This window comes from Streptomyces sp. NBC_00986, assembly GCF_045162565.1.
Lineage (GTDB): Bacteria > Actinomycetota > Actinomycetes > Streptomycetales > Streptomycetaceae > Streptomyces.
Genome location: NZ_CP108733.1, coordinates 3848548 through 4079233, shown reverse-complemented (window position 1 = coordinate 4079233; position 230686 = coordinate 3848548). Strand labels below are relative to the sequence as shown.

Here is a 230686-nt window from a genome sequence, read left to right as displayed (position 1 = left end):
GAGGGCCTGAAGAAGCACTTCCCCATCAAGAAGGGGATCCTGCAGCGTCAGGTCGCCGCGGTGAAGGCCGTCGACGGCATCGACTTCGAGGTGCGCAAGGGCGAGACCCTGGGCGTCGTCGGCGAGTCGGGCTGCGGCAAGTCGACCATGGGGCGGGTCATCACCCGGCTCCAGGACCCGACGGGCGGCTCGATCCACTTCGAGGGCCAGGACATCACGACCCTGAACGCGGCGGGCATGCGTCCGCTGCGCCGGGACATCCAGATGATCTTCCAGGACCCGTACGGCTCCCTGAACCCCCGGCACACCATCGGCTCGATCGTCTCGGCGCCGTTCCGGCTCCAGGGCGTGGAGCCCGAGGGCGGGGTGCGCAAGGAGGTCCAGCGTCTGCTGGAGCTGGTGGGTCTGAGCCCCGAGCACTTCAACCGCTACCCGCACGAGTTCTCCGGCGGCCAGCGCCAGCGCATCGGCATCGCCCGCGCGCTCGCCCTCAAGCCCAAGCTCGTGGTGGCGGACGAGCCGGTCTCGGCGCTCGACGTGTCGATCCAGGCGCAGGTCGTCAACCTCATGGACGACCTCCAGACGGAGCTCGGCCTGACGTACGTGATCATCGCGCACGACCTCTCCGTCGTCCGCCATGTCTCGGACCGCGTCGCGGTGATGTACCTCGGCAAGATCGTCGAACTCGCCGACAGCAGCAAGCTGTACGAGTCGCCGATGCACCCGTACACCAAGGCCCTGATGTCGGCCGTGCCGGTGCCGGACCCCAAGCGCCGGGGCGCCAAGAGCGAGCGCATCCTGCTCAAGGGCGACGTCCCCTCGCCGATCTCCCCGCCCAGCGGCTGCCGTTTCCACACGCGCTGCTGGAAGGCCACGGAGATCTGCCGGACGGCGGAGCCCCAGCTGATCGAGCTCCGGCCCGGTCAGCAGGTCGCCTGCCACCACCCGGAGAACTTCGCGGACCAGGCCCCGCAGGACACCGTCCTGCTGAGCGCCGCGAAGGAAGCGGTGGAGCTGGTGGGCGCCGCGGTCCTGGAGAAGCCGGCGGAGCCCGAACCGGAAGCCGAGGTCGCGGCTGTGACCGAGGCGGCGGACGTGGCTGCGCCCGCCGCGACCGAGAAGCCGGCGGAGCCGACAGTGCCTGTCGTCGCGGAGCCGGCTGCCGCCGAATCCGTGGCTGACGCGGAGGAAGCCGTTGCGGAGGCGCCCGCCGCCGAAGCTCCGGCCACCTCCGAGGAGACCCCCGAAACCCCGGCCGCCGCTTCCCCCGAAGCGGAATCCGGCGATCAGGAGTCAACTGCCAAGTAGCACATGACGACTTGGTAAAGTCATGTTCATGTCGAAACGGGAGAGTGCAGAGTCGAGCGCGTCCGTCTGATCGGAAACGCACCCGAAAGGGACGACTCATGGCACTCTCCCGTTCGGCACGTCTGGGGGCCCTCGCGACAGCGGCGGCCTCTTTTCTTGTCATCGCCGCCGCGCCCGCCCCCACCCCCGGCGCCGACGGCATCGGTGACCCCTACTTCCCGCAGCTCGGCAACGGCGGTTTCGACGCCCGGCACTACGCCCTCGACGTCGCCTACAACCCCGACACCGACCGCCTCGACGGCCGTACGACACTCACCGCCCGCGCCACCCAGAACCTCTCCTCCTTCGACCTGGACCTCCAGAAGCTGGAGGTCGCCAAGGTCCAAGTGAACGGAAGACGGGCCCAGTTCACCCGCTCCGGCGACGAACTGCGCATCACCCCGAGGGACTCGCTCCGCAAGGGCAGGGACTTCACGGTCACCGTCACCTACGGCGGAGTGCCCGAACCCCTCAACGGACCCATCGTGTTCGGCTCCGACTACGGCTGGATGAAGACCCCCGACGGCGTCTTCGTCGCCTGCGAACCCAACGCCGCCTCCACCTGGTTCCCGTCCAGCGACCACCCCTCCGACAAGGCCACCTACGACATCCGCATCAAGGCCCCCAAGGGCCTTACCGGAGTCTCCAACGGCCGCCTCGTCTCGACGTACAGCAAGGGCGCCTCGACGTACACCCACTGGCGCGAGAGCAAGCCGATGGCGACCTATCTCGCCACCGCCACCATCGGGAAGTTCGACGTCAAGACGGGCAAGACGCCCGGCGGCATCCCGATCTACGTCGCCATCGACCCCGTCCTCGCCAACAGCAACAGCGTCGACGTGTACGCCGTGACCGCCGCCGCCACCGACTACTGGTCGCAGCTCTTCGGGCCGTACCCCTTCGAGGAGACCGGCGCGATCGTCGACGACATGCCGGAGGCCGGGTTCTCGCTGGAGGTGCAGAGCAAGCCCGCCTACTCGGCCGTGCGCAACGAGACGACGATCGTGCACGAGCTGGCCCACCAGTGGTTCGGCGACTCCGTGTCGGTCGCGCACTGGAAGGACATCTGGCTCAACGAGGGCTTCGCGACCTACGCCCAGTGGCTGTGGGCCGAGCACCAGGGCACCCGCACCGCGCACGACTCGTTCCTGGCCGGCTACAACTCCCGCCCCGCCGACAACGCCTTCTGGCAGACCGTCGTAGCGGACCCGCAGCGCGACACCATGTTCGCCTCGGCCGTCTACCAGCGCGGCGCGATGACCCTCCAGATGCTCCGCGAACGCATCGGCGACACCGCGTTCTTCAAGCTGCTCCCCGCCTGGACGAAACTCCACCGCTACGGCAACGGCGACACGGCCGGCTTCATCAAGCTCGCCGAGGAGATCAGCGGACAACAGCTCGACGACCTGTTCCAGACCTGGCTGTTCACGCCAGGGAAACCGACCCTGTAACCCTTGCTTTGAAAGGGAGGCACCCTTCTGTAGGTAAGAATGTGGGGTGCTTCAGCAACTGTTCAACCCCTCCGTCCAGCACACGCTCGACCTCGTCGGCATCTTCGTGTTCGCCATCTCCGGCGCGCTGCTGGCCGTCCGCAAGAACTTCGACGTGTTCGGCATCGCCGTGCTCGCCGAGGTCACCGCGCTGGGCGGAGGGGTCTTCCGGGACCTCATCATCGGGGCGGTACCCCCGGCCGCCTTCACGGACCTGGGCTACTTCAGCACCCCGCTCTTCGCCGCGCTCCTCGTGTTCTTCCTCCATCCGCACGTGGAGCGCATCCAGGTCGGCGTCAACGTCTTCGACGCGGCGGGCCTCGGCCTGTTCTGTGTCACCGGCACCGTGAAGGCCTACGACTACGGGCTCGGCCTGACCGCCTCGGTGGCGCTCGGTCTCGGGTCCGCCGTCGGCGGCGGTGTGCTGCGGGACGTGCTGGCCAACGAGACTCCCTCCCTGCTCCGTTGGGACCGCGACCTGTACGCGGTCCCCGCCATCGTCGGCGCCACCATGGTCGCCGTGTGCATCCGGTACGACGTGCTGGGCCCGTTCACCAGCGGGCTCGCGGTCGTCACCGCTTTCGTGTTGCGCCTGCTCGCGATGCGGTTCCACTGGCGAGCTCCGCGTGCGTGGAACCGGAGGTCGACCGTCCGTGAGGAGTAGTGGTCGATCCGGTCTTCGCGTGCGGGTGGTTCTTGCCCATCTCCAGGGTCAGCCAGCGGAACACCGCCTTCACCTGCGGCCGCCACAGCGCCATCGTGTGGCCGCCGTCGCTGCGCGGCAGGAACACCACGTGCACGGTCGTCGGCGCCTCCGCGACCGAGGCCAGGGCGGTGCCCGCCTCGTAGCCGTCGCCGGACTCGCCGGAGATGTACAGCGCGATCGGCGGCGGGGTCTTCTTCGCCTTCAGCAGCAGGTACGGGTTGTTCGCGGCGCGTAGGGCCGGGCTGGCCGCGGCGAGTGAATTGCGCTCGCCGATCGGGTCGTTGTAGCCGGACATGCCCACGGCCGCGCGGTAGCGGTCCGGGTGGGCGACGGCGAGCTTGACCGCGCAGTGCGCGCCGGCCGAGTAGCCGGCCACCGCCCAGCCCGAAGGGGCGGGCTCGGCGCGGAAGTTGTCCATGACCATCTTCGGTACGTCGACGCTCAGCCAGGTGTCGGCGTTGACCGTGCCGGTGATGTTGGCGCAGCCCGTGTCGACGCCGGCCAGCAGGTTGGTGCGCGGGGCGACCAGGATGAACGGCGCGACCCGCCCGCTCTTCATCAGCGGCATCAGTTGCTCGTTGGCGTGCAGCGACCCGAACCAGGCCCTCGCCGAACCGGGATAGCCCGGCAGCAACTCGACCACCGGGAACTTGTGATGGCGGTAGGCGGGCTCCTTGTACTGCGGAGGCAGCCACACGTACACCTCGGCGTTGACGCCGGACACCTGGCCCTTGAGCTGGGTGACCTCGACCCCGCCGGCCGCGCGCATGCCCGGGCCCTCGGCGGGAGAGAAGTCCTGCTTGACCTTGGGCAACCGTTTCAGCGAGATGTTCCCGGTGCCGTTCTTGCCGAGATTCGCGGCCTGCTGGACGTGGTTGCCGGTGCCGAGGAGGTCGGCCCAGTTGTCGTAGAGGTTGTTCTGGTTGTTGACCATGACGAAGACCAGGGTGACGGCCGTCGCCTGGGCGAACAGCAGCATCAGGGCCCGCGCCGCCACGCGTACGGCCTTGGGGCCGCGCATCCGCGACCACAGCACGAGCGGCAGTATGAGGGCGACGATCGTCAGCACGACGGCGGTGTAGAGGAACGGAGTCCCGGTGAGGCTCATGTCCCCAAAGAGGGGGATCACGGGCCGCGCGTCACGGACGAGTTCGGACACTTACCAAGAAATTGCCGGTTCCTCACCCGGTCGGCGGACAACCTGCCGGTGTTTTCATATGCCCGCAACAACAAAGCTACCGCTTAGTAATGTCATGTTGTACGGTTCATCCATGCGAGAAGCAGCATCCGCCCCGGCGCCCACGCTGGCCGCACGGGCCACGATCGGCGACAGCGAGTTCGACCGCGACACGGCGGTCACCCGTCGCGCCCCGGGCGTCTACGACATCGACCTCTCGGCCGGCTGGACGATCATCAGCGCGGTCAACGGCGGCTATCTCCTCGCCGTCCTGGGCCGAGCCCTCGCGGACGCGCTCCCGCACAGCGACCCGTTCACGATCTCCGCGCACTACCTGACGGCGTCCCAGCCTGGGCCGGCGGTCATCCGCACGGACACGGTCCGCACCGGTCGCACGCTCTCCACGGGCCAGGCGTCCCTCTTCCAGTACGACGAAGAGGGCGGGGAGATCGAGCGCATCCGGGTCCTGGCCTCCTATGGCGACCTGGACACCCTCCCGGACGACGTCCGCACGACGGCACGCCCGCCGGCATTTCCGCCGATGAACCAGTGCTTCGGCCCGGAGGACGGCCCCGCCCCCGTCTCCGGCAGCTCGGCCATCGCCGACCGCCTGATGCTCAAGCTCGACCCGTCCACCCTCGGCTGGGCCCTCGGCGCCCCCTCGGGCAAGGGCGAGATGCGCTCCTGGTTCGGCCTGGCGGACGGCCGCGACGCTGACCCGTTGTCCCTGCTCCTCGCGGTGGACGCCCTCCCCCCGACCGCCTTCGAGATCGGCCTCAAGGGCTGGGTCCCCACGGTAGAACTCACGGTCCACGTCCGAGCCCGCCCGGCCCCGGGCCCCCTCCGCGTCTCCATCACCACCCGCAACCTGGCCGGGGGATTCCTGGAGGAGGACGCGGAGGTCTGGGACACCGAGGACCGACTGGTGGCGCAGTCACGACAGTTGGCACGGGCGAGGCTGAGCTGAGAGGTGTTCGGCTCGGCGGATCGCCAACTCCGAGCAGGTCCGGGCGACTTCGAGGGCGCGGCGAGCGCGAACCAGGTCGGTTCGGGGTCCGTATTCGGGCTGCTGCTGCTGCTGTCGTCGGCCGGGCGAAGGCGAACAAGGCCTGATGTCTGACCCGCGCAGGCCTCGCCTGCCTGGCATTGGTCCCTGGCCGGACCGTTGACTTCCGCTAGGGGGCGGCCTCTTCGGGTGTCGGCCGCGCCCAGGTGAGGCTGCTCATCGAGGCCCCGGGTGTGGGCCGTGCTCTTCGTGGTGTGCGTTGGATCCGGGTCTCCGCCGCGCGGCCCGCGCCGGTTTCGACCAGCAGGCTTCGGCCCGGGCGCCAGGCCGCCAACTCCCGCTGGGCGGCGGCTTCTTCGGGTGTCGGTTGTGTCGAGGCGCAGGGCGCTCGGCGGGATCGCAGGCGCGGACCGCGCTCTCCGTGACGCCGAATTCGTTCTACGGCTGCCACCACTGGACGATGCTGCGACGCGGCCGGACACCTGGCCCGCGCCGGACTCAGCCGAGCGGCCTTCGCCCCAGCCAAGCCGCCAACTGCCACTGAGGCGCGGCTTCTTCGGGCGTCGGCCGTGTCGAGGTGAGGGTGCTCATCAGGGTTCCGGGTGGGCCGTGCTGGTGGGGGTGTGGAGGCGATCCGGGTTTCCGTCGTGGGGTCGGCGGCGCGCCCCGGTCGGCTGCTTGGCCTGCGCCCCTTTCAGGTGAGCGGCCTTCGCCCGAGCCAGGCCGCCAACTACCGCCAGGACGCGGCTTTTTCGGGCGTCGGCTCTGTCCGGGTGAGGGTGCTTATCGGGTCCTGGGTGTGGGCTGCGTTGGTGGCGGTGTGCGGGTGATTCGGGTTTCCGTCGTGGGGTCGGCGGTGAGCCTCGGCCGACTGCTCGGCCTGCGTCCCATTCAGGCGAGCGGACTGCGGCCGAGCCATGCTGCCAACTACCGCTGGGGCGCGGCTTTTTCGGGCGTCGGCCCTGTCCGGGTGAGGGTGCTTATCGGGTCCTGGGTGTGGGCTGCGTTGGTGGCGGTGTGCGGGTGATTCGGGTTTCCGTCGTGGGGTCGGCGGTGAGCCTCGGCCGACTGCTCGGCCTGCGTCCCATTCAGGCGAGCGGACTGCGGCCGAGCCATGCTGCCAACTACCGCTGGGGCGCGGCTTTTTCGGGCGTCGGCCCTGTCCGGGTGAGGGTGCTTATCGGGTCCTGGGTGTGGGTTGCGTTGGTGGCGGTGTGCGGGTGATTCGGGTTTCCGTCGTGGGGTCGGCGGTGAGCCTCGGCCGACTGCTCGGCCTGCGCCCCATTCAGGCGAGCGGACTGCGGCCGAGCCATGCCGCCAACTTCCGGTAGGCGTCGGTGTCTTCGGACACCCGTTGTGCCGTGTCGAAGGGGGTGTCGGCGTCCCGTTCCTCGTCCGGCAGGACCCTGCGGGCGATCGTGAGCGCGAACTCGGCCAGTTCCGGGTCGAGTTGGATGGGGTGGCCCAGGGACTCCGAGAGGTCCCAGGTGTGGGTGACGTTCTCCATGACGTAGCCGGAGAGGGCGATGCGGCCCGGGGCCTCGCCCCAGGGGACCTGGACCAGGGCGTCCAGGCGGGCGTCGTCCGCCCAGGCGGCGCGGACCCGGGCGCGGGCCTCGTCGTACGCCGTCGGCCAGCCCTTGTCGTCGATGCCGTGGACGAAGGGGTGTACGGCCATGCCGTCGCCGCCCTCGCCGATCGTCGCGATGCGGTGGGTGCCGCCGGTGAGGTGGCTCAGAAGGGTGCGTACGTCGAACTCCGCGCAGGGGGTGGGGGAGGAGAGCTGGTCCGGTCGTACCGTCCTGATCAGCGCTGCGGCCTGCTCGGTGGCTCGGGTGTACAGGGGGCGGGGGTCGTTCGCGTCGGGGTTCATGGCAGTGATGGTGGATCCATAACCTGACAGTTTCCGTCAACATTTGCGCGGGGTTTCCGGGAGGCGGATCCTGGGTGCGTGAAGGCCGACCGACTGCTCTCGATCCTGTTGCTCCTGCAGACCCGGGGTCGCGTCCCCGCGCATGAACTCGCCGACCGGCTGGAGGTGTCGGTGCGGACCATCTACCGGGACGTCGAGGCGTTGTCCGCCTCCGGGGTGCCGGTGTACGCCGAGCGCGGGCGGCACGGCGGGATCGAGCTGCTCGCCGGCTTCCGTACGGACGTGACGGGACTGACCGCCGACGAGTCGCGCGCCCTGTTCATCCTGGCCGCGCAGGGCGCCCACGCCGCCCTCGGTCTCGACGCCGCGCTCGGCTCCGCGCTGCGCAAGGTGATGGCCGCGCTCCCGGCGCCGTACCGGCCCGCCGCCGAGGTGACCTCGCGGCGCATCCTCGTCGACGCCACGCGGTGGAAGGGCGGGCCCCAACCCGCCGTGGATCTGGACGTGTTGCAGGACGCGGTCTTTACGGACCGGCGGCTGCGGCTGCGTTATCGGCACAGCGGAGCGAAGGAACCGAGCACCTACACCGTCGACCCGTACGGCCTCGTCTCCAAGGCCGGCGTCTGGTATCTCGTCGCCGACCGCCGAGCGCGCCCCCGCCTCTTCCGCGCCGACCGCGTGCACGCGGCCACCCTCCTCCCCGACCCGGTGAAGCGCCGCCCCGGCGTCGAACTCGCCGACGCGTGGGAGGAGTTGCGCCGCCAGGTCGAGGAACGCCCCGGCGGACTCGACGTCACCGTCCGCGTCCGCCGCTCCCGCCTCGACATGTTCCTGCGCCTCAACGCCTCCTCGTTGGCCCAACTCCCCGAGGACGACGGAGAGAAGGAGTGGGTGACGGTCCGGCTGTCCTACGGCGTCGTCCGCGAGGCCCGTCAACTGCTCCAGTTCGCCGACGCGTTGGAGGTCGTGTCCCCGCCGGAGGTACGCGCGGAGGTGGCCGCCGCAGCCGCTTCTGTCACGGAGCTGTACCAGCGAGTAGGCGCGGTCCGACAGTGAAGTCGCAGGTCAGAGTGGTCTCTTGGGCTGCCCTTTACTTCGCGCACAGGGTGGGGACAGGGCTCCGACAACGAAGCCTTAAGCGGCGTTGATTGAGTTCCCGTCACAAGACATCCTCATCGTTTTTGGAGCTGTTTCTCATGAAGCGTGCGCGTCTCCTCCCCGCAGTGGCCCTGCTGGCGCTCTCGCCCCTGGCCCTGGCGGCCTGCGGCTCGAGCGACTCGTCGTCGTCCTCCGGCAGCGGCAACTCCGGTTCCACACAGTCCTGTTCCGCCTCCGGCATGCCCACAGGCAACGCCACGGCACGGCCCAGCGGCGCCCCCTCCGGCGCGCCCACGGGCGCCGCGGCCTCGGGCAAGCCGACGGGCCGGCCGACCGGCAACGCCTCCGGCATGCCGACCGGTGGCCCCGGCGGGGGCGGCGGAGCGGGCGGCCAGGGCGGCGGCCCCGGCGGCGGATGCGGCGGCGGCCCGGGCGGTGGCCGGATGAGCGGGGCCCCGCAGCAGGGCTGACCGCGGCCCCGCACAACAGGGGCGGCACGCTCGTACACCGGGCGTGCCGCCCCTGTCGTATGTCACGCGTGTGTGGTGATCAGCCGAGCCAGTGCCGCCGTCCCACGCTGATCAACCGCATCTGCTGCTGGGCGAGTTGGGCCACCCGCTCCCGCTCCTCGTCCGACGCCTCCAGTGCCTCCAGGAAGAGCGAGGCCGTGATGAGCATCTGGTCGACATAGAGGTGGGCCAGCATCAGCAGGTCGTCGTCGCGCCAGCCCCGTGACTCGGGGTCCTTGGCGAGCTCGGCCTTCACCTCCTCGGCGAACCGGGCGAGTTGCGCCCGGATGGCCTCCCGTACCGGCTGCACACCGCCGTGCCGCTCGCGCGCGATGAAGCGGACGTGCGCCGGATACGTGTCCACGTGACGGGCGATCAACTCGACGGCCCGCGTGATGCGTTGGCCGCTGTCCGCCGGGGCCACCGTCTGCCGGATCATCGGATGCAGACTGCCCAACGCCTCCTCGACGAGCTCGACCCCGAGGTCGGCCGTGGAACGGAAGTGCCGGTAGAAGGCGGTCGGGGCGACGCCCACGGCCCGGGTGACCTCGCGCAGACCCAGACTGCTCAGGCTCTGCTCCTCCAGCAGCCCCAACGCGGCGTCCAGCAACGCCTGTCGGGTCTTCTGCTTCTGTACCTGCCGGATGCCGAGGGTGTGACTCATGTCATCCAGTTAACAACTGTTCTCCGTAATTGGAAAGTCGTCGGACGCGCTAGACTCAAGTTCAGTGAACAAGTGTTACTACAACCGTTCACCGAAACGTAACGAGAGCCGTCCCGGACGTCCCGATCGGCTCGGAGGGGGATTCATCCCATGCTGTTCCTCGTCGTAGCGCTCCTGCTGTTCGGCGTCGTGGTGGGCACCGTGGCCCACGCGCCGCTCGCCTTCACCGCCGTCGCCGCCACCGTCATCGCCGTCTGGCTGGGCATCTTCGCGCTCCGTGAGCGGCACGGCCGCCGCAGCCGTACGACCGCCAACTGACCGTCTGCGGCTGCCAGTCGACCGCCCGACCCACCACCCGCCCGATCATCGGGAGCTGAACCCACATGCAACTCACCGCACCGGCAAAGAGCAGCACCACCGTGAACTCCAACGTCAAGCCCACCGGCCGTCGTGACGCCGACGGCATGGCCGTCGCGTCCTTCATCCTCGGCCTCGTCGGACTGCTCGTGCTCAACGTGTTCCTCGGCCCGATCGCCATCGCCCTGGCCGGCGCGGCGCTGTGGCGCGGCACCGCCCGTCGCGGCCGTGCCTTCCTCGGCCTCGGACTCGGCATCGCCGATCTGCTGGTCCTCGTCGCCTTCATGCAGCTGGACAGCACGGTCTCCTGGAGCTTCTAGGGGACCGGCCGGATCCCGTCGAGGCGCCCGCCCCTCCGGGGTGCGCAGCGGGGCCCGTAGAATCGGCGTCACCATGGCATACCTCGACCACGCCGCGACCACCCCGATGCTTCCCGAGGCAGTCGAGGCGATGACGGCCCACCTGAGCATCACGGGCAACGCCTCCTCCCTCCACGCTTCCGGCCGCAAGGCCCGCCGTACGGTCGAAGAGGCCCGGGAGACCCTCGCCGAAGCGCTCGGCGCCCGCCCCAGCGAGGTCGTCTTCACCTCCGGCGGCACCGAGGCCGACAACCTCGCGGTGAAGGGCCTGTACTGGGCCCGCCGCGACGCCGACCCGGCCCGCACCCGGGTCCTGGCCAGCCCCGTCGAGCACCACGCCGTCCTGGACGCCGTCCACTGGCTGGGCGAGCACGAGGGCGCCACCGTCGAGTACCTCCCGGTCGACTCCTACGGCCGGGTCCGCCCCGAGGTGTTGCGCGAGGCGATCGCCCGCAACCCCGACGACGTCGCCCTGGCGACCGTGATGTGGGCCAACAACGAGATCGGCACGGTCATGCCGGTGCGTGAACTCGCCGATGTGGCAGGGGAGTTCGGCATCCCACTGCACGCCGACGCGGTACAGGCCTTCGGCCAGGTCCCGGTCGACTTCGCCGCCTCCGGGCTCGCCGCGGCGACCGTCTCCGGCCACAAGATCGGCGGACCGTACGGCATCGGCGCCCTGCTGCTCGGCCGCGAGTACACCCCCGTACCCGTCCTGCACGGCGGCGGCCAGGAACGCCATGTCCGCTCCGGCACCCTCGACGTCCCCGCGATCGCCTCCTTCGCGGTCGCGGGCCGGCTCGCCGCCGAACAGCACGAGTGGTTCGCCCGCGAGATCGGCGCCCTGCGCGACGAGTTGATCTCCGCCGTCCGTACGGCGGTCCCGGACGGGATCCTCGGCGGCGACCCGGTGGACCGCCTCCCGGCCAACGCCCACTTCACGTTCCCCGGCTGCGAGGGCGACTCCCTGCTGCTCCTGCTGGACGCCCAGGGCATCGAGTGCTCCACCGGCTCGGCCTGCACGGCGGGCGTCGCCCAGCCCAGCCACGTCCTCCTCGCCACCGGCACCGATCCGGACCTGGCCCGCGGCACCCTGCGCTTCTCCCTCGGCCACACCTCCACGGAGGCCGATGTGGAAGCGGTCGCGAAGGCGATCGGCCCGGCGGTGGAGCGTGCGCGCGCCGCCGGGCTGACCTGAGGGCTGCTCCTCGGCTTCCCGTCTAACTCTCCGTCACCATGAGGGAGGCCATCATGCCCTCGTCCTCGTGCTGCAGGAGATGGCAGTGGAGCATGTACATATAGGTGTCGTCGGAGAAGTCGGTGAACTCCATGGCGATCTTGATCGAGCCGCCGCCGACGATCTCGTAGGTGTCGTACCAGCCGAGTTGGACCCCGGTGGGATCCTCGCCGTTGATGGAGATCAGCTGGTACGGCACGTCGTGCAGGTGGAACGAGTGTTCCAGCTGGGTGGAGTTCTGGATCGTCCAGATCTCCTTCGCGCCGACCGTCGTACTGATCATCGCCATCGCGGCCATGGTGGTGCCCGCCGACCCGTTGATCAGCATGGTCGCGCCACTCTGGCCCAGGGTGATCGTCCGGGTGGTGAAGTCCGTCGTGTCGTACCGGTCGATGGTGTTGAGGGTGGTGGGCAGGTCGGCCGGGGTGTCGGTGCCGCCGGCCGTCACCGCGAGGACGTCGTACGTGCCGCTGCCGCCGCGGATCCAGCCGGTGGTGATCACGGCCTGGAGGGTGGCGTCCGCGGTGAGGTCCATCGTGAACTCGGCACGGGCACCGGCCACCAGGCGGATCGTGGTCACCTCGGTGGCCTCGGTCAGATAGCCCTGGTCGGTGCTGATCTGGGTGAGGGTGCCGCCGTCGCTGCGCTGGATCACGATGATGTCGGACGGCGAGGCGTTCAGCGCGCGGAACCGGGTCCGGGTCTTCGTGGCGGTGAAACCGAGCGTGGTGGAGTCCACGTTGGTTCCGTTGAGCAGGAGGGGGAAGGTCGTGGTGCTCAGCCGGTAGCCGGCCGCGTCGTACTTGATGTCTCCGTCGGTGTCCACGGCGAGGGACTGGAAGATGAGCGGGACGTCGTCGACGCCGTAGTCGCTGGGCAGCGCGGTGGACGCGTCCGTGGAGTCCTCGACGATGATCATCCCGGCCAGGCCGTGCACGGCCTGCTTGGCGGTGGTGCCCAGGGCGTGCGGGTGGTACCAGAGCGTGGTGGCGGGGTCCTTGACCGTGAACGTGGGTGACCAGGTCGTGCCGTCGGCGAAGGCGACCTGGGGACCGCCGTCCATCTTCGCGGGCACGTGGGCGCCGTGGAAGTGGACCGTCGTGTCCTCGCCGATGTCGTTGGTGATGTTGAGAAGGACCACGTCGCCGTTCGTCCACTTCAGCGTCGGGCCCAGGAAGTCCTGGTTGTAGCCCATCGTGCTGCTGGTGACGCCCGAGATCACCTCGTGGGTGCCGGTCTTGGCCTCCAGCGTGTACGTGGTGACGCCGTCGGTGGTGGTGCCCTCGAGGAGGTCGGGGATGGTGAGGGTGGCGTCCGCCGCGGAGGCCTTGTTCTTCGCCGCGCCGTTCAGCAGGGAGAAGGCCCCGCCGGCCGCCGCCACCGCCGCGATGCCGGTTCCGGCCATGCCGCCGAGGAACTTGCGCCGGTGCAGACCCTTGCCCCGGGCCGCGCTGTCCTTGCCGTGCTCGCGCTTCTCGGCCGCGGATTTGCGGTGGTTGCCCTTGACGTCTCTGTTCTGTTCGGACGCGGGCTCGCTGGTGTGTGTCATGAGGCCAGAGATTTGACCTAAGGGCTGTGTAAAGACTGGGGGACAGTTAGTAGTCAGCAGAGCAGTCTGTGAAAGGTAAGCGTGCGCAATCGCTCCCCAACTCCCCTTGGCCGAAAGCTGAGTTGGCGTACCCCAGGTCACATCCGGAACGGGGGACGCATCGGACACCGCCGTGACTGAAACGACTCATAGCCAAACCGCCGTGTGACCCGAGTCACACGCGCGTCCGGTGTGCCCGCCTTACGAGCGTCATGTACCGGTCCCAGTCCCAGTACCGCCCGGGGTCGGTGTGATCGGTCCCCGGCACCTCCACGTGCCCGATGACGTGCTTCCGGTCCACAGGGATTCCGTAGCGCCGGCATATCTCCGCCGTGAGCCGCGCGGAGTTCGTGTACATCACGTCCGTGAACGACGACTTCCGCTCCACGAAGCCCTCGTGCTCGATGCCGACACTGCGTTCGTTGTACGTCCGGTTCCCCGCGTGGAAGGCCACGTCCAGCTCGCGGATCATCTGCGTGACGTCACCGCGCTGCCGGACGATGTAGTGCGCGGCCGCCTGGTGCCCGGGATCCTGGAAGGCCTTCACCGCGCTCGCGTAACTGCCCTGCGTGACATGGATGACCACCCGGTCTATCGCGTAGTCGTCCGGCCGGTCGGCCCGCCGGTAGTTCGCCGAGGACGCCGCCACCCACGTGGCCCCCGGAAAATCGACGGCCCCCGGAGTCCGCGGCTTCTCCACCCCCGGCGTCCGCCACCACAACCGCGCCAACTCGTCCCGCGCCACCACAGCGGTCCCTACGGCGGCCACGGCCCCGCCGATGAGCAGCGCTCGCCGCCCGGGCCGCCGGCCGGTGCCGCCCGGCGGCTTCTCCTCGGTGCCCGGCGGCTTCTCCTCGGTGCCCGGCGGCTTCGCCGTCCGGTCGCCCGGATCGCCCTGAGCGTCCTGACGGTTCTGATCGCTCTGTGTCTCCCCCATGTGATCGTCAACGGATACTCGCGGGTCCCGGTTCCCGACGACCCGTACCCTGGAAGGGTTATGACTGAGACCTCGCAGCGCCCCCGCCCCCTTCGCGTACTCGCCGCCATGTCGGGCGGCGTCGATTCCGCCGTCGCCGCCGCCCGCGCCGCGGAAGCCGGCCACGACGTGACAGGCGTCCACCTCGCGCTCTCCGCGAACCCGCAATCGTTCCGCACGGGCGCGCGTGGCTGTTGCACGATCGAGGACTCACGGGACGCCCGCCGTGCCGCCGACGTCATCGGCATCCCGTTCTACGTCTGGGACCTCGCCGACCGCTTCCGCGAGGACGTCGTCGAGGACTTCGTCGCCGAGTACGAGGCCGGCCGCACCCCGAACCCGTGCCTGCGCTGCAACGAGAAGATCAAGTTCGCCGCCCTCCTCGACAAGGCCCTTGCGCTCGGCTTCGACGCGGTCTGCACCGGCCACTACGCCCAGGTGATCGTGAACGAGGACGGCACCCGCGAACTGCACCGCGCCTCCGACATGGCGAAGGACCAGTCGTACGTCCTCGGTGTCCTGGACGAGCGGCAGCTCGCGCACGCGCTGTTCCCGCTCGGAGACACCGTGACGACGAAGGACGAGATCCGCGTCGAGGCCGAGCGCCGTGGCCTCGCGGTCGCCAAGAAGCCCGACTCGCACGACATCTGCTTCATCGCCGACGGCGACACCCAGGGCTTCCTCGCGAACCGCCTGGGCAAGGCCGAGGGCGACATCGTCGACGAGTCCGGCTCCGTCATCGGCTCGCACGAGGGCGCGTACGGCTTCACCATCGGCCAACGCAAGGGCCTGCGCATCGGCACCCCGGCCGCCGACGGCAAGCCGCGCTACGTCCTGGACATCTCCCCGGTCGACAACACGGTGACGGTCGGCCCGGCCGCCTCCCTCGACGTCAGCGGCCTCACGGCCGTCAAGCCCCGCTGGTGCGGCACGGCACCCACCGGCCCCGGCACCTACACCGCCCAGCTCCGCGCCCACGGCGGCGAGACCGAGGTCACCGCCGAACTCGTCGACGGCACCCTGGAGGTGTCGTTCACCGAGCCGGTGCGGGGCGTGGCCCCCGGGCAGGCGATCGTGCTGTACGACGACACGCGCGTGGTGGGGTCGGCGACGATCGCGACGACCACGCGCGCGGCGACGGCGATGGCCTGACCCCGCCGAAGTCGGGCCTCGCCCGCGGCTAGTTGGAGAAGAACTCCGTGAGCAGCGGTGCCAGGACGGCCGGGTCCACCATGTGGGTCTGGCCGTCCAGGACGCGGTACGTCCCGTCCGGCGCCGCGTCCGCCACGGCCCGGGCGGCCTCCCGCATCCACTCGGCGCTCGCGCCGCCCGCGACGGTGAGCACCGGGACGGACAGGGACGCCAGCCGCTCCGCCGGTACCAAGCCATCACCCATGGCCGCGTCGTCGTAGGCGAGGGTGGGGGCGATGGCCTCCATGCCGGGCCACATGGGGGAGTGGCGGGCGCCGTCGATCATCTCCGGGGGTGCGCCGGTGAGCGCCATGAAGAGTGCGACGGCGTCGCCGTGGCGGCCCTCGGCGAGGAGTTCCGTGAGGCGCCCGGTGTACTCGGCGCGCTCCTTGGCGCCGGTCGCGTCCAGGGCGAACGGTGGCTCGTACAGGGCGACTTGGGTGACGGGCAGGCCGCTCGCCGCCGCGTGCAGGGCGAGGGCGGCGCCGGACGAGTGGCCGTAAAGAGCCGCGCTGCCGCCCACGGCGTCGATCAGCGCCGCGAGGTCCTCGACCTCCCGGGCCACGGCGAACGGCGCCGTGTCGCCGCTCGCGCCCCGGCCCCGGCGGTCGTACGGGACGGCCCCGAACCGGTGCGCGAGCTGCGCGGCGAGCGGCAGCAGGCCGTCGCCCGTCGTCATCGCGCCACCGACCAGGACGACGGGCGGACCCGCACCGATGCGTTCGTACGCGATGGCGGTGCCGTCGCGCGAAACAGTCTTCTTCTCCATGGAGGTGAAGACTGCCTAAGGGACTCCGACTAATCGGTCACGACACTTCTCGATCGGTCACGACACTTCTACTTCGTAGAAGCAGAGGTGGTCCTTGATCTGTGCGACGTCGGGCTTGGGGTCGGGGTACGCCCACACCAGGTCGGGCGCGTCCGGCAGCGACCAGTAGGACGCGTCACCCTTGAAGGGGCAGTGCGTGTGGGTCTCGGAGGGGGTCAGGAGGTCGAGGCGTACATCCTCCGGAGGGAGGTAGTACCGCACCGGAGAACCGGTCTCCTTCAGGACGAGGGGGCGGTCGCTCTCCGCCAGCACCTGGTCGCCGTGGACGACGCGGACGTGCCGGTCGCCCTGCTCGATCGTGATCGTGTGTCCTTGGGCCATAACGGAAAAGCACTCGCGGGCCCCTGGTTCTTCCCGCGTACGGTGACGACATGAAGATCTGTGTGTTTCTCTCCGCCGCCGACCTGGACGAGCGCTACACGCGCCCCGCGCGCGAGTTCGCGGAACTGCTCGGCAAGGGCGGGCACACGCTCGTGTGGGGCGGTTCGGAGTCCGGGCTGATGAAGGTCGTCGCCGACGGCGTACAGGCGGCCGGCGGACGGCTGGTGGGCGTCTCGGTGACCTTCCTGGCGGCTTCCGCGCGGGCGGACGCCGACGAGATGGTGATCGCGGCCGACCTCGCCGAACGCAAGAGGCTGCTCCTGGAGAAGTCCGACGCCGTGGTGATCATGGTGGGCGGCACCGGGACGCTGGACGAGGCGACGGAGATCCTGGAGCTGAAGAAGCACGGCCACACCGACAAGCCGGTGGTGCTGCTCAACACCGCGGGCTTCTACGACGGCCTGAAGACCCAGTTCCGGCGCATGGAGGACGAGGGATTCCTGCCCGTCCCGCTCACCGACCTGGTGTTCTTCGCGGACGAGCCGGTGGGGGCGCTGGCCTACCTGGAGGAGAGCCAGGGCATCGAGTGATGCGAGCATGGCGGACATGGCAACACATGTGATCACCGGGGCCGGTTCCGGCATCGGCGCGGCAGTCGCCCGCCGACTGCACGCGCGCGGGGACCAACTCGTGCTCCACGCGCGCGACGCGGGCCGCGCGAAGGAACTGGCGGCGGAGTACCCCGGGGCGAGCACCCTGGTGGGCGACCTGGCGGACCCCGACAAACTCAGCTGGGCGTTCTCGCACCAGACCCTGCCCGACCGCGTGGACACGCTCCTGCACATCGCCGGGGTGGTCGACCTGGGCCGGGTGGGCGACCTCACCCCCAAGACCTGGCGCCACCAGCTCAACGTCAACCTGATCGCCCCCGCCGAACTGACCCGCCACTTCCTGCCCCAACTCCGGCTGTCCGGCGGCCACGTCCTCTTCGTGAACTCCGGCGCGGGCCTGCGGGCGAGCGCCGACTGGTCCGCGTACGCCGCCTCCAAGCACGGACTGAAGGCCCTGGCGGACTCCCTGCGCCACGAGGAACACACCAACGGCGTCCGCGTCACCTCGGTCTACCCCGGCCGCACCGCCAGCCCCATGCAGGCCAAGGTCCACCAACAGGAGGGCAAGCAGTACGACCCCTCCCAGTGGATCGACCCCGAGTCGGTCGCGACGACGATCCTGATGGCGATCGACCTGCCGGCGGACGCGGAGGTCAACGACGTGACGGTGCGGCCGGGGAGGTGAAGAGGCCCGAGCGGCGAAGCGGTGCGAGCGGTGCGGTGGTCCGGGGCTGGCTCGACGAGGTGTGGGGGCGCACGGAGGCCGCGGTGGTCCTCGAAGGCGGCGAAAACGGCGGGCCGCTCGCCGAACGCGGCCTCATCGGTGAGGTGTTCGACGCCGAGGGACTCGCGGAGCTGCGCGCTCTGACCACGACCGGCGAGTTCGTGGACGACATCTGCCGCTGCTTCGGCAGCGTGACCATCGCTCTGCTCGACGCCGAGGGGGAGTTCATCGGCGCAGGCAGTGTGCACGGCCGGACGGACGTCTCCTGGGAGCGCGGCCGGTTCGGGAACAACCTGGAGGTGGCGGATCCGGAGCGGCTGGCCAGGTTCCTGGAGCGGCTCGGGGTCTGGATGCGCTGAACCGCCCACCGGGTACCGGCGGCGCCCCGGAAACCGCCCCACCGTCGGCGGCTTAGTCTTTCGGGGTGAGCGACAACAGCCAGTTCAGCTTCGGCGCGGCCACCGGCATCGGATCCTTGCCCGGCACCGACGCCCGTGAGGCCGCGAAGACGGCTACCGGGGCCTTCGAGGACTTTCCGTTCCTGCCCGAGCTGCCCGCCCGGGGACCCGGCGCGGACATGATCGGCCGGACCGCGGGGCTGCTCGTCGAGGTGTACGCGCGTGTGGAGCCCAGCGGCTGGCGGATCGGGGACCGGCCGGGGCGGGACACGAAGCGGGCGTGGGCGTGGCTGGGGGAGGACCTCGACGCGTTCGAGGAGTTCACCCAGGGATACGAGGGGCCGCTCAAGGTGCAGGCCGTGGGGCCCTGGACGCTCGCCGCCGGTCTGGAGTTGAGGAACGGCGAGGCCGTGCTCTCCGACCCCGGCGCCTGCCGCGACCTCGCCGGCTCGCTCGCCGAGGGCCTGCGCATCCACCTCGCCGACGTCCAACGCCGCGTCCCCGGCGCCCAGATCGTGCTGCAACTCGACGAGCCGTCCCTGATCGGCGTCCTGCGCGGACACGTCAGGTCCGCCAGCGGCTACCGCACCTACCGCGCCGTAGACCGCCAACTCGTCGAGAGCGCGCTCCGCGAGGTCGTCGGGGTCCACACGAACGGCCCGGTCGTCGTCCACTCCTGCGCACCGGACGTGCCGTTCGCCCTGCTGCGCCGGGCGGGTGCGGCCGGGGTCTCCTTCGACTTCTCGCTCCTCACCGAGCGTGACGACGACGTGATCGGCGAGGCGGTCGAGGCCGGCACCCGGCTCTTCGCCGGTGTCGTGCCGGGCACGGACACCGCGTTGTCGGACCCTGCCGGTAGCGTCATGGGTGTCAGGACGCTGTGGCGCAGGCTGGGGCTGCGACCGGGACTTCTCGCGGAGGCGGTCACGATCACCCCGTCGTGCGGACTCGCGGGGGCTTCTCCCGAGTACGCGCGCCATGCCCTCGCCCACTGCGTCCGGGCGGCGAGATCCCTCGCGGACAACCCTGAGTGACGGAAGGACAACACGGTGGCCGGCGACAGGCAAGCGGAGACGACGGTGCCCGCAGAGGCACGGGAGAAGCACGCGCAGCTCGCTGAGCAGATCGAGGAGCACCGCTTCCGGTACTACGTGAACGACGCCCCGGTCGTCAGCGACGCGGACTTCGACAAGCTCCTGCGCTCCCTGGAGGCGCTGGAGGAGGAGTACCCGGAGCTGCGCACGCCGGATTCGCCGACCCAGAAGGTCGCGGGGGCGTACGAGACGGAGTTCACCTCCGTCGTCCACCGCTCCCGCATGCTCTCCCTGGACAACGCGTTCGACGACCTGGAGCTGGCGGCCTGGGCCGAGCGCGTCCAGAAGGACGTCGGTACCTCCGACTACCACTTCCTGTGCGAGCTGAAGGTCGACGGCCTCGCCGTCAACCTGACGTATGAGCACGGCCGCCTCACGCGCGCGGCGACCCGCGGCGACGGCCGTACGGGCGAGGACATCACGCCCAACGTCCGTACGATCGCGGAGATCCCGGACCGGCTGACCGGCGACCGCGTGCCCGACCTCGTCGAGATCCGCGGCGAGGTCTACTTCCCGATGGAGAAGTTCGAGGAGCTCAACGCCCGCCTGGTCGAGGCCGGCGACAAGCCCTTCGCCAACCCCCGTAACGCGGCGGCGGGTTCACTGCGTCAGAAGGACCCCCGCGTCACCGCCACCCGCCCCCTGCACATGGTCGTGCACGGCATCGGCGCCCTGGAGGGCTTCGACGCCCTCACCCGCCTCTCCGAGGCGTACGCCCTGCTGAAGTCCTGGGGCCTGCCGACCTCCTCGTACAACAAGGTGGTCGACGACCTCGACGGCGTACGGGAGTTCATCCGGTACTACGGCGAGAACCGCCACTCCGTGGCGCACGAGATCGACGGCGTCGTCGTCAAGCTCGACGAGATCCCCCTCCAGGGACGGCTCGGTTCCACCTCTCGCGCCCCGCGCTGGGCGATCGCGTGGAAGTACGCGCCCGAGGAGGTCAACACCAAGCTCGTCAACATCCGTGTGGGCGTGGGCCGTACGGGCCGGGTCACGCCGTACGCCCAGGTCGAGCCGGTGACGGTGGCCGGCTCGGAGGTCGAGTTCGCGACGCTGCACAACCAGGAGGTCGTCAAGGCCAAGGGCGTCCTCATCGGCGACACGGTGGTGCTGCGCAAGGCCGGTGACGTCATCCCGGAGATCCTCGGCCCGGTCGCCGACCTGCGGGACGGCAGCGAGCGGGAGTTCGTGATGCCTGCGGAGTGCCCCGAGTGCGGTACGCCGCTGCGCCCGATGAAGGAGGGCGACATCGACCTCCGCTGCCCGAACGCCCGCACCTGCCCTGCCCAGTTGAGGGAGCGCCTCTTCTACCTCGCGGGCCGCAAGGCGCTCGACATCGACCACTTCGGCTACGTCTCGGCGGCCGCCCTCACCAAGCCGCTGGAACCCGCGGACCCGCCGCTGCGCGACGAGGGTGACCTGTTCGGGCTCACCATCGAGCAGTTGCTGCCCATCAAGGCGTACGTCCTCGACCAGGACAGCGGGCTGCCCAAGCGCGACCCGAAGACCGGCGAGGAGAAGATCGCCACGGTCTTCGCCAACCAGCAGGGCGAGCCGAAGAAGAACGCGCTGGCGATGCTGGAGACCATCGCCGCGGCCAAGGACCGCCCGCTCGCCCGCATCCTCACCGGCCTGTCGATCCGTCATGTCGGCCCGGTCGCCGCCGAGGCGCTGGCCCGCGAGTTCCGTTCGATCGAGCGGATCGAGCAGGCCACCGAGGAGGAGCTGGCGAACACCGACGGCGTCGGCGCGATCATCGCCGCCTCGCTCAAGGAGTGGTTCGCCGAGGACTGGCACCAGGAGATCCTCCGCAAGTGGCGGGCCGCCGGGGTCCGGATGGAGGAAGAGGGTTCCGCCGAGGACGAGGGCCCGCGCCCGCTCGAAGGTCTCACGGTGGTCGTCACCGGCACACTTGAGCACTTCACGCGGGACGGGGCGAAGGACGCCCTGCAGAGCCGGGGAGCGAAAGTGACCGGTTCTGTTTCGAAGAAGACGTCTTTCGTCGTCGTAGGTGACAATCCTGGTTCGAAGTACGACAAGGCGATGCAGGTCAAGGTGCCTGTTCTGAACGAGGACGGCTTCACCGTCCTGTTGGAACAGGGGCCCGAGGCGGCCGCCGAAGTCGCGCTTCCGGTCGAGGAGTAGCGAGGTGCAGCGGTTGAAGGCCACCCGATCGGCGCATACCAGATGCATACGGGTGGCCGGGTCGCATTCGGGCAACCGTCTACGACCGCTGCCCGTGGAAGCCTTCTGCGGCCTACTGTTGAGGTGTGCACCTGCCGTGCCCAGCTGCGGTTGGGGCAACCCCCTGCTCTTGGTGAGCAGGGGGAGGGGTTTTCCAAACGCGGTGCCGTTGACGGAAGTCGGGCATCGGACCGCGTGGCGTGGGCACCGCCGGCTGTGAGAGGGACGGGAATGGAACCGACCGAGAGCGCCCCCCCGGACTCACTGCTGCGCCGGGTCACCGGCGCCTGGCGGGAGAGTCGTTGGGGAGCGCGACCCGTGGAGCGTCCGGGCGCCCAGCCGCGCGCCACCGGACAGTACTCCACACCCGACGCCCGCCACTCCGCACCACTCTCCGCCGACCCGGGCGCAGGGCTGCCCGGCGACAGCGAGCGTCATCCGACCTGGCCCGCGCTGCCCACGGCGGTCGTGGTCGCGGCCGGATTCGTCCTCGGCGCAGGCTTCTTCCGGGCGTTCACCGGCGACCACGCGCTCTTCCCGTCCGGCACGGTCGGCTGGTCGCTCGCCGTCCTCACCGGCATCATCGTCGGCCACCTCGTCGCCCTCGGCCGCGCCCGCTGGTGGGGCGGCACCGGCTCGGGCGCCGCCCTCACCCTCGGCGTCCTGCTGCTCTACGGCTGGGTCGCCGCCGGCATGGTCAGCCTCACCGTCGTCGTCCTGGTCGGCATAGCCAGGCGCAACCGCTGGCGCCAAGGCGTCCTGCACGGCGCCGTGGACATCCTCGGCATAGCCGCCGGCGCACTCGTGCTGGGCGCGTTCGGCCGGGTGCCGTCGGTCGAGACGCCCTGGAACCCGGACAGCTGGACCGTCTACACCGCCCCCGAGGTGGTGCTGGTCGCCGTCGCGTACCTCGCCGTGACCCGCACCCTGCTCTGGTATCTGCACACCCCGCGCCACGGCGGACTGCCCACCGTCGCCCGCACCGCCCTGCTCAGACAGGGGCTGGTCGCCGTAGCCCTGCTCGGCATCGCACCACTCATCTGCGTGGTCGCCGTAGCCCAGCCGGTCCTGCTGCCCCTGTTCTCGATCCCGCTCATCGCCCTCGACTCCACCCTGTGGATGGCCCGGGCCAGGGCCGAGGAGCAGTTGCGCGACCCGCTGACCGGGCTGCCCAACCGGCAGTGGCTCCTGGAGCGCATCTGGACCGCCCTGGACGACGCCGAGCGCATCGGCGCCAAGGCCGCGCTCATGCTGATCGACCTGGACCGGTTCCGGTCGGTCAACGACACCCTGGGCCATCTCGCCGGTGACCGGCTGCTGTTGCAGATAGCCGACCGGCTGCGGGTGGCGCTGCCGCGCGGGGCGGAGGCCGCGCGGCTCGGCGGTGACGAGTTCGCCGTGCTGCTGCCCGTCGCCGACTCCACGACGTCCGCGACCCGGGTCGCCCGCAACCTCGTCGCCGCGCTCAGCTCCCCGCTCGACCTCGACGGGCTCACCCTCGTCCTGGAGGCCAGCGCGGGTGTCGCCGTCTTCCCCGACCACGCCCTCGACGCCGAGGGGCTGCTGCGCCGGGCCGACGTCGCGATGTACCAGGCGAAGCGGGACCGTACGGGCGTAGAGGTCTACGAGTCCAAGCGGGACTCCAACACCCCTGACCGGCTGGGCCTGTTGGGGGATCTACGGCGGGCGCTCGACGCGCACGAGGTGCAGTTGCACTACCAGCCCAAGGTCCGTTTCGACGGTCAGGTCGCGGGACTTGAGGCGCTGGTGCGGTGGGTGCATCCGGAGCGCGGGAAGGTGCCGCCGGACGAGTTCATAGCGATCGCCGAGTCGTCCGGGCTGATGCCCCACCTGACGGAGTACGTGCTCGACACCGCGCTCGCCCAGGTCGCCCGGTGGCGTGCCCAGGGCCTGTTCGTGCCGGTCGCGGTGAACGTCTCCCCGCGCGACGTCCACACCCCCGGGTTCGCGGGCTCGGTCGCCGCGCGCCTCGCCCGGCACGGTGTCCCGCCGGGGTCGCTCCAGCTGGAGATCACGGAACACGTCCTCCTGGAGGACCCGCAGCGCGCCGCCGACACCCTCAACGGGCTGACGGGGCACGGCGTGAAGATGTCTCTCGACGACTTCGGTACGGGGTATTCGTCCCTGGTGCATCTACGGCGGCTGCCGGTCAGTGAGTTGAAGATCGACCGGTCGTTCGTGGCTCGGCTCGCGGTGGACACGGAGGATGCGGAGATCGTTCGGTGCACTGTTGATCTCGCGCATTCCCTCGGGTTGCTCGTCGTGGCTGAGGGGGTTGAGGACGACGAGACGTGGGAGCGCTTGCGGGATCTTGGGTGTGATGCCGTTCAGGGGTGGCTTGTTGCTGCGGCGATGCCTCCCGAGGACATGACGGCGTGGTTGCGGGCGCGAGGGTCTCGGGGGTGGCAGCGGCCGCGGGCTGCGCTGCCTGCGGCCGCGGCGGATGATCCGGGGCGGCTTGGCTGAGGTCGCTGCGCCTATTGGGGTGGGGGCTTCTCTTTGTTCGCGAGTGCCGGTCCGTTGTGGCTTGTCGCGCAGTTCCCCGCGCCCCTTCGGGGGTCTGCCTTGTCCCTGTTGTGAAGTGGGCGATCAGCAGCGTCAGGCGTTGGGCGTGGGCCTTCTCCGGTAGGCGGCCGCTGCGCATCAACGTGTACGTCTCCGTCAGCAGGCCCGGGTCGTCGTCCTCGGTCGCGATCGGCTCGACGGTCTGGAAGATCTCGCCGAAGGACGCCTGCAAGGGTGCCGGTGCCTCCGGGGTGGCGAACGGCAGGTCGACGATGTGCGTGAACATCGCGTCGTCGAGGGCCGGGCGGTGGCGCGCGAACGACGTGTACGTCCTGCCGACCGCGCTCAGTGCCCCGCGTGAACCCTCCGCCGCGACCGCCGTCATGATCGCGCCCTTGTCCTTGAAGTGACTGTGGAGGACGGGCCGGCTGTACTCGATCTCGGCTGCCAGGCGCCGTGTTGTCACCGCGTCCCAGACCTCCGTCTCGGCCAGTTCCCGTGCGGCCGAGACGATCAGTTGCTCCCGCTCCGTCCGTTCGCGCTCCCGGCGCGTCCGAATCGTCATGCCCAGGATTCTAGCGCCGCTAGTATTCCTGTCGGCGTTATGTTAGCTTCGCTCCTAGCCCTAGCGTTGCTAGAAAACAGCCGTGAGGAGAAGTGACGTGACCATCACCGCGTACACGTTGGCGATCGTGCTCGACCTGTTCTGTCTGTTCCTGGGCTACCGGTTCCTGTTCCAGCCGGGCCCCGCCGCCGCCGGTTACGGAGTCCCGGCCGATCCCGCCGGTGACGCCGGCGCCTACCTCACGATCAAGGGCCTCAGGGACGGCACGCTGGGCCTGGTGGGCCTCGCGGTGCTGGCCTTCGCCGGGGCGGGTGCCGAGGCCTGGTTCATGCTCTGTGTGGCCCTCGTGCCGTTCGGTGACACCCTGATAGTGCTGCGCCACGGCGGAGCGAAAGCCGTCGCTTTCGGGATCCACTTCGCGACGGCGATCGTTGTACTGATCAGTGCCGTCCTGCTCTTCCTTGTCTGAGCTGTCCGAGCCGTGCTCCTCATTGCTCATCCGAACGGGGTCCCGAAATGTCGTTGCTCGTACCGAAGTTCGACGAGTCCGTGATCGTCCGCGATGCCGAGGCCGAGGTGGTGGGCCGGGCGCCGACCACCGTGAAGCTGCTGGCGGACAGCAGTGCGACCGGCGGTGCGCTGTCCACCCAGCGCGTCACCCTCAGCGGGGGAGCGGACGGCGCGAAACCGCACTGGCACGACAACTCCGCCGAGATGTTCTTCCTGCTCGACGGTGCCGCCGAGATCCTCTCCGGCGACCAGGTCGTCACCGCCGGCCCCGGTGACCTGGTCGTCGTCCCGCCGGGCCTGCCCCACGCCTTCGCCGCCGCACCCGGCACCGACGCCGACCTCCTCATCGTCATCACACCTGGCGTCGAGCGCTTCGAGTACTTCCGTCACCTGCAGCGCATCGCCCTCGGAGAGGTCGGCCCGGAGAGCCTCCTGGAGGTGCAGGAGCTGTACGACAACCACTTCACGAAGAGCCCGGTGTGGGACGCGCGAGGCCGGTGACCGGGGCCCCGGCGAAACCGTTTAACGGCTGAGGGCCCCCGCCCCATAGGATTGGCGCCAAACCACACACACTCACCCCAGAGGAACGCTGCATGCCTGGCATCACGCGCGAGGAGGTCGCCCACCTCGCCCGGCTGGCGCGTCTGGAGCTGAAGCCCGAAGAGCTCGAGCACTTCGCGGGACAGCTGGACGACATCATCGGCGCGGTCGCCCGCGTCAGCGAGGTCGCCGACCAAGACGTACCGCCGACCTCCCACCCGCTGCCGCTGACGAACGTCATGCGCGCGGACGAGGTCCGTCCCTCGCTCACCCCCGAGCAGGCGCTCTCCGGCGCCCCGGCCCAGGAGCAGCAGCGTTTCAAGGTGCCGCAGATCCTGGGGGAGGACTAACCACCATGACGGACCACAGCAGCATCATCCGGCTCACCGCCGCCGAGACCGCCGCGAACATCGCGTCCGGCGTGCTCACGGCCGTCGAGGTCACCGAGGCCCACCTCGCCCGGATCGAGGAGGTCGACGCGAAGGTGCACGCCTTCCTGCACGTCGACCGCGAGGGTGCCCTCGCGCAGGCCCGCGCCGTCGACGAGAAGCGGGCCAGGGGCGAGCAACTCGGCCCGCTGGCCGGCGTACCGCTCGCGCTCAAGGACATCTTCACCACCGAGGGCATCCCGACCACGGTCGGCTCCAAGATCCTCGAAGGCTGGATCCCGCCGTACGACGCGACCGTCACCAAGCGGCTGAAGGCCGCCGACGTCGTCATCCTCGGCAAGACCAACATGGACGAGTTCGCCATGGGGTCGAGTACGGAGAACAGTGCCTACGGGCCTACCGGCAACCCCTGGGACCTCACCAAGATCCCCGGTGGCTCCGGCGGTGGCTCCTCCGCCGCGCTCGCCTCCTTCCAGGCGCCGCTCGCGATCGGCACGGACACCGGCGGTTCCATCCGCCAGCCGGCCGCCGTCACCGGCACGGTCGGCGTCAAGCCGACGTACGGCGCGGTCTCCCGCTACGGCATGGTCGCCTTCTCCTCGTCCCTCGACCAGGGCGGGCCCTGCGCCCGTACGGTCCTGGACGCGGCGCTGCTGCACGAGGTCATCGCCGGACACGACCCGCTCGACTCGACCTCGATCGACGCCCCGGTCCCGCCGGTCGTCGAGGCCGCCCGCAACGGCAGCGTGCAGGGCATGCGCGTCGGCGTCGTCAAGCAGTTCCGCGGCGAGGGCTACCAGGCCGGTGTCATCCAGCGCTTCGACGAGGCCGTCGCGGTGCTGAAGGAACTGGGCGCGGAGATCGTCGAGCTGGACTGCCCGTCCTTCGACCTCGCCCTGTCGGCGTACTACCTGATCGCGCCCTCCGAGTGTTCGTCGAACCTGGCCCGCTTCGACGGCCTGCGCTACGGCCTCCGCGTCGGCGACGACGGCACCCACTCGGCCGAAGAGGTCACCTCGATCACCCGTGAGGCGGGCTTCGGCCCCGAGGTGAAGCGCCGCATCATGCTCGGGACGTACGCGCTGAGCTCCGGCTACTACGACGCGTACTACGGCAGCGCCCAGAAGGTCCGTACGCTCATCACCCGCGACTTCGAGAAGTCGTTCGAGAGCGTCGACGTGATCGTGTCGCCCACGACGCCGACCACCGCCTTCCCGATCGGTGAGCGCGCCGACGACCCGATGGCGATGTACCTCGCGGACCTGTGCACCATCCCGACCAACCTGGCGGGCAACTCGGCCATGTCGCTGCCCTGCGGTCTCGCGCCGGAGGACGGTCTCCCGGTCGGGCTGCAGATCATCGCCCCGGCGCTGAAGGACGACCGCCTTTACAAGGTCGGCGCCGCCGTCGAGGCCGCCTTCGTGGAAAAGTGGGGCCACCCGCTGCTTGAGGAGGCACCGTCGCTGTGAGCAACGCACTGTCGAAGGCCAAGGGCTTCAAGAAGTCCAAGTCCGGCACCTATGTGTCCATCGCCACCACCGCGTTCGGCGCGCTGGGCGTCGCCAAGCAGATCAAGAAGGCGCGCACCGAGCACGACACGCTCCGTCTGATCGACGCCACGGTGTCCGCCGTCGCGATCGTCACCGGCCTCGCCATCCTGTACCGCGAGCTGAAGCGGCTGGGCGACGACGACGTCCTGCTGGGCTGAGAGGGAAAGTTCACCGTGACCACCACGACCGACCTGGAGTCGTACGAGGACGCCCTTGCGTCGTACGACCCCGTCATGGGCCTTGAGGTCCATGTCGAACTCGGCACCAAGACCAAGATGTTCTGCGGCTGTTCGACCGAGCTGGGCGCCGAACCGAACTCGCAGACGTGCCCGACCTGCCTCGGCATGCCCGGCGCGCTCCCGGTCGTCAACGCGATCGGCGTCGAGTCCGCGATCAAGATCGGCCTCGCGCTGAACTGCGAGATCGCCGAGTGGTGCCGCTTCGCCCGGAAGAACTACTTCTATCCGGACATGCCGAAGAACTTCCAGACCTCCCAGTACGACGAGCCGATCGCCTTCAACGGCTACCTCGACGTACAGCTGGAGGACGGCGAGACCTTCCGGGTGCAGATCGAACGCGCCCACATGGAGGAGGACACCGGCAAGTCGCTGCACGTCGGCGGCGCGACGGGCCGTATCCACGGCGCCTCGCACTCGCTGCTCGACTACAACCGCGCCGGCATCCCCCTCATCGAGATCGTCACCAAGCCGATCGAGGGCGCCGGTGAGCGCGCTCCCGAGGTCGCCAAGGCCTACGTCGCCGAGCTGCGCGAGCTGATCCGGGCGCTCGGTGTGTCCGAGGCCCGCATGGAGCAGGGGCAGATGCGCTGCGACGTGAACCTGTCGCTGCGTCCGCACGGCCGCGAGAAGTTCGGCACCCGGAGCGAGACGAAGAACGTCAACTCGCTGCGTTCCGTGGAGCGTGCCGCCCGCTACGAGATCCAGCGCCACGCCGCGGTGCTGAACTCCGGCGGCACGATCATCCAGGAGACCCGCCACTTCCACGAGGACACCGGGTCGACGACCTCGGGCCGCGTGAAGGAGGAGGCGGAGGACTACCGCTACTTCCCCGAGCCGGACCTGGTGCCGGTGGCCCCCTCGCGCGAGTGGGTCGAGGAGATCCGCGGTGGCCTGCCCGAGCAGCCGCTGGCCCGGCGCAACCGGCTGAGCGAGGAGTGGGGGATCACCGCGTTCGACATGCAGTCGATCCTCAACGCCGGTGCCATCGACCCGATCGTCGCCACGATCGACGCCGGTGCCGACGCGGCCTCCGCGCGCAAGTGGTGGATGGGTGAACTCGCCCGCAGTGCCAACGAGTCCGGCAAGGCGCTCGACGAGCTGCCCATCACGCCGGAGCAGGTCGCCCGGGTCACCGCCCTGGTCACCGCAGGCGACCTGAACGACAAGCTCGCCCGCCAGGTCATCGAAGGCGTCCTCGCCGGCGAGGGCACCCCGGACGAGGTCGTCGAGAAGCGCGGCCTGAAGGTCGTCTCGGACGACGGCGCCCTCACCACCGCCGTCCAGGAGGCCATCGCCGGCAACCCGGGCATCGCCGACAAGATCCGCGGCGGCAAGGTGGCGGCGGCCGGCGCACTGGTCGGCGCGGTCATGAAGGCCACCCGCGGCCAGGCCGACGCGGCCCGCGTCAAGGAGCTCATCCTGGAGCAACTGGGCGTCAGCGAAGGCTGAGCCAGTACGTCGTGCACGGCCCCGGAGACCCGATCTCCGGGGCCGTTCCCGTTACACCCGGCGGCCCACGACCCGGGCGAAGCCGAGGAGTTGCCCCTGGTCGGCCTTCACCAGTTCCACCGACTCACGGGCCATGTCCGCCATCCACGCGTACGGACTCTCCTCGGCGCACACGTCGCTCCACAGCAGCCAGTCCTTCCAGCCGTCGGGCTGCCAGTCGGCGGCCTCGACCTCCACGGTTCCGCCGCGGGTCCAGTGGCGGCGCCACCAGGCGGGGGAGTGGAACGCCCAGAAGCCGGGGTCCCAGAAGGGCTTGAGGTGTTCCGGGGGTTCGTCGCCCGTGAGTTCCTCCCGGAGGGCGGGGACGACGATCCCGATCCGGCCACCCGGCTTCAACAGCCTTGTCAGGGTGGGCAGATAGAGGTCGGCGGTACCGAAGTACTGGTAGGCGTCGATCGACACGATCGCGTCGAACGTGCCGTCCCCGAAGGGGATGTCGTGCGCCTCCACCTGCAGGGGGAGAACTCGGTCCGCGACACCCGCCTCGGCGATCCGTACGGCGTTCTCGTCGGGCTTCACCCACAGGTCGGCCGCGGTGACCTGGAGGTCGTACTCCTTGGCGAGGAAGACGGAGGTCATGGCGCGCCCGCAGCCCAGGTCGAGCACGCGCGCGCCGGGGCGCAGGGTGTCCAGGCCGAGGGCCGGGGCCAGCCATTCCAGGAGCCACAGGGCGTGCGGGCCCATCTGGTTCTCGATGGTCCAGCGGGCGTCGTAGGTGTTGCTGCGCGGGTAGTCGGGGTGGGTCAGGCGGGCGTTCAAGTCGGTGTCGGGCATCGGTGAACGCGGTCCTCCGGTTCTGCGTAGGTTGCTGTGAGGAAGCAACGAGATTGTGGAGGACGTCGGTTGACCGCGCACCAGGTTTCTCAGGCGGAGGCGCTACCCTCGCCCGCCATGGACGGACGCGGAGATTCCGAGACACCGGACTTCGGGGACCCTGCGCTGGACGCGCGCCGGGCCCGTTGGACGGCCGCGCTGACCGGTGCCGTGCTGGCCCTCGCGGGCGTGGCCGCGGCGGTGCTGCGGGCGAGCGGATCCGGGCCGGTGCTTGTTCCGGCCGCCTACGCGGTGGGCGCCGTGGTGTGTGCGCTCGCGTCGGTGCTCGGGTCCAGGGGCCGTACCAGACGGGCACTTTGGCTGTTGGTCGTCGGGGCGATGGTGATGGCCCTGGGGGACCAGTTCGACTGAGACGGCGGTCAAGGTGGCAGTCGGGGCTACAGAGTTGCCGTTACTGTCCTGTGATCTGGCTCCCACTCCCGTGATTCAGCGCACGAACGTCATGAACGATCATTTTCTGCTGCAAGAGTGGACCCTGTATTGCTCATGCGTTCTTTGCGGGCTGTTCATCCCTTGAACCAGGATTCCCGGTCAAAGATCCACAATTCGCCTTCCCCGGGAGCACGTTCGTGGCAGCCCTTGCCCGCTGGTGTGTTCGGCACCGCCTCGTCGCCGTCCTGTTGTGGCTCCTCGCGTTCGGCGGGATCACCGCGGCCGCAGCCGTCACCGGCTCGGCGTACTCGAACGACTACGAGGCCCACGGCACCGAGTCGGGCCGTGCGACTCAGTTGCTCAAGGAGGGGTTTCCGGGCCTCGGCGGCGACAGCGACACCGTCGTCTGGCGTACCTCGCCCGGCTCCGTCCGCGCCGCCGCCGTCGAACAGACCATGACCGGCGCCCTGGACAGGATCGCCGACCTGCCCGGAGTCGCCTCCGTCGTCAGTCCGTACGACGGACAAGGCACGGGCTGGATCAGCGCCGACGGACGCACCGCGTACGCCACCGTCACCTTCGCGGACCAGGCCGAGGACATCGACAAGTCCGAGGCGCAGGCGGTCGTACGTGCCGCCAAGGCGGCCCAGGTCGACGGACTCCAGGTCGAGTTGGGCGGCAGCGCCATCGCGCTCACCGAAGCGTCGAGCGGGCACACCGCCGAGATCGTGGGGGTCGCCGTCGCCGCCCTCGTGCTGTTCCTCGCGTTCGGATCGCTCGCGGCCTCGCTCCTGCCCATCGGCACCGCCCTGGTGAGCGTCGGCACCGCGTACGGGGCGATCGTGCTGCTCGGGCACGCCATGACCGTCGCCGACTTCGCGCCCATGCTCGGCATGCTGATCGGGCTCGGCGTCGGCATCGACTACGCCCTGTTCATCGTGACCCGGCACCGGCGCGGGCTGAAACGCGGACTGTCCGTCACCGAGGCGGTCACCAACGCGGTCACCACCACCGGACGCGCGGTCGTCTTCGCGGGCGCCACGGTGTGCATCGCCCTCCTGGGGATGCTGATCCTGCGGCTCGGCTTCCTCAACGGGGTCGCGATCGCCGCCTCGTCGACCGTGGTGCTCACCGTCGCGGCCTCCGTGACGCTTCTCCCGGCTCTGCTGTCCTTCATCGGCCCCCGCGCCCTCAGCCGCCGCGAACGGCGCCGACTGGCCGAGCACGGGCCCCAGCCGGAGCTGCCCACCGGCCTCGCCGCCCGCTGGTCCGCGTTCGTCGAGCGCCGGCCCAAACTGCTCGGCACCCTCGCCCTGATCGTCATGGCCGTCCTCGCCCTGCCCACGCTCGCCCTCCACCTGGGCACCTCCGACCAGGGCAACGACCCCAGGTCGTCGACCACCCGCCAGGCCTACGACCTCCTCGCCGAGGGGTTCGGCCCCGGCGTCAACGGCCCCCTCACCCTCGTCACCAAGATCGACGGCGCCGAGGACAAGCTCACCCTCGACAACCTCGATGCCACCCTCCGCACCACCGAGGGCGTCGCCTCCGTGACCCCGGTGACCTATGACGCCGGCGGCTCCACCGGGTACTTCAGCGTCGTACCGGACTCGGCACCGCAGTCGCAGCGGACCAGCGACCTCGTCGACCGGCTGCGCACCGAGGTCCTGCCGCGGGCCGAGACCGGCACCTCGCTCGACATCCACGTCGGTGGCGTGACGGCGAGCTACGACGACTTCGCCGACGTGATCGTCGGCAAGCTCCCGTTGTTCGTCGGGGTCGTCATCTCGCTCGGCTGTGTGCTGCTCCTGCTCGCCTTCCGGTCGATCGGCATCCCGCTCAAGGCCGCCGCGATGAACGTCGCCGCCGTGGCCGCCGCCTTCGGGGTCGTCGTCGCGATCTTCCAGTGGGGCTGGGGGAGCGAGTTCCTCGGCCTGGGACGCGCCGGACCCATAGAGCCCTTCCTCCCCGTGATCATGGTGTCGGTCCTCTTCGGGCTCTCCATGGACTACCAGGTCTTCCTGGTGAGTCGGATGTACGAGGAATGGCTGGAAACCGGCGACAACCGCCGTGCCGTCCGCGTCGGCCTCGCCGAGACCAGCCGGGTGATTAACTCGGCCGCCGTCATCATGATCTCGGTCTTCCTCGCCTTCGTGCTCAGCGGCGACCGCGTGATCGCCATGTTCGGCATCGCGCTCGCGTCCGCCGTCGCCCTGGACGCCTTCGTCCTGCGCACCCTCCTGGTGCCGGCCCTCATGCACCTCCTGGGCGGCGCCAACTGGTGGCTGCCCCACGGCCTCGACCGCGTCCTGCCCCGCATCAGCATCGAACCCCCCGAGTGCCGCGCCGCCCATGAGAGGCTGGCCGCCGTGACGGACGCCGAGGTGGCGGACGTCCTGGCGAAGGAGCAGGAGCAGGATGTACGCGATATCCCTGGGTGACGACGGAGCCGAACTGCGTCCCCTGGAGCCGTGGCACGCCGAGGAGTTCCTCGCCCACCTGGACCGCGGCCGCGAGTTCATCGGCCAGTTCATCACCTTCGGCTCCAAGGCGACGGACGTCGACTCCGCGCGGGCCATGCTCCAGCGCTACGCCGACCTCCGCGCCGCCGACGAAGCGTCCCTGCACGGCATCTGGCTCGACGGCAAGCTCGTCGGCGGGGTCCTCTTCCTGAACTTCCACGCCGACCAGGGCAACTGCGAGGTCGGCTGCTGGCTGGAACCCGCCGCTGCCGGGCACGGGCTGATCACCCGCGCGATACGGATTCTCATCGACTTCGCGATCGAGCAGCGCGGCATCCACCGTGTCGAATGGCACGCCGCCGCGGGCAATGAGAAGAGCCTGAATGTTGCCCGCCGCATGGGCATGACCAGGGACGCGGTCCTGCGCGAGTCACACCCCCACGGGGGCCTAAGGCACGACATAGAGGTGTGGTCCGTGCTCGCCCCCGAGTGGCGCGAGGCACGCGCGCGTGCGCAACACAGCGATCTTTAAGGAACTTCTCAGACTTCACCCCTACCGTGCGCACCATGGGTACCAAGACTGTTGACGAGGCCGCGAACGAGGCCACCGAGGTGAAGAGCGACGCGGAGACCGTCGATGTCACCAAGACCGACGAGGAAGTGACCGAGCCGGAAACCGCGGACACCGCGGCCGAAGCCGCCGAGGACGAGGACGACCTCTCCGAGGAGGAGTACGCGGCCGAGCTCGCGAAGCTCCAGCTGGAGCACCCCGAGGAGGGCCCCTCCGGCGTCGGCCAGGGCGCGGCCGCGGTCGTCTCCGCCGCGCTCGGCTTCATCTCGCTCTCCGGCGGCTGGATCGGCACCGTCGCAGGCGCACGCGCGCAGCTCGACGGCCAGCTCCACACCGCGTCCACCGCGAGCGTGGCCACCCAGATCAAGGAGGTCTACGGCACCTCCTGGCACGCCACCGCGATCTGGGCCGGTCTCTTCGCGCTCGTGGCCGCCCTCGTGGGTGTCGGCGCGCTCATCCGGCCCGCGTTCGGCACCCCGGGCAAGCCGCAGGCCACCTGGATCAAGTCGGTCGCCTGGGCGGGCGTCGTGCTCGGCGTCGTAGGCCTGCTGCTGGCCATCCTCAAGTACACCGACGCCCTGCTCGCCCTGCCGTCCGCGACCTGAGTCACCGCAGTTCACCAGGGGTCTTAGGGCCTCCGTAAGCACCTTACGGAGGCCCTAAGACCCCTCACGCATGTCTAAGGCCCGCCCGGCCCCGCAAGATGCGGAACTCTCCCGATGTGGCGGACCCCCCTTGGAGACGAAGGTTGAGGCATCGCAGAAAGCGAAGCCGAAAAACCGCCTCCACCAAGGGACTTGAGATGTACGAGTACGAACTCCACCAGATCCGTTCCGCCGAACTGCGCCGGCAGGCCGCCAACGAGCGGCTGGCCCGCGAGGCCGTGCGCGGCGCCCGTGCCGCCCGCCGCGAGCAGGCCCGCCGGGCCGCCGAGGGGGAGGTGCATACCCAGCGCCCCCGCAGGCACCTGTTCGCCCGCGTCTCGTGACCGTCCGGGCCCGGGAGGACGGCCGTACGGCGCCCGCCCGGCAGGTGCGCGGGGCGCTCCTCCCCGCGGCCGCCCTCCCGAAAACCGGTGCCGCGTTGTCAGACCCGCGTGACATGCTCGCAGGCGTGGAGACCAGGTCCGTCAGTCCGGTCTTCGTCGGCCGTACCGACGAACTGGACACGCTGAACGATGCGCTCGCCCGCGCCGCCGCGGGCGAGCCGCAGGCGTTGCTGCTGGGCGGCGAGGCCGGCGTCGGCAAGACCCGGCTCGTCGAGGAGTTCGCCACCGCCGCCTGCCGCCGGGGCGCAGTCGTCGCGCTCGGCGGCTGTGTCGAGATCGGCGCGGACGGACTGCCCTTCGCCCCGTTCTCCACGGCCCTGCGCGCGCTGCGCCGCGAGCTGCCCGCCGAGCTGTCCGCCGCGGCCGCCGGCCAGGAGGAGGAACTCGCCCGGCTCCTCCCGGAGTTGGCGGAGACGTCCACTCTTCAGCGGGCCGGCCGGCACGACGAGGAGGGCATGGCCCGCCTCTTCGAACTCACCGCGCGCCTCCTGGAGCGCGTCGCCGCCGACCGCACGGTCGTCGTCGCCCTGGAGGACCTGCACTGGGCCGACGCCTCCACCCGCCACCTCCTCGCCTACCTCTTCCGCACCCTGCGCACCGGCCGCCTCGTCGTCCTCGCCACCTACCGCGCCGACGACATCCACCGCCGCCACCCGCTGCGCCCTCTGCTCGCCGAACTCGACCGGCTCCGTACGGTCCGCCGCATCGAACTCGGCCGCTTCAACCGGCAGGAGGTGGGCCGCCAGATCGCCGGCATCCGCGCCGCCGAACCGGACCCCGCCCAGGTCGACGAGATCTTCGAACGCTCCGACGGCAACGCCTTCTTCGTCGAGGAACTCGCCGTCGCCGCCCACGACGGCTGCCGCAGCAACCTCACCGACTCCCTGCGCGACCTGCTCCTCGTCCGCGTCGAGTCGCTGCCCGAGAGCGCCCAGCGGGTCGCCCGGATCGTCGCCGAGGGCGGCTCCACCGTCGAGTACCGGCTGCTCGCCGCCGTCGCCCGGCTCGCCGAGGACGACCTCATCGAGGCGCTGCGGGCCGCCGTCGGCGCCAACATCCTCCAGGCCGCGCCCGGCGACGACGGCTACCGCTTCCGCCACTCCCTGGTCCGCGAGGCCGTCGGAGACGACCTGCTGCCCGGCGAGCGCTCCCGCATCAACCGCCGCTACGCCGAGGTCCTGGAGGCCGACCCGACGCTCGTCCCGGCCGACCAGCGCGTCATGCGGCTTGCGAGCTACTGGTACCACGCCCACGACGCCGCCAAGGCCCTCCCCGCCGTCCTGGACGCCTCCGTCGCCGCCCGCGGCCGGCACGCCCACTCCGAGCAACTACGGCTCCTGGAGCGGGCGATGGAGCTGTGGGACACCGTCCCCGACGCCGTACGCGCGGGACTGCGCCCCGTGGACTACACCGAGGTGTACCCGCCCTGCGGCTGCGACCCCGAGACCGCACCCCTGCGCTACCTCGACCTGATGGCGGAGGCCGCCGTCGCCGGGCGGCTGAGCGGGGAGCGCGAGCGCGCCCTGAAGATCACCAAGCGGGCCCTGCACCTCCTGGAGGACGAGGGGGATCCGCTACGGGCCGCCTGGTTCTGGGTGCAGCGCTCCGTCCTGGTGCGGTCCCAGGCCCGCGGTGACGGCTGGCCGGAACTCGCCGCCGCGCAGGAACTGGTCCGCGGACTGCCGCCCTCCGAGGTGCACGCGGAGGTCCTCGCCAAGGTCGCCGGCTGGTCCATGGTCCATGTGCCGGGACCCGACGCCTATGTGGCCGCCGAGCGCGCGGTCGAGTACGCGCGGATGGTGGGCGCCCGCGAGATCGAGATGGACGCCCGCCTCACCCTGGCGGGCCTCATGGTCGCCTCCGGAGATGTCGAGGGAGGCCTCGCCGAACTGGTCGAGGTGAACGAACGCACAGTCGCCGAGGGCATCTCCATCGTCGCCGGCCGCAGCTATGTGAACCTTCCCTCCTCCCTCCAGACCGTCGGCCGTTCCCGCGAGGCCGTGCCCATCCTGGAGACGGGGCTCGCCTTCGCCAAGAAGTTCGGGCAGTTCGACAAAGAGGCCTGGATCTGGGGAAACCTCGCCGAATCCCTGTTCTCCCTGGGGCGTTGGGACGAGGCCGCCGAGGCGGCGGCCAAGTCGGAGCGCATGGACCAGAGCGCCCCGCCGCGCGGCTTCCGCGCCCGCCTTCGTGCCGAACTCGCGCTCGCCCGCGGCGACTTGGCCGAGACCCGTCGTCAACTGGCCGCCGCCCGCGAGCACTTCGGCACCCATGACGTCGCCCCCCAGCATCATCTGCCCCTGGAGCGGATCGAACTACAGGTCGCCACCGCCGAAGGCCGCCTCCTCGACGCCCGCGCCACCCTCGAACTCGTCCTGGACTCCGGCTTCCGCCCCGGCACCTACTTCGAGGCCTGGCCCCTGCTGGTCACCGCGGCCACCGCCGAGACCCAGGCCGTCGGCCTGCCCGTCGCCGACCCCGGCCGCCCCAAGATCCTCGAACGCATCCGGGAGGCCGCCAAGGCGGTCCCCGCCAACGTCCCCGTCTGGCAGGCCCACGAACGCTGGCTCCGCGCCGAACTCCGGCACGCCGAGGGCCGCTCCACCCCGGACGACTGGTCCGAGGCGGTCGCCGCCTTCGAATGCCTCGACCGCCCTTACGACCTCGCCCGCGTCCGGCACCGGCTCGCCGAAGCGCTGCTGTCCGACCCCGAGGGGGGCGACGACGAGCGGGACCGCGCCACGGAACTGCTCCGCCTGTCCGCCGCCGTCGCCGAGCACCTCGGCGCCCGCCCCCTCGCCGACTCCGTCGCGCTGCTCGCCCAGCGGGCCCGGCTGACCCTCACGAAGGCTCCGGAGCGGCGAGGGGTCTCCGCCGACCCCGTCGAGGCGCTCGGTCTCACCAGCCGTGAGCGGGACGTCCTGCGGCTGGTCTCCGCCGGCCGCACCAACCGGCAGATCGCCGAGGAACTCTTCATCTCGCCGAAGACCGCGAGCGTCCACGTCTCTAACATCCTCGGCAAGCTCGGAGTCTCGGGCCGGGGAGAGGCCGCCGCCGTCGCCCACCGCCTCGAACTGTTCCCGCCCGACCCGCTCACCGCGCGCTCCGCGAGATGAGTCGTACGCTGTATGGACCGGCACAGGGGAGGCGCCGTGTTCAACATGTTCGAGGAGTTGTTCTCACCGGGCCGCAAACACACCCAGGACGAGGCCAACCGACTTGAGCTGACCAGGGTCGACGTCGCGGACGGGGATCCCGGACGCGGTCCGATAGACCTGGAGTCGGGCAAGGTCGTGGTGCGGCTCCGGGAATCGGGGGCGGAAGCCGGTGCTGAATCCGATCCGGGTCCTGAATCCGATCCCGGTCCTGATGCCGATCCCGGTTCTGATGCCGGTTCCGGCTCTGGTTCCGGCGCCGAGCCCGATACCGGTTTCGCTGCCGAGCCCGATTCCAGCCCCCGTCCCGCTGCCGAAGCCGATTCCGGCCGCGAGTCCGGTTCTGGTACCGGGCCCGAGTCCTAGTCCGGTCCGGACGCCGTCCCAGAGCCCGGTCCCGGTCCCGATCGCTGGTCCGCTTCCGGGGCCGCTCCGGACTCCGAGCCCGAGGGCGCTTCCCACCCGGAGTCCGCTCCCGATCCCGGCCTGGATTCCGAGCCTGCTCCGGAGTCAGAGCCGTAGGCAGCTCCCCACCCTGAGTCCGGCCCGGAGTTCACTTCCGAGGCTGCTCCTGGTCCCCGAACCGGAGTCCGAGCTTGCTCCCGCTCTCAGCCCTGCGACCGCTTCCGAGGCCGGTCCCACTCCGGAGTCCGAGCCCCACATCACCCCGACCCGGGAGTTCGCTCCCGACGCCAAGTCCGACCCGAAGCTCGCTTCCGATCCGGAGTCCGCTCCACCGCCCGGGGCCCGCGTCGCCCAAGTCCGCTCCGTCGCCCGGATCCACCTCTCCCAGCCCCGCGTTACCCGGACCTACGTCACCTGAATCTCCAGAATCCGGTCGTCGCCGGACTTAGGCGTGCCCCGGCCGTCCGTGTTGCTGGTGATGAGCCACAGCTTGTCGTCGCCGGCCGAGACGACTGTGCGTAGGCGGCCGTACTCGCCGGTGAGGAAGGCCTGTGGGGCGGCGGATGTCTTGACGCCGTTCAGCGGGATGCGCCACAGGCGTTGGCCCTTGAGGCCCGCCATCCATATGGAGCCCTTGGCGTAGGCGATGCCGCTGGGGGAGGCGTCGTCCGTGTGCCACTGGGTGATCGGGTTGTGGTACTTGGGGTTGTTGCCCTTGCCTTCCGCGTTCGGCCAGCCGTAGTCGTCGCCCGGCGTGATCGCGTTCAGCTCGTCCCAGGTGTCCTGGCCGAACTCCGAGGCGAACAGGCGCTGTTTGGAGTCCCAGGCGAGACCCTGCACATTGCGGTGGCCGTAGGTGTACACCGGCGAGTCCGGGAACGGGTTGCCCGGCGCCGGGTCGCCCTCCGGGGTCAGCCGGAGGATCTTGCCGCCGAGGGATTTCTTGTCCTGGGCGAGGCCCCGCTGACCGCTCTCGCCCGTGCCCGCGTACAGCATGCCGTCCGGGCCGAAGGCGATGCGTCCGCCGTTGTGGATGTAGCCCTTGGGGATGCCCTTGAAGATGGTGTCGGGCGCGCCCAGCTGCTCACCGGCCGGCTTCTTCTCGTCGTACAGCATGCGGGCGATGCGGTTGTCCGAGGCCGTGGTGAAGTACGCGTAGATCATGTGGTCCGAGGCGTAGTCCGGGGAGAGCGCGATGCCGAGGAGGCCGCCCTCGCCGGCCGCGGAGACCCCGGACACCTCGCCCAGCTCGGTCTTCTTGCCGGTCTTCTCGTCGATCCGGGTGATCGTGCCGTCGTCGCGGGAGGACACGAGGAGGTTCCCGTCGGGCAGCGGGGCGAGGCCCCAGGGCGACTTCAGGCCCTCGGTGACCGTACGCAGCACCTTCACGGTGCCCTTGGCGGGCGGGGTCTGCTCGGAGGGCGCGGCGCCCGTTGTCGTACCGCCGGACGACGTACCGGACGACGCACTCGTGCCGTCGCCCGGGGATCCGCCCCCGTCGGAGGAGCAGCCGGCCGTCAGCAGGAGCGCGGTCACGGCCAGGGCGGCCGACACGACTCGACGTTGCACGATCAGGTCCTTTCGACGGGCGGGTTCTACTTTTCATACACCGCTCGCGCCGCCCGGGTTCCCGATCACCGCGCACCGACGCACGATCGAGCCGCCGAGTGCGAGAAGGCTGGCGGCGCTCATCCTCAAGCTCCCCGCATCCTCGGTCCCGGGACCTCAGCGTCTTCGGCGACCCCGCACTCTCGGTCCCGGGACGTCAGCGTCTTCGGCGACCCCGCATCCTCGGTCCCGGGACGTCAGCGTCTTCGGCGACCCGCACTCTCGGTCCCGGGACGTCAGTGTCTTCGGCGACCCGCACTCTCGGTCCCGGGACGTCAGTGTCTTCGGCGACCCGCACTCTCGGTCCCGGGACGTCAGCGTCTTCGGCGATTCCGCATTCTCGGTCCCGGGACGTCAGCGTCTTCGGCGATTCCGCATTCTCGGTCCCGGGACGTCAGCGTCTTCGGCGACCCCGCACTCTCGGTCCCAGGACCCCAACATCTCCAGCACCCTCACCCCCTCAGCCCCGGGACCTCAGCGCCTCCGGCACCCTCACCCCCTCAGCCCCGGGACCTCAGCGCCTCCGGCACCCTCACCCCCTCAGCCCCGGGACCTCAGCGCCTCCGGCAACCCCACCCCCTCAGTCCCAGGACCCCAACGCCCCCGGCAACCCCGCCACCTCCGCAAGATCCTCCCCCGTCAACCGCAACCCCGCCGCCCCCGCGTTCTCCGCCACCCACCGCTCCCGCTTCGTGCCCGGTACCGCCACCACATGCGCCCCCTGCGCCAGCACCCACGCCAGGGCGACCTGCGCCGGGGTCACCTCCGGGCCGTGGCGGCGGGCCACCCGGCGCAGGCCGGCGACGATCGGCTGGTTCGCGGCGGTCATCTCGGCGGTGAAGCGGGGGTGGCGGGCGCGGATGTCGTCCGGTTCGAAGCCCTCGCCCGGGGTGAGGGTGCCGGTGAGGAAGCCGTTGCCCAGGGGCATCGCCGCCAAGAAGCCGACGCCGCGTGCCGCGCACCACGGCAGCAGCGCGTCCAGGGCCTCTGACGACCACACCGACAACTCCGCCTGCACCGCAGTCACCGGGAACACCTGCTGCACGCGCTGGAGTTGGCGGATCGTTCCGTCATGGAGGCGTGCCCCGGGGCGGCGGGCGGAGCGGGCGCCTACCGCGCACATGCCCAACGCCCGTACTTTTCCGGCCTGTACGAGATCCGCCATGGCGCCCCAGGTCTCCTCGACGGGAATCTCCGGGTCGGCGCGGTGGAGTTGGTAGAGGTCGATCACGTCCGTCTGGAGCCGGCGCAGCGACGCGTCGCACGCGCGTTTCACATAGCCGGGGCGGCCGTTGGCCACGATGTGCTGTTCGCCGACCAGCAGGCCGACCTTGGTCGACACGAACGCGTCAGCGCGCCGCTCCTTCAACACCCGCCCCAGCAACAGCTCGTTGGTGAACGGGCCGTACATGTCGGCGGTGTCCAGCAGCGTCACACCCAGATCGAGCGCCCGGTGCACGGCCCTGACCGACTCGTCGCCCCGCCGCCGCGAGCCGCTGTAGGCCCAGTGCATCGGCATGCAGCCGAGTCCGACGGCCCCCATCGCGAGCGCCCCCGCGCCGATCGTCCTGCGCTCCACCTGCTCGTGACCCTCTCTCTCCCGGCACACCAACCTAGCCGCTACGCGCGCGTGGCCCTGACATAGCCTCCTGACCATGACCAACGACGTATGGCTGCCCATCCCCCCGGAGGAGATCGAAGGGCTCCCCGAGGGGCCCGACTACCTGTTCTGGGACGGGGGCGAGGACGGCGATCAGGAGTTCCCCGGTGATCCTGCGGACTGTGTTCTCTACGTAGTGCCGTACATGAAGCGTCATCCCGTGAAGACGCGGCCCCTGGAGCAGATGCGGAATCTCCAGGTCATCCAGACGCTCACCGCCGGCATCGACGACATGACCGCGAGCCTCTCGTCGATCGTCCCGGGGGTGCGGCTCTGCAACGCGCGCGGAGTGCACGAGGCGAGCACCGCCGAGCTCGCGCTGGCGCTGACGCTCGCCTCGTTGCGCGGTATCCCGGGGTTCGTGCGGGCGCAGCAACAGGAGCACTGGCAGGGGGACTTCCACCCGGCGCTCGCCGACCGGTCCGTCCTCATCGTCGGCTACGGGGCGATCGGGTCCGCCATCGAGGACCGGCTCACTCCCTTCGAGCTCGCGCGGGTGGCGCGGGTGGCGCGCTCCGCGCGTGCCACCGCGCGCGGGCCGGTGCATCCACTCGCCGAACTGCCCGCCCTGCTCCCGGACATGGATGTCGTCATCCTCTCCACGCCGCTCAACGAGGACACCCGTCACCTCGTCGACGCCGAGTTCCTGGCCCGGATGAAGGACGGTGCGCTGCTGGTCAATGTGGCCCGCGGTCCCGTCGTCGACACGAAGGCGCTGCTCGCGGAGCTGGAAACCGGCCGTATCACCGCGGCGTTGGACGTCACCGACCCCGAACCCCTGCCCCAGGGACACCCGTTGTGGCACGCGCCCGGCGTGCTGATCAGTCCCCATGTCGGCGGGCCCACCTCGGCGTTCCTGCCGCGTGCGAAGCGTCTGGTTGTCGACCAGTTGGGACGATTCGTGAACCGGCAGCCCTTGCGCAACGTGATCCTTACGACAGGCGAGACAGGAAAGTCGGGGAAGTCGGGGAACTAGCCGCAACAGGCGGGTAGTCCGCTTCCAGCACCCTCCGCAACCTTTCGGAAGCGGGGCGTGCGCACATCTCCGCTGGTCGTTACGGAGCGTAGAGGAACTATGTCCCTGAGTGACGAGACTGGTGTATCGTCCCGGCAGGGGCTGCGCCGCGCACCGTTCGGCGCCGGGGATGGACATTTCAGACTGTGAGGGGGGCGACGGGCGATGCACGGCCTATGGACGAGCGATCCGACGCGGCGGGGCCGCCGACGGCGACCCTGGCGCACCGCCGCGCGCAGCCGCGGCCATCACGCCAACCACTGCGCCCACGGCGGACATGGCGGCCGCGGCGGACATCACAGCAGCCACAGTCATCACCACCGCAGGCCCAACAGCCGCCGCAGGCAAGCTCATCCAGCGCACCGGGGCCCGCGGGACCCGGGAGCGACGCGGACCGGGAGGGCCCGGTGAGTTCGCCACCGTCTCCGACGACCACCCTCAACGGGGCGCTCCGGGACCGGACTTCACCCGGAGCGCGGCAGCCACGACCGCCGGAGAACGGCGGCAAGTGGAGCCTGGTCCAGCAACTCGTCCTGGCCCTGGTCTGCGCGGGATACGCCGTCGGTTCCGCGCTCGACTGGGGGTCGGCCCAAGTCGCCCTGATCATGGGCGACTTCGGGCTCAGCGCGGCAGCCGGTACCGCCGCCGTCTCGTGCTTCCTCTACGCGCGAAGCCGCCGTATCCGCTTTCGACCGGCCTGGCTGCTGTTCTCGCTCTCCTCGGCGATGGCGGCACTGGGCAACGGAGTCTGGGGATGGTACGAGGTCGTGCTCGAACGACCCGTGCCCAGCCCCAGTTTCGCCGATCTGTTCTTCCTGTGCTTCGCGCCGCCCGCCATCGTCGGGCTCCTCGTCCTCGCCAAAAGGCCTGTCACGAAGGCCGGTTGGGTCTGTCTGGCCCTTGACGCCTGGCTGATCGGCGGCTCGCTGCTCACGCTGTCCTGGAGCCTCGCGCTCGCCCAGGCCGCCAAGTTCGACGGGCCGAGCGTGGCCCACACGGCGCTGTCGCTGGCGTACCCGCTGCTCGACATCGCGCTGGTCAGCATGGTGCTCGCGCTGCACTTCCGGCGCTCCTCGGTCAACCGCACCGCGGTGAACACCGCGATCGGCGCGCTGGCCCTGACGGTGATGTGCGACGCCCTGTTCACCTCGCCGCTGCTCCACAACAACTACCACTCGGGCCAGTTGCTCGACGCGGGCTGGTTCGCCGGCTCACTGCTCCTCGCGTACGCACCGTGGGCCACGCCCCGGCACACCCACCCCGAGGACGACGGGCACACGCGCGTGGTGCACGAGCACCGGCCCGGGCAGCGCACCGGCGTCCCGCCGCAGGCCTCCGCGCCCGGCGTCGATCACGGACGGTATCCGGCCACCCGGCCCATCGCGGGTTCGCTGGCCGCGCTCACCCCGTATCTCGCCGCCGCCGTCTGCACGTTGGGGGTTCTCTACAATGTCCTCAACGGCCGCAGCCCCGACCGTGTGGTTCTCATCACCGCGGGCTGCGTGGTGCTCGCCCTCGTGGTGCGCCAGGGCATCATGCTGCTCGACAACATCACCCTCACCCAGGAGCTGGCGCAGAAGGAGAACCACTTCCGCTCCCTGGTGCAGGGCTCGAGCGACGTCATCATGATCGCCGCCCCGAACGGCATCCTCCGCTACGTCTCCCCGGCCGCCGCCGGTGTCTACGGCAAGGCCGCGGAGGAACTGGTCGGGACCGAACTGGCCTCGCTCATCCACCCGGAGGACCTCGGCTGCGTGGTGCACGAGGTGCGCCGCTTCCTCACCGCCAGCCCCTTTGAGGAGTCCACCACCCGTATCGAGTGCCGTTTCCGCTCCGGCGACAACGGCTGGCTCAATGTCGAGTCCACGGTCAACCGCCACCACGGCGGACTCATCTTCAACAGCCGGGACGTGACCGAACGGGTGCGCCTCCAGGCGCAGTTGCAGCACAACGCCGAGCACGACCCGCTCACCGACCTGCCCAACCGCGCGCTGTTCACCAAGCGCGTCCAGCAGGCCCTGTCCGGCCGCCGCTCCACCGACCGCGGCACGGCCGTCCTCTTCATCGACCTCGACGGCTTCAAGGCCGTCAACGACACCATCGGCCACCAGGCAGGGGACGAACTCCTCATCCAGGCCGCCCGCAGACTCGACGGCGCGGTCCGGCACGGCGACACCGCGTCCCGGCTCGGCGGCGACGAGTTCGCGGCCCTGATCGTCGGCGACGGCACCCGGGACCGTACCGCCCGCGAGCGGCACATCATGGAGCTCGCCGACCGCCTGAGAGTCACCCTGTCCCAGCCGTACCTCATCGACGGCAACGATGTCCGCGTCGCCGCCTCCATCGGCGTCGCCTTCGCCGAACCGGGCCTCGGCGCGGGGGAGTTGCTGCGCAACGCGGACCTCGCGATGTACCGCGCCAAGGGGGCGGGCAAGGGCCGCGTCGAGTTGTACGCCCCGCAGATGCAGCAGGACGTCGTACGGAAGGCGGAGCTGGCCACGCGGCTGCGGGCGGCGCTGCACGACGGCGAGTTCGCGCTGCTGCACCAGCCCGTGGTGTCCCTGGTGGACGGCCGGATCGCGTCGGTCTCCACGCAGGCGCGCTGGCGGTCCTCGCAAGGAGTGCTGTTCACGCCGGCCGAGTTCCTGCGGGTGGCCGAGGACAGCGACAAGACCGCCGAGCTGGGCCGCTGGATGCTGGAGGAGGCCGTGGAGCAGGCCGCCGAGCGGACCGCGACCGGGCTCGCCGTGTCCGTCGCCGTACGGATAAGCGCCCGGCGGCTGCTGGACAAGTCGATGCCGCTCGGCTCGATCGAGGCGCTGCTGACCCGGCACGGGCTGCCGTCCGGTTCGCTGGTGATCGAGCTGTCCGACACCGACCCGCGGACCTCCCTGGACGAGCTGGAGCGCCGGCTGACCGCGCTGCGGCGGCTCGGCGTCCGGATCGCCCTCGATGGCTTCGGCAGCGGCTACGCGGCCATCACGACGCTACGGCGGCTGCCCGTCGACGTACTGAAACTGGACCGCAGTCTGGTCGAGGGCGTCGTCGAGTCCGCGCGGCTGCACAAGATCACCAGCGGGCTGCTGCGGATCGCCTGCGATCTCGGGCTGCAGTCCGTGGCCGACGGCGTCGATCTGCCCGAACAGGTCGTCGCCCTGCGCGCGATGGGCTGTACGCACGGGCAGGGCATGGCCTTCTCCGCGCCGCTGGACGAGTACCGGCTGCGCCGGGCCCTGTCGCGCGGTCACTATCCGGTGCCGCACGGCCCGGCCGAGCCCGCGTTCGCGGGGGGCGCGAGAGAACTGCAGGGGCGCGTCGGTGTCGAGGGTGCGAGCGCGCGGAGGCCCGAAGGGCTGAGCACGGTCACCGGTGGTGTGCCCGCGGTTTTCGGGGGTGGAACGGCCCTCCGTTCACATAATGAGACTCCCGTCCCACCCACTTGACAGTGGATGCGTGCCGGGGGGAGGGTCAATGCCATGCGCACCCGAATTCTCGTACTTGGAAAGCGCGTCGGCTGAAGCTGGTGACGTCCGGACGGACCCGGAACTTCCAGCGACCGCACCCGGCGCGCTCCCCTCGCTTGCCTCACGGCACGAGGGGTTTTTTGTTGCACAGGATCCAGTCGTGCAGCAGTAGAACCCCGCACAAACCTCGCAAAAACCCTCAGCATCGAGAAGAGAATGACGATGACCGAGCAGGCCACCGGGGCCCATCCGCAGCCGCGGCCCCGATCCGGAGGACAGCAGTCCGCCCCCGAGCACGTTACGGGCGCGCAGTCTCTCATCCGCTCTCTTGAGGAAGTCGGGGCCGACACGGTATTCGGCATCCCCGGGGGCACGATCCTGCCGGCGTACGACCCGCTGATGGACTCCACGCGAGTGCGCCACGTGCTGGTCCGCCACGAGCAGGGCGCGGGCCACGCGGCCACCGGTTACGCGCAGGCCACCGGCAAGGTCGGGGTGTGCATGGCGACCTCCGGACCGGGCGCCACCAACCTGGTCACCCCCATCGCGGACGCGAACATGGACTCCGTGCCGCTGGTCGCGATCACCGGGCAGGTCGTGTCCGCCGCGATCGGCACGGACGCCTTCCAGGAGGCGGACATCGTCGGCATCACCATGCCGATCACCAAGCACAGCTTCCTGGTCACCAAGGCGGAGGACATCCCCCGGGCGATCGCGCAGGCGTTCCACATCGCCTCCACCGGCCGTCCGGGCCCGGTTCTGGTCGACATCCCCAAGGACATCCTCCAGGCGAAGACCACCTTCTCCTGGCCGCCGGTCATGGACCTGCCCGGCTACCGCCCGGTGACCAAGCCGCACGCCAAGCAGATCCGCGAGGCCGCGAAGCTGATCACCGCCGCGAAGCGGCCCGTCCTCTACGTCGGCGGCGGTGTCCTCAAGGCCCACGCCACCGCCGAGCTGAAGGTCCTCGCAGAACTCACCGGAGCGCCCGTCACCACCACCCTGATGGCGCTCGGCGCATTCCCCGACAGTCACGAGCTGCACGTGGGAATGCCGGGCATGCACGGTGCGGTCACCGCCGTCACCGCGCTGCAGAAGGCCGACCTGATCGTCGCCCTCGGAGCCCGCTTCGACGACCGCGTCACCGGCAAGCTGGACAGCTTCGCCCCGTACGCCAAGATCGTCCACGCCGACATCGACCCGGCCGAGATCGGCAAGAACCGCGCCGCCGACGTGCCGATCGTCGGGGACGCCCGCGAGGTCATCGCCGACCTCGTCCAGGCCGTCCAGAAGGAGCACAGCGAGGGGCACACCGGCGACTACAGCGCCTGGTGGAACGACCTCAACCGCTGGCGCGAGACGTACCCGCTCGGCTACGAGCAGCCCGACAACGGCTCGCTCTCCCCGCAGCAGGTCATCGAGCGCATCGGCCAACTCGCCCCGGAGGGAACCATCTTCGCGGCGGGCGTCGGCCAGCACCAGATGTGGGCCGCGCACTACATCCAGTACGAGAAGCCCGCGACCTGGCTCAACTCCGGTGGCGCCGGGACGATGGGCTACGCGGTCCCGGCCGCGATGGGCGCCAAGGCGGGCGCGCCGGACCAGACGGTCTGGGCGGTCGACGGCGACGGCTGCTTCCAGATGACCAATCAGGAACTCACCACCTGCGCCCTGAACAACATCCCGATCAAGGTCGCCATCATCAACAACGGCGCCCTCGGCATGGTCCGCCAGTGGCAGACCCTGTTCTACAACCAGCGCTACTCCAACACCGTGCTGCACAGCGGCCCGGAGGCGGACGGCAAGCAGCCGAGCGCCGGGACGCGCATCCCCGACTTCGTCAAGTTGTCGGAGGCGATGGGCTGTTACGCGATCCGCTGCGAGTCCCCCGACGACCTGGACAAGGTCATCGAGGAGGCGAACTCGATCAACGACCGCCCCGTCGTGGTCGACTTCATCGTCCACGAGGACGCCATGGTGTGGCCGATGGTCGCGGCCGGCACCTCGAACGACGAGGTCATGTTCGCCCGGGACGTCCGCCCCGACTTCGGCGACAACGAAGACGACTGAGCGAGAGAGACGAAAGAGAAATGTCCAAGCACACGCTCTCCGTCCTGGTGGAGAACAAGCCGGGTGTCCTCGCCCGGATCACCGCCCTGTTCTCCCGGCGCGGCTTCAACATCGACTCCCTCGCGGTCGGCGTCACCGAACACCCCGACATCTCCCGCATCACGATCGTGGTGAACGTGATCGAGGCACTCCCGCTCGAACAGGTCACCAAGCAGCTCAACAAGCTCGTCAACGTGCTGAAGATCGTCGAGCTGGAGGCCGGATCGGCCGTTCAGCGCGAACTCGTTCTGGTGAAGGTGCGCGCCGACAACGAGACGCGCTCCCAGATCGTCGAGATCGTCCAGCTCTTCCGCGCCAAGACGGTCGACGTCTCCCCGGAGGCCGTCACCATCGAGGCCACGGGGAGCAGCGACAAGCTGTCCGCGATGCTCAAGATGCTGGAGCCGTACGGCATCAAGGAGCTGGTCCAGTCCGGCACGATCGCCATCGGCCGCGGCGCCCGCTCCATCACCGACCGCTCGCTGCGCGCGCTGGACCGCTCCGCGTAGAGCCGGGTGCGGGCGGCCCCGGTCGCCCGCATTCCGAGACCCCCGAACTTCGATTCCCACCGCCGTCATACGGTGGGACGCAACACCTGCACTCCAAGGAGAGAACCCAAAGTGGCCGAGCTGTTCTACGACGCCGACGCCGACCTGTCCATCATCCAGGGCCGCAAGGTCGCGGTCATCGGCTACGGCAGCCAGGGCCACGCCCACGCGCTGTCGCTCCGTGACTCCGGCGTCGACGTGCGCGTCGGTCTGCACGAGGGCTCCAAGTCCAAGGCGAAGGCCGAGGAGCAGGGCCTGCGCGTGGTGACGCCCTCCGAGGCCGCCGCCGAGGCCGACGTCATCATGATCCTCGTGCCGGACCCGATCCAGGCCCAGGTCTACGAGGAGTCCATCAAGGACAACCTCAAGGACGGCGACGCGCTGTTCTTCGGCCACGGCCTGAACATCCGCTTCGACTTCATCAAGCCGCCGGCCGGCGTCGACGTCTGCATGGTCGCCCCCAAGGGCCCGGGCCACCTCGTCCGCCGCCAGTACGAGGAGGGCCGCGGCGTTCCGTGTATCGCGGCCGTCGAGCAGGACGCGACCGGCAACGGCTTCGCGCTCGCGCTGTCGTACGCGAAGGGCATCGGCGGCACCCGCGCCGGCGTCATCAAGACGACCTTCACCGAGGAGACCGAGACCGACCTGTTCGGTGAGCAGGCCGTTCTCTGCGGTGGTACGGCCGCGCTGGTCAAGGCCGGTTTCGAGACGCTGACCGAGGCCGGTTACCAGCCCGAGATCGCGTACTTCGAGTGCCTCCACGAGCTGAAGCTCATCGTCGACCTCATGTACGAGGGCGGCCTGGAGAAGATGCGCTGGTCGATCTCCGAGACCGCCGAGTGGGGCGACTACGTCACCGGCCCGCGGATCATCACGGACGAGACCAAGGCCACGATGAAGCAGGTCCTCGCCGAGATCCAGGACGGCACCTTCGCCCGTGAGTGGATGGCCGAGTACCACGGTGGCCTGAAGAAGTACAACGAGTACAAGCAGAAGGACGCCGAGTCCCTGCTGGAGACGACCGGCAAGCAGCTCCGCAAGCTGATGAGCTGGGTCGACGAAGAGGCGTAAGTCCTGAGGCCGAGGGGCCGGAGCGAGTGCTCCGGCCCCTTTGTCCAACCCGTCCAGCCTCGGACGGGTGATCCTTCCGCAGAGGCGTAAGACGACTGTCGGAGCGCCACTACACTGCCGTACTAATACGCGTCAGGCCCACAGCGTCGTGCGTCTCCGCGGCTAGCCCCTCCACCGCCTGCGGCCGTCGGGACGGCCGTCCGCACGCAATGGACTTGTGAGGACTCACGTGAGCTCGAAACCTGTCGTACTCATCGCTGAAGAGCTGTCGCCCGCGACGGTGGACGCCCTCGGCCCGGACTTCGAGATCCGGCACTGCAACGGCGCCGACCGGGGCGAGCTGCTCCCCGCGATCGCCGACGTCGACGCGATCCTGATCCGCTCGGCCACCAAGGTCGACGCCGAAGCGGTCGCCGCCGCACGGAAGTTGAAGGTCGTCGCACGAGCCGGCGTCGGCCTCGACAACGTCGACGTCTCCGCCGCCACCAAGGCCGGCGTGATGGTCGTCAACGCGCCCACCTCGAACATCGTCACCGCCGCCGAGCTGGCCTGCGGTCTGCTGCTGGCGACCGCACGCCACATCCCGCAGGCCAACGCCGCGCTGAAGAACGGCGAGTGGAAGCGCAGCAAGTACACGGGCGTCGAGCTCGCCGAGAAGACCCTCGGCGTCGTCGGCCTCGGCCGCATCGGCGCGCTGGTCGCGCAGCGCATGTCCGCGTTCGGCATGAAGGTCGTCGCCTACGACCCCTACGTCCAGCCTGCACGGGCCGCGCAGATGGGCGTGAAGGTCCTGTCGCTGGACGAGCTGCTCGAGGTCTCCGACTTCATCACCGTGCACCTGCCGAAGACCCCGGAGACGGTCGGTCTGATCGGCGACGAGGCGCTGCGCAAGGTCAAGCCGACCGTGCGCATCGTCAACGCCGCGCGTGGCGGGATCGTCGACGAGGCGGCGCTGTACTCCGCGCTCAAGGAGGGCCGCGTCGCCGGTGCCGGCCTCGACGTGTACGCGAAGGAGCCCTGCACGGACTCCCCGCTGTTCGAGTTCGACCAGGTCGTCTCCACCCCGCACCTCGGCGCCTCCACGGACGAGGCCCAGGAGAAGGCCGGCGTCTCCGTCGCCAGGTCGGTGCGCCTCGCCCTCGCCGGTGAGCTCGTCCCCGACGCGGTGAACGTCCAGGGCGGCGTCATCGCCGAGGACGTCAAGCCGGGCCTGCCCCTCGCCGAGAAGCTCGGCCGCATCTTCACCGCCCTCGCGGGCGAGGTCGCGGTCCGCCTCGACGTCGAGGTCTACGGCGAGATCACCCAGCACGACGTCAAGGTGCTCGAACTCTCCGCGCTCAAGGGCGTGTTCGAGGACGTCGTCGCCGAGACGGTGTCGTACGTGAACGCTCCGCTGTTCGCGCAGGAGCGGGGTGTCGAGGTACGCCTGACGACCAGCTCGGAGTCCGCCGACCACCGCAACGTCGTCACCGTGCGCGGCACGCTCGGCAGCGGCGAGGAGGTCTCGGTCTCCGGCACGCTCGCCGGCCCCAAGAACCTGCAGAAGATCGTCGCGGTCGGGGACTACGACGTCGACCTCGCGCTCGCCGACCACATGGTGGTGCTGCGGTACGAGGACCGTCCCGGGGTCGTCGGCACGGTCGGCCGCGTCTTCGGCGAGGCCGGGATCAACATCGCCGGGATGCAGGTGTCGCGGTCGGTCGCGGGCGGCGAGGCGTTGGCCGTGCTGACGGTTGACGACACGGTTGCCGCGAATGTGCTGGCGGAGGTGGCCGAGGAGATCGGCGCGACGTCGGCTCGTTCCGTGAACCTGGTCTGAGATTTCGCAGGAACGCCGGGTGGGTTGAGGAGATGATCCTCAACCCGCCCGGCGTTTCCGTGTAGTTGGGGCTCACGCCTCCGCCTTCTGCGGCTCCGCCGCCACCGGCTCGGGTGTCTTCACCTCGATGCCCCGCAGGGTCCTCGCCGCCGCGAACGCCGCCCCCAGCAGCAGCACCGCCCCGGCGATCGCCGCACCGCGCATGCCGTCGGTGAAGGCCTGGCGGGCTGTCGCGATCAGGGCGTCTCCCGTGCGCCCCGGCAACTGACGGGCTACGGCCAGGGCGCCGCCGAGGGTTTCGCGGGCCGGGGCGGGGGCCGAGGCGGGGATGCCGTGGCGGTAGATCGCCGTACCGATGGAGCCCAGGACCGCCATGCCCAGCGCGCCGCCGAACTCGGCGCCCGTCTCCATCAGGGAGGACGCGACGCCCGCCTTCTCCACCGGGGCGCTGCCCATCGCGAGGTCCATGATCTGGGACATCACCATGACGATCCCGGAGGCGAGGACCCCGGCGGCGGCCAGGACCAGCCAGAGGGAGTCGGTGCCGGCCAGGGCGAGCATGCCGTAGCCACAGGCCGCGATCGCGAAGCCCGACGCGACTACGTAGGCGCGGTCGACTCCCTTCTGGACGAGGGTGGTTGCGAGCGGGGCCGCCAGGCCGATCGGTACCGAGGGGAGCAGCGCCCACAGGGCCGCCTCCATCGCGCTCTTGCCGAGCACCGACTGCAGGTACTGCGTGGTGAAGAAGGCCGAGCCGAGCATCCCGAAGGCGGAGAGGAGGTTGAGGACGACCGAGGGGCCGAAGCCGCGGGCTCGGAAGAGGGCCGGGTCGATCATCGGGGAGGCGGTGGTGCGCTGCCGGTGGACGAAGAGGGCCGCGAAGAGCAGGCCGACGGTGATCGAGACGACGTACTGGACGTGCCAGCCCTCGGAGGGGATCTCCTTGAGGCCGTAGATCACGGGCAGGACGCCGGCCATCGACAGCGGGACGCTCGGCCAGTCGAAGCGGCCGGGGGCGGGGTTCTTGGACTCGGGGAGCAGGAACGGGCCGATCAGGAGCAGCAGTGCCATCGCGGGGAGGTTGACCAGGAAGACCGAGCCCCACCAGAAGTACTGGACGAGGACACCGCTGAGCACCGAGCCGAGGGCGACGCCGGCCGTCATCACGCCGGACCACAGACCGATCGCCTTCGCGCGCTGGCCGGGGTCGGTGAACATCGTGCGCAGCAGCGCCATCGTCGAGGGCATCAGGGTCGCGCCGCCGATGCCGAGGACCGCGCGGGCGGCGATGAGGGTCTCGGCGCTGTTCGCGTAGGCCGCGATGACGGAGGCGGTACCGAAGGCGGCGGCGCCGATCAGGAGGAGCCGGCGGTAGCCGATGCGGTCACCGAGCGAGCCCATCGTCATCAGCAGGCCGGCCAGGACGAAGGCGTAGATGTCGAAGATCCACAGCTGCTGGGTGCCGCTGGGCTCCAGGTCCGCGCTGATCGCCGGGATGGCGAAGTAGAGGACGGAGACGTCCATCGAGACCAGCAGGAGCGGCAGCATCAGGACGCCGAGGGCGGTCCATTCGCGGCGCCCGGCACGGGAGTTGGGGGTGCTCGGGGGGTTCGGTGAGTGCGTCGAGTTCGTCATGACTGCGAATGTACGCGCGTCTTAAACGACTGTCTAGAACGCTTGTATAAGTCATCCGTCTAGGACGGCTGTATGGAATCGGCGGTACGGTGGGAGGCATGGGACACCGTGAGGATCTGCTCGAAGGCGCGAAGCGCTGCCTGTTGGCGAAGGGGTTCGCGCGCACGACGGCGCGCGACATCGTGAAGGAGTCGGGGACGAACCTCGCGTCCATCGGCTACCACTACGGCTCGAAGGACGCCTTGCTCGCGCAGGCCTATATCGCGCTGGTGGAGCACGCGTCCGACGGCTTCGAGGGGGGCGGGGACGAGGGTGCGGAGATCGGCGGCGAGCCCGGTTCGCTGGAGCGGTTCCGGGCGGTGTTCTCGAACATCGTCGCCAGCATGAGCGAGCCCGGTTCGATGTGGGGGCTCGGCATGGAGATCATGACCATGGGCGACAAACTGCCCGAAGTGCGCGACCAGTTGGTCCGGGCCCAGCGTGAAGGCGGGCGGGGCATGGTCGCGTTGATGACGAGCGTGCCCGAGGAGGAGGTCCCGGACGAGACCGCGGACACCCTCGGCGCTCTCTACATGACGCTGATCACCGGGCTCATCGCGCAGTGGACCTTCGACGCGAAGAGCGCGCCGGATGCGGAGCAACTCACCGAGGGGCTGCGCCAGGTGCTGGAGGGTGCTCGGAAGACACCCTGACCCGCCGGTCCCGCAGTGCCGGTGCCACCGCGCCCAGCATCAGCAACGCCGTCAGCACGAAGGCCCACGGGTAACCCGTCAGGCCCGCCGTGATGCCGAAGCCCGCCGCGCCTACGCCCATTCCGCCGTCGTAGGCCAGGTTCCACAGGGCGCTGACCGTGCCGTACGAGGTGGCGGAGACGCGGGTGTACATCAGGGCCAGTGTGGCGTTCTGGGTGATGCCGAAGCCGGCGCCGAAGACGGCGGTGCCCGCAACGACCGCTACCGGGTTGGCGGTTGGGGCGATGACGAGGACCCCCGCCGCCGACAGGAGCAGGCCGGGGAGGACGAGCCGCGCGCTGCCGTGCCGGTCGCCGTGGCGGCCCGCGAGCCAGCGGGTCAGGGTCGAGGCCGCGGTCTGCACGAACAGGGCCGCCGCGACGACTCCTGCCGACGCCGACGGTACGGCCAGCGGCAGGAAGGTCACCACGATGCCGGCGGCGGTGGCGGTGGCCGCGAAGACCAGGGCGGGCCGGAGCAGCGCGCCGGTGCGCAATCCCCGTACGACACCCAGCGGTTGCTCGTTGCGCTCCGCCCGGTCCGGCAGTCCGAGGACGAAGGCGATCGTGGCCAGCGCGGCGACGCCACCGGAGACGGCGACCGGCCCGTAGCCCACGCGCCCGGCCAGCCACAGCCCCAGCGGCAGCGCGACCAGCGACGGCACCCCGGACACCACACCCACCAACGCGAGCCCCTCGCCCCGGCGTTGGTCCGGGATCAGCGACGCGGTGAGGGCTCCGCCCGCGACGATCGTCAGCGCGAAACCGAGCCCGCGGACGAAGCAGACGGCCGCGATCCACGCGGTCTGCCCTGAGACGGTCAGCACCAGTGCCGGTGCGCCGAGCAGGAACAGCCCCGCGATCAGGGTCAGTCGATACCCGAAGCGTGCGACCAGCCGGGGCGTGCCCAACTCCCCGAGCACCGTCGCCAGCATCAACGAACCGGTCGCGAGGCCTGCCGCGCCTCCGCCGCCCCGCTCGGCGGCGTACGCCGGTACGACCGAGAGCAGCAGGAAGAAACTGAGACTGGCCCCGACCATGCCGACGAAGCGGAGGAGTAGGGGGCGGGTGAGGAGCCGCGTGCCTGAAGTGGCTTCGGGGGAACGGGAGTTGGGAGTGATGGGGGTCGGGCAGTCGGGGGGCGGGCCGGTCGTCATGACGTCGACATTAGGGTCCGGCCGGGGCGTCGGTCAGTGCCAATTCCGGGCCGATGGACCGGTCGCTCCGTTGAACAGCCTCCAGTGCCCCTCGGACACGACCTCGACACCACCGTCGGTCACCTTGATCGCGGTCTGGGCGTCGATGGCGTACGCCGGACCCTCTGTCGCGGCGGCCCACCGTTCCGCCTCCGCCATGGTGTTCTCCGGGCAGCCCGGGCTGTCGAGATGCGGGAAGAGGGAGAAACCGACGAGTCCCAGCGCGCTGTCGTCACCGGTGGGCGGCTTCCAGCCGGCGAAGTGCTCGCCGATGTGGGGAGTCAGCGCCATGCTTCCGGCGCTGAGGCCCACGTAGACCGTGTCGCGCAGGGACGGGAGGAGGTCGGCCAGGCCGGACTCGCGCATCCAGTGGCACAGGTACAGCGCGTCGCCGCCGTTCACCAGGAGGGCGTCCGCCTCCCGGGCCCAGGAGACCCAGCGTTCCTTGTCGATGCCGGGCAGTGCGGTGAGTTCCAGTACGCCCACCGACTTCCAGCCCAACTCCGTCATGGGGCTGGGGGATTGACCGCTGATGAAACGCCATGGCCCGCCCGGATCGCCGTACGGGCCCCCGTATCCCGCGGTGGGGATACAGAGCGCGTTCGCCTCGGCGATCGGTTTGCCCAGGAGGTCGACCAGCGCCGCCAGGATGCTCGCGTTCCTGACGCCGGAGTCGGTGAGGAGAAGCTTCATCGGGACTCCCTGCTGATTGCGCAACTACCTTTGCCACCCGTCATGTTGGACCCTCCTCCCACATCACCCACGGCCGTTCGATCACCTCGGCGTAACTCGTGTGCCCGGGACGTTCGCGGAGTGGGCGAATGCCCAAGTCTGGGGCTCTGTCGGGTCGTTGCTCGGGGGTGACGTCGCCGCGCACTCGGTGTCGTGGTCGGGCCGTAGCGTCCAGTTGACGAAACGGAACGTGCGGCGGATCGGGACGGTCACAGGATCTCGCCTCGGCTTCGAGCGTTCGCGCGGGCGGTCTCGGCGCGCAGGCGCTGTTCGGGGGTGGGAGGTCGTACGTCCTCGGGGGGCACCGTCCATTCCGTCCCGCCGGTTACGCGGCGCAGGGACCACGCGCCGCACCACTCGCCGCGGAACTCCCCGATCCGGCCCTGCGCGTCCACAACGAGGGTGCCGACAGGCGGAATTGGCGGATTCGGTGAAGTTGGCGGAGGGGGCTCGGATCTCACGGGTACGTTCTCGCCAGGCACGGTCGCTCCTCTCCGTAGTGCTTCCACTACTCAGGGGGTTCAGCGTGACCGTCGGCAGGGAACCCTTCAACTTGTCGGACGGGAACGAAAGGTTGGTGAAAGACCCTTGAACCGAAGGGAATTGGATCCCGACAGCTCACCCCAGGCAGCGTTCGGCGCGCGTCTGCGCAGGGCACGGGAGGAACGCGGCTGGACGCAGGAGAAGTTGGCCGAGGAGATGGGGTACTCCAGTACGCACATCTCGTCGGTCGAAGTCGGGCGCAAACTTCCTACCTTGCGTCTCGCGCGGAGCGCCGACGCCGCGTTGGACACCGGCGACATGTTCGAACGCGCCTGGCGCAAGGTGCGGCATGCCGGACTCCTCGAAGGGTTCCCGCAGTTCATCGACCACGAGGCGCAGGCGGCGGAGATCCGGCTGTACGAGGTCGGTGTCGTCCCCGGTCTGCTTCAGACCCCGGACTACGCCGCCGTCCTCGCGCAGGGCGCCGTCAGGCGCGGAGCCATCACGGACGACCAGGCCGAGGAACGCGTCACGCTCGTCGCGGAACGGCAGGCCACGCTGGTGAGGACGCCCGCGCCGTTGGTCTTCGTTGTGCTGGACGAGAGCTGTCTGTGTCGGCCGGTCGGCGAACCCGCTGTCATGAACGCCCAGTTGGACCGGTTGCTTGAGTTCGCCGAGCTGCCGAACACCGTGCTCCAAATCGCTCCGTTCGCCATGGGCGAGCGGCGGCCGTTCACCCTGCCGGTGTCGCTGCTGACGCTGCCGGACCGCTCGCTGGTGTCCTATGCCGAGTCCGCCCACCGGGGCCATCTCGAACGGGAAAGCGTGTTCGTACTGCCGATCCTCACGGCCTACCATCAACTACAGGCCCAGGCCTGCTCACAGGCCGAATCCGTGGCCATGATCAGCCAGTTACGAAAGGGCACCCCGTGACGACCGAAACCCCACAGTGGTTCACCTCTTCTTACAGCGAGAACGGCGGCCAGTGCATCGAGGTCGCCACGAACCTCGTCGCCTCGCGTGGTGTGGTCCCCGTCCGCGACTCAAAGAACCCTGGCGGTCCGGTTCTTGACCTTCCGGCCGGTGCTTTCGCTTCCTTCGTGACGAGCGTGAAGGCTGCCGACGCCCGCCGCTGAGGACCCTCTCCGTGGAAGTGTGACACTTTGCCGGAAAGTGTCACACTTCTGCACCCTACCTACCCACCCGGAGGGCGATGTCAGTGCCGCCTGCCACAGTGCGGCCGTGGACGACGAGACCTTCTGGAACCTGATCGGGACCGGAGATCGTGCGGTTTCAGATATGCCTGGGTCGGGTGCTGAACCCCACGTTCACCTGGGAGTTGTGGGCTGCGGCGGACCGGATCATGGGCTGGTGTTCCGACGACGTCTTCTTCTACTTCCAGCTCTGGCCGGTCGGGTTGGGGCGGGAGAACTGGGACGAAGAGGAGTGGCTCGCGTGGGAGGAGTTGGACTACGCGGCGCTGCGGGCCTTCACGCGGGTGACGGGTCGGAGTGAGTGCGACTTCTACGATGCCGTCGATGCTCAACGGGGCGAGGACTCCGGGTCGTTGGACCCTGCCGGTGAGCGGTGGGACGCGCGTGACGACGCGGAGGCGGAGCGGCGGCTGCCCCGGCTCAGCGGGATGTTCCCCGTGTCGTAGGGCAACTCCGCGACGGGACGGCGTAGGAGACGTGACGCCTATACCTCCGCACGCCCCTACGGCGCCCCCACTTGCGACCGCGTGCACGCCCCCCTCCTCCGCCGGGGGCGTACCCCGTCACCCGCACGGGCGGCATCAACTCCGTTCACCCGTATGGCCGCTGCGGGTGGTTCCGGGGCTCCTCCATGATCGCCGTGCAAGCAGGCACCGCACGGAGCGAGGAGCAGGCAGTGAACGTACGGAAGAAGATCAGCATGCTGGCCATGGCGGGCGCGCTGGCGCTGGGGATGGCCTCGGCGCAGTCGCCGGCGAGTGCGGCCTCGGGTGCCACCACGGTGAAGTCCGCGCGGGCCGAGTGCGGTGTGCGTTCCGACGCCCGGCTGTACTGCGGCAACAAGGCCGGCGCGAAGGGGTACGCGGACCGGTCCTATCGTTCCGCGACCCGGGGGCAGTTGAACGGGACCTTCAGCTGGTTCCAGTGCTGGGGCCACGGCGACCCGCACCCCGGCGGCAACGACATCTGGTACTGGACCCAGCTCGACAACGGCGCCTGGGGCAACGTTCCCGCGGTCGACGTCTCGACCGGTCAGGACCCGGCACCCGGTCTGCGACAGTGCTGAAGTCGCCTGCTCAGGGGGCTGGTTCCGAGGTGCCGATGACGTAGTGGATCGCGGACGCGGCGTCGACGGCGATGCGTGTGGGGCGGAACGCCGGCTCGGTCCACGGGCGGCCGTTCGACACCCAGATACTGCGCACGTCGATGGCCGCCGCTCCCCGGATGTCGGCGTGCGCCGAGTCGCCGACGACCCAGGACGAGCGGAGAGAGCCCCCGACCCTGGCCGCCGCCGCGTGGAAGATCTCCGGGGCGGGCTTCTTGTGGCCGGTCGACTCGGAGATCACCCAGCCGTGGACGATCGCGTCGAGCCCGGTTCTCCGGATCTTCAACTCCTGTTGTGAGACACGGCCGTTGGTGACGATCACGCACGTCCAGCCCGCGGCGACGGCCTTCGCGAGGGCGTCGCGCGTGGGCTCGCCCAGGGTGACGCGGTCGGCGGCGCCCCGGTCGAGGAAGGTCCGTACGGCATCGCCGGTGACCGTCCCGCCGTAGCGCTCGATCATGGCCTCGGCGACGGTCTGCCTCGGCGTGTAGCCGCTCGCGTCGACCGACATCAGCCAGGCGAGGTCGTCCGGCGGCAGACCGTGCGCGGCCAGGAAGCGGGCGACCGCCTCCCGGAACGCGGCGTCACGGTCGACCAGGGTGTTGTCCAGATCGAGCATCAGCAGCGGCATGCCGAGCAGTAGATCACCGGGTGTCCGTCACCGCAGCCGCGCCCTCTTCAACGCCATGTGGAGAAGCAGCCGGTCCTCCCCGTCGTCCAGGTCCAGGCCCGTCAACTGCTCCACCCGCGACAGCCGGTAGTACAGCGTCTGCCGGTGGATCCCCAACTCGGCCGCCGCGCGCCCCGCTTGGCCCGCGCAGTCGAGGTAGACCTCGGCGGTGCGGGCGAGTTCGTGGTGGGTGGGGGAAAGGAGGGGCACTACGGCGGGGTCGTGGGGGGACTCCGGGGAGAGGGAGGTCAGGAGGCGGTACGGGCCGATGTGGGACCAGGTGGTCACCGGGGCGAAGCGGGGTTCCGCGAGGGCCGCGCGGCACGCCGCAGTGGCTTCCTGCCAGGCGGTGCCCAGGTCGGTGAGGCCGATGCGGGGGGTGCCGATACCGGCGACGGGGGTGGTCTCGCGCGGCGGTCGTGAGGCGCTGCTCGTGGGGGGAGTCCGGCCGTCTGTCGGTGGTCGTGAGGTGGTGTTCGCAGTGGGCGTGCTTCCGGCGGAAGACGGTTGCGAAGTGCCGCCGGCCCCCGTGATCCGGCCGTTTGCGGGGGGCCGTGAAGCCTCCCTCGCCCCGGACCCTCGCGTATTCCCCGGCACCTGGGCCGCCGTGCTTGCCCCGGGTCCCCGCGTATTCCCCGGCACCTGGGCCGCCGTGCTTGCCCCGGGTCCCCGCGTATTCCCCGGCACCTGGGCCGCCGTGCTTGCCCCGGGTCCCCGCGTATTCCCCGGCACCTGGGCCGCCGTGCTTGCCCCGGGTCCCCGCGTATTCCCCGGCACCTGCGCCGTCGCACTCACTCCGGGCCCCCGCACATCCCCCAACACCCGCGCCGCCGCGGTCGCCGCCGGGGTCCCCACGTCCGTCGACCGCAGCCGTACCAGCACCGCCAGGCACTGCTCCTCCGCCGCACCCCACGGCACCGTGCACAGCGCCGTCGCGTGCGGGACCGTACGGGCCGACGGGGCGTCGTCCGGGTCGGCGGACGGCCAGGGGGCGACGCAGACCACCGCGTGCGGGCCGTCGCCGCGCGGGCCGAGGGCCGTGCGGAGGGCGGCGACCGCCATGTCCCGCTGCCAGCCGCGGTCGGCGGTGAGGACCGCGCGGAGCTCGCGGGTCAGGTCCGCGCCCGCCTGCGCCTCGTCCGCGAGGAGCGCGCCGATCCGGGCCGCGACCTTCATCGCCGCGTCCAGCTGCGGAGCGGACGGGCCGGGATCGTCGTCGTCCAGGAGCCAGACGTAGCCGAGGACGACACCCCGATGGCGTACGGGGAGGCAGATACGGCCGCGGTAGACGCCCGCCTCGGGGGTCGGCGGAATGCGGACCGGGCCGGTCGCCCGCGTGATGCCGAAGCCCTCGAACCACGTGCGGATCGCCGCCGTGGAGCGCCGGGTCAGGATCGAGCGGGTGCGGACCGGGTCCAGCGCGGACGGGTCCAGGTCGCCCTCACCGTCGTAGGCCCCGAAGGCGATCAGCTCGAAGTCGCGGTTCTCCAGGGTCGCGGGGGCGCCGAGGAGCTCCGAGATCTCGTCCACGAGCTCCTGGTAGTCGCCGCTGGAATCGGATGTCACCCGGGCATTCTCCCGCATTCCTGCCGGGTCTTCATACATCTGTCTGAGATCTGCGGCACGGATGCGTGACAGCTGTCGATGGCCGACGATCGGAGAGATCCCTAGGTTTCACGGTGGTCCTGTCTGCTGGTTCTGTGGAGGTGCCCCGTGCTGGGTCCCGTGATTCTCGCCGCCTCGCGCAGCGATCAGATGCGTCGGCTGATCTCGGCGGCGCCGGTGACCAAGCAGGTCGTCGACCGCTTCATCCCCGGTGAGACCGTGGACGAGATCGTGCCGATCGTCCAGGACCTCACCGCCAAGGGTCTTGAGCTGACGATGGACGTCGTCGGCGAGGACATCACCACCCCCGAGCAGGCCGCCGCCGCCCGCGACGCGTATCTCCAACTCGTCGACAGGCTCAAGGAGTTGGAGCTGGGCACCCGGGCCGAGATGTCCATCAAGCTGTCCATGTTCGGGCAGGCGCTGGACGGCGGTCACGAACTCGCCCTCGCGAACGTCCGGCCCGTCGTCGAGGCCGCCGCCGCCATCGGGACGACCGTCACGCTCGACGCCGAGGACCACACCACCCTCGACTCGATGTTCGCGATCCACGAGGAACTGCGGAAGGACTTCCCGCAGACCGGCTGCGTCATCCAGGCCTACCTCTTCCGCACCGAGTCCGACGCCCGCCGCCTCGCCGAGGCCGGCAGTCGCGTACGGCTCGTGAAGGGCGCGTACAAGGAGCCCGCCGAGGTCGCCTACCAGCAGAAGCACGAGATCGACAAGGCGTACGTCCGGATCCTGCGCATCCTGATGGAGGGCGAGGGGTACCCGATGATCGGCTCCCACGACCCGCGCCTCATCTCCATCGGACAGGAACTCGCCCGGCGGGCGGGCCGCAAGCTCGACGAGTACGAGTTCCAGATGCTGTACGGGATCAGGAGCGACGAGCACCTGCGGCTCGCCGCCGAAGGCCACCGCATGCGCGTCTACACCGCCTACGGCACCGACTGGTACGGATACTTCATGCGGCGCCTCGCCGAGAAGCCGGCCAACCTCCTCTTCTTCGCGCGATCCACCCTCACCAAGGGCTGACCCCAACACCCGCTCACGTACAAGGAGTTACGGATCTCATGGACGCTGTGACCCAGGTCCCCACCCCCGTCAACGAGCCGGTGCACGGCTACGCGCCCGGTTCTCCCGAGCGTGCCCGTCTGGAGGTCAAGCTCAAGGAGCTGGCCGAGAACCCGATCGACCTGCCGATGACCATCGGCGGCGAGAAGCGGCTGGGCGGCGGCGAGCGCGTGGACGTCGTGCAGCCGCACAACCACAAGGCGCGCATCGGCACGTACGCCAACGCCACCCAGGACGACGCCCAGGACGCGATCGACGCGGCCCTCGCCGCCGCGCCCGCCTGGCGCGCGATGTCCTTCGACGACCGCGCCGCGATCATCCTGCGCGCGGCCGAACTGCTCTCCGGTCCGTGGCGCGAGACCCTCGCCGCGTCCACCATGCTCGGTCAGTCCAAGACCGCCCAGCAGGCCGAGATCGACTGCCCCTGCGAGCTCGTCGACTTCTGGCGCTTCAACGTCAAGTACGCCCGCGACCTGCTCGCCGAGCAGCCCCCGGCGAACTCCACGGGCGTCTGGAACCGCCTCGACCACCGCCCGCTCGAAGGCTTCGTCTACGCGATCACGCCCTTCAACTTCACCGCGATCGCGGGCAACTTGCCGACGGCCCCTGCACTCATGGGCAACGTCGTCGTCTGGAAGCCGTCGCCGACGCAGACCCACTCCGCCGTGCTGCTCATGCAGTTGCTGGAGGAGGCGGGTCTCCCCAAGGGCGTCATCAACCTCGTCACCGGTGACGGCATCGAGGTGTCGAAGGTCGCCCTGGAGCACCGCGACCTGGCCGCGATCCACTTCACCGGGTCGACCAAGACCTTCCAGTACCTGTGGAAGACGGTCGGCAACAACATCGAGAAGTACCGCTCGTACCCGCGTCTGGTCGGCGAGACCGGCGGCAAGGACTTTGTCGTCGCCCACCCGAGCGCGGACCGCGCGGTGCTGAAGACGGCGCTGACCCGGGGCTCCTTCGAGTACCAGGGCCAGAAGTGCTCCGCGTCCTCCCGGGCGTACATCCCGGCGTCGATCTGGAACTCCGGTTTCAAGGAGGAATTCGCCACCGAGGTCGACTACTTGACGATGGGTGACGTCACCGACCTGTCGAACTTCATCGGCGCGGTCATCGACGAGCGCTCCTTCGCCAAGAACAAGGCGGCCATCGACCGCGCGAAGGCGGACCCCAACTGCACGATCGTCGCGGGCGGTTCGTACGACGACTCGGTCGGCTACTTCGTCCGCCCGACGGTCGTGGAGTGCAGCGACCCGACCAACGAGGTCTTCACGACGGAGTACTTCGGCCCGTTCCTCGCGGTCCACGTCTACGAGGACGAGAACTACGACGAGATGCTGACCCAGATGGAGTCGGTGTCCGACTACGCCCTCACCGGCTCGGTCATCTCCAACGACCGTGCGGCGGCGGCCCACACGATGGAGAAGCTCCGCTACACGGCCGGCAACTTCTACATCAACGACAAGTCGACCGGCGCGGTCGTCGGCCAGCAGCCCTTCGGCGGCGGCCGCTCCTCCGGCACCAACGACAAGGCCGGCGCCCCGCAGAACCTGATGCGCTGGACGCTGACCCGCGCGATCAAGGAGACCCTGGTGGCTCCGACGGACTACACGTACCCGCACATGGGCTGACGCCGTAGCCGACTGAACTCCCGCCTCTGTCCCCGGTTTTCGAACCGGGGACAGAGGCGGTTCCACGCTGCTAATCTGGCTGAGCGCCAGTAGGCGGGCGTGTTCCCACATCTCGGGGTCCCGGCAAACCCCCGAGAGGAGCGAAGGGCTCTCACGAACCCACCTGCGAGCAAGGGCAGTTGTCAGGATGTACGCATCGCCTCAGTGGCCGCGCCGGGCAGGGTCACAGGGGGACGTATGTCCAAGAAGCAGAGCAACCGCCAACGCGCCGCTTACGCGTGCAACCAGGCTACGGGCGTGGACTACAACCGTTGTCTTGACTGGGCGAGGGTCGGCGGCATTTCACGACATCAACCGGTACCAGACGCGCGCACCCCAGCGCAGCGGCGCTTCGAGGCCCTGCTTGCGCACACGCTGACCGAGCCGCTGCGAGACAGCCAACTCGATGGTGCTGTTCTGGGGCTCCAGGGAGTGGAGCCGGATGGTGAACAGCCCACGCTCGATCTGCACCCGGTCATGGCGAATCGGATCGTGGCCGAGCTGCTACCCCGCTTCGATGCGCCTTTCGGCGGGATCCGCGGTGTTCCCGGACTGCGCCTCGAACGCGCAGGCGGGGGCTGGTTGTTGGTGGACCTGAGCAGCTCGGCCGCGGTCAGCCTCCGGCACGAGGATGCCGACTGGCAGCCGCCGCTTCCCGGCCGGGAACGCGGGCTGACCGCCATCTGGCGAGATGCGCCGACCCGGCTCTCGGACATCGAGCGCCGGGACCTTGCGGAGTGGGACGAGGGCCGCAGTGGCTGGCCCCGGCCCGATGCCCGCGACCTGCTCTTCAGCCGCGTGCTGCGCAGGCCCCTGCTGGTCAACGCGGCGGGGAGCTCGCACGGCTGGGTCAACACCTACAACCACTACACCTACGACATCGTCTTCGAGTGGTGCTGCGGTGTGCCCGCCGTCGATGTTGCCGCGGAGCTGCGCGACAGCGGTATGACTGCTCCTGCGGACGGCGTGGACGTCCGGCCCTCCTCCGACATGGAACCGCACCCGGAACGGATCGACATGGGTGACGCCTCCATTGTCCTGAGGTGCCTCGACGCCCGCTGGTGCCAGAAAGGTGCGGAGAAGATCGCTACCGGGATCCGCAGGCGGTACCAGTGATGTCCGAGGAAATGATGAGTTTGCTGGTGCTGTTGCTGGGCTTTCTGCTGGCCTTGGCGAAGGTGGTTCGGGACGTTCTGATTGTGCGCCAGCTGCGGGCTGCCCTCGTTGACTGCACTCCTGACGAACGTGTGCGGGTATGCCTTCAGTTGGCTCAGGCCCTGCAGCAATCCTCCTGGCATGTACCGGGGCTCTGGGGACGCGGAGCCATCGGATCAGGACAGCCGCCAGGTGAGGAGGTCGTCCATCAGTGAGGCGATCGGGGGGCGCGTGTTTCTCCAGGGCGAAGCGGCCCATGGGGAGCAGACGGATCTCGGCCTGGGGCAGGTCGCGTAACCCTGACCCGCCCCATAAACGAGACCCTGGTCGCGCCGACGGACTACACGTACCCGCACATGGCTGACACGCATGATGCCCGCAGCGGGCAGACTCCCCGTCATGACTCCTACTCGTACGGACGACGAGACGGTGACGGCGGACGACGGAGTACGGCTGTGGGCCTCCCGGTCCGGGTCCGGTCCTGGCGCACCCCTGGTGCTCTGCCACGGCGGGCCCGGCCTGTGGGACATGTTCGACGATGTGGCCGGGATGCTCAACGACCGGGCCACGGTGGTCCGTTGGGACCAGCGCTGCTGCGGGCGATCCGAGCCGTGCGCGGGTCCGTGGACCACCGCCCGGTTCGTGACCGATCTCGACGCTGTACGACGGCACTTCGCGCTGGAGCGGATCGTGCTGCTCGGCCACTCCTGGGGCGCGTCGCTCGCCCTCAACTACGCGCTCGCCCACCCGGAACGGGTCGCCGCGCTCATCTACGTCAGCGGCACCGGCATCGGACCGGACGCCGACTGGCACGACGCCTACGAGGCGAACCTCCTCGCCCGCCTCAGCGAAGACCCCCAACGGCTCGCCCGCTGGCGGGAGTTGCCGGACGCGAGCCGCGAACGGGCCGTACTCCAGTGGTCCACCGAGTTCGTGGACCTGGAGCAGGCGATCCGGCACGCCGAGGCGATGACTGACCCCTGGTTCCCCATCAACTTCCCCTGCAACAAAGCCCTGAACGCCGAAGCGAAGCACACCGCCGGCGCCCCCGCCCTCCGCTCCGCCTGCCAGGCGCTGGACTTGCCCGTGGTCGTCGTGGACGGGGACATGGACATCCGGCCCCGCTCGGCGGTCGACTCGCTCGTGCGGGCGTTGCCGCAGGTGCGGCGGGTGAGGCTGGCGAACGCCGGGCATCTGCCGTGGGTCGAGGATCCGTACGGATTTCGCGATGCGGTGATGATGGCGATGACGGCAGCGCTCTGAGCCCTCGTCTCCGATACTGACCCCGTGACCATCCGTATGCGCACCGTCCACACGGCCGACCTCACCCCGGCCGACCTCCGTGCCGCCCGCGAACTGCTGGACGCGGCCTTCGGCGGCGATCTCACCGACCAGGACTGGGAGCACGGCCTCGGCGGCGTCCACGCCCTGCTCGCCGACGACACCGGGCTCGTCGCGCACGGCTCGGTCGTCATGCGCCGGGTGCGGTATCGCGGGCGGTGGCTGCGGGTCGGGTACGTGGAGGGGGTGGGCGTACGGCCCGATGCCCGGCGGCGGGGGTACGGCGGGCGCGTCATGGCCGAGTTGGAGCGGATCGTCGATCACGCCTACGACGTCGGGCTGCTCGGCGCCAGTGACGACGGGGCCCGGCTCTACACCGCGCGCGGCTGGCGGCTGTGGGGCGGCAAGATCTCCGCCCTCGGCCCGGACGGGGTCGTCCACCTGCCCGAGGAGGAGGACAGCACGTACGTCCGCCCCGCGCTCGCCGGACCTCTCGACCTCGGCGCCGACCTCCTCTTCGACTGGCGCGACGGGGATGTGCTCTGACAGCCCGGATCGCGAAAGTGCAGGTCAGGTGCGTGTGACTCGTTTCACCGTCTCAGATAGTAGGAAGTCCGAGTAATTGTGGAGACAGATGCGCGGTCCTGTCCTAGCTTTGTAGGAGCCGAACGTCTCGCTAGACCAAGCGAATGGCGGTCGTGAGCCGGACACCGTGCAGGCAACCCCTGTGGTCCGTGACTCCCCGCCCCCTCCGGCGTCTCGTAACCCCCTTCTGTACTCCAGGAATTATCGAAGGAGTCGATTCTCCATGGCCGAGACGACCGCCCGCCGCCGAGTCCGCCACGTGTCCCGCACGAGCGAGTCGGAGCGCAAGAACGCCGCCGCCGCCCTCCAGCGCGCCCTCGACCGCCGGGACAACGGCGGCGAGACCGGCCACTGAGGCACCTGACTGTCACCAGTCACCACTTACCGGGAGCCGCGCCCGCACGGGGTGCGGCGCGGTCTCACCGACCGCGCCGCACCTCGAAGTGGTCGATGCGCTTGCCGTTCCCGTCCAGGGCCGACACCTTGAGCCGGGGTGTGCTCCCGCTCTCCGCCTCCACCGAGAGCAGCGAGAAACCCCGGTACCGCACCCGCGACCACTCCACCGTCTCCGCCTTGGTGTGCTGGCCCTTCTCCCACTGCACGGTGTCGACCGTCCCGTGCCGCGTGACGTGCCCCTCGTAGCTCTCCTTGACGCCCGCCGGGAACCCGTACAGATCGCGCCCGCCGCCGCCCGCCGTGACGTAGACGATCCCGTCCCGCGTCGGATCGGTGGACGCGCCGATCGGTACCGCCCGGCCGACCGCGTTGTTCCTGATCGCGTCGGTCCGCTCGTAGACGTGGTTGTGCCCGTTGATCACCAGGTCCACCTGGTGCTTCGCGAACAGCGGCAGCCACGCGCTCCGCACCCCGCCGTCCGACGCGTGCGACGAGGTCGAGTACGCGCAGTGGTGGAAGAAGACGACGACGAAGTCGACCCCCTTCGTCGCCCGCAGCTCACGCAGCCTGCCGTCCAGCCACTTGGTCTGCTTCCCGTCCGTGTAACCGAGGTTGGCGGTGATCTCGTACGACACGTCGTTCGCGTCGAGCGCCACGACGCCGACGTTGCCGTAGACGAAGGAGTACACGCCCGGCGCGTGCTTCGGGTCGAAGCCGTTCTCCGGGAGGGACCAGCGGGCGAGCTGGCCGCCGTAGCCGTCGGGGGAGTACCAGGCCTCCATGTCGTGGTTGCCGGTCGTCACCATCCACGGGACGGAGCGGGAGACGGGCTCGTTCTGCTTGAGGAACAGGTTCCAGTACGTCGGGTCGTAGCCGTCCGTCGTCTTGCCCAGGCCGTTGGTGTCGGCGTAGCAGATGTCGCCGGCGTGGAGATGGAAGGCGGGGTTCTCGCGCAGGACGACGTGGTCGTTGGCGGCGGCCGCGTTGCTCACGCCCTGGTCGCCGAAGGCCGTGAACACGAACTTCTCGGGGTTCGCCGGTGCCGTACGGAACGTGCCGATCGTCGAACGGTGTGCCGGTGCGGCCGGGTCGAAGCCCTCGTGGCCGACGCCGTAGTAGTACGTCGTGCCGGGGTGGAGGTCGTCGAGCGCCGCGTGGACGTAGTACTGCTCCACCGCGGGGCGCACGCCGGTCAGCCCGGGGGTGTGCAGGTCGCGTACCTCGGCGGTGATCCGGCGGCTCAGGTCGTCCGGCTTCAACCCCACGCGTACGTACGGCTTCCTGACCGCGAACGGGACCTGCCAGGAGATCCGCATCGCCGTCTTCGGATCGGCGCCGAAGGCGAGATGGCGGCCGAAGGGGGTGACGACCGCGCCCGGCACCTTCGACGTGGCGGGGCTGCTCGTTCTCCCGTCGGCCGCCTTGCCGTCGGTGGTGCTCTTGCCGCCGCACCCCGTCAGCAGTCCGCCCGCCGCCATCGCGCCCGCCGTCACCAGCGTCCGGCGCCGGGTGAGCTTCGTGCGCAGGTACTCGTACTGCTCGGCCATGCTCATCCGGGTCGCGAGGTGCTCCGGAATGCCGCAGTCGGGTGTCTCCATGTCGATGAAGCTGCCCCACAAGTCCAACGGGGGCCATGCGTAAGGGTGAACGTACGTCGAACGGCCGACACCGGCGCCCGAGAACCCTCCGCACCCGTCCGCATCATGGACACCCGATGTCATCCCATGGGACGCGGAGTACGGTGGCGGGCATGTCTCGCAGCATCGATCTCGCAGTGATCCCCGGTGACGGCATCGGTCAGGAAGTCGTGGCCGAAGGTCTCAAAGTCCTCTCCGCCGTCCTTCCGCAGGATGTGAAGCTGGAGACCAAGGAGTTCGACTTCGGCGCCCGGCGCTACCACGCCACCGGTGAGACCCTCACCGACGCCGACCTGGCCGCGCTGAAGCCGCACGACGCGATCCTGCTCGGCGCGATCGGTGACCCGAGTGTTCCGTCCGGGGTGCTGGAGCGCGGCTTCCTGCTGAAGCTCCGCTTCGCCTTCGACCACCACGTCAACCTGCGGCCGTCGAAGCTGCTCCCGGGTGTGGCGACCCCCCTCGCCGGTGAGCCGGAGATCGACTTCGTCGTGGTCCGTGAGGGCACCGAGGGTCCGTACACCGGCAACGGCGGCACGATCCGCAAGGGCACCGAGCACGAGGTCGCCACCGAGGTCTCCGTGAACACGGCCTTCGGTGTCGAGCGCGTCGTCCGTGACGCCTTCGCCCGCGCCCAGGCCCGCCCCCGCAAGAAGCTCACGCTGGTCCACAAGAACAACGTGCTGACCTTCGCGGGCCACCTGTGGACGAACGTCTTCAACAAGGTCGCGGCCGAGTTCCCCGAGGTCACCACCGACTACATCCACGTGGACGCGGCGACGATCTACCTCGTCACCGACCCGGCCCGCTTCGACGTGATCGTCACCGACAACCTCTTCGGCGACATCATCACCGACCTCGCCGCGGCCGTCTCCGGCGGCATCGGCGTCGCCGCGAGCGGGAACATCAACCCGTCCGGCGAGTTCCCCTCGATGTTCGAGCCCGTGCACGGCTCCGCGCCCGACATCGCGGGCCAGGGCAAGGCCGACCCCACCGCCACGGTCCTGTCCGTCGCCCTCCTCCTGCGCCACCTCGGCTACGAGTCCGAGGCCGTCCGCATCGAGGACGCCGTCTCCGCCGACCTCGCGGACCGCACCGGCAAGCCCGCCCGCTCCACCACCGAGATCGGCGACGCGCTCGCCGTACGAGTAGCCGGCTGACCCCGCCGCCACTCGAAAAACTCTCGCAGTATTTCGAAGCCGCCGGGTCGCAACCGCACCCGGCGGCTTTTCTTACGTCCCCGCCGGGTGCCACCATCATCCCTGGGTCGCATTCACGCCGTTTTCGTCCACGGTCCACCACGCGCGATAATCGAACGCGGAGCCGCGGAATGAGGCAATGCTCGGACGTCCTAACACTGGCCACTGGCAGTCGAGGGCGTGAGCGCGGCCCGTCACACACAACCGGTGAAGGACAACCACTCATGACGACGCCCACGATCGAGCTCAAGCCCTCGGCCTCGCCACTCTCCGCCGCCGAGCGCGACGCGATTCTGACGAACCCCGGCTTCGGCCGCCACTTCACCGATCACATGGTGACGATCAAGTGGACCGAGGGCCGCGGCTGGCACGACGGCCAGCTCGTGCCGTACGGCCCGCTCTCCCTCGACCCCGCGAACATGACCCTGCACTACGCGCAGGAGATCTTCGAGGGCCTCAAGGCGTACCGGCAGGCCGACGGCTCCGTCGCCACCTTCCGCCCCGAGAAGAACGCCCGCCGCTTCCAGACCTCCGCTCGCCGCCTCGGCATGCCCGAGCTGCCGGTCGAGACGTTCATCGAGGCCTGTGACGTGCTGGTCCAGCAGGACCGCGACTGGGTCCCGGCGCACGGCGGCGAGGAGTCCCTGTACCTGCGCCCGTTCATGATCGCGACCGAGGTCGGCCTGGGCGTGAAGCCCGCCAACGAGTACCTCTTCCTCGTCATCGCCTCCCCGGCCGGCGCCTACTTCCCCGGCGGCGTGAAGCCCGTCTCCATCTGGGTCTCCGAGGACCACGTCCGCGCCGTCCCCGGCGGCATGGGCGACGCCAAGACCGGCGGCAACTACGCCGCGTCCCTCCTCGCCCAGGCCGAGGCCGCCGAACAGGGCTGCGCCCAGGTCTGCTACCTCGACGCGGTCGAGCGCCAGTGGGTCGAGGAACTCGGCGGCATGAACCTCTACTTCGTCTACGGCGACCGGATCGTCACCCCCACTCTCACCGGCTCGATCCTGGAGGGCGTCACCCGCGACTCCCTCCTCACCCTGGCCCGCGACCTCGGCTACACCCCCGAGGAGGGCCGGATCTCCATCGACCAGTGGCAGCGCGACTCCGAGAACGGCACGCTGACGGAGGTCTTCGCCTGCGGTACGGCCGCGGTCATCACCCCGGTCGGCACGGTCAAGCGCACCGGCGCGGAGTGGACGCAGTCGGGCGGCGAACCCGGCGAGGTGACGTTGCGGCTGCGTGCGGCGCTTCTGGACATCCAGCGGGGCGACACCGAGGACAAGCACGGCTGGATGCATCCGCTGGGCTGACCCGGACTCCCGGCCGACGGCCGGTGATCCGTTCGACGCGTATCGCCTCCCCCGTGCGGGTATCCACTGATTCCGCAGGACATGAAGCAGGGGCACGGGGGCGCGGGGGAGGGGACGCGGGTGAGTGGTGGGCCGATACCTCGACTGCGCTGGCTGCTGCGCACGTTACGCACCCCGCGCCGCCCGCAGAGCCTCACCGTGCTCCTCCTGCTCGCCGGCTGCGCGGGCCTGTTGCTGTGGTTCGCCAAGCGCATGGACAACTACGGCGAGAACCTCGCCCTCAACCTGGGCACCGACATCGTCGGCGTCGTCATCACCGTCTTCGTGATCGGCCCGCTGATCTCCCGCGCCCAGGAGGGCCGGGTCCGCGAACACACCCGGCTCGACTACGAGTGGTTCAGCGCCCAGGTCTACGGCTCGACCTCGAACGTCAAGGTCCTCGACACCTTCTCCAACCTGTTCGGCCCCCAGTACTCCGAACGCCTCTTCCGCGGCATCAGGTCCGCCACCACGCACGGCGCCCGGGTGCAGATCCTGCTCCTGGACCCCGACTCCCTCGCCGTCATCCTGCGCGGCCGTGAACTGGGCGAGCAGAGCGCCGACATCCGCCGCGACATCCTGCGGAACCTGCGCACGCTCAGCCTCTTCGCCCGCCGACTCGACGACACCTCACGCCAGTTCCTCGAAGTCCGGCTCTGCTCGACCTCGCCCGGTGTGACCCTCTACCGCTGGGACGAACGCTCCCTGGTCTCCTTCCTCACCGTCGGCCGGCTCTCCGGCGAGGGCGTCCAGCTCGAAGTGGCCGTCCGCTCCCCGCTCGGCGCCTTCGTCGAGCAGCGCTTCGACGAACTGTGGCAGCAGAGCAAGCCGATGGAACGGTTCACCCATCTGCCGGTGACCCTGGTCGACGCGACCGACGGCCGCCGGGAGTTCACCTGCCGCTTCGTCCACGTCGACGACGGCCTGTACATCGCCGGGCACGACGTCGTGTCGTACATGGCACGCCACCGCCTCGACCAACTCTCCGCGTACAGCGAGGCATTGAACGTACAGGGCGCCCACGAGCTGATCGTCGTGGACGACGAGAGCGAGCTCCATGAGCTGCTCAGGCAGAACTTCGCGGAGAAGTACGATGCGTCGGCAACCGCATTCGTCGAACTGCGGCCGGCGGTCCTGGTCACGGAATAGAGGCCCTGCACCAATGAGTTCAGCGCTCCACCTCGCTCCATCCACGAGCACCCGATTTCGCGCCTTCACACCCCGCGACCTGGACGGCCTGCTGCAACGCGTGCCCCTGTCGGCCACCGAACGGCTCGCCCTCCGGGCCGTCTCCGCGGTCCTGCCGTTCCGCACGAACACGTATGTCGTCGACGAGTTGATCGACTGGTCGGCGGTGCCCGACGACCCGATCTTCCGGCTGACGTTCCCGCAGGCCGGGATGTTGCCGGAGCCGGACCTCAAGCAGATGGCGGACCTGCTCTCCCAGGCGGCGCCCAAGGCCGAAGTCCTGCGCGCGGCCCACGAGATCCGGATGAAGCTGAACCCGCACCCCTCGGGCCAGCTCGACGCCAACGTGCCCGTGCACGAGGGCGAGCGCCTGGAGGGGCTCCAGCACAAGTACCCCGAGACCGTGCTGATCTTCCCGCGCCAGGGCCAGACCTGCCACGCCTACTGCACGTACTGCTTCCGCTGGCCCCAGTTCGTCGGCGAGTCCGAACTCCGCATCGCCACCGACGACATCGGCACGACCACCGCCTACCTCCGGGCCCACCCCGAGGTCACCAGCGCGCTGATCACGGGCGGCGACCCGCTGGTGATGAGCACCGAGGTCCTGCGCCGCTACGTCGATCCCCTCCTGGAGATCGACACGATCCGCTCGATCCGGATCGGCACCAAGTCCCTCGCCTTCTGGCCGTACCGCTTCACCACCGACCGGGACGCCGACGACCTGCTGCGCCTCTTCGAGAAGGTGGTGGCGAGCGGCCGCCACCTGGCCCTGATGGCCCACTTCACCCACCCGCAGGAACTGCGCCCGCCGGTCGTACGGGACGCGATGCGCCGGGTGCGGGGCACGGGCGCCGTGATCCGCTGCCAGGGCCCGCTGGTGGCCGGCATCAACGACAGCGCCGAGGCCTGGGCCGAGCTGTGGGACGAGACGACCACGCTCGGCGCGGTGCCGTACTACCAGTTCGTGGAGCGCGACACCGGCCCCCAGGGCTACTTCGGCGTCCCCCTGGCCCGCGGCCACCAGATCTTCCGCGACGCCTACGCCCGCGTCTCCGGCCTCGCCCGCACGGTCCGCGGCCCGGTCATGTCCGCGATGCCGGGCAAGGTCTGCGTCGACGGCATCGCGGAGGTGGCCGGCGAGAAGGTCTTCGTCCTCCACCTGATCCAGGCCCGCGACCCGTCCCTCGTCGACCGCCCGTTCTTCGCGGCCTACGACGAGACCGCGACCTGGTTCACGGACCTGAAGCCGGCGTTCGGGGCGAGCGAGTTCCTGCCGGGGCTGCCCGGGTGATCGGCCTAAGCGGCCTCGTCCTCGAACGCCGGACGGGCTGAAAGGGCTGGGCTTTCCACAGGACGCGCCCCGAGTTGCAGCACCGTGTACACCACACCTCCCACCGCCCCCGACAACAAGAAACTGCAGTCCACCCCACCCGTCAACGACAGCAATGGCCCCTCGTACGACGGCAGCGACACCGCCAGCAGACCGACCCCCGCGCCCACCGCCCAGGAGATCACCGCCGGGACGTTCCAGCCGGCCCGGAACCAGTAGATCCCGCCCCGGGAGCGGCGGTTGAACACCTGGAGGGCGTCCGCGTCGTACATTCCGCCGCACCGCACGAAACCGATGAGCGTGATCACCGCCCACGGCGTGCCGATCGCCGTCAGGAGCAGCACGAAGGACGTCATCGCGGACTGGGCGTTCCAGGCGTAGTGGCCGACGAGGACACAGACCATGGCGACGACCGCGACCGCGCAGGTGGCCCGGGCCCGGGACGCGCGGGGCAGGATCGCGTCCAGGTCGAGGCCCATGGAGTAGAGCATCAGGCCCGCGTTGCCGACTGAGCCCGCGGAGGCGGCGAGCAGCAGCGGGACCAGGTACCAGGTGGGGGACGCCGACACCAGCGGGCCCGCGTAGTCGAGAGCCGCCCGTGCCCCGAACGCCGTGAACGTGCCGAAGAGTTGGGGCACGAGGAGACCGGCGATCAGTCCGAGCCAGGTCGCGTGCAGGACCCGGCGTGAGGTGTGGCGGGCCGGCGAGATGTAGCGCGTGTAGTCCCCGAGGAGGGTGATGAACGCGATCGGCCCGGACAGTCCCGCCGCCACCGTCGCCAGACACCACGTCGGCCAGAACCCGCCCAGCAGATACCCGCCCGCCCCCGGCAGCGCACCGGTCGTGAAGTGCGGGGCGTACGCGATCACCCCGAGGACCAGCAGCGCCGTCATGCCGACGGACAGGACGCGGGACATGGCCAGCAGCACCCGGTAGCCGTACACCGCGCCCGCCACGGTCGCCGCCGCGAGCAGCGCGTACACGACGGCGTACGACGCCCCGTCCGCCGGCAGTCCGAACAGCCTCCCCAGCACGCCCACCATCACATCGCCGCCGATCCACACGGTCAGCGCGGTGTAGCCGAGGGCGAGGAGCAGGCCCACGACCGAGCCGACCAGCCGGCCCCGCACCCCGAACTGGGCGCCGGACGACGTCGACAGGTTGGTCGCGGTGCGCAGCGAGACCAGCGCCAGCGGGGCCGTGAACACCGTCCCGACCACCGTGCCCGCGACGATCGAGGAGACCGACGCCCACCAGCCGAGGCCGAACGACGGCGGCAGCCAGCCGAAGATGATCACGCCGAGGCAGAGGTTGGAACCGAGCAGGATCGACACGAGATCGCGCGGGCCGCTGGTGCGTTCCACGTCCGGGACGGTGTCGACTCCGCGCTGTTCTATCGGCATGGTGGGCCACCTCTTTCTTAGAGTGACGTTCAATGTGAACCGAGTGAGGGTGGCGCGTCAAGCATTCCGGAGATGGGTTTTACCGGTTAGAGTGACGATCTAAAGGAGGGATACGGGATGAGGCTCACCCCCACGGAACGCGACCGGCTGCTGCTCTTCTCGGCCGCCGAACTGGCCCGCGCCCGCAAGGCGCGCGGTCTGCGGCTCAACGTGCCGGAGGCCACCGCGCTCATCGCGGACACGGTGTGCGAGGCCGCCCGGGACGGTCGGCGCCTGGCCGAGGCCATCGAGCGCGCCCGCTCCGTACTCGGCCCCGACGACGTCCTCCCGGGCGTCGCCGACGTCGTCACCGAGGTGCATGTCGAGGCCGTCTTCGACGACGGTTCGCGGCTCGCGGTGGTCTCGGACCCGATCGGCGGGGGACTGGCCGGGGATGCCCCGGGCGCCCTGCTCCCGGGACCGCCGCATGCCGAGCCCGAGGCCGTCGTCCGCGTCACGGTCACCAACACCGCGACCGTTCCCGTCTCCGTGACCTCCCACTTCCACTTCTTCGAGGCCAACCCGCGCCTCGACTTCCCCCGCGCCGAGGCCTACGGCATGCGCCTCGCCGTACCCGCCGGATCCTCCGTCCGCTTCGGTCCGGGCGAGACCGCCGACGTCGGCCTGCTGCCGATCGGCGGCGAGCGCATCGCGATCGGTTTCGCGGGCCTCGTCGACGGCCCGCTGGACGCGCCGGGCGCGAAGGCGGAGGCGCTCCGTCGCGCAACCGCCTGCGGCTACCTGGGAGTTGAGCAGTGAACCCGTACGAGTACGCCGCCACCCACGGCCCCCGCGCCGGCGACCGCGTCCGCCTCGGCGACTCCGGCCTGACCATCCGGGTCGACTCCGACTCGCAGCGCTACGGCGACGAGTTCCTCGCCGGGTTCGGCAAGACGGCCCGCGACGGACTGCACCTCAAGGCCGCCGCCGTGCGCGACACCTGCGATGTCGTGATCAGCAACGTGGTCGTGATCGACGCCGTGCAGGGCATCCGGAAGGTGTCCATCGGGATCCGCGAGGGGCGGATCTGTTCCATCGGGCGGGCCGGCAACCCCGACACCCTCGACGGGGTCGACGTCGTCGTCGGCACCGGTACCTCCATCGTGTCCGGCGAGGGGCTCATCGCCACTGCGGGCGCGGTCGACACCCATGTCCACCTCCTCTCGCCGCGCATCATGGAGGCCTCGCTGGCGTCCGGGGTGACGACGATCATCGGGCAGGAGTTCGGCCCGGTCTGGGGCGTCGGCGTCAACTCACCCTGGGCGCTGCGCCACGCCTTCAACGCCTTCGACGCCTGGCCGGTCAACATCGGCTTCCTGGGCCGGGGTTCGTCGTCCTCGGACGCGCCGTTGATCGAGGCGTTGGCGGAAGGCGGCGCGTCCGGCTTCAAGGTGCACGAGGACATGGGCGCCCACACCCGCGCCCTGGACACCGCGTTGCGGGTCGCCGAGGAGTACGACGTCCAAGTCGCCCTGCACAGCGACGGGTTGAACGAGTGCCTGTCCGTCGAGGACACCCTGCGCGTCCTGGAGGGCCGGACGATCCACGCCTTCCACATCGAGGGCTGCGGTGGCGGACATGTGCCGAACGTCCTGAAAATGGCGGGAGTTGCGAACGTCATCGGCTCCTCCACCAATCCCACCCTCCCCTTCGGCCGGGACGCGGTCGCCGAGCACTACGGCATGATCGTCTCCGTCCACGACCTGAAGACCGACCTGCCCGGCGACGCCGCGATGGCCCGTGACCGCATCCGCGCCGGGACGATGGGCGCCGAGGACGTGCTGCACGACCTGGGCGCGATCGGCATCACCTCGTCCGACGCGCAGGGCATGGGCCGGGCCGGTGAGACCGTGCGCCGTACGTTCGCGATGGCCGGGAAGATGAAGGCCGAACTGGGCGCCCCGGACGTCGGCCACGACAACGAACGCGTCCTGCGTTACATCGCCAAACTGACCATCAACCCCGCGATCGCCCACGGACTCTCCCACGAGGTCGGCTCCATCGAGGTCGGCAAGCTCGCGGACATCGTGCTGTGGCGGCCGGAGTACTTCGGCGCCAAACCGCAGCTCGTCCTGAAGTCCGGGTTCCCGGCGTACGGCGTGGTCGGCGACCCGAACGCGGCGACCGACACCTGCGAACCCCTCGTCCTGGGACCCCAGTTCGGCGCCCACGGTACGACTCCCGCCGACATCTCCGTGGCGTTCGTCGCCCGGGCCGCCCTGGACCAGGGGAACGACTCGATGCCAACTCGGCGCCGCCGCGTGGCCGTTCGCGGCACCCGGGGCATCGGACCGGCCGACCTGCGGCTCAACTCCCGTACCGGAGCGGTCGATGTGGACCAGCGGACCGGCCTGGTCACCCTCGACGGGGAACCGTTGCGCTCCGAGCCGGCCGAGTCCGTCGCCCTCAACCGCCTCTACTTTCTGTGACACTTTCGCGAAAAGTGTCACACTTTTTGAAAGGTACCTCCCCATGCCCGCTGCCTCCGACGGCTTCCGGATGCCCGCCGAATGGACCCTGCACGAGCGCACCTGGATGGCCTGGCCCGGGCCCAACCCGACCTTCACCAACGCCGAGGAACTGGCGGAGGCCCGTACCGCCTGGGCCTCCGTGGCCCGCGCCGTGCGCCGCTTCGAACCGGTGACGATGGTGCACGGGCCGGGGCAGGGCGAGTCGGCGCGCGAACTGCTCGGCCCGGACGTCGACTTGGTCGAGCGTGAGCTGGACGACGCGTGGATGCGGGACATCGGCCCCACGTTCGTCACCGACTGCAACGGCCGACTGGCCGCCGTGGACTGGACGTTCAACGGCTGGGGTGCCCAGGACTGGGCCCGCTGGGAGCACGACTCCAAGATCGCCCGCCATGTCGCCGACCTGGCCGGAGTCCCCGCGCTCAGCAGCACGCTCGTCAACGAGGGCGGCGCGATCCACGTCGACGGCGAGGGCACGGTCCTGCTCACCGAGACCGTCCAGCTCGGCGCCGGCCGCAACCCCGGCTGGACGCGCGAGCAGGTCGAGGCGGAGATCCACGCCAGGCTCGGCACCACAAAGGCGATCTGGCTCCCGCACGGCCTCACCGGCGACTACGGCGTCTACGGAACCCAGGGCCACGTCGACATCGTCGCGGCCTTCGCCGGGCCCGGCACCGTCCTGGTCCACAGCCAGCGCGACCCTGTCCACCCGGACCACGCCCGCTCGCAGGAGTACCTCGCCCTCCTCCGCGCGGAGACCGACGCGAAGGGCCGCCGCCTGGAGGTCGTCGAGGTCCCCGCCCCGACGGTCCTCAAGGACGAGGACGGCGACTGGGTCGACTACTCCTACATCAACCACTACCTCTGCAACGGCGGGGTCGTGCTCTGCGCCTTCGACGACCCGAACGACGAGGTCGCGGCCGGGATCTTCCGTCGCCTCTTCCCCGAGCGGACGGTCACGCCGGTGGACGCCCGTACGATCTTCGCGGGCGGTGGAGGCATCCACTGCATCACCCAGCAGCAGCCGAAGGTCCAGTGACCCGGCGGGAGGGAGTCGGACGATGGCCGGTGCGCGGAAGAACGCGCCGCCGCGCGAGGACGTCCTCGCCGCAGCCATGGGCATGATCGCCGAACGTGGCCTGGAGCAGCTCACCATGGCCGCGCTCGGCCGCGAGGTCGGCATGAGCAGCGGCCATCTCCTCTACTACTTCCACTCCAAGGACGAACTCCTGCTCCAGGCCCTGGAGTGGAGCGAGGGCAGGCTGGGCGCCGAGCGCGGCCGCCTGCTCACCCGTACGGCGACGACGGTCCGCGAGCGTGTCGACGCGTACGTCGACCTGTACGTCCCCGAAGGCCACCGCGACCCGCACTGGACCCTGTGGCTGGAGGTCTGGAACCGCTCGCAGAACGCCGACGACGACGCCCGCGACCGGCAGGCCGCCATCGAGGGCGTCTGGCACCGCGACCTGGTCGCGCTGATCGCGGAAGGGGTGTCCCGGGGCGAGTTCCGGGCCGTCGACCCGGACCGGTTCGCCGCCCGGCTGCGCGCTCTCCTCGACGGTTTCTCCATCCACGTGGCGATCGGGCTGCGGGGCACGGACCGGGCGCAAGTTCTCGGCCACGTACGGGAGTTCCTCGACGAGGGGCTGCTCGCGGACGCGTGACCTTCCGTCCCGGTCGGATCAACGGAGTTGATCAACCGACTGTTCGCATCATGAGACGGACGGTGAGCACGGGCGCGGGTGTGCCAGACTGCCTCCGTGTTCTCGTTCGCCACGATTATTGGCAGCAGGCGCGCCGGTCCGCAGTGACCGCCTCGTACGACCAGGTACGGGCGGCCACCGTCGTCACTCGACCCGCGCGCAGACCTCTCGCACCCGCGAGGGGTTTTTCGCTTTTCTGGCCCACCTGCAGCCGGGAAAGCAGTGCGAGGGATCATTGAGGGACGGTGGAGCCGGTCATTCCGGTACAGACCGAGATTCAGATCCTCAGGAGCCAGAGACCATGACGGAAACCAGCGAACTCGACGATTCGTTCCACGTCTTCGACACGACCCTGCGTGACGGCGCGCAGCGGGAGGGCATCAACCTCACCGTCGCGGACAAGCTGGCCATCGCACGGCACCTGGACGACTTCGGCGTCGGTTTCATCGAGGGCGGCTGGCCCGGCGCCAACCCGCGGGACACCGAGTTCTTCGCCCGCGCCCGGCAGGAGATCGACTTCAAGCACGCCCAGCTCGTAGCCTTCGGCGCCACCCGCCGCGCGGGCGCGAAGGCGGCCGAGGACCCGCAGGTCAAGGCGCTCCTGGACGCCGACACCGAGGTCATCTGCCTCGTCGCGAAGTCTCACGACCGCCATGTCGAGCTGGCCCTGCGCACCACCCTCGACGAGAACCTGGCGATGGTCCGCGACACCGTCTCCCACCTGGTCGCCCAGGGCCGCCGCGTCTTCGTCGACTGCGAGCACTTCTTCGACGGCTACCGCGCGAACCCCGAGTACGCGAAGGCGGTCGTACGGTCCGCCGCCGAGGCCGGCGCGTCCGTCGTCATCCTCTGCGACACCAACGGCGGGATGCTCCCGGCGCAGATCCAGGCGGTCGTCTCCACGGTCCTCGCCGACACCGGCGCCCGGCTCGGCATCCACACCCAGGACGACACGGGCTGCGCGGTCGCCAACACCCTCGCGGCGGTCGACGCGGGCGCGACCCACGTCCAGTGCACGGCGAACGGCTACGGCGAGCGCGTAGGCAACGCCAACCTGTTCCCGGTGGTCGCCGCCCTGGAACTGAAGTACGGCAAGAAGGTCCTCCCCGACGGCAAGCTCCGCGAGATGACCCGCATCTCGCACGCGATCGCCGAGGTCGTGAACCTCACCCCGTCCACGCACCAGCCGTACGTAGGCGTATCGGCCTTCGCCCACAAGGCGGGCCTGCACGCCTCCGCGATCAAGGTCGACCCCGACCTCTACCAGCACATCGACCCCGAGCAGGTCGGCAACACCATGAGGATGCTCGTCTCCGACATGGCGGGCCGCGCGTCGATCGAACTCAAGGGCAAGGAACTCGGCGTAGACATCAGCGGCGACCGCGAGCTGGTCGGCCGGGTGGTGGGCCGGGTCAAGGAGCGCGAGCTCCAGGGCTACACGTACGAGGCGGCGGACGCGAGCTTCGAGTTGCTCCTGCGCGCGGAGGCGGAGGGCAAGGCCCGCTCCTACTTCGAGGTCGAGTCCTGGCGCGCGATCGTCGAGGACCGTCCCGACGGCACCCACGCCAACGAGGCCACGGTCAAACTCTTCGCCAAGGGCGAGCGCATCGTAGCCACCGCCGAGGGCAACGGCCCGGTCCACGCCCTCGACCGCGCCCTCCGCGTAGCCCTGGAAAAGATCTACCCCCAGCTCGCCAAACTGGAGCTCGTCGACTACAAGGTCCGCATCCTGGAGGGCAAGCACGGCACGTCCTCCACGACCCGCGTCCTGATCGCCACGTCGGACGGCTCGGCGGAGTGGTCGACGGTGGGCGTGGCGGAGAACGTCATCGCCGCGTCCTGGCAGGCATTGGCGGACGCGTACACGTACGGCTTGCTGCGCGCGGGAGTTGAGCCGGCCGAGTAGCAGGCCGCAGGTTCAGCAGGAGTCCTCGGCGAGCTTCTCGAACTCGCCGAGGCTCATGGCCTTGCCGTCGGCCCAGACCTGGCCGGGCTTGAGGGCGGTGATCTGTTCGGTGGAGAACTCGACGATCCCGTTGTACGAGTCGCCGGTGATGTAGTGCCCGAAGATCAGCGAGTACTCGTGCCTCGGCAGGAGCCGCTGCTCGCCCCGGTGCCGGGCCTGCCAGGCGACCGGCGGCGAGAACAGCGGGAACTCGGCGTCCCCGCTCAGCTTCTCCTTCCGCACGTCCCACCCCGTGGTGACCGGCCCGCCCTGGGCGCTCGCGGCCGTCCCGTCGAGCGACGGCGACTGGTAACTGTCGTCCCCGCACGGCCGGATGAGCGCGTACGGCGCCCCGTCCGCCCCGAGCCGTACCCCGGCCAGCGGCAGATCGACGGCAGCGCACCCACTCAACAACAACGCACCGGCGACCGTGCCCAGCACGGCCGCCGCCCCCGTAGCGCGTCTCATAACTCCCCTACTGCAGATGCCACTTCTGGTTGGCAGCCCCCGTGCATGTCCAGATCTGCGCCCGAGTCCCGTTCGTAGACGTATTGCCCGTGACATCAAGGCACTTGTTCGCCGCCGTGTTCACCACATCACCGGTCGTGGAGTTGTACGACCACTGTTGCGCGGCGGTTCCGTTGCAGTCGTACAACTGCACCTTCGCCCCGTCGGCCGTCGAAGCCGACGTCACGTCAAGGCACTTGCCGAGCGAGCGCACCGTGCCGTCGGTCCCCACGGTCCACTGCTGGGCGGTCGAGCCGTTGCAGTCGTAGAGCTGGACGGCCGTGCCGTTGGTGGTCGAACCCCCGGCCACGTCGAGGCACTTGCTCGCGAGGCCGACGAACGCGCCGGTCTGGCTGCCGCCGCCGGACTGCGTCCCCGCCCAGGTGAACGTGGCGGACGTCTTGCCGGGCAGGGAGTAAGTCGCGTGCTGGCCACCCCAGTTGATGGTCACCGTCTTCGCCGTGGACGCGTCGTTGTACGCGATCAGCGCCTTCGAACCGTCCGGGTTGCGCCACGCCACGTTCGGCACGTTCGTGGACGCGGTGGAGGCGATCCGCTGGGCTCCCGGCCGGACGAACTTCGTCAACTGGCCCATCGTGTAGTACTCGACGGTGTAGTCGACGGTCCCGCTCGCGCCGTCCCCGTTGTGTACGGTGATCAGCCCGGTGCAGGTACCGCAACCGCCGTTGTGCGGCCCCATGTTCTGGTCCACGGCCAACGACCACTTGGTCACCGACTTCGCCCAATTCCGGGTGTAGTCGATGATGTTGTTCATGTCCTCGCGCTGCTGGTTGGCGATCCAGGTGCCGCCGGAGTGCTCGGTGCCGAAGGCGTCGAGGGTGGGGTACTGGTTGTGCACGGTGGTCTGCTTGGTGACGTCACCGCCGTAGCCGTGCCAGGCGATGCCACCGAAGTTGGGGTTCGAGCGGACGGCCGCGTCGTCCACGGTCGAGGCCGCGTACGAGTCGTACACGTCCCAGTTCCAGTCGTGCGCCAGCACCTTCGTCGTCAGCCCGGACGCGTTGAGCTTCGGCAGCAGCTCGCTCTTCGTGAAGTAGGCGAGCCCGGACGCGTTCCAGCTCATCGACGGGTAGCCGGAGCAACACGTCGGCTCGTTCTGGACGGTCACGTACGAGACCGGAACGCCCTGATCCTTGTACGCCTGGAGGTATTTGACGAAGTAGTTGGCGTACGCCCCGTAGTCCTCGGACTTCAGCCAGCCCCCGTTGAGCGAACCGCTGTCCTTCATCCACGCCGGCGCCGTCCATGGCGAGGCCATGACAGTCAGAGAGGGGTTGAGGGTCAGCGCCTGCTTGGTGAGCGGCACGACATCGGCCAGGTCGTGCGCGATCGAGAAGGAGTTGAGGTTCGGGTCGGTCTGCCCGGCCGCCACGTCGTCGTACGAGTAGCCGTACCGGGCGAGGTCCGACGCGCCCATCGGGTTGCGCAGGAACGACAGCCCGATCCCGTCGGTCGGCGAGAACAGCTTGGTCATGGTCGCGTTCCGGGTCGCCGTCGACAGCGCGCCACTGCTGTTCATCAGCCAGGCCGCCGTGTCCGTGAAGGACGCGCCGCCCCCGGTGAACGTCTGGTAGCGGGTGTTCTCGTCGACGGTGATGTTCTCGCCGCTGCCGCCCGTCCCGGACGAGAAGGCGAACGGAGTCTGGGCCTGGAGGCCGCGGGTGACATGGCGTCCGGCGGCGTCGTCGGTGGTGGTGAGCCAGGCGGTGACCTGCTCACCAGCGGCATGTGCGGGGGGTACGGCCGCGGTGAAGCCGGCCACGGAGAGCAGTCCGGCGAGCAGCAGCCGGGCCGTGCGGGGGGTTCTCCTGGACATGGATGCGTTAGCCCTTCCTGACGAGACGTCTTGACGGGTCTGCGGGCCGTTAGTTAACTCACGGCGTGATCTAAGTCATGAGTGAACTGTGCGAACCCAGAGTGAACCAGAGCCTCAGAGCCGAGGGAAGGTCCATGCCAAGAACCGCCCTGCTCGTTTCCACCGCCCTGTGCGCCGCGCTGCTGACACCGGCCGCCGTGACCCAGGCGTCCGCCGCCGACGACCCCGCACCCACGCCTGTCGACCGCTTCGAGGGCGAGGTGCCCTTCGCGAGCCAGCCCGCCGAGGGCATCTTCACCTGGGGCGGTGACACCGACGACCCGCCCCAACTCGCCCTGACCGCGAGACCCGACGCCCCCGAGGGCGCGAAGGTTCTCTCCGGCACGTACGACATCAGCGGCTACGGCGGCTTCACCCACGACTACGCCGCGACCGAACCCGGCCACGACTGGTCCGCCCACCAGGGCATCCGCTTCTGGTGGGACGGCCAGAACACCGGCAAGTCCACCAACTTCGAGATCAAGGACGGCGGCGCGAACGGCGAGGCCTCCGAGCTGTGGACGACGTCCTTCACGGACGACTTCACCGGCTGGAAGCAGATCGAGATCCCGTTCACCAACTTCGCCTACCGCACGGACTACCAGCCCGTCGGCGGCATCGACCACGTCCTCGGCCTCACCCAGATGTGGGGCTACGCGGTCACCCTCCCGGTCGGCATCCACGGCCAGTTCGCCATGGACGACGTCGAGTTGTACGGCAAGGCCGACCAGTCCCTGCGCGCCTCCGTCACCACCGACTCGGCCGTCTACCCGGTCAAGGAGGGCGGCACGGCCACGGTCAAGGTCACCGTCTCCACCACCGGCGCCGTCCCGCTGGACGACCCGGTGACCGTCGCCTACACGTCCGACGGCGGCACCGCCACCTCCGGCAAGGACTACACCCCGGTCTCCGGCACGCTCGCCTTCCCGGCGGGCACCGCGTCCGGCGCCACCCAGACCGTCAAGGTCCGCACGCTCAAGGACAAGTCCGCCGAGAACGCCGAGACGATCCCGCTGAAGCTCACGGTCACCGGCGCCAAGGCCCCGACCGAGAACCCGCAGGTCGTCATCGACGCACACGGACTGCCGTACCTGGACAGCAAGTTGCCCATCAAGAAGCGCGTCGCCGACCTCGTCAAGCGCATGTCGCCGGCGGAGAAGGCCGGGCAGATGACCCAGGCCGAGCGCGGCGCGATGAGCACCCCGAGCGACATCGCCTCCTACGACCTCGGCTCCCTGCTCTCCGGCGGCGGCTCGACCCCGACGCCCAACACGGCGGCGGCCTGGGCGAAGATGATCGACTCGTTCCAACTCCGCACGCAGGCAACGCGGTTCCAGATCCCGCTGATCTACGGCGTCGACGCGGTGCACGGCCACAACAACCTGGCCGGCGCCACGATCATGCCGCACAACATCGGCATCGGCGCGACCCGCGACCCCCAACTCGCCGAGAAGACAGGCGCGGTGACGGCCAGTGAGGTCCGCTCGACCGGCGTCCCGTGGGACTTCGCACCCTGCCTCTGCGTCACCCGTGACGAACGCTGGGGCCGCTCCTACGAGTCGTTCGGCGAGGACCCGGCACTGGTCCAGTCGATGGAGACGATGATCCAGGGTCTCCAAGGCGCCGCGAACGGCAAGCAGTTGAAGGACGACGACAAGGTCCTCGCCACCGCGAAGCACTTCGTCGGCGACGGCGGCACCGCGTACGGATCCTCCACGACGGGCACGTACACGATCGACCAGGGCGTCACCACGGTCACCCGGCAGCAGCTGGAAGCCATCCATCTCGCCCCCTATCAGACGGCGGTCGACCGGGGCATCGGCACGGTCATGCCGTCCTACTCCTCGCTCGACATCGTCGGCGACGGCCTCGGCCCGGTGAAGATGCACGCCCGCGCCGACATGATCAACGGCGTCCTCAAGAACCGGATGGGCTTCGACGGCTTCGTCATCAGCGACTGGAACGCCATCGACCAACTCCCCGGCGACTACGCCTCGCACGTCGACACGGCGGTCAACGCCGGCGTCGACATGATGATGGTCCCGTACACGTACAAGGACTTCAGCTCGACGCTCATCGCCGAGGTGAAGGCGGGCCACGTCACCGAGAAGCGGATCGACGACGCCGTGTCGCGCATCCTCACCCAGAAGTTCAAGCTCGGCCTCTTCGAGAAGCCGTACGCCGACACGAGCAACGCCTCGAAGATCGGCTCGACTTCGCACCGGGCCGTGGCCCGGCAGGCGGCGGCCGAGTCGCAGGTGCTGCTGAAGAACGCGAACAACGTCCTCCCGCTGAAGAAGTCGCAGAAGGTCTACGTCGCCGGTTCCAACGCCGACGACCTCGGCAACCAGACCGGCGGCTGGACCATCACCTGGCAGGGCGCGTCCGGCACCAACACCACCGGCACGACGATCCTCCAGGGGATGAAGAACGCCGGTGGGAATGTCACGTACTCCAAGGACGCCTCGGCCTCCACGAGTGGTTATGACGTGGGTGTGGTCGTCGTGGGCGAGACCCCGTACGCCGAGGGCATCGGCGATGTCGGCAACGGCAACGACCTGACCCTCACCCCGGCCGACCAGGCAGCCGTGGACAAGGTGTGCGCGGCGATGAAGTGCGCGGTGCTGATCGTCTCCGGGCGACCGCAGCTGATCGGCGACCGACTCCCCAAGATCGATGCCCTGGTGGCCTCCTGGCTGCCCGGCACCGAGGGCGACGGTGTGGCCGACGTGCTCTACGGCAAGCGGTCCTTCACCGGTCAACTCCCGGTCACCTGGCCGAAGTCGGAGGCCCAGCTCCCGATCAACGTGGGTGACACGTCTTACGATCCGCAGTTCCCGTACGGCTGGGGTCTGACGACGGTGACGAAGACGCCGACGGGTGGCGCGGCCACGCTGAAGACGCTGGAGGCCGCGGCGGCGCACGCCAGGTCGGCGGCGACCGGCAAGGCGCTCGTGACCAAGGCGCGGTTGCTCGTGCAGGCGAAGGTGGGGCAGAACGTGACGGCGGCGGTGTCGAAGCCGTTCGCCGACGCGGACCATCTGCTGCTGACCGGGAAGTACGCGGCGGCTGTGAAGAAGTTGGAGGAGGCGTACAAGGCGGCGTAGCAGCCGCCCCGTGGTCTCCCCGCACCCTCTGTGGCCCCAACGGCACAGGGGGTGCGGTTAGTTGGTGGGGAGTTCCACCGTGACGCGGAGGCCGCCGGTGGGGCGGGGCGTCAGGGTGAGGGTGCCGTCGTGGGCGCCGGTGATGGTCTTGACGATCGCCAGGCCGAGGCCGACTCCCGCGTGGTCGGTGTGGAGGCGTTCGGTGCCGCGCTGGAAGGGCTCGGTGAGGGTCGAGATCTGGTGCGGGGTGAGCGGGTCGCCGGTGTTCTCGACCGTGAGGACCGCGGAGTTGGGGCCCACGGTGGTGGTCACCCACACGGTGCCCTTCTCGGGCTGGTTGTGGACGATCGCGTTCTGCACGAGGTTCGTGGTGAGTTGGAGCAGGAGGGCCTGGGAGCCGCGGGTGGGGGTGATGTCGCCGTCGGTCTCGATGGTGACGCCGTGTTTCTCCGCGAGGGGGAGAAGTGTTTCGGTGGCTTCTTCCGCCAAGAGGGACAGGTCGACGTGTTCCCGGGTGAAGGATCGTTGGTTGGCGCGGCTGAGCAGGAGAAGTGCCTCGGTGGCGTCGATCGCCCGGGTGTTGACCGTGTGGAGACGGTCGATGATCCGGCCGGTGTCCTGGTCCGGGTCGGCGCGGGCGAGGTCGAGCAGGGTCTTCGAGATCGCGAGCGGGGTGCGCAGCTCGTGGGAGGCGTTGGCCGCGAAGCGCTGCTGTTCGGCGACGTGGGCTTCGAGCCGGGCGAGCATCGTGTCGAAGGCGTCGGCGAGTTCGCGGAACTCGTCCTTGCGGCCCGGCAGTTGGATGCGATGGGAGAGCGAGCCGTCCGTGGCCATGCGGGTGGCGTCCGTGATGCGGGTCAGTGGGGCGAGCATGCGGCCGGCGAGGATCCACCCTCCGACCAGGCCGAACACCAGCAGGAACCCCAGGGCGACGGCCGCGATCGGGGCGAAGGCGCGTAGCACGGACAAGGTGTAGTCGGGCTGGATGATGAGCCCGATGTGGGGCACGCGCGTCAGGAACAACCACGCGGCGGCGAGCAGCAGGACACCGGCGAGCATGAGGAATCCGACGTAGCTGAGCGTGAGTTTGAGGCGAACGCTCAACCCGGGCGCCCTATTCACGGGTTTCTCCGTCGTCGCCGGCCCCGGGTTGCGTGTCGATGCGGTAGCCGACCCCCGGCACCGTGGCGATGATCCAGGGTTCGCCGAGCCGCTTGCGCAGCGCCGAGACGGTGATGCGTACGGCGTTGGTGAACGGGTCGGCGTTCTCGTCCCAGGCCCGCTCCAGGAGTTCCTCGGCGCTGACGACTCCGCCCTCGGCGACGACCAGGACATCCAGCACCGCGAACTGCTTCCTGGTCAGCGCGACATAGCGGCCGTCCCGGTAGACCTCCCGGCGGAACGGGTCGACGCGTAGGCCCGCCAACTCCCGTACGGGCGGCCTGTTGTGGGCGCGTCTACGGTCCAACGCCCGTAGCCGGAGCGCGAGTTCCTGGAGTTCGAAGGGCTTGGTGAGGTAGTCGTCCGCGCCGAGTTCGAACCCGCTGGTCTTGTCGTCGAGGCGGTCGGCGGCGGTGAGCATGAGGATCGGGATGCCGCTGCCGGACGCGACGATGCGGCGCGCGACCTCGTCGCCGGAGGGGCCGGGGATGTCACGGTCGAGGACGGCGATGTCGTAGCTGTTGACGCTCAGCAGCTCCAGCGCGGTGTTCCCGTCCCCCGCGATGTCGGCCGCGATCGCGGCCAACCGCAGGCCGTCGCGGATGGCTTCCGCCAGGTAGGGCTCGTCCTCGACGATCAGCACACGCATGGGTTCGATGGTAGGAGTCGGCACATATCGTCCGCGTATCGAAAACTCCATACGGGTCGGCAACACCGGACCGCCTTGAGTGACGAGGTGAAGATCCCCCGGATTCCTTTCGAACGGCTTCGCCTCGAACCCTGGAAACGCCGCCCGGAGCTCGCGGTGCTGGCCCTGCTGCTCGGGCTGCTCATGCTGTTGCACGCCCGGATCCCGAACATCGCGGGAATCGGCAGCCTGGTGGAGAGCCTCCTGCCGTGGTTCGGCCTGTACGTGCCGGTGCTGCTGGCCGGGGCGCTGTGGCGCCGGTCCCCCTCCGCCGTGGTCGCGCTGGTGCTGCCGGTCACGGTGTGGCTGAGCCTCTTCGGCGGGCTGCTCACCGACAAGTCCCACTCCGGCGGCGACCTCACCGTCGTCAGCCACAACGTCGACGCCGGCAACTCCGACCCGGCCGGCACCGCCCGCCGACTGGCCGCCTCCGGGGCGGACTTGCTGGCCCTGGAGGAGCTGACCGACCAGACCCGGGGCACGTACGAGAAGGGGCTCGCGAAGGCGTACCCGTACCACGCGGTGCGGGGCACGGTCGGGCTGTGGAGCAGGTTCCCGCTGTCGGACACCCGGCCCGTGAATGTCGTACAGGGCGATGTCGGCCCGCTGGCGAAGACCAAGCCGCCCGAATCGGCGGCGGAGGCGGCGGCCGAGGTCCGGGCGCTGCGCACGACGGTGACCACGGTTCACGGGCCGCTGGCGGTGTACGTGGCGCACCTGGGTTCCGTGCGGGTGATGCCCAGCGAGGGCTTCTGGACGGACTCGCGCGACTTCGGCGCCCGCGCGCTCGCCAAGGCCGTCGCCGCCGAGCCGAACAAGCGGGTGGTGCTGCTCGGCGACCTGAACGGCACCACGGACGACCGCGCGTTCCACGGCCTGACGTCGCGGCTGACCTCGGCCCAGCAGGTGGCCGGGAACGGCTTCGGGTTCACCTGGCCCGCGGCTTTCCCGATCGCGCGCATCGACCAGATTCTGGTACGGGGGGTGCGGGCGCGGAGTTCGTGGGTGCTGCCCGAGACCGGCAGCGACCACTTGCCGGTTGCGGCCCGGATCAGTTGGTGAGCACCGGCTGATGGGTGAGCACCGGCCAAAGGGACCGACCTCGGGTAGCGTCGAATCATGATGGCCGTGATCCGGACCCGAAGCCTCCCGGGGCTCCTGCTGGCCCTGCTGCTCGCCGCCCTGACCATGGCGTCCCCGGCCGCCGCGGACACCGGCGTCTCGACGATCGGGCAGGCCCTGCGCAAGGGCCCCGTCTACGTCGACCCGGCGGCTTCCGCTCTGTCGTCCGCCGACGCGCTCGCGCAGCGGATCAAGAAGGCGGACAAGCCGGTGTTCATCACGGTCCTCCCCGCCGACTACCCGACGGCGAACCTCTTCACGAACCTCCGCACCGCCACCGGCATCACCGGCCTCTACGCGATCCGCCTCGGTGACCGTTTCGACGCCCGCGCCGACTCTTCGGTCCTGTCGAACGCGGCCGTGAAGAACCTGGTCAGCAGCGTCCAGGGCGAGGACGCGAAGACCCAGCTCACCGACTTCACCGACCGCGCGCTCGCGAGCATGGGCGGCTCGGCGCCCGCGTCCTGGGGCGGCTCGTCGGACGGCGGCGGGGGAGTCTCCGGTACGGCGCTGATCGTCGCGGGCGGGGTGCTGGTGGCCGGTGGCGCGGGGGCGTACACCCTCGTGCGCCGTAGCCGTCGCCGCCGCGAGGAGGAACAGCGGGCGGCGCTGGACAGGCTGCGGGTGGTCGTGGACGAGGACATCACGGCCTTCGGCGAGGAACTGGACCGCCTCGAATTCCACCCGGCCGAACCCGGCGCCGACGACGCGATGCGCGCGGACTACGAACGCGCCCTCGACGCCTACGAGCAGGCGAAGTCGTACATGGCGGCGGCCACGAAACCCGAGGACGTCCGCTCGGTCACCCAGGCCCTGGAGGACGGGCGCTTCTCCCTCGCCCAACTCGCCGCCCGCCGCGAGGGCCGCCCTCTGCCCGAACGCCGGGCCCCCTGTTTCTTCGACCCGCGCCACGGCCCCTCGGTCGCCGACGCCACCTGGACCCCGCCGGGCGGCGCACCCCGCGAGGTCCCGGTCTGCGCGGCCGACCAGGCCCGCCTCGCCGACGGCCGCGACCCGATGATCCGCGAGGTCGACACGGACTACGGCCGCCGCCCGTACTGGGACGCCGGCCCGGCCTACGGCCCCTGGGCAGGCGGCTACTTCGGCGGCGGCCTCCTCCCCGGCCTCCTCGTCGGCACCCTCCTCGGCAGCATGATGTCCACCCCGTCCTACGCCTCCGACTACGGCACGGGCTACGGCGACTTCGGCACCGGCGGCTACGACGGCGGCGACGTCTCCGGCGCGAACTTCGACCCGAACGACTTCGGCGGAGGCTTCGGCGACGGCGGGGGAGGGGACTTCGGGGGCGGCGACGGCGGCGGCGGAGGGGATTTCGGCGGGGGCTTCTGAACCCGGCCGCGACGGTCAGCGCGCGGTCACCCGCAGTTGTTCGACGGACGGCAGCGCACTCGGCATCTCGTCGGTGACCCAGGCGTACTCCAAGCCCGCCAAGGTGGAGCCCTCGTCGGTCCACACCAGCAGCTCGCCGACGTAGTCGCCGGACCGGTCGTGGACGTGGGCGTCGACGGGCACCAACTCCGTTGCCATGGCGGCACGTTGCATCGGCTCCGTGACCCGCAGGTCGACGCTCACGGACCCGGCCGCCCAGAGGGCCACGACCTCCGTCCGGTCCAGCTGGCCGTACAACTCGGCGGCACCAAAGAAGTCCGCCGAGAGGATGTGCTCCAGTACGGCTCGCTCGGAGGCGTTCAAGGGACGGGGGTCAATGGGCACGGGCACAAGCCGATCATCCCCCCTCCGGCTGAGCTCTGCCCCTCAGGCCTTTCCCGCCTCCCCGGCCGCGTCCGCCAGCCGCTCCATCAAGGCCGACGCCAGCTCCAGCACCCCGCGCTCCGTCGCACTCAACGAAGCCAACGCCTCCGCCAGCCACACATCCCGCTCTGCCATGTCCTGGTCCAGCGACCGGTGTCCCTGCGCCGTGAGCGTGAGGACGGACTGACGGCGGTCCACCGGGTCCGGTGCGCGCGTGATCAGCCCCTCCGCCTCCAGTTCGGCGAAGACGCGGGTGAGGGACTGCGGCCGCTGCCGCTCGGCCGCAGCGACCTCGCCGGGGGTCGCCGACCCGTTCCGGTGCAGGTGTCCGAGGACGATCAGCTGGTTCGGGGTGAGTCCGGCCTCGTTGCCGCGTTCCTGCCGCAGCCGCCGGTTCAGCCGTACGACACCACGACGGATCCGGGCGGCTTCGGAGAGATGATCCATGCGGACATCGTACGACGATGCTTACTATTCAGAGTCCATGAAGCCCGCTAACCTCGGGTCAGTGACCCAGAAACTCATACGCAACGCGTACGAAGCGGCCCTGACGATGACCGCCGTGCTGCTCTGCTGGGGCGTCGCCCTCTGGCTGGAGGGGGCCGCGGGGCTGCACACCGACGTGCTCGTCCTCGCGGTCGCGCTGACCCTCACCCTGGCCCGTTCGCAGCGCACCGCCGACACCCGCCGCCGGCTCACCGCGCTCGTCCTGCTGCCCGTCACGGCCGGTGCCTCGATCTTCGTCGGGCGGCTGATCGGCTCCCACTACGTGCTGGGCGCCACCGTCTACACGGCGGGCATGGCGCTGGCGATCTGGATACGTCGCTACGGCCCCGCAGCCACCAAGGCCGGCACCCTGATCGCCCTCCCGCTCGTGACGCTCCTCGTCGTACCGGGACCCGCGCTACCGGCCAAGTCGCAGGGCGCGCTGGTCACTTGGGGCTGGGCGGCGCTGGTCGGGGCGCTGGCGTGCGCGGGAGTGTGGCTGGTGCAGGGGCTCGGGGACCGGTTCGGGCCCTGGCGCGCGGAACCCGCCCCCGAACAACCCCCGCGCCGCTCTCGCCTCCACCCCCGCCCCAGCACCCGCATGGCCCTCCAGATGGCGGCCGGTATCGCCGCCGCGTTCATCCTGGGGCGGCTGTTCTTCGACGACCACTGGCCCTGGGTCGTCCTCACCGCGTACGTCGCCGCGAGCGGCAACCGCGGCCGAACGGACGTACTGCGCAAGGGACTTGAACGCCTCGCCGGAGCCACGGTCGGCACGCTGCTGGCTGCGGGTGTCGCGCTGGTCGGCGTCACCGGCCACACGGCTGTGGCGCTGATGTTCGCCGTCCTCGCCGTGGCGTTGTGGCTGCGCCCCCTCAACTACGCCTACTGGGCCGCCGGAATGACCTGCGCGCTCTCCCTCCTCCTCGGCTACTTCGGCCAGGACGCCCTGAGCCTGTTGCCCACCCGGCTCGAAGGGATCGCGGTCGGGGCGGTGTTGTCGGTGGCGTCGGCGTGGTGGCTGCTGCCGGTGCCGCGCGCCCGCCGCCGTCAGCCGGTTCTCGGCACGACAAGTCCCGTCTCGTAGGCCATCACCACGGCCTGCGTACGGTCCCGCAGCCCGAGCTTCGACAGGATCCGGCTGACGTGTGTCTTCACGGTCTCCTCGCCCACGTGCAGCCGTTCGGCGAGTTCGGGGTTGGACAGGCCCTCCGCGAGCAGTCGCAGGACGTCGGTCTCGCGCGGGGTGAGGACGTCCAACTTCCCCTGTGCGGGCGCCTTCGGCCGCATCCGCGCGAACTCGGCGATCAGCCTCCGGGTGATCCCGGGCGCGAGCAGCGCCTCACCGGCGGCGACGACCCGGACCGCCTCGAAGAGCCGTTCCGCGGTCACGTCCTTGAGCAGGAACCCGCTGGCACCGGCGGCGAGCGCGTCGTAGACATGCTCGTCGAGGTCGAAGGTGGTCAGCACCAACACCCTTGGTGTCGCAGGGCCGTTCTGGAGTCGCGCGGTGGCCTCGATGCCGTCCATGACCGGCATCCGTACGTCCATCAGCACCACGTCCGGCGACTCCTCGCGGCAGACGCGTACCGCCTCGGCGCCGTCGCGGGCCGTGCCGACGACGGTGAAGTCGGCCTGGGTGGCGAGGATTCCGGCGTATCCGAACCGGACGATCTCGTGGTCGTCCGCGACGACGATACGGATGCTCATGGCTGTGCCGCTGCCCCCTCCTCCGACTTGACGGGCAACCGCGCCTCGACCACGAAACCGCCGCCGGGAGCGGGTCCGGTGCGCAGGGTGCCGCCGACCGTCGCGGCCCGCTCGCGCATGCCGAGCAGACCGTGACCGGAGAGGGCTGGGAGGTCGGCGGTGGACCCCGGCCCGTTGTCGCGCACCCGCAGCGCCAAGTCCTCGTCCCCGTAACGGAGTTCTACGTCCACCGCCGCGCCCGGCGCGTGCCTGCGGGCGTTGGTGAGGGCCTCCTGGACGATCCGGTACGCGGTGACCTCGATGCCGGGGTCCAGCGGGGTGACGGGGCCGCTGACGATGAGACGGGTGCGGGAGCCGGCCGCGTCGCGTGACTCGTCGACCAGGTCGATGAGTTGGCCGAGGCCGGGCTGGGGGCGGCGTTGGACTCCCGTGTCGGCGTCCTCGCGGAGTACGCCGAGCAGGCGGCGCATCTCGGTCAGGGCGGTGCGTGCGGTGTCGCCGATGGCGAGGAGTCGGGTTGCGCCCTCGGTCGGCAGCCCGGGAGTGGTGAGCCGGGCGGTCTCGGCCTGGACGGCGATCATCGAAATATGATGCGCGACGACATCGTGCAACTCCCGTGCGATACGAGCCCGTTCACCCCGGGCGGCGTGTTCGAGGAGGGTGTCCGCGAAGGCCTGTTCGGTCGCGCTGTGGGCCTGTGCCGTGCTGCGTACGTGGTGGGCGATGCCGGTGGCCGCGGCGGCGGAGGCGAGGGTCGCGACGAGGACGGCGACGATCCGGGTCAGTTCCTCGTGACTGCCGAGGGCGATCACGACGTAGGGGAGGACGAGGACTCCGCCGAGGCGGGTGGCTCCGGCACGGCCCAGCACGTACACGCACACCAGTTGGGCCACGACCCCGCCGACGGTGAGCCCTCCGAAGGGCACGAGGGAGAGCACGCAGGCGGCACTGAGCGCGAGCGCCGCGCAGGTCCGCGCGAGGCGCCCGGTGCCGAGGACGAAGGCGAGAGGGAGGGTGGAGGCGAGGGCGAGCAGCAGCAGGGCGGCGAAACCGCCGGCCAAGTCGGCGCCGCGGACGAGGACTTCGGAGAGCGAGAGGATCGCGAGGGCGACCCCCACGACCACGGCACGGGTAGCGGCTTCGGCGGTCCGCCACCGGGACATCACCACCTGTACGCCCCCGTTCCTGTCACCCACTCCGTCATTGTGCCGACACCTCTCCCCGGGGGCGTCCCTCTCGTGAGGGACCTCTGCCGCGTGACGACGGGGGGTGCTCGCCGCCCCTAGCCTCCCTCAACATGAGTCACGCAACCGACGCAACCATCGAAGTCCGGGACCTGCGCAAGCGGTTCGGGCGGACGCTCGCGGTCGACGGGCTGTCGTTCACGGTCGAGCCCGGCACGGTGACCGGGTTCGTCGGTCCCAACGGGGCGGGGAAGTCCACCACCATGCGGGCCCTTCTGGGGCTGGACGCCCTCGACGGGGGACAGGCGCTGATCGGCGGCCGTCCCTATCACGCCCTGCGCACCCCGCTGTTGGAGGTCGGCGCGCTGCTGGACGCCGCCGCCCTGCACCCCAGCCGCCGGGGGCGCGACCACCTCCGCTGGCTGGCCCACTCCCACGGCCTGTCGATGCGGCGCGTGGACGAGGTGCTCGAACAGGTGGGGATGGAGGAGGCGTCCCGGAGGAGGGCGAGCGGTTACTCCCTCGGCATGCGCCAACGCCTCGGCATAGCGGTCGCGTTGCTCGGGGACCCTCCCGTCCTTCTCCTCGACGAACCGGTCAACGGCCTTGATCCAGAAGGGATCCAGTGGATCCGTGGCCTGCTCCGGCACCTCGCCGCCGAAGGCCGGGCGATCCTCGTCTCCAGTCACCTGATGAGCGAACTGGAGGACACCGCCGACCACTTGGTCGTCATCGGGCGGGGGCGGTTGATCGCCGACACGGCCGTGGCCGACCTCCTCGCGGCGGCCTCCGGCGACCGGGTGCGGCTGCGCACGAGCAGTCGTACGGAGGCGATGGAGCTGCTGGCCCGGGAGGGCGGGACGGTTGCCGTCATCGACCGCGACACCCTCACCGTCACCGGCCTGCCCGCCGAACGGATCGTGGAGCTGCTCTCCGCGTCGCGGGTCCCCTTCGCCGAAGTGGGCGCGCATCGGGCGTCGTTGGAGGAGGCCTACATGGAACTCACCCGGGACGCGGTCGAGTTCACGTCCACGCCCGCCGATGATGCGGACGAGGTGACCCGGTGATGACGACGACACCGACGAGGACGGTTCCTCCGTACCGCTCGGCGCTGCACCCGGCCCGCACCGGTTTCGGGCGGCTGCTGCGGGCGGAGTGGGCGAAGTTCTGGACGGTCAGGGCCTGGTTGTTGGTGCTGGCGATCGCCGCCGTGGTCACGGTCGTGATCTGCCAGTTGGGCGCGAGCGGTTCCAGCGTCGGCGGCGGCCCCATGATCACCATCGGCCCGGGCGGCGAGGTCGTCAACGACGCCTTCCGCTTCACCTACCGCCCACTGGCCGGCGACGGCACCGTCACGGCTCGTGTCACCGGGCTGAAGGCCGCCGACAACAAAGACCTGGAGCCTTGGGCGAAGGCCGGGATCATCGTCAAGTCGAGCCTGAAGCAGGGTTCGCCGTACGCGGCGGTGATGGCGACCCCCGCCCACGGCGTCCGCATGCAGTGGAACTTCACCCACGACACGGCGGGCCCGGGCAGCGACCTGGCGAAGGCCCCGCAGTGGCTCCGCCTGAAAAGGCTGGGGGAGAAACTAACCGGCTATGCGTCGGTAGACGGTCAGAATTGGACCCGGCTTGGGGAGGTACGGGTTGGGGGGCTGGGGAGGACGGTCCAGGTGGGCCTGTTCGTGACGGCCCCCGCCCACCAGGTCGTCCACCGCTCCTTCGGCGGCACGAGCGAGGTGCAGGGCGGCGGCGAGGCCGCCGGTACCTTCGATCACCTCACCCTCCAGGGCAGCTCGACCGCCACTCGCTGGGCGGCCGCGGACATCGGTGCCCCCGATCCCGACGGCCCTGCTCCGCAGAACGGCCGACCGGGCACGACGGCGGTGTCCGCGACCGGCACGTACACACTCACCGGCCACGGAGACATCGCTCCCGAGGAAAACAGCCCCGACATGGTCCAGATGAGCTTCCAGGGAGTCTTCATGGGCCTCCTGTTCATGGCCGCCCTGGGCACGCTCTTCGTGACGACCGAATACAAACGGGGCCTGATCCGTACGACGTTCACGGCGGCGCCGTCGCGGCTGAAGGTGCTGGCGGCGAAGGCGACGGTGATCGGCGCGATCACCTTCACAACAGGCCTGCTGGCGACGGCAATCGGCTTCACCCTGGCCCAGAGGACACTCCGCTCCAACGGCTTCAAGCCCCCCGAGTTCCCCGACCTCTCCCTCCTGGAGAACCCGGCCCTGAGAGCGGTGGTGGGCAGCGCGGTACTCCTCTCCCTGGTGGCGGTCCTGGCCCTAGCGCTGGGAGTGGTGCTGCGCAGCAGCGCGGGCACGATCGCAACGGTGGTGGTCCTGGTGATCCTCCCGCAGATCCTGTCCTTCGCCTTCCCGCTCCCCGCCGCGCAGTGGCTCCTGCGGGTGACACCGGCGGCGGCCTTCGCGATCCAGCAGGGCGTGACGTACTACCCGCAGGTCCGGCACAACTGCCTCCCCGAGAGCGGCTGTTACCCCCTCACCCCGTACCACGGCCTAACGGTCCTGGTGGCCTACACGGCAGCGGCCCTGCTGCTGGCGGCCTGGACGGTAAGGAGGCGGGACGCGTGAGGTGGCTGGGTTCGTTCCACGCCGAGTGGACCAAACTCCGTACCCTGCCGAGCACTTGGTGGCTCCTGACGGCAACGGTCGCCCTGACGGCGGCGGTCGGCGCGGCGGCGGCCTCCTCGCTCACGACCCAGGTGTGCCCGTCACCGGCGGCCTGCCACGAGGACACGGTCAAACTGAGCCTCACCGGCATCCAGTTGAGCCAGTCCCTGTGCCTGGTGCTGGGCGTGCTGTCGATCGGCGCGGAGTACAGCACGGGCACGATCCGCACGACGCTCACAGCGATGCCGGGACGGTGGCGGGTACTGGTATCAAAGGCGCTGGCCTTGTCATTGCTGACGTCGACTGCGGGAGCCCTGGCGGTCCTGTCAGCCCTGACCTTGTCCCGCCTGATCCTCCCGAGCCCCACGGACGGCGCGACGCTCCGAGCGGCAGCAGGCTCGACCCTGATCCTCGTCCTGGTGACACTCCTGGGCCTGTCCCTGGCGACCCTGCTCCGCGACACGGCCGGCGCGATCACCCTGGGCCTGGGCGTCCTCTACGTCACCCCGCTCCTGTCCCACCTGGTCAACTCCCCGACCTGGCAACACCGTCTGCAACGCTGGACCCCCATGCCGGCGGCCCTCTCCATCCAGGCGACGAAGAACCTGGAGAGGCTGGCGATCGCTCCGTGGCCGGGGTTGGGGGTACTGGCGGCGTATGCGGTGGGGTTGTTGGCGTTCGGGGGAGCGGCGTTCAGGCTGAGAGACGCGTGACCTGACCGAGGAACTCGCCCCAAGTGCCGGGCGAGACGGTGAGGATGCCACCGGCGGGGACCTTGGAGTCACGGATGTGGATGGCGGCGGGGTGGGTGGCGACCTCGATGCAGTTCCCGCCCTCACTGCTGCTGTAACTGGACTTCCGCCAGGCGTAAGCGACTTCGATGCAGTTGCCGCCCTCGCTGCCGCTGTAGCTGGACTTGAACCACGCCAAGTGCTGCCGTGCTGCGGTGTTCATTGGTCTCCTAGCAGTCGCTCCAGGAGGCGCATGCTCTCGGAGGGAGAGAGCGCCTGTGACCGCAGCATTCCATATTTCAGGTGATAGTTACTCACCTCTTCCGGGTCCTCGACGAGGAAGCTGGCGCGTTGAACTTCCAGGTAGGCGAGGCGCTCGTGGTCCGGAGTCTCCAGCAACACCAGGGGACCGTCGAGGCAGGCGTGGGGCATCCGGTCCATCGGCATGATTTGCACGCCCATGTGGGCCGGTTCATTGGCCTCGATCAGTTTGCGGATCTGGTCTCGCATGATCTCCGGGCCACCGACGTTCCGCCGCAGGGCGCTCTCCTCGATGATGAAGTGCCCCACCGGCGGCCGCTTGCGTGTCCAGATCTCCTGTCGCTTCAGACGATTGGTCACCCATTCGTCGGCCGTCTCGTTAGCGACCGCCGGATACCCGGCCTCGAAGACGCAGCGGGCGTACGCCTCGGTCTGGAGCAGACCGGGCACGACCTGTGTCTCGTACGACAGGATGGCGACGGCCTCCTGCTCATTGTCGACGAGCCCTTGTGCGAACGCGGGCATCCGCGCCTGCACCGGCAACTTGTCGACCAGGGCGAACAACGCCCCACCGGTGCGCAGCAGTTCATCGAACTCGATGGCCCGATGGTCCTGCAGCGCGAGCCGACCTTGCTCGTAGGACCTGATGGTGTCGATGTGCAGGTTCGCCATCTCCGCGAACTGCTCCTGTGTGAGCCCCGCCTGCCTCCGGTAGTGGGCAAGCAGCCCGCCGACCGCCTGCCAAGTACCGACCTTCTTGGGCCTCTTCGCCGATTGCATGCGTGTCCCTTTCCCCCGCGCACACCAAAAGTCGTCGTAGTGAGGTCGTAGAGAAAACCAATACGACCTCACTCACTGACCCACGATAGTGACTGCCTGTGACAGTGGCCCCATGAACGAACAACTCCAACAAGGCCACACCCGCGAGGCGTTCTACCGACGCGACCGCAGATCAGCAGCCCTGGCCCGCGAGTTCACCCGGAACACCCTCGCGGACTGGGAGATCACCGACCGCACCGACGATGTCCTGCTCTGCGTAAGCGAGTTGGCGACCAACGCGGTCCTGCACGGCGTACCACCCGGCCGGGGCCTCGCCCTGCGCCTGTGCATCCACCTCGACGGAGTCCTCCGCGTCGAGGTCCACGACAGCGGCACCGGCGAACTCCGCAAGGTCAGGACCCCGTACCGGGATCTCCACGCGGAGGACGGCCGCGGCCTGATGCTGGTCTCCGTGCTCGCGGACAAGTGGGGGGTGGGGGAACGGGCGCCGGGGAAAGTGGTGTGGTGCGAGTTCGCGGTGGAGGGGCACTATGCCTGAACACGACGGCGTGCGCTGGCCGCTTCTTCCGCGGCCCCGGACCGGTCGTACGCGTGGGCAGCCCTGATCCAGGCATCCGCGGCCTCCCGAAGGAGCAACTGAGCCGAATGGGCCGCGCCGATGTTGGTGAGAGCGTCTCCGACTCCGAACCAGTCATCGCACGCTTCATAGAGGTCACGCGCGCGGCGGGCGGCTTCCAGGCCTTCCTCGTTACGGTCCAGATCGAGCAGAGTGCACGCCAGATTGAGCGATGCCAGCGCCTCGGAGTGGCTGTCGTCGAGAGCGGCATACCAGTCACGAGCTCGGGTATGGGCGGCGATGGCCTCGTTCAGGCGTCCGAGGCTGAGCAGGACCCTACCCAGGTTGTTCCATGCCTGAGCCCTGCCGTGCCAGTTGCCGAGTTCGGCGCAGAGCCCGAGGGCATGGGTGAGGTGGCTATGGGCTTCTTCGGCGCGGTCGAGGTGGAGCAGAACGACCCCCAGATTGCACCAGGTTCCTGCCTCACCCTGTAGATCGCCGACCTTGCAATGGATTTCGAGCGCTTCTGTGAGGCATGCGTGTGCCTCACCGAGCTGGCCTCGATCTGCCAGGAGCGTGCCGATGTTGCTCAGAGCGGCGGCGGCGGCATGGTGATTGTCCAGTTCGATGAAGAGATTCAGGCTGTGGGTATAGGCGTCGACGGCTTCCTCGGACCGCCTCAGTTCGCGCAGGGCGATTCCGAGGTTGTTCCAGGACTGGGCCTGGCCGTCCTTGTCGCCGAGTTCGGCGTAGATGCGTACCGCGTGACCGTAGGAGTCAAGGGCTTCTTCGAACCGCCGTAGGCCGTAGAGAGCTCGGCCCAGGGAGTCCCATGCCTCTGCCTCATCTTCCGGGTCTTCAAGTCTGTGGGCCGCGACGCACGCGGCACGCGCCACAGTCGCCCACTCGCTGTACGCACGGTGATGGTTCAGATAGCTCTCCAGGCCGATGGCCAGCCCCAGGGCGCATCGCGTCTGAACGGGATCGTCGGACTCCGTCCAAAGCGCTGCGGTCACCAGCCCGGTCCGCTCGGAATCGCACCAGGACAGGGCCCGTACGAGACTGCCGTCGAACAAGTCGGGCACCTCGTCGTCACGCTCGCCCCTGATGGTGAACTTGGCTGCCCAGGCGCCTTGGGCGTAGTAGAAGAGCAGGCTGCGGCGGGCGGACTTCGCCTCTTCTTCGAGCTCCGGTGTCCCGGCGGCTACGGCCTGAGCGTAGAGACGCACGAGATCGTGCATCTGCCAACGCCCACCGCCAGGAGAAGGCGTGACGAGAGAAGCGGCGGCCAGGTCGTCGAGGAGCGGCCGCAGCTTCTCTGGCGGTAAGACGGTCAGGCTGGTCGCTGGGCCAAGTCCGATGTCAGAGCCCGGCGCCTGCCCCAACAGCCGGAAAACCCGGGCGAGTTCAGGCTCCATCCGCGCATACATCACGTCGAACACGGGCCGCAGACTCAGTTCCTTGCCGTACTGATCAACCCCCTTCGCCCGCAAGGCCCGCACCCGATCCTCGGCGGTGCGCAACTCGCCGACCAGGGTGGAAACCGGCCGCTGCCGACGCCGCCGTAGCAACGCGGAGACGATCAGCAGGGCGAGCGGTAAGTGCCCACACAGCTCGGCGAGTTGCCGTACAGCCTCCGGCTCATCCGCAACCCGACGATCCCCGGGGTCGGACAGCCGTAGCGACCGTTCGATCAAGTCCCGCGACGCGTCCGGCGACAGCCCGTCAACCCTGAACTGCCGTACCGGAAGCGAGTCCTGGACCTCGCGGGAAGTCACCAGAACCCGGTGCCCGCCTCCTTCTCCCGGCAGCAGCGGAACGATCTGAGCCGGGTCAGAGGCGTTGTCCAGAACGATCAGCACAGGCTCACGCGAGCTCAACTCGCCCCGATACCGCGCGTACTGCTCATCAGCCGTAGGCGGCAGATCCGTATCCCCCACCCCCAACGCCCGCAACAACGCCAGCACCGCCTGATCCGCAGTCACCGGAACGTCGTCGTACCCCCGCAGATCGACGAACAACGCGCCCCCGGAAAACCACCCCCGCCCCCGCGCTTCATGCGCAACACACAACGCCAGCGCGGTCTTTCCAACACCGCCCAACCCCGAGACCGCGGAGATGACAACGGACTCGGAGCCACCACCGACCCCCGGATCGAGGGCACCCAACAACTCGGCCACCTCGTCCTCACGACCAGTGAAGACGGCGGGCGCGGCAGGCAGCGCGGACAGTGCCGTGGGGGAGGGCGCCGCACGCGGGGACTCCGACTTACCCGTCACGGGCCCGTGGAACGTACCGCCCCGAAAGTCGAAGTAATCCCCGTCGCCCACTCGCTCCGCCCACCGCTCGTCCCCACGCAGCACCACCCACTGCCGTACCCATAGTGCCCGGGATGTCAGTGGGGCGTCCTAGGGTCGAGAGGCACAGGCAGGGCGTCTGTTCGTTGCGGAAAGGGGCGACACGTGGGGGACGGCATTCAGTGGCTGGTGGGTGCTACGTCGAGCTCCGGGTGGATGCTGGACGTGCACTTCGCCCGCGGCATCGGCGTCGAGGAACTGGCGCGTCGGATGGGGGCGGCGCTCGGGGCGAGGGCGGAACCGATGACCGACGTCGAGGTGGCTTATCTCGACGTCGACGCCTACCCCGAGCGCGGGCTGGGCAGCGCCGTGATCCGCGTCGGCGAAGACGCCGGCTGGGCGTTCGCCATCACCTACGGTCCTTACCTCGACCGGCTGGGGGAGGTATCGCGGGACGGCGTGGAAGCCGTCCACTACCACTACAACTCGGAGCACCCGCCCACGATCGTCCTGTACGCACGCGACGGCCGCACCGTCTGCGGATTCGGGCTCTGCGAGGAGAACAACCGCTACGGGGACGAACCCGATCTGCTCCTGCCCGACCTCGTGGCCGCCGGGATCCTGGATCCGGACAGACGGACCTACCGCGATCCCGACATCGATGACTTCGACGACCGCGAGCGTCTCGGTCTGGCCGTCTTCGAGGAACGCTTCGGCCTCTCCCTGCCCCGCTCCGCACTCGCGGAAGCCCGGCTTCCCGTGTACGCGATCATGGGCTCACCGGCCCCCGACTTCGAAGAGATCTCCGCGTGGGCTGCGGCCAACGAGAAACCCCTACCCGACCCACACCTGCGCCTGATCCCGGCCGGCCTGCGCAAGGAGTACGAACGGGCCACCGACCCTCAGTGGTGGGAGCGCCGGACACGCCCCCTCACCGGAGGCATCGCCCTCGGCGGGCTCCACACCAGCGGGGTCCTGAAGAACCTGGAGGGCGAGACGGAGCGGTAACGGACCAACGCGATGGGGACGGCCCTGGACGCACCTCAACTGCCCTTGCCCGCACGTGGATCGCCGCTCCGCATCGCCGTGTGTACGAGCTTCACCGCGTCCCTCGCCGAACCAACCCGCCGAGTGGGAGCCCCCCATGCATGAACTGACCCGCCCCCAAGCCCGCCGCATCGCCGTCCAGGCCCAACTCCTCGACGCCCCCCGCCCCACCGAACTTCACGCCGTCGTACGCCAGTTGACCCTGCTCCAGATCGACCCGATCGCCGCGATCGCCCCCAACGCCGACCTGGTCGCTTGGAGCCGCCTCGGTTCGTCGTACGCACCGGACGAGCTGGCCACCGCGCTCAAGGACCGCACCCTCCTCGAACTCCGCGCGATGATCCGCCCGAGCGAGGACCTGGCGCTGTACCGCGCCGACATGGCCGTATGGGAAAGGGAGTCGACGCACTACCGCGAGTGGGTCGCCGCCAACGACGTGTGCAGGCGGGACATTCTGGAGCGGCTCGGCGGTCAAAGGCCGCTCACCTCAAGGGAGTTGCCCGACACGTGCGCGGTGCCGTGGAAGTCGTCGGGGTGGACGCACAACCGTAACGTCAGTCAGCTGCTGGAGCTGATGGTGCTCAGAGGAGAAGTCGCTGTCGCGGGGCGCGCGGGGCGGGAGCGGCTCTGGGACCTGGCGGCTCGTGTCTACCCGGACGAGCCCGCCGTGCCGGTCGATGAAGCGCGCCGGCTCCGCAACGAACGTCGGTTGCGCGCCCTCGGTATCGCCCGCGCCACCGGCACCGCCCTCCCGGTCGAACCCGCCGTCGTCGGCGAGGCCGGCGAACCGGCCGTCGTAGAAGGGGTGAAGGGGGAGTGGCGCGTCGATCCGACGTACCTGAAAGGGGAGTTCACCGGCCGCGCGGCGCTGCTCTCACCCTTCGACCGGCTGATTCACGACCGGAAGCGCACCGCCGAACTCTTCGGCTACGACTACCAGTTGGAGATGTACAAGCCGGCCGAGAAACGCCGCTGGGGTTACTTCGCACTGCCGATTCTTTACGGTGACCGGCTCGTCGGGAAGCTCGACGCCACCGCCGACCGCAAGGCCGGCGTGCTCCTGGTGAACGCCGTCCATCAGGACGTGGAGTTCAGCAGGAGCATCGCCGATGCCGTGGACGCCGAGATCGAGGATCTGGCGGTGTGGCTGGGCCTCAGGCGCTCTTGATCGCCGAGATGTCGAAGTTCAGCTTGATCTTCTCGGAGACGAGGACGCCACCGGTCTCCAGCGCCGCGTTCCAGGTAAGGCCGAACTCGGAGCGCAGGATCTCGGCCTTGCCCTCGAAGCCGACACGCTCGTTGCCGAACGGGTCCTTGGCCGCGCCGTTGAACTCCAGGTCGATGGTGATCGGCTTGGTGGTGCCGAGGATCTCCAGGTCACCGGTGACGCGGTAGTCGTCGCCACCGAGGGACTCGGCGGAGGTGGAGCGGAAGGTCATCGTGGGGAACTCGTCCGTCTTGAAGAAGTCCGCGCTCTTCAGGTGACCGTCACGGTCCGGCGAGCCGGTGTCGATGCTGTCCATCTTGACGTCGAGGGACGCGGTGGACTTGGCCGGGTCACTGCCGTCCAGGTGCAGCGTGCCGGTGAAGTCGAGGAACTTGCCCTTGACGTTGGTGACCATCGCGTGGCGGGCGGTGAAGCCGAGCGTGGTGTGCGCCGGGTCGATGGTGTAGTCGCCGGTCAGCGCGGCCAGGTCGGGGTTGACGGCGGCGGGGGCCGAGGTGGTGTCGGTCTCGTCGCTCTTGCGGCCGAAGATGCCCATGACGTGCTCCTAAAGGGGACGGGAGTGGTGCGGGGGTGATGCGGGGATGAATCTGTTGAACGTTCAACGATGCCAACACGAAGGACCGTAGACCTATTCCATTCAATTTTCAACATCATCCGCAGGGTGTTACGTCAACTACTACGAGTACGCTCTTCCGGCGGTCCCGGCAACGCGAGAACCACCCCGGGAATCGCTCCGGGAGTCACTCGGGAGTCACCCTGGGGATGGCATCCGCCGCACGTGAATGTGAGGTGGCTCTCAGCTGTCGGGTTTGTGTAACCCCTACAACCACCATGCCTCGTGAGCAGTCGGAACGGCTGCATGCCGGTGAGGTTCTGTTCAGTGGCACCAGGAAAACGGTCCGGAGACTGTGCAGAGTCGACGGCGCCCTTTCCTTGGTCCCCTTCGTAGGGTCAGTACATGACCGTTTTGGATGAGGCGCCGGGTGAGCCGACGGACGCGCGCGGGCGAGTGGCCGAGCTGCACGAGATCCGTGCGCGGGCACTGGCCGGCCCGAGCGAGAAGGCGACCGAGGCGCAGCACGCCAAGGGGAAGCTGACCGGCCGGGAGCGCATCGACCTGCTCCTCGACCCCGGGTCCTTCCGCGAGGTCGAGCAACTGCGCCGGCATCGCGCCGTCGGCTTCGGGCTTGAGGCGAAGAAGCCGTACACCGACGGTGTCGTCACCGGCTGGGGCACGGTCGAGGGCCGCACGGTCTTCGTCTACGCGCACGACTTCCGCATCTTCGGCGGCGCGCTGGGCGAGGCCCACGCCACGAAGATCCACAAGATCATGGACATGGCCATCGCGGCCGGTGCCCCGCTGGTCTCCCTCAACGACGGCGCCGGCGCCCGTATCCAGGAGGGCGTCTCCGCGCTCGCCGGTTACGGCGGCATCTTCCAGCGCAACACCAAGGCGTCCGGTGTCATCCCGCAGATCAGTGTGATGCTCGGCCCGTGCGCGGGTGGCGCGGCGTACTCGCCCGCCCTGACGGACTTCGTGTTCATGGTCCGCGAGACCTCGCAGATGTTCATCACCGGTCCGGACGTCGTCAAGGCGGTCACCGGCGAGGAGATCACGCAGAACGGCCTCGGCGGCGCCGACGTGCACGCCGAGACCTCCGGCGTCTGCCACTTCGCGTACGACGACGAGGAGACCTGCCTCGCCGAGGTGCGCTACCTCCTGTCGATGCTCCCGCAGAACAACCGTGAGAACCCGCCCCGCGCCGAGTCGAGCGACGAGGCCGAGCGCCGCTCGGAGATCCTGCTGGACCTGGTCCCGGCCGACGGCAACCGGCCGTACGACATGACCAAGGTCATCGAGGAGATCGTCGACGACGGCGACTACCTCGAAGTCCACGAGCGCTGGGCCCGCAACATCATCTGCGCGCTGGCCCGCCTCGACGGCCAGGTCGTCGGCATCGTCGCCAACCAGCCGCAGACCCTCGCGGGCGTCCTGGACATCGAGGCCAGCGAAAAAGCTGCGCGCTTTGTCCAGATGTGTGACGCTTTTAACATTCCGATCGTTACGTTCCTGGACGTTCCGGGATTCCTTCCCGGCGTCGACCAGGAGCACGGCGGAATCATCAGGCACGGAGCGAAGCTGCTCTACGCGTACTGCAACGCCACCGTGCCGAGGATTTCGCTCATCCTGCGCAAGGCGTACGGAGGTGCCTACATCGTCATGGACAGCCAGTCCATCGGCGCCGACCTCACCTACGCCTGGCCCACCAACGAGATCGCCGTGATGGGCGCCGAGGGTGCCGCCAACGTCATCTTCCGCCGCCAGATCGCCGACGCCGAGGACCCCGAGGCGATGCGGACGCGCATGGTCAAGGAGTACAAGTCCGAGCTGATGCACCCGTATTACGCGGCTGAGCGCGGACTCGTCGACGACGTCATCGACCCCGCCGAGACCCGCGAAGTACTCATCAGGTCGCTCGCGATGCTGCACACCAAGCACGCGGACCTGCCCTCGCGCAAGCACGGCAACCCCCCGCAGTAACCCAGCGGACCCTCCGCGCTACCCGTGCGGAAACCTCAGCCACGGAGACTGAACCTATGAGCACCCCTGACATTCGTGTCGAGAAGGGCCACGCCGAGCCCGAGGAAGTCGCCGCCATCACGGCCATCCTCCTGGCCCGTGCTGCGGCTGCGCCTGCGGAAGCCCCGGCTCACCGTCCGCTGCCCAAGGCCGGCTGGCGTCGGCTGGAGCGCGAGGGTGGATTCCGCGCCCCGCACAGCTGGCACTGAGGCTTTTAGCGCGTTCACGGCGGCCCCACTCTTCTTCGGGAGGGTGGGGCCGTTGGCGTTTGCGGGTCAGGTGATGGTGAGGTTCTTGACCGGGAGGTCGAGGGCTGTGATGGGGGCGCCGTCGGGAGATCGGCAGGACGTGATGACCAGCGAGTCGAGGGAACTGAGGTCGCGGTAGGCGTTGGAGTCTTCGGGCACGACGCAGTCATGCAGCGTGAGCTCCCTCAGCTCGGCCGGAAGGGGTTCACAAGCTGTCAGCCACTCCGGCAAGTCCATGTCGCTGAGGCTGAGGTCGCGGAGCCCGGGCATGGCGGAGACACTGCTCAGGCCGCGCGGCGTACATGTGCGCGCAGTCGACAGATGAAGATTGATGACATCGGGGAAATTCCCCAAAGCGGTCAGCTCGCTGGTCTCGCTCAGCTCGTAGAGGCTCATTGCGGCCGTCTTCGGCCCAAGACGCAGACTGCCAAGGTCGGCCGTATCTCGGAGGTCGAACGCCAAGTAGAAGAGGTTCCCAAAGCTCTCCACGGATTCGAATCCGTGGAGTTCTCCTCGTCCAAAGACCGAGAACCACTCCAACTGTGGGTGAGCCGTCAGCACTGAAAGGTCTCCGGGGCCGCGGAGGTTGTCGACGTACAGCCCCTTCAAGGGTGAGAGCTGGTCCATGGCAGCGAGTGTCGGGAGCGGGTAAACGATCGACACCGTCGTGATGGACCTCAACCGAGTCGCTGCGCGCCACTGCTGGGAGTGCCTGAGGAGCACATCGTGTCCCTCCAACGGCAGCCCGGCCAATACCTGCTCGGCGTAGACGTCCGCGTCGAAGTACGCCCAGGCCTCGATGATTGCGTCGATGACGAGGTCGCGCCGGTCCTCGGCATACCTCACCATCAACGCCAGCGCTTCCTCCCCGCCGATCATCGCCACGGTCCGTACGGTCTGCCACGCAGACTTCTCCGTCAACTCGCCCAGCGAACGCGGCAACCGCCGCAGCAAGCTCGTCCCAACAGCCGCTAGAGCCGGTGGATCCGTAGGGCGCCGAGCCGGAAGCAGCGCCGACATAGCCTCGTCTAACCGCCCCGCCAGCCCGTCCGGGACCATCGGCAACGTCTCCTGACAAGAAGCCGCGAGCAACCGCAGCCCCCGCGCATACCGGGGTTCCGCCTCCGCCCGATCCAGGATCCCGTCCAACAACTCTTGCCGCTGACGGGAGTTCGCATGCCCCGCAGCCATGATGATCGTCTCGCGCCACAGGTCCAGGTGGGCCCGCCCGACCAGGTTCCCGATCCGGTCCTCCTCCGTGGCCTCCTCCGCGGCCAGGTACTCCTGGAAGGTCCGGTGGACGAAGTCGAGGCGGCCCTCGACGGGGGAGCGGAGGATCCCGGAGCGGTCCCGCAACTGTTCCAGGACTCCGTGGCCGTCCTGTACCTCCAGGTGCCGCATCGCCGTTAGCTTGGCGGCGACATGGACGGCGGCCTGGTCCAAGGCGATCTCGCTGCGGTTGTTGTCCGAGAGGCGCCAGGCCAGGTCCCGAAGTACGACCAGCTTGTCGCCGAGGCTGAGCTTGCTGTCCAGGGCACTCGGCACGTTCCGGTCGGCGTCGCGGTCGTGGACCAGGGTGTGGAGCGCGTTGCGGTACAACTCCATGCGGTCGCGGGGGAGTTGGCTGCCCCGGTTCAGGTGCATCGCGCAGAGCATGGCCGCGAGCAGCGGGGTGCCCGCCAGGGACTGGAGATGCGCGCGGTCCTTGAGGCTGTTGAGCAGGGATTGTTCGTAGCGCGGCAACTCGTCCACGCCGCATGGAAGTTCGTCGCCCAGTTCCCGCACCGCCTCGTGCCACTGCCGTACGAACGCGGCCAGGTCAGGCGGTGTCATCCGGTCCAGGTGCAGCGCGGTGAAGTCCTCCCGGCGCAGCCAGTCCGCCCCGGCGGCGGTCGGGCGGGAGGTCACGACGACCCGTATGCCGCCGTAGGTCCCAAGCAGCTTGCGAAGCCAGTCCCGTACCGATCGGCGTTCCGAGCCGAGGAGTTCGTCCACTCCGTCGACCAGCAACAGGACCTTGTTGTCCCGGAGTTGGCGTTCCACCCAGCCCCTGGGCATGATCCCGGTGATGTTCCCGGCGACACCGTCCAGCAGTTCCTCGGGCTTCTTGGGGAGCGAACGGCCGCTGTACTCACGGAGCTTGACGAAGACCGGCGTCAGGCCGTTCCAGTCGGCCAGTTCCGCGGTGAAGGCGCCCCGGGCCGCCGTGATCGCGAGCCAGCGCAGCAGCGTGGTCTTGCCGGAGCCCGCCTCGCCGCGCAGGAGCACCCTGGACGCCCCGCCGAGCGCCGACTCCACCCGCATCCCGGAACTCTCCGTCCCGGACTCCTCCCAGCCGCTCAGGTCCGGCCTGAGCGGTAGTGCGCGGACGGAGCGGCGGCGGGTTCCGTCGTCACCCGTGGCGCGCAGGCTGACGTAGGCCACCGACAGCCGTACCTGTGCGGCGGCGCGGTCGGACGTGCGGCGGAACAGTTCCACCTCGTCGAGGGTGTTGCTGACCAGCTCCATGTACCAGCGGCGGAATTCCTGGTCCTGGTCGGTGCCGTCCGGGGCGAACAGGGAGCGGTCCGGGAGGCGTTCGAGGACGCGGGCGACCCGGTCGCTCAACGAGCTGGTGCGGGCGAGGAGTTCGGCCAGGGTGCGCTCCTCGAAGACCGGGAGGGTCCGCACGATGCTGACGTAGTACTCGCAGCACTCGCTGAAGAGGAGGTCGTAGAGGCGTGTCTCAGGTTCGTTCAGGCCTATCGGTGGGCTCACCGATGCCGTGATCTGGCGGATCAGTTCGGCCGGTTGGGCATCCGCCGCCAGGATCGCCTCGTCGGACAGGTCGGCGCGCTCGAACGTGTCGCACACCCCGTTGAGCGCTGCCTCGCGGCCGCTCTCGTCCAGGTCGCGGAACTCCTGGGCCAGGAAAGGCTCGATCCGCGCGGCCACCGTGTCGGCCATCTCCTCGAACTGGCGCTGGACGCTGCGCTGTTGGCGCAGGCCCGGCAGCCGTCGCCGTACGAGATCGTCCATCGGGAGCCGGCGTTCCTGCTCCTGCCGCTTGCCGCCCAGCCACGTCTGCGCCGCCGCTTTCACCACGGTCGTCCCCAGGCGTAGTGCAGCCGCCTCCGCGCTCATCCCGTCCCCCTCGCCGAACCGAAGAGCGTTCATTGTGGCAGGGGGGTACGACAAAGGGGCCTACTCCAGCCGGAGTTGGCCCCTTGGCGTGGTAATGCCGCGTACTACCGGAGGCGCGCCATCAGCGCGTGCTCCACCAGCGTGATCAGAGCCGACTTGGCGTCCGCGCGGTGGCGGGCGTCCGTCGTGATGATCGGGGTGTCCGGGCCGATCTGCAGGGCCTCGCGGACCTCGTCCGGGTTGTACGGCTGCTGGCCGTCGAAGCCGTTGAGGGCGATGACGAAGGGGAGACCCGAGTTCTCGAAGTAGTCGACCGCGGGGAAGCAGTCGGCGAGACGGCGGGTGTCCACGAGCACGATCGCGCCGATCGCGCCGCGCACCAGGTCGTCCCACATGAACCAGAAGCGGTCCTGACCGGGCGTACCGAAGAGGTACAGGATCAGGTCCTGGTCCAGGGTGATACGGCCGAAGTCCATCGCGACCGTCGTGGTCGTCTTGTCTCCGGTGTGGGTGAGGTCGTCGATGCCCGCGGACGCGGACGTCATCACAGCCTCGGTACGCAGCGGGTTGATCTCCGAGACGGCCCCGACGAACGTGGTCTTGCCCACGCCGAAGCCACCCGCCACCACGATCTTCGCCGAGGTGGTGGAGCGGGAAGGCCCTCCGCTAGAGCTTGCGAAGTCCACTGAGCACCCTTTCGAGCAGTGTCACATCTGGCTGGCCGCCGGCGTTCTCGTCGCCGCCGGGTTGATGGATGGCGACCAGGCCCGCCTCCGCCAAGTCGGCGACGAGGATCCTGGCCACACCGAGAGGGATCGTCAGGAGGGCCGAGATCTCGGCCACCGACTTGATCTCCCGGCAGAGGTTGCAGATCCGCTGATGCTCGGGCAACTGGCCCTGCATCTGGTGCGGCTGCGCGGTGGTGTGCACCAGCGCCTCGATGGCGAGCTGGTAGCGGGGGCGCGTCCGGCCGCCGGTCATGGCGTACGGACGCACCAGGGGATTGCTCGTCGACCCGGCGGGGGCCGACTCGGGGGAGCGTCGATGGGGCTGCACAGGCTGGATGCGCGGCGCCGGAGGCTGGTCGTACGGCGACGGGCCGGGGCCCTGCGGGTACTGCGGGCGGCGCGGGGACGGCGAGGAGGGGAAGTTGTACCGGTTCTGGGAACCGTCGCCCTGCCCCTGGCCGGGGCCGTACGACCAGTTGCCCGAAGACGAACCGCCTGGGGGTGTTGCCACTTTCTCCTCCTCCGACTGTGCCGGGCACCCATCAATGTGGAGCCGCGTCCCGAAACCTTATGGCCTCAGGACGCCAAAACGCACCGTCCGTCTGTTAGTTGAGAAGGCTCCCCTGGAGCTCTGCTCGAAGGTCCGGGGTCAGGACCGTGCCCGCACGGTCCACCAGAAGGGCCATCTCGTACCCAATGAGGCCGATGTCCGCCTCGGGGTGCGCGAGAACCGCGAGCGAGGAACCATCGGATACGGACATGAGGAAGAGGAATCCCCGCTCCATCTCCACAACCGTCTGGTTCACGGCGCCGCCCTCGAAGATGCGGGAGGCGCCCGCGGTCAGCGACGTCAGGCCCGACGCGACGGCCGCCAACTGGTCGGCACGGTCACGCGGGAAGCCGTCGGACATCGCCAGAAGGAGTCCGTCGGCGGAGACCACCACCGTGTGGGACACCCCAGGGGTGTTGTCCACGAAGTTGGTGATCAACCAGTTCAGGTTCTGCGCCGCCTGGCTCATCGGGCTCACACTAACGCTCCTGGTTGTAGGTGCTGTCAGAGCCGAAGCCCTGACCGTTCGTTTCGCTGCCTTCGCTGCGTCCCCGCTGGACCCCGCGGCGCAGGTTGCTGAGCCTGCCCCGGATGTCCTCGGGAGCGCGGGAGACCTGAGGGCCGCCCTGAGGGGTGCTCTCGGCGGTGCCCTCGACCAGGTTGGCCTTGGGTACCCGCCGCGGCAGGCCGGAGGAGGTGACCCCGCCCGCCTTCGGCTTCTTCAGCGCCGACGCCTGCTGCCAGCGCTCGTCGTTCGCCGAGCGCCAGTCCACGGTGCCGGTGCCGCCGTTCGCCGTGCCGAACACATCGACCTTGCTCTCCGGCGCGGAGGCGGACGGCTGCGCGGGCTGCGAACCGTTCGTACTCGTACCGTTCGCGGCCGAACCGCGGCGCGGCAGTCCGGCGTCGGTCAGCGCGTGGACGGCGGAGGGGGCCGGTCCCGGACGCTCGAAGCCTACGTGGTCCCGCTCACTCACGTCAGCGGCCTGTGTGGACTCCGCTTCCGGAGCGTACTGGTCCGGGTACCCGTTGCGGTAACCGTCCTGCTGCGGCCAGTCGTCCTGGTAGGACGGCTCTTCGAAGCCCGGATACGTCTCCGACCCCGTGGGGTGCTGTGATGCGTGCTCCTCCTGCGCCGGCTCGGCGTACCCGGGCTCCGGGTAACCGCCGTTCGCCGGGAAGGAGTCGGGGAAGGCGTCGGTCTGCGGTGCCGTGCCGTTCGGCGGGAAGTACTGCTCGTCGTACGAGGGCTGGCGCGGCTCGTCGTACGACGTCTGCTGCTGCTCCTCGTACGCCGGCTGGCCGGTGAAGCCGGTCGGCTGGTCCTGGTAGCCCTGCTGGCCGTTGCCGTACGGCTGCTGCTGCGGGGCGTCGAACTCGTTGAACTCCGGGTAGTCGCCCGCTTCGAGCTCCTGGCCCGGCTTCTGGGACTCCAGGGCCGCGCGGCGCTCCTCGCGCATCAGCGAGCGGCCCACCGGGTCCAGCTCGCGGATGTCGTCCGGCACCTCGGAGTAGCGGGTGTCGTCGAAGCCCAGCTCGGCGGCCGTACGCAGCGGGGCGTGGTTGAAGTCCTCGCCCTGGAACTGCTGCTGCGGCTGCTCCGGCATGATCTGCGAGACGGTGAACTCGTCGCGCTGGAGCTGCGATTCGCCACCGCCACCGTGCGTGATCGCGTCCGGCAGCATGACCAGCGAGGTCGTGCCGGCCTGCTCGCCGGAGGGGCGGAGCTGGACACGGATGCCGTGCCGGTCGGAGAGGCGGCCGACCACGAACAGGCCCATGCGCTGGGAGATCGCGACGTCCACGGTCGGCGGGTTGGCCAGCTTGTGGTTGATGTCCGCGAAGTCCTCGGCGGTGAGGCCGATGCCCTTGTCGTGGATCTCGATCATGACCCGGCCGTCGGGGAGACGGGTGGCCGTGACGCGGACCTTGGTCTGCGGGGAGGAGAACGTCGTCGCGTTCTCCAGCAGCTCGGCGAGCAGGTGCACGAGGTCGGTCACGGCGCGGCCGTGGATCTCGGCCTCCGGGACGCCCGACAGCTCGATGCGCTCGTACTGCTCCACCTCGGAGGAGGCGGCGCGCAGCACGTCGACCAGCGGGACCGGCTGGTCCCAGCGGCGGCCGGGCTCCTCGCCGGCGAGGACCAGGAGGTTCTCGCCGTTGCGGCGCATACGGGTCGCGAGGTGGTCCAGGCGGAAGAGGTTCTCCAGCTGGTCCGGGTCGGCCTCGTTGTTCTCCAGGTCGGTGATCAGGGTCAACTGGCCCTCGATCAACGACTGGTTGCGGCGCGACAGGTTGGTGAAGATCGCGTTGATGTTGCCCCGCAGGAGCGCCTGCTCGGCGGCCAGTCGTACGGCTTCGCGGTGGACCTGGTCGAAGGCTCGGGCGACTTCGCCGATCTCATCGGTCGTGGTGATCGGGATCGGGGAGATCCGGGTGTCCACGCGTCCGGGGTCGGTGCGCGAGAGCTGGTCGACCAGCATCGGGAGGCGCTGCTCGGCGATGCCGAAGGCCGCGTTGCGCAGCTGGCGCATCGCGCGGCTCATCTGGCGGGCGACGGCACCGGCCAGGATGAAGGCGAGGAGCAGGGCGACGACGACGGCGGCACCGGTGATGATGGCGTCGCGCTTGGCGTTGTCGGCGATGCCGGACGCCTCGCTCACCGCGGTGTCGGCCTTGTCCTCTTCGATCTTGCGGTACGCGTTGTACTTGAGGGTGGTGCCGGCCCACCAGTTCTGCGCGGTGATGCCCTTCTCGGCGAGCGCGGCCCGCGCCGAGGGGTCGGTGGTCTGCAGCTGCGACATCGCCGTGATCATGTCGATCGGGTTCGCCGGCGGCGGCACATACGTCTCGTTGGCGGCCTTCGCCTGCGCGGCGGCCTGCTTGACCATGGCCGCGCCGTCGGTCTTGACCTTCGCCAGCGCCGTGTTCAACCGCGCGATGTCCGCGTCGGTACCACCGGCCTGGTACTCCTGGATGGCGATGCCCTCCAGGTACGCGTACGAGGTGATCGCGGTGCGCTGGGTGGCCAGGCTGCCCTCGCCGGGGCCCGGCTTCACCAGCAGGTGCATGCCGATGGAACGCTCCAGGGAGAGCGCGCCCTTGGCGAGTGCGATGGCGTAGACCGAGCGGCCGTAGCTGGTGATGTTGCCGGTGCCGAGGCCCAGTTCGTTCGAGAACTCAAGGAGCGGGTGCTCCAGGTTCACGTAGGCCTCTTCGGTCTGCACACCCGTGAACTTGGTGGTGTACGCGGCGGCCCGGATGGACGTCAGCTGCGGCTCGACCTTGCGGAAGCGGCTGAGCCGGCGCTCCAGGCCCGACTGGTCCGGCATGTTCTGCGCGGCCTTGTCGAAGGTGTCCGCGGCGTCGTCCGTGGCCTTGCGGGCGGCGACGACCGTCGGGTCCTTCACGCCCTTGCCCAGCAGCAGCGGTGCGGCGGTGGAGTCACGCTCGTTGGTGATCGCGTTGCTGTAGGTCAGGGCCGCCTGCACCAGGCGGGCGGTCTTCTCCGCGTCCTCGGCGTTCTGCCAGGTGTCGATCGAGCTCTTCACCTGGAAGCCGCCCATGACGAGGCCGACCACCACGGGTATGAGCAGAATCGCGTTCAGCCTGGTCGGCACCCGCCAGTTGCGGGGGGAGAAACGGCCGCCGCTCGGAGCGAGCGGCGCCGTGGGCTCCGAGCCTGGCACAGGGGCGGGCGCCGCTCCGCGCGGCGGCGGGGTGAAGTTGCCCCGGGCCGACGGCTCGGGACCGTTCTTGCTTCGCCTCACTCGACCAACAACCTTCCGGCGGTCGGCACCTATCGTCGTGCCGCAGTGTCTCAAGCCCGTCAACGACCTCTGCTTATCAGTACGTCGTTGACTATTGGGCAGTTCAGGCATTCCAGCACGTCAGCATGCGCGATTCCAAACAGTCGGAACCGCGGATTCCGAGTGATGTAAGCCCCAGATAAAACGGTCATAAAGAGCGAGCCCCGCCAAAAGACGGGGCTTTGTTAGCGCAGTGGCACCGGATGACCGCGACGCGTTGCGGTACCACCCGATTCCTCTGCCGAAACGTTATGAACACCGGGGCCGACCGTGTCAAAGGCCACAGCCGGCTCCGGGGTGTCTACGACAACTGCCGTATGGCGCTGCCGACTTGAGCACTGCATTCAGAGGCCCGCCGCGTGCTACCGCAGCCGGGCCATGAGCGCGTGCTCGACCAGCGTGATCAGCGCACTCTTCGCGTCCGAGCGGTGCCGGGCGTCCGTCGTGATGATCGGCGCGTCCGGACCGATCTGCAGCGCCTCGCGCACCTCCTCCGGGTTGTACGGCTGGTGCCCGTCGAAGCCGTTGAGGGCGATGACGAAGGGCAGACCGCTGTTCTCGAAGTAGTCGACCGCGGGGAAGCAGTCGGCGAGACGGCGGGTGTCGACCAGGACGACGGCGCCGATCGCGCCCCGCACCAGGTCGTCCCACATGAACCAGAAGCGGTCCTGGCCCGGCGTACCGAAGAGGTACAGGATCAGGTCCTGGTCCAGGGTGATGCGTCCGAAGTCCATGGCCACCGTGGTGGTGGTCTTGTCCCCGGTGTGGGTGAGGTCGTCGATGCCCGCGGACGCGGACGTCATGACGGCCTCCGTGCGCAGCGGGTTGATCTCCGAGACGGCACCCACGAACGTGGTCTTGCCGACGCCGAAGCCACCCGCCACCACGATCTTCGCGGAGGTGGTCGCCCGCCCTCCGTCAGAGCTTGCGAAGTCCACTGAGCACCCTTTCGAGCAGCGTCACGTCCGGTGCGCCGCCGTTGTTCTCGTCGCCGCCCGGCTGGTGGATGGCCACCAGTCCGGCCTCGGCGAGGTCCGCGACGAGGATCCTGGCCACACCGAGGGGCATGGCGAGGAGTGCCGACACCTCCGCGACCGACTTGACCTCGCGGCACAGGTGGCAGATGCGCTGGTGCTCAGGGAGCAGTCCCATCAGCGCTGCCGGGTCGGCCGTGGTGCTGATCAGCGCCTCTATGGCGAGCTGGTAGCGCGGCCGGGTCCGGCCGCCGGTCATCGCATACGGACGGACCAGCGGCTGGTCGCCCTCGTCCCCGTACGGCTCGGCGTACGGGTCGTGAGAGGCGGTGGGCGGGGTCATGAATCCTCCGGGCGGGACAGCAAGTCGGTCGGGCTAGCCGTCTGACAGGGCCGGTGGGGGGATTGTGGCGGCCGGACGGTGATTTGGTGAGACGGGTGGTGCCGGGGCCGGTCAGTGAAGCAGACTGCCCTGGAGTTCGGCGCGCAGGTCCGGTGTGAGGACCGCCCCCGCACGATCGACGAGCAGTGCCATCTCGTAGCCGACGAGACCGATGTCGCACTCGGGGTGCGCGAGCACTGCCAGGGACGAGCCGTCCGAGACGGACATGAGGAAGAGGAATCCCCGCTCCATCTCCACGACCGTCTGTGCCACGTCGCCGCCCTCGAAGATCCGGGATGCCCCGGCCGTCAGCGAGGTGAGCCCGGAGGCCACGGCCGCGAGCTGGTCGGCGCGGTCGCGCGGGAACCCTTCCGACATGGCCAGAAGGAGTCCGTCGGCAGACACGACGACGGTGTGGGACACACCCGGGGTGTTGTCCACGAAGTTGGTTATCAACCAGTTGAGGTTCTGTGCCGCCTGGCTCATCTGGCTCAACTAACGCTCCTGCTGGTGAGTGGGGCTGGGGAAGCTGCCGGTCTGGCCGGTACCCGTACCGGCCTGTCGACCCTGTGCGATGCCCCGACGGAGATTGGTCAGCCGGCCGCGTACGTCGTCAGGCGCACGGGAGACCTGCGGACCCGTTTGGTGCTGTTGCTGCTGAGCCGTACCCGGGACGAGGTTCGCCCTGGGCACCCGGCGCGGCAGGCCGGAGGTGGTGACGCCGCCCGCGGCCGGTTGCCGTACACGCTCTGCCTGCCGAACGAGATCGTCGTTCGGCGAGCTGCGCCACGTACCGCCCGTGGGACGTTGAGGGGGTGTCGCCGGAGCCGACGGTGCCTGCGGCTGCGGGGCGGGAGCGGAGCCGTTGCTGCTCTGGCTCTGCTGCTGTTCCGCCTGCTGACCGTGGAACCAGTTGGTCTCCAGCGTGTCGTACAGCGGCGTCCTGCCGTCACCGGGACCCGTGGCAGGCGGCAACGCCTCGGGCTCCTGGCGGGTGGGACGCTGCGGGGCGGGCGGCCGCCCGGTGCCGAGGTCGGCGCCGTTGCGGTTCCCGTTGACCTGCGGCCGCTCGAACTGCCCGGTGTTCGCGGGGTTCTGACGGTTCGGCAGATTGTGCTGACCGGTGGAGCCGTTGTCAAAGCCGGGTGTCGCGAACTGGCCCGTGGAGCTGGGGTCGTACGACTGCGGGACAGCGAACTGTCCCGTGTTGGCCGGGTTCGACGGGTTGTTGGTCGGGCTGTTCGGGGCGCCGAAGACGTCCGAGCGGACGAACTGGCCGCCGTTCTGAGGCGAGTTGGCGCCGGGACGCGGGGTGTCGAACTCCGGCCGCGGGAACGAGCCGGTGTCCTGCGGTCCGCCCGCACCGGGACGCGGGAGCTGCCCGCCGCCCTGCGATCCGTTCGCACCGGGACGGGCGAACTGCCCTGAGTCCTGAGGTCCGTTGGCACCCTGCCGGGGGAACTGGCCGGTGTTCTGCGACCCGTTGGCGCCGGGACGCGGGAACTGGCCCGTGTTCTGCTGCCCGTTGGGGCGCGGGAACTGGCCGCTGTCCTGGGCGTCGAGGCGCGGTATCGCCGGCATCTCCGTCGTGGCCGCGGGGCCCTGACGGTCGTCGATGCGCGGCATCCGGGAGGTCTGCTCGGCGTCCCGCTCGTCGTGCCCGCGCGGGGCGTCGAGGTTGCCGCGGCCCAGCGGGGGCTGCGCGTTCTCGTCGCTCCAGCTGGGGCGCTGGCTGTTGTTGCCGCCGGGCAGCTCGGCCCGGGCGCCACCGCGCGGCGGGAGCTGCGGCTGGCGGCCTCGACGCCGACCACCACCGCGGGGCGGCTCGGGCTCGTCGTTGCTCGTGCGCTGCGGGGGCACCGGGTTGCTCTGCGGCGGGGGTCCGCCGAAGGCGTCCTGGCGACCGTCGCCGAAGCCCTGGGGCGTACCCGTACCGGCCGCCTGCATGCCCTGCGGGGCACCCGGGGCCTGACCGAAGAGACCGGCACCGGAACCCGTGGCCGGACGGCCCTGCGGCGCCGAGGGACCCTGAGGCCCACGCGCACCGCCCGGACCACCGGGACCGCCGGGTCCACCCGGACGTCCACCGCCCGTACCGGGCAGCGCGGCCCGCGGGCCCTGACCGGCACCGACCTGGCCGCGCGGAGCGGCCCCGGCACCGAGAAGTCCACCGTTGCCGGCGGGCGCACCCGCGCCGAGCGCGGAGCCGCCCTGGCCGTTGCCCCGGCGGGCCGCACCGGCACCGGCCGCGGCGGCTGCCGCGGCGGAACCGACGGCGGCCTGACCGGGCTTGCCCGGAGCGGGCTTCTTGCCGCCCTGGGCGACGTCCACGGGGAGCATGACCAGCGCGGTCGTACCACCGGAGTCGGAGGGACGGAGCTGGATGCGGATGCCGTGGCGCTGCGAGAGGCGGCCGACCACGAACAGACCCATGCGGCGGGAGACCGAGACGTCCACGGTGGGCGGCGAGGCGAGCCGCTCGTTGATCGCCGCGAGGTCCTCGGGGGAGAGGCCGATACCGGTGTCGTGGATCTCGATCAGGACGCGGCCGTCGGGCAGCGCGTGACCGGTGACCTTGACCTTGGTCTGCGGCGAGGAGAAGGAGGTCGCGTTCTCGAGCAGCTCGGCGAGGAGGTGCACGAGGTCGTTGACCACACGGCCGGCCACTTCGGTGGTCGGCACGGAGGAGAGCTCGATGCGCTCGTACTGCTCCACCTCGGACGCGGCGGCGCGGAGCACGTCGACCAGCGGGACCGGGCGGGTCCAGCGGCGGCCGGGCTCTTCACCGGCGAGGACCAGGAGGTTCTCACCGTTACGGCGCATGCGGGTCGCGAGGTGGTCGAGCTTGAAGAGCGAGGACAGCTGGTCCGGGTCGGCCTCGCGGGACTCCAGCTCGGAGATGAGCGAGAGCTGACGCTGGATGAGGCCCTGGGAGCGGCGCGAGAGGTTGGTGAACATCGCGTTGACGTTGCCCCGCAGGAGGGCCTGCTCGGCGGCGAGGCGGACGGCCTCGCGGTGCACGTCGTCGAAGGCCGCGGCCACCTGGCCGATCTCGTCCCGGGAGTGCACACCGACCGACTCCACGGACGTGTCGACGTCCTGCGGGTCGGACTCGGAGAGCTGCTTGACCAGCTCGGGCAGCCGGTCCTGGGCGACCTTGTTGGCGGTCTCCTGGAGGCGGCGCAGCGAGCGGATCATGGACCGGGCGATGACGAAGGCGCCGACGAGGGAGACGCCGAGCACGAGCAGGATCAGCGCACCGGAGATGATCGCCTCGCGCTCGGAGGCGGAGCGCAGCTCGCGGGCCTTCTGCTCCATGTCCTCGAGCAGTGTGTGCTCGATCTTCTTCATCTGCTCGATCTTGGTCGAGCTGTCGTCCACCCAGTCCTTGTAGGACCGCTTGTCCAGCGAGGCCAGACCGTTGGCGTTGTCGAGGACGCGCTGGGCGTAGGTGTCGGCCGACTCGATGGTCGGGTTGCCGTCCTCGATGGGCGCGATGAGTTCCTCGGCGCCCTGGTTGCCGTAGATGTTGCGGAAGATGCTCAGTTCCGACTTCTCGCTCTCCAGAGCGGAGTCGGCGTAGAGCCGGTCGTTGGCGGAGAGATCGCCCTGCGTCGTGTTGTTGTTCGGCAGGGCCGCCGCGATCACGGCGCGCTGCACGGACGAGAACTCCTTGGCGGCGGAGAAGGCCGCCAGGGCGCGGGTGCGCTGGATCATCTCCGGGTTGCTGGTCGCCTCGGCCATGTCCTGCGAGAGGTCCAGCAGCTGGCTGATCAGCCGGTGATAGGCGTCGACCGTCTGCGTCGAGTTGCCCTTCGACTGGTACGCCGTCTTGCGGATCTTGTCGAGGTTGTCCAGCTCGGTCGCGAGACCGACCAGGCTCTCCCGGACGCCCTGGAGCTGGCCGCTCTTGCTGGCGCTGTCCACCTCTTCCGAGGCGTTGATGAAGTTGTCGCGGGCGCGGTCGGTCTTCTCCTCGTAGCCCTTGACCTCGTAGTCGGTGGCCTTGCCACCGTGCGACAGGGGACCGGCCGACTGGTCGCGCTCCTCCTGGAGCGCGGTGGCCAGCTCGGTGGCCTGCTTGGTCATGTCCGTCAGCAGCTTCATGTTGTCGAGCTGCTGGATGTCGGTCATGGAGTCGCTGATGCGCAGGGCGCCCAGCGAGGTGGCCGCGACCACCGGGAGCGCGAGCAGCGAGACCAGGCGCGTGGAGATGCGCCAGTTACGCAGAGCGACGCGCGATCCGGGTCCCGGCGCGCCCGACGGCGGCTTCACCGGGGGCGTGGGGGTCGGGGCTGCGGACACACCGGGGCGCCCGGGGCCTCCACCGTCGCCTGACGGTGCCGGGCCCGGGTTCTGGGCGTGCTGGGGCGAGGAGCTGCCGGTCTTGGGGCCAGCCCCGCCATGCGGCTCCGGCTCCGCCGAAGCACTGCCATCCCTCTTGAAACGTCCCTGCACTAGCGTCGCAACCTCTGGACCAGGCGCCCCTCCGCGCGAACGGAAGGACGGTGTCGGCGTCTTAGGGAGCGCCCTGAACGCGCCCCCCAGTGTGTGGTCGTGAGTGACCGGCGCTGCTCCCCCTTCCGCCGCCCCTGGCGCTGTGTTGCGCCCTCTGAGCGCCGGGCTGATTCTGCGGCGGTCCGTGGAATTCCAGCACAGTGCCGGATCTCCAACAAGGCCCATAGGCCAGGCTGTGACCTGTGTGACACCGCGTGAGGGGTGCGTCACGAGACGTAGAAAGCTATTCACTCCAAAGGGGGCATATCCCCACGGCCCCTGGGGGCATGCCATGTGCCCAAGTCGCCATGATCAGGAGCGGAATGGCAGCTTCAAGGGGGCAATGTCCGTTTCGTTGAGGTGAGTTGAGGGTCCGAATTGGACGCTTTGCCCATGCGGCCGTGAGCAAACTCACACGCAGATCAGGGGTCCTTCGCGTCTTCGGCCGGGAATTGGATGTTTAGCCTGACGCTTTACATGAGGGCACATACTGCCAACCGCCCACCCACGGACGACGAGGGTCAAGCACAACGATGAAGACCACGATGATGTTCCGCAACATCGCCAACCCGCGCCGCACGACGCTGGCACACCTCACGGACGCCGAGCCGCTGCAGACGCCGGAGCTGCAGGAACACTCCCTCGACCTGCCGGCCCAGACGGCCAACCCGCGCCGCACCATCCTCATGGAGATCCCGGTCACCGCCGCCGCGGAGTAATCGCGCGAGCAGGGCTCCCGCACCGCGTTAGCCTGGAGCGTCAGACTCCAGCCAGCTCAGTGAGGGGCGCCAGGATCCCGTGCGCATCGCCAGATTCTCCATCGACGGGAACGTCGCCTTCGGCGCGGTCGAGGGCGACAAGCCGGACGAGCTCGTCCTCGACATCATCAGGGGCATCCCGTTCGCGGACTTCGAGCTCTCCGGTACGAAGGTCCCGCTCAGCAAGGTCAGGCTGCTGCCGCCGGTCCTCCCGAACAAGGTCGTCGCCTACGGCCGCAACTACGCCGAGCACGCCCGTGAACTGGGCAACGACGTGCCGGACGTGCCCTTCGCCTTCTTCAAGCCGTCCACCTCGGTGATCGGCCCCGGCGACGACATCCAGTACCCCTCCTTCACCGAGGACCTCCACCACGAGGCCGAACTGGCCGTCGTCATCGGCCGGATGTGCCGCGAGGTCCCGCGCGAGCGCGTCAAGGACGTCATCCTCGGCTACACCTGCGCCAACGACATCACCGCGCGGGACGTCCAGAAGCGCGAGAAGCAGTGGGCCCGGGCCAAGGGCTTCGACACCTCCTGCCCGCTCGGCCCCTGGGTGGAGACGGACCTCGACCCGAGCGACCTCACCATCCAGCTCACGGTCAACGGACAGCAGCGCCAGCTCGGCCGCACCAGCGAGATGATCCACTCGATCGAGGATCTGATCGTCAACATCACCGAGGCCATGACGCTGCTCCCCGGCGACGTGATCCTCACGGGCACCCCGGCAGGCGTCGGACCGCTCACCGTCGGCGACGAGGTCGCCGTCTCCATCGAAGGCATCGGCACTCTCACCAACAAGGTTGTCAAGCGTGGCTAGCGCACCTGTACGCGTCCGTTTCTGCCCCTCGCCGACCGGTAACCCGCACGTGGGCCTGGTCCGCACCGCCCTGTTCAACTGGGCGTTCGCCAAGCACCACCAGGGCACCCTGGTCTTCCGCATCGAGGACACCGACGCGGCCCGTGACTCCGAGGAGTCGTACAACCAGCTGCTCGACTCGCTGCGCTGGCTGGGCTTCGACTGGGACGAGGGCCCCGAGGTCGGCGGCCCGCACGCGCCGTACCGCCAGTCGCAGCGGATGGACATCTACAAGGACGTCGCGCAGAAGCTCCAGGACGCCGGCCGCGCCTACCACTGCTACTGCTCCACGGCGGAGCTGGACGCCCGCCGCGACGCCGCCCGCGCCGCCGGCAAGCCGTCCGGCTACGACGGCCACTGCCGCGACCTCAGCGCCGAGCAGGTCGAGGTGTACAAGGCCGAGGGCCGCACGCCGATCGTCCGGTTCCGGATGCCCGACGAGACGATCACCTTCACGGACCTGGTCCGCGGCGAGCTGACGTTCACCGCGGAGAACGTGCCGGACTACGGCATCGTCCGGGCCAACGGCGCCCCGCTGTACACGCTGGTCAACCCGGTCGACGACGCCCTGATGGAGATCACCCACGTCCTGCGCGGCGAGGACCTGCTCTCCTCCACCCCGCGCCAGATCGCCCTCTACAAGGCGCTGATCGACCTGGGCATCGCCAAACAGATCCCCTCCTTCGGGCACCTGCCGTACGTGATGGGCGAGGGCAACAAGAAGCTCTCCAAGCGCGACCCGGAGTCCTCGCTCAACCTCTACAGGGAGCGCGGTTTCCTGCCCGAGGGACTGCTCAACTACCTTTCCCTGCTGGGCTGGTCGCTCTCCGGCGACCGGGACGTCTTCTCGATGGACGAGATGGTCGCGGCCTTCGAGATCTCCGACGTGAACCCCAACCCGGCGCGCTTCGACCTCAAGAAGTGCGAGGCGATCAACGCCGACCACATCCGCCTGCTCGACGTGAAGGACTTCACCGAGCGCTGCGCCCCCTGGCTGCGGGCCCCGTTCGCCCCCTGGGCGCCGGAGGACTTCGACGAGGCCAAGTGGCAGGCCGTCGCGCCGCACGCGCAGACCCGCCTCAAGGTGCTCTCGGAGATCACGGACAACGTCGACTTCCTGTTCCTCGCGGAGCCGGTCGAGGACGAGGCGTCCTGGGCGAAGGCCATGAAGGAGGGCTCCGACGCCCTTCTCCGCACGGCCCGCGAGAAGCTGGAGTCCGCGGACTGGACCTCGCCCGAGTCCCTCAAGGAGGCCGTCCTGGCCGCCGGCGAGATCCACGGCCTCAAGCTCGGCAAGGCGCAGGCCCCGGTCCGTGTCGCCGTCACCGGCCGCACGATCGGCCTGCCGCTCTTCGAGTCCCTGGAGATCCTCGGCAAGGAGAAGACCCTCGCCCGGATCGACGCGGCCCTCGCCAAGCTGGCCGCGTAGGGCACGCACGCGTGAAGGGGCGGCAGCCGCAACGGCCTGCCGTCCCTTCGGCGTTGTCAGTGCGGGGCGTTAGGGTTCCGGATCATTGAAGATCGTTCAGGAGAGGCGCCTTTCATGCCGATGACCGCTCGTGACTACACCTGGCTGTTCACGCCCGGCAGCGAGTTCAGGGAGGCCGAGACCGGCACGGTCGGCGTGATCCACCTCGTCGACGGCGGCCAACTCTGGCTCCCCACCGGCCAGGTGATCGCCTGCGACCCGTTCGTCGGCCTCGGCCAGGGCGAGGCCGAACCCTTCACGGTCGCCGTGAACCCCGGCCACTACCGCGTCGAAGCGGCCGTCGCCACCCTCACCCAGCCCGACCAACTCCCCTCCGACGACCCGCACTTGCGCGTGGCCGCCGCCCGCCTGGTCATACGGGACGAGCCAACCGCCGCCTGGGAACTCGCCCTCCAGCCCGGCCAGGACCTCGCCGAACTCACGGAGGACGAGTTCTACGGCTACGGGGTCGACGCCGGCACGGGCGCGTTCTACGACGCGTCGGTCGACGGCTCCTTCCCGGACTGCGAGGGCGACGAGGGCCCGCTGTGGGACGCCTTCGAGCAGAACAAGTGGGCCCCGGGACCCCACCTGATCACCGCCCCCGACACCGGGCACAACCTGGCCGCCTTCACCTCCGGCTGGGGCGACGGCGCGTATCCGACCTTCATCGGCCGTACGGCGGCCGGTGAAGTCACCTGCTTCGTCACGGACTTCTTCGTCGCCCCCCTGTGACAGCAGGTGGGGGGCAGACGCGCCCCCGGGCCCCGGGTTACCGTCGGATCATGACCATTCGGGCCGTTGTCTGGGACGTCGACGACACCTTGTTCGACTACACGGGTGCGGACCGCGCGGCCATGCGCGAGTACCTGCTGGCCGAGGGACTGGCCGACGGGGACGCGAGCCTGGCGGAGGCCCTCGAGCGCTGGAGGCTGGCCACCGAGTTCCACTGGGCGCGCTTCTCGGCCGGTGAGGTCTCCTTCGAGGGACAGCGGCTGGACTGCGTCCGGCAGTTCTTGGACCGGGAGTTGACCGACGCCGAGGCCGAGGACTGGTTCCAGCGCTACAAGGCCCACTACGAGACCGCCTGGACCCTCTTCCCGGACGTCCTGCCCGTCCTGGACGCCCTCGCGGCCACCCACCGGCACGCCGTCCTCTCCAACTCCAGCCTCACCGTCCAGGACCGCAAACTGCGCACCCTCGGTGTCCACGACCGCTTCGAGGCCGTCCTGTGCGCGGCCGAACTGGGCGTCTCCAAACCCGAGGCCGGCGCCTTCCTCGCGGCCTGCGAGGCGCTGGAACTGCCGCCGCAGGAGGTGGCGTATGTCGGAGATCACCCCGAGATCGACTGGCGGGGTGCCGCGGACGCCGGACTGCTGTCCGTGTGGATCGACCGACGCGGCGGGCACACCCCTGGTGAGGCCCTCGTGGGGCGGCACCGGATCGCCTCGCTCGCCGAACTCCCCGCGATCCTCGGCGCTGATACCCGTTTTGGAGCCCCGTCCACCTTCAGGTAATGTTCTTCCTGCGCCGCCGGAGAGCAGACCGAAAGGTCAGCCACCTGGGGGCGAACGCTAGAACAAGATCCCGACAGGGATTGCGTCTTAGTGGCCTATGGTGTAATTGGCAGCACGACGGTTTCTGGTTCCGTTAGTCTAGGTTCGAGTCCTGGTAGGCCAGCTCGCAGAGCTCATCTGCAACCGCAGAGGTCAACTCTGCAAAGCCCCCGTTGTGTAGCGGCCTAGCACGCTGCCCTCTCACGGCAGTAGCGCCGGTTCGAATCCGGTCGGGGGTACAGATCCTTCCCAGGAAGGTGGTCGGGTCGCACCCGCCACCTCTCATGCAGGATCGCTAGGGCCCCCGTTGTGTAGCGGCCTAGCACGCTGCCCTCTCACGGCAGTAGCGCCGGTTCGAATCCGGTCGGGGGTACGCTTTACCTTGAATCACCTTGGTCTATGGTGTAATTGGCAACACTACGGTTTCTGGTACCGTCATTCTAGGTTCGAGTCCTGGTAGACCAGCTCTGATCTGCGGAAACGCATGATCTAGGCCCCCGTTGTGTAGCGGCCTAGCACGCTGCCCTCTCACGGCAGTAGCGCCGGTTCGAATCCGGTCGGGGGTACGTACAGCAGAGCCCCTCCACTTCGGTGGAGGGGCTTTCGCGTTGTCCGCCCCGGTGCGTCAACTCGGCGTGGTTCACCCGGAGTTGGGGGACCGGACATGACGAAGGGCCTGCCGCGGCGTTGAGGCAGGCCCTCCTTGAGATGTTCCCGGCGGATCAGCCGGTGCGGCGCAGGGCCTCGGAGAGGCGGGCGGCGGCGTCGATGACCGCCTGGGCGTGCATACGGCCCGGGTGACGCGTCAGGCGCTCGATGGGGCCGGAGACGGACACGGCGGCCACCACGCGGTTCGAGGGGCCGCGCACGGGCGCTGAGACGGACGCGACGCCCGGCTCGCGCTCGCCGATCGACTGGGCCCAGCCCCGGCGCCGTACGCCCGAGAGGGCCGTGGCCGTGAAGCGGGCGCCCTGGAGGCCGCGGTGCAGGCGCTCCGGCTCCTCCCAGGCCATCAGGATCTGCGCGGACGAACCGGCTTTCATCGTGAGCGTCGAGCCGACCGGGACGGTGTCCCGAAGTCCGGACAGGCGTTCCGCCGCGGCGACGCAGATGCGCATGTCGCCCTGGCGGCGGTAGAGCTGCGCGCTCTCGCCCGTGATGTCCCGCAGGTGTGTGAGCACCGGGCCCGCCGTGGCGAGCAGACGGTCCTCGCCGGCGGCCGCGGCCAGCTCGGCGAGACGGGGGCCGAGAATGAACCGGCCCTGCATGTCGCGCGCCACCATGCGGTGGTGTTCCAAAGCCACGGCCAGCCGGTGTGCCGTGGGTCGTGCCAGCCCGGTCGCCGCGACCAGACCCGCGAGGGTGGCCGGACCGGACTCCAGAGCGCCCAGGACAAGGGCTGCCTTGTCCAGGACGCCGACGCCGCTACTGTTGTCCATGAAACGATACTCGCGTCTCACTCTGTGAAACGCAAGTTCCTTTTTTCGTGAGACGCGCAACTCTTGTAGGCACAGCGGCCCGCGGACCAACGGGCCAGGCGGCGGCTGCCCGTGAACCAGGGGTGCGAGCGCCGTCTCCTCAAAGATCTCTAGTTGGGCCGGTGCTGTCTTGCCGGCCGGAGGGAAAGCGATGGGTAGGACACTCGCGGAGAAGGTCTGGGACGACCATGTCGTCCGGCGCGCCGAGGGCGAGCCCGACCTCCTCTTCATCGATCTGCACCTGCTGCACGAGGTGACCAGCCCGCAGGCCTTCGACGGTCTCCGTCAGGCGGGCCGTCCGGTGCGGCGCCTCGACCTCACCATCGCCACCGAGGATCACAACACCCCGACCCTCGACATCGACAAGCCCATCGCGGACCCGGTCTCCCGGGCCCAGCTGGAGACGCTGCGCAAGAACTGCGCGGACTTCGGCGTGCGCCTGCACTCCCTGGGCGACGTCGAGCAGGGCGTCGTCCACGTCGTAGGACCGCAGCTGGGGCTGACCCAGCCCGGTACCACGGTCGTGTGCGGTGACTCCCACACCTCCACGCACGGCGCCTTCGGCGCGCTGGCGTTCGGCATCGGCACCTCCCAGGTGGAGCACGTGCTGGCCACCCAGACGCTGCCGCTGGCCCGCCCGAAAACCATGGCCATCACGGTCGACGGCGAACTGCCCGACGGCGTCACCGCCAAGGACCTGATCCTCGCCATCATCGCGAAGATCGGCACCGGCGGCGGCCAGGGCTACATCCTCGAATACCGCGGCTCCGCCATCGAGAAGCTCTCGATGGAAGCCCGCATGACCATCTGCAACATGTCGATCGAGGCCGGCGCCCGCGCGGGCATGATCGCCCCCGACGAGACCACCTTCGAGTACATCAAGGGCCGCGCCCACGCCCCCGAGGGCGAGGACTGGGACGCCGCCGTCGCGTACTGGAAGACCCTGAAGACCGACGCGGACGCGGAATTCGACGCCGAGGTCGTCATCGACGGTCCCTCGCTGGCGCCGTTCGTCACCTGGGGCACCAACCCCGGTCAGGGCGCGCCGCTTTCGGCTTCCGTCCCCGACCCTGCTTCGTACGAAGACGCTTCGGAGCGCTTCGCCGCCGAAAAGGCCCTGGAATACATGGGGTTGGAGGCCGGCCAGCCGCTGCGCGACATCAAGGTCGACACCGTCTTCGTAGGTTCGTGCACCAACGGCCGTATCGAGGACCTGCGTGCGGCCGCCGCGATCGTCGAGGGACGCAAAGTCGCCGACGGCGTACGGATGCTGGTCGTCCCGGGCTCCGCGCGGGTCGGTCTGCAGGCCGTCTCCGAGGGCCTGGACGTCGTGTTCAAGGAGGCCGGCGCCGAATGGCGGCACGCGGGCTGCTCGATGTGTCTGGGCATGAACCCGGACCAGTTGGCGCCCGGTGAGCGCTCCGCGTCCACCTCCAACCGCAACTTCGAGGGCAGGCAGGGCAAGGGCGGCCGTACGCACCTCGTCTCGCCGCAGGTCGCCGCCGCGACCGCCGTGCTGGGTCACCTGGCCTCGCCCGCCGACCTGTCCGACGCCCCTGTGCCCGCTGGAGTCTGAGAGTCATGGAAGCATTCACCACGCACACCGGCCGGGCCGTTCCGCTGCGCCGCAGCAACGTGGACACCGACCAGATCATCCCCGCCCACTGGCTCAAGAAGGTGACCAGGGACGGCTTCGAGGACGGGCTCTTCGAGGCCTGGCGCAAGGACGAGAACTTCATCCTCAACCGCCCCGAGCGCAAGGGCGCGACGGTCCTGGTGGCCGGCCCCGACTTCGGTACCGGCTCCTCCCGTGAGCACGCCGTGTGGGCGCTGCAGAACTACGGCTTCAAGGCCGTCATCTCCTCCCGGTTCGCCGACATCTTCCGCGGCAACTCGCTCAAGAACGGCCTGCTCACGGTGGTTCTGGAGCAGAAGATCGTGGACGCGCTGCAGGACCTCACCGACAAGGACCCGCAGGCCGAGGTCACGGTCGATCTGGAGGCCCGCGAGGTGCGCGCCGAAGGCATCACCGCCGCCTTCGAACTCGACGAGAACGCCCGCTGGCGGCTGCTGAACGGCCTGGACGACATCTCCATCACCCTCCAGAACGAGGGCGACATCTCCGCGTACGAGGCCAAGCGCCCCTCGTACAAGCCGAGGACGGTCCAGGTCTGACCCGAAGGACCTCACGAGGCCTTCTCCGAGTCGAGATTCGGCCACGCGACACCCCGTCTGTACCCCCGATCACCACGATTGGGGGTACAGCCATGTCTGCACCCGAACGGCCCTGCGCGCCTGCAACGCTTTGCTCAACTCCCTGTGTTAGACAGGGTGTTGACGGGGTAGGCGCAGCTTTGAGCCAAGGCTGCCGCCGGGCTCCGGAACGCTGTTTGAGGCACCAGTTGCTACCCCCGCAGGCGACAACTCGCCCCAGATGGCACAATCTGTGCATGGAACACGACGGCCAACTCAAGCTCTATGCGGCAGTCGCGGACCAACTCAAGGAAGCGCACACAAGGGTGCGCGCACTGCAAGTCCCGGAGGGCGTACGGATGGCGCTGGCCCGGAAGCTGCTGGTCATTACGGCCGCGGCCAAGCACGATCTCGCCGACGCGACAAGGCGGCTGGACCGGTTCACAGAGGACCTCGACGCGGGTCGATTCCCGGAAGAGGAACGCTGAAACAAGTCCAGGACAGCCGAAATCGTTGCGGCGCACGGGTGATTAGCCCGTTTCGTGTTTGATTTGCGGTATATATCTGCCTAACGTGCGAAAAAGCCGGAGCAGTTTCGTTCCGGCAATGTCTCCGAAGGGGAAGACGTGAACAAGGCGCAGCTCGTAGAAGCGATTGCGGACAAGGTCGGTGGCCGTCAGCAGGCCGCCGAGGCGGTCGACGCGGTTCTGGACGCAGTCGTCCGTGCCGTCGTCAATGGGGACCGTGTTTCGGTCACCGGCTTCGGTTCGTTCGAGAAGGTCGACCGTCCGGCCCGTTACGCCCGCAACCCCCAGACGGGCGAGCGGGTTCGGGTCAAGAAGACCTCCGTGCCGCGCTTCCGCGCGGGCCAGGGTTTCAAGGACCTGGTGAGCGGCTCGAAGAAGCTCCCGCGCGGCGGCGAGGTCGCCGTCAAGAAGGCGCCCAAGGGCAGCCTGAGCGGCACCGCTTCGGCGACGGTCAAGAAGGCCGCGGCCAAGAAGACCACCGCCAAGAGGGCGACGGCCGCCGCGAAGAAGACCGTGGCGAAGAAGACGGTCGCCAAGAAGACCACGGCCACGGCCAAGAAGGCCACGGCGAAGAAGGCGACCGCCAAGAAGACCACGGCGACGGCCAAGAAGACGGCGGCCAAGAAGGCCACCGGCACCGCCAAGAAGGCGACGGCCAAGAAGGCCCCCGCCAAGAAGTCGGCGACGCGCAAGACCACCGCCAAGAAGGCCACCACCCGCTAGTCACGGGGCGCAAGGGCACTCACGCGCCGGGCCGGACTCCCTCTGGGAGTCCGGCCCGCGGCGTGTTCGGGGGCGTACGGAAAGGGGCGCGTACGGAAAGGGCGTTCAGAAGGTCTGCAGCGTCACCAGCGTGACCCTGAGGCCGTCCTGGGGCCCCTCGGTCTCGATCCGCACCCGCTGTCCCGGCCGCAGCAGCCGCAGCCCGCCCGCGTCGAACGCGGCGGCGTCGAAGGACACCGGGGTGCCGTCGTCGAGGAGCACACTTCCGGTACGGGTCCCGGCGTCGTAGGTGTAAGCGGTCGCCTGCATGGGCGCAGCCTACTGCCGGTCACTGCCCCGGAATCAGCAGCCCCGCCGCCGCTGCCGCCGTGCGCGGCCCCACCCCGAGGGCCAGTGCCTCCCGCAGGTCCTCGCCGGTGTCCACGTCCTGTCGTACGGAATCCACGGCGTCCAGGGTGAGTTCCCTCGCCCCCGAGGCGCGATGGCGGGCGCGGGAATCCGTGCCGAAAGCCGGGCGCAATTCGTGGCCCTCCCGGGCGGTGAGCAAGGTGGTGCCGATTGCGGCCGCGTCCGGGAGAAAAGCGCGCGGGAATTCGGCGGCCGCGTCCAGGACCCGGGCCAATTCCGCGGGGCGCAGAGCCGGCAGATCGGCGTTCAGGGCCGCGACGGCGCTTTCGGGGCGGGAAACCCGCACGACCGCCGCCGCGTGCCGCAGAGCGGCGTTCAGGCCGCCTCCCGGCTCGTCCGCGACGATACGGGCGCCCAGCGCGGCCAGTTCGCGGCCGGCCAGGGCGTCGTCCGTGACGACCGCCACATCGCGCACCGCCGGGCAGGCCAGCGCGGCCGCCACGGTGTCCTGGGCGAAGGCGAGGGCGAGGCCGGGGCGCAGCCCGTCGCCCGCGGTGTCCGAGAGCCTGCTCTTGGCGCGCGCCAGAGGCTTCAGGGGGATGACCAAGGTCCACTGCACGGGCGTTCCGCCCCTCTCTTGTCGCGGCCATTGTCACCCGGCACCCCTGGCGGTGTCGGTGGCGGGGCGTACGGTGTTCTCGACAGACCGACGGCCTGGGGCGACACTTGTGCGGCCCCCCAGGTCCAAGAGGAAGGTGTTCGCGTGCCCCGCCGCAGAATCGGGTTCTGGTACCGCTTCGCAGCGGTCCTCTGCAAACCGCCGCTGGTGGTTCTGATCAAGCGGGACTGGGGCGGAATGGAACACATTCCGGCCGAGGGCGGGTTTATCACCGCGGTGAACCACAATTCACAAGTGGACCCCTTCGCATACGGACACTTTCAGTACAACACCGGACGTGTTCCGCGATTCCTGGCGAAGAGCAGCCTTTTCGGGAAGGGATTCGTCGGCGCCGCGATGCGCGGCACCGGACAGATCCCCGTCTACCGCGAGACCACGGACGCGTTGAGTGCCTTCCGCGCCGCGATCGACGCCGTGGAGCGCGGTGAGTGCGTCGCGTTCTATCCCGAGGGCACCATCACCCGGGACCCCGACCAATGGCCCATGGCCGCCAAGACCGGTGCCGCGCGGGTGGCCCTGCAGACCCAGTGCCCGGTTATTCCCGTAGCGCAGTGGGGCGCCAACGAGTTGCTCCCGCCGTACGCCAAGAAGTTGCACGTCTTTCCGCGCAAGACCAGCCATGTGCTCGCGGGCCCGCCGGTGGACCTCACGCGGTTCTACGGCAAGGAGATGAGCCCGGACCTCCTCAAGGAGGCGACCGAGGTCATCATGGCCGACATCACCCGCCTGTTGGAGCGGATCCGCGGCGCGAACGCGCCCGAGGTGCCCTACGATCCGCGCCGCGAGCGGATCGAGCAGCGGCGCCGGACGGCCGCGGAGACACAGGAGTTGGAGGCTCAGGCCCAGGCGGCACTCGAGCCGAAGGTCGAGCAGGAAGAGGGGCAGGGCACGTGAGCAAGCCGGTCAAGGCGGCTGTCTTCAGCGCCGGTTCGTGGGGCACGGCTTTCGGCATGGTGCTCGCCGACGCGGGGTGCGAGGTCACGCTGTGGGGTCGTCGCGCGGAGGTCGTGGAGGCCATCAACTCCACGCGTACGAACCCCGATTACTTCCCCGGCGTGGAACTTCCGGAGAACCTGCGGGCCACCACCGACGCCGCCGAGGCCGCCGCCGACGCCGACTTCACCGTCCTGTCGGTCCCTTCGCAGACGCTGCGCGCCAACTTGGCCGACTGGGCACCCCTGTTGGCGCCCGACACGGTCCTCGTCTCGCTCATGAAGGGCGTCGAGCTCGGCTCCGTCATGCGGATGAGTGAGGTCATCGAGGACGTCGCCAAGGTCGGCCGGGACCGGATCGCCGTGGTCTCCGGGCCCAACCTCGCGCGGGAGATCGCCTCCCGGATGCCGGCCGCCGCGGTGGTCGCCTGCACCGACGAGGCCGTCGCCCGGCGGCTCCAAACCGCTTGCCACACGCCGTACTTCAGGCCGTACACCATCACCGACGTCGTGGGCTGCGAGCTCGGCGGCGCGGTGAAGAACGTGATCGGGCTCGCCGTCGGCATCGCGGACGGGATGGGGCTCGGGGACAACGCGAAGGGTTCGCTCATCACCCGGGGTCTCGTCGAGACGACGCGGCTCGGGCTCGCGATGGGGGCGGACCCGCTGACGTTCTCCGGGCTCGCGGGCCTGGGCGACCTGGTGGCGACCTGCTCGTCGCCGTTGTCGCGCAACCACACCTTCGGGACGAACCTCGGCAAGGGCATGACCCTTCAGGAGACCATCGCGGTCACCAAGCAGACCGCGGAGGGCGTCAAGTCCTGTGAGTCCGTGCTGGACTTGGCCCGTCGGCATGATGTCGACATGCCCATCACGGAGACGGTGTTCGAGATCGTGCACGAGGGGAAGTCGCCGGTGGTCGCCGTCAAGGAGCTGATGTCGCGCAGTGCTAAGCCGGAGCGTCGCTGAGGGCTCCGCCTCAGGGGTGCCGCATGCGGTCGTTGGGCGGCTGCGGCTCCGTTGTGGCTTGTCGCGCTCACGCGGCGGTAGCCGCATATAGATACAGCCCCACGCCCCTTCGGGGGCGCCGGCTGGGGGCGCTGATCGAACCGCCGCTCGTCAACGGACGCTGACTCAAACCACTACCACCGGGTACTCTCATCGCGATATGAGCACCGAGAACCTCTCCCAGAACCCTGAGCAGCCGCCTCGCAAGCCGCGTGTGGCCGTCGTGTTCGGCGGTCGCAGCTCCGAACACGGGATCTCCGTGGTCACCGCCGGCGCCGTCCTCGCGGCCATCGACCGGGACAAGTACGACGTCCTGCCGATCGGCATCACCCGCGAAGGCCGCTGGGCTCTGACCGCCGACGCCCCGGAGCGGATGGCGATCACCGACCGCCGTACCCCGGACGTCGACGAACTCGCCGAGTCGAGCGAGGGCGGCGTGGTGCTCCCGCTCGACCCCGGGAACCGTGAAGTCGTCGTCAGCGAACCGGGATCCGTGCCCAAGGCCCTCGGCGAGGTCGACGTCGTCTTCCCCGTCCTGCACGGCCCCTACGGCGAGGACGGCACCCTGCAGGGACTCCTGGAGCTGTCCGGTGTGCCGTACGTGGGCGCGGGTGTGCTCGCCTCGGCCGTGGGCCAGGACAAGGAGTACATGAAGCGGGTGTTCACCTCGTTCGGCCTCAAGGTCGGCCCCTACGTGGTGATCCGGCCGCGCGAGTGGCAGCGGGACCAGTCCGCCGCGCGCAAGAAGATCATCGACTTCGCGGGTGAGCACGGCTGGCCGCTGTTCGTGAAGCCCGCGCGCGCGGGGTCGTCGATCGGCATCACCAAGGTCGACGATCTGGCCGGGCTCGACGAGGCGATCGAGGAGGCGCAGCGGCACGACCCGAAGATCCTCGTGGAGGCCGCGCTGCGCGGCCGCGAGATCGAGTGCGGGGTCCTGGAGTTCGAGGACGGGCCGCGCGCGAGCGTGCCGGCCGAGATTCCGCCGCCCCAGGAGCACGCGTACTACGACTTCGAGGCGAAGTACATCGACTCGACCCCCGGTATCGTGCCCGCCCCGCTGACGCCGGAGGAGACCGCAGAGGTCCAGCGGCTCGCGGTGGACGCCTTCGACGCGGCCTCCTGCGAGGGGCTCGTGCGGGCCGACTTCTTCCTTACCGAAGACGGCGAGTTCGTCATCAACGAGATCAACACGATGCCCGGCTTCACGCCGATCTCGATGTACCCGCAGATGTGGCAGGCCAGCGGCGTCCCCTACGGGGAGTTGGTCGACCTGCTGGTGCAGGCGGCGCTGCGCCGGTCGACCGGACTGCGCTGAGTCGGTCGGACTCTGCTGAACTAGTCGGCGATCCCTGCGGGGATCGCCTTCTTGACGGACTTCGCGAGGTCGACCAGGGGCGCCATGCCGTCGCCGGTGCGGTCCTTCGGGATGGTCACCTCGACATAGGCCTTCCGCAACGTCGTGGTGAAGCGGAAGGAGCCGTCGTCCTCCTTCTGGAGGAGCCAGCCCACGCCGTTCACCTCGACGCCGTCGGCCTCCGGGTCGTTCATCTTGGCGGGTCTGACGACACCGCAGCGCAGTATGATCGCCGGGTTCCCCCAGCCCGCGGTCAGTGCGGACGCGGGCTCGGGATCCCGGCGGCCCTGGTCGTCGACCTTCGACGGCAGCATCTTGTCCAGGTTCCGGCACAGCCCGGTGACCTTCGCGCCCGGCGAGGGAACCGCCGCCGACGCGCTGTCGTCTGCTGAGGAGCAGCCCGCGACGGTGATCAGCGCGGCGAGCACGGACAGCCCGATGACAGAACGGTGCCGGTGACGGAGAGAGTTCACCGGCCAAGGGTAGACGGGGGCTACAGATGCACCACCGGGCAGGTCAGGGTGCGGGTGATGCCGTCCACTTGCTGGACTTTGGCGACCACCATGCGGCCGAGGTCGTCGACCGTGTCGGCCTGGGCCCGCACGATCACGTCGTACGGTCCTGTCACGTCCTCGGCCTGGATCACTCCAGGGATCTTGCTGATCGTTTCGGCGACGGTCGACGCCTTGCCGACCTCCGTCTGGATCAGGATGTACGCCTGTACCACGGAACCTCCAGGGCGGCCACGAGGATCATGTGGGGAAAAGGAACGCCACGGTATCGCGTCGCCGCTCGCCGCGGGGAGACCCGCGGAGGCCCGACACGACCTGGTCCCCGTACCGGGGCGCGGGCACGACTGAAGTCGACGGTCACCTCGACCGTACCGAGCACACCGACGGCTCGCGACCGGGCGCTGCCGTCACGAGAAGAGGACGAACGATGAAGGGCACCGTCGGTGAGTTGGGGGAGTTCGGGCTCATCAGGGAGCTCACTTCCCGGCTCACCACCACCCCCGCGGTCCGGGTCGGCCCCGGCGACGACGCCGCGGTCGTGGCCGCGCCCGACCGCAGGGTCGTGGCGAGCACCGACATCCTGCTGGAGGGCCGCCACTTCCGCCGCGACTGGTCCACCGCCTACGACGTCGGACGCAAGGCCGCCGCGCAGAACCTCGCGGACATCGCCGCCATGGGCGCCGTTCCGACCGCGCTGCTCCTCGGCCTGGTCGTACCGGCCGAACTCCCGGTCACCTGGCCCATGGAGCTGATGGACGGCCTGCGCGACGAGTGCCAGGTCGCGGGCGCCTCGGTGGTCGGTGGCGATGTCGTACGGGGCGACACGATCATGGTGTCGATCACCGCGCTCGGCGATCTGCGGGGCCGCGAGCCGGTCACCCGGGGCGGCGCGCAGCCCGGTGACGTGGTCGCCGTGACGGGGTGGCTGGGCTGGTCCGCGGCAGGGTTCGCGGTGCTGTCGCGGGGCTTCCGCTCGCCGCGCGCGTTCGTGGAGGCGCACCGGCGCCCCGAGCCGCCGTACCACGCGGGTCCGGCGGCGGCCGCGCTCGGGGCGACCTCGATGTGCGACGTCAGCGACGGGCTGATCGCCGACCTCGGGCACATCGCGGAGGCCAGCAAGGTCCGGATCGACATCCGGTCGGGCGCGATCGACGTCCCGACGCAGATGAACGACATCGGTCAGGCCGTCGGCGTCGACCCCATCCAGTGGGTGCTCACCGGGGGAGAGGACCACGCGATCGTGGCGACCTTCGCGCCGGACGTGAAGCTGCCGGCCCGCTGGAAGGTGATCGGTGAGGTCTTGAACCCGTCCGCGCTGCCCCAGGTGACGGTCGACGGGGCGCCCTGGACCAGCAAGGGCGGCTGGGACCACTTCGGGGACATCGAGTCGTGAAGCCTCGTGTCCTGACGGTCGCGGGCTCCGACTCCGGTGGAGGGGCGGGAATCCAGGCCGACTTGAAGACGATGCTCGCGCTCGGCGTGCACGGCATGAGCGTCGTCACGGCGGTCACCGCGCAGAACTCCCTCGGTGTGCAAGGCGCTTGGGAGCTTCCGGCGGAGGCGGTGCGCGCCCAGTACCGCAGTGTGGTCGACGACATCGGCGTCCAGGCCGTGAAGACCGGGATGCTCGCCTCGGCCGAACTCGTCGAGACGGTCGCGGGGTTGATCGGTGGCACGGACGTTCCTACGGTCGTCGACCCGGTCGGCATCTCGAAGCACGGGGACTCGCTGCTGGCGGACTCCGCGCTGGACGCCGTACGGACGAAGCTGCTGCCGGTCGCGACCGTGGCCACGCCGAATCTGGACGAAGTGGCGCAACTCACCGGTGTACGGGTCGAGTCGGAGGGGCAGTTGCGGGAGGCCGCGGCGGCCGTGCTGTCGTACGGGCCGCGTTGGGTGTTGATCAAGGGTGGTCATCTGCCGGGTGACGCCGTGGATCTGCTCACCGACGGCGCCGAGGAGCACTGGCTGCGCGCGTCCCGGCACGACAACCGGCACACCCACGGGACCGGCTGCACGCTCGCTTCGGCGATCGCGTCACAGCTCGCCAAGGGGGAGTCGGTCCCAGAGGCGGTGACGGCGGCGAAGGCGTATGTCACGGGGGCGATCGCGGCGGGGTTCGCGCTCGGTGGAGGCATCGGACCCGTGGATCATGGGTGGGCGTTGCGGCGCGAGGCTTTCTGAGAGGGCACGGCAAAAAGCCGGCCCACACGAGGTGGACCGGCTCGATGCAGCGAACCAGCAGTGGCCGCGCGCTCAGCAGTGCGTCAGCGCGAGACCTTGCCGGCCTTGATGCACGAGGTGCAAGCGTTCACGCGCTTCGGCGTCCCACTGACCACCGTACGGACGCGCTGGATGTTCGGGTTCCAGCGACGCGGTGTACGGCGGTGCGAGTGCGAGATGTTGTTGCCGAAGCCCGGCCCCTTGCCGCAGACGTCGCAGTTGGCAGCCACGGGTCACTCCAAAGACTTCAGATGCACAGATGCACTTACGGATGATCCCGGCATGCCGGGATCGAGATCGTAGGATCTGGAAGTGGCACTGCCAGGGGGGATGGCCCGATCGGGATCGGGCAACCGGAGCAGCATACAACGACCGCGCCAGTACAACGAAACTACCATGCCTGGTCGGGGGCCCGCTCCGGCCCTCCTCGGGCCCGGGCCGCTCCGGGGTCTACGCTGCGTGCCAGTCCAGCAGCTCAAGGAGGCGCAGGTGCCGCAGGTGCCGCAGACATTCTTCGATGCTCTCGCGGTGCGCACCTGGTGCGGTCTCGCGCTGCGGTCGCTGGGGCGTGCGCGCGAGGAGATCGACGCGATCAACGTGTACCCGGTGGCCGACGGGGACACCGGCACCAACCTGTACCTGACCATGGAGTCCGCCGTCGCCGCGGTCGAGGCGGTGTTCGACGGACACGGCACCCTGACCGAGCGGAAACCGCCGCTGGCCGACGCCGCCCGCGCGATGGCCCACGGGGCGCTCATAGGGGCCCGCGGCAACTCCGGGACGATCCTCGCGCAGCTCCTCCGGGGCATGGCCCAGGTCCTCGCCGCCGACGGTGAGACGGCTCACACGGACGGAGAGGGGCTACGGCTCGCTCTGCGCCGTGCGGCCGACTCCGCCCGGCATGCGGTCGCCCACCCGGTCGAGGGCACGGTCCTCTCGGTCGCCTCGGCGGCGGCGGACGCGGCGGGCGACACCGACGGCGACTGCGGGACCGTGGCACGGGCCGCCTACGAGGGAGCGTGCGCGGCACTGGCCGCGACCCCGGGGCAGCTGGCCGTCCTGGAGCGCGCGGGAGTCGTCGACGCGGGCGGGCGGGGGCTGGTGGCGGTGCTGGCCGCGCTGGTGGAGACGTTCACGGGGGAGGTGCCGGTCTTCACGGTTTTGGAGGCGCACGCACGCGTGGAGGTCGTTTTGGCGTCCGGCGCTCCTGATGTCGCCGACGTCACCCTGTGCGAGGACGGTCCGGAAGCTGTTCAGGAGGGTGGCCCCGCCTTCGAGGTGATCTACCTCCTTGAAGCCGACGACTCCGCCGTGACGCGGCTGCGGCAGCGGCTGGATGCCCTCGGTGACTCGCTCGTCGTGGTCGGCGGCGACGGTCTGTGGAACGTGCACGTGCACGTGGACGACGCGGGCGCCGCCGTCGAAGCGGGCGTCGAGGCGGGGCGGCCGTACCGGATCCGGATCACGCACTTCGGGCTCGGTGACGTCCACACCACCGGTGCCGAACGGCCGCCCAGGGAGCGCGCCCAGCGGGCCGTCGTCGCCGTGGTGCCGGGGGAGGGGCTCGCGGGCCTCTACGGCGAGGCCGGCGCGACCACCGTGCTCGCGCGCCCCGGGGAGCCGCCCGCCAGCGGGGAGCTGGTCGCGGCCGTACGGCGGGCACACGCGCGTGAGGTCGTGCTGCTGCCCAATGACGCGGAGCTGCGGCACACCGCCGCCGCTGCCGCCGAGCAGGCCCGGGCCGAGGGCATCCGGGTCGCGCTGATCCCGACGCGCTCCGCGGTCCAGGGCATCGCGGCGCTCGCCGTGCACGAGCCGGAACGGCGCTTCGACGAGGACGTCGTCTCGATGACCTCGGCGGCGGGCGCGACCCGCTACGCCGAGGTCGCCGTCGCCGAACGCCAGTCCTGGACCATGGCCGGCATCTGCCAGGCCGGGGACGTCCTGGGGCTCGTCGACGGCGATGTGGCGGTGATCGGCGCCGATGTCACGGCCACCGCCCGGGCCGTCCTGGACCGGATGCTCGCGGCCGGCGGCGAACTGGTCACTCTCGTCCTCGGCGACGAAGCGCCCGTGAGCGTCGCCGACATCCTGGAGATCCACGTCCGGGAGTCGTACCTCGCCGTCGACACGGTGGTGTACCGGGGCGGCCGGCAGGGCGCCCTGCTGCTCATCGGCGTGGAGTAGGGCCCCAGCCCCACCCCAACTCCCCCTACTTCTCCGTCTGTTCCTCCATCAGCTGGAGCAGTTGCTCCGCCTCGGCGCGACGGGCCTGTACCGTCTCGTCGCCGTCGTCGGCACCCTCGTAGGCCTTCAGCACGCCACGCGCGCGTGCCGCCGCGTCGGCGGGGCGGCTGAGGTCGGCCTCCAGCCAGCCCGCGGCGAGTTCGGCGCCGGTGCGGGTGTGCACCGCGCCCTCCCCGAGGGCGGCGAACACGGTGACCGACTCCGCGGTCTGCGTCAGGGCGTCCTCGAACGCGGCCTGGATCGCGGTGTCCTCGGCCTCCTCGGCGACGGAACGGGCCAGCAGCTCGCCGAACTGCCGGTGCGTGTGGCCGAGTTCACCGGTGAGCCGCTGCCGCGCCTCCTGGTCGTCGGTCACGAGCAGCGCGGCCTCGCACTCCTCGATCGCGCCCGCCATCAACTCCCGCGCGCGGTCCAGGCCCCGATCCGCGCGCAACGCCAGCCACGCGCGGGCGCGCAGCGAGCGGACCAGCCCGTGCACGTTGCCCAGGGAGCGCCACAGGTCGCCCGCGCGCTCGTACGCCTGGTCCGCCTCGGCGGGCAGTTCCGCGTGGCCCAGCGACTCGGCGGCGAGGTGGGCGAGGGTCGCGTGGTCGTTCTGCTCGGGCCAGGTCCGGGCGATCTCGGCCGCCTGCAACCGCCGTTCGGCAGCGGCCCTGTGCTCGCCCAGCTCGCTGAGACAGTCGCCGAGCCACCACTGCGTCTGGACGATCGCGCCGTCGCCGTGCGTCTCGACAGTCAGGTCGGGCAGCGCCGACTCCAGCACCTCGGCGGCCTCGGCCCAGCGGCCCTGGCGCAGCAGGAAGCCGCCGAGCTGGTGCCGCGCCCAGGCGCCCAGCGTCGGGCCCTCGCCGGCCTCGTCGGACCAGTGGGCGGCCTCCAGGGCGTGCTCAGCGGCCTCCTCGGACCGCCCCCGACCCCCGAGCACCTCGGCGAGCTGGAGATGCAGCTGAGCCCGTCCAGGGGCCTCCAGATACGGCCCGCCGTGCTCCAGGGCCGCCCGCAGCGCCCGCTCGGCCTCCGTGACGTCGCCGAGCTGATGGGCGAGCCCGGCCAGCCGGGCCTCGTACTCCACCGCGAACCACGGCAGCCCCGCGGCCACGAACGCCGTCGACGTCTTCGAGAACAGCCGGACGGCCGTCTCCAAGTCCCCGGCCCGCACCGCGAGTTCGGCCAGCATCGCCTGCCCCTCGGCCCCCCGCGCGGCCAGCCGTACATCGGCCGCGTCACCCGGAAGGGGCTGCCCCTCGACGAGGGCCAGCACTTCCCGTACGGCGGCCTCGGCGGCGGCCAGGTCCCCGCTGTCGGGGGTGTGGTCGGGGGAGTCCCCGTGGACCCTGCGCATCAGGATGCGTGCCCGGCTCATCAGCACGGCCGCCGTCTGCCGTACGCCCGTGCCGTCCTCGGAGTACAGGGCGAGCACCCCGTCGTACGGCTCGGCGATCGCCGCGAGTGCTTCGTCCATCTCGCCGGTGAGAGCGCGTACGTACGCTCCACGCGCGCGTGCCGCCCACGCCTCCCCGGGGTCGCCCGCCTCGGCGAACAGCTCGGCCGCGCGGTCGAAGAGGGCGATGCCCTCGGGGCCCTGGTCCATCGCCCGGTGGTCGGCGATCTCGGCTCGGTCGCGGGCGGACAGCTCGGCGCCCTCGGCGGCCTGCGAGACGGCCAACCAGGCCTCAACGGCGTGCGGTTGGAGGGTGTCCGACAGTCGTCGCGCCTCCGTGAGGAGCGCGGTGAGGTCCTTCTCCTGGATGACCTCGGGTGCCGCGGTCGGTACCGGTGCCGCGACCGGCCGGGCCGCCGAACGCACTCCCAGGGGGAGCCGTTCCACCAGGGGCCGCTGGTCCATGCGCGCGCGTGCCCGGTCGCCGACGTGGGTCGTGCCGTTGCGTCCATCGAAGCGCGCGGCCAGGGAGAGGGTCTCCACGCGTGCGTGGGCTGCGAGTTCGCGTGCCGTCCAGATACGACCGGTCGGCCCGGGCACCTGCTGGTCGCCGAGGCCCAGCTCGGTCAGGCGGTCCATCAGCAGGGTCACCACGGACAGGAAGTCCAGCCCGCTGCGCGGGTTCCCGGAGTCCGTGAAGTACGCCGGACGCTCCGCGAGCAGCTCAAGTCCCCGTGCCTCGTTGCCGCTCAGCGCGCAGAACTCCACATGGTCCGCGTAGGCGCCCCGCATGCTCTCCATGGGCCGTACGAGACGGAAACCGCGCAGGTGATGGGCGCGCGCCTCGTCGGCCCGTCCCAGGCGCAGCAGCGGGGCCAGGGAGGACGCGAGGACGGTGTGCGGCTCGTGGGCGCAGGTGAACTCGCCCTCCAGGACCGGCTCCCACAGGTCGAGCGCCTCGGCGTACCGCTCCTGGTGCACCTGCCACTCACCCTGGGTGTGCAGTTCGCACGCGTGGCAGTCGGCCATGGTGTCCCGGTCGGCAGCCAGCCACGCGGCGTACGCCCGCTCGGCCCGCGCCAGGTCGCCGATGTGCGAGGCGACGCTGAACTCGGCGCTGCGCACCGCCCGTTCGGAGTGTCCGGCCAGCCGGTAGCGGTGCTCCATCTCGCCGAGCCACTTCTCGATCGAGGCGAGCGGGATGTGCGGCTGGCCGAGCATCCCGGACGACATCCACTTGAAGACCCAGTGCAGCGAGTGGACCTCGTACTCGTCGAAGTCCTCGGGCCGCTCGTCCCACATGCGCAGCAGGCGCGCGAAGGGGACGAACATCTTGTCCTTCTCGGAGCTGTAGTTGTAGACCTTCAGCTGGTGTCCGAGCGCCTCGATCACCGCGAGGGGGATGTCCAACTTCTCGGCCTCGACCAGCAGTTGCTCCGCGCGCGCGTTGCGGGCCGGTCCCTCCGGCTCCTCGGAGTTCTCCGCCATCGCCCGGCGCAGCGCGTTGAAGTCCGTGATCCCTGTCATCAGTGGTCGCCCTCCCCGTGTGTGGCCCACTCCAGGAGGCCGATGAACGCCCGGTTCAGCAGTGCCGAATCGGCGGGGCGCAGTGGTCGCTGCGCCATCAGGAGTGCCTGCCCGTAGAGCGACTCCGTGGCCGTCCCGATCAGGTCCCGGTCCCCCAGCGAACTGATCCGCCGGATCAGCGGGTTGAGGTGGTTGAGCACGAGACGCGCGCGTGGAGCGCTGCCCCGCAGCGAGCCCAGGATGCCCGCCCACAGGTCGTCGGCCTGCTCCTCGGCCTCCGCGCGGGCCTGCTCGTGCCGGGCGGAGCGGTCGTCCAGGTGCAGCGCGGGCACCGACAGCGGATGGAACGCCCGTAGGACCACATCGCACCCCAGGGGGTCCAGCTTGGCCCGCGCGGCGGCCAGGAAGTCCGCCAGGGCCAGCTCCTCGGCCGGGTCCACCGAGTCCAGGTGCGCGGTCACGGTGTCCGAGTCCAGCTCGGCGACCACCGTCCCCGGGCGCACCGACGGCAGCGCCTCGACCAGCTCGCCGTCGTAGGTGTAACCGCCGTTGATCACCCCGATGCCCTGCGCGGACGCGATCGGCGCGACCTGCCGGTACTCCTCGACGGTCCGCGTGAAGTGCACCACCGGGTGGCGCTGCGCGAACTCCTCCAGGGACACCCGTCCGTCGGTCGTCTCGAACGGGAGCCACGGCAGCATCGTGCGCAGCATCTCCTTGTCGTGCCGCGCCAGGGACTTCACCCCCAGGTGGTGCACCGACAGGAACGCGGCAAGACGCTCCGGATCACCCGCCGCGAGCCCGGTCAGCCAGCCCCGGATCCGCTCCCCGAGCGCCTCCCGTACGGCGGCCAGCGTCTCGTCCTCGTACAGCGACTCGCGCGAGGCCGTGGGCCGCAGGCTGTCCGTGTCCAGCACACAGCGCACGAAGAACGCCCAGTCGGGCAGCAGCTGTTCGGCCCGCTCGGTCAGCAGCATGCCCTTGAGATGCACCCGGTGACTCGCCCGCTGCGCCGGACTCACCGCACCGGGAAGGACGTAGGCGACCCCTCGGATCCCCGCGAGCGGCACGGAGAGGTCGATCGAGTCCAACGGCGTGAACCCGAACAGCTCGTGACAGTGCCGGGCCAGCGCCACCCTGCGGGTGCTGGGACTGGGGTACGACCGGTCCCAGGGCGCGGGCAGGTCGGTGACCGCCTCGCCGTCCACGCGCACGTCGTACGGCAGCAGCGCCCCGAAGTCCCGCGCCAGCGCGAGGACCCGCTCCTTGGTGAGCCACTCGCCGGCCCCGGCGCGCGCCACCAGGTGCACGGTGGTGCCCGGTTCGGGGCGTTCGCTGTCGGGCAGGGTCCGCACGGTGTACGAGCCGTCGTCGGTCGCCGTCCACTCCACGGGCGGCGCGTCCGGCGTACGGGCACTGCGGCTGACGACCCGGATCCGCTCGGCGACCACGAAACAGGCCAGCAGCCCGATGCCGAACTGCCCGAGGAAGTCGGAACGGGCCTCCTGGAGCCCGTCGGCGCGCTTGGAGCTACGGCCGATGGTCGCAAGGAGGTTGTGCACGTCCGCCTCGGTGAGCCCGACGCCGGAGTCCTCGACGCGCAGGGTGCCCCCGTCGGCGAACAGCCGCACCAGGGCAGGGGAGTCGGGCTGCTCGGCCCGGCGGGCGGTGATCGCGTCCACGGCGTTCTGCAGCAGCTCGCGCAGATAGACCTTGGGGCTGGAGTAGAGGTGATGGGAGAGCAGGTCCACCAGACCGCGCAGGTCGACCTGGAACGTGTGAGGTGACTGGGATGCCTGGGATGACTGTGAGGTCTGGGAGTCCATCGTCGCAGCGCCGAGGTGGGGGAAGTGCGATCGGCGCGAGGGTCGGGCGGTCCCTGTGAGGCGGTGACCGCGGGGGATGGCCGGAGCGCGCCATCCTAGGCCTCGAACGACCCACCTGACCAGGAGTTTCGCAAGACGTATACGGCATTGTCAGTGGCGTGGTGTGCAATGGATCTCGTGCCCGCACTGGAAGAACCACTAGAACAGCCATTGAAAACAGTGCTCGGCCCCGCCACCGCGAAGGTGATGGCCGAGCATCTCGGCCTGCACACAGTAGGCGACCTCCTGCACCACTACCCGCGCAGATACGAGGAGCGGGGCCAGCTCACGCACCTCGCCGAGCTGCCGATGGACGAGCACGTCACCGTGGTCGCCCAGGTCGCCGACGCCCGTCTGCACTCCTTCGCGTCCAGCAAGGCCCCCCGGGGCAAGGGCCAGCGCCTCGAAGTCACGATCACGGACGGCAGCGGCCGACTCCAACTCGTCTTCTTCGGCTCGGGAGTTCACAAACCCCACAAGGAACTCCTGCCGGGCACACGCGCGATGTTCGCCGGCAAGGTCTCCGTCTTCAACCGCCGCCTTCAACTCGCCCATCCGGCGTACGAGTTGCTGAAGGGCGACGCCGAGGAAGCAGTGGAGACCTGGGCGGGCACCCTGATCCCCATCTACCCCGCCACCGCCAAACTGGAGTCCTGGAAGATCGGCAAGGCCCTCCAGACGGCACTCCCCAGCGCCCAGGAAGCCGTGGACCCCCTCCCGGACTCCCTGCGCGAGGGCCGAGGCCTGGTCTCCCTCCCGGAAGCCCTCCTCAAGATCCACCGCCCCCACACCAAGGCGGACATCGCCGCGGCCCGCGACCGCCTCAAGTGGGACGAGGCCTTCGTCCTCCAGGTAGCCCTGGCCCGCCGCCGCCACGCGGACGCCCAACTCCCGGCGGTGGCCCGCAAACCGTCCCCGGACGGCCTCCTCTCCGCCTTCGACGACCGGCTCCCGTTCACCCTCACGGACGGGCAGGTGAAGGTCTCCAAGGAGATCTTCGACGACCTGGCTACGGAGCATCCGATGCACCGGTTGCTGCAGGGGGAGGTCGGTTCGGGCAAGGCTCAGCCGCTCGACTCGCAGGTGCTCACACCCGCCGGGTTCCGTCGTATGGGGGATCTGACGGTGGGGGACGAGGTCGTCGTACCGGACGGTGAGATCGCGCTGATCGACGGGGTCTTCCCCCAGGGGGAGCGTGAGGTCTGGCGCTTGGTTCTCTCCGACGGAAGCCACGTGGAGTGTGACGACGAGCATCTTTGGATCGTCGGCACGAGCTGCGCATGGCACCGAGGGCAGGCCCCCAAGGTCATGACGACTCGGGAGATCCGTCTCGACACGTTCAAGGCCAACGGATCCTCGAAGTGGTATCTCCCGGCAGCCGCTCCAGTCGATCTCGGAGGCGACTGCGGACTGCCTCTCGATCCCTACCTGTTCGGGGTCCTTCTGGGCGACGGCTCATTCCGGCACAACCTGCGGTTGTCCACGATGGACGACGAGATCCGTGACGCCGTGGCGGCGGCCGTGGCCCCTGAGTGCCACGTGGTCCCGGTGAAGGGTTCCCGTTGCGACTTCACCATTCAGCTCGCCCAACGTGCTGGAGGCGCCCGCAACCCCGTGATCCAGACCCTGCGTGGGTTGAATCTCTGGGGTGTCACATCGCACGGCAAGTTCGTTCCCGACGAGTTCAAGAACACATCGATCAAGAACCGCCTTGCTCTGCTGCAAGGGTTGATGGATACGGATGGCACCGTCGACGCGGACGGCTTCAGCCCCTCGTTCTGTTCTGCCTCGCTCACGCTGGCGAACGACGTTGCCTGGCTGGTGCGTTCACTCGGCGGTCGAGCGCGCGTCCTGCCGAAGAAGGCGTCCTTCAACGTCTCTGTGGCCCTGCCCGACGAATACGCTCCGTTCAGGCTCGCCCGCAAGGCCGAACGCGTAGGGCCCAGGCCGAAATACAACACATTCCGCCGTGGAATCCGAGCAGTTGAGTACGTCGGACGTAAGCCCGTCCAGTGCATCAGCGTCGCGCACCCCAGCCACGCCTACGTCACCGACAACTTCACGGTGACCCACAACACGATGGTGGCCCTCCGAGCCATGCTCGCCGTGGTCGACGCAGGCGGCCAGGCAGCCATGCTCGCCCCCACCGAAGTGCTCGCGCAGCAGCACCACCGCTCCATCACCGAGATGATGGGGGAGCTGGCCGAGGGCGGGATGCTGGGCGGGGCCGAGCGGGCGACGAAGGTCACGCTGCTCACGGGTTCGATGGGGACGGCCGGGCGTCGGCAGGCCCTCCTCGACCTCGTCACCGGCGAGGCCGGGATCGTGATCGGGACGCACGCGTTGATCGAGGACAAGGTCCAGTTCCACGACCTGGGCCTGGTCGTGGTCGACGAACAGCACCGCTTCGGCGTCGAGCAGCGCGATGCCCTGCGCGGCAAGGGCAAACAGCCTCCGCACCTGCTCGTCATGACCGCCACCCCCATCCCGCGCACGGTCGCCATGACGGTCTTCGGCGACCTGGAGACCTCGGTCCTCGACCAACTCCCGGCAGGCCGTTCACCGATCGCCAGCCACGTGGTCCCCGCCGCCGACAAACCCCACTTCCTGGCCCGTGCCTGGGAGCGCGTCCGCGAGGAGGTCTCCAACGGCCATCAGGCGTACGTCGTCTGCCCGCGCATCGGAGACGAGGACGACGACCCCAAGAAGGCCGGCAAGACCAAGAAGACGTCCCCCGAGGACGAGGCGGAGAAGCGCCCGCCGCTCGCGGTCCTCGACATCGCGGCCCAGCTCGCCAAGGGCCCGCTCCAGGGGCTGAGGATCGAGGTGCTGCACGGCCGTATGCACCCCGACGACAAGGACGCCGTGATGCGCCGTTTCGCCGCCGGGGACACGGACGTCCTGGTCGCGACGACCGTCATCGAGGTCGGCGTCAACGTGCCCAACGCCACGGCCATGGTGATCATGGACGCCGACCGTTTCGGCGTCTCCCAGCTCCACCAGCTCCGCGGCCGAGTGGGCCGAGGCTCGGCCGCCGGCCTCTGCCTCCTGGTCTCCGAAATGCCCGAGGCCAGCCCCGCCCGCCAGCGCCTCAACGCCGTCGCCTCCACCCTCGACGGCTTCGAACTCTCCCGCATCGACCTCGAACAGCGGCGCGAGGGCGATGTGCTGGGGCAGGCCCAGTCCGGTGCCCGTACGTCCCTGCGCGTGCTGTCGGTCATCGAGGACGAGGAGGTCATCGCGGAGGCGCGGGAGGAGGCGACGGCGGTGGTGGCAGCAGATCCCGAGCTGGAGCACCTCCCCGGCCTGCGCACAGCACTGGACGCCCTACTGGACGAGGAGAGAGAGCAGTACTTGGAAAAGGGCTAGCGGCGACCCACCCCAGGGGCGCGGGGAACTGCGCGACCAGCCACACTGATACCTGAAGACGCCCACAAGCAAGGACCCAAGATGACCCGCGTGATCGCCGGCGAAGCCGGCGGACGTCGACTAGCCGTCCCGCCCGGCACCGGAACCCGCCCCACCTCCGACCGCGCACGCGAGGGCCTCTTCTCCACCTGGCAGTCCCTCCTCGGCGCCCCCCTGAACGGCGAGCGCGTCCTCGACCTCTACGCGGGCTCGGGAGCCATCGGCCTGGAAGCCCTCTCCCGCGGCGCCAGCCACACCCTCCTCGTCGAGGCCGACCCGAAGGCCGCCCGCGTCATCAGGGAGAACGTCAAGAACATCGGCCTCCCCGGTGCCGAGGTCAGGGCGGGCAAAGCCGAGCAGATCGTCCAGACGCCGGCGCCGGCGGACCCGTACGACATCGTCTTCCTCGACCCGCCGTACGTTGTCGCAGATCACGATCTTCGGGAGATTCTCCTCACACTCCGGTCCGGGGGCTGGCTCGCGCCGGACGCTCTCGTCACCGTGGAGCGCAGCACCAGAGGCGGCGAATTCGGGTGGCCGGACGGCTTCGACGCGATCCGGGCCCGTCGCTACGGCGAGGGGACCTTTTGGTACGGTCGCGCCGCCTCTACGTGCGAAGACGCACGATGACCGGACCGGAGAGCGAGGGAACTCAGTTGCGCCGCGCCGTTTGTCCGGGGTCGTTCGACCCCATCACCAATGGACACCTCGACATCATCGCCCGTGCCTCCCGGCTGTACGACGTCGTGCACGTCGTGGTGATGATCAACCAGTCGAAGAAGGGCATGTTCACCGTCGACGAGCGGATCGGGCTGATCGGCGAGGTCACCGCCGAGTTCGGCAACGTCCAGGTCGAGGCGTACCACGGCCTGCTCGTCGACTTCTGCAAGCAGCGCGACATCCCGGCCATCGTCAAGGGCCTGCGCGCGGTCAGCGACTTCGACTACGAACTGCAGATGGCCCAGATGAACAACGGTCTTTCGGGCGTCGAAACCCTGTTCATCCCCACCAGTCCCACCTACAGCTTCCTGTCGTCCTCGCTGGTCAAGGAGGTCGCGCAGTGGGGTGGCGACATCTCCCACCTGGTGCCGCCGATCGTCCTGGAAGCGCTCCACGAGCGGCTCGGCCAGGGCTGAGGCACTGACAGTGCGTCACCCGGTGTCGGGCGGGGCGGGAGTGGTCGTACAGTCGACCCGTCCGTCTCCAACACGTCGGTAGAGAGTGGCGAGCACACGGTGGACGTGCAGAAGAAGCTCGACGAGATCGTCGCCTCGGTCTCCAGCGCCCGGTCCATGCCCATGTCGGCCTCGTGCGTGGTCAACCGCGCCGAGCTGCTCACGCTGCTCGAAGAGGTGCGCGCGGCCCTGCCGGACTCGCTGGCGGAGGCGCAGGAGCTGATCGGCGGCCGGCACGAGATGGTCGAGCAGGCCCGCCAGGAGGCCGAGCGGATCATCCGGACCGCGCACGCCGAACGCGGCTCGCTGATCTCCGACACCGAGGTCGCCCGCCGCTCGCAGAACGAGGCGGACCGCATCCTCGCCGAGGCCCGCCAGGAGGCCGAGGAGGTCCGCGCGGAGGCCGACGACTACGTCGACTCCAAGCTCGCCAACTTCGAGGTCGTCCTCACCAAGACCCTCGGCTCGGTCGGCCGCGGCCGCGAGAAGCTGCTCGGCACGGGCCCCGGCATCGACGACCAGGGCTACGAGGACGAGGACGCCCCCGAGCGCAGCCACGACCCGGAGACCCTGCGCCGCGACGCCGACGCGTATGTGGACGTCAAGCTCGGCGCCTTCGAGGCGGTGCTCGCCAAGACCCTGGAGGCCGTAGGGAAGGGCCGGCAGAAGCTGCACGGACGGATCGCCAGCGACGATCTCGGCGCCCTCTCCCTCGACGACGACGGCAACCAGGTCCAGCACACCAGCGACGCCGACTACCTCGCCGACCTCGCGACCGTCACGGACACCCCGGTCTCGGCCACCCCGCTCCAGCCCGAGCAGCAGGACTACGCCCCGCAGGCGGCCTACGACTACCAGCAGACCGCCCAGCAGCAGGACCCGTACGGCTACCAGCAGCAGGGCTACGTCCAGCAGCAGGACCCCTACGGGTACCAGCAGGCCGACCCGTACGCCTACCAGGGCTACGACACCGGCCAGCAGCCCGTGTACGACCCGAACCAGATGCAGCAGGCCCAGCTCGACCAGCAGCAGAACCAGCAGGCCCAGGCTGAGCAGGGTTACGCGCTGGACGAGACCAGCCTCTTCGACACCGGCATGATCAGCGCGGAGCAGCTGCGGGCCTACGAGCAGGGGCGCGGCCTGTAGTGATCCGGGCCGGTGGCCGAGAGCGCACACCGGATTGGGCCGAGAGCGAAAGGTCCAGTATCCTGGCTCTTCGGTCGCGTGTACGTCCGCGATCACCGCTGCCCGGAAGCACCGAAGGGCAGCGCCCCATGAGCTCAGCAGACCGAAAGACAGGGATGGCTCTGAACGCCCGCCTCGACCACCGCAACCCACTCGTGTTCGACACTCACGAGCTGGGTCGGCGTCCTGGTGCGCAGCAGCGCCTGAACCGTTCGATCGACGCTCCCAAGGATCTCGGGATCCAGGGAGTCATCGGAGTGCCGGAAGGCGCACCGGTGGAGCTCGACCTCCGCCTTGAGTCGGTCATGGAAGGGGTGCTTGTCACAGGCACCGCCCGTGCAACGGCCAAGGGGGAGTGCGTAAGGTGTCTGGAGCCGCTTGAGCTGTCGCTCGAAGCGGACTTCCAGGAGATGTTCTCGTACCCTGACGCCGACGACCGTGGCCGCCCCAAAGCGGAACCGGTCGACGACGCCGAGGAAGACGAGGACATGCTCTTCATCGAGGACGGCTTGTTCGACCTCGAACCCGTGCTGCGTGATGCGGTGGTGCTCGCACTGCCGATGCAGCCGGTGTGCCAGGACGACTGTCTGGGCCTGTGCTCCGAGTGCGGGGTACGGCTCACGGACGACCCGGACCACCACCATGACGCCGTCGACATCCGTTGGGCGGCACTGCAGGGACTCGCCGGTTCACTCGAAGACGGCGAGAAGGACGAGATCAGTGGCGAAGCGCCCCGACCGGCGCGCGCCAACGAGAAGCAGGAGAAGTAGCCGTGGCTGTTCCGAAGCGGAAGATGTCGCGCAGCAACACGCGCCACCGCCGGTCGCAGTGGAAGGCTGCGGTCACCCCTCTGGTTGCGTGCGAGCGCTGCCACGAGCCCAAGCAGCAGCACATCGCGTGCCCGTCTTGCGGCACGTACAACAAGCGCCAGGTCCTCGAGGTCTGAGCGGCTGGTGAGAGGCACCATGTCTGACGTCAAGGCGGACTCAGCCGCCAAGAAACACGCGGACACAGCCTCGTCCCACACGCTGTTGGAAGGGCGGCTCGGGTATCACCTCGAGTCCGCCCTTCTGGTGCGTGCGCTGACCCACCGTTCGTACGCGTACGAGAACGGCGGTCTGCCGACGAACGAGCGGCTGGAGTTCCTCGGGGACTCCGTGCTCGGCCTCGTCGTCACGGACACGCTGTACACGACCCACCCCGACCTGCCCGAAGGCCAACTGGCCAAGCTGCGGGCCGCGGTGGTCAATTCTCGTGCGCTGGCGGAGGTCGGTCGCGGTCTGGAACTCGGCTCCTTCATCCGGCTCGGCCGTGGTGAAGAGGGCACGGGGGGCCGGGACAAGGCGTCCATCCTCGCCGACACCCTGGAAGCGGTGATCGGCGCGGTCTATCTCGACCAGGGCCTCGACGCGGCCTCCGAACTGGTGCACCGCCTGTTCGACCCGCTCATCGAGAAGTCCTCGAACCTCGGTGCCGGCCTGGACTGGAAGACCAGTCTCCAGGAGCTCACCGCGACCGAGGGGCTCGGTGTCCCCGAGTACCTGGTCTCGGAGACCGGTCCCGATCACGAGAAGACCTTCACTGCTGCCGCCCGCGTCGGAGGCGTCTCGTACGGCACCGGCACCGGCCGCAGCAAGAAGGAGGCGGAGCAGCAGGCCGCCGAGTCCGCCTGGCGGTCCATCCGGGCCGACGCGGACGAGCGAGCCGAGAAGGCGAAGGCGGCGGCCGAACAACAGGCCGTCGAGACCGCCTCCGAGGCCGCCGAGCAGCCTGCCGAGGGAAGCGCCGACACGTCGTCGGCGTCCGCCTGACCGAACAGCGCGACCCGAGCGCCCGTCCCCGAGTGGGGCGGGCGCTCGGCTCATTCACCCGTGACCAACAGGGGATGCCATGCCCGAGTTGCCCGAGGTCGAGGTCGTCCGGCGCGGTCTGGAGCGGTGGGTCGCCCAGCGCACCGTCGCCGACGCCGAGGTACTGCACCCGCGTGCGGTACGACGTCATGTCGCCGGCGCCGACGACTTCGCGCACCGGCTCAAGGGGCATCGGATCGGCACCCCGAGCCGGCGCGGCAAGTACCTGTGGCTGCCGCTGGAGGACACCCACCAGGCGGTGCTCGCGCACCTCGGGATGAGTGGTCAACTCCTGGTCCAGCCGCACGAGTTGCCCGACGAGAAGCACCTGCGCATCCGGGTCCGGTTCGCCGACGGCCTCGACACGGAACTCCGCTTCGTCGACCAACGCACCTTCGGCGGGCTGTCGTTGCACGACACCACCCCGGACGGGCTGCCGGACGTCATCGCGCACATCGCGCGTGACCCCCTGGACCCGTTGTTCGACGACGAGTTGTTCCACCAGTCCCTGCGGCGCAAGCGGACGACCATCAAACGGGCCCTGCTCGACCAGTCGTTGATCAGCGGAGTCGGCAACATCTATGCGGACGAGGCCCTTTGGCGGGCCCGCGTCCACTACGAACGCCCGACCGCGACCTTCACGCGCCCGCGCACCGCCGAACTCCTGGGCCACGCACGGGACGTGATGAACGCGGCCCTCGATGTGGGCGGCACCAGCTTCGACAGCCTGTACGTCAACGTGAACGGGGAGTCGGGCTACTTCGACCGCTCGCTCGACGCGTACGGCCGCGAGGGTCTGCCGTGCCGGCGCTGCGGTACGCCGATGAGCCGGCGGGCGTGGATGAACCGGTCGAGCTACTTCTGCCCCAAGTGCCAGCGGGCGCCCAGGGTTTAGCCGGCGCTGCGCGTCTCGTCGTAGCGCGTGCGGGCCGCGAGGACGTCGTCCATGCGGGACTCCACGAAGTCGACGAGTCCCTTGAGGCGTTCGGCGACGCCGTGTCCCAGCGGGGTCAACTCGTAGTCCACGCGCGGCGGGTTGGTCGGCTGGGCCTCGCGGTGGACCAGACCGTCGCGCTCCAGGGCGTGCAGGGTCTGCGAGAGCATCTTCTCGCTGACGCCGTCGACGCGGCGCCGCAGTTCGTTGAAGCGCAGCGAGCCCTCGTGCAGCGCGCACAGGGTGAGTCCGCCCCAGCGGCCCGTGATGTGCTCCAGGGTGCCTCGGGAGGGGCAGGCCTTCGCGAAGACGTTGTACGGGAAGTTCTGCTCCTCCGTACGCTCCTGGGTCGTGTCCATGCCGCCAGGGTACGCGAACGCAGCGCTAACCAAAAGGGAGCACTAACCAGTGGTTAGCGCTCCCCGTGGGCGTCCTACGCCGTGGGACTAGTACCCGAAGTCCTGCGTCCACCAGGGGCCGCCGGTGCCGAAGTGCACACCGACACCCAGGGTCTTGAAGTCGCAGTTCAGGATGTTGGCCTTGTGGCCGGGGCTGTTCATCCAGGCGTCCATGACCGCGGCCGCGTCGGCCTGGCCGCGGGCGATGTTCTCGCCGCCGAGGTTGGTGATGCCGAGCTTCTCCGCCCGGTCCCACGGGGTGGCCCCGCTGGGGTCGGTGTGGTCGAAGAAGTCCTCGTCGGCCATCTGCGTGCTGAAGTTCTCGGCCAGGGTGGTCAGCGAGCTGTTGGCGGCCACCGGGCTGCAGCCGACGAGCGCGCGCTGTTCGTTGACGAGCTTGAGAACCTCGGCCTCGGCGGCGGCTTCCGTGGAGACCGTCACCGGTGCGTCCGCGGACTGCGTGGGCGCCGGAGTGGTGGGCTTCGCCGAGGGAGCCTTGGTCGTCGGCTCCTCGGTCGGGGTGGCCGCCGGCTTCTTCGCCGGGGCCTTCGTGGCGGGCGCGGTGGCGGACTTGGTCGGAGCCGCCGAAGGGGAGGCCGCGCGGTTCGCGTCACGGCTCGTGGACGAGCCGTCGTCGCGGGACTCCGCGCTGCCTGAGGTACCGCCTTGCTCGGTCGCCGAGTTGGACGGTGAACCGGCTGCCTGCACCTTGTCCGAGCCGCCGCCACCGCCGAGCTTGTAGTTGTCCAGCCCCGGCATCGCACCCGCGGCGACCGCGACCGTGCCGATGGCGACGGCGGCGGAGACACCGAGCAGGCCGGTCTTGACCGGCGTCGCGGTCTTGCGCTTACGACGGCGACCGCGGCCCGGGCGTGAGCCGTCGCCCCGGGAGGCGGTGGCACCGGCCGCCTCGGGGAAGACCACGGCGTAGTCCTCCTCGGTGGCGAACAGGTAGGCCTCGCTCTTCCGGCGGGAGTCGGCCTTGAGCCGGCTCTCGGCCTTCAGGCGGGCCTCGCTCTTCGGCGGGACCTCGTGGTTCGCGTGGCCCCGGTGGTCCATGGAGGCCTGATGGTTCGGGTGGGGCTGGTGGAACTCGGCGGGACCCTCCGGGTGGAGATAGGGAGCCATGCCGATCGTGGAGCCGTCCGCCGGGTTCCAGTCGAAGCGGTCGTTCCGGTCGGAGCGGTCGTTCCAGTCGTACGAGTCATGCGGGTCGTAGCCGCTCGTGTATGAGCCGTGCGTCTCTGTGACCCCCGTGGCGCGGCTCGTGGCGGCGCGGCCGGCGGCGGAGCGTCGGTGGCGTCCCATGTCCTTGCCTTTCGTCCTTGCGGTCAACTCGTCCGTGCGGTGACCCAGCTCACTCGATCGAGTGAGTTTCATATGAGATTCATTGGGGCGGACGGTACCGCATGGCGCGAGGGGAGCAAGTGCCCAGAGAGGTTTTGGCCGGTTAGGTTGCAGCCATGAGCGAGGATGTGCGGATGGTCGCCTGGGTGCGAGGGCGTGTGCAAGGTGTGGGTTTTCGGTGGTTTACCCGTGCCAAGGCTCTGGAGATCGGGGGCCTGAGTGGTTTTGCTCTCAATTTGGGCGACGGACGCGTGCAAGTGGTCGCAGAGGGATCGCGTGAGGGCTGCGAAGGACTCCTCGACTGGCTCCAGGGGCACGACACGCCCGGGCGCGTGGATGGCGTCACCGAGATCTGGGACACACCTCGCGGCGGCTACGACGGCTTCGCGATCCGCTGAGCACAAACTGCGAAACGGTGTAAAGCGGCCCTGGCGGAAGCGGAGGGACATGCCACCGGCAGCTGCCCGCAGCGGAAACTGCCTGGTGGTTGCCAAGAACGGCTCGCTCTGGCAGGCTCCGCACCTAAGGATGATCGCCACACCCAGCGAGGCCCCGCAGGAGTCGCAGTGCCGCCCGGTCAGGGCCGCGTGCCCCCGGGTCGCCCGCCAATACGGGGCGTGATCGTGTTGACCGTCAAACTTTTTGGTGAGACTCTGAAAGCCCCGCGCACCTTAGCTGTTTGGCATGGAAGAACAGCAGAGCACCACCCAAGACTGTCAAGCACCGCGGGTGCGATTCCCTCACGACCCACACCGCTTCGGTCGGTCACTCAGTGTGGAGGACCATCCATCATGGCAAAGGCGCTTCTCGGTTACGTCGGCGGCTCCGACCCGCGACTCCTCGCCGAGATGCGACGGCTCCAGCAGCGCGTCCAGGACCTGGAATCCGAGCTCGTTCGGATCCAGGAAGAGAACGACGCGCTGACGGCTGCCGCAACTCACGATTCGCTTCTCGAGCTCGACGCACGCCAGGCGGAGCCCGCGCTCACCTGATCACTGCGACGCACCACATGACAAGCAGTGGTTGGGCTGCCTGCATCAACCGCTAAATTGTCAGAGTTTGCAAGGGACGCTTCGGCGTCCCTTCTTTCTTTCCCCCCGCAAGCCTCCACCCTCTTTAACGTTTGGTGTGCCCTGCACGTTCAAGGGCGAAACCGCGGGGAACCGGACGTTCATGGAGAGAGCGAGCGGCGGAAGGTAGAGTCCAGCGGCGTGCACCTCAAGGCCCTGACCCTGCGGGGGTTCAAGTCGTTCGCCTCGGCGACCACGCTCCGGTTCGAGCCGGGGATCACGTGTGTCGTCGGACCGAACGGCTCGGGCAAGTCCAATGTCGTGGACGCGCTCAGCTGGGTCATGGGCGAACAGGGCGCCAAGTCGCTGCGCGGCGGCAAGATGGAGGACGTCATCTTCGCCGGCACCACCGGCCGCCCCCCACTGGGCCGCGCCGAGGTGTCCCTCACCATCGACAACTCCGACGGGGCGCTGCCCATCGAGTACGCCGAGGTCACCATCACGCGGATCATGTTCCGCAACGGCGGCAGCGAGTACCAGATCAACGGCGACACGTGTCGCCTCCTCGACATCCAGGAACTCCTCTCCGACTCCGGCATCGGCCGCGAGATGCACGTCATCGTCGGCCAGGGCCAGCTCGACTCCGTGCTCCACGCCGACCCCATGGGCCGCCGCGCCTTCATCGAGGAGGCGGCCGGAGTCCTCAAGCACCGCAAGCGCAAGGAGAAGGCCCTTCGCAAACTGGACGCGATGCAGGCCAACCTCGCGCGCGTGCAGGACCTGACGGACGAACTCCGCCGCCAGCTCAAGCCTCTGGGCCGCCAGGCCGCGGTGGCCCGCCGCGCGGCCGTCATCCAGGCCGACCTCCGTGACGCCCGCCTCCGCCTGCTCGCCGACGATCTCGTACGACTGCGCCAGGCGCTGAACACCGAGATCGCCGACGAGGCCGCACTGAAGGGACGCAAGGAGGCCGCCGAACTGGAGCTGCGCAAGGCCCTCCAGCGCGAGGGCCTCCTGGAGGACGAGGTACGCCAGCTCACGCCGCGCCTCCAGCGCGCCCAGCAGACCTGGTACGAGCTGTCCCAGCTGGCGGAGCGGGTACGCGGCACGATCTCGCTGGCCGACGCCCGGGTGAAGAGCGCGACGTCGGCCCCGCCGGAGGAACGGCGGAGCCGCGACCCAGAGGACATGGAGCGCGAGGCCGCCCGCATCCGCGAGCAGGAGGCGGAACTCGAAGCAGCCCTTGAGGCGGCCGAGCACGCCTTGGAGGACACGGTCGCCCACCGCTCCGAACTCGAACGGGAGTTGACGGCCGAGGAACGCCGCCTGAAGGACGTGGCCCGTTCCATCGCCGACCGCCGCGAGGGCCTCGCCCGCCTCAACGGCCAGGTCAACGCGGCCCGTTCACGCGCGGCCTCCGCCCAGGCCGAGATCGACCGCCTCGCCTCCGCCCGCGACGAGGCCCAGGAACGAGCGGTCACCGCACAGGAGGAGTACGAGGCGCTCCAGTCCGAGGTGGACGGCCTGGACGCAGGTGACGCGGAACTCTCCGAGCGCCACGAGGCCGCCAAGCGCCAACTGTCCGAGGCGGAGGCCGCGTTGACGGCAGCCCGGGAAGCGGCCACGGCGGTGGAACGCAAGCGGGCCGCCACCCAGGCCCGTCACGAGGCACTGGCACTGGGCCTCCGCCGCAAGGACGGCACCGGGATACTGCTCGGCGCACGGGACAGGCTCACCGGTGTTCTGGGTCCAGCGGCGGAGTTGCTGACGGTGACCCCGGGCCACGAGGTAGCCCTGGCGGCGGCCTTCGGCGCGGCGGCGGACGCGATCGCGGTGACGACACCGGCATCGGCAGCGGACGCAATCCGCTTGCTGCGCAAACAAGACGGGGGCAGGGCGGCGCTGCTGCTGGCAGGAGCCCCTGAGCCTTCGACCCCGGTGACTGAGGCGCCCCAAAGGGGCGCGGGGAACGGCGCGACCAGCCACGACGAGCCCGCAGACAACAGGCAACCCTTCGCCGCCGATTTCGTCCGCGCCCCCTCCGAACTCATGCCAGCAGTTCGCCGCCTCCTTCACAACTACGTGGTAGTCGAAACCCTCGAAGACGCCGAGCAACTCGTATACACCCACCCCGAGTTGACCGCGGTCACCGCCGAAGGCGACCTACTCGGCGCTCACTTCGCCCACGGCGGCTCAGCCGGCGCCCCCAGCCTCCTCGAAGTCCAGGCCTCCGTAGACGAAGCCGCAGCCGAACTCGAAGAACTGGCCGTCCGCTGCGAGGAGTCGGCCGACGCGCAGCGGACCGCAGCCGAGCGCCGCAAGGAAGTCGCCGCGCTGGTCGAGGAGTTGGGGGAACGACGCCGAGCCGCAGAGCGCGAGAAGTCGACCGTGGCACAGCAGTTGGGCCGACTGGCCGGGCAGGCGCGCGGCGCCGCCGGAGAAGCCGAGCGGTCGACCGCGGCGGCGGCCCGAGCGCAGGACGCACTCGACAAGGCCGTAGAAGAGGCTGAAGTCCTTGCTGAACGGCTGGCTGTTGCCGAGGAGATGCCGGTCGAGGAGGAGCCCGACACCTCCGTGCGGGATCGGCTCGCCGCCGACGGGGCCAATGCTCGGCAGACCGAGATGGAGGCGCGGCTTCAGGTCCGTACGCATGAGGAGCGGGTCAAGGGGCTTGCCGGGCGGGCCGATTCGCTGGACCGGGGGGCCCGGGCGGAACGTGAGGCGCGGGCGCGGGCCGAGCAGCGGTTGGCGCGGCTGCGGCATGAGGCGGCCGTAGCGGAGGCTGTCGCCTTCGGGGCGCGGCAGTTGCTCGCGCACGTCGAGGTGTCCCTCGCCCGTGCCGACGAGGAGCGCACCGCCGCCGATGCCGCCAAGGCGCGCCGCGAGCAGGAGCTGGCCGCTGCCCGGAACCAGGGGCGTGACCTCAAGGGCGAGCTCGACAAGCTCACCGACTCCGTGCACCGAGGGGAAGTGCTCGGGGCCGAGAAGCGGATGCGGATCGAGCAGCTGGAGACCAAGGCGCTGGAGGAGCTGGGGGTGGAGCCGGCGGGGCTCGTCGACGAGTACGGGCCGCATCAGCTCGTGCCGCCCTCGCTCGCCGCCGAGGGCGAGGTGCTCCCGGAGGACCCGGAGGACCCGCGCAACCAGCCCCGGACCTTCCACCGCGCGGAGCAGGAGAAGCGGCTCAAGTCAGCCGAACGGGCGTACCAGCAGCTGGGAAAGGTGAACCCGCTCGCGCTGGAGGAGTTCGCGGCGCTGGAGGAGCGGCACAAGTTCCTCAGCGAGCAGTTGGAGGACCTGAAGAAGACCCGCGCCGACCTGCTTCAAGTGGTGAAGGAGGTCGACGAGCGCGTCGAGCAGGTCTTCACCGAGGCCTACCGGGACACGGCCCTGCAGTTCGAGGGCGTCTTCAGCCGACTGTTTCCGGGTGGCGAGGGCAGGTTGATCCTGACCGATCCCGACAACATGCTGACCACGGGTGTGGATGTGGAGGCCCGCCCGCCCGGCAAGAAGGTCAAGCGGCTCTCGCTGCTCTCCGGCGGGGAGCGGTCCCTGACCGCCGTGGCGCTGCTGGTGTCGATCTTCAAGGCACGGCCCAGCCCGTTCTATGTGATGGACGAGGTCGAGGCGGCGCTCGACGACACCAACCTGCAGCGGCTGATCCGGATCATGCAGGAGCTGCAGGAGGCCTCGCAGCTGATCGTGATCACCCACCAGAAGCGGACGATGGAGGTCGCCGACGCGTTGTACGGCGTCTCCATGCAGGGCGACGGGGTGTCGAAGGTCATTTCGCAGCGCCTCCGTTAGGCCTGCCGCCTCCGTACGGCCTGCGCCTCCGTCAGACCTTCACTGTGCGTTCAAGTCTTGAACGTATCGCCGTCACCTGTGGGGTTGGATTTCACAGCAGACCCCCTATTGACTTCGAAACTTGAAGGCATAGTCTCTGCAACGTTGCTTTTACCTTCAGGTGGTGGGCAGCGGGAAGCTGTGCGCCACTGGAAGGGTCGCCCCCCACCCCGGCAGCGACGCCGGTGGCCTCAGGAGTTACACGTGACCAGCACTGCGCAGGCACCTCAGTCAGGAGCCGGGCCGGCTCATCCCGAACATCTCGCGCACGTCATCTTCATCGCGGCGGCGGCCGCGATGGGCGGCTTCCTCTTCGGCTACGACAGTTCCGTGATCAACGGTGCCGTCGAGGCGATCCGTGACCGCTACGACGTGGGCTCGACGGTCCTGGCGCAGGTCATCGCCATCGCCCTGATCGGCTGTGCCATCGGCGCGGCGACCGCCGGCCGGATTGCCGACCGCATCGGCCGTATCCGCTGTATGCAGATCTCCGCGGTGCTGTTCACCATCAGTGCCGTCGGTTCGGCGCTGCCCTTCGCGCTCTGGGACCTCGCCTTCTGGCGGGTCATCGGCGGTTTCGCCATCGGTATGGCCTCCGTCATCGGCCCGGCCTACATCGCCGAGGTCTCCCCGCCGGCCTACCGCGGCCGGCTCGGCTCCTTCCAGCAGGCCGCGATCGTCATCGGCATCGCGATCTCGCAGCTGGTCAACTGGGGCCTGCTGAACGCCGCCGACGGCGACCAGCGCGGCAAGCTCATGGGCCTGGAGGCCTGGCAGGTCATGCTCGGCGTCATGGTGATCCCGGCCGTCCTCTACGGCCTGCTCTCCTTCGCGATCCCCGAGTCCCCGCGCTTCCTGATCTCCGCGGGCAAGCTGACCCGCGCGCACGAGGTGCTGCGTGAGGTCGAGGGCGACGACGTCGACCTGGACGCGAGGGTCGCCGAGATCGAGCACGCGATGAAGAGCGAGCACAAGTCGACCTTCAAGGACCTGCTCGGCGGTGGCGGCTTCTTCTTCAAGCCGATCGTCTGGGTCGGCATCGGCCTCTCGGCCTTCCAGCAGCTCGTCGGCATCAACGTCGCGTTCTACTACTCCTCGACGCTGTGGCAGTCCGTCGGCGTCGACCCGACGCAGTCGTTCTTCTACTCCTTCACGACGTCGATCGTGAACATCATCGGCACCGTGATCGCCATGATCTTCGTGGACCGCATCGGCCGTAAGCCGCTGGCCCTGATCGGTTCGGTCGGCATGGTCGTCGGTCTCGCGCTGGAGGCCTGGGCCTTCTCGTACCACCTGGTCGACGGCAAGCTGCCCTCCGCGCAGGGCTGGACCGCGCTGATCGCGGCCCACGTCTTCGTCCTGTTCTTCGCCCTGTCCTGGGGTGTCGTGGTCTGGGTCTTCCTCGGCGAGATGTTCCCGAACCGGATCCGCGCCGCCGCCCTCGGTGTCGCCGCGTCCGCGCAGTGGATCGCCAACTGGGCCATCACCGCGAGCTTCCCGTCGCTGGCCGACTGGAACCTCTCCGCGACCTACGTGATCTACACGGTCTTCGCCGCGCTCTCCATCCCGTTCGTCCTGAAGTTCGTGAAGGAGACGAAGGGCAAGAGGCTGGAGGACATGGGCTGACCGGCCCCAAGAACCGGGCCCCTGTGACCTGGGGTCCCATGAACTCGGGGAGACGGGCTCAATCCCCCGCCGCCCGTCTCCCCGAAACCACCCATCGGTCACCAGATGAGAACGCCGCCGCCGATGTCCCGGGCCCGCCGGGCGGCGGCCTCGATGTTGTCCAGGCGGCTCTCGACCAGGTCGGTACGCTCGCCGACCGCCGCGGCGACAGCCTCCAGATGCTCCCGCAGCAGCGCGAGCTCGCGCAGGAACTCCGGTACGTCCGAGGCCTCGACGTACAGGTCGCTGGAGGCCAGCACGGGAAGGTACACGCAGCCCAGCGAGCGCACGGGCGCCGAACCCCACACGGTCTCGCGCCAGTTCTCGAAGCCGGCCGAGTCGTTGCACCCCTCCGGAACGTCGAGCACGTTCCACTGGCCGTCCGCGTCACGCAGGAACACATCCACAGCCAAGGTCATGACCGCAGTGGACCACCGGTCGACCGGCCGGTCCACCGGTTGCGGGTAAAGGTCACTCTCCGGATCGGGGTCACTCCCCGAGCCGCGGCAGCACCCGCTCCGCGAACAGCCGCAGACTGCGCCACCCCTCGTCCACCGGCATCCCGCCCGACAGCGGATGCAGTACGAGGTTGTCGAGCCCCAGCGCCACACATTCGTCCGGCGTGAGGATGCGGTAGACGCCCTCCGCGCGCAGCTCCGCCACGGTCGTGGCCCCCGACTTCACCGCCGAGCGGATGTCCCCGGACTGCCAGGAGGCGTACGTCCGCGCCTCGTGCAGGAAGTGCGCCCCGTACTCGGCCCAGGCCCGGTCCGGGTCCTCGGCGATGTGCAGCAGCGGGGTCTCCGCCCCCGGCATCATGGTCCAGCCCTCGGTGCCGTACTCCACGAGCCGGTCCTTGTAGTACGCCTCCAGGTCCGGCAGATGCGCGCTGGGGAAGAACGGCAGGCCAAGGCGCGCGGCCCGGCGGGCGGCCGCCTTCGAGGAACCGCCGACCAGCAGCAGGGGGTGCGGGTCGGAGAAGGGGCGCGGGGTGACCCGTACGGTACGGCCCCGGTACTCGAACTCCTCGCCGGACCACGCCTTCAGGACCGTCTCCAGCAGCTCGTCCTGGAGCTTGCCCCGGCGTTTCCAGTCCACGTCGAACTGGGCGTACTCCTCGGGCCGGTAGCCGATCCCGGCCACGGTCACCAGCCGGCCGCCGCTCAGCAGGTCGAGCACGGCGATGTCCTCGGCCAGGCGCAACGGGTCGTGCAGCGGGCCGATCACCGCCGAGACGGTCACCGCGATGTGCCGGGTCGCGCCGAACACCGCGCCCGCGAAGGCGAAGGGCGACGGCAGCCAGTTGTTGGCCACACCGTGGTGCTCCTCCGTCTGCACGGTGGTGATCCCGTGCTCGTCGGCGTACGCGGCCATCTCCAGGGCGGCCCGGTAGCGGGCGCTCAGCGAGGCGGGGGTGGCGCCGGGTTCGACGAGGTTGAAGCGTACGACCGAGACGGGCATGGGAGGTCCCCCTTCGAGTGTGGCGGGGTCGTGCGTGGTGGGGGACGGTAGCTGACGGTTCATCAGATCGCCATGGTCATGACCGTGACCATCCGGGCATCGTCGCGCGTACGGGGTCGGGGGCGCCCGACGCCCCGGCCGCGCCCGCGCTGGGCCCCGGTGAGACCCATGGCTGATACTGGGTGGGTTATGGAAACCGTCATCCTTGCTGTAGTCATCGCCGTGGTCGTGCTCGGTGCGCTCGGCGGGCTCGTCGTCGGCAGCCGGCGCAAGAAGCCGCTGCCCCCGCCGCCCACCTCCGTGCCCGACATCACCGCCCCGCCGGCCGAGCCGCACGTCGGCGACGAGGCCGAGACCCCGCGCGACGAAGCGCGCCGGACGATAGAGGAGGTGGATCTCCCGGACGGTTCGGCCCCGGTCGCCGTCGAGGAACCCCCCGTACTGGATGTCCCGGAGCTGGATGTTCCCGAGCCGACCGCCGGGCGGCTCGTCCGGCTGCGCTCGCGGCTCTCCCGCTCGCAGAACGCGTTCGGCAAGGGGCTGCTCACGCTCCTCGCGCGCGAGCACCTCGACGAGGACACCTGGGAGGAGATCGAGGACATCCTCCTCACCGCCGACGTCGGCGTGGCCCCCACCCAGGAACTCGTCGACGGGCTGCGCGCCCGCGTGAAGGTGCTCGGCACCCGCACCCCGCAGGAGCTGCGCACGCTGCTGCGGGAGGAGCTGCTCAAGCTGGTCGGCACCGATGTCGACCGCACGGTCAGGACCGAGCCCGAGGACCGCAAGCCCGGCATCGTGATGGTCGTCGGGGTCAACGGCACCGGCAAGACCACCACCACCGGCAAGCTCGCCCGCGTCCTCGTGGCCGACGGGCGGACGGTCGTGCTCGGTGCGGCCGACACGTTCCGGGCCGCCGCCGCGGATCAGTTGCAGACCTGGGGTGAGCGCGTCGGTGCCCACACCGTGCGTGGGCCCGAGGCCGGTGATCCCGCCTCCGTCGCGTTCGACGCGGTGAAGGAGGGCAAGGAGATGGGGGTCGATGTCGTCCTCATCGACACGGCCGGGCGGTTGCACACGAAGACCGGGCTCATGGACGAGCTCGGGAAGGTCAAGCGGGTTGTCGAGAAGCATGCGCCGCTCGACGAGATCCTGCTCGTGCTCGATGCCACGACCGGGCAGAACGGGCTGGTGCAGGCGCGTGTCTTTGCCGAGGTCGTCGACATCACCGGCATTGTCCTGACCAAGCTGGACGGCACGGCCAAGGGGGGCATCGTGATCGCCGTTCAGCGTGAACTGGGCGTACCGGTCAAGCTGATCGGGCTTGGTGAAGGTGCGGACGATCTGGCGCCGTTCGACGCGGAGGCGTTTGTTGACGCCCTTATCGGGGACTGACGCTCCGCGGGTTGGGCGGTTCTTTGACTGCCGGTCGGTGGGGGCTGGTCGCGCAGTTCCCCGCGCCCCTTTGGGGCGCGCTGTAGCCGCCCCCCTTCGAAAAAGTGCCCTTCTCCAGCTTGGAGAAGGGCACTTCGTCGTCTACGACCTACGCGCGCGACCTGTGTGCCACGTACGCCAGGGTGCCCAGGAGCAAGCGGGCCGCCGGGGGCTTTGTCGCCGAGTCGAGGGCGGGGGAGCGGAGCCAGCGGACCGGGCCGAGGCCGCCCCGGTCGGAGGGTGGGGCGGTGATGTGGGTGCCGGGGCCCAGGCCTCGGAGGTCCAGGGAGGTGGGGTCGTCCCAGCCCATGCGGTAGAGGAGGGAGGGGAGTTCGGCGGCGGCGCCGGGGGCGACGAAGAAGTGGGCGCGGTGGTCGGGGGTCGCCGCGACCGGGCCGAGCGGGAGGCCCATGCGCTCCAGGCGGGCCAGTGCGCGGCGGCCGGCGGGCTCGGCCACCTCGATCACGTCGAACGCGCGGCCCACCGGCAGCATGATCGCGGCGCCCGGCAACTCGGCCCAGGCGTCGGTGACTTCGTCGAGGGTCGCGCCGGCCCGCACTTCCGGAGCGAAGGTCAGTGGATGTGCGCCCGGCGTACGGCACTTGGTGTCGCCGCAGGAGCACGCGCCGCCCGCGGCCCGTGCGCCGGCGACCACGTCCCAGCCCCAGAGGCCGGTGAACTCGGCCACCGCTGTGCACTCCGACGCGCGGCCGCGGCGGCGCGTGCCGGACCGGATGTCGCGGATGGTCCGGCTGCTGCCGATCGTGAAGCCCATGCCCCCTCCAACGGGTCCAACGCACCGGTGGTTACGAGACGGATGCGTGTCGTCACTCTGTGCTCACGCCTGCCCCGCGCCGCGTGGTCCAGGCAGCGTCCGGGAGTGCCTCGGGTGGTGTGCTCGACAGTGCGCGCCCCTGCGTGCACCGCTGCGCCCACCTTCGGCCGTCCTATGTCAAGTGAATCGTGCGCGGGCAACCGTAGGTTCATTCGAAGGGGTGGCGAATGGTGGCGTTTCCGGGATCGCCGTGGCTGGACGGGTGATCGTAGGATTACTTTGAGTGCACAAGTCCTCGGGGCACATGCGCTCGTGGGTATGCCGGAGGCAACTCGTCATCTCGTTCGAAGGGTGACAAGTGCGGGACGGGAAGCCGTATTTACCGGCATTCTGATAGGGCTTGGCGCACAGCGGCGACAAGTGGTTCCAGGGATGGGGGCGTTCCAGTGGGCGGCAACGGCGGAAGCGGGACAACCGCGGCCAGTACGGAGAAGCGCCCCAATGAGCTGCTCGGCTCGTGGTTCGTGCGCAGCGGCTGGTCCAAGGGTGAGCTGGCGCGTCAAGTGAACCGCCGGGCGCGGCAGTTGGGGGCCAACCACATCTCCACGGACACCTCGCGCGTACGCCGCTGGCTGGACGGCGAGAACCCGCGCGAGCCGATCCCGAGGATCCTCTCGGAGCTGTTCTCCGAGCGCTTCGGCTGTGTCGTCTCGGTCGAGGACCTGGGCCTGCGCGCGGCCCGCCAGGCACCCTCCGTGTCCGGCGTCGACCTGCCGTGGACGGCCCCGCAGACGGTGGCCCTGCTCAGCGAGTTCTCCCGCAGCGACCTCATGCTGGCCCGCCGCGGCTTCCTCGGAGCCTCGCTGGCCCTGTCCGCGGGACCGTCCCTCATCGAGCCCATGCAGCGCTGGCTCGTCCCCGGCCCTTCGGCCCACCAGCCGGAGCCCGAGCCCGCGAGTGCCTCCCGGCATCAAGGGCGGCTCTCCCGGCCCGAGTTGGAGCTGCTGGAGTCCACCACGGCGATGTTCCGCAAGTGGGACGCCCAGTGCGGCGGCGGCCTGCGCCGCAAGGCGGTCGTAGGGCAGCTGCACGAGGTGACCGACCTGCTGCAGGAGCCCCAACCCGAGGCCACCACGCGGAAGTTGTTCAAGGTCGCCGCCGAACTCGCCGAGCTGGCCGGGTGGATGTCGTACGACGTGGGGCTCCAGCCCACCGCCCAGAAGTACTTCGTCCTCGCGCTGCACGCCGCCAAGGAGGCGGGCGACAAGCCGCTCGGGTCGTACGTCCTGTCCAGCATGAGCCGGCAGATGATCCACCTCGGAAGGCCCGACGACGCGCTGGAGCTGATCCACCTCGCGCAGTACGGCAGCCGGGACTGCGCGAGTCCGCGGACCCAGTCGATGCTGTATGCGATGGAGGCCCGCGCCTACGCCAACATGGGGCAGCCCGGCAAGTGCAAGCGGGCCGTCCGGATGGCCGAGGACACCTTCGGGGACGTACACGACTGGGACGACCCGGACCCGGACTGGATCCGTTTCTTCTCCGAGGCCGAGCTGTACGGCGAGAACTCGCACTCCTATCGCGACCTCGCCTACGTCGCCGGCCGCAGCCCCGCCTACGCCTCGCTGGCCGAGCCCGTCATGCAGCGGGCGGTGGACCTCTTCGCCAAGGACGAGGTGCACCAGCGGTCGTACGCACTCAATCTCATCGGCATGGCCACCGTGCACCTGCTGCAGCGGGAGCCCGAGCAGAGCGCGGTGCTGGCGACGGAGGCGATGACCGTCGCCAAGAAGGTGCGCTCCGAGCGCGTCAATACTCGTATTCGAAAGACCGTCGACACGGCGGTCCGCGACTTCGGTGAACTGGCCGAAGTCGTCGACCTCACCGACCGGCTCGCGATCGAGCTGCCGGAGACCGCCGAAGCGGTCTGACCACCCCTAGCCCCGGCCGCGGCCGGCCCTCCCGAACCGCCCGACTCGGCTCCCCCATGCCAGGTCATCGGAAGGCCGACCGCGGCCGGTCCTGTCTCCGGCCGCAGAGCGGTCCGAGCGGCCCGAGCGCGTCGCCACTCGTATTCGAAAGACCGGCCACGCCATGGTCCGCGGGGGCGGTGGTGCGGCCGGAATCGTCGGCCTCGCCGGGAGGCTCCCGACCGACCCGCGGGAGAGCGCCGGAGGGGTCTGGGCCCCGGGCCCCGGCGTCCCGCGCCAGGTCGGCGGAAGGCCGGGCGCGGCCGGTTTCCAGCCGCCGGAAAAGGTTGCGCCACGATAACGATCGCGCCGCCGGAGATCCGGCGGTTCATCGACGCGTAACACGTACGGCGCCTTCGTCACCCCGGTGAAACATCGAGGGGCTTCGACGGAAACCGCGCTGCGCCAATCTCATGGCGCATAACCGGACCCCCCGCCTTGACCGGACCGCATCCAGGCTTCGCCCGCACGGGGCCGTACAACCGACGAGGAGACGCCGATGGCATCAGCCGCCATCACGCTTGCCGCTGAGGCACCCAAACTGTCCTCCGCGAACACAGGCTTCATGCTGATCTGTTCTGCCCTGGTGCTGCTCATGACACCGGGACTGGCCTTCTTCTACGGAGGCATGGTCCGCGTCAAGAGCACCCTGAACATGCTGATGATGAGCTTCATCAGCATCGGGATCGTCACCATCCTGTGGGTGCTCTACGGCTTCTCCCTCGCCTTCGGTTCGAGTAACGGCTTCATCGGCTACAACTCCGACTGGCTGGGGATGAGCAACGTCGGACTGACGGAGCTCTGGGACGGCTACACCATCCCGATCTTCGTGTTCATGGTCTTCCAGATGATGTTCGCCGTCATCACGCCCGCCCTGATAAGCGGTGCCATCGCCGACCGCGTCAAGTTCTCGGCCTGGGCGCTCTTCGTCGCCCTGTGGCTCACGGTCGTCTACGTCCCGGTCGCCCACTGGGTGTGGGGCGCCGACGGCTGGGCCTACAAGCTCGGTGTGATCGACTTCGCCGGTGGTACCGCGGTCCACATCAACGCCGGTGCCGGCGCCCTCGGCGTCATCCTGGTCATCGGCAAGCGCGTCGGCTTCAAGCGTGACCCCATGCGTCCGCACAGCCTTCCGCTGGTCATGCTCGGCTGCGGTCTCCTGTGGTTCGGCTGGTTCGGCTTCAACGCCGGTTCGTGGCTCGGCAACGACGACGGCGTCGGCGCGCTGATGTTCGTCAACACCCAGGTCGCCACCGCCGCCGCCATGCTCGCCTGGCTCGCCTACGAGAAGATCCGGCACGGCGCGTTCACCACGCTCGGCGCGGCCTCGGGTGCCGTCGCCGGTCTGGTCGCGATCACCCCGTCCGGTGGCGCTGTCTCCCCGCTGGGCGCGATCGCCGTCGGCGCCATCGCCGGTGTCGGCTGCGCCGCGGCCGTCGGCCTGAAGTACAAGTTCAACATCGACGACTCCCTCGACGTCGTCGGCGTCCACATGGTCGGCGGTATCCTCGGCTCCCTGCTCATCGGCTTCTTCGCCACCGGCAAGGGCCAGTCCGCCGCGACCGGCGTCTTCTACGGCGACCACACCTTCACCCAGCTGTGGAAGCAGTTCGCAGGTGTCGGCGCGGTCCTCGGCTACTCCCTGGTCGTCTCCGCGGTCCTCGCCTTCCTCATCGACAAGACCATCGGTATGCGGGTCACCGAGGACGAAGAGGTCGCCGGCATCGACCAGGCCGAGCACGCCGAGACCGCATACGACTTCAGCGGCGCCGGCGGTGGCATCGGCAGCTCCGCCCTGGCCGCCCCGGAGACGAAGAAGGTGGACGCATGAAGCTCATCACCGCCGTCGTGAAGCCCCACCGGCTCGACGAGATCAAGGAAGCCCTGCAGGCCTTCGGGGTCCACGGTCTGACGGTCACCGAGGCGAGCGGCTACGGTCGTCAGCGGGGACACACCGAGGTCTACCGGGGCGCCGAGTACACGGTCGACCTGGTCCCCAAGATCCGCATCGAGGTGCTGGCCGAGGACGACGACGCCGAGCAGCTGATCGACGTCATCGTGAAGGCCGCCCGCACCGGCAAGATCGGTGACGGCAAGGTCTGGTCCCTCCCGGTCGAGACGGCCGTCCGGGTCAGGACCGGCGAGCGCGGACCGGACGCGCTCTAAAAAGAAACGAACAGGAGTCGCTGGGTGACGAGTACGGACGTGCGCAAGGATGCAGAGGACTCCGGACCCAGCGGCTACGCGGCGGCCCGGCTGCGCCTCCTCACTGAGGGGGTGCGGTCCGGGCCGCCGCGCCGTGCCGCCCTTGCCGAACTGACCGACGACTGGCTGACCGGCCTCTTCACCGCCGGCTCCGAAGCCCTCAAGGGCGTCTCCCTGGTCGCGGTCGGCGGCTACGGCCGCGGCGAACTCTCCCCGCGCAGCGACCTCGACCTGCTCCTCCTGCACGACGGCAGCGACTCCGGGGCGGTCGCCGCGCTGGCCGACCGCATCTGGTACCCGGTCTGGGACCTCGGCCTCGCCCTCGACCACTCCGTCCGTACCCCGGCGGAGGCCCGCAAGACGGCCGGCGAGGACCTCAAGGTCCAGCTCGGCCTCCTCGACGCCCGCCACATCGCCGGTGACCTCGGCCTGACCGCCGGACTGCGGACGGCCGTCCTCGCCGACTGGCGCAACCAGGCGCCCAAGCGCCTCCCCGAACTCCAGGAACTCTGCGCCGAACGCGCCGAGCGCCAGGGCGAGTTGCAGTACCTCCTCGAACCCGACCTCAAGGAGGCCCGCGGCGGCCTGCGCGACGCCACCGCGTTGCGCGCCGTAGCCGCTTCCTGGCTCGCCGACGCCCCGCGCGAAGGACTCGCCGACGCCCGCCGCCGGCTCCTCGACGTGCGCGACGCCCTGCACCTCACCACCGGCCGCGCGACCGACCGGCTCGCACTCCAGGAGCAGGACCAGGTCGCCGCCGAACTGGGCCTCCTCGACGCGGACACCCTGCTGCGGCAGGTCTACGAAGCGGCACGCGTCGTGTCGTACGCCAGTGATGTCACCTGGCGTGAAGTGGGGCGCGTGCTGCGGTCCCGTGCCGTGCGGCCGAGGCTGCGCGCGATGCTCGGCGGGGGCGCGAAACCCGCCGCCGAGCGCTCCCCGCTCGCCGAAGGGGTCGTAGAACAGGACGGCGAGGTGGTGCTCGCCCGTGCCGCGCGCCCCGAGCGTGACCCCGTTCTTCCGCTGCGCGCCGCCGCTGCTGCCGCGCAGGCCGGGCTTCCGCTCTCGCTGCACGCCGTACGGCGCCTCGCGGCCACCGTGCGCCCGTTGCCCACGCCCTGGCCCGCCGAGGCGCGCGAGCAGCTGGTGACGCTGCTCGGTTCCGGGCAGCCCACCATCGATGTGTGGGAGGCGCTGGAGGCCGAGGGCCTGATCACGCGCCTGCTGCCGGACTGGGAGCGGGTGCGCTGCCGGCCGCAGCGCAACGCCGTGCACATCTGGACCGTCGACCGGCACCTCATCGAAACCGCCGTCCGCGCCTCGGAGTTCGCCCGCCGCGTCAGCCGCCCCGACCTCCTCCTGGTCGCCGCGCTGCTGCACGACATCGGCAAGGGCTGGCCCGGTGACCACTCCGTGGCCGGCGAGATCATCGCCAAGGACGTGGCCGCCCGCATCGGCTTCGACCGCGCGGAGGTCGCCGTACTCGCGACTCTCGTACGGCATCACCTGCTGCTCATCGAGACCGCGACCCGGCGCGACCTGGAGGACCCGGCGACGGTCCGCTCGGTCGCCGAGGCGGTCGGCACGACGAGCACGCTGGAGTTGCTGCACGCCCTGACGGAGGCGGACGCGCTGGCCACCGGACCGGCCGCCTGGTCGTCCTGGCGGGCCGGTCTCGTCACCGACCTGGTGAAGCGGGTCGCCGCGGTCCTCTCCGGGGACGCCCCCGAGGAGCCCGAGGCGGGCGCGGCCACCGCCGAACAGGAACGCCTCGCGATCGAGGCCGTGGCGACCGGCGGTCCGGTCCTCGCCCTGCGCGCCCAGACCGAACCCCCGACCGAGGACGAGCCCGCGGGCGACCCCGAACCGCTCGGCGTGGAACTCCTGATCGCCGTCCCCGACCAGCCGGGCGTACTCCCCGCGGTGGCCGGCGTCCTGGCGATGCACCGCCTGACGGTCCGTACGGCGGAACTGCGCGCGCTCGACCTGCCGGACGGCGTGGAGGGCTCGGTGCTCCTGCTCAACTGGCGGGTCGCCGCCGAGTACGGCTCCCTGCCCCAGGCCGCCCGGCTGCGCGCCGATCTCGTACGCGCCCTGGACGGTTCGCTGGACATCGCCGGCCGCCTCGCCGAGCGCGACGCCGCGTATCCGCGCCGCCGGGGTGTCGTGGCCCCGCCGGCCCGCGTGACGGTCGCCCCGGCCGCGTCCCGGCACGCGACGGTGATCGAGGTGCGTGCGCATGACGCGCCGGGGCTGCTGCACCGCATCGGGCGGGCGTTGGACGACGCGGGGGTGCGGGTACGGAGCATGCACGTCAGCACGCTGGGCTCCAACGCCGTGGACGCGTTCTACGTGACACAGGCACCCGGCGCGCCCCTGGCGGGGGACGAGGCGCTGGCCGTGGCGCGCAAGCTGGAGGAGAGACTGAGGGAGTGACCTGCCGATCGCTCTCGCGGGGCTGATTCGGCGGTGGGCGCGTGCTGCGTGATCACCCTGGAGTTGTTCTCCGTCGGTAGGGCGGGCTCTCCGCTGCCGCAGGGGCGATCCGGCGGTGGACGCGTGCTGCGTGAGCATCGCGGAGTTGTTCCCCACCGGCGCGCGGGTTCCGTCCCCGCTCGCTGAATACAGCAGGCGGGGACGATTGTCTTGCGCGGCCGGATACCCTGGAAGACACCCACACTGCCCCCGACTCCGAGGACCGACGCCGCCGTGTTCGATACTCTCTCCGACCGCCTCTCAGCGACCTTCAAGAATTTGCGTGGCAAGGGGCGTCTGAGCGAGGCGGACATCGACGCCACCGCGCGCGAGATCCGGATCGCCCTCCTCGAAGCGGACGTGGCGCTTCCGGTCGTACGGACGTTCATCAAGAACGTCAAGGAGCGTGCCCTCGGCGCCGACGTCAACAAGGCGCTGAACCCGGCCCAGCAGGTCCTGAAGATCGTCAACGACGAACTCGTCACGATCCTCGGCGGCGAGACCCGGCGCCTGCGCTTCGCCAAGAACCCGCCGACCGTGATCATGCTCGCGGGTCTGCAGGGTGCCGGTAAGACCACCCTCGCGGGCAAGCTCGGCAAGTGGCTCAAGGACCAGGGGCACTCGCCGCTGCTCGTCGCCGCCGACCTCCAGCGCCCGAACGCGGTGAACCAGCTGAGCGTCGTCGCCGAGCGCGCCGGGATCGCGGTCTACGCGCCCGAGCCGGGCAACGGTGTGGGCGACCCGGTCAAGGTCGCCAAGGACTCCATCGAGTTCGCGAAGTCCAAGGTCCACGACATCGTGATCGTGGACACCGCGGGCCGCCTCGGCATCGACCAGGAACTGATGCAGCAGGCCGCGGACATCCGTGACGCGGTCTCGCCGGACGAGATCCTCTTCGTCGTCGACGCGATGATCGGCCAGGACGCGGTCAACACCGCCGAGTCCTTCCGCGACGGCGTCGGCTTCGACGGCGTGGTGCTCTCCAAGCTCGACGGCGACGCCCGCGGTGGCGCGGCCCTGTCGATCGCGTCCGTCACCGGCAAGCCGATCATGTTCGCGTCGAACGGCGAGAAGCTCGACGACTTCGACGCGTTCCACCCGGACCGGATGGCCTCCCGCATCCTCGACATGGGTGACCTGCTCACCCTGATCGAGCAGGCGGAGAAGACGTTCAGCCAAGAAGAGGCCGAGAAGATGGCCTCCAAGCTGGCGTCCAAGAAGGGCCAGGACTTCACCCTCGACGACTTCCTGTCCCAGATGGAACAGGTCAGGAAGATGGGCAGCATCAGCAAGCTGCTCGGCATGCTCCCCGGCATGGGCCAGATCAAGGACCAGATCAACAACCTGGACGAGCGGGACGTCGACCGTACGGCCGCGATCATCAAGTCGATGACCCCGGCCGAGCGCGCCGAGCCGACCATCATCAACGGCTCGCGCCGCGCCCGTATCGCCAAGGGTTCCGGCGTCGAGGTCAGCGCCGTGAAGGGTCTGGTCGAGCGGTTCTTCGAGGCCCGCAAGATGATGTCCCGCATGGCGCAGGGCGGCGGGATGCCCGGCATGCCGGGGATGCCGGGCATGGGCGGCGGCCCCGGCCGCACCAAGAAGCAGCCCAAGCAGGCCAAGGGCAAGCAGCGCTCCGGCAACCCGATGAAGCGCAAGCAGCAGGAGCTGGAAGAGGCCAAGCGCCGCGAGGCCGGAGCCGCTCAGGGCGGCAACGCGTTCGGACTGCCCGAGCAGGGCGCCCAGGACTTCGAGCTGCCGGACGAGTTCAAGAAGTTCATGGGCTGAGCTTGAAAAGGTTCATGGGCTGACAGCCCGTCTTCTACGTCGCCGAGGGCGCCCATCTCCGGAAGGGCGCCCTCGGCGCATGCTGGGCGTGCCGACGCCTGGCCCGTGTCGTAACTTGCCGATATGACCAACCCCGCGCCGCCGCGCAAGTCTCCCGACCAGCCCTGGCGTACCGAGGGCACCCCGGACGAGCCCCCGAAGCCGTCGCCGGGCGGGAAGAAGATGCGCGGCGGCTGGTGGAGCCTGATCCTCACCGCGCTGGTCGTGTACCTGATCGCGAACCTCATCCTGTCGTTCTTCAACGAGGGCGACGAACCGACCATCTCGTACACGGAGTTCAGCAAGCAGGTCGACGCGGGCAACGTCACCAAGATCTACGCCAAGGGCAACGCGATCCAGGGCCAGCTCAAGAAGGAGCAGAAGAACCCGGACGGCGACGGCAAGTACACCAAGTTCGACACCGAGCGGCCGACCTTCGCGGACGACCAGCTCTGGGAGGACCTGACCAAGCACGACGTCACCGTCACGGCCGAACCCGTCGTCCAGCACCGCAGCTTTCTGGCCAATCTGCTGATCTCGCTGGCGCCGATGCTGCTCCTGGTCGTCCTGTGGCTCTTCATCGCGCGCCGGATGAGCTCGGGGCTCGGCGGCGCCGGCGGCATGCTCGGCCGCAAGGCCCCGCCCAAGCCGGTCGAGCTGGAGCCGGGCACGCAGCGCACGACCTTCGAGGACGTCGCCGGCATCGACGAGGTCGAGGGCGAGCTGAACGACGTCGTCGACTTCCTGAAGAACCCCGACGCGTACCGCAAGATGGGCGCCAAGATGCCCCGGGGTGTGCTCCTCGCGGGTCCGCCCGGCACCGGGAAGACGCTGCTCGCGCGGGCGGTCGCGGGGGAGGCGGGGGTGCCGTTCTTCTCGGCGTCGGCCTCCGAGTTCATCGAGATGATCGTCGGTGTCGGTGCCTCACGCGTGCGTGAACTGTTCGCGGAGGCCCGCAAGGTGGCCCCCTCGATCATCTTCATCGACGAGATCGACACCATCGGCCGGGCCCGCGGCGGCGGCTCCGGGATGGGCGGTCACGACGAGCGCGAGCAGACCCTGAACCAGATCCTCACCGAGATGGACGGCTTCTCCGGCTCCGAGGGCGTCATCGTCATCGCGGCGACCAACCGTGCCGACGTCCTGGACCCGGCGCTGACCCGCCCCGGCCGCTTCGACCGGGTGGTCGTGGTCTCGCCGCCCGACCGGGGCGGCCGCGAGGCGATCCTGGAGATCCACACCCGCGAGATCCCGCTCGCGAAGGACGTGAACCTCGCCCAGGTCGCCCGCACGACCCCGGGCATGACCGGCGCCGAACTCGCCAACCTCGCCAACGAGGCCGCCCTCCTCGCGGTCAAGCGCAAGCAGAGCGAGGTCACCCAGTCCGACCTCTCGGAAGCCCTGGAGAAGGTCCAACTGGGCGCGGAACGCCCACTGGTGATGCCCGAGGAGGAACGCCGGCGCACCGCCTACCACGAGAGCGGCCACGCCCTCCTCGGCATGCTCCAGCCCGGCGCCGACCCGGTCCGCAAGATCACCATCGTCCCGCGCGGGAGGGCCCTCGGCGTCACGCTCTCGACGCCGGACGCGGACAAGTACGCGTACACCGAGGAGTACCTGCGCGGCCGCATCATCGGCGCCCTCGGCGGCATGGCCGCGGAACAGGTCGCCTACGGCGTGATCACGACCGGCGCCGAGAACGACCTCGAACAGGTCACCAACATCGCGCGCGGGATGGTCGCCCGCTGGGGCATGAGCGAGCGCGTCGGCCGCCTCTCCGCCCTCCCGAACGACACCCAGCAGGCCTACGGCCTCGCCGCCGCGCCGCAGACCCTGGACGTGATCGACGACGAGATGCGCCGCATCGTCGACGAGTGCTACGACGAGGCGATCCGCAAACTCGGCGACCACCGCGCCCAGTTGGACGCGCTCGCGGCGGCCCTCCTGGAGAACGAGACCCTGGAGGAGACGGACGCGTACCGCATCGCGGGCGTAACCCGCCTCTTCAAGGAAGAGCCGTAGTCATCCTCGGGTCGCACCCGCGATGAGTCATCCTCAGGTCGTACGCGCGATCAGATACCGGAACACGTTCGGCATCCACACCGTGCCGTCCTGCCGACGATACGGATGCAACGCCTCCGCCAACTCCTTGTCCACCTGCGCCTGATCGGTCGCGACGATCGCCGCGTCGAAGAGTCCCGTCGACAGCAGCCCCCGTACGGCGCTCTCGACATCCGCGTACCCGAAGGGGCACGCCACCCGGCCCGAGCCGTCCGGCCGGAGGTCCGCGCGGTGGGCGACCACCTCCAGGTCGTCGCGCAGGACCGGGCGCGGGCTGCCGGTGCCGCGCAGCGGGTCCGCCAGCCGGGTGGCCACCCGCAGCACGGACGAGGTCGCGCAGCGCTCCGGCGGACCCCAGCCCGCCAGCACCACGGGCGTCCCGCGCGCGGCGAGCGGTGTCGCGGCGGCGAGCGTGTCGCCGAGCCCCTCCGAGTCGCCCGCGAGACACCCGATGGGCTCGAAGGCGGTCACCAGGGTGTACGCGGGCGTCTCCGCGCCGGCCGCGTCCCTGGGGGAGCCGTGGACGAGCCGGGTGTGCGCACGCGCGCGTGGGGTCCATGCGGTCGGCAGGAGCCGTTCGCGGGCGAGGGCCAGGCGTTCGGGGGAGAAACGCTCGACACCGGTGACCGTCGCGCCTCTGGAGGCCGCCATCAGCAGGGCGAGCCCGGAGCCGCAGCCGAGGCCGAGCAGCCGGGTGCCGGATCCCACTTCCAGTCGCTCGTAGACCGCTTCGTAGAGCGGCACCAGCATCCGCTCCTGGATCTCGGACCAGTCACGCGCGCGTGCACCCAGGTCCACGCGGGGCGCCGGCCCCGCATGAGGTAGGTACTGCCGCACGAGCGTAGGTGTCATGGAAAGCGCCCCAATCCGCCGAGAGATGTGGCCGTGCCCGTTTCCGAGGCCCCCGTGATGTGCGCCCGCACTTCCCCCGTATGCCAGCAAACTCCGCACGCGCTACGGCGTCCAGGGGTTGTGGGCCCCGGCTTGTGGCTTGCCTGTGGGAGTGGCGAGAATTCACATGACGGCAACGTGGGCCCGTACTATCGCGCCATGGCCAAGGCACCCGTACTCACGCCGCGGGCGGACGATTTCCCCCGCTGGTACCAGGATCTGATCAGCAAGGCCGAGCTGGCCGACAACGGCCCGGTGCGCGGCTCCATGGTCATCCGACCGTACGGGTACGGCATTTGGGAGCGGATGCAGGCCGAGATGGACGCCCGCATCAAGGAGACGGGCACCGAGAACGCGTACTTCCCGCTGCTGATCCCGCAGTCCTACCTCGCCCGCGAGGCCGACCATGTCGAGGGCTTCGCGCCCGAGTTGGCCGTGGTCACGCACGGCGGCGGCAAGGAGCTGGAGGAGCCCGCGGTCGTCCGGCCCACCTCCGAGATGATCATCAACGAGTACTTCGCGAAGTGGGTGCAGAGCTACCGCGACCTGCCCCTGCTGATCAACCAGTGGGCGAACGTGGTCCGTTGGGAGCTGCGCCCCCGCCTGTTCCTGCGCACGAGCGAGTTCCTCTGGCAGGAGGGCCACACGGCGCACGCGACCTACGAGGAGGCGCGCGACTTCGCCGCGCACATCCACCGCCAGGTGTACGAGGACTTCATGGTCAACGTCCTCGCGATGGACGTCGTCCCGGGCCGCAAGACGGTCAAGGAGCGGTTCGCGGGCGCGATCAACACCCTCACCCTGGAAGGGATGATGGGCGACGGCAAGGCGCTGCAGATGGCGACCAGTCACGAGCTGGGCCAGAACTTCGCCAAGGCCTTCAACACGCAGTACCTGTCCAGGGAAGGCAAGCAGGAGCTGGTCTGGCAGACCTCCTGGGGCTCCACCACGCGCATGATCGGCGCCCTGGTGATGATGCACGGCGACGACGACGGACTCCGGGTGCCGCCGCGGCTGGCACACATCCAGGTCGTCGTCCTCGCGATCAAGGGCGACGAGGCGGTTCTGGCCAAGGTCCGCGAGATCGGCGCCCGGCTGAAGACGGCGGGCGTCCGCGTCCGGGTCGACGACCGCACGGACGTCCCCTTCGGGCGCCGGGCCGTCGACTGGGAGCTGAAGGGCGTCCCCGTACGGATCGAGGTCGGACCCCGTGACCTGGAGAACGGCACGGCGATGCTGGCCCGCCGGATCCCCGGAGGCAAGGAGCCGGTGGCGATCGACTCCCTCGTAGAGCTGCTTCCCGTAGTCCTGGAGGAGGATCAGGCGCTGCTGCTGACACAGTCCCGCGAGCGGCGCGAGTCCCGCACCTCCGAGGTGTCGACGATCGCGGAGGCCGTCGAGGCCGCCACCGCCGGCGGCTGGGCGCGCATCCCGTGGGCGACGCTCGGCGAAGAAGGCGAGGCCGAGCTGGCCGAGCACGCGGTGACCGTACGGTGTCTCGTCGCCGAGGACGGGTCGGTGCCGGACGACGACAAGGCGCCCGGTAACGTCGCGGTCGTCGCGCGCGCCTACTGAGGAGCGCCCCTCCGGCGGGAGAGCGACCGAAACGCCTCTTGCGCGACGGCGGAGTGCAGCTACCCCGGCGTGCGGACACCGTCTACGCGCCGGGTCGTACGGAGGACTACGCACCAGCTTGGTATGAGCTGTGAGGCTTCTCCGCAGATCAGCGCACCCGCCCTCCTCCGGACGCATCAGCGGCAACTGACGGGTACGTGCAAATTATTTGGGATGCCCCGGAATCGGAACACAGGGGCACTCCGGCTCGTTGTCATTACGTGAGCACGACACAGACACCACCTGTTCTCGCCGCAGAGCTGGCAGAGGCGTGGGCCGATATTCAGCGGTACCACCCCGAACTGCCCGATCTGGCCGCGCCCGAGTCCCTGATCGGAGAGTCGTCGTCCGCCTGCGGACACGAGCTCTCCTTCGAGCGACTGCTGCATGAGGCAGTCCATGGCATCGCCGCTTCGCGCGGCGTGCGTGACACGTCCCGCGCCGGCCGCTACCACAACCGCAGATTCCTTGCGATCGCCGAGGAGCTGGGCCTGGACCACCCCGACGAACCGCATCCCAGCAGCGGTTTCTCGCTGGTCCAGCTCAACCCCGAAGCGAAGCGACGCTACCGGCCGACGATCGAGCGCCTCCAGCGCGCGCTCAAGGCCCACACCGTCGCGACCTCGGCCGACACCTCCCGTACGTTCCGCGGTCCGGCCGCCCGTCACGGCTCGTCCGGTGGCGGCGTCCGCGTCAAGGCGGTGTGCGACTGCGGTCGTAACGTACGGGTCGTCCCGTCGGTGCTGGCCCAGGCGCCGATCGTGTGCGGAGGCTGCGGCAAGCCCTTCCGTATCCCGGAGGTCGTGGGCGCGGCCTGAGGACGCGGCTGCTCGTGGCAGCCGCATCCCGCAGGCCGGGTTGCGCACACCCGCGCCGGTCACCTCCCGGCGCCGGGTGTCGCTTCCGCATGGGCGGGGCCAGGTGGAGGCATGCTCCCCGGTCGGGCGGACCGCCAGGGTGTGGCACAATAGCTAGCTGTACTCGACAGCCGCACAGGAACCCTCTCGCCTCCGGCTGACGCGTCCATCGGGCACTCGGGTACCGCAACCCCACGCGGCAATCTCGCCGTGCCCAACCACGTCAAAACCAGGAGAACCCACTCCCGTGGCAGTCAAGATCAAGCTGAAGCGTCTGGGTAAGATCCGTTCGCCTCACTACCGCATCGTCGTCGCCGACTCCCGTACCCGCCGTGATGGCCGGGCCATCGAGGAGATCGGTCTGTACCACCCGGTGCAGAACCCCTCGCGCATCGAGGTCGACACGGACCGTGCGCAGTACTGGCTGAGTGTCGGCGCGCAGCCGACCGAGCCCGTGCTCGCCATCCTGAAGCTCACCGGCGACTGGCAGAAGTTCAAGGGCCTGCCGGCCCCGGCTCCGCTGCTCGTGGCCGAGCCGAAGGCCGCGCGTCCCGTGTTCGACGCCCTCGGTGGCGACGACGCGAGCAAGGGTGAGGCGATCACCCAGAAGAAGAAGGCTGAGAAGAAGGACGAGGCTCCGGCCGAGTCCGAGTCGACCGAGGCCTGAGCATGCTCGAGGAGGCTCTCGAGCACCTCGTGAAGGGCATCGTCGACAACCCTGACGATGTGCAGGTCGCCTCGCGCGACCTGCGTCGCGGGCGTGTGCTGGAGGTCCGGGTGCACCCCGATGACCTCGGCAAGGTGATCGGTCGCAACGGCCGCACCGCTCGCGCTCTGCGCACCGTCGTGGGCGCCATCGGCGGCCGAGGCGTCCGCGTCGACCTTGTCGACGTGGACCACGTCCGCTGACGCTTATCGCACACCGGCTCGGGCCGGGGAGGGCCACTGGCCGTCCCCGGCCCGATCTGCATGAAACAGGAGAAGTGGACACGTGCAACTGGTAGTCGCACGGATCGGCCGTGCCCATGGCATCAAGGGCGAGGTCACCGTCGAGGTACGCACCGACGAGCCCGAGCTCAGACTCGCCCCCGGCGCCGTCCTGTTCACGGACCCCGCCCCGACGGGACCGCTCACCATCGAGACGGGCCGCGTCCACAGCGGCCGCCTCATCCTCCGCTTCGAGGGCGTACGCGACCGCACCGGCGCCGAGGCCCTGCGCAACACCCTCCTGATCGCCGAGGTCGATCCCGAGGAGCTGCCCGAGGAGGAGGACGAGTACTACGACCACCAGCTGATGGACCTCGACGTCGTCACCAAGGACGGCGAGGAGGTCGGCCGGATCACGGAGATCTCGCACCTGCCCTCCCAGGACCTCTTCATCGTGGAGCGTCCCGACGGCAGCGAGGTGATGATCCCGTTCGTCGAGTCGATCGTCGTCGAGATCGACCTGGAGGAGCAGCGCGCGGTCATCGACCCGCCGCCCGGACTGATCGACGACCGGGCCGAGATCGTGTCCTCCAAGGAAGACTCTTCAGAGGACACCGGCGCATGAGGCTCGACGTCGTCACGATCTTCCCCGAGTACCTCGAACCGCTGAACGTCTCCCTCGTCGGCAAGGCACGCGCGCGTGGACAGCTGAATGTGCACGTGCATGATCTGCGCTCCTGGACCTACGACCGCCACAACACGGTCGACGACACCCCCTACGGCGGCGGCCCCGGCATGGTCATGAAGACCGAGCCCTGGGGTGACGCCCTGGACTCCGTCCTGGCCGACGGCTACGAGACGGGCTCCGGCGCACCGGCGCTCATCGTGCCCACGCCCAGCGGCCGCCCCTTCACCCAGGAACTCGCCGTAGAGCTCTCCGAGCGGCCCTGGCTGGTCTTCACGCCCGCCCGCTACGAGGGCATCGACCGGCGGGTCATCGACGAGTACGCGACGCGGATGCCCGTCTACGAGGTGTCCATCGGCGACTACGTGCTCGCCGGCGGCGAGGCGGCCGTCCTGGTCGTCACGGAGGCCGTGGCACGCCTGCTGCCGGGTGTCCTGGGCAACGCCGAGTCCCACCGCGACGACTCCTTCGCGCCCGGCGCCATGGCCAACCTCCTGGAGGGGCCGATCTACACCAAGCCGCCCCAGTGGCGCGGCCAGGGGATCCCGGACGTGCTGCTCAGCGGCCACCACGGCAAGATCGCCCGCTGGCGGCGCGACGAGGCGCTGAAGCGCACGGCCGCCCACCGCCCGGACCTGATCGAGCGCTGCGAGCCCAAGACCTTCGACAAGAAGGACCGCGAGATGCTCTCGATCCTGGGCTGGTCACCGGACCCGGCCGGGGAGCCGTACGGCCGATTTTGGCGCAGGCCGGACGGCGTGGAAGAATAGGTCGCTGTTGTGCGTCGTCCGGCGTGCGCCCCTGCCACAGGGGGACATGACGCCCGCCCCGACACGGACAGCATCCTTCCCTTCACCTATCTCCCGTCGGTGACCTGTGGCATCGATGAAGAAAGCAGACGACATGTCCCACCTGCTCGACATCGTCGACGGCGCCTCGCTGCGCACCGACGTCCCGGCCTTCCGCCCGGGTGACACCGTCAACGTCCACGTCCGCGTCATCGAGGGCAACCGCTCCCGTGTGCAGCAGTTCAAGGGCGTAGTCATCCGTCGCCAGGGCGCCGGTGTCCGCGAGACCTTCACGGTCCGCAAGGTCTCGTTCTCCGTCGGCGTGGAGCGCACCTTCCCGGTGCACACCCCGATCGTCGAGAAGATCGAGCTCGTGACCCGTGGTGACGTCCGTCGCGCGAAGCTGTACTACCTCCGTGACCTGCGCGGCAAGGCCGCGAAGATCAAGGAGAAGCGCGACAACTGAGCTTGATACGGGGTTCTCATCGGGGCCGGATAACATCTGGCTCCGATGGACACCGAAGCACAGCACACGGAGCGCGACCGCTCCTCCCGCTCTTCCGACTCCGAGGACACCTCGGACACCGGAGGGCCGGAGGACCGGTCGCGTTTCGCGTTGGTGTCGCGGGTCGCCGAATGGCTTCCCGGCGGCCGGATCACCCTGACTGCCCTGGTCTGTCTGGTGTTCCTGCTGCTGCTCAACACCTTCTTGCTGCAGCCTTTCCAAATTCCTAGCGGATCCATGGAATCCGGATTGAGGATCGGCGACCGCGTTCTCGTAAATAAGTTGGCGTACCGTTTCGGTGCTCATCCGCGGCGCGGCGACATCGTCGTGTTCGATGGAACCGGCTATTTCGGGGACGCCGACTACATCAAGCGCGTTGTGGGTGTAGGGGGAGACCGCGTGGTCTGCTGCGACGAGAAGGGGAGGCTCCAGGTGAACGGGCGGTCGGTCGACGAGACGGCATTCCTGTACCCCGGGGACGCTCCGTCCACCGTGGCTTTCGACGTGGTCGTGCCCGACGGCACGCTGTTCGTCCTCGGTGACCACCGCGGCGACTCAAGTGACTCCCGGGACCACCTGGGCGACCCGGGCGGAGGCATGATTCCTGTTGGTGACGTCATCGGGCGAGCCGACTGGGTCGTCTGGCCCGCCGGGCACTGGACCCACCTCGTCCGACCCGGCGCCTACGCGCGCGTACCCGCCGGGGACGGCGCCCATGGGTAACCGCGGCAGGCCGCGCGGCGCGACACCGCCGGGCGGCTCCTTCGGGAACGAGAACCTGCTGCCGACCGGTTTCCGGCGCGCGGGCGCGCTCGCGCCGGCCGGGGGCGCCGGCCGCAGCCGGGCCGAGCGGCGCAAGCTCCAGCGCAAGGTCAAGCGGCGCCGACGGCGCTCCGCGGTCCGGGAGATACCCCTCCTGGTCGGTGTCGCGGTCCTCATAGCCCTCGTCCTGAAGACCTTCCTCCTCCAGGCGTTCGTGATCCCGTCGGGCTCCATGGAGCAGACGATCCGCATCGGCGACCGTGTCCTGGTCGACAAGTTCACCCCGTGGTTCGGCTCCGAGCCCAAGCGCGGCGACGTCGTCGTCTTCCACGACCCGGGCGGCTGGCTCGCGGACGAGCAGACCACCAAGAAGAACGACCCGATCGTGGTCAAGCAGGTCAAGGAAGGCCTCCAGTTCATCGGCCTGCTGCCGTCCGACAACGAGAAGGACCTCATCAAGCGGGTCATCGGCGTCGGCGGCGACCACGTCAAGTGCTGTGACGCGCAGGGCCGGGTGACCGTCAACGGCGTCCCCCTGACCGAGGCCGACTACCTGTATCCCGGGAACGCACCGTCCGAAACGGCGTTCGACATCACCGTCCCCAAGGGGCGGCTGTGGGTGATGGGCGACCACCGAGGCAACTCGGCGGACTCCCGCGCACACCAGAACACCAGCTACGGAGGCACTGTCGCGCTCAGTTCGGTGGTGGGACGGGCGAAGGTGATCGCCTGGCCGATGGGCCACTGGACCAGCCTGAACGAACCTAAAACCTTCGCATCGGTTTCCAACTCCGTGTCGGGGACGACCGCCGGTCCCGAACTGTCGCATAGGGTTGCCCCGGTCGATCCGAACGGATCGGTCCAACTCCCGAGCCCTGCGGAACTCCCGCTCGTTATGGGAGTGGTGGTCCTGCGCCGAGGATGGGGCAGGCGGCGGCACAGAGTAAGGAGTTGGCGTGGGGGATGTGGCGGTTGGCGCACGGTCCGGACACGACGGCGAGGAGCACCACGGACGTCCCGTGGGAGCACCCGCCCCGGCCACGGACAGCGCCGTGACCTCAGGGAGTGACTCCGGCCCGGACGAGGAAGGTACGGCGCCGGGCGACGCGACCCGCACCGAGGAACAGGGGCCGGGCGACCAGACCCCCCAGCCCAGGAAGCCGCGCTCCTTCTGGAAGGAGCTGCCGATCCTGGTCGTCATCGCGCTCGTCCTCGCGCTGCTGATCAAGACCTTCCTGGTGCAGGCGTTCTCGATCCCCTCCGACTCGATGCAGAACACCCTCCAGCAGGGTGACCGCGTCCTGGTCGACAAGCTCACCCCGTGGTTCGGCTCCAAGCCGGAGCGCGGCGAGGTCGTCGTCTTCCATGACCCGGACGACTGGCTGGCGGGCGAGCCGGCGGCGAATCCCAACGCCCTGCAGACGGTGCTCAGCTGGATCGGCCTGATGCCCTCCGCACAGGAGAAGGACCTCATCAAGCGGGTCATCGGCGTCGGCGGCGACACCGTCTCCTGCAGCGGCACCGGCCCGCTGATGGTCAACGGCAAGGCGCTGAACGAGCCGTACGTCTACCCCGGCAACACCCCGTGCACCAACGACGACCAGGGCGGCCAGTTCACCGTCAAGGTCCCCAAGGGCGACATCTGGGTGATGGGCGACCACCGGCAGAACTCGCGGGACTCGCGCTACAACCAGTCCGACAAGCACCACGGCATGGTCCCGGTGAAGGAGGTCGTCGGCCGCGCGATCGTCAAGGCCTGGCCCATCAACCGCTGGGGCACGCTGCCGATCCCGGACACCTTCGACCAGGCGGGTATCAACACCCAGGCCTCGGCCTCCCGTCTCCTGACGGCCGCTCCGGAGGGCCTCGCCCTCGTCGGGGTCCTTCCGTTGGTCCTGTGGCGTCGCAAGCGGTCGGGCAAGGACGAGTAAAGGCCTTGTAGAGCTTGTGACCTTGGTCCCGGAGGAAGGGCTGACCACCCTCGGTACCGCCGGGTAGGGTGCGGACCCATGGGTGGCGAGAGCGCAACACGTACGGCCCCGCGTACCGGCGGTGGCACAGGCAAGGGCCCGGTGGGCAGCCGGACCGGACAGCGGTTGTCCGGACTGGCCGTCGCGCTGGGCCTTGTGCTGTTCCTCGGAGGCTTCGGCTGGGGAGCGGTGGTCTACCGGCCGTACACGGTGCCGACCAGTTCGATGACGCCGACGATCGACGCGGGCGACCGGGTGCTGGCCCAGCGGGTCGACGGCGACGAGGTGCACCGTGGCGACGTCGTGGTCTTCACGGACAAGACCTGGGTGACGAACGCGCCCGTGGTCAAGCGTGTGGTCGCCGTCGGCGGGGACACCGTCTCCTGCTGCACGAACGGCAAGCTGGTCGTCAACGGCAAGCAGATCACCGAGGACTACCTCAAGGGCGGCGCGGCCGAGGACAAGTCGATCCCCGCGGTGAAGGTCCCCAAGGGCCGCCTCTTCCTCCTCGGTGACGAACGCCAGGGCTCCCTGGACTCCAGCGCCCACCTCACGGACGTCGCCAGTGGCACCGTCGCGAACAGCGCCGTGAGCGCCCGCGTGGACGCCGTCGTCTGGCCCATGAAGGGCATGCTGGAGCGCCCCACCGCCTTCGAGCCGCTCGGCAGCCTCTCCCACCCCGGCCCGCTGGGCACGATCCTCGCCGTCATCGTCGCGGGCGGTGTGCTCGTCCTCGGCGGCGGCGCCTACGGCCCGATCGCCAAGCTGGCGGCCGGCCGCCGCGCCCGCACCCGGACGGAGCCCGCCGGTGCCCGCTGAGGCCACCGAGGAGGGTCCGTACGGCGACTCGTACGAGGGCGGCCTGCGCAGGGTCGCCCGGGTCGTCCTGCTCGACCCCCAGGACCGCATCCTGCTGCTCCACGGCCATGAGCCGGACGACCCCGCCGACGACTGGTGGTTCACGCCGGGCGGCGGCCTGGAGGGCGACGAGACCCACGAGGAGGCCGCCCTACGGGAACTCGCGGAGGAGACCGGCATCACCCAGGTCGAACTCGGCCCGGTCCTGTGGACGCGGACGTGTTCCTTCCCGTTCGCGGGCCGCCGCTGGGACCAGGACGAGTGGTACTACCTGGCCAGGACGTCCGCCACGGCCGAGGGCGTGCCCGGCGCCACGGCCCTCACCGAGCTGGAGCGCCGCAGCGTCTCCGGAGCGCGTTGGTGGACGTACCGGGAACTGGACCGGGCGCATGAGACGGTGTATCCGACCAGACTCGCCGAGCTGCTCCGCAGGCTGCTCGACGAAGGTCCCCCGGCCGGGCCCGTGACCCTTGACACCGAAATCGTCTAGGGGCTCACGGGACTGGCGCACAATGGTGGGATCGCACGGGTGAAGGGGAACATGCCATGAGCGCCGAGGACCTCGAAAAGTACGAGACCGAGATGGAGCTGAAGCTCTACCGGGAGTACCGAGATGTCGTCGGTCTGTTCAAATATGTGATCGAGACCGAACGGCGCTTCTACCTCACCAACGACTACGAGATGCAGGTGCACTCGGTCCAGGGCGAGGTGTTCTTCGAGGTGTCCATGGCGGATGCCTGGGTGTGGGACATGTATCGACCGGCTCGCTTCGTCAAACAGGTCCGTGTGCTCACGTTCAAGGACGTGAACATTGAGGAGCTGAACAAGAGCGACCTGGAGCTGCCGGGCGGCTGACGGCCGTGACCCGCCGAGAGGCTGTCGCTCGTGCGGGTGACGGAGTTTTCCACAATCACTGAACGGCCCACCAAGATCCACTTGGTGGGCCGTTCCGCGTGACGGTTGGTGCCGGAGGTGGTGCCGACATGAACGCACGCAGTGCACTCGGCGAGTACGGCGAGACGGTGGCCGCACGGCGGCTGGTCGCGGCCGGTATGACGGTCCTGGAGCGCAACTGGCGGTGTGGCAGGACCGGAGAGATCGACATCGTGGCGCGGGACGGCGACGTCCTGGTGGTCTGCGAGGTCAAGACCCGGCGGGCGGGCGCCTTCCAGCACCCGATGGCCGCCGTCACACCCAAGAAGGCGGAGCGCCTACGAGGCCTCGCCGAGCGATGGATCCACGCGCACGGCGGAGCCCCGCCGGGAGGGGTCCGTATCGACCTGGTGGGCGTCGTCGTGCACCGGCGCGGCGCGGCCGTGGTCGAGCACGCTCGGGGGGTGGCCTGAGATGGGGTTCGCTCGAACGTGTTCGGTGGCGCTGGTGGGCGTCGAAGGTGTGGTGGTCGAGGTCCAGGCCGACCTCGAACCGGGCGTCGCCGCGTTCACGCTGGTGGGACTGCCCGACAAGAGCCTGACGGAGAGCAAGGACCGGGTGCGGGCCGCGGTCGTCAACTCGGGCGCACCCTGGCCCCAGAAGAAACTGACCGTCGGGCTCAGCCCGGCGTCGGTACCGAAGAGCGGCAGCGGGTTCGACCTCGCCGTGGCGGCGGCCGTCCTCGGCGCGGCCGAGCGGATCGATCCGCGCGTGCTCGCCGACATCGTGATGATCGGCGAACTCGGCCTGGACGGACGGGTCCGGCCGGTCCGGGGCATCCTGCCCGCCGTACTGGCCGCGGCCGACTCCGGATACGAGCAGGTCGTCGTCCCGGAGTGCGCCGCCGCCGAGGCGTCCCTCGTGCCCGGGGTGTCCGTCCTGGGCGTCCGTACACTGCGGCAGCTGATCGCCGTACTCGCCGACGAACCCGTGCCCGCCGAGGATCCGGACGAGCTGGGACGCCCGGACCCGCTGCTCGCCGGACTGCGCATGCCCGGCACGGGCGCTGCCACCGGGATGCACAGCGTGGGCGCGTCCCAGCACGACCCGGGGCACGATCTAGCCGATGTCGTCGGCCAGTTCTCGGCACGGACAGCGGTGGAGGTCTCGGCGGCCGGCGGCCATCACCTGTTCCTCGAAGGCCCACCCGGGGCCGGCAAGACGATGCTCGCGGAGCGGCTGCCCGCGGTCCTGCCCCGGCTCGACCGGCAGGAGTCCCTGGAGGTCACGGCGGTTCACTCGGTGGCGGGCCTGCTGCCCCCGGGCAAACCCCTGATCGACGTCGCCCCCTACTGCGCCCCGCACCACTCGGCCACGATGCAGGCCCTCGTCGGGGGCGGCCAGGGGATCGCGCGACCCGGTGCGGTGTCGCTGTCCCATCGAGGCGTCCTGTTCCTTGACGAGACCCCCGAGTTCAGCGGCCAGGCGCTGGATGCGCTACGACAACCCCTGGAGGCCGGGCATGTGGTGATCGCGCGCAGTGCGGGGGTCGTCCGGTTCCCGGCCAGGTTTCTGATGGTGCTGGCCGCCAACCCCTGTCCGTGCGGCCGTTTCTCGCAGACCGACGACCTGTGCGAGTGCGCGCCGATGTCGATCCGGAGGTACCAGGCCAGGCTCTCCGGGCCGCTGCTCGACCGGGTGGACCTGCGGGTGGAGGTGGACCGCGTGACGAGGGACCAGCTCACCGGACGCGGCTCGCGGGGCGAGTCCACGGCGACGGTCGCGGACCGGGTGCGGGTGGCCAGGGAGCGGGCGGCGGCGCGGCTCGCGGACACGCCCTGGCGCACCAACGGCGAGGTGCCCGGCCGTGAACTGCGCAGCCGCTGGCACGCCGAGCGCGGGGCGATGGACGAGGCAGAGCGCAGTCTGGAGCGCGGCGCGCTCACCGCGCGCGGGCTCGACCGGGTGCTGCGCGTCGCCTGGACGGTCGCGGATCTGGTCGGCCACGACCGACCCGGCGTGACCGATGTCGCCCTCGCGCTCCAACTGCGCACGGGCGTACCGCGAGGCGTGCCGATGGCCATCGGGGCGATGACATGACCCGGGGCGATGACACGGGCGGGGTCAACGACCGGACGGGGAGCGATGGTTGGGCCGGTAGTCATGATCGGACTGGGGCTGGGGCTGGGGCTGGGGCCGGGGCTGGTGGTGATGGCGCTGGCGGGGCCGATGACCGGGCCCGGATCGATGGCACAGGCGGGGCCGGTGGCCGGATGGGGGTCGATGATTGGGCCGGGAGTCATGATCGGGCCGGGACTGATGACGCGGGCGGGGCCAGTGGCCGGACCCGGACCGATGGCCGGACCCGGACCGATGGCCGGACCTGGGCCGATGGCCGGACGTGGACCGGTGACCGGAGCCGGCCCGATGACCCGGCCGGGGCTCATGGCTCGGCCGGGGTCCAAGGCTCGGCCGGGGTCCAAGGCTCGGCCGGGACTCATGGCGCGGGCGACGACCTGCTTGCCCGTGTCTTCCTCGCCCGGGTCGTCGAACCCGGCGACGAGGTCGCCGGGCGGTGGATCCGGGAGCTCGGTGCTGTGGAGGTCGTCCGGCGGCTGCGGAACGGAGGGCCGCAGCTCACCGGGGTGACCGACAAACGCTGGGCCGGGCTGTGCGCGCGGGCCGGACTGGTCGAACCCGGGCGGGACTTGGCCGTCGCGCAGGATGCCGGCGTCCGGTTCGTGTGTCCCGGCGACGTCGAGTGGCCCGCCCAGCTCGACGATCTCGGGGACGCGCGGCCCATCGGGCTGTGGGTGCGCGGGCACCCCAACCTGCGGATGTTGGCACTCAAGTCGGTCGCCGTCGTCGGCGCCCGCGCCTGCACCGAGTACGGCGCGCACATGGCGGCCACCCTTGCCGCAGGACTGGCCGAACGCGGCTGGGTGGTCGTGTCCGGTGGCGCCTACGGAGTCGACGGCGCCGCTCATCGCGGCGCCCTCGGTGCGACCGGCGTCACGGTCGCCGTGCTCGCCTGCGGCGTCGACCGGCCCTACCCGCGCGGGCACACCGAGTTGATCCGCAGGATCGCCGAACAGGGGCTCGTGGTGGGCGAGTTGGCGCCCGGGGAGCATCCGACGCCGAGCAGGTTCATCCTCCGGAACCGGGTGATCCGACCTTCTCTGGGGGTGCCGTGCGTGGTGAAGCATGTCGAGGGCACTTCGTGCAGCTCAGAGCCGGTGACGATGACGGTAGCGAGTGCAACAGGTGTGGCGCTATCGCTGGATAGGGTGAGCTAGAGAGATCCCACTTGGGGCCGCCGACCATAGGTCGGCGGCCCCAAGTCGAGATCGGCTCAGACCTTGCGCGCCGGGATGGCATAGGTATTGAAAAGTTGATCGCCGTTCAGGCGGTTTGCCACGAGATGGGTGGCAACGCTGCCCTCGTCCCGCCATAGACCCAGTCCGTCGGCCAGAGCAACCGTGTACTTGGTCACGGCGGCTTTGAGGGCGTCGAGCTTGTCCGGCGTGATGACGACCATGCCTGGCTCCGGGGTGCCCAGCGAGTCGCAAACGTTGCTGGGGTGGAGCATGACCGGCAGGGGAGTGGCTTCCGGATGCTCGCTGCGATCCCATCGGACGCTGCCGCCGAGCTGGTTGAGATCGTGCTTCGAGATGGTGGTGGTGGTGCAGCCCGTTTTGAGTTCTGTGACGGCATGTCGGGTCGGGCTGAGAATCCAGAGGTTGTCTGGACCTTCGCCGTTGCTCTCCTTGTCGGGGCGGCTGCTGGCGAACCCGAGGTGTCGTCCTAGCTGTTGCCAGGCGGCTTCGGCCTGGTTTGTGCGCTCCTCGTCCCAGGCGACATCCTCCAGCATGGCCTTGACCCCGAGGACGAGCTGGGTTGGATTGTCGTATGTTGCGGCTAGGAACGCGGCTGCTTCTCGGGCTTGAACGGCCCCGGCCTTGGCCTTGGCGGGGGCGATGCCGGCGGCTGGTCGCAATACCGCGTGGTTCAGTCTTGTAGCGTTCACGAGCACCTGCTGAGCCTGGTGCGAGTTGGTGAAGTGAACGTATCCGGCCCGCTGCTCCATCAGCCATCCCCGCAAGGCTGCATCGTCTGTCTGGTTGATCACCTGCACAAAACGTTCAGCTGCGTTGCTGGTCTGGCCGACGACGGCCAGGTCGAATGCCTTCCGGCTCGCGATGGCCTCGGGGCGGATTCTCGTGTACTCGGCGTAGCGGACCGTGGCCGTGCGACGCCGGCTCTCCTCAACCCAGGCCGGATCTCGGCTGAGGAAGAGTGAGAGAGCCTCCCGAATCGAGTTGATTCCCTCGCCTTTGATCTGGAGAGCTAGTTCCTGGCTGAGCCCAAGCTGGGCCTGGGTCGCATTGGAGAACATCGACAGGCGGTTAGGCTCCGTCGTGGCTCGGGCGAGGTTGGCTCCGAGAAGGAGAACCGCGCAGTGGTCGTCACGATCACGCACTCCTCGCCCCATGCCCTGCTCGATCCTCTGGATCTCACGTGCTGTGACGGTCGGGCTGCCGGTCAGGGCATCCGCTTCGCGGCGGTCGGCGCCGCTCATCGGGGTGGGGACGCCGTCGAGGATCAGGAGGCGGCAGGCGTCGCCGGGCAGGTCGACCCCGTCGTATTTGTTGATCAAGACCACGAGGCGACCGCGTGTGGACTTGAGAGATTCCACTCCGGCTGCAAGGTCGTTGACTCTGAGTACGGCGTCTGCGAATGGCTTCCACGGCTCCGCCGCCGGCCCACTGGGCACGATGACAACGACGTTGATCGGGTGCGAGTCGGGAACACCATCACCGTTCCGGTCGCCGTTGGCGAATTGCCGGGCAAGCCATCTGATGGCCCCGGCGTCGAGGTTCGGGTTGAGCGCGAGAGGAGAAAGGATCAGCCGGTCGCCGAGGTCTGCCGCGCTTCCTGGAGTGACGGGTTTGACCAGGAGTTCCGGGTCAGCATCTAGCGAGGTCACGAGCACACTGTCGTCTGCGAGAGTGGCAGTGAGGTAGACGCGCCGGCGGGCCTTCGCGAACGACGGGATCATGTGGATCGGCGGGCACGGCGGACGGATCTCGAAGCCCTGACTGGTCGCGGTCGCGGAACACAGCGGGAGGACGTCCGCGATCAGGGGCCACGCGAACCGGAACTTATCGTTGCTTTCCCGGTGTGGGTGCAACAACTCCATGACGTCCTGGGCCCGGTCCGCCCATGCCCAGAACGGGACACGGATGGCCGCCGTGTACTCCGCTGTACTGATGTCTGCCCACGCCTTCGCAGACTGTCGGCGCAAGTCGCCCTCGAACATATCCAGGAGCGGCTGGTAGGCGTCGTGCCCGCGGGCGATGTTGAGCGTGAACTGAGCCTCCGTGGCTGCCAGCGCGGCATGGGCGTCGTCAACGATCACGGTGCCCAGATCCATGGGAGGGTGTGATCCGCCGATCACTCCGAAGCGGGACAGGCCGTTGATGAGAGTGTGGAAAGTGGTGATCAGGATTGCCCGCTCGCCACGGAACTCCATGTCGTCCGGGTCGTTGGCCGTCGCCAGTCCCAGTCGGTGGGCCTCGGCTCGGGCCTGGGTCGCCAGGTAGTTGTCGGGCGTGAGATAGACGGCCTTGCCAATGCCCTCGTTCAAGGTGCTCTGCGCGATCAGCAGGCCGACGACCGTCTTGCCGCCTCCCGTGTTCTGCTTGATCACGACGTCATGGTTGTCTCTGATATCGAACCATGATTCGAGTACCTCGCCCTGTTCCTGACGGAGGTATGGGAAGGGGCGGTTCGGCAGTCCATTGAAGATGTCGCGTGGGCGGATGAGGGGTGCACGATCGCCCTTGCCCAGCCTGCTCAGATCCAGAGGCATGTCCTTCGAGTCCCCTCTCCCGCCGGCTGCGGACGCTGCCGGTCTCGCGTTGTCATCATGCCGTTGTCGGTTCCCTCGATGCACAACGATTAGCGACGCTGCGGGCGCCAGCCAGGCTGGTCAGAGGCGACCTGTCCATCGGTTGGCGCTCAGCGCCAAGCGGTGATCAATTTCCTTGGTTAATGGCCCGGGTCAGCTCACGGTTGGCGCCTCGCGCCGCCGCCAGCTCCTCGTTTCGTTCGTCGAGTTGATCGCGTACTTCCGCGAGTTCTTGCTCAAGCATCGCGATGCGCCGCTGTAGCTGGTCGACGTCGGTCGGGGCGCCGAGTCCGGAGTCGGCCCATGCGGAATCTCCGAGCGATTCGGAGAGGCGTCTCTCCAGTTGCCGGACCCGTTGCGTGAGCCGCGTGTTGCGCTCCAGCGCGTTGGCCAGGTCGGCCTGGAGCGAGGCCCTGCTCACGGCTGCCTGCCGCCCGTCGGGCGGTGGGCTGGCCGCGGCGGTGTGGACGCGTTCGAGCAGGTCCCGGTGCCGATAGAAGAAGGTGCGATCGACCCGTGCCGCGCGAGCGAGCCCGGACACGGTGATGTCCTCGCCGCTTCGCAGGGCCGCGTCGATGGCCTTGAGGACGCGTTCGCGCCGGCGGGCCGAGTCGGCCCGCTTTCCTTCGATCATGTGGGCGGTCATGAGGCTCTTCCAGGACGAAGGTCGGGCAGAGGCTGGCGGATCTTCGGCATGCCGAGCGAGACGACGTGGCGGCTGTTGCGGATCAGGCCGACGGCCTGCTCGATCTGGGTCCGGTCTTCGTCGGTGAGGCCATCGAGGTCCTCGCGGACGCGGCGGACCAGGCGCCTCACCCGGGTGATCTCCTCGTCCGAGGGCATTGCTTCGCTCTTGGCCCAGGAATCGGCGTCCGCGAAGGCCGCGAGCCGTTCCCGGTTCCGCAGGAGATCGGCCAGGTATGCCTCCAGGTCCGGCAGATAGGACACGTCGGTGCGGAAGTGCCCGCAGCCGACGCAGCGGAACCGCGCCGGGCAGTCGTGGCCGCCGGCCGCGACGTTCGACGGCTCGGAGCAAACGCCGTAGGGAACGGCGACTTCGCCAACGGCTCTGCGGGCGTGTTCGGAGTCGAGTAGGTTCTTGGCCTGGCGCCAGACGCGGTTGCCGTGCCGGTCGAACTGCATGGCGGTGACACGGTCGATGGCCTCACGGCGACGGGTCTCGCCAACGCGGTAATAGCGTTGAGTTGTGTCGAGTTGGCGATGATCCATAAGCCCTCTGAGGACGTCGATGGGGACGCCCGCGTCGGCATGTCGTTGCGCGTAGGTGTGCCGGTAGGCGTAGGGGAAGATGTTCGCCTTGTCGTAGGGGAGCAACTCGGTGACGCGTTCGCCGTTCCGCAGGACCACGGTGGGGACAAGAAAGTCGGGCAGTGAGTCGACCCAGGCTCGATGCGCATCGCTGATCCACCCGTCACTGACCGGCTTCGTGCCGTCCGGGTTCATCCGGAACGAGGGAAGCAGCTTGAGCTCCTTGACCGGGGCCTCCGGGAACCGGGCGCGCGCACGTTTCTGCTGATCGAGGATCACCGTCGCGGTCGCTTCAGGGATGGGTAGCCGCCGTCCGTTCCTGAGCGCCTTGTGATTGTCGTAGATCAGCACGGGTTTGCCGTCGCTGTCGCGTTCGAGGCAGTCCCAGCCCAGGGTCCGGATCTCGCCCGGGCGCCGTCCGGTGTCCATGAGCAGCTCGACGACGGTGCGGATCACCGGGTCATCCCCGGAGCCCAGCGAGTTCAGGTGGTCGCAGAGCTGGCGCATCACCTCCGGCGGAAGGTCGTGGCCGGCCTCGGCGTCCTCCGGATCGTCGGGGATGTCCTCCCAGCGCAGGCAGAAGTCGCTGCTCAAGCCGTGCAAAGGGTGTCCTGCCTGGTCCAGGCCGAGCGTCCTCATCCTGGTCAGCAGCCGCCTGACGTCGCGGGCGATCTTGCAGCGGCGGACTGCGCTGATCTCCTTGCGCTCGTGCAGAAACCGGAGGCGGTTGAGGAAGTGCAGCACGTCCTCCCGGCCGAGCGGCCGCTGGGCGGTGCCCCTGTCGGCCCGGTTGAGCCGGAGGCTCGTCGAGAGGTGTGCCAGGGAGTTGATCTGACTCTGGACGGTGTTTCGGATCTTGTGGCCGCGGCGTCCGGGAACGTCATCGACCGCCCAGCTTTTCGCGGCCTCACGCAGCCATGGCTGGCTGATCTCGCTGAAGTAGAGGCTTCCGGCGAAGCCGAAGGCGGCGCCGTCCCAAGTGTCCTTGTGGCGCTCGGTCTCCGGCGACAGCTGGGAGCGGTCGCAGTGTTTGAGGATGCCCCTCACGAGCCTCTGGAGGTGGCGGTGCAGCGAGCTCAGGTCGAGTTCGCTCACCGAGCCGAGTTGTCGGGCCCGGACAAGATCGGCGATGCCTCGGACTTCCCCGTCGAGCTGTCGGATTCCTTCGGCGTAACGCTGTTGCAGGCCGTAGAGGACTTCGGCCACGACCCGGTCCGGAAGGCCGCGCAGGCTGACCTTCCCCGACTCGGCGATTCCGGTCGCTGTCCGCCGCCACGTCTCCTCGTCGTGCGTGTACCCATTCCGGCGAACGATCTTCCACCGATTCGTATGGGCATGGCAGTAGGGTCCCCGGCCGTGCCGGTCCCTCGCGCAGGCCGCGACCTGACACGGCCCGAAGCTCGGCAGCGGTCGGACGTCCGGATGACGGATGAACTCCTCCACCGGCAGGCAGAAGATCTTCTCCTGCTGGTGACCGTGCGTGGTGCACAACGGCCTGTTCGACGTCATCCAGGGCCTTGCGCAGTGCGGGACCCGGCAGTTGGAGATCCCGATCCCGCGCCAGGACCGCACGGTGTTCGCGACGAACTCCTCGAACTCCTGGCCCCGCCGTTCCATCTGCTGCCAGCAGGCGACGCAGATCCCGCGGTGGGCCTTCGTGAAGGCCATCTGTTCGCAGCCGACCACGAGGCACTGAGGCCCTCCCAGCAGCGGGTGACCCGCCGGAAAGGTCAGCACCCGGACACTGGAATCCCAGCTCATCGTGCTGAGGAAGTCCGGCTTCAGCGCCGCCAGGAGCTCAGCGGTGAGCGGGTCTTCGACCGCGCGACCCGGAGCAAGGGCTAGGGTCACCGGGACTCTCCCTCGCTCAGCTGCCGCGGTGAGGGAACCCGCTCGACCGCCTCACGCAGCCGTGCCGCCTTGGGGTGCAGATAGGGCCGTGCCGAGGCGGGGTTCTTCTGACCCAGCAGGGCCTGGACCTCGTCGAGGCTGCCGCCCGCGTCCGCGACGTTGCTGGCCATGGCGTGGCGACACATGTGCGGGGAGATCGGCCGGTCCAGCCCGGCCCGCCTGGCCAGTGACTCCACGAGCTCGCCGATCGCGTCCGGGGTGACGGGGGAGCCGTAGGGCGGGCGGAAGAGGTTCACCAGGAGGAAGTCGCTGCCGCCGGCCCCCAGCAGTTCGAAGCGTTCCAGCGCGTACTGATCGAAAGCCTGGACCACCAAGAAGTCGACGGGGAACCAGACGGAGTCCCGGCGCTTGGACCAGGCGTTGTTCTCGTTCTGCCGCCGGACGACGTGCAGGTGGGCGCCCTCGATGTCGCAGCCCAGGGACCGCGAGTCCATCAGCAGGTGGAGGTCGGTGCGGTGCAGGCCCGCGGTCTGACCGCGCCGGAGACCGACCCGGGCGAGTAGCAGCAGGATCAACCGGTCCCGAGCCGAGCGGCAGGCGAGGAACATCGCGACGATCTCCTCATCGCTGGCCCGGTCGACATCGGTCTCCGGTTCTTGTAGCCGGTGGCGGGCGCGCAGCCGGTAGCGCAGCCCGCCGTTCTCTCCGCGTGCCTCGTAAGGCAGGTCCCGGTCGTCGCCGAGCTCGTAGAGCTGTTCCAGCACCCAGGCCGGCACCGTCTTGTTCACCACGGCGTGGGCCAGGAACATTCGGACCGCGGTCAGCACCTTGTTGATCCGGCTCTCGCCCCGGACCGGCTTCGAGCCCGGACCTGGTACCACGGTCCTGTGCTGGCCGCTGTCGCCGGGCGTCCACTTGAGCCAGAGCATGAACAGCCCCATGTCGCGGGCCGCGGTCCGCCAGTCACGTCCCGTACGCACGCACCAGCGCAGGAACAGGGACACCCCTTCCGCGTACGACTTCGTCGTACTCTCCGCCCGGTCCCGAGCCAGTCTCAGCTCCCGCAGGAACCGATCAGCGCTCTCCATCACCACCAGGTCGTCGTCCACCACGGTCCAGTACCTGGTGCCCGACGGCATCCCTACAGGGAAGGCCCGCACTTGTAACCCCACTTCACGAGACGATCGCAACGATCCGCCGCAGAGCCACACCCCCTGAGTACCGCTGCAACCTCACTAACGAGAAAGGGAGTTGCAGCGTCACACCACAGCCATAGAACCCCCGGAGAACGCCGCGCTCACCCGGGGCACCGTGGTGGTCGAGGCCGCGTACCGGAGCGGGTCGCTCGTCACGGCGCGGGCGGCGCAGCGGTTGGGGCGCCACACGATAGGGGTGCCCGGCCCGGCCACGAGCGCGCTGTCCGCCGGTGTGCACGAACTCCTGCGCGGGGACGCGGTGCTGGTCACCGACACTGCTGAAATCGTCGAACTGGTCGGCGGCATGGGCGAACTGGCACCGGACCGACGCGGACCGGTGCTCCCGCGCGACCTGTTGGAGCCGGCCGCTCGGCGCATCCTCGCCGCACTGCCCGGCAACAGGGCCGCGCGGCCGGGGGAGATCGCGCGCGGTGCGCAGACCACGGAGGACGACGCGATCGCGAGACTGTACGAACTCCGAGCACTTGGTTACGTCGAACGACACGGCGACGGCTGGAAGTTGACACGCCAGGCGATGATCTCGGTCCGGCCCGATCGGGGGCGCCGCTGACCGAGCGTGTTCGGCCGTCCGGGGGAACCCCGACACCCTTGGGAATTCCCGCAGTTGGCGCATTCCGATGATCACGCAGAGCAATCGGAGCGACCCGTTCCGGCACCCCCGCGGGCGCGTCCGCGCCCGGTCCGGGCCCCGCCCTTCGCACACCGCGACACTCCAGTCACGCTACGCTCACGGGGATTCCAGCACACCCCGGCATCTCCCCATCACTCCGACAGCTCACCCAGGCACCCCCACTTCACGGCAGAACGGCACAAGGCGACGAATGCCCCAGCACACCTCCGGGTCCGACCGGGCGGCGATCCCCCCAGCCGCCCGCGACGGTGGCAGCGTCCGGCCGCCCGCTCCCTCGACGCTCGACGAGCTGTGGCGGTCGTACAAGACGACGGGCGACGAGCGGCTGCGTGAGCAGCTGATCCTGCACTACTCGCCGCTCGTGAAGTACGTCGCGGGACGGGTGAGCGTCGGGCTGCCGCCCAATGTGGAACAGGCGGACTTCGTGTCGTCGGGGGTGTTCGGACTGATCGACGCGATCGAGAAGTTCGACATCGAGCGGGAGATCAAGTTCGAGACGTACGCGATCACCCGCATCCGGGGCGCGATGATCGACGAACTGCGGGCGCTGGACTGGATCCCGCGCTCGGTACGGCAGAAGGCGCGGAACGTCGAGCGGGCGTACGCAACGCTCGAGGCGCGGCTCAGGCGCACGCCCAGCGAGGGCGAGGTGGCCGCCGAGATGGGCATCGCGGTGGAGGAACTCCACGCCGTCTTCAGCCAGTTGTCGCTGGCGAACGTGGTCGCCCTGGAGGAACTGCTGCACGCCGGAGGCGAGGGCGGCGACCGGCTGAGTCTGATGGACACCCTGGAGGACACCGCCGCCGACAATCCGGTGGAGGTGGCCGAGGGGCGGGAGCTGCGGCGGTTCCTCGCGCGGGCGATCAACACGCTGCCCGAGCGGGAGAAGACCGTCGTCACGCTCTACTACTACGAGGGCCTCACCCTCGCCGAGATCGGCAACGTGCTCGGGGTGACCGAGAGCCGGGTCAGCCAGATCCACACCAAGTCCGTGCTGCAGCTGCGCGCCAAGCTGGCGAGTTTCGGCCGTTGAGCGAAAGCCGTACGGCTTTCCTGACCTCGCAGAATCGTGCCTGCATGGCCTGGGTCACTCCCGCCGGGGGTGCGCCGTCCGTAGAGTGGTTGACGTGCCAAGGATTCGAGCGGCCTCCGTGGCCGAGCACCGGTCGATGCAGCGAGCCGCCCTGCTGGACGCGGCTCGTTCCCTGCTGTCCGAGGGCGGGACGGAGGCGCTGACGTTCCCGGCCCTGGCCGAGCGGACGGGGCTGGCGCGGTCGTCCGTGTACGAGTACTTCCGCTCTCGGGCCGCCGTGGTCGAGGAACTGTGCGAGGTCGACTTTCCCGTGTGGGCGGCGGATGTGTCGTCGGCGATGGAGGGGGCCGGCTCCGCCGAGGGCAAGGTCGAGGCGTACGTACGGCAGCAGCTTGCCCTGGTTGGGGATCGGCGGCACCGGGCTGTCGTCGCCATCTCCGCGAGCGAGTTGGATGCGGGGGCTCGGGAGAAGATTCGGGCCGCGCACGGGGGGTTGGTGGCGATGATCGTCTCCGCGTTGGCGGAGATGGGGCATGCGGAGCCTCGGCTGGCGGCGATGTTGGTTCAGGGGGTTGTTGATGCGGCGGTCCGCAGGATTGAGCTGGGGGCGGCGGAGGACCCTTCGGTGATTACTGAGGCTGCGGTGAGTATGGCTTTGCGAGGGGTTCTGGGTTGAGTGTCGGCTGCGGGCCGGTGGGGGCTGGGCGCGCGGTTCCCCGCGCCCCTAAAAGCCAAGCACCGGCAACAAACGTGACGGCCCTCTGTTCAGCAGCCATGGGGGCAATAGCTCCAGCGGGTTCAAGTACGTCTCCCCTCTCAGCAAGCCCCAGTGCACGCATGTCGTCGCGCAGTGGGAGCCGGTGATCTCCACCGTCCCCACCGCCTCGCCCGGTTTCACCTCGTCGCCCTTCTTCACGGTCGCGGTCACCGGTTCGTACGTCGTGCGCAGGTCTGTCCCCGCAAGCTCCACTGACACCACACCCCTCCCTGCCACCCGGCCCGCGAAGGACACCCGGCCCGCGGCCACCGCTCGTACCTCAGCGCCGGCCGGGGTCGCCAGGTCCACGCCTCGGTGGCCCCGGCCGTAGACCGTCGCCGGGGGCTCCCAGCCTCGTAGGACCAAGGGGTGGGAACCGACGGGCCAGGCGCGGGCGATGGCCGGTACTGAGGGGGGCAGGACTCCGGGGACGGGTGGAGGGCTGTCGTTCGCCCGGGCCGTGCAGGTCAAGAGGGTCAGGAGGAGGGGCAGTAGCAGGGCGAGGCCTGTACGTGCAATTCGGTCATCTCGTCGCATCCGCATGGGGCAAACCGTGCTGTACCCGTGCCGATCATGGCCGGGACCTGTGGACCGGCGTGGGGTTGTGGACAACGGCGTCACCCGGTGCCTCGCGGGTCCCGTACACTTCCTTTGGCGATCCGGGTCACCGGGTCGACTTCGCACGCCCCGGCATCTGGTCCTCCGTCGCAAGACGAAACCGGTGTCAGCGCTCCTCGGTCCTCTGGGCACGCGCACGTGGGCGTCAGGCGCGAGTGCCGTCCGGTGCTCGCGGCACAACCGAGTAAATCAAGGAGAACGGCCATGGCCGTCGTCACGATGCGGGAGCTGCTGGAAAGCGGCGTCCACTTCGGTCACCAGACCCGTCGTTGGAACCCGAAGATGAAGCGCTTCATCTTCACGGAGCGCAACGGCATCTACATCATCGACCTGCTCCAGTCGCTGTCGTACATCGACCGCGCCTACGAGTTCGTCAAGGAGACCGTCGCCCACGGCGGCACGGTCATGTTCGTCGGTACGAAGAAGCAGGCGCAGGAGGCCATCGCCGAGCAGGCCACCCGCGTCGGCATGCCCTACGTCAACCAGCGCTGGCTGGGCGGCATGCTCACCAACTTCTCCACCGTCTACAAGCGTCTGCAGCGCCTCAAGGAGCTCGAGCAGATCGACTTCGAGGACGTCGCCGCGTCCGGTCTCACCAAGAAGGAGCTTCTCGTGCTCTCGCGCGAGAAGGCCAAGCTGGAGAAGACCCTCGGTGGTATCCGCGAGATGTCCAAGGTTCCCAGCGCCGTCTGGATCGTGGACACCAAGAAGGAGCACATCGCGGTCGGTGAGGCCCGGAAGCTCAACATCCCGGTCGTCGCCATCCTCGACACGAACTGCGACCCCGACGAGGTCGACTACAAGATCCCGGGCAACGACGACGCGATCCGCTCCGTCACCCTGCTCACCCGCGTGATCGCCGACGCCGTCGCCGAGGGCCTCATCAGCCGCTCCGGTGTCGCCGCCGAGGCCAAGGGTGACAAGGCCGCCGGCGAGCCGCTGGCCGCGTGGGAGCGCGACCTGCTCGAGGGCGAGAAGAAGGCCGACGAGACCCCCGCCGCCGAGGCCGAGGTGCAGACCTCCGCCGAGACGGAGAAGGTCGCCGACGCCGAGCAGGCCGACGAGGTTCCCGCCGCTGAGACGGCTGAGGCCGCTGCCGAGGTCGAGGCACCCGCTGCCGAGGTCGAGGCCGCTCCGGCCGCCGAGGCCGAGCAGGCCTGACCTTCCGGGCCAAAGGGCTGACAGGAGGACGGCGGGTGGTGCGGACCGCGCCACCCGCCGTTCATCCACAGCCCCTAGATCTTCGTAGCCCGTAGATCCTTGGCGGAAGCCCGCGCTACCCGCGGCCGCCGCCGACTTCGAGACTTCGAACTCCGAGAAGAGATTCACAGATCATGGCGAACTACACCGCCGCCGACGTCAAGAAGCTCCGTGAGCTCACCGGCGCCGGCATGATGGACTGCAAGAAGGCGCTGGACGAGGCCGACGGCAACGTCGAGAAGGCCGTCGAGGCGCTCCGTATCAAGGGCCAGAAGGGCGTCGCCAAGCGCGAGGGCCGCTCCGCCGAGAACGGCGCCGTGGTCTCCGTCATCGCCGACGACAACACCTCCGGTGTCCTGGTCGAGCTGAAGTGCGAGACGGACTTCGTCGCCAAGGGCGAGAAGTTCCAGGCCGTCGCCAACCAGATCGCCCAGCACGTCGCCGCCTCCGCCCCGGCCGACATCGAGGCGCTCCTCGCGTCCGAGATCGAGCCCGGCAAGACGGTCCAGGCGTTCGTGGACGAGGCCAACGCGAACCTGGGCGAGAAGATCGTCCTGGACCGCTTCGCCCAGTACGCCGACGGCTACGTCTCCGCGTACATGCACCGCACGATGCCCGACCTGCCCCCGCAGATCGGTGTCCTCGTCGAGTTGGACAAGCCGAACGCCGAGGTCGCCCGCGGTGTCGCCCAGCACATCGCCGCCTTCGCGCCGAAGTACCTGGCCAAGGACGACGTGCCGGCCGAGGTCGTCGAGTCCGAGCGCCGTATCGCCGAGGAGACCACCCGCGCCGAGGGCAAGCCCGAGGCCGCGATCGCCAAGATCGTCGAGGGTCGCGTCAACGGCTTCTTCAAGGACGCGACGCTGCTCGGTCAGCCGTACGCGCTCGACCCCAAGAAGTCCGTCCAGAAGGTTCTGGACGAGGCGGGTGTCACCCTGAAGCGCTTCACGCGCATCAAGGTCGGCATCTGAGTCCGTACCGCGATCGACGCGCGGCGCCCGGTGGAATCCCGCTAGGGTCGTCAGCAGTCGGCCCGGTACGCCGTCGCGCACGCGCGCGTGGCGGACGACAGCAGATCTGACGAGGAGGCCATTGCCGAGCATGGGATGCGACAGACACCCCACCGGCAGTGGCCTTCTTCGTATGTGCGACCACGTTGAAGAGGCGAGAACTCCATGACCACCAAGCCCCAGAAGAGCGACGACGGCAAGGTACGCGGCCGGTTCATGCTGAAGCTGTCCGGAGAGGCCTTCTCCGGAGGCGGCGGCCTGGGCGTGGACCCCGACGTGGTGCACAAGATCGCCCGTGAGATCGCGGCCGTCGTGCGGGACGGCGCGGAGGTCGCCGTCGTCATCGGCGGCGGCAACTTCTTCCGCGGCGCCGAACTCCAGCAGCGCGGCATGGACCGGGCCCGCTCCGACTACATGGGCATGCTCGGCACGGTGATGAACTGCCTCGCGCTCCAGGACTTCCTGGAGAAGGAGGGCATCGACAGCCGCGTCCAGACCGCCATCACCATGGGCCAGGTCGCCGAGCCGTACATCCCGCTGCGCGCCGTGCGCCACCTGGAGAAGGGCCGCGTGGTCATCTTCGGCGCCGGTATGGGCATGCCCTACTTCTCCACCGACACCACCGCCGCCCAGCGCGCCCTGGAGATCAACGCCGAGGCGCTGCTGATGGGCAAGAACGGCGTGGACGGGGTCTACGACTCCGACCCGAAGACGAACTCCGAAGCCGTCAAGTTCGACTCGCTCAGCTACGGCGAGGTCATCACCCAGGACCTCAAGGTCGCGGACATGACCGCCATCACCCTGTGCCGCGACAACAAGCTTCCGATCCTGGTCTTCGAGCTTCTGGCGGAGGGCAATATCGCCCGCGCCGTCAAGGGTGAGAAGATCGGCACGCTTGTGGGTGACCAAGGCAGCCAGGGCTGATGACCCTGACCGGGGGATGGACAATGTCCTGCCGGTCGGGAACCGTGCAGGAAGAAGACGCGACGCAGCCGGCCGCCGACGCCGACACAGCACAGCAGCCGGGCCTACTCAAGACACGCAGGAGCAAGTGGTGATCGAAGAGACCCTCCTCGAGGCCGAGGAGAAGATGGAGAAGGCCGTCGTGGTCGCCAAGGAGGACTTCGCCGCGATCCGCACCGGCCGTGCGCACCCGGCGATGTTCAACAAGATCGTGGCCGACTACTACGGCGCGCTGACGCCGATCAACCAGCTGGCCTCGTTCTCCGTACCGGAGCCGCGGATGGCCGTGGTGACCCCGTTCGACAAGACCGCGATGCGGAACATCGAGCAGGCGATCCGCGACTCGGACCTGGGCGTCAATCCCAGCAACGACGGCAACATCATCAGGGTGACGTTCCCCGAGCTGACCGAGGAGCGCCGCAAGGACTACATCAAGGTCGCCCGGGCCAAGGCCGAGGACTCCAAGGTGTCCATCCGCGCCGTCCGCCGCAAGGCCAAGGACGCGCTGGACAAGCTTGTCAAGGACAAGGAGTCCGGCGAGGACGAGGTCCGTCGTGCGGAGAAGGAGCTCGACGACACCACGGCGAAGTACGTCGCCCAGGTGGACGAACTCCTCAAGCACAAGGAAGCGGAGCTGCTCGAGGTCTGATGAACGACTCTTCCTGGGGGGCACCGCCACAAGCCGGGTACTGGGGGCCGTCCGACCAGGGGCCTGTCCAGGGGGCTGACCCGGCGGGTCCCACGTACGATGCGCCTGAGGCGCAGCAGACTCGCCCCATGCCCATCGTGCCCGACGAGCCCGCATACGGCGGACACCAGGATGACGACCGGGGGGCCGCTCGGCTGAGCGGCCCCTTGTTCCGCGACGAGACGCAGCAACCGCCGTACGACGTACGGCAGTCGCAGCCGTACGACCCGCGGACGCAGCCCTCTGACACGCCGCAGGCGCAGCCCTACGGGGCGGTGCCGCAGAATCCGGAGCCCATGTCCGATGTCCCGCCACCGGCGCCCGCCCCGCAGAAGAAGAGCGCGGGCCGGGACCTGGGTGCGGCCATAGGAGTCGGCGTCGGGCTCGCCGTGGTGATCGTCGCGTCCCTCTTCGTGGTGAAGGCCGCGTTCGTCGGAGTGATAGCGGTCGCCGTCGTGGTCGGTCTCTGGGAGCTCACCTCGCGGCTGCAGGAGCGCAAGGGCATCAAGGCGCCCCTCGTGCCCCTCGCGGTCGGCGGGGCGGCGATGGTCGTAGCCGGTTACGTCCGGGGCGCCGAGGGCGCCTGGGTCGCCATGGCACTCACGGCGCTCGCCGTCCTCGTCTGGCGGATGACGGAGCCGCCGGAGGGCTACCTGAAGGACGTCACGGCGGGCGTCTTCGCGGCGTTCTACGTGCCGTTCCTGGCCACGTTCGTCGCCATGATGCTCACCGCCCACGACGGCGCCTGGCGGGTCCTGACGTTCCTGCTGCTGACCGTGGTCAGCGACACCGGGGCGTACGCCGTCGGCTGGCGCTTCGGCACGCACAAGCTCGCGCCGCGCATCAGCCCCGGAAAGACCCGCGAGGGCCTGTTCGGGGCGGTGTCCTTCGCGATGGTGGCGGGCGCGCTGTGCATGCAGTTCCTGATCGACGACGGCAGCTGGTGGCAGGGCCTCGTGCTGGGCCTCGCCGTCGCGGCCAGCGCCACGCTGGGCGACCTCGGCGAGTCCATGATCAAGCGCGACCTGGGCATCAAGGACATGGGCACGCTGCTGCCGGGTCACGGCGGCATCATGGACCGCTTGGACTCGTTGCTGCCCACGGCTCCGGTGGTCTGGCTGTTGCTGGTGCTGTTCGTGGGCTCCGGCTGACAAGCCGGCCGACCCAATGAACCGCTGACCTGCGGTTCTGTACGTGAGGGGCTCGTTGTCCACAGGGCGGCGAGTCCCTCTTCGTATGTCTGCGACACTGGTAGGGCCATGCCTAAGCCCGGAGAACTCACATTCGTCGCCCCCCGCGGAGCCCAGAAGCCGCCGCGGCACCTTGCCGATCTCACGCCCGCCGAGCGCAAGGAAGCCGTCGCCGCGATCGGGGAGAAGCCGTTTCGCGCCAAGCAGCTCTCGCAGCACTACTTCGCGCGGTTCGCGCACGACCCGGCGGAGTGGACCGACATCCCCGCCGGTTCGCGCGCCAAGCTGCAAGAAGCCTTGCTCCCTGAGTTGATGACCGTCGTACGGCATCTGTCGACCGACCAGGACACCACCCGCAAGACGCTGTGGCGGCTGTTCGACGGGACGCTCGTCGAGTCCGTGCTGATGCGGTACCCGGACCGGGTCACCATGTGCATCAGCTCGCAGGCGGGTTGCGGCATGAACTGCCCGTTCTGCGCGACCGGACAGGCCGGCCTGGACCGCAATCTGTCCACCGGCGAGATCGTGCACCAGATCGTCGACGGGATGCGCGCCCTGCGCGACGGCGAGATCCCCGGCGGGCCCGCGCGGCTCTCCAACATCGTGTTCATGGGCATGGGCGAGCCTCTCGCCAACTACAAGCGGGTCGTCCAGTCGATCCGTGCCCTCACCGACCCCGAGCCGGACGGCCTCGGCCTCTCGCAGCGCGGGATCACCGTCTCGACGGTCGGCCTGGTCCCGGCGATCCACCGGTTCTCGGACGAGGGCTTCAAGTGCCGGCTCGCGATCTCGCTGCACGCGCCCGACGACGAGCTGCGCGACACCCTGGTCCCCGTGAACACGCGGTGGAAGGTGCGCGAGGTCCTCGACGCGGGCTGGGAGTACGCGGCGAAGTCGGGGCGACGGCTGTCCATCGAGTACGCGCTGATCCGCGACATCAACGACCAGGCGTGGCGCGGCGACCGGCTCGGCCGCCTCCTCAAGGGCAAGCCCGTGCACGTCAACCTCATCCCGCTGAACCCGACGCCGGGCTCGAAGTGGACCGCCTCCCGCCCCGAGGACGAGAAGGCGTTCGTCGAGGCCATCGCGGCCCACGGGGTGCCGGTCACCGTCCGGGACACCCGGGGCCAGGAGATCGACGGAGCGTGCGGCCAGCTCGCCGCCACCGAGCGGTGACCCGGTAACCTGTTCCGCGTAGTACACGCAGGTACATCTTCATATTCCGACAGGGGAGCGCCACAGCGCTGAGAGTGCGGGATTGTCCGCAGACCCTCTGAACCTCGCCCAGGTCATTCTGGGTAGGAAGTTCGGTCACCACTCTTGCTGTTGCGCCCTGCCCACGTCCTGTGGGCAGGGCCGCGTCTCTTCCTGGACACCCCAGGAGGAAAACAACCGTGCACCACACCAAGACCTTCGTGGCCGCGGCCGTCGGCCTCGGCCTCCTCACGCTCTCCGCGTGCGGCTCGTCCGACAGCGGCAGCGGCGGCGACTCCAAGACCGTCACCCTCGTCAGCCACGACTCGTGGGCCGTGTCGAAGAACGTCCTCAAGGACTTCGAGAAGCAGTCCGGCTACACGGTCAAGGTCCTCAAGGACGGCGACGCCGGTCAGGCCGTCAACAAGGCGATCCTCACCAAGGACAACCCCCAGGGCGACGTCTTCTTCGGCGTCGACAACACCCTGCTCTCCCGCGCGCTCGACAACGGCCTCTTCCAGTCCTACGACGCGAAGGGCTCCGCGCTCGTCAAGCCCGAGTACCGCGTCGACCAGACCAAGCACCGGGTCACGCCCATCGACACCGGCGACATCTGCGTCAACTACGACAAGGCCTACTTCAGCAAGCACAAGCTGACCCCGCCGACCTCCTTCGCCGACCTGGTCAAGCCCGAGTACAAGAACCTCCTCGTCACCGAGAACGCGGCCACCTCCTCGCCCGGCCTCGGCTTCCTGCTCGGCAGCGCCGCGCAGTACGGCGACGACGGCTGGCAGGGCTACTGGAAGAAGCTCAAGGCCAACGGCGTCAAGGTCGTCGACGGCTGGGAGCAGGCCTACGACCAGGAGTTCTCCGGGTCCGCCGGTGGCAAGAAGGCGGGCGGCGACCGGCCCCTCGTCGTCTCGTACGCCTCCTCGCCGCCCGCCGAGGTCATCTACGCCGACCCGAAGCCGACCACCGCGCCCACCGGGGTGTCGTACGGCACCTGCTTCCGGCAGACCGAGTACGCGGGCCTGCTCAGCAACGCGAAGAACACCAAGGGCGGCAAGGCGTTCCTCGACTTCCTGCTCACCAAGGAGTTCCAGCAGGACATGCCGCTCAACATGTTCGTCTACCCGGTGATCCAAGGCGCCCAGGTACCGCAGGAGTTCGAGCAGTACGGCCGCCAGGCCCCGGACCCCGAGACCATGGCGCCCGCGAAGATCGCCGCCGACCGGGACCAGTGGGTCAAGTCGTGGACCTCGCTCGTACTGAAGTAGCCGAAGCGGCTGAAGCAGCCGAAGCAGCTGAAGCGGCCCCGCGGAAGTCCTCCCGTAGGGGCACCGCGACGCGGCTCGGCCTCATGGCCCTGCCCGTCGCGTTCTTCGCGGTGTTCTTCGCCTACCCCGTCGCCGCGATCGTTGCGCGCGGCCTCAAAGTCGACGGCGCCTGGCAACTGGGCCGTATCGGGGATGTGTTGGTCCAGTCCGACATCCGGCACGTGCTGTGGTTCACCACCTGGCAGGCGCTCGCGTCCACCGCGCTCACGCTGCTGATCGCGCTCCCCGGCGCGTACGTCTTCGCGCGCTTCGACTTCCCGGGGAGACATGTCCTGCGGGCCGTCGTCACCGTCCCCTTCGTGCTGCCGACGGTCGTCGTCGGTACGGCCTTCCTCGCGCTCGTCGGCCGGGGCGGACTCCTGGACGACCTGTGGGGCGTACGGCTGGACACCACCGTGTGGGCCATCCTGCTCGCGCACGTCTTCTTCAACTACGCGGTCGTCGTACGGACGGTGGGCGGCCTCTGGGCCCAGCTCGACCCGCGTCAGGAGGAGGCCGCGCGGATGCTCGGCGCCTCCCGGCTGCGGGCCTGGCGGAAGGTGACGCTGCCCGCGCTCGGGCCCGCCGTGGCCGCCGCCGCGCTGATGGTCTTCCTCTTCACCTTCACCTCCTTCGGCGTGGTCCAGATCCTCGGCGGCCCGACCTTCTCGACCCTCGAAGTGGAGATCTACCGCCAGACTTCGGAGGTCTTCGACCTGTCCACGGCGGCCGTCCTGACGATCGTCCAGTTCGTGGCGGTCGGCGCGATCCTCGCCGTCCACGCCTGGACGGTACGGCGACGGGAGAGCGCCCTACGGCTCGTGGACCCGTCGGTGACCGCACGGCGCCCGCGCGGGGCCGGCCAGTGGACCCTGCTGGCCGGAGTCGTCGCATCCATCGCCGTACTGCTCCTGCTGCCGCTCGCGGTACTGGTCCAACGGTCGCTCGACACACCGGACTTCGGCTACTACCGGGCGCTGACCAATGACGACGGCGGCACCTTCCTGGTCCCGCCGATCGCCGCGATCGGCAACTCGCTGGAGTACGCCGTCGCCGCCACCGCCATCGCCGTGGTGATCGGCGGACTCGCAGCGGCTGCCCTGACCCGGCGGGATGCAGGGCGCCTGGTGCGGGGCTTCGACGCGCTGCTGATGCTGCCGCTCGGGGTGTCGGCGGTGACGGTCGGCTTCGGGTTCCTGATCTCGCTCGACAAACCCCCGGTGGATCTGCGGAGTTCATGGATCCTGGTGCCGCTCGCGCAGGCGCTGGTCGGTGTCCCCTTCGTCGTACGGACGATGCTGCCCGTGCTGCGGGCGGTGGACGGGCGGCTGCGGGAGGCGGCTGCGGTGCTCGGGGCGTCGCCGTGGCGGGTGTGGCGCGAGATCGATCTGCCGCTCGTACGGCGGGCGTTGTTGATCGCCGCCGGGTTCGCGTTCGCGGTGTCGCTCGGGGAGTTCGGGGCGACCGTGTTCATCGCCCGCCCCGACAATCCGACCCTGCCGGTCGCGGTGGCCCGGCTGCTGTCCCGGCCCGGTGATCTCAACTACGGCCAGGCGATGGCCCTTTCGACGATTCTGATGGTGGTGTGCGCGGTGGCCCTGCTGGTCCTTGAGCGGCTGCGCACCGACCGGACGGGGGAGTTCTAGATGCCGCCGAACATGCCGCCGAGCGTGCCATCGGACATGCCGCCGAGCGTGCCGCAGAACAGGCCGCTGCTGAGCCTTGAGGACGCGACCGTACGGTTCGGCGGGCGCCTGGTGCTGGACGCGGTCGACCTCGGGGTTGCCGAGCACGAGATCGTGTGTGTGCTCGGACCCAGCGGCAGCGGCAAGTCGACGCTGTTGCGGGCGGTGGCCGGGCTCCAACCCCTGGACGCCGGGCGGGTGTTGCTGGACGACCGGGATCAGTCGGGCGTGCCCGCGCACAAGCGCGGAGTGGGTCTGATGTTCCAGGATCACCAGCTGTTCCCGCAGCGGGACGTGGCCGGCAACGTGGCCTTCGGGCTGCGCATGCACGGGGCGTCGAAGAAGCAACAGGACGACCGGGTGGGCGAGTTGCTCGACCTCGTCGGACTGCCGGGCGCGGCCCACCGTGCCGTCGCCGGGCTGTCCGGCGGTGAGCAGCAACGGGTGGCGCTCGCCCGGGCGTTGGCGCCCCGTCCGCGTCTCCTCATGCTCGACGAACCGCTCGGCCAGCTCGACCGGTCACTGCGGGAGCGGCTGGTCGTCGAACTCCGGGAACTCTTCGGCGTGTTGGGCACGACCGTGCTCGCGGTCACGCACGACCAGGGCGAGGCGTTCGCACTGGCCGACCGGGTCGTGGTGATGCGGGACGGCCGGATCGCCCAGTCCGGTACGCCACTTGAGGTCTGGCAGCACCCCGCCGACGAGTTCGTCGCCCGCTTCCTCGGCTTCGACAACGTGGTCGAGGCCACGGTCGTAGGGGAGGCCGCCGACACCCCCTGGGGCAAGGTCCCGGTCCCCGAGGACGCCCCCCAGGGCACCCGCCCGCTCCTCGTACGCCCCGCAGGCGTACGCCTGTTGCCCGCCGACGAGGGCCTGCGCTGCATGGTCGCCGCCCGCACCTTCAAGGGCACCCATGTCGCCGTACAGCTCCAGCCGGAGGACGCGCCGCGCTTGGAGGCGGCGTGTGCGCTGCGGGCGGCGCCGGAGGTCGGGAGCGCGGTCGGGGTGGAGTTCGACGCGGCCGAGATCGTCGTGCTCGGCGGCTAGCGCGCACGCGTGTGGCGTGTGCCCCCCCGAACCGGACATGTGTGTGGCCCGTCCCCACGAACCGGACGGGCCACAACAGCGGGTGGTTCAGCGGCTGTTGATCAGCTGCCGTTGTTCGCACCGCGACGGCGCATGCCGAAGTAGACGGCTCCGCCGCCCACGACGACGAGGGCGCCCGCGATACCGGCGATCATGCCGGTGTTGGAGTTGGCACCGGTCTCGGCGAGGTTCGAGGAACCGGCCGCCGGGGACGGCGCGTTGTCGGTCGTCGTCGCGGGAGCGGTGCTGCTGCTCTCCGAGGCCGACGGGGTCGGGGTGTCGGACTCGGCCGGGGTCGAGGCGCTGTCCGAGGGGGCCGGAGAGGACTCGCTCGGGGTCGGGCTGGGCGAGTCCGTCGCGCAGGCCTTGGACGGGGTGGTCAGGTTCGGCGTGATGTCCTTGTCGACCTGGTTGCCCGCCTTGACGTGGATGCGGTACGTGGCGTTCGGCAGCCAGTCCTCGGCGAAGGACACGGTTTCGCCCTTGGCCGAACCCTTGACGGTCTGCGCCTCGCCGATCTGCTTGGCGTCGGAACCGTTGTTCTCCAGGAACACCGTGATGGTCGCCTCGGTGGCCGAGGCGTCCTCGTCGGTGACGGTGATGACACCGTTGGCGCCGTCACAAGTGGCTGTGGCGGAGAACTCGCTGATGTTGCAAGCGAGCGCGTTGCCCGCGAATCCGAGCGCGAGCGCGGCCGAAGCGGACGCGACACCGAGGATGCGTACGGAACGTCGAGATATGGACACGTTTGCCCTTCACGGGATGTGCAACTGCGGGGGGTTTAGGGGGAGATGGAGCGGCAATGAGGTGAGGCACCACTACCCCCAGGAGTCTCACTGGTCTATAAGTGCTGCGTAAGCAGTGTCAATGCATATGCGGTGTACAGCAGTTGCCTTTACCCGCACTTTAATCTGTGAGACGTTTCAGTGCCTCCGGAGCCTCCTCGATCCGGTCAACAAGGGCGATACGGGCCTCCATTGGCCGTTCCCGGGCAAGTGCACGCAGCAGGGGCCACGTCGGCAGCCGCGACGTCCAGTGCTCCCGGTCCACGAGCACCATCGGCGTGGGCTCGCCGCGTGACTCGTAGTAGTTGGGCGTCGCGTTGTCGAAGATCTCCTGCACGGTCCCGGCCGCGCCCGGCAGGAACACCACCCCCGCGTTCGAGCGGGCCAACAGGCCGTCCTCGCGGGTGGCGTTGGCGAAGTACTTGGCGATGTGCGACGCGAAGGCGTTCGGCGGCTCATGGCCGTAGAACCATGTCGGGATGCCGATCGAGTGGTTGCCCTTCGGCCAGCGGGTGCGGACCTCGAAGGCGCCCTGGGCCCAGTCGGTGATCGAGGGGCTGAACGACGGTGATCCGGCGAGGAGTTCGCACGCCTCCTCCAGCATGGCGTCCTCGTACGGCGCCGCGTACGCGCCCAGGTTCGCCGCCTCCATCGCGCCGGGTCCGCCGCCGGTCGCCACCGTGAACCCGGCGCGGCTCAGCTCACGGCCCAGGCGCGCGGCACCGCCGTAGGCCGCAGTTCCGCGTGCCATCGCGTGGCCGCCCATGACGCCCACCACCCGTGCGCCGCGCAGGAGTTCGTCGAGGGCGTCGGAGACGGAGTCGTCGTGGACGGCGCGCAGCATCGACGCGTATATGTCGCCGTCGGCCTTCGTCCGCTGGAACCAGGCGTACGCGAGCGCGTCCGGGGTCTGCTCGTACCCCTTGTCGAGCGAGGCGAACAGCTCGTCCGGCGTGTAGAGACGGCCGCGGTAGGGGTCGAACGGGAGGTGCGGGACGGGCGGGAAGACCAGGGCGCCGTCGTTGCGGACCTTCGCCGCCGCCTCGTCGCGCATCGGGCAGCCGAGGAAGACGGCGTCCGCGGCGCTCGTGGTGAGCAACTCCCGCGTACGGTCCGTCAGATCGACGCCCTGGACGCGGTATCCGGCGAGGGTGCCGCGGGACGAGACGGTCGCGTCGAAGTCCTCGACCGTCTCGATCTCGCGTTCGTCGTGGTGGGCCGCATGGGCCGGGCTCGTCTGCACCCGCCCATGCTAGGCACCCAACTGCTCAGCCCTGGACGGCCGCCGGGTCCATCCACACGATCTCCCAGGAGTGGCTGTCCAGGTCCTCGAAGGAGCGGCCGTACATGAAACCCTGGTCGTTGATGTCGTCGTTGGCGGTGCCGCCCGCCGCGACCGCCTTGTTCACCAGCTCGTCGACCTTCTCGCGGCTCTCGGCGCTCAGACACAGCAGCACCTCACTGGTCTTGGCCGAGTCGGCGATCTCCTTCTTCGTGAAGTCGCTGTAGCGCTTCTTCTCCAGGAGCATCGCGATGATCGTCTCGCTGATCACGACGCAGGTGGTTTCGTCGTTGCTGAACTGGGGGTTGATCGAGAAGCCGAGCTCGGTGAAGAACTTCTTCGACGCGGCGGCGTCGTTCACGGCCAGGTTCACGAAGATCATCTGCTGGTACATGCTGGGGCCTCTCCCATCGGGCGTGCGTGCTGTTCGGTGGGTAGACCGGCACTCCGCGAAAAACTCATCGGTGGGCGAGCGGAAGTGCCGCGAGTTCGGCGATCACGACGGTCAGCGGCACGAACAGGGCGAGCAGCGCGCCCGCGCGGAGAGCCGCGGCGCTGCGCAGCACGGTGGCGGGGGCGCCGAGCCGTACCAGCGCGGCCGTGGTGTCGGCGCGGGCCTGCCGGGCCTCGACGGCGGCGGTGAGCAGGGTCGCCACCGTGCAGCCGGTCACCAGGAGCGTGCCGAGGGTGGTCAGCGGGCCGACGGACGCGTCCGTGTCGTAGAGCGCGGTCATCGCGTACGCGCCCGACGCCACCGCGCAGACCACGCCCAGCGGGCGGCCGATACGGGTCGCCTCCTCCATGAGGACCCGGCCCGCGAGGAGCCGGAGGGCGCCGGGGCGCACGGCCTGGAGGAGCCGTCCGCACAGGTGGGTGAGGCCGGGGCCCGCCAGGGCGAGACCGAGCGCGGTCAGCACCCAGCCGGCCAGCACACCCGCGGGGCCGCCCGCGTGACCGCCGGGCATCGACAGCCCGTCGGTGTCCGCCGTCCGGTTCGCGTACGCCTCGGCGGCGAGCCCGGCGGCGAGGACGGCCACACCCCAGGGGAGGCCCTTGGGGACCTCGCGAGGAGCCGGGGGGCGGGTGGGGTCCAGGTCGACGGGGCCCGTGCCGGTGGTGGTCGGCTCGGCGTCGGCTGCCGGCTCGGGCGCCGGGGCGGATGTGTCCTCAACTGCCGCCGTACGGCTGCCTGTTCGCAGGTGGGCGCCGAACCTGCCGTACGCCCCGAAGGTCTCGCGGGTGCCCGACTTGCCGTAGGCGCCGAAGCGGCCGTAGGACCTCGGGCCGTTCTTCGTCGTGGACGGGTGCTTGGTGTCCTTGGGGCGGAGGGTGAGGGCCACCGAGACGGAGGCGGTGACGGGGACGAGTGCGAGCAGGGTGAGTGCGGCGGGGAGGGGGAGGGGGGTGTCCGAGGCGAGGAACTCCGCGGCCGCTCCGTCGAAGGGCATGCCCGTGAGGTCGCCGCGGAGGTGGAGGAAGAAGAGCAGGGCCAGCATGGAGCCGAGGGTGCAGGCGAGGGCCGTCGTGGTCGCCGAGATCGCCATCAGGCGGCCCGGGCCGAGGCCGATCGCGGAGAGGCCGGGGCGGGGTTTCGTCGCCGGGTCGGTGCGGGCGACGGCCACCGCGAAGTAGACGGTGGCGGCCAGCGGGGTCGCGCACCAGGCGAGGCGGAGGGCCGCGGCGGCGGGGGAGTCGGGGTGGCCCATCGCGTAGCCGAGGGTGCAGAGGAGGAGGAAGCCCGTGCCCGCCGAGGCCACCGCGACCAGCAGGCGGCGCAGTTGGACGGCGGGGTGCGAGCCGCGGGTCAGACGGAGAGCGAGCACGCGGCCCGGCCTTCCGACTCGGCGACCGGGGGAAGGTGAACCGTGTTCACACGGCGTCCGTCCAGGAGCGACACCGTACGGTCCGCCAGGGCCGCGGTCTCCGCCTCGTGGGTCGCGAGGACGACCGTGATGCCGTGCGAGCGGGCCGCCGTCGTGAGCGTGCGCAGGACCTGGGCGCGGTCCGCGCGGTGCAGCGGGGCCGTCGGCTCGTCGGCGAACAGGACCGTGGGCGCCGGGGCCAGCGCGCGGGCGATCGAGACGCGCTGGCGCTCCGCCTGGCGCAGTTCGTGCGGGCGCTTGCGGGCGTGGTCGCCGATGTCGAGGCGGTCCAGCCACTCCAGGGCGGCGGTCTTGGCGCGGCGGCGGCTGGTGCCGCGCAGCATCAGGGGGAGGGCCGCGTTCTCCCAGACGTTCAGCTCCGGGACGAGTACGGGCGCCGGGTCGATCCAGCCGAAGCGGTCGCGGCGCAGCCGCTCCCGGGTGAGCGGGCCCATCGTGTGCACGGGCACGCTGTTGAACCAGACCTCGCCGCGGCTGGGGCGCTCCAGACCGGAGAGGCAGCGCAGCAGGGTCGTCTTGCCGCTGCCGCGCGGGCCCGTGACGGCGAGGATCTCGCCCTCCCGGACACCGAGCGAGACGCCGCCGAGCGCGGGCGTTCCGTCGTGGTGCTGGAAGTGCAGGGCACGTGCCCAGAGCACGTCGTTGTCCGGCGGGGCCACCATGCGCGTACACCTCGTTCTGATCCGTTTTCCGTACCGCGTCCCCCTTGCGGGGGAACGAGGACGGGGCCGATCGGTTACCAGGCACGCTAAGGAGGCGGGGTGGGTGACCCCGGACAGCACACGGCCCGGGGTGCACCCTTCTCACTCGTACGGGTGCACCCCGGGCCGTATAAACCGTTGAATCGCCGAAGGCTAGAGCTTCGTCCAGGCCTCCGTCAGCACCTGGCGGACGATGCCCTCGATCTCGTCGAAGGTCGACTGGTCGGAGATCAGCGGCGGCGACAGCTGGATGACCGGGTCACCGCGGTCGTCGGCGCGGCAGTAGAGGCCGTACTCGAAGAGCTTCTTCGAGACGAAGCCGTAGAGCACGCGCTCCGACTCCTCGTCCGTGAAGGTCTCCTTGGTGGCCTTGTCCTTGACCAGCTCGATGCCGTAGAAGAAGCCGTTGCCGCGGACGTCGCCGACGATCGGGAGGTCGTGCAGCTTCTGCAGGGTCTGCAGGAAGTTGGCCTCGTTGTCGAGGACGTGCTGGTTGAGGCCCTCGCGCTCGAAGATGTCGAGGTTGGCGAGGCCGACCGCCGCGGAGACCGGGTGGCCGCCGAAGGTGTAGCCGTGCAGGAAGGTGTTGTCGCCCTTGTAGAACGGCTCGGCCAGGCGGTCGGAGATGATGCAGGCGCCGATCGGGGAGTAGCCCGAGGTCATGCCCTTGGCGCAGGTGATCATGTCCGGGACGTAGCCGAACTTGTCGCAGCCGAACATCGTGCCCAGGCGGCCGAAGGCGCAGATGACCTCGTCGGAGACCAGGAGCACGTCGTACTGGTCGCAGATCTCGCGCACGCGCTGGAAGTAGCCGGGCGGGGGCGGGAAGCAGCCGCCGGCGTTCTGCACCGGCTCCAGGAAGACCGCGGCGACGGTCTCCGGGCCCTCGAAGAGGATCTCCTGCTCGATCTGGTCGGCGGCCCAGCGGCCGTAGGCCTCCGGGTCGTCGCCGAAGAGCGGGGCGCGGTAGATGTTGGTGTTCGGGACCTTGTGCGCACCGGGCACCAGCGGCTCGAACGGGGCCTTCAGCGCCGGGAGTCCGGTGATGGACAGGGCGCCCTGCGGGGTGCCGTGGTAGGCGACCGCGCGGGAGATGACCTTGTACTTGGTGTGCTTGCCCTGCAGCTTGAAGTACTGCTTGGCGAGCTTCCAGGCGGTCTCTACGGCCTCGCCGCCGCCGGTGGTGAAGAAGACCTTGTTCAGGTCGCCCGGCGCGTAGTGGGCGAGACGCTCCGCCAGTTCCACGGCCTTGGGGTGGGCGTACGACCAGATGGGGAAGAACGCCAGCTCCTGCGCCTGCTTCGCGGCGGTCTCGGCCAGCTCGGCGCGGCCGTGACCGGCCTGGACCACGAACAGACCCGCGAGACCGTCGAGGTAGCGCTTGCCCTTGTCGTCGTAGATGTAGGTGCCCTCGCCACGGACGATCGTGGGAACGGGCGCGTTCTCGTACGAGGACATGCGGGTGAAGTGCATCCACAGGTGGTCGTACGCGGTGCGGCTGAGGTCCTTGCTCACGGTTATCGGGTTCCCCACATGTAGGTCTGCTTCTTGAGCTTCAGATAAACGAAGCTCTCGGTGGAGCGCACGCCGGGGAGGGCCCGGATGCGTTTGTTGATGACGTCCAGCAGGTGGTCGTCGTCCTCGCAGACGATCTCGGCGAGGAGGTCGTACGAGCCCGCGGTCATCACCACGTACTCCACTTCCGGCATGGCCGTCAGCGCGTCGGCGACGTTCTCGACATCACCTTCGACGTTCACCCCGACCATCGCCTGCCTGCGGAAGCCCACGGTGAGCGGGTCCGTGACGGCGACGATCTGCATGACGCCCTGGTCGAGCAGCTTCTGGACGCGCTGGCGCACGGCCGCCTCGGACAGGCCGACGGCCTTGCCGATCGCGGCGTACGGCCGGCGGCCGTCCTCCTGGAGCTGCTCGATGATGGCGAGGGAGACGGAATCCAGGTGAGGAGTCCCGTTCCTGGACTCGCGGGAGTCCCTAGGTTCTGCGCTGCGACTGGCCACGGCTTCACTGTGCACGACGTCTCGACCGTTCCGCAAGGCCGCTTCGATGAAATTCGTTGTTTACGTGGTCGAGACTTGCGGATTTCGTAGCCTTGGCGCGATCGGGGGTGTTGAAAACGTGGGCCGGGCGATTAGGGTGGGTGTCTCAGTGATTGGACACCCAGACCTTGGAGGGCCGGCAGTGAGCACCGAACTGCGTCGTCTGCGCAACTACATCGACGGTGAGTTCCGGGACGCCGCCGACGGACGGACCACCGAGGTGGTCAACCCGGCGACCGGTGAGGCGTACGCGACCGCGCCGCTGTCCGGAGCTGCGGACGTGGACGCCGCGATGGCGGCCGCCGCCGCGGCCTTCCCGGCCTGGCGGGACGAGACCCCGGCCAAGCGGCAGAAGTTCCTGCTGGACATCGCCAGCGCCTTCGAGGAGCGCGCGGAGGAGCTGATCGCGGCCGAGGTGGAGAACACCGGCAAGCCGATCGGGCTCACCCGCTCCGAAGAGGTCCCGCCGATGGTCGACCAGATCCGCTTCTTCGCGGGCGCGGCCCGGATGCTCGAAGGCCGCTCGGCCGGCGAGTACATGGAGGGCATGACCTCCATCATCCGGCGCGAGCCGATCGGCGTCTGCGCGCAGGTCGCGCCGTGGAACTACCCGATGATGATGGCCGTCTGGAAGTTCGCCCCCGCGCTCGCGGCCGGCAACACGGTCGTCCTGAAGCCCTCGGACACCACCCCCGCCTCCACCGTCCTGATCGCCGAGATCATCGGCTCGATCGTGCCCAAGGGCGTCTTCAACGTCGTGTGCGGCGACCGCGACACCGGCCGCGCGATGGTCGAGCACCACACGCCGGCGATGGCCTCCATCACCGGTTCGGTGCGTGCCGGCATGTCGGTCGCCGAGTCCGCGTCCAAGGACCTCAAGCGGGTCCACCTGGAGCTGGGCGGCAAGGCCCCCGTCGTGGTCTTCGAGGACACCGACATCGCCAAGGCCGTCGAGGACATCTCGGTCGCGGGCTTCTTCAACGCGGGCCAGGACTGCACGGCGGCGACGCGCGTCCTGGTCCAGGAGTCGATCCACGACGAGTTCGTGGCGGCGCTCGCGAAGGCGGCGGCCGAGACGAAGACCGGGCAGCCGGACGACGAGGACGTGCTCTACGGCCCGCTCAACAACGCCAACCAGCTCAAGCAGGTGACCGGCTTCATCGAGCGGCTGCCGGCGCACGCGAAGGTCGAGTCCGGCGGTCACCGGGTCGGCGAGAAGGGCTTCTTCTACGCCCCGACCGTCGTCTCGGGTCTGAAGCAGGACGACGAGATCATCCAGAACGAGGTCTTCGGCCCGGTCATCACCGTCCAGTCCTTCACGGACGAGGCCCAGGCCATCGAGTGGGCCAACGGCGTCGACTACGCGCTGGCCTCCTCGGTGTGGACGAAGGACCACGGGCGCGCGATGCGGCTCTCGAAGTCCCTCGACTTCGGCTGCGTGTGGATCAACACCCACATCCCGCTGGTCGCGGAGATGCCGCACGGCGGCTTCAAGAAGTCCGGCTACGGCAAGGACCTGTCGGGCTACGGCTTCGAGGACTACACCCGGATCAAGCACGTGATGACGTCGCTGGACGCGTAGGCCTGCGGCGATCGGCCGGACGTACGACCGCGGCCCCGGACGGGATCAACTTCCGTTCGGGGCCGCGGCGTCACCTCGCCCGCGTGCGCTCGGCGAAGTCGAAGGCGCCGTCCGGCACTCCCTGGCCGGCGAGTGTGTCAAGGATTTCCGCGACCGGGACGGGATCCAGCGGGCCGACGTGTGACGCCCCGGGAAAATCGTGATCTCGGAAGGTGTTGTCGGGCGTGAGCGCGTCGGCCTCTGCGATCATCCTGTCCTGGAGTGCGGTGGCGATCGTCCGGTCCCTGCCGAACCGCAGGTAGGTGCGGGGAACGCGTCCCCAGCTGTCGGCCCGCCCGACGGCCCGGCCCGCATAAGCGGCGACGGGCTCGTCGGTCTGCATGCCGGCCGGTGTCCGGCGGAATTCGGCGTCGGGGTAGTCCGCGCAGATCATCTCCTTCAGGAGGGCCGGCGCACGGCTGTCACCTGTCCGGAAGTCCAGTCGTAGGACGCCGAGCCGGTCCGGGTCACCCACCGTCAGCTCGACCGGGCTGACGGCGTTCGCGTTCTCGGGCGCCGCCGTGCAGGCGTCCGCCGTGGGCAGGACACGGCTGGGACAGCCGCCATGCAGCAGATGTGGTGCGGCAGATGCGGGACGGCATCGTCGACACGGCTGACCGATACGCCACCCAGGCTGTGCCCGACCAGCACCACCGGGCCGTTCCGTGCCGCTCGCCGCTCGCCGCTCGATGCCCGTGACGCGCGCCTCGTAGTCCTCCAGCCCGAGGCCCTTCAGCGGGGAAGGCTCGGCCGCCATCGCTTCGAGGTCCTGCCGCTGATACGACTCCGGCACGAAAGCCTCCGCGCCGTGCCGCCGCTGGTCCACCATGACGACGCGGTGACCGCGCGGCGTCAGCTCCCGCGCGATCGGCATCCAGAACGCGCCGGCGCTGTGGGTACCGTGCACCAGCACGTAGGTGGTGAGCCCGCGACGCGGGTCCGCCGGGTGGTACCTGTTCGTTCTTCGTTCGTCGGATTCATCATGAGGACGACGCTATGAACGGCCGGCTCGGCCCACCAGCGGCCCAGCGCCACCACCGGGGTGGGCTCAGCGCCGCCTTCCGAATTCCAGTAACTCCCTTGTCCGGATTGAGAGTTGCGGTGCGATGTGCGGGGAGTCGTGAAGGGGTCCCGCATGGTTCTGGGGGTGCGGTCACGGGAACGGAAGGGGCGGGGGGTTCACGCGGTGCTCGCGATCAGGCGGGCGCCGCCCCATGCGATGGGAGACCGATCAACGATGTTCACTCCGGTACGGAGAAGAGTACGGACGGCCGCGCTCGCGATCTCGGCCGTGGCGGCCCTCGCCCTGGGCGCGACCGCCACGAGCGGTGCGGCGGCGGCGCCCGCTGCCGCGAAGCAGGGACCGACCTCGGTGGCGTACGTCGAGGTGAACAACAACAGCATGCTGAACGTCGGCAAGTACACGCTCGCCAACGGCGGCGCCCAGGTCTTCGACATCGCCGTGATCTTCGCGGCGAACATCAACTACGACGCGGGCACGAAGGCGGGGACCCTGTACTTCAACCCGAACGTGCAGAGCGTCCTCGACAACGCCGCCACGCAGATACGGCCGTTGCAGCAGAAGGGCATCAAGGTCGTCCTCTCGGTGCTCGGCAACCACCAGGGCTCCGGCTTCGCCAACTTCCCGTCCCAGCAGACGGCTTCGACGTTCGCGAAGCAGCTGTCGGACACCGTGACGAAGTACGGCCTCGACGGCATCGACTTCGACGACGAGTACGCCGACTACGGCAACAACGGCACCGCCCAGCCCAACGCCAGCTCGTTCGTGTACCTGGTGTCGGCACTGCGCGCCGACATGCCGGACAAGATCATCAGCCTCTACAACATCGGCCCGGCCGCGTCGCGCCTGTCCTACGGCGGCGTCGACGTCACCTCCAAGTTCGACTACGCCTGGAACCCGTACTACGGCAGCTGGCAGGTCCCCGGCATCGCCCTGCCCAAGTCGAAGCTGTCACCGGCGGCCGTCCAGATCGGCGGCACCTCGCAGAGCACGGCCGCCTCCCTCGCCGCCCGCACGGTCAGTGAGGGGTACGGCGTCTTCCTGACGTACAACCTCGACGGCACCGATCGCAGCGCCGACGTCTCCGCGTTCACCAGGCAGCTGTACGGCAGTGACGCCACCTACACGCCGTAGGCCGGCCGCGCTCCCCGGCGTCCGGTGCCCGCTCGGGTCCGGCCGCGTCCCGTAGATCAGCGCATCGCGCAGGTCGGGCCTTCGACAACGATGTCGGAGGCGCGGCCTGCCGCAGATGCCGTGACCCGGTCCCGACCGGCACTCCTCGTCACAACTCCGCGGTGCTTCCCGCGGTGGCGTCCTGGTCGAGGGTCGCGGCCCAACTGGCCAGCAGCTGAAGGCTGTCGTGGGCCGGGGTGCCCGGTTCCGCGCTGAGGGCGGTGAGGGTGAGGCCCGGCTCGGTCGGGATGGGCATCGCCTCGAAGGGGAGGGCGAGTTCGCCGATCGCGGGGTGGTGGAAGTGCTTGATGCCGGTCTGGTGCAGCCGTACGTCGTGGGCGGCCCACAGGGTGCGGAACTTCTCGCTGCGGGTGGACAGTTCACCGACCAGGTCGGTCAAGTCCCGGTTGTACGGGTCGCGTCCGGCCTCGGTGCGCAGCAACGCGACTGCTCCGGCGGCCTGACGTTCGAGCTCGGGCAGGAAGTCGACGGCGCCGGGGTTGAGGAACTCGTAGCGGGCGAGGTTCACGGGCCGCGCCGGGTCCGCGAACACCGGGGCGTACAGCGCGCGGCCGAGCCGGTTGGTGGCGACGATGTCGAGGCGGCCGTTGCGGATGAAGGCCGGGGCCTCGGTCATCGCGTCGAGCAGGTGCTGGAGGCTCGCGCGGATCTGCTGCGGGGCCCGTCGGCGGGCCGGGCGCCGGGTCGTGTTCACCGTACGCGCGAGGTCGTCGAGGTGGGCGCGCTCGGCGTCGTCGAGCTGGAGGGCGCGGGCGAGGGAGTCGATGACGGGTTCGGAGACACCGGAGAGGTTGCCGCGCTCCAGGCGGGCGTAGTACTCGGCGCTGACACCGGCGAGCAGCGCGACCTCTTCCCTGCGCAGCCCCTTGACCCGCCGGTTGCCGGTGTGGGCGGGCAGGCCTGCCTGCTGGGGCGTGATCTTGGCGCGGCGGCTGGTCAGGAACTCGCGTACCTCGCTCCGGTTGTCCATGGTTTCGAGGCTACGTCGGCTTGTCCCGTGGTGTCTCCGGGCGAAGGGTGTACTGGCAGTACACGTATCAACGAGTCCTTCCCCGCGCCCGTGACCTGCAGTTCCATCGGTGGTGGCGCAGGCCGCGCCGCGATGGAGAGGACACGACGATGACGGAGAAGACCCAGCCCCCGGGGCCGCGCGAGCTGTTCGGGGACATCGCCCCCGCGCTGGCCGGTTACAGCGAGGACGTGCTGTTCGGGCAGGAGTGGAAGAGCCCGGAGCTGTCCCCGAGGGACCGCAGCCTGGTGACCGTGGCCAGTCTGATCACCAGCGGCAGCAGCGAGCAGCTCACCTTCCACATCCCGCTGGCCAGGCGGAACGGCGTCACCGAAGCGGAAATCGTCGGGACGATCACGCACATGGCGTTCTACGCCGGCTGGCCCAGGGCGATGTCCGCGCTGACCGTGGCCCGGGAACTGTTCCGCAAGCCCTGACCCCTCACGTCCCCCCATGACGCCGACGCAAGGAGCACGTACCACCATGGAGATCCTCAAGCAGCCCGCGACCATGAAGCTGCCCCCGCACATGTTCGCCGGTGACGTCTGGGCGGACGTGATCCTCCGGGGCGAGGAGCCTTCCCGGGCACGGGCCAACATGGTCCGCTTCGCGCCCGGCGCCCGTACCGCCTGGCACAGCCACGGCCTGGGGCAGACCCTGCACGTCGTGTCCGGAGTCGCCCTCGTCGGCACCCGGGACGGCGTGATCATCGAGGCCCACCCGGGCGACACCATCGGCTGCCCGCCCGGCGAGGAGCACTGGCACGGGGCGACCCCGGACCAGTTCATGGAACACCTCGCCCTGTGGGAGGGCGACGAGGTCGAGTGGCTGGAGCACGTCACCGACGCCGAGTACGGCGGCTCGCGCACCAGCACCCGCGCCTCGAACTGACCGTCCCTTCCCCCCCCCCACGGATACAGGAACCCCCATGCGCGCAACCGTGATCCACGCCCCCGGTGACATCCAGGTGGAGAACCTCCCCGAACCGAAGATCCTCGCCCCCACCGACGCGGTCATCCGCACCGTCGCCGCCTGCGTCTGCGGCTCCGACCTGTGGGACTACCGGGGAATCAACCCCGTCACCCGGCCCACACCGATCGGCCACGAGTACGTCGGCGTCGTCGAGGAGACCGGCGCCGAGGTGAAGGACATCAAGCCGGGGCAGTTCGTCATCGGCTCCTTCTTCGCCTCCGACAACACCTGCGCGATCTGCCGCGCCGGGTATCAAACCTCGTGCCCGCACCGGGAGTTCGTCGGCGGTTGCCAGGCCGAGTACATTCGCGTCCCGCTCGCCGACGGCACCCTCGTCGCCCTCGACGGGCAGCCCGACGACACGTTCGTGCCGAGCCTGCTCACCCTCTCCGACGTGATGGGCACCGGCTGGTACGCGGCCGTCGCCGCCGAGGTGAAGCCCGGCTCCACGGTGGTCGTGGTCGGCGACGGCGCGGTCGGCCTCTCCGGCGTCATCGCCGCCCGCGAACTCGGCGCCGAGCGGATCATCGCCATGAGCCGCCACGCCGCCCGGCAGCGGCTGGCCGTCGACTTCGGCGCCACCGACATCGTCGCCGAACGCGGCGAGGACGGTGTCGCCCGCATCAAGGAACTCACCGGCGGCATCGGCGCCGACTCCGTCCTGGAGTGCGTCGGCACCCAGGAGTCGATGACCCAGGCCATCCGCTCCACCCGCCCCGGCGGCAACGTCGGCTTCGTCGGCGTCCCGCACCAAGTGGCCATCGACGGCGAGGAGTTGTTCTTCTCCCACGTCGCCCTGCGCGGCGGCCCCGCCCCGGTACGCCGCTTCCTCCCCGACCTGATCGACCGTGTCCTGAACGGCCGTATCGAACCCGGCAAGGTCTTCGACCTGACCCTGCCGCTGGACCAGGCCGCCGAGGGATACCGGGCCATGGACGAGCGCCGCGCCGTCAAGACGCTGCTGCGCCCCTGACCCGCCGGCCCACGACCGACGATTGGAACCACCTCCCATGAACCCGACCTACGACTTCCACGGCCAGGTCGCCCTGGTCACGGGCGCCGCTTCCGGCATGGGCCTCGCCACCGCCCGGGCCTTCGCCGAGGCCGGTGCCGCGGTCGTGCTGGCCGACCTCGACGAGAAGGCCGTACTGCACGCGGCCGAGGAGCTCACGGCGGCCGGTCACCGGGCGATCGGTGTCGCCTGCGACGTCACGGACGAGGCGCAGGCCGCCGCGACGGTCGACCGCGCGGTCGCGGAGTACGGCCGCCTCGACATGGCGTTCAACAACGCCGGTGTGCAGGTCCCGCCCAGTGACGCGGCCGACGAGACGGCCGAGGACTTCGACCACGTCAACGCCGTTAATCTGCGCGGCATTTGGGCCGCCCAGAAGCACGAACTGCGCCGGATGCGGGAGCAGGGCAGCGGCGGCGCCATCGTCAACTGCTCTTCCCTGGGCGGGTTGGTGGGGCTTCCGGAACGGGCCGCGTACCACGCGTCCAAGCACGGGGTGATCGGGCTGACCAAGAGCGCGGCGGTCGAGTACGCGCCCAAGGGCGTCCGGATCAACGCCGTTTGCCCGGGCGTGATCGACACCCCGATGGTCGCCGACATGCTCGAAGGGCAGGCCGAGGCCATGGCCGAGATCATGCAGCAGCAGCCGATCGGACGGCTGGGCCGGGCCGACGAGATCGCGGCGGCCGTCCTGTGGCTGTGCAGCCCCGCCGCGAGCTTCGTGGTCGGGGTCGCGCTCCCCGTCGACGGCGGATACACCACCCACTGAGGAACCCGCGCGTCCGCCAACTCCCCGGCATACAGCCGTACTTGACCGCGAAGGAGCCTCGCCATGGAGTACACCCGTCTCGGCACCACCGGCCTGAAGGTGAGCCGCCTCGCCCTCGGCTGCATGAGCTACGGCGATCCGACCGTCCCGCGTGCCCACCCGTGGGCGCTGACCGAGGACAGGGCCGCGCCGTTCTTCCGGCAGGCCGTCGAGCTGGGCATCACCTTCTGGGACACCGCCAACGTCTACCAGGCGGGCACCTCCGAGGAGTTCACCGGCCGCGCGATCCGTGAGTACTCCCGGCGCGAGGACATCGTGCTGGCCACCAAGGTGCGCGGGAAGATGCACGACGGTCCGGGCGGGGAGGGCCTGTCCCGCAAGGCGATCCTGGAGCAGGTCGACGCCTCGCTGACCCGGCTGGGCACGGACTACATCGACCTCTACCAGATCCACCGTTTCGACGACGAGGTCCCGGCCGAGGAGACGATGGAGGCCCTGCACGACGTGGTCAGGGCGGGCAAGGTCCGCTACCTCGGCGCCTCGTCCATGTACGGCTGGCAGTTCGCCAAGCTCCAGCACGCGGCCGACCTCGGCGGCTGGACCCGCTTCGTGTCCATGCAGAACCAGTACAACCTCCTGCGCCGCCAGGACGAGCCCGAACTCATGGCCCTGTGCGGCGACTTGGGCGTGGGCCTGATCCCGTACTCCCCGAACGGCAAAGGCCGCCTCGCCCGCCCAGTCGGCGAGCAGAGCACCCGCTCGGCCACGGATCATGTCGTGCGGGCCTTCGACAGCGAGTACGACGTGCCGGTCATCAACGCCGTGCAGGAACTGGCGGAAGCCCGAGGCGTGCCCATGGCCCAGATCGCCCTCGCCTGGGTCCTGCGCAACCCGCTCGTGTCAGCGCCGATCGTCGGGGCCACCCAGCCCCACCACCTCCAACAGGCAGTGGACGCCCTCGCGTTGAGACTCTCCGACGAGGAGGCGGCAGCGCTCCAGGCGCCGTACACCAATGCCGGGCCCTCCTGGTTCTGACGACCGGACCTGGAAGAGCGGTGTCAGAGGCTGCCCGGGCGGACCAGGCCCGTTCTCTTCACGCCGCTCAGGATGGGGGTGACCTCCAGCGTGGTGACGTGGGGGAGGGCGCCGATCGTGTCGTTCAGGAAGTGGTAGAGGGCGTTGAGGTCGGCGGCGGCGACTGCCACCAGGAGGTTGGCCGAGCCGGTGGTGGCTGAGGCGAAGCGGACCTGGGGGTGGCGGCTCAGTTCGCGGCCCGTTTCCTCCAGGCCGCCCGGGGCGACGGTGATCCACAGCAGCGCTTCGGTACGGATGCCCAGGCGGGCCAGGTCGACCTCGGTCGCGAGTCTGACCACCTGGTCGCCGACCAGTGCCTCCAGGCGGCGGCGGGCGGTGAGGGCGGTGGTGTCGGCGCGGCGGGCCAGGTCGGTGTAGGAGGCTCGTCCGTCCTCGATCAGGGTGGCGATCAGGGCCTGGTCGATGTGCTGGAGGGCCGATCGGGCCGCCGGGGCGGGCAACTCCGGCCTGAGGCCGGCCAGTTCGGCCTCCGTGAGCAGGCCGCCGCTCCAGTCGAAGGCCGCCGGGAAGACCCGTAGGAGGATGTGCGAGGTCCACGACTGGACCGCCGGGGTGGCCGGAAGGTCGCGCAGGAGAAGGGAGTTGCGGGCGTCCGGGCCGTCGAGGAACAGGATCGTGCAGATCTCGTCGCCGCCGCCGAGGATGTCCACCCAGATCGTGTCGGGGCGGCGGGCCAGGGTCGCGGCGATGGCGCTGATCCGGTTGGGGCGGCAGCGGATGCGCAGGGCGAGCGGGATCAGGTCGGGGAACCACACCGGGTTGCGTACGGCGGTGGCACGCAGGGTCTTGTCGTGGAACAGCGGGGCCGCGCGCCGCACCACCGTGCGCTCCGAGATGCCCAGCACGCGGCCGACCGTGCGCCACGAGGCCCGCGGGGAGGCCAGCATCGCGGCGGCGATCCGGCGGTCCGTCTCGCTCAAGGAGTGGCTTGCTTTCACCATGTCTGCCTGGTCCTCTGTCCTGCTTTCGCGCTTTCCTCTTCTCATTCTGGCTCGGATCGGCGCTCGCCGCTAGAAACGGTTCAGAGCGGACGACGGAGAGAGGGTGAGTCCGATGGCGGGTGTCGTGGAGACGGATCGCGGCCGGGTCAGGGGTGCCGCGCGGGGCGAGGTGATCTCCTTCCGGGGGATTCCGTATGCCGCGTCGCCTGTCGGTGAGCTGCGGTTCGCGCCGCCCCGGCCGCACCCGGGGTGGACCGGGGTCCGGGATGCCGTGCAGGCCGGGCCGGCTGTTCCGCAGGGGGCCTCCCGGCTGGAACGGGTGATGGGGGCCCGCGTGCCGGACTGGGACGAGGACGGCTGCCTGACCGTCAACGTCCATGTTCCGGCAGGGGCGTTGGAGGACAACACCGTCCGGCCGGTCCTCGTGTGGTGGCACGGGGGCGGCTTCACCAGCGGCTCCGGCGGCTGGGACTGGTACGACGGCGGGCGCCTGGCCGCGCTCGGCGACATCGTCGTGGTCACCGCCAACTACCGTGTGGGGCCCCTGGGTTACCTGTATCTGCCGGAGATCGGCGCCGCCAACCTCGGCGCCCAGGACCAGGCCGCTCTGCTGGCCTGGGTGCGGGACAACATCGCCTCCTTCGGCGGCGATCCGTGCGAGGTGACGGTCGGTGGGCAGTCGGCCGGAGCGTATGCGTCGCTCGCGCTGGCGCTCGATCCGCGGACCTCGGGACTCGTGAACCGGGTGCTGCTGGAGAGCGGGCCGTTCGGACTGGTGCCGCAGGACCCACAGCACGCGGCCGAGAACGCCGAAGGGTATCTACGGCTGCTCGGCGTGCCGGACGGAGCGGATACGGCAACCGCCCTGCGCGCGCTGCCCGTTGAGCAACTGCTGTCCGCCTACGGCCGGCTCGCGGGTCGGCTCGCGCGGCCGGGCAACGCCGCCCCGCCCATGCATCCGGTGCTCGGCGGGCCCGGCCTTCCCCGCGATCTGCACCGCGCACTCGTGGACGGCGGACTGGAGGGCAAGTCGCTGCTGATCGGCACGACCCGGGACGAGGCATCGGCCTTCACCGCCTTCGACCCGCGCATCCAGAACCTCGGCGTCGATGGTGCGTTGGACCTTCTGACCGGCCAACTCGGCCCACGCGCGCATGAGTTCTACGAGCGGTACGCCGCTCGGTTCGAAGAGCCCACCCCGGCACGGGTGTTCACCGCGATGGTGACCGACGATCTGTTCCGCGCCGACTCGCTGCGGATCGCCGACCATCACGCGGCCGGCGGCAACGCGACCTACGTGTACGAGTTCGACCACCGGCCGGCCGAGGACCCGTACGCCCTGGGCGCCACTCACTGCGGTGAACTGCCCTTCCTTTTCGGCACGTTCGATGCCTTTGCGGACAGCCCGATGTTGGGACGGCCCACCGAGGCGGTACGGGAGTTGGGGCGCACCTTCGCCACCGCGGTCGCCGAGTTCGTCGTGAGCGGGTCGGTGCATGACTGGTTGCCGTACACGCCCGCGACGGCCGCTCGCGTCCGGCACTTCGGCTGACGCGCGGGAACCTGGAGCCTCGGGTCAGTCCACTTTGTTGTGACTGGCCCTGTCCTCGCCGTGCGGGCACCCGTTGGGATGGACCCGCTTTCGTCGCAGCCGCTTGAAAGGCCTTGATGACCATGCCGCGTACCCGCTCGTTCGTGCAGGTCGACGTGTTCTCCACGAGCCCCTACTCCGGCAACCCGGTCGCGGTTGTCCTGGACGGGACCGACCTGGGCGACGAGGAGATGCAGGGTCTGGCGCGCTGGACGAACCTGTCCGAGACCACGTTCGTGCTGCCGCCCACCGTCCCCGAGGCCGACTACCGGCTGCGGATCTTCACGCCCGGGGGCGAGCTGCCGTTCGCCGGGCACCCCACCCTCGGGTCCGCGCGCGCCTGGCTGGACGGTGGTGGCACACCGCGGGACGACGAACGCATCGTGCAGGAGTGCGGCGCGGGACTGGTCGCCGTGCGGCGGGGTGAGGGGACGTTGGCGTTCGCCGCTCCGCCCCGGGTGCGTGAGGGGGCGCTCGACGAGGATCAACTGCTGCGGATCGTGGGCGCGTTCGGGATCTCGCGGGACCGGGTCGTGGCGCATCAGTGGGTCGACAACGGGCCCGGGTGGGCCGTGGTGCGGTTGGCCACGGCCGAGGAGGTGCTCGCCCTCGAACCTGACTTCTCCGGCTTTCCGGACGCGATGATCGGTGCGATCGGGGCTTGTGCGGAGGGGTCCGGGCACGCGTTCGAGATGCGTACCTTCGCCCCCGCCGCCGGTGTGCCCGAAGATCCCGCGTGCGGGAGCATGAACGCCGGCGTGGGGCAGTGGCTCACCTCGACCGGTGCCGCGCCCTCCTCCTACCGGGTCTCGCAGGGCACGCGGCTGGGGCGGGCCGCGAGTATCGAGATCAGCGCGGACGCGGACGGCACCGTGTGGGTCAGCGGCGCCGCCGATGTCTGCATTCGCGGCACCATCACGATCTGACCGTCACGCTCCGACTGTCATGTGGTGCCCGTGTCGGTGTCCGCCGTGAGCGTCTTCATCGTGACGTAGCTGGTCACCGTGGCCACGCCGGGCAGGGTCGCCAGCTGGTTGGCGTGGAAGTCCTCGTACGCGGGGAGGTCGGCCACCTCCACCTGGAGGAGGTAGTCGAAGTTGCCGGTGATGTGGTGGCAGGCGACCACCTCGGGCAGCCGGGTGACCCCGCGTTCGAACGCGACCACGTCCGCGCGGGTGTGCCGCATCAGCCGTACGCCCGCGAAGACCCGCAGGCTGCGGCCGATCGCGGCGGGATCGATCAGCGCGCGGTAGCCGCGGATGACCCCGGCCTCCTCCAGCTGGCGCACGCGGCGCAGACAGGGGGAGGGCGACAGGCCCACCCGGGCGGCCAGCTCGTTGTTGCTGATGCGGCCGTGCTGCTCCAGTACGGCCAGAATCGATCGGTCCACCTCGTCCATGGCGGCAGATTATTGCGCCAGAGGATCGGCTACCACAATTGTGCACCCGCCCGGCACGCAATTTGCTGCCAAAATTGCTGAGATCCGGGCATCTCGGACTGTCGGTCGGTCACGCTTTGGGGAGTCACGCCGACGGTCCAGGTCCACGGAAGGGCAGCCATGCCGGGCAAGAGCACCATCACCGTTCACGCCGATCGCGAGGTCCACCCGAGCCGTGCCGTGGCCCCGCCCATCTATCAGACGGCGGCGTTCTCGGCCGAGGACGCGGAGACCTTCGCGCAGGGGGCCGTAGAACCGCGGGGCAAGGACTTCTACACCCGGTTCGGCAACCCGAACCATGCCCAAGTCGCCGCCGTCGTCGCGGAGTTGGAGAACACCGAGGCAGCCATGGTCACCGCGTCCGGGATGGCCGCGCTCACCACGGCCGTGCTGGCCCTGGTGTCCGCCGGTGACCATGTCATCGGGCAGCGGTCCACCTACGGGGGTACGGCGTCGGTGCTGCTGAACCTGTTGCCGCGGCTCGGGGTGACGACCACGCTGGTCGATCAGACCGACCCGGAGGCGTTCGCGCGGGCGCTGACCCCGCAGACCCGGCTGATCCTGGTGGAGACCCCGAGCAACCCGTTGCTGCAGATCACCGACCTGCGCGCCGTAGCCGAACTGGCCCGCGCGCACGACGTGTTGACCATGGCGGACAACACCTTCGCCACCCCGCTGAACCAGCGGCCCGTGGACTTCGGCATCGACCTGGTGTGGCACAGCGCGACCAAGTATCTGAATGGCCA

205 protein-coding genes, 5 tRNA genes, 3 pseudogenes and 1 riboswitch (2 of these 214 running past the window's edge) are annotated in these 230686 nt (G+C 69.7%); of the genes and pseudogenes, 144 read left to right on the top strand and 69 right to left on the bottom strand.

Annotated elements, in window-relative coordinates:
• The 3 genes from OG504_RS17480 to OG504_RS17470 all read left to right on the top strand — a co-directional run.
• A protein-coding gene (locus OG504_RS17480; protein WP_405990657.1) for an ABC transporter ATP-binding protein crosses the window boundary here: on the top strand, positions 1-1308 show its 3' portion. 87 nt of this gene lie to the left of the window's left edge; 1308 of the gene's 1395 nt are visible here — the last part of the coding sequence; the start codon falls outside the window, past its left edge; the stop codon is at positions 1306-1308.
• Positions 1309-1406: 98 nt separating this feature from the next.
• Positions 1407-2798: a M1 family metallopeptidase gene (locus OG504_RS17475; RefSeq protein WP_405990656.1), complete on the top strand. Its 1392-nt coding sequence runs from the start codon at positions 1407-1409 to the stop codon at positions 2796-2798.
• A 46-nt stretch (positions 2799-2844) separates the two neighbouring features.
• A complete protein-coding gene (locus OG504_RS17470) occupies positions 2845-3501 on the top strand; it encodes a trimeric intracellular cation channel family protein (RefSeq protein WP_327401158.1) in 657 nt (218 codons plus the stop codon).
• Here OG504_RS17470 and OG504_RS17465 read toward each other — a convergent pair.
• Positions 3410-4651 carry an alpha/beta hydrolase gene (locus tag OG504_RS17465; RefSeq protein ID WP_405990655.1) on the bottom strand — a complete coding sequence of 414 codons (1242 nt, stop codon included), beginning with the start codon at positions 4649-4651 and terminating at the stop codon, positions 3410-3412. The two genes, OG504_RS17470 and OG504_RS17465, sit on opposite strands and share 92 nt — an antisense overlap.
• A 163-nt stretch (positions 4652-4814) precedes the next feature.
• Here OG504_RS17465 and OG504_RS17460 point away from each other — a divergent pair, with 163 nt between their 5' ends.
• On the top strand, positions 4815-5687 hold the full coding sequence (locus tag OG504_RS17460; protein WP_405990654.1) for a thioesterase family protein: 873 nt from the start codon (positions 4815-4817) through the stop codon (positions 5685-5687).
• A gap of 1324 nt (positions 5688-7011) precedes the next feature.
• Here the strand turns inward: OG504_RS17460 and OG504_RS17455 are convergent.
• Positions 7012-7599 (bottom strand): TIGR03086 family metal-binding protein, encoded by a 588-nt coding sequence (locus OG504_RS17455; RefSeq protein WP_405990653.1) that lies wholly within the window; start codon positions 7597-7599, stop codon positions 7012-7014.
• Between the two features lie 78 nt (positions 7600-7677).
• On the opposite strand from OG504_RS17455, the gene OG504_RS17450 reads away from it, so the two are divergent.
• Complete coding sequence (locus OG504_RS17450; RefSeq protein WP_405990652.1) at positions 7678-8655, top strand: helix-turn-helix transcriptional regulator; 978 nt, start codon at positions 7678-7680, stop codon at positions 8653-8655.
• 140 nt (positions 8656-8795) lie between these two features.
• On the top strand, positions 8796-9167 hold the full coding sequence (locus OG504_RS17445) for a hypothetical protein (protein WP_405990651.1): 372 nt from the start codon (positions 8796-8798) through the stop codon (positions 9165-9167).
• 79 nt (positions 9168-9246) lie between these two features.
• Here the strand turns inward: OG504_RS17445 and OG504_RS17440 are convergent, their stop codons facing one another.
• On the bottom strand, positions 9247-9870 hold the full coding sequence (locus OG504_RS17440; protein ID WP_405990650.1) for a TetR family transcriptional regulator: 624 nt from the start codon (positions 9868-9870) through the stop codon (positions 9247-9249).
• A 150-nt stretch (positions 9871-10020) separates the two neighbouring features.
• Here OG504_RS17440 and OG504_RS17435 point away from each other — a divergent pair, with 150 nt between their 5' ends.
• From OG504_RS17435 to OG504_RS17425, 3 genes are all read left to right on the top strand, one after another.
• Positions 10021-10188, top strand: a complete 168-nt coding sequence (locus OG504_RS17435; protein ID WP_365306810.1) for a hypothetical protein — start codon at positions 10021-10023, stop codon at positions 10186-10188.
• Positions 10189-10253: 65 nt separating this feature from the next.
• Positions 10254-10547, top strand: coding sequence for a DUF4190 domain-containing protein (locus tag OG504_RS17430; protein ID WP_405990649.1), 294 nt, complete (start codon positions 10254-10256; stop codon positions 10545-10547).
• 73 nt (positions 10548-10620) lie between these two features.
• Positions 10621-11784, top strand: a complete 1164-nt coding sequence (locus tag OG504_RS17425) for a cysteine desulfurase family protein (RefSeq protein ID WP_405990648.1) — start codon at positions 10621-10623, stop codon at positions 11782-11784.
• A 22-nt stretch (positions 11785-11806) separates the two neighbouring features.
• On the opposite strand, the gene OG504_RS17420 is transcribed toward OG504_RS17425, so the two are convergent.
• Positions 11807-13372, bottom strand: a complete 1566-nt coding sequence (locus OG504_RS17420; protein WP_405990647.1) for a multicopper oxidase family protein — start codon at positions 13370-13372, stop codon at positions 11807-11809.
• 214 nt (positions 13373-13586) lie between these two features.
• The gene (locus OG504_RS17415; protein WP_405990646.1) at positions 13587-14348 is read right to left on the bottom strand and encodes an N-acetylmuramoyl-L-alanine amidase; all 762 of its coding nucleotides are present in this window, start codon (positions 14346-14348) and stop codon (positions 13587-13589) included.
• Positions 14349-14408: 60 nt separating this feature from the next.
• Here OG504_RS17415 and mnmA point away from each other — a divergent pair, with 60 nt between their 5' ends.
• A complete protein-coding gene (gene mnmA, locus OG504_RS17410) occupies positions 14409-15539 on the top strand; it encodes a tRNA 2-thiouridine(34) synthase MnmA (protein WP_033282757.1) in 1131 nt (376 codons plus the stop codon).
• A gap of 28 nt (positions 15540-15567) precedes the next feature.
• Here mnmA and OG504_RS17405 read toward each other — a convergent pair whose 3' ends face one another.
• Together OG504_RS17405 and OG504_RS17400 are read right to left on the bottom strand one after the other, a co-directional pair.
• Positions 15568-16347 (bottom strand): alpha/beta fold hydrolase, encoded by a 780-nt coding sequence (locus OG504_RS17405; protein WP_405990645.1) that lies wholly within the window; start codon positions 16345-16347, stop codon positions 15568-15570.
• Between the two features lie 57 nt (positions 16348-16404).
• A complete protein-coding gene (locus tag OG504_RS17400; RefSeq protein ID WP_393759210.1) occupies positions 16405-16728 on the bottom strand; it encodes a DUF427 domain-containing protein in 324 nt (107 codons plus the stop codon).
• Positions 16729-16778: 50 nt separating this feature from the next.
• On the opposite strand from OG504_RS17400, the gene OG504_RS17395 reads away from it, so the two are divergent.
• The 6 genes from OG504_RS17395 (at position 16779) to OG504_RS17370 (ending at position 24229) form a co-directional block, all read left to right on the top strand.
• A complete protein-coding gene (locus tag OG504_RS17395; RefSeq protein ID WP_405990644.1) occupies positions 16779-17318 on the top strand; it encodes a TIGR00730 family Rossman fold protein in 540 nt (179 codons plus the stop codon).
• Positions 17319-17325: 7 nt separating this feature from the next.
• Entirely contained in the window at positions 17326-18024 is a 699-nt protein-coding gene (locus tag OG504_RS17390; protein ID WP_405990643.1) for an SDR family oxidoreductase, read from the top strand.
• Entirely contained in the window at positions 18021-18422 is a 402-nt protein-coding gene (locus OG504_RS17385) for a hypothetical protein (protein WP_405990642.1), read from the top strand. Before OG504_RS17390 ends, OG504_RS17385 begins: the two co-directional genes overlap by 4 nt.
• A gap of 65 nt (positions 18423-18487) precedes the next feature.
• On the top strand, positions 18488-19495 hold the full coding sequence (locus tag OG504_RS17380; protein ID WP_405990641.1) for a methionine synthase: 1008 nt from the start codon (positions 18488-18490) through the stop codon (positions 19493-19495).
• Positions 19496-19510: 15 nt separating this feature from the next.
• Positions 19511-21703: an NAD-dependent DNA ligase LigA gene (gene ligA / locus OG504_RS17375; RefSeq protein ID WP_405990640.1), complete on the top strand. Its 2193-nt coding sequence runs from the start codon at positions 19511-19513 to the stop codon at positions 21701-21703.
• A gap of 270 nt (positions 21704-21973) precedes the next feature.
• A complete protein-coding gene (locus OG504_RS17370; protein ID WP_405990639.1) occupies positions 21974-24229 on the top strand; it encodes a putative bifunctional diguanylate cyclase/phosphodiesterase in 2256 nt (751 codons plus the stop codon).
• A 109-nt stretch (positions 24230-24338) separates the two neighbouring features.
• Here the strand turns inward: OG504_RS17370 and OG504_RS17365 are convergent.
• Positions 24339-24833: pseudogene (locus tag OG504_RS17365) on the bottom strand (TetR/AcrR family transcriptional regulator); the annotation flags it as partial.
• A 97-nt stretch (positions 24834-24930) separates the two neighbouring features.
• Here OG504_RS17365 and OG504_RS17360 point away from each other — a divergent pair.
• The 6 genes from OG504_RS17360 (at position 24931) to gatB (ending at position 29510) form a co-directional block, all read left to right on the top strand.
• Positions 24931-25302, top strand: coding sequence for a DUF4267 domain-containing protein (locus OG504_RS17360; RefSeq protein WP_405990638.1), 372 nt, complete (start codon positions 24931-24933; stop codon positions 25300-25302).
• Positions 25303-25349: 47 nt separating this feature from the next.
• Positions 25350-25844, top strand: a complete 495-nt coding sequence (locus tag OG504_RS17355) for a cupin domain-containing protein (RefSeq protein WP_405990637.1) — start codon at positions 25350-25352, stop codon at positions 25842-25844.
• 92 nt (positions 25845-25936) lie between these two features.
• The gene (gene gatC / locus OG504_RS17350) at positions 25937-26233 is read left to right on the top strand and encodes an Asp-tRNA(Asn)/Glu-tRNA(Gln) amidotransferase subunit GatC (RefSeq protein WP_007384860.1); all 297 of its coding nucleotides are present in this window, start codon (positions 25937-25939) and stop codon (positions 26231-26233) included.
• A 5-nt stretch (positions 26234-26238) separates the two neighbouring features.
• Positions 26239-27741 carry an Asp-tRNA(Asn)/Glu-tRNA(Gln) amidotransferase subunit GatA gene (gene gatA, locus OG504_RS17345; protein WP_405990636.1) on the top strand — a complete coding sequence of 501 codons (1503 nt, stop codon included), beginning with the start codon at positions 26239-26241 and terminating at the stop codon, positions 27739-27741.
• Positions 27738-27980, top strand: a complete 243-nt coding sequence (locus OG504_RS17340) for a hypothetical protein (protein ID WP_019068646.1) — start codon at positions 27738-27740, stop codon at positions 27978-27980. The genes gatA and OG504_RS17340 overlap by 4 nt, the downstream gene beginning before the upstream one ends.
• Positions 27981-27995: 15 nt before the next feature.
• Positions 27996-29510: an Asp-tRNA(Asn)/Glu-tRNA(Gln) amidotransferase subunit GatB gene (gene gatB, locus OG504_RS17335; RefSeq protein WP_405990635.1), complete on the top strand. Its 1515-nt coding sequence runs from the start codon at positions 27996-27998 to the stop codon at positions 29508-29510.
• Between the two features lie 51 nt (positions 29511-29561).
• Here gatB and OG504_RS17330 read toward each other — a convergent pair whose 3' ends face one another.
• Positions 29562-30344: a methyltransferase domain-containing protein gene (locus OG504_RS17330; RefSeq protein ID WP_405990634.1), complete on the bottom strand. Its 783-nt coding sequence runs from the start codon at positions 30342-30344 to the stop codon at positions 29562-29564.
• A 117-nt stretch (positions 30345-30461) separates the two neighbouring features.
• Between OG504_RS17330 and OG504_RS17325 the strand changes: the two genes are divergently transcribed.
• The 7 genes from OG504_RS17325 to OG504_RS17295 all read left to right on the top strand — a co-directional run bounded on the left by OG504_RS17325 (position 30462) and on the right by OG504_RS17295 (position 38378).
• The gene (locus OG504_RS17325) at positions 30462-30755 is read left to right on the top strand and encodes a hypothetical protein (RefSeq protein WP_405990633.1); all 294 of its coding nucleotides are present in this window, start codon (positions 30462-30464) and stop codon (positions 30753-30755) included.
• Positions 30756-30973: 218 nt separating this feature from the next.
• Positions 30974-33217, top strand: a complete 2244-nt coding sequence (locus OG504_RS17320) for an MMPL family transporter (RefSeq protein WP_405990632.1) — start codon at positions 30974-30976, stop codon at positions 33215-33217.
• The gene (locus tag OG504_RS17315; protein ID WP_405990631.1) at positions 33195-33770 is read left to right on the top strand and encodes a GNAT family N-acetyltransferase; all 576 of its coding nucleotides are present in this window, start codon (positions 33195-33197) and stop codon (positions 33768-33770) included. Before OG504_RS17320 ends, OG504_RS17315 begins: the two co-directional genes overlap by 23 nt.
• Positions 33771-33805: 35 nt before the next feature.
• Complete coding sequence (locus OG504_RS17310; protein ID WP_405990630.1) at positions 33806-34414, top strand: hypothetical protein; 609 nt, start codon at positions 33806-33808, stop codon at positions 34412-34414.
• A gap of 197 nt (positions 34415-34611) precedes the next feature.
• Positions 34612-34797, top strand: a complete 186-nt coding sequence (locus OG504_RS17305; protein ID WP_393759240.1) for a hypothetical protein — start codon at positions 34612-34614, stop codon at positions 34795-34797.
• Between the two features lie 113 nt (positions 34798-34910).
• Complete coding sequence (locus OG504_RS17300; protein ID WP_405996357.1) at positions 34911-37973, top strand: AAA family ATPase; 3063 nt, start codon at positions 34911-34913, stop codon at positions 37971-37973.
• A gap of 45 nt (positions 37974-38018) precedes the next feature.
• Positions 38019-38378 carry a DUF6191 domain-containing protein gene (locus tag OG504_RS17295; RefSeq protein ID WP_405996356.1) on the top strand — a complete coding sequence of 120 codons (360 nt, stop codon included), beginning with the start codon at positions 38019-38021 and terminating at the stop codon, positions 38376-38378.
• A gap of 444 nt (positions 38379-38822) precedes the next feature.
• Here the strand turns inward: OG504_RS17295 and OG504_RS17290 are convergent, their stop codons facing one another.
• The gene (locus OG504_RS17290; RefSeq protein ID WP_405996355.1) at positions 38823-39971 is read right to left on the bottom strand and encodes a PQQ-dependent sugar dehydrogenase; all 1149 of its coding nucleotides are present in this window, start codon (positions 39969-39971) and stop codon (positions 38823-38825) included.
• 634 nt (positions 39972-40605) lie between these two features.
• Positions 40606-41604 (bottom strand): aldo/keto reductase, encoded by a 999-nt coding sequence (locus OG504_RS17285; protein WP_405990629.1) that lies wholly within the window; start codon positions 41602-41604, stop codon positions 40606-40608.
• Between the two features lie 76 nt (positions 41605-41680).
• On the opposite strand from OG504_RS17285, the gene OG504_RS17280 reads away from it, so the two are divergent.
• The 6 genes from OG504_RS17280 (at position 41681) to serA (ending at position 51711) form a co-directional block, all read left to right on the top strand.
• Entirely contained in the window at positions 41681-42661 is a 981-nt protein-coding gene (locus tag OG504_RS17280; protein ID WP_405990628.1) for a 2-hydroxyacid dehydrogenase, read from the top strand.
• 446 nt (positions 42662-43107) lie between these two features.
• Complete coding sequence (locus tag OG504_RS17275; RefSeq protein WP_405990627.1) at positions 43108-46143, top strand: putative bifunctional diguanylate cyclase/phosphodiesterase; 3036 nt, start codon at positions 43108-43110, stop codon at positions 46141-46143.
• 243 nt (positions 46144-46386) lie between these two features.
• Complete coding sequence (locus OG504_RS17270; RefSeq protein ID WP_405990626.1) at positions 46387-48234, top strand: acetolactate synthase large subunit; 1848 nt, start codon at positions 46387-46389, stop codon at positions 48232-48234.
• A gap of 20 nt (positions 48235-48254) precedes the next feature.
• Complete coding sequence (gene ilvN / locus OG504_RS17265; RefSeq protein WP_033282732.1) at positions 48255-48782, top strand: acetolactate synthase small subunit; 528 nt, start codon at positions 48255-48257, stop codon at positions 48780-48782.
• 111 nt (positions 48783-48893) lie between these two features.
• Positions 48894-49892, top strand: a complete 999-nt coding sequence (ilvC, locus tag OG504_RS17260; protein ID WP_019068660.1) for a ketol-acid reductoisomerase — start codon at positions 48894-48896, stop codon at positions 49890-49892.
• Positions 49893-50121: 229 nt separating this feature from the next.
• Positions 50122-51711: a phosphoglycerate dehydrogenase gene (serA, locus tag OG504_RS17255; RefSeq protein WP_405990625.1), complete on the top strand. Its 1590-nt coding sequence runs from the start codon at positions 50122-50124 to the stop codon at positions 51709-51711.
• A 72-nt stretch (positions 51712-51783) separates the two neighbouring features.
• Here serA and OG504_RS17250 read toward each other — a convergent pair whose 3' ends face one another.
• The gene (locus OG504_RS17250; RefSeq protein ID WP_405990624.1) at positions 51784-53346 is read right to left on the bottom strand and encodes an MFS transporter; all 1563 of its coding nucleotides are present in this window, start codon (positions 53344-53346) and stop codon (positions 51784-51786) included.
• 98 nt (positions 53347-53444) lie between these two features.
• Here OG504_RS17250 and OG504_RS17245 point away from each other — a divergent pair, with 98 nt between their 5' ends.
• Positions 53445-54038: a TetR/AcrR family transcriptional regulator gene (locus OG504_RS17245; protein WP_405990623.1), complete on the top strand. Its 594-nt coding sequence runs from the start codon at positions 53445-53447 to the stop codon at positions 54036-54038.
• On the opposite strand, the gene OG504_RS17240 is transcribed toward OG504_RS17245, so the two are convergent.
• The gene (locus OG504_RS17240) at positions 53989-55233 is read right to left on the bottom strand and encodes an MFS transporter (RefSeq protein ID WP_405990622.1); all 1245 of its coding nucleotides are present in this window, start codon (positions 55231-55233) and stop codon (positions 53989-53991) included. The two genes, OG504_RS17245 and OG504_RS17240, sit on opposite strands and share 50 nt — an antisense overlap.
• Before the next feature lie 33 nt (positions 55234-55266).
• Positions 55267-55965, bottom strand: a complete 699-nt coding sequence (locus OG504_RS17235; RefSeq protein WP_405990621.1) for a Type 1 glutamine amidotransferase-like domain-containing protein — start codon at positions 55963-55965, stop codon at positions 55267-55269.
• Positions 55966-56592: 627 nt separating this feature from the next.
• On the opposite strand from OG504_RS17235, the gene OG504_RS17230 reads away from it, so the two are divergent.
• The 4 genes from OG504_RS17230 to OG504_RS17215 all read left to right on the top strand — a co-directional run bounded on the left by OG504_RS17230 (position 56593) and on the right by OG504_RS17215 (position 58767).
• Positions 56593-57420: a Scr1 family TA system antitoxin-like transcriptional regulator gene (locus tag OG504_RS17230; RefSeq protein WP_405990620.1), complete on the top strand. Its 828-nt coding sequence runs from the start codon at positions 56593-56595 to the stop codon at positions 57418-57420.
• Entirely contained in the window at positions 57417-57623 is a 207-nt protein-coding gene (locus OG504_RS17225; protein ID WP_405990619.1) for a DUF397 domain-containing protein, read from the top strand. The genes OG504_RS17230 and OG504_RS17225 overlap by 4 nt, the downstream gene beginning before the upstream one ends.
• 149 nt (positions 57624-57772) lie before the next feature.
• Complete coding sequence (locus tag OG504_RS17220; RefSeq protein WP_405990618.1) at positions 57773-58147, top strand: DUF4240 domain-containing protein; 375 nt, start codon at positions 57773-57775, stop codon at positions 58145-58147.
• Between the two features lie 230 nt (positions 58148-58377).
• On the top strand, positions 58378-58767 hold the full coding sequence (locus tag OG504_RS17215) for a hypothetical protein (RefSeq protein ID WP_405990617.1): 390 nt from the start codon (positions 58378-58380) through the stop codon (positions 58765-58767).
• Positions 58768-58777: 10 nt separating this feature from the next.
• Here OG504_RS17215 and OG504_RS17210 read toward each other — a convergent pair whose 3' ends face one another.
• Positions 58778-59437 (bottom strand): HAD family hydrolase, encoded by a 660-nt coding sequence (locus OG504_RS17210; protein WP_405990616.1) that lies wholly within the window; start codon positions 59435-59437, stop codon positions 58778-58780.
• 27 nt (positions 59438-59464) lie between these two features.
• The gene (locus tag OG504_RS17205) at positions 59465-61060 is read right to left on the bottom strand and encodes a helix-turn-helix domain-containing protein (protein ID WP_405990615.1); all 1596 of its coding nucleotides are present in this window, start codon (positions 61058-61060) and stop codon (positions 59465-59467) included.
• 129 nt (positions 61061-61189) lie between these two features.
• Here OG504_RS17205 and OG504_RS17200 point away from each other — a divergent pair, with 129 nt between their 5' ends.
• The 6 genes from OG504_RS17200 to OG504_RS17175 all read left to right on the top strand — a co-directional run bounded on the left by OG504_RS17200 (position 61190) and on the right by OG504_RS17175 (position 67201).
• Complete coding sequence (locus OG504_RS17200) at positions 61190-62116, top strand: proline dehydrogenase family protein (RefSeq protein WP_318019002.1); 927 nt, start codon at positions 61190-61192, stop codon at positions 62114-62116.
• 38 nt (positions 62117-62154) lie between these two features.
• The gene (gene pruA, locus OG504_RS17195; protein WP_405990614.1) at positions 62155-63786 is read left to right on the top strand and encodes an L-glutamate gamma-semialdehyde dehydrogenase; all 1632 of its coding nucleotides are present in this window, start codon (positions 62155-62157) and stop codon (positions 63784-63786) included.
• Positions 63787-64023: 237 nt separating this feature from the next.
• Entirely contained in the window at positions 64024-64941 is a 918-nt protein-coding gene (locus OG504_RS17190; RefSeq protein WP_405990613.1) for a hypothetical protein, read from the top strand.
• Between the two features lie 438 nt (positions 64942-65379).
• Positions 65380-66243 (top strand): alpha/beta fold hydrolase, encoded by an 864-nt coding sequence (locus OG504_RS17185; protein ID WP_405990612.1) that lies wholly within the window; start codon positions 65380-65382, stop codon positions 66241-66243.
• 24 nt (positions 66244-66267) lie between these two features.
• On the top strand, positions 66268-66807 hold the full coding sequence (locus OG504_RS17180; protein WP_405990611.1) for a GNAT family N-acetyltransferase: 540 nt from the start codon (positions 66268-66270) through the stop codon (positions 66805-66807).
• 262 nt (positions 66808-67069) lie between these two features.
• Entirely contained in the window at positions 67070-67201 is a 132-nt protein-coding gene (locus tag OG504_RS17175) for a hypothetical protein (protein ID WP_366362211.1), read from the top strand.
• 64 nt (positions 67202-67265) lie between these two features.
• On the opposite strand, the gene OG504_RS17170 is transcribed toward OG504_RS17175, so the two are convergent.
• Positions 67266-68840, bottom strand: a complete 1575-nt coding sequence (locus tag OG504_RS17170; protein ID WP_405990610.1) for a purple acid phosphatase family protein — start codon at positions 68838-68840, stop codon at positions 67266-67268.
• Positions 68841-68992: 152 nt separating this feature from the next.
• Here OG504_RS17170 and OG504_RS17165 point away from each other — a divergent pair, with 152 nt between their 5' ends.
• The 4 genes from OG504_RS17165 to OG504_RS17150 all read left to right on the top strand — a co-directional run bounded on the left by OG504_RS17165 (position 68993) and on the right by OG504_RS17150 (position 73906).
• The gene (locus OG504_RS17165; RefSeq protein WP_043680300.1) at positions 68993-70036 is read left to right on the top strand and encodes a 3-isopropylmalate dehydrogenase; all 1044 of its coding nucleotides are present in this window, start codon (positions 68993-68995) and stop codon (positions 70034-70036) included.
• A 263-nt stretch (positions 70037-70299) separates the two neighbouring features.
• Positions 70300-71388, top strand: coding sequence for a branched-chain amino acid aminotransferase (locus OG504_RS17160; protein ID WP_405990609.1), 1089 nt, complete (start codon positions 70300-70302; stop codon positions 71386-71388).
• Positions 71389-71508: 120 nt separating this feature from the next.
• Positions 71509-72576 (top strand): hypothetical protein, encoded by a 1068-nt coding sequence (locus OG504_RS17155; protein ID WP_405990608.1) that lies wholly within the window; start codon positions 71509-71511, stop codon positions 72574-72576.
• A gap of 13 nt (positions 72577-72589) precedes the next feature.
• Positions 72590-73906, top strand: a complete 1317-nt coding sequence (locus OG504_RS17150) for a KamA family radical SAM protein (protein ID WP_405990607.1) — start codon at positions 72590-72592, stop codon at positions 73904-73906.
• Positions 73907-73911: 5 nt separating this feature from the next.
• Here the strand turns inward: OG504_RS17150 and OG504_RS17145 are convergent, their stop codons facing one another.
• Positions 73912-75348 carry a cytosine permease gene (locus tag OG504_RS17145; RefSeq protein ID WP_405990606.1) on the bottom strand — a complete coding sequence of 479 codons (1437 nt, stop codon included), beginning with the start codon at positions 75346-75348 and terminating at the stop codon, positions 73912-73914.
• 117 nt (positions 75349-75465) lie between these two features.
• On the opposite strand from OG504_RS17145, the gene ureA reads away from it, so the two are divergent.
• The 5 genes from ureA to cimA all read left to right on the top strand — a co-directional run bounded on the left by ureA (position 75466) and on the right by cimA (position 81467).
• The gene (gene ureA / locus OG504_RS17140; protein WP_405990605.1) at positions 75466-76146 is read left to right on the top strand and encodes an urease subunit gamma; all 681 of its coding nucleotides are present in this window, start codon (positions 75466-75468) and stop codon (positions 76144-76146) included.
• Positions 76143-77816, top strand: a complete 1674-nt coding sequence (locus tag OG504_RS17135) for an urease subunit alpha (RefSeq protein ID WP_405990604.1) — start codon at positions 76143-76145, stop codon at positions 77814-77816. Before ureA ends, OG504_RS17135 begins: the two co-directional genes overlap by 4 nt.
• 43 nt (positions 77817-77859) lie before the next feature.
• Positions 77860-78897 carry an agmatine/peptidylarginine deiminase gene (locus OG504_RS17130; protein ID WP_405990603.1) on the top strand — a complete coding sequence of 346 codons (1038 nt, stop codon included), beginning with the start codon at positions 77860-77862 and terminating at the stop codon, positions 78895-78897.
• 22 nt (positions 78898-78919) lie between these two features.
• Positions 78920-79522 carry a TetR/AcrR family transcriptional regulator gene (locus OG504_RS17125; protein WP_405990602.1) on the top strand — a complete coding sequence of 201 codons (603 nt, stop codon included), beginning with the start codon at positions 78920-78922 and terminating at the stop codon, positions 79520-79522.
• A gap of 340 nt (positions 79523-79862) precedes the next feature.
• The gene (gene cimA, locus OG504_RS17120; protein WP_405990601.1) at positions 79863-81467 is read left to right on the top strand and encodes a citramalate synthase; all 1605 of its coding nucleotides are present in this window, start codon (positions 79863-79865) and stop codon (positions 81465-81467) included.
• Between the two features lie 12 nt (positions 81468-81479).
• Here the strand turns inward: cimA and OG504_RS17115 are convergent, their stop codons facing one another.
• Complete coding sequence (locus OG504_RS17115; protein WP_405996641.1) at positions 81480-81974, bottom strand: hypothetical protein; 495 nt, start codon at positions 81972-81974, stop codon at positions 81480-81482.
• 7 nt (positions 81975-81981) lie between these two features.
• A complete protein-coding gene (locus tag OG504_RS17110) occupies positions 81982-83850 on the bottom strand; it encodes a ricin-type beta-trefoil lectin domain protein (protein ID WP_405990600.1) in 1869 nt (622 codons plus the stop codon).
• Between the two features lie 134 nt (positions 83851-83984).
• On the opposite strand from OG504_RS17110, the gene OG504_RS17105 reads away from it, so the two are divergent.
• Positions 83985-86996 (top strand): glycoside hydrolase family 3 protein, encoded by a 3012-nt coding sequence (locus OG504_RS17105; RefSeq protein ID WP_405990599.1) that lies wholly within the window; start codon positions 83985-83987, stop codon positions 86994-86996.
• A gap of 57 nt (positions 86997-87053) precedes the next feature.
• On the opposite strand, the gene OG504_RS17100 is transcribed toward OG504_RS17105, so the two are convergent.
• Positions 87054-88118 (bottom strand): sensor histidine kinase, encoded by a 1065-nt coding sequence (locus OG504_RS17100; RefSeq protein ID WP_405990598.1) that lies wholly within the window; start codon positions 88116-88118, stop codon positions 87054-87056.
• Positions 88111-88806 carry a response regulator transcription factor gene (locus tag OG504_RS17095; RefSeq protein WP_405990597.1) on the bottom strand — a complete coding sequence of 232 codons (696 nt, stop codon included), beginning with the start codon at positions 88804-88806 and terminating at the stop codon, positions 88111-88113. Before OG504_RS17095 ends, OG504_RS17100 begins: the two co-directional genes overlap by 8 nt.
• Positions 88807-88908: 102 nt before the next feature.
• Between OG504_RS17095 and OG504_RS17090 the strand changes: the two genes are divergently transcribed.
• Positions 88909-89907, top strand: a complete 999-nt coding sequence (locus OG504_RS17090) for an endonuclease/exonuclease/phosphatase family protein (RefSeq protein ID WP_405996354.1) — start codon at positions 88909-88911, stop codon at positions 89905-89907.
• Positions 89908-89964: 57 nt separating this feature from the next.
• Positions 89965-91317, top strand: coding sequence for a hypothetical protein (locus OG504_RS17085; RefSeq protein WP_405990596.1), 1353 nt, complete (start codon positions 89965-89967; stop codon positions 91315-91317).
• A 15-nt stretch (positions 91318-91332) separates the two neighbouring features.
• Here OG504_RS17085 and OG504_RS17080 read toward each other — a convergent pair whose 3' ends face one another.
• The gene (locus OG504_RS17080; protein WP_405990595.1) at positions 91333-91680 is read right to left on the bottom strand and encodes a hypothetical protein; all 348 of its coding nucleotides are present in this window, start codon (positions 91678-91680) and stop codon (positions 91333-91335) included.
• 63 nt (positions 91681-91743) lie between these two features.
• Positions 91744-92187 carry a MarR family winged helix-turn-helix transcriptional regulator gene (locus OG504_RS17075; RefSeq protein WP_405990594.1) on the bottom strand — a complete coding sequence of 148 codons (444 nt, stop codon included), beginning with the start codon at positions 92185-92187 and terminating at the stop codon, positions 91744-91746.
• Positions 92188-92248: 61 nt separating this feature from the next.
• On the opposite strand from OG504_RS17075, the gene OG504_RS17070 reads away from it, so the two are divergent.
• A complete protein-coding gene (locus OG504_RS17070) occupies positions 92249-93313 on the top strand; it encodes an FUSC family protein (protein WP_405990593.1) in 1065 nt (354 codons plus the stop codon).
• Here OG504_RS17070 and OG504_RS17065 read toward each other — a convergent pair.
• Both OG504_RS17065 and OG504_RS17060 read right to left on the bottom strand, forming a co-directional pair.
• Entirely contained in the window at positions 93277-93936 is a 660-nt protein-coding gene (locus OG504_RS17065; RefSeq protein ID WP_033282708.1) for a response regulator transcription factor, read from the bottom strand. The genes OG504_RS17070 and OG504_RS17065 overlap by 37 nt on opposite strands.
• Positions 93933-95099 carry a sensor histidine kinase gene (locus OG504_RS17060; protein WP_405996353.1) on the bottom strand — a complete coding sequence of 389 codons (1167 nt, stop codon included), beginning with the start codon at positions 95097-95099 and terminating at the stop codon, positions 93933-93935. The genes OG504_RS17065 and OG504_RS17060 overlap by 4 nt, the downstream gene beginning before the upstream one ends.
• Before the next feature lie 134 nt (positions 95100-95233).
• On the opposite strand from OG504_RS17060, the gene OG504_RS17055 reads away from it, so the two are divergent.
• From OG504_RS17055 to OG504_RS17045, 3 genes are read left to right on the top strand one after another with little or no spacing between them, the layout of a single operon-like run.
• Positions 95234-96187, top strand: coding sequence for an ABC transporter ATP-binding protein (locus OG504_RS17055; RefSeq protein ID WP_405990592.1), 954 nt, complete (start codon positions 95234-95236; stop codon positions 96185-96187).
• Positions 96187-97728, top strand: a complete 1542-nt coding sequence (locus tag OG504_RS17050; protein WP_405990591.1) for a hypothetical protein — start codon at positions 96187-96189, stop codon at positions 97726-97728. The genes OG504_RS17055 and OG504_RS17050 overlap by 1 nt, the downstream gene beginning before the upstream one ends.
• Positions 97725-98480 carry an ABC transporter permease subunit gene (locus tag OG504_RS17045; protein WP_405990590.1) on the top strand — a complete coding sequence of 252 codons (756 nt, stop codon included), beginning with the start codon at positions 97725-97727 and terminating at the stop codon, positions 98478-98480. The genes OG504_RS17050 and OG504_RS17045 overlap by 4 nt, the downstream gene beginning before the upstream one ends.
• Here the strand turns inward: OG504_RS17045 and OG504_RS17040 are convergent.
• Positions 98461-98721 (bottom strand): DUF397 domain-containing protein, encoded by a 261-nt coding sequence (locus OG504_RS17040; protein ID WP_405990589.1) that lies wholly within the window; start codon positions 98719-98721, stop codon positions 98461-98463. The genes OG504_RS17045 and OG504_RS17040 overlap by 20 nt on opposite strands.
• The gene (locus tag OG504_RS17035) at positions 98718-99539 is read right to left on the bottom strand and encodes a helix-turn-helix domain-containing protein (protein ID WP_405990588.1); all 822 of its coding nucleotides are present in this window, start codon (positions 99537-99539) and stop codon (positions 98718-98720) included. The genes OG504_RS17040 and OG504_RS17035 overlap by 4 nt, the downstream gene beginning before the upstream one ends.
• A 112-nt stretch (positions 99540-99651) precedes the next feature.
• On the opposite strand from OG504_RS17035, the gene OG504_RS17030 reads away from it, so the two are divergent.
• Positions 99652-100077 (top strand): ATP-binding protein, encoded by a 426-nt coding sequence (locus OG504_RS17030; protein ID WP_405990587.1) that lies wholly within the window; start codon positions 99652-99654, stop codon positions 100075-100077.
• On the opposite strand, the gene OG504_RS17025 is transcribed toward OG504_RS17030, so the two are convergent.
• Complete coding sequence (locus OG504_RS17025; RefSeq protein ID WP_405990586.1) at positions 100068-102374, bottom strand: tetratricopeptide repeat protein; 2307 nt, start codon at positions 102372-102374, stop codon at positions 100068-100070. The two genes, OG504_RS17030 and OG504_RS17025, sit on opposite strands and share 10 nt — an antisense overlap.
• Before the next feature lie 183 nt (positions 102375-102557).
• Here OG504_RS17025 and OG504_RS17020 point away from each other — a divergent pair, with 183 nt between their 5' ends.
• Together OG504_RS17020 and OG504_RS17015 are read left to right on the top strand one after the other, a co-directional pair.
• A complete protein-coding gene (locus OG504_RS17020) occupies positions 102558-103400 on the top strand; it encodes a DUF6461 domain-containing protein (protein WP_405990585.1) in 843 nt (280 codons plus the stop codon).
• 136 nt (positions 103401-103536) lie between these two features.
• Positions 103537-104607, top strand: coding sequence for a DNA glycosylase AlkZ-like family protein (locus OG504_RS17015; protein WP_405990584.1), 1071 nt, complete (start codon positions 103537-103539; stop codon positions 104605-104607).
• Here the strand turns inward: OG504_RS17015 and OG504_RS17010 are convergent.
• Complete coding sequence (locus tag OG504_RS17010; protein ID WP_366434104.1) at positions 104594-105202, bottom strand: YceI family protein; 609 nt, start codon at positions 105200-105202, stop codon at positions 104594-104596. The two genes, OG504_RS17015 and OG504_RS17010, sit on opposite strands and share 14 nt — an antisense overlap.
• A gap of 423 nt (positions 105203-105625) precedes the next feature.
• On the opposite strand from OG504_RS17010, the gene OG504_RS17005 reads away from it, so the two are divergent.
• Positions 105626-107209, top strand: coding sequence for an acyl-CoA carboxylase subunit beta (locus OG504_RS17005; RefSeq protein ID WP_405990583.1), 1584 nt, complete (start codon positions 105626-105628; stop codon positions 107207-107209).
• Between the two features lie 56 nt (positions 107210-107265).
• Positions 107266-107457: an acyl-CoA carboxylase subunit epsilon gene (locus tag OG504_RS17000; RefSeq protein ID WP_078652542.1), complete on the top strand. Its 192-nt coding sequence runs from the start codon at positions 107266-107268 to the stop codon at positions 107455-107457.
• Positions 107458-107523: 66 nt separating this feature from the next.
• On the opposite strand, the gene OG504_RS16995 is transcribed toward OG504_RS17000, so the two are convergent.
• From OG504_RS16995 to OG504_RS16955, 9 genes are all read right to left on the bottom strand, one after another.
• Positions 107524-110652, bottom strand: a complete 3129-nt coding sequence (locus tag OG504_RS16995; protein WP_405990582.1) for an NACHT domain-containing protein — start codon at positions 110650-110652, stop codon at positions 107524-107526.
• 71 nt (positions 110653-110723) lie between these two features.
• Positions 110724-111305, bottom strand: a complete 582-nt coding sequence (locus tag OG504_RS16990) for an ATP/GTP-binding protein (RefSeq protein WP_009314218.1) — start codon at positions 111303-111305, stop codon at positions 110724-110726.
• Entirely contained in the window at positions 111286-111858 is a 573-nt protein-coding gene (locus OG504_RS16985; protein ID WP_327401073.1) for a DUF742 domain-containing protein, read from the bottom strand. The genes OG504_RS16990 and OG504_RS16985 overlap by 20 nt, the downstream gene beginning before the upstream one ends.
• Positions 111859-111952: 94 nt before the next feature.
• Entirely contained in the window at positions 111953-112366 is a 414-nt protein-coding gene (locus OG504_RS16980; protein ID WP_019058640.1) for a roadblock/LC7 domain-containing protein, read from the bottom strand.
• Between the two features lie 10 nt (positions 112367-112376).
• Positions 112377-115667 (bottom strand): nitrate- and nitrite sensing domain-containing protein, encoded by a 3291-nt coding sequence (locus tag OG504_RS16975; RefSeq protein ID WP_405990581.1) that lies wholly within the window; start codon positions 115665-115667, stop codon positions 112377-112379.
• A 401-nt stretch (positions 115668-116068) separates the two neighbouring features.
• A complete protein-coding gene (locus OG504_RS16970; RefSeq protein ID WP_006375318.1) occupies positions 116069-116644 on the bottom strand; it encodes an ATP/GTP-binding protein in 576 nt (191 codons plus the stop codon).
• Entirely contained in the window at positions 116625-117023 is a 399-nt protein-coding gene (locus tag OG504_RS16965) for a DUF742 domain-containing protein (protein ID WP_019058642.1), read from the bottom strand. Before OG504_RS16965 ends, OG504_RS16970 begins: the two co-directional genes overlap by 20 nt.
• A 111-nt stretch (positions 117024-117134) precedes the next feature.
• Entirely contained in the window at positions 117135-117548 is a 414-nt protein-coding gene (locus OG504_RS16960; protein WP_005479910.1) for a roadblock/LC7 domain-containing protein, read from the bottom strand.
• A gap of 9 nt (positions 117549-117557) precedes the next feature.
• Positions 117558-121520 carry a nitrate- and nitrite sensing domain-containing protein gene (locus tag OG504_RS16955; protein ID WP_405990580.1) on the bottom strand — a complete coding sequence of 1321 codons (3963 nt, stop codon included), beginning with the start codon at positions 121518-121520 and terminating at the stop codon, positions 117558-117560.
• Positions 121521-122092: 572 nt separating this feature from the next.
• Here OG504_RS16955 and OG504_RS16950 point away from each other — a divergent pair.
• The 10 genes from OG504_RS16950 to OG504_RS16905 all read left to right on the top strand — a co-directional run bounded on the left by OG504_RS16950 (position 122093) and on the right by OG504_RS16905 (position 126763).
• Complete coding sequence (locus OG504_RS16950; RefSeq protein WP_019058645.1) at positions 122093-122278, top strand: hypothetical protein; 186 nt, start codon at positions 122093-122095, stop codon at positions 122276-122278.
• A gap of 79 nt (positions 122279-122357) precedes the next feature.
• Positions 122358-123134: a fumarylacetoacetate hydrolase family protein gene (locus OG504_RS16945; RefSeq protein ID WP_405990579.1), complete on the top strand. Its 777-nt coding sequence runs from the start codon at positions 122358-122360 to the stop codon at positions 123132-123134.
• A complete protein-coding gene (gene gltX, locus OG504_RS16940; RefSeq protein ID WP_405990578.1) occupies positions 123118-124602 on the top strand; it encodes a glutamate--tRNA ligase in 1485 nt (494 codons plus the stop codon). The genes OG504_RS16945 and gltX overlap by 17 nt, the downstream gene beginning before the upstream one ends.
• Positions 124603-124716: 114 nt before the next feature.
• Positions 124717-125376: a DUF4241 domain-containing protein gene (locus OG504_RS16935; protein WP_405990577.1), complete on the top strand. Its 660-nt coding sequence runs from the start codon at positions 124717-124719 to the stop codon at positions 125374-125376.
• A gap of 50 nt (positions 125377-125426) precedes the next feature.
• Complete coding sequence (locus OG504_RS16930; protein WP_405990576.1) at positions 125427-126158, top strand: HAD family hydrolase; 732 nt, start codon at positions 125427-125429, stop codon at positions 126156-126158.
• Positions 126159-126249: 91 nt separating this feature from the next.
• Positions 126250-126321: transfer RNA gene (locus tag OG504_RS16925), tRNA-Gln, on the top strand.
• Positions 126322-126363: 42 nt separating this feature from the next.
• Positions 126364-126436 (top strand) — tRNA-Glu (locus tag OG504_RS16920).
• A 61-nt stretch (positions 126437-126497) separates the two neighbouring features.
• Positions 126498-126570: transfer RNA gene (locus OG504_RS16915), tRNA-Glu, on the top strand.
• A 20-nt stretch (positions 126571-126590) separates the two neighbouring features.
• A tRNA-Gln gene (locus OG504_RS16910) sits at positions 126591-126662 on the top strand.
• Between the two features lie 28 nt (positions 126663-126690).
• Positions 126691-126763: transfer RNA gene (locus OG504_RS16905), tRNA-Glu, on the top strand.
• Between the two features lie 156 nt (positions 126764-126919).
• Here the strand turns inward: OG504_RS16905 and ndgR are convergent.
• The gene (ndgR, locus tag OG504_RS16900; protein WP_019068721.1) at positions 126920-127636 is read right to left on the bottom strand and encodes an IclR family transcriptional regulator NdgR; all 717 of its coding nucleotides are present in this window, start codon (positions 127634-127636) and stop codon (positions 126920-126922) included.
• Between the two features lie 190 nt (positions 127637-127826).
• On the opposite strand from ndgR, the gene leuC reads away from it, so the two are divergent.
• The 4 genes from leuC to OG504_RS16880 all read left to right on the top strand — a co-directional run bounded on the left by leuC (position 127827) and on the right by OG504_RS16880 (position 131118).
• Positions 127827-129251 carry a 3-isopropylmalate dehydratase large subunit gene (gene leuC, locus OG504_RS16895; protein WP_033282692.1) on the top strand — a complete coding sequence of 475 codons (1425 nt, stop codon included), beginning with the start codon at positions 127827-127829 and terminating at the stop codon, positions 129249-129251.
• A gap of 5 nt (positions 129252-129256) precedes the next feature.
• Positions 129257-129850, top strand: coding sequence for a 3-isopropylmalate dehydratase small subunit (gene leuD / locus OG504_RS16890; RefSeq protein WP_405974203.1), 594 nt, complete (start codon positions 129257-129259; stop codon positions 129848-129850).
• 275 nt (positions 129851-130125) lie between these two features.
• Entirely contained in the window at positions 130126-130356 is a 231-nt protein-coding gene (locus OG504_RS16885; protein WP_033282690.1) for a hypothetical protein, read from the top strand.
• A 138-nt stretch (positions 130357-130494) separates the two neighbouring features.
• Positions 130495-131118 carry an HU family DNA-binding protein gene (locus OG504_RS16880; protein ID WP_318019046.1) on the top strand — a complete coding sequence of 208 codons (624 nt, stop codon included), beginning with the start codon at positions 130495-130497 and terminating at the stop codon, positions 131116-131118.
• A 105-nt stretch (positions 131119-131223) separates the two neighbouring features.
• On the opposite strand, the gene OG504_RS16875 is transcribed toward OG504_RS16880, so the two are convergent.
• Positions 131224-131427 carry a hypothetical protein gene (locus OG504_RS16875; protein ID WP_328678684.1) on the bottom strand — a complete coding sequence of 68 codons (204 nt, stop codon included), beginning with the start codon at positions 131425-131427 and terminating at the stop codon, positions 131224-131226.
• A 19-nt stretch (positions 131428-131446) separates the two neighbouring features.
• The gene (cofC, locus tag OG504_RS16870) at positions 131447-132085 is read right to left on the bottom strand and encodes a 2-phospho-L-lactate guanylyltransferase (RefSeq protein ID WP_405990575.1); all 639 of its coding nucleotides are present in this window, start codon (positions 132083-132085) and stop codon (positions 131447-131449) included.
• A 144-nt stretch (positions 132086-132229) separates the two neighbouring features.
• Between cofC and OG504_RS16865 the strand changes: the two genes are divergently transcribed.
• From OG504_RS16865 to OG504_RS16855, 3 genes are all read left to right on the top strand, one after another.
• Positions 132230-133039, top strand: a complete 810-nt coding sequence (locus OG504_RS16865) for a lysophospholipid acyltransferase family protein (RefSeq protein WP_405990574.1) — start codon at positions 132230-132232, stop codon at positions 133037-133039.
• A complete protein-coding gene (locus OG504_RS16860; RefSeq protein WP_033282685.1) occupies positions 133036-134046 on the top strand; it encodes an NAD(P)H-dependent glycerol-3-phosphate dehydrogenase in 1011 nt (336 codons plus the stop codon). Before OG504_RS16865 ends, OG504_RS16860 begins: the two co-directional genes overlap by 4 nt.
• A 199-nt stretch (positions 134047-134245) precedes the next feature.
• Positions 134246-135403 carry a D-alanine--D-alanine ligase family protein gene (locus tag OG504_RS16855; protein WP_405990573.1) on the top strand — a complete coding sequence of 386 codons (1158 nt, stop codon included), beginning with the start codon at positions 134246-134248 and terminating at the stop codon, positions 135401-135403.
• 20 nt (positions 135404-135423) lie between these two features.
• Here the strand turns inward: OG504_RS16855 and OG504_RS16850 are convergent, their stop codons facing one another.
• Both OG504_RS16850 and OG504_RS16845 read right to left on the bottom strand, forming a co-directional pair.
• Entirely contained in the window at positions 135424-135915 is a 492-nt protein-coding gene (locus OG504_RS16850; RefSeq protein WP_033282683.1) for a DUF3515 domain-containing protein, read from the bottom strand.
• 20 nt (positions 135916-135935) lie between these two features.
• Positions 135936-136169: an Lrp/AsnC family transcriptional regulator gene (locus OG504_RS16845; protein ID WP_003997603.1), complete on the bottom strand. Its 234-nt coding sequence runs from the start codon at positions 136167-136169 to the stop codon at positions 135936-135938.
• Between the two features lie 212 nt (positions 136170-136381).
• Between OG504_RS16845 and OG504_RS16840 the strand changes: the two genes are divergently transcribed.
• Together OG504_RS16840 and thiD are read left to right on the top strand one after the other, a co-directional pair.
• Entirely contained in the window at positions 136382-137347 is a 966-nt protein-coding gene (locus OG504_RS16840; protein ID WP_405990572.1) for a thiamine-phosphate kinase, read from the top strand.
• Complete coding sequence (gene thiD / locus OG504_RS16835) at positions 137344-138138, top strand: bifunctional hydroxymethylpyrimidine kinase/phosphomethylpyrimidine kinase (protein WP_405990571.1); 795 nt, start codon at positions 137344-137346, stop codon at positions 138136-138138. The genes OG504_RS16840 and thiD overlap by 4 nt, the downstream gene beginning before the upstream one ends.
• Positions 138139-138221: 83 nt before the next feature.
• Here thiD and rpmB read toward each other — a convergent pair whose 3' ends face one another.
• Positions 138222-138407: a 50S ribosomal protein L28 gene (rpmB, locus tag OG504_RS16830; protein ID WP_033282681.1), complete on the bottom strand. Its 186-nt coding sequence runs from the start codon at positions 138405-138407 to the stop codon at positions 138222-138224.
• A 259-nt stretch (positions 138408-138666) separates the two neighbouring features.
• Here rpmB and OG504_RS16825 point away from each other — a divergent pair, with 259 nt between their 5' ends.
• The gene (locus OG504_RS16825) at positions 138667-140364 is read left to right on the top strand and encodes a DAK2 domain-containing protein (RefSeq protein ID WP_405996352.1); all 1698 of its coding nucleotides are present in this window, start codon (positions 138667-138669) and stop codon (positions 140362-140364) included.
• Positions 140365-140389: 25 nt separating this feature from the next.
• On the opposite strand, the gene OG504_RS16820 is transcribed toward OG504_RS16825, so the two are convergent.
• Both OG504_RS16820 and OG504_RS16815 read right to left on the bottom strand, forming a co-directional pair.
• On the bottom strand, positions 140390-143332 hold the full coding sequence (locus tag OG504_RS16820; RefSeq protein WP_405990570.1) for a tetratricopeptide repeat protein: 2943 nt from the start codon (positions 143330-143332) through the stop codon (positions 140390-140392).
• Positions 143332-145158: an HSP90 family protein gene (locus OG504_RS16815; RefSeq protein WP_405990569.1), complete on the bottom strand. Its 1827-nt coding sequence runs from the start codon at positions 145156-145158 to the stop codon at positions 143332-143334. The genes OG504_RS16820 and OG504_RS16815 overlap by 1 nt, the downstream gene beginning before the upstream one ends.
• 168 nt (positions 145159-145326) lie before the next feature.
• Here OG504_RS16815 and OG504_RS16810 point away from each other — a divergent pair, with 168 nt between their 5' ends.
• From OG504_RS16810 to mutM, 8 genes are all read left to right on the top strand, one after another.
• On the top strand, positions 145327-148566 hold the full coding sequence (locus OG504_RS16810) for a helicase-related protein (RefSeq protein ID WP_405990568.1): 3240 nt from the start codon (positions 145327-145329) through the stop codon (positions 148564-148566).
• An 81-nt stretch (positions 148567-148647) separates the two neighbouring features.
• Positions 148648-149235, top strand: coding sequence for a 16S rRNA (guanine(966)-N(2))-methyltransferase RsmD (gene rsmD / locus OG504_RS16805; protein WP_393044731.1), 588 nt, complete (start codon positions 148648-148650; stop codon positions 149233-149235).
• A 26-nt stretch (positions 149236-149261) separates the two neighbouring features.
• Positions 149262-149741, top strand: coding sequence for a pantetheine-phosphate adenylyltransferase (coaD, locus tag OG504_RS16800; RefSeq protein WP_199811009.1), 480 nt, complete (start codon positions 149262-149264; stop codon positions 149739-149741).
• A 99-nt stretch (positions 149742-149840) separates the two neighbouring features.
• Positions 149841-150926 (top strand): ATP synthase F0 subunit B, encoded by a 1086-nt coding sequence (locus tag OG504_RS16795; RefSeq protein WP_405990567.1) that lies wholly within the window; start codon positions 149841-149843, stop codon positions 150924-150926.
• 155 nt (positions 150927-151081) lie between these two features.
• Positions 151082-151735: a YceD family protein gene (locus OG504_RS16790; RefSeq protein ID WP_405990566.1), complete on the top strand. Its 654-nt coding sequence runs from the start codon at positions 151082-151084 to the stop codon at positions 151733-151735.
• Between the two features lie 2 nt (positions 151736-151737).
• Positions 151738-151911, top strand: a complete 174-nt coding sequence (gene rpmF, locus OG504_RS16785; protein WP_015657589.1) for a 50S ribosomal protein L32 — start codon at positions 151738-151740, stop codon at positions 151909-151911.
• A gap of 19 nt (positions 151912-151930) precedes the next feature.
• Complete coding sequence (gene rnc / locus OG504_RS16780; RefSeq protein WP_405990565.1) at positions 151931-152776, top strand: ribonuclease III; 846 nt, start codon at positions 151931-151933, stop codon at positions 152774-152776.
• 79 nt (positions 152777-152855) lie between these two features.
• Positions 152856-153710 carry a bifunctional DNA-formamidopyrimidine glycosylase/DNA-(apurinic or apyrimidinic site) lyase gene (gene mutM, locus OG504_RS16775; RefSeq protein WP_405990564.1) on the top strand — a complete coding sequence of 285 codons (855 nt, stop codon included), beginning with the start codon at positions 152856-152858 and terminating at the stop codon, positions 153708-153710.
• Here mutM and OG504_RS16770 read toward each other — a convergent pair.
• Positions 153707-154108, bottom strand: a complete 402-nt coding sequence (locus OG504_RS16770; RefSeq protein WP_405990563.1) for a winged helix-turn-helix transcriptional regulator — start codon at positions 154106-154108, stop codon at positions 153707-153709. The two genes, mutM and OG504_RS16770, sit on opposite strands and share 4 nt — an antisense overlap.
• 87 nt (positions 154109-154195) lie before the next feature.
• A complete protein-coding gene (locus OG504_RS16765; RefSeq protein ID WP_405990562.1) occupies positions 154196-155455 on the bottom strand; it encodes a CAP domain-containing protein in 1260 nt (419 codons plus the stop codon).
• Between the two features lie 155 nt (positions 155456-155610).
• On the opposite strand from OG504_RS16765, the gene OG504_RS16760 reads away from it, so the two are divergent.
• The 4 genes from OG504_RS16760 (at position 155611) to OG504_RS16745 (ending at position 161976) form a co-directional block, all read left to right on the top strand.
• Entirely contained in the window at positions 155611-155892 is a 282-nt protein-coding gene (locus OG504_RS16760) for an acylphosphatase (protein WP_365306918.1), read from the top strand.
• A gap of 393 nt (positions 155893-156285) precedes the next feature.
• Positions 156286-156486 (top strand): hypothetical protein, encoded by a 201-nt coding sequence (locus OG504_RS16755; protein ID WP_019068749.1) that lies wholly within the window; start codon positions 156286-156288, stop codon positions 156484-156486.
• A 219-nt stretch (positions 156487-156705) separates the two neighbouring features.
• Positions 156706-160311, top strand: a complete 3606-nt coding sequence (smc, locus tag OG504_RS16750; protein WP_405990561.1) for a chromosome segregation protein SMC — start codon at positions 156706-156708, stop codon at positions 160309-160311.
• A 243-nt stretch (positions 160312-160554) separates the two neighbouring features.
• Positions 160555-161976, top strand: a complete 1422-nt coding sequence (locus tag OG504_RS16745; protein WP_405990560.1) for a sugar porter family MFS transporter — start codon at positions 160555-160557, stop codon at positions 161974-161976.
• A gap of 98 nt (positions 161977-162074) precedes the next feature.
• On the opposite strand, the gene OG504_RS16740 is transcribed toward OG504_RS16745, so the two are convergent.
• Together OG504_RS16740 and OG504_RS16735 are read right to left on the bottom strand one after the other, a co-directional pair.
• Positions 162075-162434, bottom strand: a complete 360-nt coding sequence (locus OG504_RS16740) for a hypothetical protein (protein WP_405990559.1) — start codon at positions 162432-162434, stop codon at positions 162075-162077.
• 70 nt (positions 162435-162504) lie between these two features.
• Positions 162505-163476: an LLM class flavin-dependent oxidoreductase gene (locus OG504_RS16735; RefSeq protein WP_327401040.1), complete on the bottom strand. Its 972-nt coding sequence runs from the start codon at positions 163474-163476 to the stop codon at positions 162505-162507.
• 189 nt (positions 163477-163665) lie between these two features.
• Here OG504_RS16735 and ftsY point away from each other — a divergent pair, with 189 nt between their 5' ends.
• Entirely contained in the window at positions 163666-164868 is a 1203-nt protein-coding gene (gene ftsY, locus OG504_RS16730) for a signal recognition particle-docking protein FtsY (protein WP_405990558.1), read from the top strand.
• A 148-nt stretch (positions 164869-165016) separates the two neighbouring features.
• On the opposite strand, the gene OG504_RS16725 is transcribed toward ftsY, so the two are convergent.
• On the bottom strand, positions 165017-165682 hold the full coding sequence (locus tag OG504_RS16725) for a bifunctional DNA primase/polymerase (RefSeq protein ID WP_405990557.1): 666 nt from the start codon (positions 165680-165682) through the stop codon (positions 165017-165019).
• 446 nt (positions 165683-166128) lie between these two features.
• On the opposite strand from OG504_RS16725, the gene OG504_RS16720 reads away from it, so the two are divergent.
• From OG504_RS16720 to ftsH, 6 genes are all read left to right on the top strand, one after another.
• Positions 166129-167613, top strand: coding sequence for a hypothetical protein (locus tag OG504_RS16720; RefSeq protein ID WP_405990556.1), 1485 nt, complete (start codon positions 166129-166131; stop codon positions 167611-167613).
• Positions 167614-168151: 538 nt separating this feature from the next.
• Positions 168152-169483 carry an ammonium transporter gene (locus OG504_RS16715; protein ID WP_405990555.1) on the top strand — a complete coding sequence of 444 codons (1332 nt, stop codon included), beginning with the start codon at positions 168152-168154 and terminating at the stop codon, positions 169481-169483.
• Entirely contained in the window at positions 169480-169818 is a 339-nt protein-coding gene (locus OG504_RS16710) for a P-II family nitrogen regulator (RefSeq protein ID WP_003997576.1), read from the top strand. Before OG504_RS16715 ends, OG504_RS16710 begins: the two co-directional genes overlap by 4 nt.
• A gap of 24 nt (positions 169819-169842) precedes the next feature.
• Positions 169843-172293 (top strand): [protein-PII] uridylyltransferase, encoded by a 2451-nt coding sequence (locus OG504_RS16705; protein WP_405990554.1) that lies wholly within the window; start codon positions 169843-169845, stop codon positions 172291-172293.
• Positions 172294-172566: 273 nt separating this feature from the next.
• Positions 172567-174120, top strand: a complete 1554-nt coding sequence (gene ffh, locus OG504_RS16700; RefSeq protein ID WP_405990553.1) for a signal recognition particle protein — start codon at positions 172567-172569, stop codon at positions 174118-174120.
• Between the two features lie 123 nt (positions 174121-174243).
• Positions 174244-176181 carry an ATP-dependent zinc metalloprotease FtsH gene (gene ftsH, locus OG504_RS16695; RefSeq protein ID WP_405990552.1) on the top strand — a complete coding sequence of 646 codons (1938 nt, stop codon included), beginning with the start codon at positions 174244-174246 and terminating at the stop codon, positions 176179-176181.
• Between the two features lie 33 nt (positions 176182-176214).
• Here the strand turns inward: ftsH and OG504_RS16690 are convergent, their stop codons facing one another.
• A complete protein-coding gene (locus tag OG504_RS16690) occupies positions 176215-177072 on the bottom strand; it encodes an SAM-dependent methyltransferase (RefSeq protein WP_405990551.1) in 858 nt (285 codons plus the stop codon).
• A gap of 198 nt (positions 177073-177270) precedes the next feature.
• On the opposite strand from OG504_RS16690, the gene proS reads away from it, so the two are divergent.
• The 16 genes and pseudogenes from proS to OG504_RS16610 form a co-directional block, all read left to right on the top strand.
• Positions 177271-178686, top strand: a complete 1416-nt coding sequence (gene proS, locus OG504_RS16685; protein WP_405990550.1) for a proline--tRNA ligase — start codon at positions 177271-177273, stop codon at positions 178684-178686.
• 260 nt (positions 178687-178946) lie between these two features.
• The gene (locus tag OG504_RS16680) at positions 178947-179543 is read left to right on the top strand and encodes a hypothetical protein (RefSeq protein WP_019058697.1); all 597 of its coding nucleotides are present in this window, start codon (positions 178947-178949) and stop codon (positions 179541-179543) included.
• A 286-nt stretch (positions 179544-179829) separates the two neighbouring features.
• Positions 179830-180249: a 30S ribosomal protein S16 gene (gene rpsP, locus OG504_RS16675; protein WP_266772951.1), complete on the top strand. Its 420-nt coding sequence runs from the start codon at positions 179830-179832 to the stop codon at positions 180247-180249.
• Between the two features lie 2 nt (positions 180250-180251).
• Complete coding sequence (locus OG504_RS16670) at positions 180252-180491, top strand: RNA-binding protein (protein WP_005479813.1); 240 nt, start codon at positions 180252-180254, stop codon at positions 180489-180491.
• An 82-nt stretch (positions 180492-180573) separates the two neighbouring features.
• Positions 180574-181134 (top strand): ribosome maturation factor RimM, encoded by a 561-nt coding sequence (gene rimM / locus OG504_RS16665; RefSeq protein WP_405990549.1) that lies wholly within the window; start codon positions 180574-180576, stop codon positions 181132-181134.
• Positions 181131-181964, top strand: coding sequence for a tRNA (guanosine(37)-N1)-methyltransferase TrmD (gene trmD, locus OG504_RS16660; RefSeq protein WP_019058700.1), 834 nt, complete (start codon positions 181131-181133; stop codon positions 181962-181964). The genes rimM and trmD overlap by 4 nt, the downstream gene beginning before the upstream one ends.
• A gap of 133 nt (positions 181965-182097) precedes the next feature.
• Entirely contained in the window at positions 182098-182448 is a 351-nt protein-coding gene (gene rplS, locus OG504_RS16655; RefSeq protein WP_033282651.1) for a 50S ribosomal protein L19, read from the top strand.
• A 45-nt stretch (positions 182449-182493) separates the two neighbouring features.
• Positions 182494-183210: a signal peptidase I gene (lepB, locus tag OG504_RS16650; protein ID WP_405990548.1), complete on the top strand. Its 717-nt coding sequence runs from the start codon at positions 182494-182496 to the stop codon at positions 183208-183210.
• Positions 183203-184318 carry a signal peptidase I gene (lepB, locus tag OG504_RS16645; protein WP_405990547.1) on the top strand — a complete coding sequence of 372 codons (1116 nt, stop codon included), beginning with the start codon at positions 183203-183205 and terminating at the stop codon, positions 184316-184318. The genes lepB (OG504_RS16650) and lepB (OG504_RS16645) overlap by 8 nt, the downstream gene beginning before the upstream one ends.
• Positions 184206-185180: a signal peptidase I gene (gene lepB, locus OG504_RS16640; protein WP_405990546.1), complete on the top strand. Its 975-nt coding sequence runs from the start codon at positions 184206-184208 to the stop codon at positions 185178-185180. Before lepB (OG504_RS16645) ends, lepB (OG504_RS16640) begins: the two co-directional genes overlap by 113 nt.
• Before the next feature lie 78 nt (positions 185181-185258).
• Positions 185259-186038, top strand: a complete 780-nt coding sequence (gene lepB, locus OG504_RS16635) for a signal peptidase I (RefSeq protein WP_405990545.1) — start codon at positions 185259-185261, stop codon at positions 186036-186038.
• Positions 186028-186567 carry an NUDIX hydrolase gene (locus OG504_RS16630; protein WP_405990544.1) on the top strand — a complete coding sequence of 180 codons (540 nt, stop codon included), beginning with the start codon at positions 186028-186030 and terminating at the stop codon, positions 186565-186567. Before lepB (OG504_RS16635) ends, OG504_RS16630 begins: the two co-directional genes overlap by 11 nt.
• A gap of 56 nt (positions 186568-186623) precedes the next feature.
• A complete protein-coding gene (locus tag OG504_RS16625) occupies positions 186624-186932 on the top strand; it encodes a DUF2469 domain-containing protein (protein ID WP_003965949.1) in 309 nt (102 codons plus the stop codon).
• A gap of 128 nt (positions 186933-187060) precedes the next feature.
• Entirely contained in the window at positions 187061-187423 is a 363-nt protein-coding gene (locus tag OG504_RS16620) for a YraN family protein (protein ID WP_405990543.1), read from the top strand.
• Position 187424: 1 nt separating this feature from the next.
• Positions 187425-189050, top strand: coding sequence for a YifB family Mg chelatase-like AAA ATPase (locus OG504_RS16615; protein ID WP_405990542.1), 1626 nt, complete (start codon positions 187425-187427; stop codon positions 189048-189050).
• 416 nt (positions 189051-189466) lie between these two features.
• Positions 189467-190120, top strand: a pseudogene (locus tag OG504_RS16610) (DNA-processing protein DprA); the annotation flags it as partial.
• Between the two features lie 182 nt (positions 190121-190302).
• On the opposite strand, the gene OG504_RS16605 reads toward OG504_RS16610, so the two are convergent.
• The 4 genes from OG504_RS16605 to OG504_RS16590 form a co-directional block, all read right to left on the bottom strand.
• Positions 190303-192822 carry a DEAD/DEAH box helicase gene (locus OG504_RS16605; protein ID WP_405990541.1) on the bottom strand — a complete coding sequence of 840 codons (2520 nt, stop codon included), beginning with the start codon at positions 192820-192822 and terminating at the stop codon, positions 190303-190305.
• 166 nt (positions 192823-192988) lie between these two features.
• Positions 192989-193507 carry a DUF6262 family protein gene (locus OG504_RS16600; RefSeq protein WP_405990540.1) on the bottom strand — a complete coding sequence of 173 codons (519 nt, stop codon included), beginning with the start codon at positions 193505-193507 and terminating at the stop codon, positions 192989-192991.
• Positions 193504-195981 (bottom strand): tyrosine-type recombinase/integrase, encoded by a 2478-nt coding sequence (locus OG504_RS16595; RefSeq protein ID WP_405990539.1) that lies wholly within the window; start codon positions 195979-195981, stop codon positions 193504-193506. Before OG504_RS16595 ends, OG504_RS16600 begins: the two co-directional genes overlap by 4 nt.
• Complete coding sequence (locus tag OG504_RS16590) at positions 195978-197120, bottom strand: tyrosine-type recombinase/integrase (protein ID WP_405990538.1); 1143 nt, start codon at positions 197118-197120, stop codon at positions 195978-195980. Before OG504_RS16590 ends, OG504_RS16595 begins: the two co-directional genes overlap by 4 nt.
• 151 nt (positions 197121-197271) lie before the next feature.
• Here OG504_RS16590 and OG504_RS16585 point away from each other — a divergent pair.
• From OG504_RS16585 to OG504_RS16575, 3 genes and pseudogenes are all read left to right on the top strand, one after another.
• Positions 197272-197748 (top strand): annotated as a pseudogene (locus OG504_RS16585) (DNA-processing protein DprA); the annotation flags it as partial.
• 271 nt (positions 197749-198019) lie between these two features.
• Entirely contained in the window at positions 198020-198862 is an 843-nt protein-coding gene (gene whiG / locus OG504_RS16580; protein ID WP_019058710.1) for an RNA polymerase sigma factor WhiG, read from the top strand.
• 118 nt (positions 198863-198980) lie between these two features.
• Complete coding sequence (locus tag OG504_RS16575) at positions 198981-199538, top strand: TetR/AcrR family transcriptional regulator (RefSeq protein WP_405996351.1); 558 nt, start codon at positions 198981-198983, stop codon at positions 199536-199538.
• 48 nt (positions 199539-199586) lie between these two features.
• Here the strand turns inward: OG504_RS16575 and OG504_RS16570 are convergent, their stop codons facing one another.
• On the bottom strand, positions 199587-200156 hold the full coding sequence (locus tag OG504_RS16570) for a murein hydrolase activator EnvC family protein (protein WP_405996350.1): 570 nt from the start codon (positions 200154-200156) through the stop codon (positions 199587-199589).
• A gap of 285 nt (positions 200157-200441) precedes the next feature.
• Between OG504_RS16570 and rpsB the strand changes: the two genes are divergently transcribed.
• From rpsB to OG504_RS16525, 9 genes are all read left to right on the top strand, one after another.
• Positions 200442-201398, top strand: coding sequence for a 30S ribosomal protein S2 (rpsB, locus tag OG504_RS16565; RefSeq protein ID WP_405990537.1), 957 nt, complete (start codon positions 200442-200444; stop codon positions 201396-201398).
• Between the two features lie 173 nt (positions 201399-201571).
• Positions 201572-202408, top strand: a complete 837-nt coding sequence (gene tsf, locus OG504_RS16560) for a translation elongation factor Ts (RefSeq protein ID WP_405990536.1) — start codon at positions 201572-201574, stop codon at positions 202406-202408.
• Between the two features lie 204 nt (positions 202409-202612).
• The gene (gene pyrH / locus OG504_RS16555; RefSeq protein ID WP_033282640.1) at positions 202613-203371 is read left to right on the top strand and encodes a UMP kinase; all 759 of its coding nucleotides are present in this window, start codon (positions 202613-202615) and stop codon (positions 203369-203371) included.
• 130 nt (positions 203372-203501) lie between these two features.
• Complete coding sequence (gene frr, locus OG504_RS16550) at positions 203502-204059, top strand: ribosome recycling factor (protein ID WP_327401013.1); 558 nt, start codon at positions 203502-203504, stop codon at positions 204057-204059.
• Complete coding sequence (locus OG504_RS16545) at positions 204059-205249, top strand: phosphatidate cytidylyltransferase (RefSeq protein WP_405990535.1); 1191 nt, start codon at positions 204059-204061, stop codon at positions 205247-205249. The genes frr and OG504_RS16545 overlap by 1 nt, the downstream gene beginning before the upstream one ends.
• Before the next feature lie 108 nt (positions 205250-205357).
• On the top strand, positions 205358-206464 hold the full coding sequence (gene rlmN, locus OG504_RS16540) for a 23S rRNA (adenine(2503)-C(2))-methyltransferase RlmN (protein WP_317775147.1): 1107 nt from the start codon (positions 205358-205360) through the stop codon (positions 206462-206464).
• A gap of 41 nt (positions 206465-206505) precedes the next feature.
• A riboswitch (TPP riboswitch) is annotated at positions 206506-206611 on the top strand.
• Positions 206612-206682: 71 nt separating this feature from the next.
• Positions 206683-207759 carry a thiamine ABC transporter substrate binding subunit gene (locus tag OG504_RS16535; RefSeq protein ID WP_405990534.1) on the top strand — a complete coding sequence of 359 codons (1077 nt, stop codon included), beginning with the start codon at positions 206683-206685 and terminating at the stop codon, positions 207757-207759.
• An 83-nt stretch (positions 207760-207842) separates the two neighbouring features.
• Entirely contained in the window at positions 207843-209444 is a 1602-nt protein-coding gene (locus OG504_RS16530; protein ID WP_405990533.1) for an ABC transporter permease, read from the top strand.
• A gap of 36 nt (positions 209445-209480) precedes the next feature.
• Positions 209481-210530: an ABC transporter ATP-binding protein gene (locus tag OG504_RS16525; protein WP_405996349.1), complete on the top strand. Its 1050-nt coding sequence runs from the start codon at positions 209481-209483 to the stop codon at positions 210528-210530.
• Between the two features lie 101 nt (positions 210531-210631).
• On the opposite strand, the gene OG504_RS16520 is transcribed toward OG504_RS16525, so the two are convergent.
• The 7 genes from OG504_RS16520 to OG504_RS16490 form a co-directional block, all read right to left on the bottom strand.
• A complete protein-coding gene (locus OG504_RS16520) occupies positions 210632-211315 on the bottom strand; it encodes an LAETG motif-containing sortase-dependent surface protein (protein ID WP_405990532.1) in 684 nt (227 codons plus the stop codon).
• Between the two features lie 160 nt (positions 211316-211475).
• Positions 211476-212597 carry an LOG family protein gene (locus OG504_RS16515; protein WP_405990531.1) on the bottom strand — a complete coding sequence of 374 codons (1122 nt, stop codon included), beginning with the start codon at positions 212595-212597 and terminating at the stop codon, positions 211476-211478.
• 25 nt (positions 212598-212622) lie between these two features.
• Complete coding sequence (locus OG504_RS16510) at positions 212623-213030, bottom strand: VOC family protein (protein ID WP_405990530.1); 408 nt, start codon at positions 213028-213030, stop codon at positions 212623-212625.
• A gap of 64 nt (positions 213031-213094) precedes the next feature.
• Positions 213095-214459 (bottom strand): hypothetical protein, encoded by a 1365-nt coding sequence (locus OG504_RS16505; protein ID WP_405990529.1) that lies wholly within the window; start codon positions 214457-214459, stop codon positions 213095-213097.
• Complete coding sequence (locus tag OG504_RS16500; protein ID WP_318019091.1) at positions 214441-215181, bottom strand: ATP-binding cassette domain-containing protein; 741 nt, start codon at positions 215179-215181, stop codon at positions 214441-214443. Before OG504_RS16500 ends, OG504_RS16505 begins: the two co-directional genes overlap by 19 nt.
• 192 nt (positions 215182-215373) lie before the next feature.
• Entirely contained in the window at positions 215374-216753 is a 1380-nt protein-coding gene (locus tag OG504_RS16495; RefSeq protein ID WP_363096779.1) for an aspartate aminotransferase family protein, read from the bottom strand.
• A complete protein-coding gene (locus OG504_RS16490; RefSeq protein WP_043680575.1) occupies positions 216738-217253 on the bottom strand; it encodes an Lrp/AsnC family transcriptional regulator in 516 nt (171 codons plus the stop codon). Before OG504_RS16490 ends, OG504_RS16495 begins: the two co-directional genes overlap by 16 nt.
• Before the next feature lie 166 nt (positions 217254-217419).
• On the opposite strand from OG504_RS16490, the gene OG504_RS16485 reads away from it, so the two are divergent.
• A complete protein-coding gene (locus OG504_RS16485) occupies positions 217420-218859 on the top strand; it encodes a gamma-aminobutyraldehyde dehydrogenase (RefSeq protein WP_405990528.1) in 1440 nt (479 codons plus the stop codon).
• A gap of 70 nt (positions 218860-218929) precedes the next feature.
• Here OG504_RS16485 and OG504_RS16480 read toward each other — a convergent pair whose 3' ends face one another.
• Positions 218930-219805, bottom strand: a complete 876-nt coding sequence (locus OG504_RS16480) for an alpha/beta hydrolase (RefSeq protein WP_405990527.1) — start codon at positions 219803-219805, stop codon at positions 218930-218932.
• Positions 219806-220135: 330 nt separating this feature from the next.
• Here OG504_RS16480 and OG504_RS16475 point away from each other — a divergent pair, with 330 nt between their 5' ends.
• Positions 220136-221053, top strand: a complete 918-nt coding sequence (locus OG504_RS16475) for an endo-beta-N-acetylglucosaminidase H (RefSeq protein ID WP_405990526.1) — start codon at positions 220136-220138, stop codon at positions 221051-221053.
• Between the two features lie 148 nt (positions 221054-221201).
• Here OG504_RS16475 and OG504_RS16470 read toward each other — a convergent pair whose 3' ends face one another.
• Positions 221202-222083, bottom strand: a complete 882-nt coding sequence (locus OG504_RS16470) for a helix-turn-helix transcriptional regulator (RefSeq protein WP_405990525.1) — start codon at positions 222081-222083, stop codon at positions 221202-221204.
• Positions 222084-222232: 149 nt separating this feature from the next.
• On the opposite strand from OG504_RS16470, the gene OG504_RS16465 reads away from it, so the two are divergent.
• From OG504_RS16465 to OG504_RS16445, 5 genes are all read left to right on the top strand, one after another.
• Positions 222233-222559: a carboxymuconolactone decarboxylase family protein gene (locus OG504_RS16465; protein ID WP_405990524.1), complete on the top strand. Its 327-nt coding sequence runs from the start codon at positions 222233-222235 to the stop codon at positions 222557-222559.
• A 46-nt stretch (positions 222560-222605) separates the two neighbouring features.
• Positions 222606-223013, top strand: coding sequence for a cupin domain-containing protein (locus OG504_RS16460; RefSeq protein WP_405990523.1), 408 nt, complete (start codon positions 222606-222608; stop codon positions 223011-223013).
• A gap of 37 nt (positions 223014-223050) precedes the next feature.
• On the top strand, positions 223051-224067 hold the full coding sequence (locus OG504_RS16455; protein ID WP_405990522.1) for a zinc-dependent alcohol dehydrogenase family protein: 1017 nt from the start codon (positions 223051-223053) through the stop codon (positions 224065-224067).
• 37 nt (positions 224068-224104) lie between these two features.
• Positions 224105-224875 carry a glucose 1-dehydrogenase gene (locus tag OG504_RS16450; protein WP_405990521.1) on the top strand — a complete coding sequence of 257 codons (771 nt, stop codon included), beginning with the start codon at positions 224105-224107 and terminating at the stop codon, positions 224873-224875.
• A gap of 63 nt (positions 224876-224938) precedes the next feature.
• On the top strand, positions 224939-225910 hold the full coding sequence (locus OG504_RS16445) for an aldo/keto reductase (protein ID WP_405990520.1): 972 nt from the start codon (positions 224939-224941) through the stop codon (positions 225908-225910).
• Positions 225911-225933: 23 nt separating this feature from the next.
• Here the strand turns inward: OG504_RS16445 and OG504_RS16440 are convergent, their stop codons facing one another.
• A complete protein-coding gene (locus OG504_RS16440) occupies positions 225934-226911 on the bottom strand; it encodes an Lrp/AsnC family transcriptional regulator (protein WP_405990519.1) in 978 nt (325 codons plus the stop codon).
• Positions 226912-227023: 112 nt separating this feature from the next.
• On the opposite strand from OG504_RS16440, the gene OG504_RS16435 reads away from it, so the two are divergent.
• On the top strand, positions 227024-228463 hold the full coding sequence (locus OG504_RS16435) for a carboxylesterase/lipase family protein (protein WP_405990518.1): 1440 nt from the start codon (positions 227024-227026) through the stop codon (positions 228461-228463).
• A gap of 116 nt (positions 228464-228579) precedes the next feature.
• A complete protein-coding gene (locus tag OG504_RS16430; protein ID WP_405990517.1) occupies positions 228580-229428 on the top strand; it encodes a PhzF family phenazine biosynthesis protein in 849 nt (282 codons plus the stop codon).
• A 17-nt stretch (positions 229429-229445) separates the two neighbouring features.
• Here the strand turns inward: OG504_RS16430 and OG504_RS16425 are convergent, their stop codons facing one another.
• Positions 229446-229901 (bottom strand): Lrp/AsnC family transcriptional regulator, encoded by a 456-nt coding sequence (locus tag OG504_RS16425; protein WP_405990516.1) that lies wholly within the window; start codon positions 229899-229901, stop codon positions 229446-229448.
• A gap of 159 nt (positions 229902-230060) precedes the next feature.
• Between OG504_RS16425 and OG504_RS16420 the strand changes: the two genes are divergently transcribed.
• On the top strand, positions 230061-230686 hold the 5' portion of the coding sequence (locus OG504_RS16420; RefSeq protein ID WP_405990515.1) for a trans-sulfuration enzyme family protein. 559 nt of this gene lie beyond the right edge of the window; only the first 626 of its 1185 coding nucleotides appear in the window; it begins with the start codon at positions 230061-230063; its stop codon lies off the right edge, out of view.

Bases quoted from the DNA above. Each gene is read 5' to 3' on its own strand.
- OG504_RS17475 (WP_405990656.1), top strand. From the start codon at position 1,407: ATGGCACTCTCCCGTTCGGCACGTCTGGGGGCCCTCGCGACAGCGGCG.
- OG504_RS17465 (WP_405990655.1), bottom strand. From the start codon at position 4,651: ATGAGCCTCACCGGGACTCCGTTCCTCTACACCGCCGTCGTGCTGACG.
- OG504_RS17460 (WP_405990654.1), top strand. From the start codon at position 4,815: ATGCGAGAAGCAGCATCCGCCCCGGCGCCCACGCTGGCCGCACGGGCC.
- OG504_RS17455 (WP_405990653.1), bottom strand. From the start codon at position 7,599: ATGAACCCCGACGCGAACGACCCCCGCCCCCTGTACACCCGAGCCACC.
- OG504_RS17445 (WP_405990651.1), top strand. From the start codon at position 8,796: ATGAAGCGTGCGCGTCTCCTCCCCGCAGTGGCCCTGCTGGCGCTCTCG.
- OG504_RS17440 (WP_405990650.1), bottom strand. From the start codon at position 9,870: ATGAGTCACACCCTCGGCATCCGGCAGGTACAGAAGCAGAAGACCCGA.
- OG504_RS17435 (WP_365306810.1), top strand. From the start codon at position 10,021: ATGCTGTTCCTCGTCGTAGCGCTCCTGCTGTTCGGCGTCGTGGTGGGC.
- OG504_RS17430 (WP_405990649.1), top strand. From the start codon at position 10,254: ATGCAACTCACCGCACCGGCAAAGAGCAGCACCACCGTGAACTCCAAC.
- OG504_RS17425 (WP_405990648.1), top strand. From the start codon at position 10,621: ATGGCATACCTCGACCACGCCGCGACCACCCCGATGCTTCCCGAGGCA.
- OG504_RS17420 (WP_405990647.1), bottom strand. From the start codon at position 13,372: ATGACACACACCAGCGAGCCCGCGTCCGAACAGAACAGAGACGTCAAG.
- OG504_RS17415 (WP_405990646.1), bottom strand. From the start codon at position 14,348: ATGGGGGAGACACAGAGCGATCAGAACCGTCAGGACGCTCAGGGCGAT.
- mnmA (WP_033282757.1), top strand. From the start codon at position 14,409: ATGACTGAGACCTCGCAGCGCCCCCGCCCCCTTCGCGTACTCGCCGCC.
- OG504_RS17405 (WP_405990645.1), bottom strand. From the start codon at position 16,347: ATGGAGAAGAAGACTGTTTCGCGCGACGGCACCGCCATCGCGTACGAA.
- OG504_RS17400 (WP_393759210.1), bottom strand. From the start codon at position 16,728: ATGGCCCAAGGACACACGATCACGATCGAGCAGGGCGACCGGCACGTC.
- OG504_RS17395 (WP_405990644.1), top strand. From the start codon at position 16,779: ATGAAGATCTGTGTGTTTCTCTCCGCCGCCGACCTGGACGAGCGCTAC.
- OG504_RS17390 (WP_405990643.1), top strand. From the start codon at position 17,326: ATGGCGGACATGGCAACACATGTGATCACCGGGGCCGGTTCCGGCATC.
- OG504_RS17370 (WP_405990639.1), top strand. From the start codon at position 21,974: ATGGAACCGACCGAGAGCGCCCCCCCGGACTCACTGCTGCGCCGGGTC.
- OG504_RS17355 (WP_405990637.1), top strand. From the start codon at position 25,350: ATGTCGTTGCTCGTACCGAAGTTCGACGAGTCCGTGATCGTCCGCGAT.
- gatC (WP_007384860.1), top strand. From the start codon at position 25,937: ATGCCTGGCATCACGCGCGAGGAGGTCGCCCACCTCGCCCGGCTGGCG.
- gatA (WP_405990636.1), top strand. From the start codon at position 26,239: ATGACGGACCACAGCAGCATCATCCGGCTCACCGCCGCCGAGACCGCC.
- OG504_RS17330 (WP_405990634.1), bottom strand. From the start codon at position 30,344: ATGCCCGACACCGACTTGAACGCCCGCCTGACCCACCCCGACTACCCG.
- OG504_RS17325 (WP_405990633.1), top strand. From the start codon at position 30,462: ATGGACGGACGCGGAGATTCCGAGACACCGGACTTCGGGGACCCTGCG.
- OG504_RS17315 (WP_405990631.1), top strand. From the start codon at position 33,195: ATGTACGCGATATCCCTGGGTGACGACGGAGCCGAACTGCGTCCCCTG.
- OG504_RS17310 (WP_405990630.1), top strand. From the start codon at position 33,806: ATGGGTACCAAGACTGTTGACGAGGCCGCGAACGAGGCCACCGAGGTG.
- OG504_RS17305 (WP_393759240.1), top strand. From the start codon at position 34,612: ATGTACGAGTACGAACTCCACCAGATCCGTTCCGCCGAACTGCGCCGG.
- OG504_RS17300 (WP_405996357.1), top strand. From the start codon at position 34,911: ATGCTCGCAGGCGTGGAGACCAGGTCCGTCAGTCCGGTCTTCGTCGGC.
- OG504_RS17295 (WP_405996356.1), top strand. From the start codon at position 38,019: ATGTTCGAGGAGTTGTTCTCACCGGGCCGCAAACACACCCAGGACGAG.
- OG504_RS17280 (WP_405990628.1), top strand. From the start codon at position 41,681: ATGACCAACGACGTATGGCTGCCCATCCCCCCGGAGGAGATCGAAGGG.
- OG504_RS17270 (WP_405990626.1), top strand. From the start codon at position 46,387: ATGACCGAGCAGGCCACCGGGGCCCATCCGCAGCCGCGGCCCCGATCC.
- ilvN (WP_033282732.1), top strand. From the start codon at position 48,255: ATGTCCAAGCACACGCTCTCCGTCCTGGTGGAGAACAAGCCGGGTGTC.
- OG504_RS17250 (WP_405990624.1), bottom strand. From the start codon at position 53,346: ATGACGAACTCGACGCACTCACCGAACCCCCCGAGCACCCCCAACTCC.
- OG504_RS17245 (WP_405990623.1), top strand. From the start codon at position 53,445: ATGGGACACCGTGAGGATCTGCTCGAAGGCGCGAAGCGCTGCCTGTTG.
- OG504_RS17240 (WP_405990622.1), bottom strand. From the start codon at position 55,233: ATGACGACCGGCCCGCCCCCCGACTGCCCGACCCCCATCACTCCCAAC.
- OG504_RS17235 (WP_405990621.1), bottom strand. From the start codon at position 55,965: ATGAAGCTTCTCCTCACCGACTCCGGCGTCAGGAACGCGAGCATCCTG.
- OG504_RS17210 (WP_405990616.1), bottom strand. From the start codon at position 59,437: ATGCCGCTGCTGATGCTCGATCTGGACAACACCCTGGTCGACCGTGAC.
- OG504_RS17205 (WP_405990615.1), bottom strand. From the start codon at position 61,060: ATGCGGGAGAATGCCCGGGTGACATCCGATTCCAGCGGCGACTACCAG.
- pruA (WP_405990614.1), top strand. From the start codon at position 62,155: ATGGACGCTGTGACCCAGGTCCCCACCCCCGTCAACGAGCCGGTGCAC.
- OG504_RS17190 (WP_405990613.1), top strand. From the start codon at position 64,024: ATGTCCAAGAAGCAGAGCAACCGCCAACGCGCCGCTTACGCGTGCAAC.
- OG504_RS17185 (WP_405990612.1), top strand. From the start codon at position 65,380: ATGACTCCTACTCGTACGGACGACGAGACGGTGACGGCGGACGACGGA.
- OG504_RS17175 (WP_366362211.1), top strand. From the start codon at position 67,070: ATGGCCGAGACGACCGCCCGCCGCCGAGTCCGCCACGTGTCCCGCACG.
- OG504_RS17170 (WP_405990610.1), bottom strand. From the start codon at position 68,840: ATGGAGACACCCGACTGCGGCATTCCGGAGCACCTCGCGACCCGGATG.
- OG504_RS17165 (WP_043680300.1), top strand. From the start codon at position 68,993: ATGTCTCGCAGCATCGATCTCGCAGTGATCCCCGGTGACGGCATCGGT.
- OG504_RS17160 (WP_405990609.1), top strand. From the start codon at position 70,300: ATGACGACGCCCACGATCGAGCTCAAGCCCTCGGCCTCGCCACTCTCC.
- OG504_RS17150 (WP_405990607.1), top strand. From the start codon at position 72,590: ATGAGTTCAGCGCTCCACCTCGCTCCATCCACGAGCACCCGATTTCGC.
- OG504_RS17145 (WP_405990606.1), bottom strand. From the start codon at position 75,348: ATGCCGATAGAACAGCGCGGAGTCGACACCGTCCCGGACGTGGAACGC.
- ureA (WP_405990605.1), top strand. From the start codon at position 75,466: ATGAGGCTCACCCCCACGGAACGCGACCGGCTGCTGCTCTTCTCGGCC.
- OG504_RS17130 (WP_405990603.1), top strand. From the start codon at position 77,860: ATGCCCGCTGCCTCCGACGGCTTCCGGATGCCCGCCGAATGGACCCTG.
- OG504_RS17125 (WP_405990602.1), top strand. From the start codon at position 78,920: ATGGCCGGTGCGCGGAAGAACGCGCCGCCGCGCGAGGACGTCCTCGCC.
- cimA (WP_405990601.1), top strand. From the start codon at position 79,863: ATGACGGAAACCAGCGAACTCGACGATTCGTTCCACGTCTTCGACACG.
- OG504_RS17115 (WP_405996641.1), bottom strand. From the start codon at position 81,974: ATGAGACGCGCTACGGGGGCGGCGGCCGTGCTGGGCACGGTCGCCGGT.
- OG504_RS17110 (WP_405990600.1), bottom strand. From the start codon at position 83,850: ATGTCCAGGAGAACCCCCCGCACGGCCCGGCTGCTGCTCGCCGGACTG.
- OG504_RS17105 (WP_405990599.1), top strand. From the start codon at position 83,985: ATGCCAAGAACCGCCCTGCTCGTTTCCACCGCCCTGTGCGCCGCGCTG.
- OG504_RS17095 (WP_405990597.1), bottom strand. From the start codon at position 88,806: ATGCGTGTGCTGATCGTCGAGGACGAGCCCTACCTGGCGGAAGCCATC.
- OG504_RS17085 (WP_405990596.1), top strand. From the start codon at position 89,965: ATGATGGCCGTGATCCGGACCCGAAGCCTCCCGGGGCTCCTGCTGGCC.
- OG504_RS17075 (WP_405990594.1), bottom strand. From the start codon at position 92,187: ATGGATCATCTCTCCGAAGCCGCCCGGATCCGTCGTGGTGTCGTACGG.
- OG504_RS17065 (WP_033282708.1), bottom strand. From the start codon at position 93,936: ATGAGCATCCGTATCGTCGTCGCGGACGACCACGAGATCGTCCGGTTC.
- OG504_RS17060 (WP_405996353.1), bottom strand. From the start codon at position 95,099: ATGTCCCGGTGGCGGACCGCCGAAGCCGCTACCCGTGCCGTGGTCGTG.
- OG504_RS17055 (WP_405990592.1), top strand. From the start codon at position 95,234: ATGAGTCACGCAACCGACGCAACCATCGAAGTCCGGGACCTGCGCAAG.
- OG504_RS17050 (WP_405990591.1), top strand. From the start codon at position 96,187: ATGACGACGACACCGACGAGGACGGTTCCTCCGTACCGCTCGGCGCTG.
- OG504_RS17040 (WP_405990589.1), bottom strand. From the start codon at position 98,721: ATGAACACCGCAGCACGGCAGCACTTGGCGTGGTTCAAGTCCAGCTAC.
- OG504_RS17035 (WP_405990588.1), bottom strand. From the start codon at position 99,539: ATGCAATCGGCGAAGAGGCCCAAGAAGGTCGGTACTTGGCAGGCGGTC.
- OG504_RS17030 (WP_405990587.1), top strand. From the start codon at position 99,652: ATGAACGAACAACTCCAACAAGGCCACACCCGCGAGGCGTTCTACCGA.
- OG504_RS17015 (WP_405990584.1), top strand. From the start codon at position 103,537: ATGCATGAACTGACCCGCCCCCAAGCCCGCCGCATCGCCGTCCAGGCC.
- OG504_RS17010 (WP_366434104.1), bottom strand. From the start codon at position 105,202: ATGGGCATCTTCGGCCGCAAGAGCGACGAGACCGACACCACCTCGGCC.
- OG504_RS17005 (WP_405990583.1), top strand. From the start codon at position 105,626: ATGACCGTTTTGGATGAGGCGCCGGGTGAGCCGACGGACGCGCGCGGG.
- OG504_RS17000 (WP_078652542.1), top strand. From the start codon at position 107,266: ATGAGCACCCCTGACATTCGTGTCGAGAAGGGCCACGCCGAGCCCGAG.
- OG504_RS16995 (WP_405990582.1), bottom strand. From the start codon at position 110,652: ATGAACGCTCTTCGGTTCGGCGAGGGGGACGGGATGAGCGCGGAGGCG.
- OG504_RS16980 (WP_019058640.1), bottom strand. From the start codon at position 112,366: ATGAGCCAGGCGGCGCAGAACCTGAACTGGTTGATCACCAACTTCGTG.
- OG504_RS16965 (WP_019058642.1), bottom strand. From the start codon at position 117,023: ATGACCCCGCCCACCGCCTCTCACGACCCGTACGCCGAGCCGTACGGG.
- OG504_RS16960 (WP_005479910.1), bottom strand. From the start codon at position 117,548: ATGAGCCAGGCGGCACAGAACCTCAACTGGTTGATAACCAACTTCGTG.
- OG504_RS16950 (WP_019058645.1), top strand. From the start codon at position 122,093: ATGAAGACCACGATGATGTTCCGCAACATCGCCAACCCGCGCCGCACG.
- OG504_RS16935 (WP_405990577.1), top strand. From the start codon at position 124,717: ATGCCGATGACCGCTCGTGACTACACCTGGCTGTTCACGCCCGGCAGC.
- OG504_RS16930 (WP_405990576.1), top strand. From the start codon at position 125,427: ATGACCATTCGGGCCGTTGTCTGGGACGTCGACGACACCTTGTTCGAC.
- ndgR (WP_019068721.1), bottom strand. From the start codon at position 127,636: ATGGACAACAGTAGCGGCGTCGGCGTCCTGGACAAGGCAGCCCTTGTC.
- leuC (WP_033282692.1), top strand. From the start codon at position 127,827: ATGGGTAGGACACTCGCGGAGAAGGTCTGGGACGACCATGTCGTCCGG.
- leuD (WP_405974203.1), top strand. From the start codon at position 129,257: ATGGAAGCATTCACCACGCACACCGGCCGGGCCGTTCCGCTGCGCCGC.
- OG504_RS16885 (WP_033282690.1), top strand. From the start codon at position 130,126: ATGGAACACGACGGCCAACTCAAGCTCTATGCGGCAGTCGCGGACCAA.
- OG504_RS16875 (WP_328678684.1), bottom strand. From the start codon at position 131,427: ATGCAGGCGACCGCTTACACCTACGACGCCGGGACCCGTACCGGAAGT.
- OG504_RS16855 (WP_405990573.1), top strand. From the start codon at position 134,246: ATGAGCACCGAGAACCTCTCCCAGAACCCTGAGCAGCCGCCTCGCAAG.
- OG504_RS16840 (WP_405990572.1), top strand. From the start codon at position 136,382: ATGAAGGGCACCGTCGGTGAGTTGGGGGAGTTCGGGCTCATCAGGGAG.
- OG504_RS16820 (WP_405990570.1), bottom strand. From the start codon at position 143,332: ATGACAGGGATCACGGACTTCAACGCGCTGCGCCGGGCGATGGCGGAG.
- OG504_RS16815 (WP_405990569.1), bottom strand. From the start codon at position 145,158: ATGGACTCCCAGACCTCACAGTCATCCCAGGCATCCCAGTCACCTCAC.
- OG504_RS16810 (WP_405990568.1), top strand. From the start codon at position 145,327: ATGGATCTCGTGCCCGCACTGGAAGAACCACTAGAACAGCCATTGAAA.
- rsmD (WP_393044731.1), top strand. From the start codon at position 148,648: ATGACCCGCGTGATCGCCGGCGAAGCCGGCGGACGTCGACTAGCCGTC.
- OG504_RS16790 (WP_405990566.1), top strand. From the start codon at position 151,082: ATGGCTCTGAACGCCCGCCTCGACCACCGCAACCCACTCGTGTTCGAC.
- rnc (WP_405990565.1), top strand. From the start codon at position 151,931: ATGTCTGACGTCAAGGCGGACTCAGCCGCCAAGAAACACGCGGACACA.
- mutM (WP_405990564.1), top strand. From the start codon at position 152,856: ATGCCCGAGTTGCCCGAGGTCGAGGTCGTCCGGCGCGGTCTGGAGCGG.
- OG504_RS16770 (WP_405990563.1), bottom strand. From the start codon at position 154,108: ATGGACACGACCCAGGAGCGTACGGAGGAGCAGAACTTCCCGTACAAC.
- OG504_RS16765 (WP_405990562.1), bottom strand. From the start codon at position 155,455: ATGGGACGCCACCGACGCTCCGCCGCCGGCCGCGCCGCCACGAGCCGC.
- OG504_RS16760 (WP_365306918.1), top strand. From the start codon at position 155,611: ATGAGCGAGGATGTGCGGATGGTCGCCTGGGTGCGAGGGCGTGTGCAA.
- OG504_RS16755 (WP_019068749.1), top strand. From the start codon at position 156,286: ATGGCAAAGGCGCTTCTCGGTTACGTCGGCGGCTCCGACCCGCGACTC.
- OG504_RS16740 (WP_405990559.1), bottom strand. From the start codon at position 162,434: ATGACCTTGGCTGTGGATGTGTTCCTGCGTGACGCGGACGGCCAGTGG.
- OG504_RS16735 (WP_327401040.1), bottom strand. From the start codon at position 163,476: ATGCCCGTCTCGGTCGTACGCTTCAACCTCGTCGAACCCGGCGCCACC.
- ftsY (WP_405990558.1), top strand. From the start codon at position 163,666: ATGGAAACCGTCATCCTTGCTGTAGTCATCGCCGTGGTCGTGCTCGGT.
- OG504_RS16725 (WP_405990557.1), bottom strand. From the start codon at position 165,682: ATGGGCTTCACGATCGGCAGCAGCCGGACCATCCGCGACATCCGGTCC.
- OG504_RS16715 (WP_405990555.1), top strand. From the start codon at position 168,152: ATGGCATCAGCCGCCATCACGCTTGCCGCTGAGGCACCCAAACTGTCC.
- OG504_RS16710 (WP_003997576.1), top strand. From the start codon at position 169,480: ATGAAGCTCATCACCGCCGTCGTGAAGCCCCACCGGCTCGACGAGATC.
- ftsH (WP_405990552.1), top strand. From the start codon at position 174,244: ATGACCAACCCCGCGCCGCCGCGCAAGTCTCCCGACCAGCCCTGGCGT.
- OG504_RS16690 (WP_405990551.1), bottom strand. From the start codon at position 177,072: ATGACACCTACGCTCGTGCGGCAGTACCTACCTCATGCGGGGCCGGCG.
- proS (WP_405990550.1), top strand. From the start codon at position 177,271: ATGGCCAAGGCACCCGTACTCACGCCGCGGGCGGACGATTTCCCCCGC.
- OG504_RS16670 (WP_005479813.1), top strand. From the start codon at position 180,252: ATGCTCGAGGAGGCTCTCGAGCACCTCGTGAAGGGCATCGTCGACAAC.
- trmD (WP_019058700.1), top strand. From the start codon at position 181,131: ATGAGGCTCGACGTCGTCACGATCTTCCCCGAGTACCTCGAACCGCTG.
- rplS (WP_033282651.1), top strand. From the start codon at position 182,098: ATGTCCCACCTGCTCGACATCGTCGACGGCGCCTCGCTGCGCACCGAC.
- lepB (WP_405990548.1), top strand. From the start codon at position 182,494: ATGGACACCGAAGCACAGCACACGGAGCGCGACCGCTCCTCCCGCTCT.
- lepB (WP_405990547.1), top strand. From the start codon at position 183,203: ATGGGTAACCGCGGCAGGCCGCGCGGCGCGACACCGCCGGGCGGCTCC.
- lepB (WP_405990545.1), top strand. From the start codon at position 185,259: ATGGGTGGCGAGAGCGCAACACGTACGGCCCCGCGTACCGGCGGTGGC.
- OG504_RS16625 (WP_003965949.1), top strand. From the start codon at position 186,624: ATGAGCGCCGAGGACCTCGAAAAGTACGAGACCGAGATGGAGCTGAAG.
- OG504_RS16620 (WP_405990543.1), top strand. From the start codon at position 187,061: ATGAACGCACGCAGTGCACTCGGCGAGTACGGCGAGACGGTGGCCGCA.
- OG504_RS16615 (WP_405990542.1), top strand. From the start codon at position 187,425: ATGGGGTTCGCTCGAACGTGTTCGGTGGCGCTGGTGGGCGTCGAAGGT.
- OG504_RS16605 (WP_405990541.1), bottom strand. From the start codon at position 192,822: ATGCCTCTGGATCTGAGCAGGCTGGGCAAGGGCGATCGTGCACCCCTC.
- OG504_RS16600 (WP_405990540.1), bottom strand. From the start codon at position 193,507: ATGACCGCCCACATGATCGAAGGAAAGCGGGCCGACTCGGCCCGCCGG.
- OG504_RS16590 (WP_405990538.1), bottom strand. From the start codon at position 197,120: ATGCCGTCGGGCACCAGGTACTGGACCGTGGTGGACGACGACCTGGTG.
- whiG (WP_019058710.1), top strand. From the start codon at position 198,020: ATGCCCCAGCACACCTCCGGGTCCGACCGGGCGGCGATCCCCCCAGCC.
- OG504_RS16570 (WP_405996350.1), bottom strand. From the start codon at position 200,156: ATGCGACGAGATGACCGAATTGCACGTACAGGCCTCGCCCTGCTACTG.
- rpsB (WP_405990537.1), top strand. From the start codon at position 200,442: ATGGCCGTCGTCACGATGCGGGAGCTGCTGGAAAGCGGCGTCCACTTC.
- tsf (WP_405990536.1), top strand. From the start codon at position 201,572: ATGGCGAACTACACCGCCGCCGACGTCAAGAAGCTCCGTGAGCTCACC.
- pyrH (WP_033282640.1), top strand. From the start codon at position 202,613: ATGACCACCAAGCCCCAGAAGAGCGACGACGGCAAGGTACGCGGCCGG.
- OG504_RS16545 (WP_405990535.1), top strand. From the start codon at position 204,059: ATGAACGACTCTTCCTGGGGGGCACCGCCACAAGCCGGGTACTGGGGG.
- rlmN (WP_317775147.1), top strand. From the start codon at position 205,358: ATGCCTAAGCCCGGAGAACTCACATTCGTCGCCCCCCGCGGAGCCCAG.
- OG504_RS16530 (WP_405990533.1), top strand. From the start codon at position 207,843: ATGGCCCTGCCCGTCGCGTTCTTCGCGGTGTTCTTCGCCTACCCCGTC.
- OG504_RS16525 (WP_405996349.1), top strand. From the start codon at position 209,481: ATGCCGCCGAGCGTGCCGCAGAACAGGCCGCTGCTGAGCCTTGAGGAC.
- OG504_RS16510 (WP_405990530.1), bottom strand. From the start codon at position 213,030: ATGTACCAGCAGATGATCTTCGTGAACCTGGCCGTGAACGACGCCGCC.
- OG504_RS16500 (WP_318019091.1), bottom strand. From the start codon at position 215,181: ATGGTGGCCCCGCCGGACAACGACGTGCTCTGGGCACGTGCCCTGCAC.
- OG504_RS16475 (WP_405990526.1), top strand. From the start codon at position 220,136: ATGTTCACTCCGGTACGGAGAAGAGTACGGACGGCCGCGCTCGCGATC.
- OG504_RS16470 (WP_405990525.1), bottom strand. From the start codon at position 222,083: ATGGACAACCGGAGCGAGGTACGCGAGTTCCTGACCAGCCGCCGCGCC.
- OG504_RS16465 (WP_405990524.1), top strand. From the start codon at position 222,233: ATGACGGAGAAGACCCAGCCCCCGGGGCCGCGCGAGCTGTTCGGGGAC.
- OG504_RS16460 (WP_405990523.1), top strand. From the start codon at position 222,606: ATGGAGATCCTCAAGCAGCCCGCGACCATGAAGCTGCCCCCGCACATG.
- OG504_RS16455 (WP_405990522.1), top strand. From the start codon at position 223,051: ATGCGCGCAACCGTGATCCACGCCCCCGGTGACATCCAGGTGGAGAAC.
- OG504_RS16450 (WP_405990521.1), top strand. From the start codon at position 224,105: ATGAACCCGACCTACGACTTCCACGGCCAGGTCGCCCTGGTCACGGGC.
- OG504_RS16445 (WP_405990520.1), top strand. From the start codon at position 224,939: ATGGAGTACACCCGTCTCGGCACCACCGGCCTGAAGGTGAGCCGCCTC.
- OG504_RS16440 (WP_405990519.1), bottom strand. From the start codon at position 226,911: ATGGTGAAAGCAAGCCACTCCTTGAGCGAGACGGACCGCCGGATCGCC.
- OG504_RS16435 (WP_405990518.1), top strand. From the start codon at position 227,024: ATGGCGGGTGTCGTGGAGACGGATCGCGGCCGGGTCAGGGGTGCCGCG.
- OG504_RS16430 (WP_405990517.1), top strand. From the start codon at position 228,580: ATGACCATGCCGCGTACCCGCTCGTTCGTGCAGGTCGACGTGTTCTCC.
- OG504_RS16425 (WP_405990516.1), bottom strand. From the start codon at position 229,901: ATGGACGAGGTGGACCGATCGATTCTGGCCGTACTGGAGCAGCACGGC.